General features: G+C 72.4%; 228 protein-coding genes, 3 tRNA genes, 3 rRNA genes, 2 pseudogenes and 1 riboswitch (2 of these 237 running past the window's edge). Of the genes and pseudogenes, 66 read left to right on the top strand and 170 right to left on the bottom strand.

Annotation, left to right across the window (positions count from 1 at the left end):
- The 8 genes from lspA to AC1UE4_RS04140 all read right to left on the bottom strand — a co-directional run.
- Nucleotides 1–374, bottom strand: the 5' portion of a protein-coding gene (lspA, locus tag AC1UE4_RS04175) for a signal peptidase II (RefSeq protein ID WP_482915964.1). The gene continues 97 nt to the left of window position 1, outside the view; 374 of the gene's 471 nt are visible here — the first part of the coding sequence; it begins with the start codon at nucleotides 372–374; the stop codon falls past the left edge of the window.
- Nucleotides 371–682, bottom strand: coding sequence for a YggT family protein (locus AC1UE4_RS04170; protein WP_482915963.1), 312 nt, complete (start codon nucleotides 680–682; stop codon nucleotides 371–373). Before AC1UE4_RS04170 ends, lspA begins: the two co-directional genes overlap by 4 nt.
- A gap of 34 nt (nucleotides 683–716) precedes the next feature.
- On the bottom strand, nucleotides 717–1463 hold the full coding sequence (proC, locus tag AC1UE4_RS04165) for a pyrroline-5-carboxylate reductase (RefSeq protein ID WP_482915962.1): 747 nt from the start codon (nucleotides 1461–1463) through the stop codon (nucleotides 717–719).
- A gap of 38 nt (nucleotides 1464–1501) precedes the next feature.
- Entirely contained in the window at nucleotides 1502–2053 is a 552-nt protein-coding gene (locus AC1UE4_RS04160; RefSeq protein WP_482915961.1) for a cell division protein SepF, read from the bottom strand.
- Nucleotides 2054–2111: 58 nt separating this feature from the next.
- Nucleotides 2112–2777, bottom strand: coding sequence for a YggS family pyridoxal phosphate enzyme (locus AC1UE4_RS04155; protein WP_482915960.1), 666 nt, complete (start codon nucleotides 2775–2777; stop codon nucleotides 2112–2114).
- Complete coding sequence (locus AC1UE4_RS04150; RefSeq protein ID WP_482915959.1) at nucleotides 2768–3544, bottom strand: purine nucleoside phosphorylase YfiH/LACC1 family protein; 777 nt, start codon at nucleotides 3542–3544, stop codon at nucleotides 2768–2770. Before AC1UE4_RS04150 ends, AC1UE4_RS04155 begins: the two co-directional genes overlap by 10 nt.
- A 12-nt stretch (nucleotides 3545–3556) precedes the next feature.
- Nucleotides 3557–3685, bottom strand: a complete 129-nt coding sequence (locus AC1UE4_RS04145) for a hypothetical protein (protein WP_482915958.1) — start codon at nucleotides 3683–3685, stop codon at nucleotides 3557–3559.
- 398 nt (nucleotides 3686–4083) lie between these two features.
- Nucleotides 4084–5301, bottom strand: a complete 1218-nt coding sequence (locus tag AC1UE4_RS04140) for a tRNA nucleotidyltransferase/poly(A) polymerase family protein (RefSeq protein WP_482915957.1) — start codon at nucleotides 5299–5301, stop codon at nucleotides 4084–4086.
- 9 nt (nucleotides 5302–5310) lie between these two features.
- Between AC1UE4_RS04140 and AC1UE4_RS04135 the strand changes: the two genes are divergently transcribed.
- Genes AC1UE4_RS04135 through AC1UE4_RS04125 form a run of 3 tightly spaced genes read left to right on the top strand, consistent with a single transcriptional unit; the run spans nucleotide 5311 to nucleotide 9097 of the window.
- Nucleotides 5311–6837, top strand: coding sequence for an outer membrane protein assembly factor BamB family protein (locus AC1UE4_RS04135; protein WP_482915956.1), 1527 nt, complete (start codon nucleotides 5311–5313; stop codon nucleotides 6835–6837).
- A gap of 46 nt (nucleotides 6838–6883) precedes the next feature.
- A complete protein-coding gene (locus AC1UE4_RS04130) occupies nucleotides 6884–7657 on the top strand; it encodes a phosphodiester glycosidase family protein (protein WP_482915955.1) in 774 nt (257 codons plus the stop codon).
- A 45-nt stretch (nucleotides 7658–7702) separates the two neighbouring features.
- Nucleotides 7703–9097, top strand: coding sequence for a glycosyltransferase family 4 protein (locus tag AC1UE4_RS04125; protein WP_482915954.1), 1395 nt, complete (start codon nucleotides 7703–7705; stop codon nucleotides 9095–9097).
- Here AC1UE4_RS04125 and hisF read toward each other — a convergent pair.
- The 9 genes from hisF to murA are packed head-to-tail and all read right to left on the bottom strand — an operon-like array spanning nucleotide 9024 to nucleotide 16644.
- The gene (gene hisF, locus AC1UE4_RS04120; protein WP_482915953.1) at nucleotides 9024–9791 is read right to left on the bottom strand and encodes an imidazole glycerol phosphate synthase subunit HisF; all 768 of its coding nucleotides are present in this window, start codon (nucleotides 9789–9791) and stop codon (nucleotides 9024–9026) included. The two genes, AC1UE4_RS04125 and hisF, sit on opposite strands and share 74 nt — an antisense overlap.
- Before the next feature lie 14 nt (nucleotides 9792–9805).
- Entirely contained in the window at nucleotides 9806–10621 is an 816-nt protein-coding gene (locus tag AC1UE4_RS04115; RefSeq protein WP_482915952.1) for a hypothetical protein, read from the bottom strand.
- 12 nt (nucleotides 10622–10633) lie between these two features.
- Nucleotides 10634–11371 (bottom strand): 1-(5-phosphoribosyl)-5-[(5-phosphoribosylamino)methylideneamino]imidazole-4-carboxamide isomerase, encoded by a 738-nt coding sequence (gene hisA, locus AC1UE4_RS04110; RefSeq protein ID WP_482915951.1) that lies wholly within the window; start codon nucleotides 11369–11371, stop codon nucleotides 10634–10636.
- The gene (gene hisH, locus AC1UE4_RS04105) at nucleotides 11368–11979 is read right to left on the bottom strand and encodes an imidazole glycerol phosphate synthase subunit HisH (protein WP_482915950.1); all 612 of its coding nucleotides are present in this window, start codon (nucleotides 11977–11979) and stop codon (nucleotides 11368–11370) included. Before hisH ends, hisA begins: the two co-directional genes overlap by 4 nt.
- Nucleotides 11976–12566 (bottom strand): imidazoleglycerol-phosphate dehydratase HisB, encoded by a 591-nt coding sequence (gene hisB, locus AC1UE4_RS04100; protein WP_482915949.1) that lies wholly within the window; start codon nucleotides 12564–12566, stop codon nucleotides 11976–11978. The genes hisH and hisB overlap by 4 nt, the downstream gene beginning before the upstream one ends.
- Nucleotides 12563–13789, bottom strand: a complete 1227-nt coding sequence (gene hisD, locus AC1UE4_RS04095) for a histidinol dehydrogenase (protein ID WP_482915948.1) — start codon at nucleotides 13787–13789, stop codon at nucleotides 12563–12565. The genes hisB and hisD overlap by 4 nt, the downstream gene beginning before the upstream one ends.
- Nucleotides 13786–14412 carry an ATP phosphoribosyltransferase gene (gene hisG / locus AC1UE4_RS04090; protein ID WP_482915947.1) on the bottom strand — a complete coding sequence of 209 codons (627 nt, stop codon included), beginning with the start codon at nucleotides 14410–14412 and terminating at the stop codon, nucleotides 13786–13788. The genes hisD and hisG overlap by 4 nt, the downstream gene beginning before the upstream one ends.
- Nucleotides 14409–15347, bottom strand: a complete 939-nt coding sequence (hisZ, locus tag AC1UE4_RS04085; RefSeq protein ID WP_482915946.1) for an ATP phosphoribosyltransferase regulatory subunit — start codon at nucleotides 15345–15347, stop codon at nucleotides 14409–14411. Before hisZ ends, hisG begins: the two co-directional genes overlap by 4 nt.
- Nucleotides 15348–15351: 4 nt before the next feature.
- Nucleotides 15352–16644 carry a UDP-N-acetylglucosamine 1-carboxyvinyltransferase gene (gene murA / locus AC1UE4_RS04080; protein WP_482915945.1) on the bottom strand — a complete coding sequence of 431 codons (1293 nt, stop codon included), beginning with the start codon at nucleotides 16642–16644 and terminating at the stop codon, nucleotides 15352–15354.
- Between the two features lie 28 nt (nucleotides 16645–16672).
- Between murA and AC1UE4_RS04075 the strand changes: the two genes are divergently transcribed.
- Entirely contained in the window at nucleotides 16673–17266 is a 594-nt protein-coding gene (locus AC1UE4_RS04075; protein ID WP_482915944.1) for an HDIG domain-containing metalloprotein, read from the top strand.
- A 19-nt stretch (nucleotides 17267–17285) separates the two neighbouring features.
- On the opposite strand, the gene AC1UE4_RS04070 is transcribed toward AC1UE4_RS04075, so the two are convergent.
- Nucleotides 17286–17627 carry a hypothetical protein gene (locus AC1UE4_RS04070; protein WP_482915943.1) on the bottom strand — a complete coding sequence of 114 codons (342 nt, stop codon included), beginning with the start codon at nucleotides 17625–17627 and terminating at the stop codon, nucleotides 17286–17288.
- A gap of 45 nt (nucleotides 17628–17672) precedes the next feature.
- Between AC1UE4_RS04070 and AC1UE4_RS04065 the strand changes: the two genes are divergently transcribed.
- Nucleotides 17673–18773 carry an isocitrate/isopropylmalate family dehydrogenase gene (locus AC1UE4_RS04065; RefSeq protein WP_482915942.1) on the top strand — a complete coding sequence of 367 codons (1101 nt, stop codon included), beginning with the start codon at nucleotides 17673–17675 and terminating at the stop codon, nucleotides 18771–18773.
- Here the strand turns inward: AC1UE4_RS04065 and AC1UE4_RS04060 are convergent.
- Nucleotides 18706–19749 carry a DUF389 domain-containing protein gene (locus AC1UE4_RS04060; protein WP_482915941.1) on the bottom strand — a complete coding sequence of 348 codons (1044 nt, stop codon included), beginning with the start codon at nucleotides 19747–19749 and terminating at the stop codon, nucleotides 18706–18708. The two genes, AC1UE4_RS04065 and AC1UE4_RS04060, sit on opposite strands and share 68 nt — an antisense overlap.
- A gap of 538 nt (nucleotides 19750–20287) precedes the next feature.
- Between AC1UE4_RS04060 and AC1UE4_RS04055 the strand changes: the two genes are divergently transcribed.
- Nucleotides 20288–20809 (top strand): GNAT family N-acetyltransferase, encoded by a 522-nt coding sequence (locus tag AC1UE4_RS04055; protein ID WP_482915940.1) that lies wholly within the window; start codon nucleotides 20288–20290, stop codon nucleotides 20807–20809.
- A gap of 84 nt (nucleotides 20810–20893) precedes the next feature.
- A complete protein-coding gene (locus AC1UE4_RS04050; protein ID WP_482915939.1) occupies nucleotides 20894–22291 on the top strand; it encodes a CBM96 family carbohydrate-binding protein in 1398 nt (465 codons plus the stop codon).
- 13 nt (nucleotides 22292–22304) lie between these two features.
- Here the strand turns inward: AC1UE4_RS04050 and AC1UE4_RS04045 are convergent, their stop codons facing one another.
- The 5 genes from AC1UE4_RS04045 to tyrS form a co-directional block, all read right to left on the bottom strand.
- Nucleotides 22305–22808 (bottom strand): GNAT family N-acetyltransferase, encoded by a 504-nt coding sequence (locus tag AC1UE4_RS04045; RefSeq protein WP_482915938.1) that lies wholly within the window; start codon nucleotides 22806–22808, stop codon nucleotides 22305–22307.
- 78 nt (nucleotides 22809–22886) lie between these two features.
- Nucleotides 22887–23003 (bottom strand): 5S ribosomal RNA (gene rrf, locus AC1UE4_RS04040).
- A gap of 77 nt (nucleotides 23004–23080) precedes the next feature.
- A 23S ribosomal RNA gene (locus tag AC1UE4_RS04035) occupies nucleotides 23081–26067 on the bottom strand.
- Between the two features lie 330 nt (nucleotides 26068–26397).
- Nucleotides 26398–27931: ribosomal RNA gene (locus AC1UE4_RS04030) — 16S ribosomal RNA — on the bottom strand.
- The 16S, 23S and 5S rRNA genes sit together here, the layout of an rRNA operon.
- A gap of 397 nt (nucleotides 27932–28328) precedes the next feature.
- Entirely contained in the window at nucleotides 28329–29501 is a 1173-nt protein-coding gene (gene tyrS, locus AC1UE4_RS04025) for a tyrosine--tRNA ligase (protein ID WP_482915937.1), read from the bottom strand.
- Between the two features lie 29 nt (nucleotides 29502–29530).
- On the opposite strand from tyrS, the gene AC1UE4_RS04020 reads away from it, so the two are divergent.
- Nucleotides 29531–31783, top strand: a complete 2253-nt coding sequence (locus AC1UE4_RS04020; RefSeq protein WP_482915936.1) for a transglycosylase domain-containing protein — start codon at nucleotides 29531–29533, stop codon at nucleotides 31781–31783.
- 11 nt (nucleotides 31784–31794) lie between these two features.
- Complete coding sequence (locus AC1UE4_RS04015) at nucleotides 31795–32670, top strand: NAD(P)-dependent oxidoreductase (RefSeq protein WP_482915935.1); 876 nt, start codon at nucleotides 31795–31797, stop codon at nucleotides 32668–32670.
- Here the strand turns inward: AC1UE4_RS04015 and AC1UE4_RS04010 are convergent.
- The 11 genes from AC1UE4_RS04010 to AC1UE4_RS03960 all read right to left on the bottom strand — a co-directional run bounded on the left by AC1UE4_RS04010 (nucleotide 32643) and on the right by AC1UE4_RS03960 (nucleotide 42824).
- Nucleotides 32643–33227, bottom strand: a complete 585-nt coding sequence (locus AC1UE4_RS04010) for a DNA-3-methyladenine glycosylase (protein ID WP_482915934.1) — start codon at nucleotides 33225–33227, stop codon at nucleotides 32643–32645. The two genes, AC1UE4_RS04015 and AC1UE4_RS04010, sit on opposite strands and share 28 nt — an antisense overlap.
- Nucleotides 33224–34573, bottom strand: coding sequence for an argininosuccinate lyase (gene argH / locus AC1UE4_RS04005; RefSeq protein WP_482915933.1), 1350 nt, complete (start codon nucleotides 34571–34573; stop codon nucleotides 33224–33226). Before argH ends, AC1UE4_RS04010 begins: the two co-directional genes overlap by 4 nt.
- A 12-nt stretch (nucleotides 34574–34585) precedes the next feature.
- Nucleotides 34586–34948, bottom strand: coding sequence for a hypothetical protein (locus tag AC1UE4_RS04000; RefSeq protein ID WP_482915932.1), 363 nt, complete (start codon nucleotides 34946–34948; stop codon nucleotides 34586–34588).
- Nucleotides 34949–35014: 66 nt separating this feature from the next.
- A complete protein-coding gene (locus AC1UE4_RS03995) occupies nucleotides 35015–36118 on the bottom strand; it encodes a DegT/DnrJ/EryC1/StrS family aminotransferase (RefSeq protein WP_482915931.1) in 1104 nt (367 codons plus the stop codon).
- Nucleotides 36115–37698, bottom strand: coding sequence for a citramalate synthase (gene cimA / locus AC1UE4_RS03990; RefSeq protein ID WP_482915930.1), 1584 nt, complete (start codon nucleotides 37696–37698; stop codon nucleotides 36115–36117). The genes AC1UE4_RS03995 and cimA overlap by 4 nt, the downstream gene beginning before the upstream one ends.
- Nucleotides 37695–38633: a branched-chain amino acid transaminase gene (locus AC1UE4_RS03985; protein WP_482915929.1), complete on the bottom strand. Its 939-nt coding sequence runs from the start codon at nucleotides 38631–38633 to the stop codon at nucleotides 37695–37697. The genes cimA and AC1UE4_RS03985 overlap by 4 nt, the downstream gene beginning before the upstream one ends.
- Nucleotides 38633–39670: a 3-isopropylmalate dehydrogenase gene (gene leuB, locus AC1UE4_RS03980; RefSeq protein WP_482915928.1), complete on the bottom strand. Its 1038-nt coding sequence runs from the start codon at nucleotides 39668–39670 to the stop codon at nucleotides 38633–38635. Before leuB ends, AC1UE4_RS03985 begins: the two co-directional genes overlap by 1 nt.
- A complete protein-coding gene (locus AC1UE4_RS03975) occupies nucleotides 39667–40338 on the bottom strand; it encodes a class I SAM-dependent methyltransferase (protein WP_482915927.1) in 672 nt (223 codons plus the stop codon). The genes leuB and AC1UE4_RS03975 overlap by 4 nt, the downstream gene beginning before the upstream one ends.
- A complete protein-coding gene (gene leuD / locus AC1UE4_RS03970) occupies nucleotides 40335–40892 on the bottom strand; it encodes a 3-isopropylmalate dehydratase small subunit (protein ID WP_482915926.1) in 558 nt (185 codons plus the stop codon). The genes AC1UE4_RS03975 and leuD overlap by 4 nt, the downstream gene beginning before the upstream one ends.
- Nucleotides 40893–40895: 3 nt before the next feature.
- Nucleotides 40896–42242, bottom strand: coding sequence for a 3-isopropylmalate dehydratase large subunit (gene leuC, locus AC1UE4_RS03965; RefSeq protein ID WP_482915925.1), 1347 nt, complete (start codon nucleotides 42240–42242; stop codon nucleotides 40896–40898).
- Nucleotides 42243–42257: 15 nt separating this feature from the next.
- A complete protein-coding gene (locus AC1UE4_RS03960; RefSeq protein WP_482915924.1) occupies nucleotides 42258–42824 on the bottom strand; it encodes a helix-turn-helix domain-containing protein in 567 nt (188 codons plus the stop codon).
- A gap of 81 nt (nucleotides 42825–42905) precedes the next feature.
- Here AC1UE4_RS03960 and AC1UE4_RS03955 point away from each other — a divergent pair, with 81 nt between their 5' ends.
- The 5 genes from AC1UE4_RS03955 to AC1UE4_RS03935 all read left to right on the top strand — a co-directional run bounded on the left by AC1UE4_RS03955 (nucleotide 42906) and on the right by AC1UE4_RS03935 (nucleotide 47592).
- Nucleotides 42906–43844: a patatin-like phospholipase family protein gene (locus tag AC1UE4_RS03955; protein WP_482915923.1), complete on the top strand. Its 939-nt coding sequence runs from the start codon at nucleotides 42906–42908 to the stop codon at nucleotides 43842–43844.
- Nucleotides 43841–45013 carry a benzoate/H(+) symporter BenE family transporter gene (locus tag AC1UE4_RS03950; protein ID WP_482915922.1) on the top strand — a complete coding sequence of 391 codons (1173 nt, stop codon included), beginning with the start codon at nucleotides 43841–43843 and terminating at the stop codon, nucleotides 45011–45013. Before AC1UE4_RS03955 ends, AC1UE4_RS03950 begins: the two co-directional genes overlap by 4 nt.
- 106 nt (nucleotides 45014–45119) lie before the next feature.
- The gene (locus AC1UE4_RS03945; protein ID WP_482915921.1) at nucleotides 45120–45671 is read left to right on the top strand and encodes a prepilin-type N-terminal cleavage/methylation domain-containing protein; all 552 of its coding nucleotides are present in this window, start codon (nucleotides 45120–45122) and stop codon (nucleotides 45669–45671) included.
- Nucleotides 45668–46285, top strand: coding sequence for a type IV pilus modification PilV family protein (locus tag AC1UE4_RS03940; protein WP_482915920.1), 618 nt, complete (start codon nucleotides 45668–45670; stop codon nucleotides 46283–46285). Before AC1UE4_RS03945 ends, AC1UE4_RS03940 begins: the two co-directional genes overlap by 4 nt.
- Nucleotides 46282–47592: a DUF7305 domain-containing protein gene (locus AC1UE4_RS03935; protein WP_482915919.1), complete on the top strand. Its 1311-nt coding sequence runs from the start codon at nucleotides 46282–46284 to the stop codon at nucleotides 47590–47592. Before AC1UE4_RS03940 ends, AC1UE4_RS03935 begins: the two co-directional genes overlap by 4 nt.
- Before the next feature lie 7 nt (nucleotides 47593–47599).
- Here the strand turns inward: AC1UE4_RS03935 and AC1UE4_RS03930 are convergent, their stop codons facing one another.
- Nucleotides 47600–49165: a 2-isopropylmalate synthase gene (locus AC1UE4_RS03930; RefSeq protein WP_482915918.1), complete on the bottom strand. Its 1566-nt coding sequence runs from the start codon at nucleotides 49163–49165 to the stop codon at nucleotides 47600–47602.
- Between the two features lie 141 nt (nucleotides 49166–49306).
- Here AC1UE4_RS03930 and AC1UE4_RS03925 point away from each other — a divergent pair, with 141 nt between their 5' ends.
- The 4 genes from AC1UE4_RS03925 to AC1UE4_RS03910 are packed head-to-tail and all read left to right on the top strand — an operon-like array spanning nucleotide 49307 to nucleotide 52801.
- Complete coding sequence (locus tag AC1UE4_RS03925; RefSeq protein ID WP_482915917.1) at nucleotides 49307–50761, top strand: NAD(P)/FAD-dependent oxidoreductase; 1455 nt, start codon at nucleotides 49307–49309, stop codon at nucleotides 50759–50761.
- A gap of 46 nt (nucleotides 50762–50807) precedes the next feature.
- Nucleotides 50808–51494: a DsbA family oxidoreductase gene (locus tag AC1UE4_RS03920; RefSeq protein ID WP_482915916.1), complete on the top strand. Its 687-nt coding sequence runs from the start codon at nucleotides 50808–50810 to the stop codon at nucleotides 51492–51494.
- Nucleotides 51473–52069 carry an alpha/beta hydrolase family protein gene (locus AC1UE4_RS03915; protein WP_482915915.1) on the top strand — a complete coding sequence of 199 codons (597 nt, stop codon included), beginning with the start codon at nucleotides 51473–51475 and terminating at the stop codon, nucleotides 52067–52069. The genes AC1UE4_RS03920 and AC1UE4_RS03915 overlap by 22 nt, the downstream gene beginning before the upstream one ends.
- Before the next feature lie 51 nt (nucleotides 52070–52120).
- Nucleotides 52121–52801: a neutral zinc metallopeptidase gene (locus tag AC1UE4_RS03910; RefSeq protein WP_482915914.1), complete on the top strand. Its 681-nt coding sequence runs from the start codon at nucleotides 52121–52123 to the stop codon at nucleotides 52799–52801.
- 4 nt (nucleotides 52802–52805) lie between these two features.
- On the opposite strand, the gene AC1UE4_RS03905 is transcribed toward AC1UE4_RS03910, so the two are convergent.
- The 3 genes from AC1UE4_RS03905 to AC1UE4_RS03895 form a co-directional block, all read right to left on the bottom strand.
- Nucleotides 52806–53126 carry a GYD domain-containing protein gene (locus AC1UE4_RS03905; RefSeq protein ID WP_482915913.1) on the bottom strand — a complete coding sequence of 107 codons (321 nt, stop codon included), beginning with the start codon at nucleotides 53124–53126 and terminating at the stop codon, nucleotides 52806–52808.
- Between the two features lie 76 nt (nucleotides 53127–53202).
- The gene (locus AC1UE4_RS03900; RefSeq protein WP_482915912.1) at nucleotides 53203–53670 is read right to left on the bottom strand and encodes a methylated-DNA--[protein]-cysteine S-methyltransferase; all 468 of its coding nucleotides are present in this window, start codon (nucleotides 53668–53670) and stop codon (nucleotides 53203–53205) included.
- A gap of 36 nt (nucleotides 53671–53706) precedes the next feature.
- Nucleotides 53707–54681, bottom strand: coding sequence for a zinc-binding dehydrogenase (locus AC1UE4_RS03895; protein ID WP_482915911.1), 975 nt, complete (start codon nucleotides 54679–54681; stop codon nucleotides 53707–53709).
- A 67-nt stretch (nucleotides 54682–54748) separates the two neighbouring features.
- Between AC1UE4_RS03895 and AC1UE4_RS03890 the strand changes: the two genes are divergently transcribed.
- From AC1UE4_RS03890 to AC1UE4_RS03860, 7 genes are all read left to right on the top strand, one after another.
- On the top strand, nucleotides 54749–55831 hold the full coding sequence (locus AC1UE4_RS03890) for an ABC transporter ATP-binding protein (protein WP_482915910.1): 1083 nt from the start codon (nucleotides 54749–54751) through the stop codon (nucleotides 55829–55831).
- Entirely contained in the window at nucleotides 55831–57039 is a 1209-nt protein-coding gene (locus tag AC1UE4_RS03885) for a polyamine ABC transporter substrate-binding protein (RefSeq protein ID WP_482915909.1), read from the top strand. Before AC1UE4_RS03890 ends, AC1UE4_RS03885 begins: the two co-directional genes overlap by 1 nt.
- A 9-nt stretch (nucleotides 57040–57048) precedes the next feature.
- A complete protein-coding gene (locus AC1UE4_RS03880; protein WP_482915908.1) occupies nucleotides 57049–57912 on the top strand; it encodes an ABC transporter permease in 864 nt (287 codons plus the stop codon).
- On the top strand, nucleotides 57912–58772 hold the full coding sequence (locus AC1UE4_RS03875) for an ABC transporter permease (protein WP_482915907.1): 861 nt from the start codon (nucleotides 57912–57914) through the stop codon (nucleotides 58770–58772). Before AC1UE4_RS03880 ends, AC1UE4_RS03875 begins: the two co-directional genes overlap by 1 nt.
- Nucleotides 58773–58782: 10 nt before the next feature.
- Complete coding sequence (locus AC1UE4_RS03870) at nucleotides 58783–59466, top strand: type 1 glutamine amidotransferase (RefSeq protein WP_482915906.1); 684 nt, start codon at nucleotides 58783–58785, stop codon at nucleotides 59464–59466.
- Between the two features lie 102 nt (nucleotides 59467–59568).
- A complete protein-coding gene (locus tag AC1UE4_RS03865) occupies nucleotides 59569–61176 on the top strand; it encodes an MFS transporter (protein WP_482915905.1) in 1608 nt (535 codons plus the stop codon).
- A gap of 45 nt (nucleotides 61177–61221) precedes the next feature.
- A complete protein-coding gene (locus tag AC1UE4_RS03860; protein WP_482915904.1) occupies nucleotides 61222–62064 on the top strand; it encodes a chromosome partitioning protein ParB in 843 nt (280 codons plus the stop codon).
- On the opposite strand, the gene AC1UE4_RS03855 is transcribed toward AC1UE4_RS03860, so the two are convergent.
- From AC1UE4_RS03855 to AC1UE4_RS03835, 5 genes are read right to left on the bottom strand one after another with little or no spacing between them, the layout of a single operon-like run.
- Nucleotides 62033–63235 (bottom strand): ABC transporter ATP-binding protein, encoded by a 1203-nt coding sequence (locus AC1UE4_RS03855; RefSeq protein WP_482915903.1) that lies wholly within the window; start codon nucleotides 63233–63235, stop codon nucleotides 62033–62035. The genes AC1UE4_RS03860 and AC1UE4_RS03855 overlap by 32 nt on opposite strands.
- Before the next feature lie 9 nt (nucleotides 63236–63244).
- Nucleotides 63245–64075 carry a carbohydrate ABC transporter permease gene (locus AC1UE4_RS03850; RefSeq protein ID WP_482915902.1) on the bottom strand — a complete coding sequence of 277 codons (831 nt, stop codon included), beginning with the start codon at nucleotides 64073–64075 and terminating at the stop codon, nucleotides 63245–63247.
- Nucleotides 64075–65031: a carbohydrate ABC transporter permease gene (locus AC1UE4_RS03845; RefSeq protein ID WP_482915901.1), complete on the bottom strand. Its 957-nt coding sequence runs from the start codon at nucleotides 65029–65031 to the stop codon at nucleotides 64075–64077. Before AC1UE4_RS03845 ends, AC1UE4_RS03850 begins: the two co-directional genes overlap by 1 nt.
- Entirely contained in the window at nucleotides 65031–66269 is a 1239-nt protein-coding gene (locus AC1UE4_RS03840; RefSeq protein ID WP_482915900.1) for an ABC transporter substrate-binding protein, read from the bottom strand. The genes AC1UE4_RS03845 and AC1UE4_RS03840 overlap by 1 nt, the downstream gene beginning before the upstream one ends.
- Nucleotides 66270–66280: 11 nt before the next feature.
- On the bottom strand, nucleotides 66281–67738 hold the full coding sequence (locus tag AC1UE4_RS03835; RefSeq protein WP_482915899.1) for an alpha-amylase family glycosyl hydrolase: 1458 nt from the start codon (nucleotides 67736–67738) through the stop codon (nucleotides 66281–66283).
- Nucleotides 67739–67751: 13 nt separating this feature from the next.
- On the opposite strand from AC1UE4_RS03835, the gene AC1UE4_RS03830 reads away from it, so the two are divergent.
- The 3 genes from AC1UE4_RS03830 to AC1UE4_RS03820 all read left to right on the top strand — a co-directional run bounded on the left by AC1UE4_RS03830 (nucleotide 67752) and on the right by AC1UE4_RS03820 (nucleotide 71101).
- The gene (locus tag AC1UE4_RS03830; RefSeq protein WP_482915898.1) at nucleotides 67752–68498 is read left to right on the top strand and encodes a gamma-glutamyl-gamma-aminobutyrate hydrolase family protein; all 747 of its coding nucleotides are present in this window, start codon (nucleotides 67752–67754) and stop codon (nucleotides 68496–68498) included.
- Between the two features lie 108 nt (nucleotides 68499–68606).
- The gene (locus AC1UE4_RS03825; RefSeq protein WP_482915897.1) at nucleotides 68607–69956 is read left to right on the top strand and encodes a circularly permuted type 2 ATP-grasp protein; all 1350 of its coding nucleotides are present in this window, start codon (nucleotides 68607–68609) and stop codon (nucleotides 69954–69956) included.
- Nucleotides 69953–71101: a carboxylate-amine ligase gene (locus AC1UE4_RS03820; RefSeq protein ID WP_482915896.1), complete on the top strand. Its 1149-nt coding sequence runs from the start codon at nucleotides 69953–69955 to the stop codon at nucleotides 71099–71101. The genes AC1UE4_RS03825 and AC1UE4_RS03820 overlap by 4 nt, the downstream gene beginning before the upstream one ends.
- Here the strand turns inward: AC1UE4_RS03820 and serA are convergent.
- From serA to AC1UE4_RS03795, 5 genes are all read right to left on the bottom strand, one after another.
- The gene (gene serA / locus AC1UE4_RS03815) at nucleotides 71098–72690 is read right to left on the bottom strand and encodes a phosphoglycerate dehydrogenase (protein ID WP_482915895.1); all 1593 of its coding nucleotides are present in this window, start codon (nucleotides 72688–72690) and stop codon (nucleotides 71098–71100) included. The two genes, AC1UE4_RS03820 and serA, sit on opposite strands and share 4 nt — an antisense overlap.
- Nucleotides 72687–73817, bottom strand: coding sequence for a phosphoserine transaminase (gene serC, locus AC1UE4_RS03810; RefSeq protein WP_482915894.1), 1131 nt, complete (start codon nucleotides 73815–73817; stop codon nucleotides 72687–72689). Before serC ends, serA begins: the two co-directional genes overlap by 4 nt.
- 25 nt (nucleotides 73818–73842) lie before the next feature.
- Nucleotides 73843–73925, bottom strand: a riboswitch (ZMP/ZTP riboswitch).
- A 61-nt stretch (nucleotides 73926–73986) separates the two neighbouring features.
- Nucleotides 73987–74976 carry a ketol-acid reductoisomerase gene (gene ilvC, locus AC1UE4_RS03805; RefSeq protein WP_482915893.1) on the bottom strand — a complete coding sequence of 330 codons (990 nt, stop codon included), beginning with the start codon at nucleotides 74974–74976 and terminating at the stop codon, nucleotides 73987–73989.
- An 11-nt stretch (nucleotides 74977–74987) separates the two neighbouring features.
- Nucleotides 74988–75833, bottom strand: a complete 846-nt coding sequence (locus AC1UE4_RS03800) for a class I SAM-dependent methyltransferase (RefSeq protein ID WP_482915892.1) — start codon at nucleotides 75831–75833, stop codon at nucleotides 74988–74990.
- A gap of 51 nt (nucleotides 75834–75884) precedes the next feature.
- On the bottom strand, nucleotides 75885–76460 hold the full coding sequence (locus AC1UE4_RS03795) for an RNA polymerase sigma factor (RefSeq protein ID WP_482915891.1): 576 nt from the start codon (nucleotides 76458–76460) through the stop codon (nucleotides 75885–75887).
- 116 nt (nucleotides 76461–76576) lie between these two features.
- Here AC1UE4_RS03795 and AC1UE4_RS03790 point away from each other — a divergent pair, with 116 nt between their 5' ends.
- On the top strand, nucleotides 76577–77296 hold the full coding sequence (locus tag AC1UE4_RS03790) for a GAF domain-containing protein (RefSeq protein ID WP_482915890.1): 720 nt from the start codon (nucleotides 76577–76579) through the stop codon (nucleotides 77294–77296).
- A 3-nt stretch (nucleotides 77297–77299) separates the two neighbouring features.
- Here AC1UE4_RS03790 and AC1UE4_RS03785 read toward each other — a convergent pair whose 3' ends face one another.
- On the bottom strand, nucleotides 77300–78517 hold the full coding sequence (locus AC1UE4_RS03785; RefSeq protein ID WP_482915889.1) for an AMP-binding protein: 1218 nt from the start codon (nucleotides 78515–78517) through the stop codon (nucleotides 77300–77302).
- 17 nt (nucleotides 78518–78534) lie between these two features.
- On the opposite strand from AC1UE4_RS03785, the gene menB reads away from it, so the two are divergent.
- Genes menB through AC1UE4_RS03770 form a run of 3 tightly spaced genes read left to right on the top strand, consistent with a single transcriptional unit; the run spans nucleotide 78535 to nucleotide 81262 of the window.
- Nucleotides 78535–79362: a 1,4-dihydroxy-2-naphthoyl-CoA synthase gene (menB, locus tag AC1UE4_RS03780; protein ID WP_482915888.1), complete on the top strand. Its 828-nt coding sequence runs from the start codon at nucleotides 78535–78537 to the stop codon at nucleotides 79360–79362.
- Complete coding sequence (locus tag AC1UE4_RS03775) at nucleotides 79359–80249, top strand: 1,4-dihydroxy-2-naphthoate polyprenyltransferase (protein ID WP_482915887.1); 891 nt, start codon at nucleotides 79359–79361, stop codon at nucleotides 80247–80249. Before menB ends, AC1UE4_RS03775 begins: the two co-directional genes overlap by 4 nt.
- Nucleotides 80249–81262 carry a mandelate racemase/muconate lactonizing enzyme family protein gene (locus tag AC1UE4_RS03770; protein WP_482915886.1) on the top strand — a complete coding sequence of 338 codons (1014 nt, stop codon included), beginning with the start codon at nucleotides 80249–80251 and terminating at the stop codon, nucleotides 81260–81262. Before AC1UE4_RS03775 ends, AC1UE4_RS03770 begins: the two co-directional genes overlap by 1 nt.
- A gap of 72 nt (nucleotides 81263–81334) precedes the next feature.
- On the opposite strand, the gene AC1UE4_RS03765 is transcribed toward AC1UE4_RS03770, so the two are convergent.
- Nucleotides 81335–82045 (bottom strand): alpha/beta fold hydrolase, encoded by a 711-nt coding sequence (locus tag AC1UE4_RS03765; protein ID WP_482915885.1) that lies wholly within the window; start codon nucleotides 82043–82045, stop codon nucleotides 81335–81337.
- Nucleotides 82046–82095: 50 nt separating this feature from the next.
- Between AC1UE4_RS03765 and menD the strand changes: the two genes are divergently transcribed.
- Complete coding sequence (gene menD / locus AC1UE4_RS03760; protein WP_482915884.1) at nucleotides 82096–83769, top strand: 2-succinyl-5-enolpyruvyl-6-hydroxy-3-cyclohexene-1-carboxylic-acid synthase; 1674 nt, start codon at nucleotides 82096–82098, stop codon at nucleotides 83767–83769.
- Here the strand turns inward: menD and AC1UE4_RS03755 are convergent.
- Together AC1UE4_RS03755 and AC1UE4_RS03750 are read right to left on the bottom strand one after the other, a co-directional pair.
- Nucleotides 83754–84203, bottom strand: coding sequence for an SRPBCC family protein (locus AC1UE4_RS03755; RefSeq protein ID WP_482915883.1), 450 nt, complete (start codon nucleotides 84201–84203; stop codon nucleotides 83754–83756). The genes menD and AC1UE4_RS03755 overlap by 16 nt on opposite strands.
- 9 nt (nucleotides 84204–84212) lie before the next feature.
- Nucleotides 84213–84650, bottom strand: coding sequence for a class I SAM-dependent methyltransferase (locus tag AC1UE4_RS03750; RefSeq protein WP_482915882.1), 438 nt, complete (start codon nucleotides 84648–84650; stop codon nucleotides 84213–84215).
- Between the two features lie 62 nt (nucleotides 84651–84712).
- On the opposite strand from AC1UE4_RS03750, the gene AC1UE4_RS03745 reads away from it, so the two are divergent.
- Entirely contained in the window at nucleotides 84713–84847 is a 135-nt protein-coding gene (locus tag AC1UE4_RS03745) for a hypothetical protein (RefSeq protein WP_482915881.1), read from the top strand.
- A gap of 32 nt (nucleotides 84848–84879) precedes the next feature.
- On the opposite strand, the gene AC1UE4_RS03740 is transcribed toward AC1UE4_RS03745, so the two are convergent.
- From AC1UE4_RS03740 to folD, 18 genes are all read right to left on the bottom strand, one after another.
- Nucleotides 84880–85458: a hypothetical protein gene (locus tag AC1UE4_RS03740; RefSeq protein WP_482915880.1), complete on the bottom strand. Its 579-nt coding sequence runs from the start codon at nucleotides 85456–85458 to the stop codon at nucleotides 84880–84882.
- Between the two features lie 84 nt (nucleotides 85459–85542).
- Complete coding sequence (locus AC1UE4_RS03735; RefSeq protein WP_482915879.1) at nucleotides 85543–86352, bottom strand: NAD(P)H-binding protein; 810 nt, start codon at nucleotides 86350–86352, stop codon at nucleotides 85543–85545.
- A 40-nt stretch (nucleotides 86353–86392) separates the two neighbouring features.
- Nucleotides 86393–87814: an isochorismate synthase gene (locus AC1UE4_RS03730; protein WP_482915878.1), complete on the bottom strand. Its 1422-nt coding sequence runs from the start codon at nucleotides 87812–87814 to the stop codon at nucleotides 86393–86395.
- Between the two features lie 37 nt (nucleotides 87815–87851).
- Nucleotides 87852–89297, bottom strand: coding sequence for a calcium-binding protein (locus tag AC1UE4_RS03725; protein ID WP_482915877.1), 1446 nt, complete (start codon nucleotides 89295–89297; stop codon nucleotides 87852–87854).
- Nucleotides 89298–89389: 92 nt separating this feature from the next.
- Nucleotides 89390–89890 carry an acetolactate synthase small subunit gene (ilvN, locus tag AC1UE4_RS03720; RefSeq protein WP_482918193.1) on the bottom strand — a complete coding sequence of 167 codons (501 nt, stop codon included), beginning with the start codon at nucleotides 89888–89890 and terminating at the stop codon, nucleotides 89390–89392.
- 69 nt (nucleotides 89891–89959) lie between these two features.
- Entirely contained in the window at nucleotides 89960–91636 is a 1677-nt protein-coding gene (gene ilvB / locus AC1UE4_RS03715; RefSeq protein ID WP_482915876.1) for a biosynthetic-type acetolactate synthase large subunit, read from the bottom strand.
- 67 nt (nucleotides 91637–91703) lie between these two features.
- Entirely contained in the window at nucleotides 91704–91988 is a 285-nt protein-coding gene (locus AC1UE4_RS03710; protein ID WP_482915875.1) for a hypothetical protein, read from the bottom strand.
- Nucleotides 91989–92001: 13 nt separating this feature from the next.
- Complete coding sequence (locus tag AC1UE4_RS03705) at nucleotides 92002–92178, bottom strand: hypothetical protein (RefSeq protein ID WP_482915874.1); 177 nt, start codon at nucleotides 92176–92178, stop codon at nucleotides 92002–92004.
- A 52-nt stretch (nucleotides 92179–92230) separates the two neighbouring features.
- Complete coding sequence (locus tag AC1UE4_RS03700) at nucleotides 92231–92389, bottom strand: hypothetical protein (protein WP_482915873.1); 159 nt, start codon at nucleotides 92387–92389, stop codon at nucleotides 92231–92233.
- A 90-nt stretch (nucleotides 92390–92479) separates the two neighbouring features.
- Nucleotides 92480–93055 (bottom strand): hypothetical protein, encoded by a 576-nt coding sequence (locus AC1UE4_RS03695; protein WP_482915872.1) that lies wholly within the window; start codon nucleotides 93053–93055, stop codon nucleotides 92480–92482.
- Between the two features lie 49 nt (nucleotides 93056–93104).
- Entirely contained in the window at nucleotides 93105–93329 is a 225-nt protein-coding gene (locus tag AC1UE4_RS03690; protein WP_482915871.1) for a hypothetical protein, read from the bottom strand.
- A 23-nt stretch (nucleotides 93330–93352) separates the two neighbouring features.
- Nucleotides 93353–94057 carry a hypothetical protein gene (locus tag AC1UE4_RS03685; protein WP_482915870.1) on the bottom strand — a complete coding sequence of 235 codons (705 nt, stop codon included), beginning with the start codon at nucleotides 94055–94057 and terminating at the stop codon, nucleotides 93353–93355.
- Nucleotides 94054–94779, bottom strand: a complete 726-nt coding sequence (locus AC1UE4_RS03680) for a hypothetical protein (protein ID WP_482915869.1) — start codon at nucleotides 94777–94779, stop codon at nucleotides 94054–94056. The genes AC1UE4_RS03685 and AC1UE4_RS03680 overlap by 4 nt, the downstream gene beginning before the upstream one ends.
- A 44-nt stretch (nucleotides 94780–94823) precedes the next feature.
- Nucleotides 94824–96248 carry an Asp-tRNA(Asn)/Glu-tRNA(Gln) amidotransferase subunit GatB gene (gene gatB / locus AC1UE4_RS03675; RefSeq protein ID WP_482915868.1) on the bottom strand — a complete coding sequence of 475 codons (1425 nt, stop codon included), beginning with the start codon at nucleotides 96246–96248 and terminating at the stop codon, nucleotides 94824–94826.
- On the bottom strand, nucleotides 96245–97678 hold the full coding sequence (gatA, locus tag AC1UE4_RS03670; RefSeq protein ID WP_482915867.1) for an Asp-tRNA(Asn)/Glu-tRNA(Gln) amidotransferase subunit GatA: 1434 nt from the start codon (nucleotides 97676–97678) through the stop codon (nucleotides 96245–96247). Before gatA ends, gatB begins: the two co-directional genes overlap by 4 nt.
- On the bottom strand, nucleotides 97678–97962 hold the full coding sequence (gene gatC, locus AC1UE4_RS03665; RefSeq protein WP_482915866.1) for an Asp-tRNA(Asn)/Glu-tRNA(Gln) amidotransferase subunit GatC: 285 nt from the start codon (nucleotides 97960–97962) through the stop codon (nucleotides 97678–97680). The genes gatA and gatC overlap by 1 nt, the downstream gene beginning before the upstream one ends.
- Complete coding sequence (locus AC1UE4_RS03660; protein WP_482915865.1) at nucleotides 97959–98477, bottom strand: hypothetical protein; 519 nt, start codon at nucleotides 98475–98477, stop codon at nucleotides 97959–97961. Before AC1UE4_RS03660 ends, gatC begins: the two co-directional genes overlap by 4 nt.
- Nucleotides 98449–99327 (bottom strand): bifunctional methylenetetrahydrofolate dehydrogenase/methenyltetrahydrofolate cyclohydrolase FolD, encoded by an 879-nt coding sequence (gene folD, locus AC1UE4_RS03655; protein ID WP_482915864.1) that lies wholly within the window; start codon nucleotides 99325–99327, stop codon nucleotides 98449–98451. The genes AC1UE4_RS03660 and folD overlap by 29 nt, the downstream gene beginning before the upstream one ends.
- 57 nt (nucleotides 99328–99384) lie before the next feature.
- Between folD and AC1UE4_RS03650 the strand changes: the two genes are divergently transcribed.
- Nucleotides 99385–100509, top strand: coding sequence for a glycosyl hydrolase (locus AC1UE4_RS03650; RefSeq protein WP_482915863.1), 1125 nt, complete (start codon nucleotides 99385–99387; stop codon nucleotides 100507–100509).
- A gap of 43 nt (nucleotides 100510–100552) precedes the next feature.
- Here AC1UE4_RS03650 and AC1UE4_RS03645 read toward each other — a convergent pair whose 3' ends face one another.
- Both AC1UE4_RS03645 and AC1UE4_RS03640 read right to left on the bottom strand, forming a co-directional pair.
- Nucleotides 100553–102772, bottom strand: a complete 2220-nt coding sequence (locus AC1UE4_RS03645) for an ATP-dependent helicase (protein ID WP_482915862.1) — start codon at nucleotides 102770–102772, stop codon at nucleotides 100553–100555.
- 33 nt (nucleotides 102773–102805) lie between these two features.
- Nucleotides 102806–103372 (bottom strand): GNAT family N-acetyltransferase, encoded by a 567-nt coding sequence (locus AC1UE4_RS03640; protein ID WP_482915861.1) that lies wholly within the window; start codon nucleotides 103370–103372, stop codon nucleotides 102806–102808.
- Between the two features lie 25 nt (nucleotides 103373–103397).
- Between AC1UE4_RS03640 and AC1UE4_RS03635 the strand changes: the two genes are divergently transcribed.
- Nucleotides 103398–104285, top strand: coding sequence for a queuosine salvage family protein (locus AC1UE4_RS03635; protein WP_482915860.1), 888 nt, complete (start codon nucleotides 103398–103400; stop codon nucleotides 104283–104285).
- Here AC1UE4_RS03635 and AC1UE4_RS03630 read toward each other — a convergent pair.
- Nucleotides 104242–104736, bottom strand: a pseudogene (locus AC1UE4_RS03630) (GNAT family N-acetyltransferase); the annotation flags it as partial. The gene AC1UE4_RS03635 and the pseudogene AC1UE4_RS03630 sit on opposite strands and share 44 nt — an antisense overlap.
- 87 nt (nucleotides 104737–104823) lie before the next feature.
- Nucleotides 104824–105549 carry a serine O-acetyltransferase EpsC gene (gene epsC, locus AC1UE4_RS03625; protein WP_482915859.1) on the bottom strand — a complete coding sequence of 242 codons (726 nt, stop codon included), beginning with the start codon at nucleotides 105547–105549 and terminating at the stop codon, nucleotides 104824–104826.
- Between the two features lie 20 nt (nucleotides 105550–105569).
- Between epsC and AC1UE4_RS03620 the strand changes: the two genes are divergently transcribed.
- Nucleotides 105570–106145: an RBBP9/YdeN family alpha/beta hydrolase gene (locus AC1UE4_RS03620; protein WP_482915858.1), complete on the top strand. Its 576-nt coding sequence runs from the start codon at nucleotides 105570–105572 to the stop codon at nucleotides 106143–106145.
- Here the strand turns inward: AC1UE4_RS03620 and cysK are convergent.
- Nucleotides 106142–107080, bottom strand: a complete 939-nt coding sequence (cysK, locus tag AC1UE4_RS03615) for a cysteine synthase A (RefSeq protein WP_482915857.1) — start codon at nucleotides 107078–107080, stop codon at nucleotides 106142–106144. The genes AC1UE4_RS03620 and cysK overlap by 4 nt on opposite strands.
- A 126-nt stretch (nucleotides 107081–107206) precedes the next feature.
- Complete coding sequence (locus AC1UE4_RS03610; RefSeq protein ID WP_482915856.1) at nucleotides 107207–109660, bottom strand: putative bifunctional diguanylate cyclase/phosphodiesterase; 2454 nt, start codon at nucleotides 109658–109660, stop codon at nucleotides 107207–107209.
- A 206-nt stretch (nucleotides 109661–109866) separates the two neighbouring features.
- Between AC1UE4_RS03610 and AC1UE4_RS03605 the strand changes: the two genes are divergently transcribed.
- The 7 genes from AC1UE4_RS03605 (at nucleotide 109867) to AC1UE4_RS03575 (ending at nucleotide 114945) form a co-directional block, all read left to right on the top strand.
- Nucleotides 109867–110388, top strand: coding sequence for a DivIVA domain-containing protein (locus AC1UE4_RS03605; protein WP_482915855.1), 522 nt, complete (start codon nucleotides 109867–109869; stop codon nucleotides 110386–110388).
- A 32-nt stretch (nucleotides 110389–110420) separates the two neighbouring features.
- Nucleotides 110421–111824, top strand: a complete 1404-nt coding sequence (locus AC1UE4_RS03600; protein WP_482915854.1) for a flavin-containing monooxygenase — start codon at nucleotides 110421–110423, stop codon at nucleotides 111822–111824.
- Nucleotides 111821–112798, top strand: a complete 978-nt coding sequence (locus tag AC1UE4_RS03595) for an alpha/beta hydrolase (RefSeq protein WP_482915853.1) — start codon at nucleotides 111821–111823, stop codon at nucleotides 112796–112798. Before AC1UE4_RS03600 ends, AC1UE4_RS03595 begins: the two co-directional genes overlap by 4 nt.
- Before the next feature lie 43 nt (nucleotides 112799–112841).
- Nucleotides 112842–113279 (top strand): hypothetical protein, encoded by a 438-nt coding sequence (locus AC1UE4_RS03590; RefSeq protein ID WP_482915852.1) that lies wholly within the window; start codon nucleotides 112842–112844, stop codon nucleotides 113277–113279.
- A 42-nt stretch (nucleotides 113280–113321) separates the two neighbouring features.
- A complete protein-coding gene (locus tag AC1UE4_RS03585; RefSeq protein ID WP_482915851.1) occupies nucleotides 113322–113723 on the top strand; it encodes a PaaI family thioesterase in 402 nt (133 codons plus the stop codon).
- Between the two features lie 118 nt (nucleotides 113724–113841).
- Complete coding sequence (locus AC1UE4_RS03580; RefSeq protein ID WP_482915850.1) at nucleotides 113842–114444, top strand: hypothetical protein; 603 nt, start codon at nucleotides 113842–113844, stop codon at nucleotides 114442–114444.
- Nucleotides 114445–114552: 108 nt separating this feature from the next.
- On the top strand, nucleotides 114553–114945 hold the full coding sequence (locus AC1UE4_RS03575; protein ID WP_482915849.1) for a response regulator: 393 nt from the start codon (nucleotides 114553–114555) through the stop codon (nucleotides 114943–114945).
- On the opposite strand, the gene AC1UE4_RS03570 is transcribed toward AC1UE4_RS03575, so the two are convergent.
- Entirely contained in the window at nucleotides 114942–116063 is a 1122-nt protein-coding gene (locus tag AC1UE4_RS03570; protein ID WP_482915848.1) for a sensor histidine kinase, read from the bottom strand. The genes AC1UE4_RS03575 and AC1UE4_RS03570 overlap by 4 nt on opposite strands.
- Nucleotides 116064–116081: 18 nt before the next feature.
- The gene (locus tag AC1UE4_RS03565; protein WP_482915847.1) at nucleotides 116082–116468 is read right to left on the bottom strand and encodes a hypothetical protein; all 387 of its coding nucleotides are present in this window, start codon (nucleotides 116466–116468) and stop codon (nucleotides 116082–116084) included.
- 129 nt (nucleotides 116469–116597) lie between these two features.
- Here AC1UE4_RS03565 and AC1UE4_RS03560 point away from each other — a divergent pair, with 129 nt between their 5' ends.
- Complete coding sequence (locus AC1UE4_RS03560; RefSeq protein WP_482915846.1) at nucleotides 116598–116813, top strand: hypothetical protein; 216 nt, start codon at nucleotides 116598–116600, stop codon at nucleotides 116811–116813.
- On the opposite strand, the gene solA is transcribed toward AC1UE4_RS03560, so the two are convergent.
- Together solA and AC1UE4_RS03550 are read right to left on the bottom strand one after the other, a co-directional pair.
- Nucleotides 116810–117970 (bottom strand): N-methyl-L-tryptophan oxidase, encoded by a 1161-nt coding sequence (gene solA, locus AC1UE4_RS03555; protein WP_482915845.1) that lies wholly within the window; start codon nucleotides 117968–117970, stop codon nucleotides 116810–116812. The two genes, AC1UE4_RS03560 and solA, sit on opposite strands and share 4 nt — an antisense overlap.
- Nucleotides 117971–118284: 314 nt before the next feature.
- Nucleotides 118285–119745, bottom strand: a complete 1461-nt coding sequence (locus tag AC1UE4_RS03550) for a hydroxymethylglutaryl-CoA lyase-like TIM-barrel protein (RefSeq protein WP_482915844.1) — start codon at nucleotides 119743–119745, stop codon at nucleotides 118285–118287.
- A 128-nt stretch (nucleotides 119746–119873) separates the two neighbouring features.
- Between AC1UE4_RS03550 and AC1UE4_RS03545 the strand changes: the two genes are divergently transcribed.
- Nucleotides 119874–120743, top strand: coding sequence for a nuclease-related domain-containing protein (locus AC1UE4_RS03545; RefSeq protein ID WP_482915843.1), 870 nt, complete (start codon nucleotides 119874–119876; stop codon nucleotides 120741–120743).
- A gap of 11 nt (nucleotides 120744–120754) precedes the next feature.
- On the opposite strand, the gene AC1UE4_RS03540 is transcribed toward AC1UE4_RS03545, so the two are convergent.
- Complete coding sequence (locus AC1UE4_RS03540) at nucleotides 120755–121696, bottom strand: LysR family transcriptional regulator (RefSeq protein ID WP_482915842.1); 942 nt, start codon at nucleotides 121694–121696, stop codon at nucleotides 120755–120757.
- 48 nt (nucleotides 121697–121744) lie between these two features.
- Here AC1UE4_RS03540 and AC1UE4_RS03535 point away from each other — a divergent pair, with 48 nt between their 5' ends.
- Together AC1UE4_RS03535 and AC1UE4_RS03530 are read left to right on the top strand one after the other, a co-directional pair.
- Nucleotides 121745–123061, top strand: coding sequence for a flavin monoamine oxidase family protein (locus AC1UE4_RS03535; RefSeq protein ID WP_482915841.1), 1317 nt, complete (start codon nucleotides 121745–121747; stop codon nucleotides 123059–123061).
- Nucleotides 123054–123935 carry a dihydrodipicolinate synthase family protein gene (locus tag AC1UE4_RS03530; RefSeq protein WP_482915840.1) on the top strand — a complete coding sequence of 294 codons (882 nt, stop codon included), beginning with the start codon at nucleotides 123054–123056 and terminating at the stop codon, nucleotides 123933–123935. The genes AC1UE4_RS03535 and AC1UE4_RS03530 overlap by 8 nt, the downstream gene beginning before the upstream one ends.
- Before the next feature lie 6 nt (nucleotides 123936–123941).
- On the opposite strand, the gene AC1UE4_RS03525 is transcribed toward AC1UE4_RS03530, so the two are convergent.
- Nucleotides 123942–124151, bottom strand: a complete 210-nt coding sequence (locus tag AC1UE4_RS03525) for a hypothetical protein (protein ID WP_482915839.1) — start codon at nucleotides 124149–124151, stop codon at nucleotides 123942–123944.
- Nucleotides 124152–124184: 33 nt separating this feature from the next.
- Complete coding sequence (locus AC1UE4_RS03520) at nucleotides 124185–124982, bottom strand: hypothetical protein (RefSeq protein WP_482915838.1); 798 nt, start codon at nucleotides 124980–124982, stop codon at nucleotides 124185–124187.
- A 194-nt stretch (nucleotides 124983–125176) separates the two neighbouring features.
- Between AC1UE4_RS03520 and AC1UE4_RS03515 the strand changes: the two genes are divergently transcribed.
- Nucleotides 125177–125371, top strand: a complete 195-nt coding sequence (locus AC1UE4_RS03515; RefSeq protein WP_482915837.1) for a hypothetical protein — start codon at nucleotides 125177–125179, stop codon at nucleotides 125369–125371.
- A 37-nt stretch (nucleotides 125372–125408) separates the two neighbouring features.
- On the opposite strand, the gene AC1UE4_RS03510 is transcribed toward AC1UE4_RS03515, so the two are convergent.
- Nucleotides 125409–125801 carry an RrF2 family transcriptional regulator gene (locus AC1UE4_RS03510; protein ID WP_482915836.1) on the bottom strand — a complete coding sequence of 131 codons (393 nt, stop codon included), beginning with the start codon at nucleotides 125799–125801 and terminating at the stop codon, nucleotides 125409–125411.
- A 132-nt stretch (nucleotides 125802–125933) separates the two neighbouring features.
- On the opposite strand from AC1UE4_RS03510, the gene AC1UE4_RS03505 reads away from it, so the two are divergent.
- Entirely contained in the window at nucleotides 125934–126680 is a 747-nt protein-coding gene (locus tag AC1UE4_RS03505; RefSeq protein WP_482915835.1) for a hypothetical protein, read from the top strand.
- 79 nt (nucleotides 126681–126759) lie between these two features.
- Here AC1UE4_RS03505 and AC1UE4_RS03500 read toward each other — a convergent pair whose 3' ends face one another.
- From AC1UE4_RS03500 to AC1UE4_RS03490, 3 genes are all read right to left on the bottom strand, one after another.
- Nucleotides 126760–127854, bottom strand: a complete 1095-nt coding sequence (locus AC1UE4_RS03500) for an HDOD domain-containing protein (protein ID WP_482915834.1) — start codon at nucleotides 127852–127854, stop codon at nucleotides 126760–126762.
- A gap of 80 nt (nucleotides 127855–127934) precedes the next feature.
- Nucleotides 127935–129275 carry a glutamate--tRNA ligase gene (gene gltX / locus AC1UE4_RS03495; protein ID WP_482915833.1) on the bottom strand — a complete coding sequence of 447 codons (1341 nt, stop codon included), beginning with the start codon at nucleotides 129273–129275 and terminating at the stop codon, nucleotides 127935–127937.
- A gap of 12 nt (nucleotides 129276–129287) precedes the next feature.
- A complete protein-coding gene (locus AC1UE4_RS03490) occupies nucleotides 129288–130604 on the bottom strand; it encodes a pyridoxal phosphate-dependent decarboxylase family protein (protein WP_482915832.1) in 1317 nt (438 codons plus the stop codon).
- Nucleotides 130605–130630: 26 nt separating this feature from the next.
- Here AC1UE4_RS03490 and AC1UE4_RS03485 point away from each other — a divergent pair, with 26 nt between their 5' ends.
- Nucleotides 130631–131497 (top strand): deoxyribonuclease IV, encoded by an 867-nt coding sequence (locus AC1UE4_RS03485; RefSeq protein WP_482915831.1) that lies wholly within the window; start codon nucleotides 130631–130633, stop codon nucleotides 131495–131497.
- On the opposite strand, the gene msrB is transcribed toward AC1UE4_RS03485, so the two are convergent.
- From msrB to AC1UE4_RS03425, 12 genes and pseudogenes are all read right to left on the bottom strand, one after another.
- Nucleotides 131494–131889 (bottom strand): peptide-methionine (R)-S-oxide reductase MsrB, encoded by a 396-nt coding sequence (msrB, locus tag AC1UE4_RS03480; protein WP_482915830.1) that lies wholly within the window; start codon nucleotides 131887–131889, stop codon nucleotides 131494–131496. The two genes, AC1UE4_RS03485 and msrB, sit on opposite strands and share 4 nt — an antisense overlap.
- A 34-nt stretch (nucleotides 131890–131923) precedes the next feature.
- Nucleotides 131924–132817, bottom strand: a complete 894-nt coding sequence (locus AC1UE4_RS03475) for an alpha/beta fold hydrolase (protein WP_482915829.1) — start codon at nucleotides 132815–132817, stop codon at nucleotides 131924–131926.
- A 13-nt stretch (nucleotides 132818–132830) separates the two neighbouring features.
- On the bottom strand, nucleotides 132831–136400 hold the full coding sequence (gene dnaE / locus AC1UE4_RS03470; protein ID WP_482915828.1) for a DNA polymerase III subunit alpha: 3570 nt from the start codon (nucleotides 136398–136400) through the stop codon (nucleotides 132831–132833).
- Nucleotides 136401–136475: 75 nt separating this feature from the next.
- The gene (locus tag AC1UE4_RS03465; RefSeq protein ID WP_482915827.1) at nucleotides 136476–139487 is read right to left on the bottom strand and encodes a coiled-coil domain-containing protein; all 3012 of its coding nucleotides are present in this window, start codon (nucleotides 139485–139487) and stop codon (nucleotides 136476–136478) included.
- An 87-nt stretch (nucleotides 139488–139574) separates the two neighbouring features.
- Complete coding sequence (locus AC1UE4_RS03460) at nucleotides 139575–140891, bottom strand: argininosuccinate synthase (RefSeq protein WP_482915826.1); 1317 nt, start codon at nucleotides 140889–140891, stop codon at nucleotides 139575–139577.
- Nucleotides 140892–140905: 14 nt separating this feature from the next.
- Nucleotides 140906–142039, bottom strand: coding sequence for an aspartate aminotransferase family protein (locus AC1UE4_RS03455; RefSeq protein WP_482915825.1), 1134 nt, complete (start codon nucleotides 142037–142039; stop codon nucleotides 140906–140908).
- Nucleotides 142039–142902 (bottom strand): acetylglutamate kinase, encoded by an 864-nt coding sequence (argB, locus tag AC1UE4_RS03450; RefSeq protein ID WP_482915824.1) that lies wholly within the window; start codon nucleotides 142900–142902, stop codon nucleotides 142039–142041. The genes AC1UE4_RS03455 and argB overlap by 1 nt, the downstream gene beginning before the upstream one ends.
- Nucleotides 142899–144131, bottom strand: a complete 1233-nt coding sequence (argJ, locus tag AC1UE4_RS03445) for a bifunctional glutamate N-acetyltransferase/amino-acid acetyltransferase ArgJ (protein ID WP_482915823.1) — start codon at nucleotides 144129–144131, stop codon at nucleotides 142899–142901. Before argJ ends, argB begins: the two co-directional genes overlap by 4 nt.
- Entirely contained in the window at nucleotides 144128–145153 is a 1026-nt protein-coding gene (gene argC, locus AC1UE4_RS03440; RefSeq protein ID WP_482915822.1) for an N-acetyl-gamma-glutamyl-phosphate reductase, read from the bottom strand. Before argC ends, argJ begins: the two co-directional genes overlap by 4 nt.
- Entirely contained in the window at nucleotides 145150–147642 is a 2493-nt protein-coding gene (pheT, locus tag AC1UE4_RS03435; RefSeq protein WP_482915821.1) for a phenylalanine--tRNA ligase subunit beta, read from the bottom strand. Before pheT ends, argC begins: the two co-directional genes overlap by 4 nt.
- Complete coding sequence (locus tag AC1UE4_RS03430; protein WP_482915820.1) at nucleotides 147639–148706, bottom strand: phenylalanine--tRNA ligase subunit alpha; 1068 nt, start codon at nucleotides 148704–148706, stop codon at nucleotides 147639–147641. The genes pheT and AC1UE4_RS03430 overlap by 4 nt, the downstream gene beginning before the upstream one ends.
- Before the next feature lie 281 nt (nucleotides 148707–148987).
- Nucleotides 148988–150214 (bottom strand): annotated as a pseudogene (locus AC1UE4_RS03425) (HD-GYP domain-containing protein); the annotation flags it as partial.
- Nucleotides 150215–150398: 184 nt separating this feature from the next.
- Here AC1UE4_RS03425 and AC1UE4_RS03420 point away from each other — a divergent pair.
- A complete protein-coding gene (locus AC1UE4_RS03420; protein ID WP_482915819.1) occupies nucleotides 150399–151031 on the top strand; it encodes a hypothetical protein in 633 nt (210 codons plus the stop codon).
- On the opposite strand, the gene AC1UE4_RS03415 is transcribed toward AC1UE4_RS03420, so the two are convergent.
- The 6 genes from AC1UE4_RS03415 to thrS all read right to left on the bottom strand — a co-directional run bounded on the left by AC1UE4_RS03415 (nucleotide 151028) and on the right by thrS (nucleotide 156508).
- Complete coding sequence (locus tag AC1UE4_RS03415) at nucleotides 151028–151474, bottom strand: TrmH family RNA methyltransferase (RefSeq protein ID WP_482915818.1); 447 nt, start codon at nucleotides 151472–151474, stop codon at nucleotides 151028–151030. The two genes, AC1UE4_RS03420 and AC1UE4_RS03415, sit on opposite strands and share 4 nt — an antisense overlap.
- A 260-nt stretch (nucleotides 151475–151734) precedes the next feature.
- On the bottom strand, nucleotides 151735–152100 hold the full coding sequence (gene rplT, locus AC1UE4_RS03410; RefSeq protein WP_482915817.1) for a 50S ribosomal protein L20: 366 nt from the start codon (nucleotides 152098–152100) through the stop codon (nucleotides 151735–151737).
- Nucleotides 152101–152104: 4 nt separating this feature from the next.
- Complete coding sequence (rpmI, locus tag AC1UE4_RS03405) at nucleotides 152105–152305, bottom strand: 50S ribosomal protein L35 (RefSeq protein ID WP_482915816.1); 201 nt, start codon at nucleotides 152303–152305, stop codon at nucleotides 152105–152107.
- Between the two features lie 28 nt (nucleotides 152306–152333).
- On the bottom strand, nucleotides 152334–153806 hold the full coding sequence (locus AC1UE4_RS03400; protein WP_482915815.1) for a calcium-binding protein: 1473 nt from the start codon (nucleotides 153804–153806) through the stop codon (nucleotides 152334–152336).
- A 40-nt stretch (nucleotides 153807–153846) separates the two neighbouring features.
- Entirely contained in the window at nucleotides 153847–154545 is a 699-nt protein-coding gene (gene infC, locus AC1UE4_RS03395) for a translation initiation factor IF-3 (protein ID WP_482915814.1), read from the bottom strand.
- A gap of 46 nt (nucleotides 154546–154591) precedes the next feature.
- On the bottom strand, nucleotides 154592–156508 hold the full coding sequence (gene thrS, locus AC1UE4_RS03390; protein ID WP_482915813.1) for a threonine--tRNA ligase: 1917 nt from the start codon (nucleotides 156506–156508) through the stop codon (nucleotides 154592–154594).
- Nucleotides 156509–156698: 190 nt separating this feature from the next.
- On the opposite strand from thrS, the gene AC1UE4_RS03385 reads away from it, so the two are divergent.
- Both AC1UE4_RS03385 and AC1UE4_RS03380 read left to right on the top strand, forming a co-directional pair.
- Nucleotides 156699–157247: a transglycosylase family protein gene (locus AC1UE4_RS03385; protein ID WP_482915812.1), complete on the top strand. Its 549-nt coding sequence runs from the start codon at nucleotides 156699–156701 to the stop codon at nucleotides 157245–157247.
- 31 nt (nucleotides 157248–157278) lie between these two features.
- Nucleotides 157279–158349 carry an aminotransferase class V-fold PLP-dependent enzyme gene (locus AC1UE4_RS03380; protein WP_482915811.1) on the top strand — a complete coding sequence of 357 codons (1071 nt, stop codon included), beginning with the start codon at nucleotides 157279–157281 and terminating at the stop codon, nucleotides 158347–158349.
- Nucleotide 158350: 1 nt separating this feature from the next.
- Here the strand turns inward: AC1UE4_RS03380 and AC1UE4_RS03375 are convergent, their stop codons facing one another.
- The 7 genes from AC1UE4_RS03375 to AC1UE4_RS03345 all read right to left on the bottom strand — a co-directional run bounded on the left by AC1UE4_RS03375 (nucleotide 158351) and on the right by AC1UE4_RS03345 (nucleotide 163334).
- A complete protein-coding gene (locus AC1UE4_RS03375) occupies nucleotides 158351–158809 on the bottom strand; it encodes an RrF2 family transcriptional regulator (RefSeq protein WP_482915810.1) in 459 nt (152 codons plus the stop codon).
- A 36-nt stretch (nucleotides 158810–158845) separates the two neighbouring features.
- Nucleotides 158846–159799: a sulfate/molybdate ABC transporter ATP-binding protein gene (locus tag AC1UE4_RS03370; RefSeq protein WP_482915809.1), complete on the bottom strand. Its 954-nt coding sequence runs from the start codon at nucleotides 159797–159799 to the stop codon at nucleotides 158846–158848.
- Nucleotides 159799–160608: a sulfate ABC transporter permease subunit CysW gene (gene cysW / locus AC1UE4_RS03365; RefSeq protein WP_482915808.1), complete on the bottom strand. Its 810-nt coding sequence runs from the start codon at nucleotides 160606–160608 to the stop codon at nucleotides 159799–159801. The genes AC1UE4_RS03370 and cysW overlap by 1 nt, the downstream gene beginning before the upstream one ends.
- Nucleotides 160601–161413, bottom strand: coding sequence for a sulfate ABC transporter permease subunit CysT (gene cysT / locus AC1UE4_RS03360; RefSeq protein WP_482915807.1), 813 nt, complete (start codon nucleotides 161411–161413; stop codon nucleotides 160601–160603). The genes cysW and cysT overlap by 8 nt, the downstream gene beginning before the upstream one ends.
- On the bottom strand, nucleotides 161410–162429 hold the full coding sequence (locus tag AC1UE4_RS03355; RefSeq protein ID WP_482915806.1) for an extracellular solute-binding protein: 1020 nt from the start codon (nucleotides 162427–162429) through the stop codon (nucleotides 161410–161412). Before AC1UE4_RS03355 ends, cysT begins: the two co-directional genes overlap by 4 nt.
- A gap of 98 nt (nucleotides 162430–162527) precedes the next feature.
- Nucleotides 162528–163001, bottom strand: a complete 474-nt coding sequence (locus AC1UE4_RS03350; protein WP_482915805.1) for a FliH/SctL family protein — start codon at nucleotides 162999–163001, stop codon at nucleotides 162528–162530.
- A 3-nt stretch (nucleotides 163002–163004) separates the two neighbouring features.
- Entirely contained in the window at nucleotides 163005–163334 is a 330-nt protein-coding gene (locus AC1UE4_RS03345) for an EAL domain-containing protein (protein ID WP_482915804.1), read from the bottom strand.
- Nucleotides 163335–163407: 73 nt separating this feature from the next.
- On the opposite strand from AC1UE4_RS03345, the gene AC1UE4_RS03340 reads away from it, so the two are divergent.
- Nucleotides 163408–163971 (top strand): GNAT family N-acetyltransferase, encoded by a 564-nt coding sequence (locus tag AC1UE4_RS03340; RefSeq protein ID WP_482915803.1) that lies wholly within the window; start codon nucleotides 163408–163410, stop codon nucleotides 163969–163971.
- 10 nt (nucleotides 163972–163981) lie between these two features.
- On the opposite strand, the gene AC1UE4_RS03335 is transcribed toward AC1UE4_RS03340, so the two are convergent.
- The 5 genes from AC1UE4_RS03335 to AC1UE4_RS03315 form a co-directional block, all read right to left on the bottom strand.
- On the bottom strand, nucleotides 163982–164593 hold the full coding sequence (locus AC1UE4_RS03335; RefSeq protein ID WP_482915802.1) for a pentapeptide repeat-containing protein: 612 nt from the start codon (nucleotides 164591–164593) through the stop codon (nucleotides 163982–163984).
- 22 nt (nucleotides 164594–164615) lie between these two features.
- Nucleotides 164616–165896, bottom strand: a complete 1281-nt coding sequence (locus AC1UE4_RS03330) for a hypothetical protein (protein WP_482915801.1) — start codon at nucleotides 165894–165896, stop codon at nucleotides 164616–164618.
- Nucleotides 165893–166432, bottom strand: a complete 540-nt coding sequence (locus tag AC1UE4_RS03325) for a hypothetical protein (RefSeq protein WP_482915800.1) — start codon at nucleotides 166430–166432, stop codon at nucleotides 165893–165895. The genes AC1UE4_RS03330 and AC1UE4_RS03325 overlap by 4 nt, the downstream gene beginning before the upstream one ends.
- Before the next feature lie 99 nt (nucleotides 166433–166531).
- Nucleotides 166532–167842 carry a hypothetical protein gene (locus tag AC1UE4_RS03320; protein WP_482915799.1) on the bottom strand — a complete coding sequence of 437 codons (1311 nt, stop codon included), beginning with the start codon at nucleotides 167840–167842 and terminating at the stop codon, nucleotides 166532–166534.
- A 78-nt stretch (nucleotides 167843–167920) separates the two neighbouring features.
- Complete coding sequence (locus tag AC1UE4_RS03315; protein ID WP_482915798.1) at nucleotides 167921–168814, bottom strand: hypothetical protein; 894 nt, start codon at nucleotides 168812–168814, stop codon at nucleotides 167921–167923.
- A 174-nt stretch (nucleotides 168815–168988) separates the two neighbouring features.
- On the opposite strand from AC1UE4_RS03315, the gene AC1UE4_RS03310 reads away from it, so the two are divergent.
- Nucleotides 168989–169822, top strand: a complete 834-nt coding sequence (locus AC1UE4_RS03310; RefSeq protein ID WP_482915797.1) for a sigma-70 family RNA polymerase sigma factor — start codon at nucleotides 168989–168991, stop codon at nucleotides 169820–169822.
- A 7-nt stretch (nucleotides 169823–169829) separates the two neighbouring features.
- Here the strand turns inward: AC1UE4_RS03310 and AC1UE4_RS03305 are convergent, their stop codons facing one another.
- A complete protein-coding gene (locus AC1UE4_RS03305) occupies nucleotides 169830–170498 on the bottom strand; it encodes a response regulator transcription factor (protein WP_482915796.1) in 669 nt (222 codons plus the stop codon).
- 192 nt (nucleotides 170499–170690) lie between these two features.
- On the opposite strand from AC1UE4_RS03305, the gene AC1UE4_RS03300 reads away from it, so the two are divergent.
- A complete protein-coding gene (locus tag AC1UE4_RS03300) occupies nucleotides 170691–171140 on the top strand; it encodes a hypothetical protein (RefSeq protein WP_482915795.1) in 450 nt (149 codons plus the stop codon).
- A 59-nt stretch (nucleotides 171141–171199) separates the two neighbouring features.
- Here the strand turns inward: AC1UE4_RS03300 and AC1UE4_RS03295 are convergent.
- Nucleotides 171200–171272: transfer RNA gene (locus AC1UE4_RS03295), tRNA-Val, on the bottom strand.
- An 83-nt stretch (nucleotides 171273–171355) separates the two neighbouring features.
- On the opposite strand from AC1UE4_RS03295, the gene AC1UE4_RS03290 reads away from it, so the two are divergent.
- A tRNA-Cys gene (locus AC1UE4_RS03290) sits at nucleotides 171356–171426 on the top strand.
- A gap of 50 nt (nucleotides 171427–171476) precedes the next feature.
- A complete protein-coding gene (gene mscL, locus AC1UE4_RS03285; protein WP_482915794.1) occupies nucleotides 171477–171866 on the top strand; it encodes a large conductance mechanosensitive channel protein MscL in 390 nt (129 codons plus the stop codon).
- On the opposite strand, the gene AC1UE4_RS03280 is transcribed toward mscL, so the two are convergent.
- Nucleotides 171838–172881 (bottom strand): SGNH hydrolase domain-containing protein, encoded by a 1044-nt coding sequence (locus AC1UE4_RS03280; protein ID WP_482915793.1) that lies wholly within the window; start codon nucleotides 172879–172881, stop codon nucleotides 171838–171840. The genes mscL and AC1UE4_RS03280 overlap by 29 nt on opposite strands.
- A gap of 65 nt (nucleotides 172882–172946) precedes the next feature.
- Here AC1UE4_RS03280 and AC1UE4_RS03275 point away from each other — a divergent pair, with 65 nt between their 5' ends.
- The gene (locus AC1UE4_RS03275) at nucleotides 172947–173606 is read left to right on the top strand and encodes a DUF4230 domain-containing protein (protein WP_482915792.1); all 660 of its coding nucleotides are present in this window, start codon (nucleotides 172947–172949) and stop codon (nucleotides 173604–173606) included.
- 12 nt (nucleotides 173607–173618) lie between these two features.
- Here AC1UE4_RS03275 and AC1UE4_RS03270 read toward each other — a convergent pair whose 3' ends face one another.
- The gene (locus AC1UE4_RS03270; RefSeq protein ID WP_482915791.1) at nucleotides 173619–174434 is read right to left on the bottom strand and encodes a peptidoglycan-binding protein; all 816 of its coding nucleotides are present in this window, start codon (nucleotides 174432–174434) and stop codon (nucleotides 173619–173621) included.
- 169 nt (nucleotides 174435–174603) lie between these two features.
- Here AC1UE4_RS03270 and AC1UE4_RS03265 point away from each other — a divergent pair, with 169 nt between their 5' ends.
- Nucleotides 174604–175020, top strand: a complete 417-nt coding sequence (locus tag AC1UE4_RS03265) for an ATP-binding protein (RefSeq protein ID WP_482915790.1) — start codon at nucleotides 174604–174606, stop codon at nucleotides 175018–175020.
- Nucleotides 175021–175070: 50 nt separating this feature from the next.
- Nucleotides 175071–175144 (top strand) — tRNA-Gly (locus AC1UE4_RS03260).
- 46 nt (nucleotides 175145–175190) lie between these two features.
- Here the strand turns inward: AC1UE4_RS03260 and AC1UE4_RS03255 are convergent.
- From AC1UE4_RS03255 to AC1UE4_RS03200, 12 genes are all read right to left on the bottom strand, one after another.
- The gene (locus AC1UE4_RS03255; RefSeq protein ID WP_482915789.1) at nucleotides 175191–176174 is read right to left on the bottom strand and encodes a manganese catalase family protein; all 984 of its coding nucleotides are present in this window, start codon (nucleotides 176172–176174) and stop codon (nucleotides 175191–175193) included.
- A gap of 51 nt (nucleotides 176175–176225) precedes the next feature.
- Nucleotides 176226–177065 carry an aldo/keto reductase gene (locus AC1UE4_RS03250; RefSeq protein ID WP_482915788.1) on the bottom strand — a complete coding sequence of 280 codons (840 nt, stop codon included), beginning with the start codon at nucleotides 177063–177065 and terminating at the stop codon, nucleotides 176226–176228.
- A 16-nt stretch (nucleotides 177066–177081) separates the two neighbouring features.
- On the bottom strand, nucleotides 177082–177849 hold the full coding sequence (locus AC1UE4_RS03245) for an SAM-dependent methyltransferase (protein WP_482915787.1): 768 nt from the start codon (nucleotides 177847–177849) through the stop codon (nucleotides 177082–177084).
- A gap of 12 nt (nucleotides 177850–177861) precedes the next feature.
- Complete coding sequence (locus AC1UE4_RS03240; protein WP_482915786.1) at nucleotides 177862–179031, bottom strand: serine hydrolase domain-containing protein; 1170 nt, start codon at nucleotides 179029–179031, stop codon at nucleotides 177862–177864.
- Complete coding sequence (locus AC1UE4_RS03235; RefSeq protein ID WP_482915785.1) at nucleotides 179012–180781, bottom strand: glycosyltransferase family 4 protein; 1770 nt, start codon at nucleotides 180779–180781, stop codon at nucleotides 179012–179014. The genes AC1UE4_RS03240 and AC1UE4_RS03235 overlap by 20 nt, the downstream gene beginning before the upstream one ends.
- A gap of 36 nt (nucleotides 180782–180817) precedes the next feature.
- Entirely contained in the window at nucleotides 180818–181180 is a 363-nt protein-coding gene (locus AC1UE4_RS03230; protein WP_482915784.1) for a hypothetical protein, read from the bottom strand.
- 9 nt (nucleotides 181181–181189) lie between these two features.
- The gene (gene rnhC / locus AC1UE4_RS03225; protein ID WP_482918192.1) at nucleotides 181190–182083 is read right to left on the bottom strand and encodes a ribonuclease HIII; all 894 of its coding nucleotides are present in this window, start codon (nucleotides 182081–182083) and stop codon (nucleotides 181190–181192) included.
- Nucleotides 182084–182108: 25 nt separating this feature from the next.
- Nucleotides 182109–182318, bottom strand: coding sequence for a hypothetical protein (locus AC1UE4_RS03220; protein ID WP_482915783.1), 210 nt, complete (start codon nucleotides 182316–182318; stop codon nucleotides 182109–182111).
- Between the two features lie 14 nt (nucleotides 182319–182332).
- A complete protein-coding gene (locus tag AC1UE4_RS03215; protein WP_482915782.1) occupies nucleotides 182333–183001 on the bottom strand; it encodes a hypothetical protein in 669 nt (222 codons plus the stop codon).
- An 81-nt stretch (nucleotides 183002–183082) separates the two neighbouring features.
- Complete coding sequence (gene fusA / locus AC1UE4_RS03210; protein WP_482915781.1) at nucleotides 183083–185164, bottom strand: elongation factor G; 2082 nt, start codon at nucleotides 185162–185164, stop codon at nucleotides 183083–183085.
- A gap of 95 nt (nucleotides 185165–185259) precedes the next feature.
- Nucleotides 185260–186033, bottom strand: coding sequence for an RNA polymerase sigma factor WhiG (whiG, locus tag AC1UE4_RS03205; protein ID WP_482915780.1), 774 nt, complete (start codon nucleotides 186031–186033; stop codon nucleotides 185260–185262).
- An 11-nt stretch (nucleotides 186034–186044) separates the two neighbouring features.
- Nucleotides 186045–186953 (bottom strand): tyrosine recombinase, encoded by a 909-nt coding sequence (locus AC1UE4_RS03200; protein ID WP_482915779.1) that lies wholly within the window; start codon nucleotides 186951–186953, stop codon nucleotides 186045–186047.
- Between AC1UE4_RS03200 and AC1UE4_RS03195 the strand changes: the two genes are divergently transcribed.
- Complete coding sequence (locus AC1UE4_RS03195) at nucleotides 186952–187233, top strand: hypothetical protein (protein WP_482915778.1); 282 nt, start codon at nucleotides 186952–186954, stop codon at nucleotides 187231–187233. The two genes, AC1UE4_RS03200 and AC1UE4_RS03195, sit on opposite strands and share 2 nt — an antisense overlap.
- 10 nt (nucleotides 187234–187243) lie before the next feature.
- Here AC1UE4_RS03195 and AC1UE4_RS03190 read toward each other — a convergent pair whose 3' ends face one another.
- From AC1UE4_RS03190 to AC1UE4_RS03175, 4 genes are read right to left on the bottom strand one after another with little or no spacing between them, the layout of a single operon-like run.
- Nucleotides 187244–188284 carry a L,D-transpeptidase family protein gene (locus tag AC1UE4_RS03190; RefSeq protein ID WP_482915777.1) on the bottom strand — a complete coding sequence of 347 codons (1041 nt, stop codon included), beginning with the start codon at nucleotides 188282–188284 and terminating at the stop codon, nucleotides 187244–187246.
- 33 nt (nucleotides 188285–188317) lie between these two features.
- Complete coding sequence (locus AC1UE4_RS03185) at nucleotides 188318–189415, bottom strand: NAD-dependent epimerase/dehydratase family protein (protein ID WP_482915776.1); 1098 nt, start codon at nucleotides 189413–189415, stop codon at nucleotides 188318–188320.
- Nucleotides 189416–189424: 9 nt separating this feature from the next.
- Nucleotides 189425–190234 carry a lysophospholipid acyltransferase family protein gene (locus AC1UE4_RS03180; RefSeq protein WP_482915775.1) on the bottom strand — a complete coding sequence of 270 codons (810 nt, stop codon included), beginning with the start codon at nucleotides 190232–190234 and terminating at the stop codon, nucleotides 189425–189427.
- A complete protein-coding gene (locus tag AC1UE4_RS03175) occupies nucleotides 190231–190782 on the bottom strand; it encodes a 5' nucleotidase, NT5C type (protein ID WP_482915774.1) in 552 nt (183 codons plus the stop codon). Before AC1UE4_RS03175 ends, AC1UE4_RS03180 begins: the two co-directional genes overlap by 4 nt.
- A 3-nt stretch (nucleotides 190783–190785) precedes the next feature.
- Between AC1UE4_RS03175 and AC1UE4_RS03170 the strand changes: the two genes are divergently transcribed.
- Entirely contained in the window at nucleotides 190786–191733 is a 948-nt protein-coding gene (locus tag AC1UE4_RS03170; protein ID WP_482915773.1) for an alpha/beta fold hydrolase, read from the top strand.
- Here AC1UE4_RS03170 and ilvD read toward each other — a convergent pair.
- From ilvD to AC1UE4_RS03050, 24 genes are all read right to left on the bottom strand, one after another.
- On the bottom strand, nucleotides 191730–193475 hold the full coding sequence (ilvD, locus tag AC1UE4_RS03165; RefSeq protein ID WP_482915772.1) for a dihydroxy-acid dehydratase: 1746 nt from the start codon (nucleotides 193473–193475) through the stop codon (nucleotides 191730–191732). The two genes, AC1UE4_RS03170 and ilvD, sit on opposite strands and share 4 nt — an antisense overlap.
- Before the next feature lie 13 nt (nucleotides 193476–193488).
- On the bottom strand, nucleotides 193489–194100 hold the full coding sequence (locus tag AC1UE4_RS03160) for a hypothetical protein (RefSeq protein WP_482915771.1): 612 nt from the start codon (nucleotides 194098–194100) through the stop codon (nucleotides 193489–193491).
- A 9-nt stretch (nucleotides 194101–194109) separates the two neighbouring features.
- Complete coding sequence (locus AC1UE4_RS03155) at nucleotides 194110–194709, bottom strand: hypothetical protein (protein WP_482915770.1); 600 nt, start codon at nucleotides 194707–194709, stop codon at nucleotides 194110–194112.
- Between the two features lie 19 nt (nucleotides 194710–194728).
- The gene (locus AC1UE4_RS03150; protein WP_482915769.1) at nucleotides 194729–195022 is read right to left on the bottom strand and encodes a hypothetical protein; all 294 of its coding nucleotides are present in this window, start codon (nucleotides 195020–195022) and stop codon (nucleotides 194729–194731) included.
- A gap of 32 nt (nucleotides 195023–195054) precedes the next feature.
- Nucleotides 195055–195903 carry a bifunctional hydroxymethylpyrimidine kinase/phosphomethylpyrimidine kinase gene (gene thiD, locus AC1UE4_RS03145; protein ID WP_482915768.1) on the bottom strand — a complete coding sequence of 283 codons (849 nt, stop codon included), beginning with the start codon at nucleotides 195901–195903 and terminating at the stop codon, nucleotides 195055–195057.
- Between the two features lie 29 nt (nucleotides 195904–195932).
- Nucleotides 195933–196922: a DNA-processing protein DprA gene (dprA, locus tag AC1UE4_RS03140; RefSeq protein WP_482918191.1), complete on the bottom strand. Its 990-nt coding sequence runs from the start codon at nucleotides 196920–196922 to the stop codon at nucleotides 195933–195935.
- A 169-nt stretch (nucleotides 196923–197091) separates the two neighbouring features.
- The gene (locus tag AC1UE4_RS03135) at nucleotides 197092–198612 is read right to left on the bottom strand and encodes a YifB family Mg chelatase-like AAA ATPase (protein WP_482915767.1); all 1521 of its coding nucleotides are present in this window, start codon (nucleotides 198610–198612) and stop codon (nucleotides 197092–197094) included.
- The gene (locus AC1UE4_RS03130; protein WP_482915766.1) at nucleotides 198613–198981 is read right to left on the bottom strand and encodes a YraN family protein; all 369 of its coding nucleotides are present in this window, start codon (nucleotides 198979–198981) and stop codon (nucleotides 198613–198615) included. It abuts the gene before it with no gap.
- A gap of 53 nt (nucleotides 198982–199034) precedes the next feature.
- Nucleotides 199035–200480 (bottom strand): M1 family metallopeptidase, encoded by a 1446-nt coding sequence (locus AC1UE4_RS03125; RefSeq protein ID WP_482915765.1) that lies wholly within the window; start codon nucleotides 200478–200480, stop codon nucleotides 199035–199037.
- A 69-nt stretch (nucleotides 200481–200549) separates the two neighbouring features.
- Complete coding sequence (gene rnhB / locus AC1UE4_RS03120) at nucleotides 200550–201242, bottom strand: ribonuclease HII (protein ID WP_482915764.1); 693 nt, start codon at nucleotides 201240–201242, stop codon at nucleotides 200550–200552.
- A 60-nt stretch (nucleotides 201243–201302) separates the two neighbouring features.
- The gene (gene lepB / locus AC1UE4_RS03115) at nucleotides 201303–201917 is read right to left on the bottom strand and encodes a signal peptidase I (RefSeq protein ID WP_482915763.1); all 615 of its coding nucleotides are present in this window, start codon (nucleotides 201915–201917) and stop codon (nucleotides 201303–201305) included.
- Nucleotides 201917–202510, bottom strand: a complete 594-nt coding sequence (rplS, locus tag AC1UE4_RS03110) for a 50S ribosomal protein L19 (RefSeq protein ID WP_482915762.1) — start codon at nucleotides 202508–202510, stop codon at nucleotides 201917–201919. Before rplS ends, lepB begins: the two co-directional genes overlap by 1 nt.
- Nucleotides 202511–202518: 8 nt before the next feature.
- Nucleotides 202519–203223: a tRNA (guanosine(37)-N1)-methyltransferase TrmD gene (gene trmD / locus AC1UE4_RS03105; RefSeq protein ID WP_482915761.1), complete on the bottom strand. Its 705-nt coding sequence runs from the start codon at nucleotides 203221–203223 to the stop codon at nucleotides 202519–202521.
- The gene (rimM, locus tag AC1UE4_RS03100; protein WP_482915760.1) at nucleotides 203213–203683 is read right to left on the bottom strand and encodes a ribosome maturation factor RimM; all 471 of its coding nucleotides are present in this window, start codon (nucleotides 203681–203683) and stop codon (nucleotides 203213–203215) included. The genes trmD and rimM overlap by 11 nt, the downstream gene beginning before the upstream one ends.
- Nucleotides 203683–203997 carry a KH domain-containing protein gene (locus AC1UE4_RS03095; RefSeq protein ID WP_482915759.1) on the bottom strand — a complete coding sequence of 105 codons (315 nt, stop codon included), beginning with the start codon at nucleotides 203995–203997 and terminating at the stop codon, nucleotides 203683–203685. Before AC1UE4_RS03095 ends, rimM begins: the two co-directional genes overlap by 1 nt.
- Nucleotides 203913–204170, bottom strand: coding sequence for a 30S ribosomal protein S16 (gene rpsP / locus AC1UE4_RS03090; protein WP_482915758.1), 258 nt, complete (start codon nucleotides 204168–204170; stop codon nucleotides 203913–203915). The genes AC1UE4_RS03095 and rpsP overlap by 85 nt, the downstream gene beginning before the upstream one ends.
- A 25-nt stretch (nucleotides 204171–204195) precedes the next feature.
- Entirely contained in the window at nucleotides 204196–205527 is a 1332-nt protein-coding gene (ffh, locus tag AC1UE4_RS03085; protein ID WP_482915757.1) for a signal recognition particle protein, read from the bottom strand.
- 10 nt (nucleotides 205528–205537) lie between these two features.
- On the bottom strand, nucleotides 205538–206131 hold the full coding sequence (locus AC1UE4_RS03080) for an O-methyltransferase (RefSeq protein ID WP_482915756.1): 594 nt from the start codon (nucleotides 206129–206131) through the stop codon (nucleotides 205538–205540).
- On the bottom strand, nucleotides 206112–207005 hold the full coding sequence (locus AC1UE4_RS03075; protein WP_482915755.1) for an SPFH domain-containing protein: 894 nt from the start codon (nucleotides 207003–207005) through the stop codon (nucleotides 206112–206114). Before AC1UE4_RS03075 ends, AC1UE4_RS03080 begins: the two co-directional genes overlap by 20 nt.
- A gap of 12 nt (nucleotides 207006–207017) precedes the next feature.
- Nucleotides 207018–207443: an NfeD family protein gene (locus tag AC1UE4_RS03070; protein WP_482915754.1), complete on the bottom strand. Its 426-nt coding sequence runs from the start codon at nucleotides 207441–207443 to the stop codon at nucleotides 207018–207020.
- A 36-nt stretch (nucleotides 207444–207479) separates the two neighbouring features.
- On the bottom strand, nucleotides 207480–208031 hold the full coding sequence (locus AC1UE4_RS03065) for a VOC family protein (RefSeq protein WP_482915753.1): 552 nt from the start codon (nucleotides 208029–208031) through the stop codon (nucleotides 207480–207482).
- On the bottom strand, nucleotides 208000–209001 hold the full coding sequence (gene ftsY / locus AC1UE4_RS03060; RefSeq protein WP_482915752.1) for a signal recognition particle-docking protein FtsY: 1002 nt from the start codon (nucleotides 208999–209001) through the stop codon (nucleotides 208000–208002). The genes AC1UE4_RS03065 and ftsY overlap by 32 nt, the downstream gene beginning before the upstream one ends.
- 24 nt (nucleotides 209002–209025) lie before the next feature.
- Nucleotides 209026–209427: a peroxiredoxin-like family protein gene (locus tag AC1UE4_RS03055; RefSeq protein WP_482915751.1), complete on the bottom strand. Its 402-nt coding sequence runs from the start codon at nucleotides 209425–209427 to the stop codon at nucleotides 209026–209028.
- 156 nt (nucleotides 209428–209583) lie between these two features.
- Nucleotides 209584–210420 (bottom strand): hypothetical protein, encoded by an 837-nt coding sequence (locus tag AC1UE4_RS03050; RefSeq protein ID WP_482915750.1) that lies wholly within the window; start codon nucleotides 210418–210420, stop codon nucleotides 209584–209586.
- A gap of 66 nt (nucleotides 210421–210486) precedes the next feature.
- On the opposite strand from AC1UE4_RS03050, the gene AC1UE4_RS03045 reads away from it, so the two are divergent.
- Nucleotides 210487–210942 (top strand): GNAT family N-acetyltransferase, encoded by a 456-nt coding sequence (locus AC1UE4_RS03045; protein WP_482915749.1) that lies wholly within the window; start codon nucleotides 210487–210489, stop codon nucleotides 210940–210942.
- Here the strand turns inward: AC1UE4_RS03045 and AC1UE4_RS03040 are convergent.
- The 6 genes from AC1UE4_RS03040 to rpmF are packed head-to-tail and all read right to left on the bottom strand — an operon-like array spanning nucleotide 210939 to nucleotide 217703.
- On the bottom strand, nucleotides 210939–212240 hold the full coding sequence (locus AC1UE4_RS03040) for a hypothetical protein (RefSeq protein ID WP_482915748.1): 1302 nt from the start codon (nucleotides 212238–212240) through the stop codon (nucleotides 210939–210941). The genes AC1UE4_RS03045 and AC1UE4_RS03040 overlap by 4 nt on opposite strands.
- Entirely contained in the window at nucleotides 212240–215467 is a 3228-nt protein-coding gene (locus AC1UE4_RS03035; protein ID WP_482915747.1) for a chromosome segregation SMC family protein, read from the bottom strand. The genes AC1UE4_RS03040 and AC1UE4_RS03035 overlap by 1 nt, the downstream gene beginning before the upstream one ends.
- 1 nt (nucleotide 215468) lies before the next feature.
- The gene (locus tag AC1UE4_RS03030) at nucleotides 215469–216191 is read right to left on the bottom strand and encodes a ribonuclease III family protein (RefSeq protein WP_482915746.1); all 723 of its coding nucleotides are present in this window, start codon (nucleotides 216189–216191) and stop codon (nucleotides 215469–215471) included.
- Between the two features lie 4 nt (nucleotides 216192–216195).
- Nucleotides 216196–216447, bottom strand: coding sequence for an acyl carrier protein (gene acpP, locus AC1UE4_RS03025; RefSeq protein WP_482915745.1), 252 nt, complete (start codon nucleotides 216445–216447; stop codon nucleotides 216196–216198).
- A gap of 5 nt (nucleotides 216448–216452) precedes the next feature.
- The gene (locus AC1UE4_RS03020) at nucleotides 216453–217487 is read right to left on the bottom strand and encodes a phosphate acyltransferase (RefSeq protein ID WP_482915744.1); all 1035 of its coding nucleotides are present in this window, start codon (nucleotides 217485–217487) and stop codon (nucleotides 216453–216455) included.
- 9 nt (nucleotides 217488–217496) lie between these two features.
- Complete coding sequence (rpmF, locus tag AC1UE4_RS03015) at nucleotides 217497–217703, bottom strand: 50S ribosomal protein L32 (protein ID WP_482915743.1); 207 nt, start codon at nucleotides 217701–217703, stop codon at nucleotides 217497–217499.
- 31 nt (nucleotides 217704–217734) lie between these two features.
- Here rpmF and AC1UE4_RS03010 point away from each other — a divergent pair, with 31 nt between their 5' ends.
- A complete protein-coding gene (locus tag AC1UE4_RS03010; protein WP_482915742.1) occupies nucleotides 217735–218586 on the top strand; it encodes a GNAT family N-acetyltransferase in 852 nt (283 codons plus the stop codon).
- Here AC1UE4_RS03010 and AC1UE4_RS03005 read toward each other — a convergent pair.
- Complete coding sequence (locus AC1UE4_RS03005; protein ID WP_482915741.1) at nucleotides 218569–219090, bottom strand: YceD family protein; 522 nt, start codon at nucleotides 219088–219090, stop codon at nucleotides 218569–218571. The two genes, AC1UE4_RS03010 and AC1UE4_RS03005, sit on opposite strands and share 18 nt — an antisense overlap.
- A 25-nt stretch (nucleotides 219091–219115) precedes the next feature.
- Nucleotides 219116–220192, bottom strand: partial view of an acyl-CoA synthetase gene (locus AC1UE4_RS03000; protein WP_482915740.1) — the 3' portion only. 552 nt of this gene lie beyond the right edge of the window; 1077 of the gene's 1629 nt are visible here — the last part of the coding sequence; its start codon lies beyond the right edge, outside the window; it ends in the stop codon at nucleotides 219116–219118.

Below are 220192 nucleotides of genomic sequence, written 5' to 3'. Positions count from 1 at the left end.
GCCGGCCAGCCGGGGAACTTGAGGAAGTCGGTGACCGCGCCGTGCGCGATGCGGTCGATGATGTTCCCGATCGCGCCCCCGAGCAGCAGCCCGGTCGGCAGCCACATGAGCGGCTTCGTGGCGTTCTTCGCGAAGTAGACGGACAGGGCGGCGAGCGCGACGAGGATGAGGACGATCACGACCGTCCGGCCGCCGGCGGCGAGGCCGAACGCCACGCCGTCGTTGCGGACGTGGACGAGCTTGAGGAACGGGAAGACCGCGTCCTCCTCGCCGCGGTCGATGCCGCCGCGGGCCAGCGCCTTGGTGACCTGGTCGATGACGAGCACGACGGCGGCGACGAGCGCGGCGTACGCCCGGGCGCGGCCGGGCGTCACGGCTCGTCTATCGCCCCGATGATCAGCCGCCCGACGATCTGCAGCACGAGGATCGCGACGATCGGGCTGATGTCGAACGGGCCGATCGGCGGGATGAAGCGGCGGAAGATGCTCAGGTACGGCTCGGCGACGTCGCGCAGGAACGTGAGGACCGCGTCCAGCGCCCGCGAGTACGGCGGGCGGCCGCCGAAGGCGAAGAACAGGTTCACCACGATGTAGGCGAGGATCAGGATGATGTAGACGGTCAGCAGCGCGTTCAGGAAGTCCGCGATGTCGTTGCGCGTCGTTGCCGCGATGAAGACGCTCATCCCTTGACCACCGCGCTCGACTTCCTCTTCGTCGTCATCCCCGCACCACCGCCTGCATCGCCGCGTCGAAGGCGTCTCTGACGCCGCCCCTCTCCAAGGCCGCGAGCCCTCGCGCCGTCGAGCCGCCCGGCGACATCACCTCGCGCTTGACCGACAGCGTGTCGTTGCCGCGGTGCGCGACCAGCTTCGCCGTTCCCTCCATCGTCGCGACGACGAGCCGCGCGGCGATGTCGGCCGGGACGCCGGCGCGGATGCCCGCGTCGACCTGCGCCTCGGCGACGAGCGCGTAGTAGGCGGGCGCGCAGCTCATGAGGCCCATGGCGGCGTCGATCTGGCCCTCCTCGACGGTCACGACGGGGCCGACGCGGCCGAAGAGGTCCTTCGCGAAGTCCTCGAGGTCGCGGTCGCCCTCGGGGTCGCGCGCGTGGCACGTCACGCCGGCGCCGATCTCCACGGGCGTGCTCGGCAGCATCCGGACGACCGCGGCCTCGCCGTAGGCCTCCTTCAGCTTGGCGAGGGGCACGCCGCCGAGGATCGAGATCACGCGCTTGGCGCGGTCGCCGACCTGCTTGGCGACGAGGCCGAGCTGCGGCGGCTTGTGGCAGAGGACGATCGCGTCGGCGCGGTCGGCGAGCTCGCCGTTGCCGGAGACGACCTCGCCGCCGACCTCGTCGACGAGCGCCCGCGCGCGATCGGTCAGCGGATCGGAGACGAGCACCGGCTCACCCCATCCACGGGCGAGCGCACGAGCCATGTTGCCGCTGCCGACGAGACCGATCATCGGCGCGCCAGTCTACGGGTCGGCCGGGCGGGACCGGCCTAGGACTGGTTGAAGAAGCCCTTCTCGATGAGCCGCGCGCGCTCCTCCGCCGAGATCTCGACGTTGCGCGGCGTCAGCATGAACACCTTGTCGGCGATCCGCTGCATGCCGCCGTCGAGCGCGTAGGTCAGCCCGCTGGCGAAGTCGATGAGGCGCTTCGAGAGGTCGGTGTCGACGCCCTGGAGGTTGAGGATGACCGGGACGGAGTCCTTGAAGCGGTCGGCCACCTGCTGGGCGTCGTTGAACGACTTGGGATGGACGAGGTGCACGCGGACGTCTCCCCCGTTGCGGCTGCGCGGCGTGCCGCCGCCGACCGGCCGCAGCGCGGTCGTCGGGCGCCCGCCGATCTCGTCGTCGTCGGCGAAGATGTCGTCGATCTCGTCGCGACGGCGCCGGGTGTTCAGCCGGCGGACGTTCGGACGCTCGCGGTAGCGGTCCTCGAGCTCCAGCTCGGGCTCCGTCTCCGGCTCATCGTCGTAGTCGGCGTAGCCGCGGTCCTCGGCCAGGCCGAAGTACACGAGCGCCTTGTGGAACGAGTCACGGAAAGCCATCGCCGACGTGAAGGTTACCCCTCCACGCCGATTCTCCTGCAATCTCTGGACCTTCTCGTCACGCGAACAGGCGCGAGCCGATCCGGACCATCGTGGCGCCCTCTTGCGCCGCGACGGCGTAGTCCTGCGTGGTGCCCATCGAGAGATGCGGAAGATCGTTCGCCGCGGCGAGCTCGCGAAGCGCGGCGAACCAGCGCCGGCTGTCCTCCGGCGTCGTCGCCAGCGGCGGCATCGTCATGAGCCCGACCACCGGCGCGCCGGTCCCTCGCGCGGTCTCGAGGAACGGGTCGAAGTCCCGCGGCAGCACCCCCGCCTTGCCGTCCTCCTCGGCGACGTTGACCTCGATGAGGATCTCCGGCACCGACCTCGCCTCTCCACCGCCGCCCCCCGCGGCCTCTTCGCCGCCCGCGAGCTTCGCGAGCTCCTTCAGCGCGCTCTCGCTGGCGACGGAGTGGATGCGGCGCACGCGCGGTGCGAGGACCTTCACCTTGCGCGATTGCAGGGCGCCGATGAAGTCCCAGGTGAAGACGCCGGGGTAGGCGTCGGCCTTGCGCTCGAGCTCCTGCGCGCGGTTCTCCCCCACCGTCGTGAGGCCGGCGTCCGCGAGCGCCTGCAGGTCCTCGACCGGCAGGTACTTCACGGCGGCGATCACCTCGACGTCCGGCCCGATCTCCTCGCGGATCGCGGCGAGGTTCGCCGCGACGCGGTCGGCGCTCAGCGCCACACCGCACCCGCCTGCCGCCCGGTCCGCCCGCGGTCGCGCCGGTGCGAGAAGAACAGGGAGGGATCGTCGTGCATCGTGCAGAGCCCGGCGTCGTGGACCTCGGCGCCCGCGTCCTCGAGCTCGCGCTTGGCGATCGCCTTGAGATCGATGGAAGCCGGCCGCCCGAGCGCCTCGAGCCCGAACGCCTCCCTGACGTCGTCGCGCACCTCGTAGCACCGACCGCACGCCCCCGGCCCGATCGCCGCGACGAGCGGTCCATCACCGCCGAGCTCCCCGATCGCGGCGACGCCTTCGGAGACGACACCGGAGGCAAGCCCCTTCCACCCCGCATGCACCATCGCCACCGCGTGCGGGGAGGCGATCGCGATCGGAAGGCAGTCCGCGGTGAGGACGACCGCGGCAAGACCCCGCTGCGCCGTCGCCTGCCCATCCGCGTCCGTGAGCTCCCCCGCGGCTCCGTCGAAGACGTCTCCGGGAGCGGCCCCGCGGGCTGGAGGGCCGATCCTCTCCACGACGGCGCCGTGGACCTGCCGCCCCTGGAGGAGCCTCTGGGCGCCGGTCGCCAGGCGGAGGCGCTCGCGGTTCTCGCGGACGGCGTCCGGGTCGTCTTCGGTGAGGAGGCCGAGGTTGAGGGTGTCGAAGGGCGCGCTCGAGACTCCGCCGCGGCGCGTCGTGAAGAGCGCCTGCGCGAACCCGCCGAGGTCGATCGCGATGTGGTCGCCGCGCCACGTGAAGGGCGCGGGCAGGGTGATCGCGGTCGCGCTCATCAGCCGGGGAGGCTAGCCGCGGCGCATCCCGGCGGCGACGAGCCTCAGCTGGCGCCGCAGCCGCGCGTCGTCACCGCGTCCGCCGACGGCGTAGGTCCGGCCTCCCTCGGTCCAGCTCAGAACCAGGAACCCGCCGAGCACGCCACCGCCGGCGGCGCTCCATCGCGCAGGCCGGCCCCGCACCCGCGTCCGCCCGCGCGGCGCTAGCGGCCGCAGCTCACGCAGTCCCACCCGCGCGGGAACCACCCGGACCGCCCAATCCCGACCGCCGCGTCCCTCGAGGAGGTACCCATCCCGTCCCGGCCGCCCGACGCCCGCCGCCGAAGGCTCCAGCTCCGGAGGCGTCTTCGACGGACACAGCATCCCGTCCGGCACCGAAGCGCAGAACGAGCTGACCCAGCCCGGCGCGGGCTCCACCAACCCCGGCCCCGCCGCCCGCGGCCGCGGCGGAGGAGGCGTCACCGGCCCCACCGGCCTCGCTTCGTCCTCTCCGCAGCCGCCGATCAGGAGGAGGATCAGGGCCGGGACGACGAGACGGTTCATGACGGGTCTTCGAGGGCGGCGGCAAGCTCGTCTTCATGGGTCTTCGCTCTCCCGTCGAGCTTCGCGGCGAGGGCCGTGTCGAGGCGGCGGCCGATCTCGGGGCCTTGGGGGACTCCCGCGGCGAGGAGGTCGGAGCCGGTGATCGTCGTGTGGATCGATCGGAGGTCGCCGAGCCAGCGGCGGGCGTTCTCCTCGGCGCCGAGGGCTCCGGCGAGGGCGACCGCCTCCGCGGATCGGCGGCGGGCGATCGAGGCGATCTCCGACGGCCTCTCCGCGAGGGCCAGCGAGGTGGCGAGCGCTTCGGGGTCGGCGGCGGCGTCGAGGACGATCTGGGCGTCGGGGGCGCGGAGGTGCATCGCAGTCAGGCGGGCCTCGAGGTCGGCTCGGTCGGCGAGGCGGGCGCCGGCGGCGAGGAGCAGGAGGTCGGGGCGGCCGTCGGCGGGCAGGAGCGCGACAGCGCGGCGCAGCAGCGCCTCGTCGACGTCGGGCGCACCCCCGAGCGATGCGAGCAGCACGAGACCGTCGATCGCGGTCGGCTCGGCCAGCAGGAGCATCAGCTCGTTGCCCATGCGCGCGAGGCCGGCGGTCTCGGGGGCGCCGGAGGCGAAGGCCTCGCGCGCCAGCCGCTCGGTCTCCGGCTCGATCGAGAAGCCCTCGAGCCGCGCGGCGTACCGGACCAGCCGCAGCAGCCGCGTGGGGTCGTCGACGAACGACCGCGGATGGAGGACGCGCAGCAGCCGCGCGTCGAGATCGGAGAACGCCTCCGGCGCCGCATGGACCTCGCCGGACCGGTCCCCGGACAGCCCGACCGCGATCGCGTTCACCGTGAAGTCGCGCCGCGCCATGTCCGAAGCGACCGTCCCCGGCGCGACGTCGGGCAGCGCACCCGGCCGCGCGTACGTCTCCGTCCGCGCCCCGGCGACGTCGACGAGCATCCCGTCCGCCGTCGCGATCGCCGCCGTCCGGAAGCGCTCATGCGACGGCCCGGACGCGCCCAACCGCTCTCGCAGCGCCGCCGCGACCGCCTCCGGATCGCCCTCCACGACAAGATCCAGCTCGTGCGGCACGAGCCCCAGCAGGAGGTCCCGGACCGCTCCGCCCACGAGGAACACGCCCGGCAGCGGCGTCGGCGACACCAGAGCGGCAAGCAGCCGCGCCCCCGCCGGGAGGGCGTTCAGCTCGTCGAGGAGGCGCTCTGAGGGCGTCAGTACCATGGGCCGCTGATGTTCGCGCGCCGACGCCGCCGGTGGCGGCTGCTCGTGCTCGTGGTGGTGGCGATCTCCGCCTGCGCCGCCGGTGTCGCGGTCGCCATCCTGACCGACGAACCGGGCGACGTGTCGAACCCGGACGTGGCGTTCCGGGCCGAGGAGCCGCCGCAGACCGCGGCTCCCGAGCAGACCGGTCGCCCGCACAAGGACTTCTTCACGTGGCCCAACTACGGGGGCACCTACCAGCGGACGCACTTCCTGCCGCTCCGCAAGCAGCTGCACCCTCCGTACACGGTGCTGTGGAAGTGGCGGGCGCACGAGCTGCTCGAGTTCCCGCCCGTCGCCGGCCGTCAGGACCTCTTCATCCAGAAGAACCAGGGCGCGCTCTACTCCATCCGCCGCAAGAACGGCCGCGTGAGGTGGAAGCGCAAGATCGGCGCGCTCGCCGCGTCCTCGCCCGCCTACCACGGCGGCACCATCTACGCCGTCGTGCTCGAGCGGGAGAGCCACCGCGCGGGCCGGGTCGTCGCGCTCTCGGCGAAGACCGGGCGCACGAAGTGGTCGCACCCGCTGCCGTCGCGCGCCGAGTCCTCCCCCATCTACAGCAAGGGCACGCTCTACTTCGGCACCGAGGACGGCACGGTCTACGCCGTCCGCGCGCGCAACGGCGCGGTCAAGTGGCGTTACCGCGCGGAGGGCGCCGTGAAGGGCGGCCTGGCGCTCGACAACGGCAAGCTCTTCTTCGGCGACTACGGCGGCAAGGTCCACGCGATCCGCTCCGAAAACGGCCGCCTCGTGTGGAAGAGCTCGGCGGCCGGCAGAGCGCTGCGCGCCGCGGGCAACTTCTACTCGACGCCCGCCGTCGCCTACGGTCGCGTGTACATCGGCAACACCGACGGCAACGTCTACTCGTTCGCCAGCGACAGCGGCCGCCTCGCCTGGCGCAAGAACACGGGCGGCTACGTCTACGGCTCCCCCGCGGTCGCCTACAACCGCGTCTACATCGGCTCGTACGACCGGCGGCTCTACGCGCTCGACGCCCGCTCCGGCGCCGTCCGCTGGGCCCGCAACACCGGCACCCGGATCTCCGGCGGCGCCGCGATCATCGGCGACCTCGTGTTCGTCAGCGGGCTCGAGCACAAGACGTTCGCCTACGGCGCCCGCACCGGCCGATCGATCTGGGAGACGGACAAGGGCAAGTTCAACCCCGGCATCTCGGACGGCAAGCGGATCTACCTCGTCAGCTCGACCTCGATCTACGCGCTGAAGCCGCTCGCGATGGACAAGGCATCGAAGAAGCGCCGGGCCGAGGCCAAGCGCAAGCGCGCCCGCGCCGAGCGCCGCAACCGGCAGCGCGCGCAGCACGAGCGCTACCTCAAGTACCGGTTCGGCCTCCACGGCCACCGCCACCGCGTCGGCAAGAACGGGAAGGTGCCGCACTGCCACGCGCACCGCCACGTGTACGAGGTGAACGGCAAGCGGATCGTGCTCAAGCACAACCACTGCCACCACCACACGTGGGAGAAGAAGCGCAAGCGGTAACCCACCGTTCACGTCTTCCGCCGCCCGGCCGATCACCTTGCTCACCATGGCGGTCACCGCACGGGCTGCCCGGCGCGTCCCCGGGCATCTGGAGAGCCACCGCATCGCGCTCGCCGACGGAGCGAGCACGACGGTCCACGTCGCCGCGTACCGGCTCGATCGCACGGCCGTGCAGGTCGTCAAGCTGAAGCGGTCCGCGCCGCTCGAGGCGTGGTGCGAGCTCGAGGGCGTCACCGAGGCGCTCGTCGGCGGCTTCTTCGACCGCGCGAACCGCGACCGCCCGCTGGGCGAGCTGCGCACCCGCGGGATCGCGCGCCGCACGACGCCGTTCGACGCCCCCTGGGGAGCGGTGCGCGCGTGCGTGTGGTCGTCGGCCGACGGCGTCCGCGTCGCCCGGCGGACCGACCTCCCGGCCAACCCGCACGGCGACCTGCTGCAGGCCGGCCCGCTGCTCGTCAGCGCGGGCGCCATCGCGCACCGCGACGGCGACGACGGGGAGGGGTTCTCGCGCGGCTCGCGCCAGTTCGACTCCGACATCACCGACGGGCGCCATCCCCGCGCCGCCCTCGGCGTCACGCCCACGCACGTGCTCGCCGTCGCCTCCGACGGCCGCCACGCCGACGAGGCCGGCCTCACGCTGGGCGAGCTGGCGGAGGTCCTCGCCGCGTTCGGCGCCCGCGAGGCGCTCAACCTCGACGGCGGCGGATCGACGTCGCTCGTCTGCGGCGGGCGGCTGCGCAACATCCCGCGCGAGCAGGAAGGCCCGCTCATCCCCGGCGGCCGGCCCGTCGCGACCGCGCTGACGTTCACCCAGCGCTGAGCGACCGCTTCACCGGACGTTCGCACCTCCTATCGTCAGGAGGTGATGCCGGGTCACGTCGTCAGCGCGCTCATGTTCTTCCCCCGCGGCGGCTCGGCCCACGTGGCGCGCGCGCTCGGCCACGGCCTCCCGGACCACGGCTGGGACGTCACCGTCCTCTCCGGATCGACGACCGGCCACGGCGACGCGAAGCGCTTCTACGCCGGACTCGATCCGCACGTCGTCGACTTCGCCCGCGAGGGCGTGCCGATGCACCCGTCCTACGAGGACCGCGCGGACGCGCCCGATCCCGTCTTCGCCCGCGTCGGCGACGAGACCTACGAGCGCCACGTCGCGGTCTGGTCGGAGGCGCTCGTCGATGCCGGCGCGCGCGAGGCCGACCTCCTGCACCTGCACCACCTCACGCCGATCCACGAGGCGGCCGCCCGCGTCGCCCCCGACGTGCCGGTGGTCGGGCACCTCCACGGCACCGAGCTGCTCATGCTCGAGGCGATCGCCGCGGGGCCGCCGGAGGGCTGGGGCTACGCGGACCGCTGGGCGCGGCGGATGCGCCGCTGGGCGCACCGCTGCACCAAGCTCGTCGTCCTCTCGGAGTCGCAGATCCCGCGCGCCGAGGCGATGCTCGGCATCGACCCCGACCGCTGCGTCGTGCTGCCGAACGGCTTCGACCCCGAGGCGTTCCACCGCATCGACCTCGACCGCGCCGCCCACTGGCGCCGCCATCTCGTCGAGCAGCCGCAGGGCTGGCGGCCCCGCGCCGACGCCGGCTCGGTCGCCTACACGGCCGAGCAGGTCGAGCGGCTCGACGGCGCGACCGTCCTGCTCAGCGTCGGCCGCTTCACGGCGGTCAAGCGCACCGACCTGCTGGTGCGCGCGTTCGCCACGGCACAGCGGCGCCTGCGCTCGCGCGCCGCGCTCGTGATCGTCGGCGGCCATCCCGGCGAGTGGGAAGGCGAGCACCCGGCGGAGACGATCGAGAAGCACGGCGTCGACGGCGCGTTCCTCGCCGGCTGGCACGACCACGACGAGCTGCCGCGCTTCCTCTCGGCCTCCGACGTCCTCGCGCTCGCGTCGGTGCGCGAGCAGTTCGGCCAGGTCCTCGTCGAAGGGATGGCGTGCGCGGTGCCGCCGATCGCGGTCGACCGCCACGGCCCGAAGAGCATCATCCGCGCCGACGGCGACGACCCGACGGGCTGGCTCGTGGAGCCCGACGACGAGCAGGCGCTGGCCGACGCGATCGTCGCCGCGGTCGACGACGACGCCGAGCGCCGGCGCCGCGGCGAGGCGGCTCGCCGCGACGCGCGGTCGCGGTTCTCGTGGCCCGCGCTCGCCGGGCGGCTGGCCGGGGTCTTCGACGAGACGCTGGCTACGTCGCGGGATCGAGCAGCCGGACGGGGACGCCGGCTTGCGCGAGATGCCGCTTGGCCTGCTCGATCGTGAACACGCCGAAGTGGAACAGCGACGCGACGAGCGCCGCGTCCGCCCCCGCCTCGAGCGCCTCGACCAGGTGATCGAGCGTGCCGGCGCCGCCCGAGGCGATGACCGGCACCCCCACAGCCGACGCCACGGCGCGTGTCAGCTCGAGGTCGTAGCCCGCGTTCGTCCCGTCGCGGTCCATCGAGGTCAGCAGGATCTCGCCCGCCCCGCGCTCGACGCCGTCGCGGGCCCACTGCACCGCGTCGAGGCCGGTGCCCGTGCGGCCGCCGGCGACGAAGACCTCCCACGACTCGCCCACGCGCTTGGCGTCGATCGCGAGCACGACGCACTGCGCGCCGAACACGTCGGCGAGCTCGCCGATCAGCTCCGGCCGGGCCACCGCCGCGGAGTTGACCGACACCTTGTCGGCGCCCGCGTCGAGCACCGCCTGCGCATCGGCGACCGACCGCAGCCCGCCGCCGATCGTGAACGGGATGAAGACCTCGTCGGCCGTGCGCCGCGCCAGCTCGACCATCGTCGACCGCTTGTCGCTCGTCGCGGTGATGTCGAGGAACACGAGCTCGTCCGCGCCCTCGCGGTCGTAGCGCTCGGCCAGCTCGACCGGATCCCCGGCGTCGCGGATGTCGACGAAGTTCGTGCCCTTGACGACGCGCCCGGCGTCGACGTCGAGGCACGGGATGATCCGCTTCAGGTGCACCTCATCGACGGTACTCACCCCGTCGCGGTGCGGTACCCCAGGCGCTTGAGGAACGTGTCGAGCTGCTTCAGGTACTTCCGGCCGCTCGGCCAGCCCTTCAGCGTCTTCAGCCAGCCGCGGCGCAGCGCCGTCTGCAGCTCCTTGCGCGCCTTCGCGCCCTCGCCGAGCCGCTCCATGTCCGCGACCCAAGCGCTCAGCACGCCGAGCGGCTCCGCCGTCCGCCTGCCCTTGCGCTTGCGCCACTCGCGGTAGTACGTCGCGGCGTCGGCGCGCAGCAGGGCCGGGTAGCCGGCGGTGACGTCGACGAACTTGCCGGCGTCGACCTGGAAGATCTGCAGCGGGAACCCGGAGGCGGCGAACGACGAGAACGCGTAGGCGAAGCGCGCGTCGGCGGAGACGAGCTCGGGCCTCCCGTCGGCGTCGACGTCGTCGATCGAGTAGCCGGTGTCCGCGAAGTTGCGCTGCGTCGTCGTGTACGTGGTGCCGTTCCACGTGAAGAGCTGCGCGATGTCGCAGCAGTGCGCGCCGCCGGTGTAGACGTCGACCAGCACCTCCGGTTCGCCGTTCCCGTCGAGGTCGGCGACCTGGACGTCGCCGGGCTTGCAGTACGGCCGTACGCAGCCGCGGACGGTCAGCGGCTGGTCCCACACGGTGGCACCGGCGCGCACGACGAGGACCCGCAGGTCGCGGTACTCGAAGTCGCCGCGCGGCGTCCACGTCACGGTGGCGGCGACGTCGCCGGCGGCGCCCTTCAGCTCGTCGCCATGGGCGGCCGGCGCCGCGGCGAGCAGCCCGGCGGCGAGGACGATGAGCGCGAGTCGGCGAGGCACGTGCCGACCCTCTCAGGCCGGCACCTTCCCGTCCAGGACCGCGTGCGCCTCGGCGATCGTGAAGCGCTTCTCGTACAGCGCCTTGCCGACGATGACGCCGCCGAGGTTGACCTGGCGAAGCTCGACGAGCCCCTTCAGGTCGTCGAGCGTGCCGATGCCGCCCGAGTACAGGAACCGGCCCCGCACGACCTGCGCGATCCGGGTGACCTCGTCGAGGTCGATCCCGCCGAGCATCCCGTCGCGGTCGACGTTCGAGTACACGAACTGCTTGACGCCGCGTGCGCGCAGTCGCTGGATGACGTCGCGCGCGGGCATCTGCGTCGTCTCGGTCCAGCCCTTCGTGGTGACGAACCCGCCGCGGGCGTCGACGGAGACCACGACGCGATCGCCGTACGCGCCGAGCACGTCGTCGAGGAAGTCGATGTCGGTGTACGCCGCGGTGCCGAGGATCACGCGGGCGACGCCGGCGCGCAGCGCGTCGCGCACCGCCGGCAGCGCGCGCAGGCCGCCGCCGAGCTGCACGGGCAGCCCCAGCTCGCGCACGATGCGCTCGACGTGGTGGAGGTTCTGCGGCGTGCCGGTCCGCGCGCCGTCGAGGTCGACGACGTGCAGGAACCGTGCGCCCGCCTCGGCCCACGACTTCGCGGCCTCGAACGGATCGTCCTCGTAGACCGTCTTGTCGTCGAAGTGCCCCTGGACGAGGCGCACGGCCTTGCCCTCGGAGATGTCGATCGCCGGGTAGAGGATCACGCCGCCGCCAGCTCGACGAAGTTGCGCAGCACGGCGAGCCCGTGCGTCGAGGACTTCTCGGGGTGGCACTGCGCGCCGAAGACGTTGTCGCGCTCGACGAACGAGACGAACCGCGACCCGTACTCGCCGTCGCCGAGCGCGATCGCGTCGTCGGCCGGCTCGGGCACGTAGGTGTGCACGTGGTAGAAGGCGGCCGGGTCCGGCAGGCCGGCGGTCAGCCGCGACTCGCGTCGCCAGCTCACCTGGTTCCAGCCGATGTGCGGCAGCTTGTGCCCGTTGGCGGCGAGCTTGACGATCCGGCCCGGCAGCAGGCCGAGGCCGTCGGCGCCCTCGTGCTCCTCCGAGGACTCGAACAGCAGCTGCATGCCGAGGCACATCCCGATGACCGGGACGCCCGCGGCGGCACGCTCGCGGATGACGTCGTCGAGGCCGCTCGCCCGCAGCCGGCGCATCGCCTCGGGGAACGCGCCGACGCCCGGCACGACGAGCCCGGCGGCGGCCCGCAGGCGCTCCGGATCGCCCGTCAGCTCGACCTCGGCCCCGACGCGCTCGAACGCCTTCTCGACGCTGCGGCGGTTGCCCATCCCGTAGTCGACGATGCCGATCACGTGAGCGTGCCCTTCGTCGACGGCACGCCGGTCTCGGTCGGGTCGATCGCGATCGCGCCGCGCAGCGCGCGGGCGAACGCCTTGAACAGCGCCTCGATCATGTGGTGCGCGTTCGTGCCCTCCTCGATGACGAGGTGCAGCGTGAGCTTCGCGTTGTTGGCGACCGCGCGGAAGAACTCCTCGGTCAGCTCGTGGTCGAACGTCCCGGTCGCGCCGGGCGGCAGCGCGCCGGTGAAGTGCAGGAACGGGCGGCCCGAGATGTCGAGCGCGCAGCTGGCGCGCGCCTCGTCCATCGGCACGACGGCGTGGCCGTAGCGGAAGATCCCCGCGCGATCGGCGAGCGCGCGATCCAGCGCCTGCCCGAGCGCGATCCCCGCGTCCTCGACGGTGTGGTGCGGCCCCGTCTCGAGATCGCCGGTGACGCGGACGTCGAGGTCGAGCCGGCCGTGCCGCGCGAGCAGGTCGAGCATGTGGTCGAGGAACCCCACGCCGGTCCGGCGCTCCCCCGCGCCGCTGCCGTCGAGCGTCAGCGTGAGCGCGACGTCGGTCTCCTTGGTCTTGCGTTCGATCGTGGCGGTGCGGGTCATGAGCGACCGGGATCCTGACGTGCTTCCATCGATCGCGCGTGCAGCTCGAAGCCCTCGGCGCGCGCGAGCGGCGCCCCGGCCCGCGTCAGCGCGTTCGCCGCGCCGTCGATGTGCACCTCGGCCATGCGGCGGCGGAAGTGGCGCACGGACAGCGACGAGCCGAACCGCGCCGACCCGCCCGTCGGCAGGCTGTGGTTCGAGCCCGCGACGTAGTCCCCGAACGCGGTGCCGCCGCCGACGAAGATCGCGCCGGCCCGGCGCACGCGCGCGGAGAGCCGTTCTGCGCGGCCGCCCATGAGCTCGAGGTGCTCGGGCGCGAACGCCTCGGCGACCGCGAGGCCCGCCTCGCAGCTGTCGACCTCGACGAGCCCGCAGACGGCGTCGTTGCGGAGATCGAGCAGCGGCTCCACGGCGTCGATCAGCGCGGCGCCCGCGGCGAGGCCGACGATCGTCCCCTCGCCGTGCTCGGCCTGGGCCAGGAGGTCGGCGGCCACCAGGCGCGGCTCGGCGTCGTCGGCGGCGACGATGAACACGTCGCTCGGGCCGAGGAAGCCGTCGACGCCGACGTCTCCCGAGACGAGGCGCTTGGCCTCCTGGACGTAGAGGGAGCCGGGTCCGGCGATCACGTCGGCGCGGGCGATCGAGCCGGTGCCGTAGGCGAGCGCGGCGACCCCGTGAGCGCCGCCGAAGCGGTAGACCTCGTCGACGCCGCACAGCGCGCACGCGGCGAGCACCACCGGGTGCGCGCCCGGCGAGAGCACGACGATGTCCTCGACACCCGCGACGCGCGCGGTCACGGCCCCCATGAGGACGGTCGACGGGTACGGGTTGCGGCCGCCGGGCGCGTAGATCGCCACGCGGCCGACCGGCAGCTCGCGCACGACGATGCGCTGGCCCTGCGGCAGCGTCAGCTCGGCGTCGTCGCCCAGCGACGCGCCGGCGACCGCGGCGATGTTCGCCATCGCGACCTCGAGGCCGCAGCGCAGATCGTGGCGCAGCGACGCCGCGGCGGCGTCGAGATCCTGCGGCGAGACGCGCAGCGGCGGCTCGGCGCGGTCGAAGCGCGCCGAGTAGTCGCGCAGCGCCTCGTCGCCGCGCTCGCGGACGTCGCCGACGATCCGCTCGACGTCGCCCCGCACCGACGCACCCGCCGGCGCCAGCGCACGCAGCCGCGCCGCGACGCCCTCGGGATCGCCGCCCGCCGCGAACCGCTCGATCCTCACCCCTCGCGGATCCTCTCCAGCAACGCGTCGATCTGCGCCGCCTTCAGCTTGTGCGCGACGGGGTTGGCGATCAGGCGCGCGGTGGCGGTCGCGATCTCCTCGCGGATGACGAGGCCGTTCTCGCGCAACGTCGTGCCGGTCGCGGTGAGGTCGACGATCGCCTCCACGAGGCCGGTCAGCGGCGCCAGCTCGACCGAGCCCTTGACCTCGACGATCTCCGCCTGGCGGCCGGTGCGCTCGAAGAACTCGCTGGCGATCCGCTTGTACTTCGTCGCGACGCGCACCACGCCGAGGCGGCGCAGCGCCTCCTCGGCGGGATCGGGCCCGTCGACGGTCGCCAGCACCATCCGGCACTCGCCGAAGCCGAGGTCGAGCAGCTCGTAGACCTCGCGCTCGGACTGCTCCATGAGCACGTCCTTGCCGGTGATGCCGAGGTCGGCGGCGCCGGCCTCGACGTACGTCGGCACGTCGCTCGGGCGCATCGTGACGATGCCGGCGTCCTCGAAGAGCAGCTTCCGGTCGTTCTCGCGCACCTCGCGCGTGTCGATGCCGAGCCGGTCGAGCAGGTCGAGCGTCTCGGTCATGAGCGCGCCGCGCGGGACGGCGATCCGCAGGTCGGTCATGCGCGCCGCTCCTCGCCGGTCAGCGCCTGGTGCACGCGGTCGACTTGCAGCGCGAACCCGACGGCGGGCAGCGAGCGGCCGAACCGGGCGAGCAGGTCGTCGTACCGGCCGCCGCGGCCGATCGGCGTGCCGAGCGTGGGGTCGTAGACCTCGAACACCGCACCCGTGTAGTAGCCGAGCTGGCGCACGAGGCCGAGGTCGAAGATCACCCGGTCGCGCACGCGGTCCTCGAGGCCGTCCCACACGGCGCGCAGCGGCTCGACCGGCGCACGGTCGAGCACCTCCACCCCGCCGCGCAGCTGCGGCACGGTCACGAGCCGCTCGTCGAGGCCCAGGTCGCGCACCCGCGTCTCCAACCCGACGAGGTCGCGCCGCTCGAGGAACCCGAGCAGGTCGTCGCGCTCGTCGGCCGGCACCCCGACCTCGTCCATGAGGCGCGGGTAGAGCGACGCGCTCCCCAGCCCGATCCGGTAGTCGCGCAGCCCGACCGCGTCGAGCGCGCGGCACACCAGCGTCAGCACCTCGACGGTGCCGCGCGGCTTCGGCGAGCCGATCAGCTCGACCCCCGCCTGCAGCAGCTCGCGCGCCTGGCCGCGCTGCGGGCGGACGTCGCGGTAGACGCTCTGGATGTAGCTGAAGCGCAGCGGCGGCTCGGAGGCGGCGTAGCGCGTGGCCACGACGCGCGCGATCGGGACCGTCATGTCCCAGCGCAGCGTCAGCACGGCGCCGTGCTCGTCGAACATCCGGTACACGGCGCGGTCGCCGGCGATCCCGGACCGCTGGAGGATCTCCTCGTACTCCAGCGCCGGCGTCGCGACCTCGCCGTAGCCCGCGTCGGCGAAGACCGCGCGCATGCCGTCGGTGATCGCGCGCAGCTCGCGCATCTCGTCGGGCAGGACGTCGCGCGTCCCCGAGGGGATCGGCAGGATCGTCACGGCGCTAGTCCGCGGCGACGCGCTCGATGCGCGCGCCCAGGTCGCGGAGGCGCTCGTCGATGCGCTCGTAGCCGCGATCGATCTGCCAGATGTTCGCGATCTCCGACCGGCCCTCGGCGCAGAGCGCGGCGATGAGGATCGCCATCCCCGCGCGGATGTCGGGCGAGGACGCGTTGATCCCGCGCAGGCGCGAGGGTCCGGTGACGATCGCCCGGTGCGGGTCGCAGAGCACGATGTCCGCGCCCATCATCCCGAGCTTGTCGGTGAAGATCAGGCGGTTCTCGAACATCCACTCGTGGATCAGGATCGAGCCCGCGCACTGCGTCGCCAGCGCGACCGCGATCGACGTGAGGTCCGCGGGGAACGCCGGCCAGGGACCGTCCTGGACCTTCGACTTGTACTCGCCGAGGTCGCGGGAGACGACGAGCGTCTGCTCCCCCGGCACGACGAGGTCGTCGCCGTCGGCCTCGGACAGCAGGCCCAGCCGCCCGAACACGAGCCGGATCATCCGCAGGTCGTCGTGCATGACGTCCTTGATGCGGACCTCGCCGCCGGTCACGCCGGCGAGCGCCATGAACGAGCCGATCTCGATGTGGTCCGGGCCGACGTCGTGGACGCAGCCGTGGAGCTTGTCGACGCCGTGGACCGTGAGGACGTTCGAGCCGATCCCGTCGATCCGCGCGCCCATCGCGCTGAGCATGCGCGCGAGGTCCTGCACGTGCGGCTCGCACGCGACGTTGCCCATGACGGTCGTGCCCGGCGTCAGCGCCGCGGCGAGCAACGCGTTCTCCGTCGCCATCACGGACGGCTCGTCCATGAAGACCTCGCCCGCGCGCAGGCCGCCCTCGGGCGCCAGCAGCGTGATGTGGCCATCGAGGACGTGCTCGGCGCCGAGGGCGCGGAAGGCGTCGAGATGCGGGTCGAGCCGGCGGCGGCCGATGACGTCGCCGCCCGGCGGCGGCATGACCGCACGGCCGGCGCGCGCGAGCAGCGGCCCGGCGAGCAGGAACGACGCGCGGATGCGCTCGGACAGGACGGGATCGACCTCGCCGCTGTCGGCGATGTCGGCGGCGCGGATCGCGACCTCGTTCTCCGCGCGCCACTCGACCGACGCGCCGAGGTGCTCGATGAGCTCGAGCATGGTCTGCACGTCCCGGATGCGCGGGACGTTGCGGACGACGACCTCCTCGTCGGTCAGCAGGGACGCGGCAAGGATCGGCAGCGCGCCGTTCTTGTTGCCTGCGGGCGTGACGGTGCCCGACAGCGGCACCCCGCCCTCGATGACGAACTTGTCCATGACGGGAGGGGCTAGGGTAGCCAGGACCATGCCCACACCGGTTTCGCGCGACGCCGCCTGGACCCTTCTGACGCAGTGGGTTGACAGCCCCTCGCTGCGCCGCCACTGCCAATCGGTCGAGGCATCCATGCGCGCGTACGCCGCGCGGAACGACGAGGACGTGGAGCTGTGGGGCGCCACCGGGCTGCTCCACGACATGGACTACGAGAAGCATCCGGACATGACGGCCGACGACGGGCATCCCCGCACGGCGCTGCGCGTGCTCGAGGAGGACGGCTGGCCGCCGGAGCTGATCCGGGCCGTCGCGTCGCACGCCGACTACCTCGGCGTCGAGCGGGTGTCGCCGATGGAGAAGACGCTCTACGCCGTCGACGAGCTGTCCGGCTTCGTCGTCGCCTGCGCCGCCGTCCGGCCCGAGGGCATCCACGGCCTGACCCCGAAGTCGGTCAAGAAGAAGCTCAAGCAGCCGTCGTTCGCGGCCGCGGTGAACCGCGAGGAGGTCCGCGCGGGCGCCGAGGAGCTGGGCGTCGACTTCGACGAGCACCTGCGCATCGTCATCGCGGCCCTCGAGGACCGCGCCGACGAGCTCGAGCTGCACGGCAACGCCGGCGCCGCCGCGTAGCGCCGCCGTTCGCGCAGCCTCAGGCGGCGCCCCTCCAGCGGCCGCCCGCCTTCGCCCACTCGAGCAGGTGGTCGATCTCGCAGAAGCAGTCGGCGATGCGGTGCTCCCCGCGGTGCCGCACGAGCAGGACGGCGCGGTCGCCGAGCGGCCCGGCGCACTGCGCGCAGCGGCCCAGGCCCGCCACGGCGTCGTCGTCGACGCCGTCGAGCTTGCCCGGATCCCAGTGGGCGCCCTGGATGATCCAGGGGACGATGTGCTCCAGGCGGCAGAACACGGCCCTGCGCGTTCCCGCCGGCTCGGCCGCGCGGAACCCTCCGTCCCGTTCGACCGCGACACCGCACCAGCTGCACTGATCGGCCATCGGAGGGAAACGTAATCGAGACGCAGGACGGGTAGCCTCGCGTCCGTGCCCGACCCGATCACCATCACCGTCCTGGAGGGCGACGAGACGGGGCAGGAGCTGCTCGACCAGGCGCTCCGGGTCCTCGATCCGGACGTCCTCGGCCTGCCGCTCGAGCTCGAGCGTTTCGACCTCTCGCTCGAGCACCGGCGCGAGACGCAGAACGCCGTCGTCGACGAGGCCGCCAAGGCGATGCGCCGCTCCGGCCTCGGCATCAAGGCGGCGACGATCACGCCGGAGGGCAAGGACGACGTCGGCTCGCCGAACCGCCTGCTACGGGAGGGGATCGACGGCAAGGTCATCATCCGCACCGGCCGGCGCATCCCGGGCGTCGTGCCGCCGCTCGGCGGCGTCTCGTACCCCATCAGCATCGTCCGGATGGCGGTCGGCGACGCCTACGGGGCCGAGCAGTGGCGCGAGACCGTCGACGGCGACGAGATCGCGTTCCGGACGGAGCGCATCAGCCGGTCGGTCTGCCACGCGACCGCCGAGTACGCGTTCCGCACCGCGTCGGCGATGGGCGCGAAGGTCTACGGCGGCCCGAAGTGGACCGTGTCGCCGGTGTACGAGGGGATGCTCAAGGAGGAGCTCGACGCCGCGGCCGAACGCCACCCCGAGGTGACGTACCAGCCGGTCCTCATCGACGCGACGTACGCGGGGCTCATCAGCGGCGCCGCCGACCAGCCGCTCGTCATCCCGGCGCTGAACCGCGACGGCGACTGCCTGTCGGATCTCGTGATGCCGATGTTCGGGTCGATCGCGGGCGCCGAGTCGGTGCTGCTGGCGTTCGACGACGACTACGAGCTCGACGTCGCGATGGCCGAGGCGCCGCACGGCACCGCGCCGGCGCTGCAGGGCAAGGACGTCGCGAACCCGATGGCGATGATCCTCGCGTGCGGGGCGCTGCTGCACTACGCGGCGCAGCGCGGGCACGAGGGCGCCGAGCGCGGCTCGCGCGCGATCTACGAGTCGGTGCTCGAGGCGACCGCCGCGGGCGTGCGCACCCCGGACCTCGGCGGCCACGCCGGCACGACCGAGTTCACGACCGATGTCGTGACGCGGGTGCGGACGAAGCTCGAGGTGTGGGCTTCGCTCGGCTCGCGTTAGCGCTGCTGCCGACCGGCAGCCCGGCCTCCGCGCGCGCCTGCAGCTTGAGGTGGCGCTTGCGCCGCTCCCGGTAGATCAGCCGCTGCACCCACAGCGTCAGGATCCCGGCCGTCAGGATCGCGCCGATGTTGAGCGCGAGCTGGGCCTGCGAGCCGCGCCACGCCTCCCAGTCCTGGTACGCGAACGCGACGCCGATGTTCGCGGCCGCCGGGATCGTCGTCACCGAGATGAGGACGCCGATGAGCGCGCCCGACTTGGCGGTGCTGAGCGAGAGCATCCCGGCCATCCCGGCGCAGAACGCGACGAAGAACGCGAAGAAGTCGGGGTTGGAGATGCTGTCGGCGAGGCTGTGGTCGTCGGCGCTGAACGCATCCGGAGTGACGCCCGTGGCCTTGAACGCGAGCGATGCCAGCCACACCGCGGTGATCGCGAGCGGGAACCCGATGAGGAGCGGCACGAGCGACCGCACCGCGAGCCGGCCGCGCCGCTCGACCGCCGCGACGCAGAACGCCGCGATCGGCCCGAACTCGGGCCCGACGACCATCGCGCCGACGATGAGGATCGGCTGGTCGAGGTAGATGCCGACCGAGGCGATGAGCCCGGCGAGGACCATGAAGATGAGGAAGGTGACGCTGAGCCGGGACTCCTCCGAGGTCCGTGACTCGATGTCCTCCCACAGCACCGCGTCCGCGGGGACGCCCGGCGCGTCGCGTTCGGCCTGCACGGCGAACTCGGAGAGCAGGACCTCGATCGGCTCGATGCTGATCGCCCCGCACTTGTGGATGCCGAGCTCCTTGAGGTCGCCCACCAGCACGCTCGCCTCCTCGCGCGGGACGTCGGCGAGGAGCATGTCGCCGGGCGGATCCTGGACCGCGCCCTCGAGGTGGACGACGTGGCACGCGGTGCCGACGCGCCGCAGCAGCTGAAGCGCCTGCTGCGCCTCGGCGTGCGGTGCGATGACCCGCAGGTGGACCACGCGCGCACCCTACTCCGCGGCCGGTTCACGACCCGTTCACGAGGAAGTTCCCGCAAAGAACGGGGTTCTCGCGGCGACCGGAAGTCAGTCCTGCAACTTCGGTTGCGAACCACCCGTTCCGTCCGCCCGGATCCTCAACCTTGCGAACGCATGTTCCCCCCACGCCCCACATCGGATCCGGCCCCGCGGATGGGAGGCGAGACGCGTACCCAGCGTCGCGCTGCCGCGCCGGCCGGCAGCCCGGAGACCGGGCGTTCCGAGCGTCCGCGCAGTCGCTGGCGCGAGACGCTCCTGCACGCCGTCGACCTGTGCGTCGCCTTCATCACCCTCGCCGACGATGACTCCGTCGCGAGCGCCGGCACGCCCGTCGATCAGGCCGTTCATCCCCACCGGCAGCCGCTGCGGTCCCAGCGAGGGCCGCGGCGGGCCGGTGCGGCGATGGCCCGCCACCAGCCGTGCCTCTCCCCCGTCGGCCGCACGCCGTCGACGGCCCCGAAGCGCCGCGCCCGCCTCTAGGCGCACCTCCTAGGCTGGTCGCGTGCCCGCCGACCAGCACGTGATCCGCCTCGCCTCGCCGGAGGACGCGCGGGCGATCGCCGAGGTCCACATCCGGACGTGGGACGTCGCGTACCGCGGGCTCGTCCCCGACGCGGTCATCGACGCGGTCACGCTGGAGGAGCGCGAGGCGAAGTGGCGGGAGATCGCCGCGAAGCCGTGGCCGCTCTTCGTGTCCGAACGCGACGGCGCGATCATCGGCTTCCTCTCGATGGTCATCCCGAGCCGCGACGAGGACGCGACCGACGACACCGCCGAGATCGGCGGGCTCTACGTCGATCCGTCGCAGTGGCGGACCGGCATCGCGAAGGCGCTCGTCACCCGCGCGCTGAGCTGGCTCGCCGACGACGGCGCCTGGTCCGACGTGACCCTCTGGGTGCTCGAGGCCAACGAGCGCGCCCATGCGTTCTACAGCGCCGCGGGGTTCGAGCCCGACGGCGCCCGCGGCACCTGGAAGGGCCTGCCGGACGTGCGCCTCCGCCGCGCGGTCACGCTCCACGACTGAGCCGGCGACGGGGTACGAGAGCCTCGCCCGGGCCGGGGCGAAGTTCACCGATGAAGGCGATGGCCCGCCCGTAGCGTCCGCGCGGTGCCTCGCCTTCGTACGGGCGGTGCCCTCGCCGCCCTGCTGGTCCTCGTGCTCTCGGGAACGGCGTCCGCTACGACGTTTCGCTTCCCCGCCGCCGCCGACACCTCCGTGTCGGCGGCGGCCCCCTCGGATGCGTACGGGACGAGCACCGCCCTGAGGGTCGACGGCGACCCGCTGCGCCGCGCGTACCTGCGCTTCAACGTCTCGGGCCTCGACGGCCCGGTGAGCCGGGCGACGCTGACGATGTGGTCGTGGAGCTCGACCGCCATGGGCATCACCGCGCACGCCGTTGCCTCCACGTCGTGGAGCGAGGCCGGGATGACGTGGTGGACGCAGCCGGGGCTCGGCGCGCGGGCCGGTGCGAGCGGGCCGTTCTCCGCGGGCGCGATGATGGGCGTCGACGTGACCCCGCTCGTCGCCGGCAACGGGACGATCGCCGTCGGGCTCGCGACCACGAGCACGGCGTCGAAGACCTTCGACAGCCGGGAGGCGGGGCGGCAGGTGCCGACGCTGGTCATAGAGACCTCGCCGGGGTCGGCCCCCGCCCCGTCGTCCCCGTCCGGCAGCGACGTCGTCATCGCGGCCGCGGGCGACATCGCCTGCGATCCGGGCAGCGGTGACTTCAACGGCGGGTTTGGGCAGGCGTGGGCCTGCCGCCAGAGGGCGACGTCGGACATGCTGCTCGCGCGCCGGCCCGCCGCCGTGCTGCCGCTGGGCGACACTCAGTACGAGAGCGGTGCCCTCTGGGCCTTCTCCGGCTCGTACGACCCGTCCTGGGGGCGGCTGCGGTCGATCACCCGCCCAGTCGTGGGCAACCACGAGTACGGCACCCCGGGCGCCGCGGGGTACTTCGACTACTTCGGCTGGGCCGCCGGCGACCGATCGCGCGGCTACTACTCGTACGACCTCGGCGCCTGGCACCTCGTCGCCCTGAACTCGAACTGCTGGGCGGTCGGCGGCTGCTGGGCCGGCTCTCCGCAGGAGCGGTGGCTGCGGGCTGATCTCGCCGCGTCGTCGCGCAGCTGCGTGCTCGCCTACTGGCACCACCCGACCTTCACGTCGGCGGAGCGTGGCGGCGCCTGGGAGACCCGGCCGCTCTGGCAGGCGCTGGACGAAGACGGCGCTGACGTGGCCCTCACCGGGCACGAGCACCTCTACGAGCGCTTCGCCCGCCAGGACGCGACCGGCCGAGCCGACGTGGACGGAATCCGCCAGTTCGTCGTCGGAACGGGCGGCAAGAGCCTCTACGGCGCGCCGTCGACGCGCGCCCCCAACAGCCTGGTCCTGGACGCCGGGCACTTCGGCGTCGCCTTCCTCACCTTGCGTGCGGGAACCTACGACTGGCAGTACCAGACGATCGACGGAGCCGTCCGTGACTCCGGGTCCGGCACCTGCTGACCGACCCGGAGCCTCAGAGCTCGCGCCGCATCGTGGGAGCCGGCCCGAACCGCGTCTCAGCCGTCCCGGTGACGACGAACCCGAGCTTCTCGTAGAACCTGAGCGCGTTCTCGTTCGCGACGACGGTCATCGCCGTGCTCCCCGCCGCCCGCGCCCGGGCGAAGGCGTCCTCGAGAAGCGCCCGTCCCACCCCGTGGCGGAGGAGATCCGGCGCGACGAAGAGCCCATCGAGCTCGAGCACGAACGTCTCTCGCGCCGCCGCCGGACCGGAGAGGTCGGAGGAGGCGGCCGAGGAGAGGTCTTGCGCCGGGAGAACGACGGAGAAGCCGGCGACGCGCCCCTCGATCTCGGCCACCCGCACGGCGCCGGCCTCGAACCACGCCTCCTCCACGACGATCGCGTCAGGATGGGCGTCGACATCCGCCCGATGGTCCTCCCAGATGCGCGACGACTGGCGCTGAAGAGCCTCAAGGGCCTCCCGTTCCTCGCGCCGCCCGTCGCGGATCTCGATCGTCATAGGCCCTCAGGCTACGGCGCTTAAACGCGGCGAGCCGCCCCGAAGGGCGGCTCGAGCCAGCACGCTATGACGAAAGTCAACCGGCAGCGACCTACTCTCCCGGGCCCTTGCGAGCCAAGTACCATCGGCGCTGAGGGGCTTAACTTCTCTGTTCGGAATGGGAAGAGGTGTTTCCCCCTCGCCATAGCCACCGGAAAGGCGAGAGACGCCTCCCCAACGGTCCCTCAAAACCACACAGCAGTCACATCTCGGTGGAGAAGGCGGAAAAAATATCCGTCAAGCCCTCGACCCATTAGTACCGGTCTCCTACGCAACTCACGTTGCTTCCAGATCCGGCCTATCAACCTGGTGGTCTACCAGGGGTCTTACTCCTTCTAGAGGATGGGAGAGCTCATCTCGAGGCCGGCTTCCCGCTTAGATGCCTTCAGCGGTTATCCGATCCAGACGTAGCTAACCAGCGGTGCCCTTGGCAGGACAACTGATACACCAGAGGTCCGTTCACCCCGGTCCTCTCGTACTAGGGGCAAATCCTCTCAACTCTCCAACGCCCACGGCAGATAGGGACCGAACTGTCTCACGACGTTCTGAACCCAGCTCGCGTACCGCTTTAATGGGCGAACAGCCCAACCCTTGGGACCTACTTCAGCCCCAGGATGCGACGAGCCGACATCGAGGTGCCAAACCGGGCCGTCGATGTGGACTCTTGGGCCCGATAAGCCTGTTATCCCCGGAGTACCTTTTATCCGTTGAGCGACGGCACTTCCACTTGCTACCGCCGGATCACTAAGGCCTGCTTTCGCACCTGCTCGACCTGTCAGTCTCGCAGTCAAGCTCCCTTACTGCCTTTGCACTCTACGCACGATTTCCAACCGTACTGAGGGAACCTTTGCGCGCCTCCGTTACATTTTGGGAGGCGACCGCCCCAGTCAAACTACCCGCCTGACACTGTTCCCCACCCGGATTCACGGAGTGAGGTTAGAAGTCCAGTACACCAAGGGTGGTATCTCAAGGGTGGCTCCACGCCAGCCGCAGCCGGCGCTTCAAAGCCTCCCACCTATCCTGAGCGAGATGCACCGAACCCCAATACCAGGTTGTAGTAAAGGTTCACGGGGTCTTTCCGTCTAGCCGCGGGTACTCGGCATCTTCACCGAGACTGCAATTTCACCGAGCCCTTCGTTGAGACAGCGTCCAACTCGTTACGCCATTCGTGCAGGTCGGAACTTACCCGACAAGGAATTTCGCTACCTTAGGACCGTTATAGTTACGGCCGCCGTTTACCGGGGCTTAGCTTCGGTGCTTCGGGTCAAGCCCTAACACCTCCACGTAACCTTCCGGCACCGGGCAGGCGTCAGCCCCTATACGTCGTCTTTCGACTTAGCAGAGACCTGTGTTTTTGGTAAACAGTCGGTTGGACCTATTCACTGCGGCCCCCTCGAGCTCCACCCGCAAGGGGCTTCACTCTACTAGGGCGTCCCTTCTCCCGAAGTTACGGGACAATTTTGCCGAGTTCCTTAACGAAGGTTAGCTCGCTCACCTTAGTATTCTCTACTTGCCCACCTGTGTCGGTTTTGGTACGGGCACGCTGCTCCTCGCCACGAGGCTTTTCTTGGGGGCATGGCTTCAGCGACTCGCCGGCCTTTGGCCAGCTGGCATCGCACCTCAGGTTATGCGGCTCCGCATTTACGGAGCCACCCCTACATGCTTACTCCAGGACAACCATCGCCTGGTACGCATAGCCTTCCCCGTCCCCCCTTGGGTCAACGGAAACAACGTGGTACAGGAATATCAACCTGTTGGCCATCGACTACGCCTTTCGGCCTCGCCTTAGGACCCGACTAACCCTGAGCAGACGAACTTTACTCAGGAACCCTTGGGCAATCGGTGGAGGGGATTCTCACCCCTCTTTCGTTACTCATGCCGGCATTCTCACTTCCCAGGCCTCCACGGCTGGCTTACGCCGCCGCTTCACTGGCCAGGGAACGCTCTCCTACCACGCGCCGTAGAACGACGCATCCGCAGCTTCGGGGGATGGCTTGAGCCCCGTTGAATTCTCCGCGCCCGAACACTTGACCAGTGAGCTGTTACGCACTCTTTCAAGGGTGGCTGCCTCTAAGCCAACCTCCTGGTTGTCTATGCACTCGGACATCGTTCTCCACTTAGCCATCACTTAGGGCCCTTAGCTGGCGGTCTGGGCTGTTTCCCTTTTGACGCTGAAGTTTATCCCCCAGCAACTGACTGCCCCGGTACACGTAACGGTCTTCGGAGTTTGCCTGAATTCGGTAACCTGGTAGGGCCCCTAGTCCAAACAGTGCTCTACGGCCGCAACGCATCTTACGGGACGCTATACCTAAATATATTTCGGAGAGAACCAGATATCACTGAGCTTGATTAGCCTTTCACTCCGACCCACCGGTCATCCGCCCAGTTTTCAACCTAGGTCGGTTCGGTCCTCCACGAGGTCTTACCCCCGCTTCAACCTGCCCATGGGTAGCTCGCTCAGTTTCGGGTCTAGCGCCTACGACTCAATCGCCCTGTTCGGACTCGCTTTCGCTACGGCTCCGCTCATCGCTTAACCTTGCCGCAGACGGCTAACTCGCCGGCTCGTTATGCAAAAAGCACGCCGTCACAACCGAAGTTGCTCCGACCGCTTGTAGGCGTACGGTTTCAGGTACTATTTCACTCCCCTTCCGGGGTACTTTTCACCTTTCCCTCACGGTACTAGTCCGCTATCGGTCACCTTGGAGTACTTAGCCTTGGAGGGTGGTCCCCCCGGGTTCAGACCGCGTTTCACGTGTGCGGTCCTACTCAGGAACATGTGCTGGAGGTTGCCGATTCCGCCTACGGGACGATTGCCCTCTTTGGTGTTCGGTTCCACGAACTTCGGCTATCTGCGCAACTTGGTAACTCCAGCCAGGCCGGTCATGACCTGGACCACATGCCCTACAACCCCGAACACGCAACGCATGACCGCTTGCACGTGCTCGGTTTGGGCTGATCCGCTTTCGCTCGCCACTACTAACGGAGTCTCGTTGATTTCCTTTCCTCGGGGTACTGAGATGTTTCACTTCCCCCGCTTGTCCCCAACCTGCCTATGTGTTCAGCAGGAGGTAACGCCGCATTACCAGCGTCGGGTTTCCCCATTCGGGCATCCACGGATCACAGGCTATTCAGCGCCTACCCGTGGCTTATCGCAGCCGTTCACGCCCTTCATCGACTCAAGGTGCCTAGGCATCCACCATACGCCCTTACTATCTTGACGGTGAAACTTGCCTTTTCCACGTTCGATCGCGAGTGGGCTTATCGATCCACTCACGATCACGATGTGACTACTGTGTAGTTCTCAAGGACCGCCGAGGAGGCTGTCGCACAGGACTTGCGCGACGGTCTCTCAAAACTCAACAGCATGCCGCCGGCCGCGGTCCCCGAAGGAACCGGTAGTTAGATGTGGCCGGCCATGTCCGGTCGACGTTCCAGGCCATCCGGGCGTGTCGTCGAGACGCGCTGGGCCGACGGACGTGCCGAAGCACGTGGAGGTCGGCGTCGCTCTCGTCGAGCGTTTCCGAACGGGCTCCCGAAGGAGCTTCCCTAGAAAGGAGGTGATCCAGCCGCACCTTCCGGTACGGCTACCTTGTTACGACTTCACCCCAGTCACGAGCCCCACCTTCGACGGCTCCCTCCCCAAAGGGGTTAGGCCACCGGCTTCGGGTGTTGCTCACTCCCGTGGTGTGACGGGCGGTGTGTACAAGGCCCGGGAACGTATTCACCGCGGCAATGCTGATCCGCGATTACTAGCAACTCCGCCTTCATGGAGGCGAGTTTCAGCCTCCAATCCGAACCGAGACGCGCTTTAAGGGATTCGCTCCACCTCGCGGTATCGCAGCCCTCTGTACGCGCCAATGTAGCACGTGTGTAGCCCTGGACATAAGGGGCATGATGACTTGACGTCATCCCCGCCTTCCTCCGGTTTGTCACCGGCAGTCTCGTATGAGTCCCCAACTTAATGCTGGCAACATACGACGAGGGTTGCGCTCGTTGCGGGACTTAACCCAACATCTCACGACACGAGCTGACGACAGCCATGCACCACCTGTGATCCTGCCCCGAAGGGAATCCCTGTTTCCAGGGAGGTCAGGAACATGTCAAGCCCAGGTAAGGTTCTTGGCGTTGCGTCCAATTAAACCACATGCTCCGCTGCTTGTGCGGGCCCCCGTCAATTCCTTTGAGTTTTAGCCTTGCGGCCGTACTCCCCAGGCGGGACACTTAATGCGTTAGCTTCGGCACGGAGGGAGTCGACACCCCCCACACCTAGTGTCCATCGTTTACGGCGTGGACTACCAGGGTATCTAATCCTGTTTGCTCCCCACGCTTTCGCGTCTCAGCGTCAGTACCGTCCCAGCAAGCTGCCTTCGCCATTGGTGTTCCTCCCGATATCTGCGCATTTCACCGCTACACCGGGAATTCCACTTGCCTCTTCCGGACTCGAGCTCAGCAGTATCCATCCGCCTCCCGGGGTTGAGCCCCGGGCTTTCAGAACGGACTTACTGAGCCGCCTACACGCGCTTTACGCCCAATGATTCCGGACAACGCTAGCCCCCTACGTATTACCGCGGCTGCTGGCACGTAGTTAGCCGGGGCTTCTTCTGAAGGTACCGTCACTTCAGCCGGCTGTTAACCCGCGAAGCTTCGTCCCAACTGAAAGAGGTTTACAACCCGAAGGCCGTCTTCCCTCACGCGGCGTTGCTGCGTCACGCTTTCGCGCATTGCGCAAGATTCCCCACTGCTGCCTCCCGTAGGAGTCTGGGCCGTGTCTCAGTCCCAGTGTGGCTGATCGTCCTCTCAGACCAGCTACCCATCGCAGCCTTGGTAGGCCATTACCCCACCAACAAGCTAATGGGCCGCGGGCTCATCCCGTTGCGGAGGCCGAAGCTTCCTTTCCCCCAAGGGGCACATTCGGTATTAGCCCGGGTTTCCCCGGGTTGTCCCGATCAACGGGGCAGATGACCCACGTGTTACTCACCCGTTCGCGGCTTTGCCCCGGGCCGAAGCCCGGTTCGTCGCTCCACTTGCATGTGTTAAGCACGCCGCCAGCGTTCGTCCTGAGCCAGGATCAAACTCTCCGTGAAGAACTGCGTTACTACCGGCCGGCTCCGAAGAACCGACCGTCACGTAGAGCTGTCATGGCTGGTTGCGATGCCGTACACCGGCTTCGCGACCATGACGGGTTCATTTCATGTCCATCGATGCCGCTGGCGGTCATCGATGGATCGGACATAGTCGAACCGACGTCACGCAGTCCGAAGACCGCGCCGACCCCGAGGGGTCGAGTCGATTCGCGCATGCTGTTGAGTTTTCAAAGACCGCCGTGCCTCCGGAGAAGGGGACTCCTTCTGCTGGCACGCCCGACCGGAGTCGGGAGCGGATCGAGCAGTATAGCGCGGGTTCGATCGGCTGGAGAACTCCCTGGCCGCCGAACACGCCACCGTCACTGCGCGTCGAGGACTATAGCGACCCGACGGACGATCACTTGAGCCGCAGACGGCGGAATCGCCGCTTGCCGACCTGCAGGACGGCCCCGTCGAGCCGGTCCGGCGGCAGGTCCTGGTCCCCCGGCCCGAGCGGGTCGCCGTCGAGCCTGATCCCGCCCTGCCCCAGCAGCCGCCGGGCATCCGAGCGGGAGCCTCCGAAGACCTCTGCCACCAGCGCCGGCAGGTGGACGGACCCGTTGTCAACGCTGAACGACGCCTCCTCGATCTCCTCGGGCATCCCGCCCGAGACGAAGACGCGGTCGAAGTGGGCCTCGGCCGCCGCGGCCGCCTCGTCGCCGTGGAACCGCGCCACGAGCCGCCGGGCGAGCTCCCGCTTGCGGTCGCGCGCGGAGCCCTCGGCCAGCGGCTCTGACAGCAGCAGCGCCTCCCAGTCGGCGATCGTCGCGTCGGGGATCGACAGCGTCTTGCCGTAGACGTCCTCGGGCGCGTCGGTGACCCCTACGTAGTTGCCGACGGACTTCGACATCTTCTCCACGCCGTCGGTGCCGACCAGCAGCGGGGTCGTCAGCACGGCCTGGGACTCCATCCCGTACGCGCGCTGCACGTCGCGCCCCAGGAGCAGGTTGAACTTCTGATCGGTGCCACCGAGCTCGACGTCGGCCCGGATCGCGACCGAGTCGTAGCCCTGGCAGAGCGGATAGAGCAGCTCGAGCAGCGAGATGGGCTCGCGCGCCGCCCAGCGCTTGGCGAAGTCGTCGCGCTCGAGGATCTGGGCCGCCGTCGCGGTCCGTGCGAGGCGGAAGAACTCCTCCATCGGCATGTCGAGCCACTCGGAGTTGCGCCGGACCTCGAGCAGGTCGGGGTCGTCGAGCAGGACCTTCATCGCCTGCTCCTGGTACGTGCGCGCGTTCGCGTCGATCTCCTCGCCGGAGACGACCGGCCGCGTCTTCGACCGTCCGCTGGGATCCCCCACGCGCGCGGTGTAGTCCCCGACGATCATCACGACGCGGTGGCCGAGGTCCTGGAACTCGCGCAGCTTCTGCAGGACGACCGTGTGCCCGAGGTGGATGTCGGCCGAGGTCGGATCGAGGCCGAGCTTGACCCGCAGCTGCCGTCCCTGCGCCAGCTTGCGCTCGAGCTCGCCCGCGGGCAGCGCATCCACGGTGTTCCGGGTCAGGAAGGCGGCCTGCTCATGAGCGCTCGTCACGTCCGCTGATGCTAGACCTGTTGCGCCGCATGTCGGGCTCCGATGCCGACATCCACGAGTTCCCCTCGGCGCGCCCCAGGGTCAAGAAGCTCCGCCTGCTCCTGGTCGTGGCGGGCGTCGGCCTGCTCGCGATGGTCTCGACCGTCTTCGGGATGATGATGGCCGTCGCGTCCGACCTGCCGAGCCTCGAGAACCGCGAGGAGTTCAAGTCCGCGCACAACTCCGTCCTCGTCGACGTCCACGGCCGCCGGCTCGGCATCCTCACCAGCCCGGAGAACCGGATCCTCGTCTCGCACGAGGAGATCGCGCCCGCGCTGGAGCACGCGGTCATCGCGATCGAGGACAAGCGCTTCTACGAGCACGAGGGCGTCGACATCCGCGGCATCGCGCGCGCGTTCGTGCAGGACATCATGAAGCGCAAGGCCGCCCAGGGCGCCTCGACGATCCCGCAGCAGTTCGTCAAGAACGCGCTGCAGGCCCAGGAGTCCCGGACCGTCTTCCAGAAGCTCCGCGAGGCGGCGATGGCGTTCCACCTCAGCCGCAAGTGGTCCAAGAGCAAGATCATCACGGAGTACCTGAACGCCATCTACTTCGGCAACGGCGCGTACGGCGTCGAGTCGGCGGCGCGGACGTACTTCGGCAACGAGCCGTGGCACCAGGGGTGCGGCACCGCCAAGCGCCCGTGCGCGAAGGAGCTGCGCGTCGCCGAGGCCGCGCTGCTGGCGGGCGTCATCTCGTCGCCGAGCGGCTACGACCCGGTGAGCCACAAGCTCGCCGCCGAGCGCCGCCGCAACCTCGTGCTGCAGCGCATGCGCGACCAGAACTACATCACCGAGGACCAGTACCAGCAGGGCATCCAGACCTCGCTGCCGACGAACATCTCGCCGCCGCGCGAGAAGTCCGAGACGCCGGCCTCGCCCTACTTCACGACGTGGATCAAGCAGCAGGTCGTCGATCGCTACGGCGCGCGGCGTGCGTTCTCTGGCGGCCTGAAGATCCGCACGACGCTCGACCTCGACCTGCAGAAGGCCGCCGAGGCGGCGGTCACCAAGTGGCTGCCGAACCCGGACGGCCCGACCGCGGCGCTCGTCGCGATCGACAACGACACCGGCGAGGTGCGCGCGATGATCGGCGGGCGCGACTACAACGAGCACCCGTTCAACCTCGCGACGCAGGGCCAGCGCCAGCCCGGCTCGTCGTTCAAGCCGTTCATCCTCGCCGCCGCGCTGCGCGACGGCATCAGCCCCGGCTCGACGTGGACCTCGAAGAAGAAGGTCATCCACAGCAAGGCGCTCGGCTGCGACTTCACCGTCAACAACTACGAGGACGCGTACGCGGGCGTCACCACGCTGCAGAACGCGACGACGTTCTCCGACAACTCCGTCTACGCCGAGGTGGGCCTCAAGGTCGGGCTGTCGAAGATCGCCAAGCTCGCCGCCCGGATGGGCGTGCGCACGCCGATCAGCCGCAACTGCGCGATGACGCTCGGCGGCCTGAAGGAGGGCGTCACGCCGCTCGACATGGCGCACGCGTACGAGACGTTCGCAACCGGCGGCCGGAAGATCACGGGGTCGCTCGGCCCGCCCGGCGGCCCCGTGGGCATCCGCGACGTGTGCCGGCTGAAGCGCCAGAGCCTCACCGACTGCGCCGACGAGGTCGACGAGAACAAGCGCAAGGCGACGCGGGTGCTGACGCCGGGCGTGGCGGACACCGCGACGCAGATCCTGGGCACTGTCGTGTCGTCGGGCACCGCGGTCCGTGCGCGCCTCGACGAGTTCGCGGCCGGCAAGACCGGCACGACTGAGAACTACGGCGACGCGTGGTTCGTCGGGTTCACGAAGCGCATGACCGTCGCGGTGTGGGTCGGCTACGCGGACAAGCTGCAGCCGATGACGACCGAGTACCGCGGCCAGCCGGTCGCGGGCGGCACCTACCCCGCGGACATCTGGCACGACTTCATGGTCACGGCCAGCGAACTGCTCGAGAACCGCGAGAACGCCGACCGCGAGAAGCGCGGCCTGCCGCCGCTCGAGGAGACGACGACCACGTCGACCACGCCCGTCACCCCGACGACGCCCGGCTCGCCGGAGCCGGCGCAGGGCGAGACACCGGCGCCGACGCCCGGCGACGCGCGGCCCGAGACGCCGCAGGCGCCCGCGCAGGGCGAGACTCCGCAGGCCACCGGCGGCGGCACCGGCGGCGGCGACACGCCGGCCCCGGCCCCCGCGCCCGCCCCCACGCCGTCCAACGACGCGGGTGGGACGGCGGCCCCGCCGGGGTAGCCGCTCCCTCCATGAGCTCCGACACGACCGTCGCCGTCCTCGGCACGGGCATCATGGGCCTGCCGATGGCGCGCAACGCTGCGACCGCGGGCCTCGACGTGAGCGCCTGGAACCGCACGGCCGCCAAGGCAGAGCCGCTGCGCGAGCACCTCGTCGCCGTCGCCGCCGACCCGGCCGAGGCCGTGCGCGGCGCGTCGGTGGTCGTGACGATGCTGAGCGATGCCGATGCCGTGCTCGAGGCGATCGAGGCCGCCGCGGACGGGCTCGGCGACGGCGTGGTGTGGGCGCAGATGTCGACGGTCGGCCTCGAGGGGCTGGAGCGCTGCGCCGCCGAGGCGCAGCGCCGCGGCCTCGTGCTCGTCGACGCGCCGGTCGCCGGCACGAAGGCGCCGGCCGAGGCGGGCGAGCTGGCGATCTTCGCCGCGGGCCCCGCCGACGCGATCGACCGGTGCAAGCCGTTCTTCGACGCGGTCGGGCGCAAGACGGTGCGGCTCGGCGACGCACCCGGCGCGGCGACGCGGCTCAAGCTCGCGGTCAACCACTGGGTGCTCGGGCTGGTCGAGGCGATCGCCGAGACGCTCGCGTTCGCCGAGGCGATCGACGTGGCGCCCGAGAAGGTGCTCGGCGCGCTGTCCGGCGGGCCGCTCGACACGCCGTACCTGCAGATGAAGGGCAAGGCGGTCCTTGAGGGCAGGCTCGACCCGTCGTTCTCGCTGGCCATGGCGCGCAAGGACGCCGGGCTCATCGTCGAGGCGGCGGAGGCTGCCGGGCTCGATCCCGGCCTCGCGAAGCTCGTCGCGGAGCGCATGCAGCAGGCCATCGACGCCGGCCACGGCGACGAGGACCTGGTCGCGACGTACTACGCGACCGCCGTCGGCCGCGGGTAGGGCCGCGACACGTGGCGGCTGTCGCGGACGGTGAACCGCCAGTCCAGGTCGACCGCTTTCGTGATCCCGATCCGCGGCGCGCTGCGGACGACGTCGACGTCTGCCGTTCGCGGCCCGATGCGGATCGGGCCCGCGTGCTCGTCGGCGAGCCATGAGCCGTTGAGCTCGAGCCCGACGCCGAGCGCCTGCGTCAGCTTGCCCGGGCCGTTGCACAGCTCGCGGTCCGGGACGCCGCCGCGGCGCATCCGCATGACCTCGATGCCCTCCGTGGGCTCGAGCGCGCGGATCAGCACCGCGGCTCCGACGTCGGGCGACTCGCACACCGCGTTCAGCAGCGCGTGGATGCCGTACGAGCGGTACACGTAGGCGAGCCCCGGGTCGGCGAACAGCACCGACGTGCGCGCCGTCAAGCCGACGTACGCGTGGCAGGCCGCCTCGCTCATGTGGTACGCCTCGGTCTCGACGATGACCCCGGCCGTGTCGCCGTGGCGCAGCTCGCACCCGACGAGATCGCGGGCCACGTCGAGGACCGGGCGGTCGTAGAAGGCGGTCTTCACGGCCCGTCGTCGAGCAGCCCGCGCGCGAGCTCGAGCTGCTCGCGCACCCGCTGCAGCGACGTCCCGCCCTCGGAGACCTTCGACTCGAGCCACGACGCCTGCTTGAGCACGTCCGCCGCCTCGTCGCCGAGCGCGGGGATCGCGACGTCGGCCAGCGTGCGGCCGCCCTCGACCGCCTCGCGGACGAGACTGGCGACGACGCCGTGCGCCTCGCGGAACGGCATGCCGCGCTTGACGAGCAGGTCGGCGAGGTCGGTGGCGGCGATCAGCTCGTCCGACGCGGCGGACGCCATCCGCTCGCGGTCGAAGCGCGCGCCGGCGATCATCCCCTGCGCCGCGGCCAGGCTCAGCGACAGCGTCGTCTCCGCGTCGAAGAGGTGCTCCTTGTCCTCCTGCAGGTCCTTGTTGTAGGTCAGCGGGAGGGCGTGGATCACGCCGTACAGGCCGGTCAGGTGGGCGACCGCGCGCGGCGACTTCGCGCGCAGCAGCTCCGCCGCGTCGGGGTTCTTCTTCTGCGGCATGATCGACGAGCCGCTCGTCCACGCGTCGGGCAGGACGACGAAGCCGAACTCGCTGCTCGACCACAGGACGAGCTCGGCGCCGAGACGCGACAGGTGGGTCAGGCAGGTCGCCGCGGCGCCCAGGTAGTCGAGGATGAAGTCGCGGTTCGAGACGGCGTCGACCGAGTTCGGCGCGACGCCCTCGAAGCCCAGCTCGGCCGCGACGGCGCGGCGGTCGGTCTCGAAGTTCACGCCGGCCAGCGCGCCCGCGCCGAGCGGCAGGCGGTTCGCCTCGGCGGCGGCGAAGGCGAAGCGGCGCCGGTCGCGCTCGAGCATCCACACGTAGGCGAGCAGGTGGTGCGACAGGTACACCGGCTGCCCGCGCTGCAGGTGTGTGTAGCCGGGCAGCGCCCAGTCGAGGTGGCGCTCGGCCGCGTCGATCAGCGTCGCGATGAGCGCGGTGATCCGCTGCTGGGCCTCGCGCGCGGCGTCGCGCGTGAACATCGCGACGTCGGTGATGACCTGGTCGTTGCGCGACCGGGCGGTGTGCAGCTTGCCGCCGACCGAGCCGGCGATCTCCGTCACCCGCCGCTCGATCGCCATGTGGATGTCGACGTCGTCGGCCGTGAAGGAGAACGAGCCGTCGGCCAGCTCGACCTCGACGCGCTCGAGCGCCGCGTGCAGCGCGTCGCGGTCCCCGTCGGAGATGATCCCCTGCGTGGCGAGCATCCCGGCGTGCGCGCGCGACTGCGCGACGTCGTACGGCCACAGCCGCCGGTCGTACGCGATCGAGCTGTCGAGCGCGCGGAACGCGTCGTCGGTCGGTTCGGAGAAGCGCCCCTTCATGGGCGCCTGAACCTAGCCGAAGGCGCTGTCCTGGATGCTCGCGACCTGCCAGGCGAGCGCGAGCCCGAGGAGGTAGAGCGAGACGCCCCAGCCGGCGTAGGCGGCGCGGGCGCGGGGGAACCAGCGGCTCTCGGGATCCATGCCGGAGGACCAGGCGACGGGCAGCAGGAAGGCGAGCCCGCCGAGCAGCAGCAGCCACGGCAGCCAGCCGCTGAGGTAGTGCAGCTCGAGCTTCGGGTCCTCGGCGAGGATCGCGATGACGTCGTGGAAGAGGACGACCGGCCCGGCGGCGGCGAGCAGGAACCCGACCGCGCCCAGCCAGCGCGCCTGGCGGCGCTGCCGCAAGAGCTCCCGCTGGCGTCTGCCCGGGCCCATCTACCGAGCGTAGACGCGTGAGCGCACCGGAGGTTGGAGATTCGTCCGGTTGGGCGCGCCGGCGCGTCAGCGCGAGAGGACGCCGGCGAGCGCCTCGGCGACGAGCCCGACCTCGTTCTCGCTCATCTGCGGGAAGAACGGCAGCGCCACGGAGCGGGCGGCGACGTCCTCGCAGACGGGGAACTCGCCCTCGCGGTGCCCGAAGCGCTCGCGGTAGAAGCTCATGAGGTGGATCGCCGGCAGGTACGGCTTGGACTGCACGCCGCGCTCGCGCAGCGCGACGATCGTCGCGTCGCGCTCCACCCCGTGCGGCAGCTGGACGACGAACACGAACCAGCTGCGGCCGGGAACGTCGGCGGGCAGCGTCAGGCCCTCGATCCCGCCGAGCGCCTCGCGGTACTGCGCGGCGACGCGCTCGCGGTCGGCGAGCATGCCGTCCAGGCGCTCGAGCTGGGCGACGCCGAGCGCGCACTGCAGGTCGCTGAGGCGGTAGTTGAAGCCGAGCCGGTCGTGGTCGAGCCAGCCCATGTCGGGCGCACGGCCCTGGTTGCGCTCGGAGTCGATGCGCGCCTTCACGGCGGCGTCGCCGACGACGACCATCCCGCCCTCGGCGGTCGTCATCTGCTTGTTCGCGTAGAAGGCGAACACGGCCGGATGGCCGCGGCCGCCGACGACGGTGCCGTCGGCGTGGCGGGCGCCGAGCGCCTCGCACGCGTCCTCGACGATCGGCAGCCCGAAGCCCTCGAACGCGGGCGTGTCGGCGGGAGTCCCGAAGATGTGCACCGGCAGCAGCGCCGTGGTGCGGTCCGTGACCGCCGCGCGCGCCGCCTCGACGTCGAGGTTCAGCGTGACCGGGTCGATGTCCGCGAAGACGGGCCGCGCGCCCTGGTACAGGATGCTGTTCGCGCTGGCCACGAACGAGAACGGCGACGTCACGACCTCGTCGCCCTCGGAGACGCCGACGGCGCGCAGCGCGAGGTGCAGGCCGGCGGTGCCGCTCGAGACCGCGCTCGCGTGCTCGACGCCGAGCTTCGCGGCGAAGTCGCGTTCGAAGCGCGGCAGCATCGGGCCGAGCGAGAGCTGGCCGGAGCGGATGACCTCGAGGACCAGCTCCTCCTCGCGCTCGCCGAGGACCGGCTTGGCGAGCGGGATGTCGGTGCGCGTGCTCACGCCCGCGCCGAGCGCGCCGCCCGGGCGTGCTGCTCCTTGCCCGGCTGCATCGGCAGCTCGATCGAGTCGACGAGCGCCTGCCAGGACGCGGCGATGACGTTCTCGTGCACGCCGATCGAGCCCCAGACCTCGGCGCCGTCGGATGCGTCGAGCAGCACGCGCGTGACCGCGCCGGTGCCCTTCGTCTCGTCGAGGATGCGGACCTTGAAGTTGACGAGCTCGATGTCCGCGAGGTGCGGATGGATCTCGGTGATCGCCAGGCGCAGCGCGGCGTCGAGCGCGTTGACGGGGCCGTTGCCCTCGGCGGTCCGCACGTAGCGCTCGCCGTCGATCCAGATCTTGATCGTCGCCTCGGTCTCGACCTTGCCGTCGGCGCGCTGCTCGACGATGCAGCGCCACGACTCGAGGCGGAAGAGCGCCTCGTAGTCGCCGGACTCCTTGCGCAGCAGCAGCTCGAACGAGGCGTCGGCCGCCTCGAACTGGTACCCGGCGTGCTCGAGCTCCTTGACGCGCTGCAGCACCGCGGCCGGATCCACCTCGATGCCCGCGACGCGCGCCTTCTCCTCGACCGTCGCGCGGCCCGCGAGCTCGGAGACGAGGACGTCGTTGTGGTTGCCGACGAGGCCGGGGTCGACGTGCTCGAACGCGCGCGCCTCGCTGCGGACGCCCGCGGCGTGCAGGCCGGCCTTGTGGGCGAAGGCGTTCTTCCCGACGTACGGCTGGTCGGGGTCGGGCGCGCGGTTGAGCAGCTCGTCGGCGAAGTGCGCCGTCTCGGTCAGCTTCGCGAGGCCGCCCTCCGGCAGCACGTCATGCCCGAGCTTGAGCTGCAGCCCGGCGATGATCGAGACGAGGTTCGCGTTGCCGGTCCGCTCCCCCACGCCGTTCATCGTGCCCTGCACCTGCGTCGCGCCGGCCTCGACTGCGACGAGCGAGTTCGCCACGGCGCAGTCGGTGTCGTTGTGGCAGTGGATGCCGAGCGCGGCGCCGCCGAGCGCCTCGTGCACGTCGGCGACGACGCGGCCGATCGCGCCGGGCAGCGAGCCGCCGTTCGTGTCGCACAGAACGACCCGCTCGGCGCCGGCGTCGAGCGCGGCGCGCGCGCAGGCGAGCGCGTAGTCGCGGTCGGCGGCGTAGCCGTCGAAGAAGTGCTCGGCGTCGAAGAGGACGCGCTTGCCCGCGCCGACGAGGAAGGCGACGGACTCGGCGATCATCGCGAGGTTCTCCTCGCGCGTCGTGCGGACGACCTTCTCGACGTGCAGCAGGCTCGACTTGCCGACGATCGTGCACACGGGCGCGAAGGACTCGGCGAGGACGCGCAGGCCGGCGTCCTGGTCGGCGGCCGCGTCGCGGCGGCGCGTCATGCCGAACGCCGCGATCGTCGAAGTGCGCAGCGTCTCGCGCTCGAGCAGCGCGAACAGCTCGGCCTCCTTCGGGTTCGACGCCGGGAAGCCCGCCTCGATGAGGTGGACGCCAAGGTCGTCGAGCCGGTGCACGAGGCGCACCTTCTCGTCGGCGGTCAGCGTGATGCCCGCCCCGCCCATGCCGTCGCGGAGCGTGGCGTCGTAGAGCTCGATCGTCACGTCGCCGCCGGGACCGGCACCGGATCGAGCCAGTCCCGGTACTGCTCCGCGCGCCCGTGCAGGGCGTCCTCGAAGAGCGACTGGACCGCGCGCGTGACCTCGCCCGGCTCGCCCGAGCCGATCGGGTGGTCGTCGACCTCGCGGATCGGCGTCAGCTCGGCCGCCGTGCCGGTCATGAAGATCTCGTCGGCCAGGTAGAGGTCGGCCCGCGTCAGGTTCGTCTCGTGCAGCTCGTAGCCGAGGTCGCGCGCGATCTGCATCGCGGCGCGGCGGTTGATGCCCTCGAGGTTCGAGGCGATGATCGGCGGCGTCACGATCTTCTTGCCGCGCACGACGAAGAGGTTCTCGCCGGTGCCCTCGGACACGTAGCCGTGCTGGTCGAGGAGGATGCCCTCCTCGTAGCCGGCCTTGTGCGACTCGATCTTGGCGAGGACCGAGTTGAGGTACTGGCCGCACGCCTTGGCCTGCGGGATGAGCGACTCCTCGCTGATGCGCCGCCACGACGAGACCTTCGCGCGGACGCCCTTGCGCTTGCCCTCCTCGCCGAGGTACGCGCCCCACTCCCACACCGCGATGCAGACGTCGACCGGCGCCTCGAGCGGGAACAGGCCCATCTGGCCGTAGCCGCGGTAGACGAGCGGGCGGATGTAGCACTCGCGCATCCCGTTGCGGGCGACGAGGTCGAGCGTCGCCTGGCGCAGCTGCTCCTTCTCGTACGGGATCGGCATGTAGTACAGCTGCGCGCTGCGGAACAGCCGGTCGATGTGGTCCTGGTGGCGGAAGACCGCGGGCCCGATCTCCGTGTCGTAGCACCGGACGCCCTCGAAGACACCCGTGCCGTAGTGCAGACCGTGCGTGAGGACGTGGATCTTCGCCTCATCCCACGGCACGAACTCCCCGTTCATCCAGATGAGGTCGGCCTGCTTCACGGTCACTACGTCCTTTCCAGGTGGGCGAGCACCGCGTCCGTGGCCTCGTCCGTCGTGGCGTCCCCGCCGAGGTCCCGGGTGCGCAGGCCGCCTTCAAGGGCTGCGTCGACTGCCGATTCTACGGCTCCCGCCGCGTCGTCTCGACCGAGTCCGTGCCGCAGGAGCATCGCGAGCGACAGCAGCATCGCGAGCGGGTTCGCGATCCCCAGCCCCGCGATGTCGGGAGCGCTGCCGTGGACCGGTTCGAACACGCCGGGCTCGCCCTCGGCGCCGAGCGACGCCGACGGCAGCATCCCGAGCGAGCCGGTGAGCATCGCCGCCTCGTCGCTGAGGATGTCGCCGAACATGTTCTCGGTGAGGATCACGTCGTAGTGGCGCGGCGCGCTGACGAGCTGCATCGCGGTGCTGTCGACGAGCGCGTGCTCGAGCTGGACGTCCGGGAACTCGCGGGCGTGGAGCTCGTGCACGACCTCGCGCCAGAGCCGGCTCGTCTCGAGGACGTTCGCCTTGTCGACGCTCGTGACCTTCGCCCGGGCGCTGCGGAAGGCGACGCGCGCGATCCGCTCGATCTCCGCGGTCGTGTACTCGCAGAGGTCGCTGGCGCTCGTCTCGGTGCGCGTCTTCTCGCCGAAGTAGATGCCGCCCGTCAGCTCGCGGATGACGAGCAGGTCGGTGCCCTCGATGAGCTCGCGCTTGAGCGGGCTCGCGTCGTAGAGCGCGGGCGCCGGGCGCACCGGTCGGAGGTTGGCGAACAGGCCGAGCTCCTTGCGCAGGCCGAGCAGGCCGCGCTCGGGCCGGTCGGCCTTCGCGTCGGTGCTGTCCCACTTCGGCCCGCCGACGGCGGCGAGCAGGACGGCGTCGGCCTTGCGGCATGCCTCCAGCGTCTCGCCGGGCAGCGAGCTGCCGGCGGCGTCGATGGCGGCGCCGCCGAAGAGGTGCTCCTCCGTCTCGACGTCGGGGGCCACGGCCTCGAGCACGCGCAGGGCGGCCGCGGTGATCTCCGGGCCGATCCCGTCGCCGGGCAAGGTCACGATCGTGGTCAAGCGGTGGCCTCCATGTTGAGCCGGACGTAGTCGAAGGCGTCGACCTGCTCCACGACCTTGCGGGCGACGGCGTACGGGTCGGGCTCGGTGCGGAAGATGACCGTCGCCGCGAAGGTCACCATGTCGGGGACGACGGTCGGCGCGGGCTCGAGCCACGCGCGCACCGAGGAGAAGCCCGCGTCGCGCAGGCGGCGCTCGGTGTCCTCGGCGGTCGCGAACAGCCATGCGCCCCGGCGCCCGCCGGCGACGCCGAGCGTGCGGTCGAGGTTGCCGTGCCCGCCGCACTGCGCGATGAGGCGCCCGCCGGGCCGGATCGCCGCGTGGAGTCGCTCGAACAGGCGCTCGTGATCGGTGACCCAGTGGAACACCGCGCAGCTGAAGACGCCGTCGACCGGCTCGTCGAGGTGCAGTTCCAGCAGGTCCCGGTGCAGGACGGGGACCTCGGGCGGCAGCACCTCGCGGGCCTTCTCGACCATCGCCGGATCGCCGTCGACCGCCGTGACCCGGTAGCCGCGGTCGAGCAGCTTGCGCGTCACGCCGCCGCCGCCGCAGCCCGCGTCGAGGACATGCGCCCCGGCCGGGAAGTCGGCGCGCTCGAGGATCTGCTCCGCCCACCGCGCCTGCGGCGAGGCGATCTCCTCGTACGTCTTCGCGTCCCAGCCGCTCACAGCGCCGTCGTGACCGGCCCGGAGCGCTCGCGCTCGGCCTCGAACGCCGTGATCGCGTCCTCCTGCTGCAGCGTGAGGCTGATGTCGTCCAGGCCGTTGAGGAGGCGGTGCTTGATCTCCGGGTCGATGTCGAAGCTCGCCGTGCCGCCCTCCCAGCGGACCTCCTGCGCGGCGAGGTCGACCTGCGCGTGGCCGGCCTCGGCGATCGCGTCGACGGCCTCGCGCGGCAGCTCGACCGGCAGCAGGCCGTTCTTCGTGCAGTTGTTGCGGAAGATGTCGGCGAAGTTGACGGCGACGATCGCCTTGAAGCCGTAGTCGGTGAGCGCCCACGGGGCGTGCTCGCGACTCGATCCGCAGCCGAAGTTCACGCCGCTGACGAGGATCGGGTTCTTCGGGATGTCGAGGCCGTTGGCCCGCCACTCGTGGAAGCAGAACTCGCCGAAGCCGGTCCGCTCGACGCGCTTCATGTAGCGCGCGGGGATGATCTGGTCCGTGTCGATGTCGTCGCGCATCAGCACGGTGACCGGGCCGGTGATGGTCTCGATCGCGTCCATGGTCTAGCTCCAGTCGCGGATGTCGACGAAGTGGCCCTCGATCGCCGCGGCGGCGGCCATCTGGGGCGAGACGAGGTGGCTGCGGGCGCCGCGGCCCTGCCGCCCCTCGAAGTTGCGGTTGCTCGTGCTGGCGACGCGCTCGCCGGGCGCCGCGACGTCCGGGTTCATGCCGAGGCACATCGAGCACCCGGCGGCGCGCCAGTCGAAGCCGGCGGACCGGAAGACCTCGTCGAGCCCCTCCGCCTCGGCCTGGGCCTTCACCTGCTGCGAGCCGGGCACGACCATCGCGATGACGCCGTCCGCGACCTTGCGGCCGTCGAGCATCGACGCGGCGGCGCGCAGGTCGCCGATGCGGCTGTTGGTGCACGAGCCGATGAAGACGCGGTCCAGCTTGATCTCCGTCATGGGCGTGCCGGGCTGCAGCGCCATGTACTCGAGCGCGCGCTCGTCGCCCTGGTCCTGCGGCTCGGGCACCGCGTCGGTGACGGAAACGACCATCTCCGGCGTCGTGCCCCAGGTGACCTGCGGGCTCAGCGCGGCCGCGTCGACGACGATCTCGCGGTCGAACGTCGCGCCGTCCTCGGTGTGCAGCTCGCTCCACGCGGGGTCGATGTCGACGCCGCGCTCGCGCAGCCAGGCGAAGGTCGTCTCGTCGGCGGCGATCATGCCCGCGCGGCCGCCGCCCTCGATCGTCATGTTGCAGATCGTCATGCGGCCCTCCATCGAGAGCCCCTCGATCGACGTGCCGGCGAACTCGACGGCGTGGCCGGTCGCGCCGTTGACGCCCATCTGGCCGATCGTGCCGAGGATCATGTCCTTGGCGGTGACGCCCTTGCCGAGGTCGCCCTCGTAGAGGATCCGCATCGTCTTCGGGCGCTTCTGCACGAGCGTCTGGGTCGCGAGGACGTGCTCGACCTCGCTCGTGCCGATGCCGAAGGCGAGCGCGCCGAACGCGCCATGGGTCGCGGTGTGCGAATCCCCGCAGACGATCGTCATGCCGGGCTGGGTGACGCCGAGCTCCGGCCCGATGACGTGGACGATCCCCTGGCGGTCGGACCCGAGGCTGTAGACGGGGACGCCGAACTCCTCGCAGTTGCGCTCGAGCGTCTCGACTTGGACGCGGCTGAGCTCGTCCTTGATGAGCCGCGCGACCGGCGTGCCGTCGGTCGGCGTGTTGTGGTCGGCGGTCGCGAGCGTGCGATCGGGGCGGCGCACCTGGCGGCCCGCCATGCGCAGGCCGTCGAACGCCTGCGGGCTCGTCACCTCGTGGACGAGGTGCAGGTCGATGTAGATGAGGCCCGGCGCGACCTCGTGCGCCTCCCAGATCTTGTCGAACAGCGTCTTCGGCATGTGCGTGTGGTCCTCCTAGCTGCGCCGCAGGCCGGCGGCGACGACGGCGAGGAACGTCGCCTCGGTGCCGTCTGGGTTCTCGAAGTGGTGGGGCAGGTCGGCGTCGAACGTCACGGTGTCGCCCGCGGCGAGGCTGTGGGTGTCGCCGTCGATGTGGAGCACGATGCGGCCCGACTCGACGTGCACGACCTCGCGCGATCCGGGCTCGTGGCTCGGCGGGTCGCCGGGGCCGCCGGTCGCCGCGCCCGGCCGCAGCGTGTGGCGGCTGAGCTCGGCGCGCTGACCGGGCAGGCTCGGCGTCAGGACCTCGAAGCGGTGGCCGCGCTTGTCGCGTGCGGGCTTGGAGTCGCCGGCGCGGACGATGGAGACCGAGCCGCCCTCGTCGAGGCGCAGCAACTGGCTGAGGCTGAGCTGCAGCCCGGACGCGATCCGCCCCGCGACCTGCAGCGTCGGGCTCGTCTCGCCGCGCTCGACCTGGCTGAGCATCGGCGCACTGACCCCCGAGCGATCCGCGAGATCGCGAAGGCTGAGCCCCTCCGCCTCGCGCAGCGCCCTGATCCGCGGTCCCACCGACACCGTCATACGGCTGTACGTTATCGCATACGCTCGATCGACGGCGGATCGAGGCCGGGCGATACGGTCCGGCGCGTGAAGGGGTCTGGGATGAGGTTGCCGGACGTGCTCGTCTGCGCCGCGGGCGGGATCCTCGGCGAGGCGTGGATGAGCGGGCTGCTGGCCGGCCTCGAGGACGGATCCGGCCTCGACTTCCGCGACGTCGAGGACTTCGTCGGCACGTCCGCGGGGTCGATCGTCACCGCGCGGCTCGCCGCCGGGCAGCGGCCGCGGCGGCCGAAGGGCGCGGGAGCGGATCCCGGCTGGGCACAAGACGCGACCGGCGTGGAGAGCGGCATCGCGGGCGGCGGGAGATCGGCTGTCCTTCCCGACGCGGCGAGGGCCGTCATCCGTGCCGGCGCCCTGATGACCGCGCCGTTCCTCTCCCCCGCTCTGGCGTTCGGCGCGCGGCCGGGCGCGCGCGTGCGGGCGCTCGCGCTCGCGCGGGTTCCGGACCAGCGGCGGACGCTATCGGCGCTGCGCGGGGAGGTCGAGGCGCTCGGGTCGCGGTTCGACGGGCGGCTTCGCGTCTGCGCCGTCGAGGTGGAGAGCGGGCGGCGGATCGTGTTCGGGCGCGCGGGGGCGCCGAAGGCGTCGGTCGCGGACGCGGTCGTCGCGTCGTGCTCGATCCCGTGGGTCTTCCGGCCGGTGCGCATCGACGACCGCCGGTACGTCGACGGCGGCGCGTGGTCGCTGACGAACCTCGACGCCGCGCCGGCGGGGCGCGACAGCGAGGTGCTCTGCCTGCATCCGTCCGGCAGCCGCGCGTTCGACCTCTCCTCCGCGATGGGCCTCGCCCGCGCCGGGCTCGCGGCGGCGGCGGACGTCGAGGCTCTCGCGCTGCGCGGGCGCGGCGCGCGCGTGCGCGTGATCGGGCCGGACGAGACGGCCGCAGCGGCGATGGGCAGGAACTTCATGGACCCGCGGCCGGCGAAGCGGACGCTCGAGGCCGGCTACCGCCAGGGCCTGGCGCTCGCGGCGGCGCGGTGAGCGCCGCGGCCCCAGCGCGCGGCGGGCTCGGCCAGCCGGTCGGCGCCGGGCTCATCACCGCGATCGTCGGCTTCTCGGGCGCCTTCGCGGTCGTGCTCGCCGGCCTGCGCGCGGTCGGGGCGAACGACGCCCAGGCGGCGTCCGGGCTGCTCGTCCTCTCGGTCTCGATGGGCCTGCTCAGCATCGCGCTGAGCCTCCGCACGCGGATGCCGATCGCGATCGCCTGGTCGACGCCCGGCGCCGCGCTGCTCGTCTCCGCCGGCGCGGTCGAGGGCGGCTGGCCGGCCGCGGTCGGCGCCTTCGCGGTCTGCGGGGTGCTGCTCGTCCTCGCCGGGCTCTTCCGGCCGCTCGGCCGCTGGATCGCCGCGATCCCGGGGCCGATCGCCAGCGCGATGCTCGCCGGCGTCCTGCTGACCGTCTGCGTCGAGCCCGCGAAGGCGGTCGGCGCCTCGCCCGCCGAGGCGCTGCCGGTCGTCGTCGCCTGGGCGCTGCTCGCCGTCTTCGCGCGCCGCTGGGCCGTCCCGGGCGCGCTCGCCGCCGCCGGGGTCGTCATCGCCATCGCAGGCGACCCGGTCGACGCCGGGCAGCTCGCACCGGCGCTGGCGTTCACGACGCCCGCGTTCGAGCCGGCGACGCTCATCGGCATCGGCGTCCCGCTCTTCCTCGTGACGATGGCGTCCCAGAACGTCACCGGCATGACGGTGCTGGCGAGCTTCGGCTACCGGCCCGACCTGCGCCCCGTGCTCGCCAGCACCGGCGCGGCGACCGCGGCGATCGCCCCCTTCGGCGGCCACGCGGTCAACCTCGCGGCGATCACCGCCGCGCTCGCCGCGGGCCCCGACGCCGGCCCGGAGACGTCGCGCCGGTGGATCGCGGCGGTCACGAGCGGGATCGGCGTCGTCGTGCTCGGCCTGACGGCGGGCGTCGCGACGGCGGTCGCGCTCGCCGCCCCCGACGGCATCGTCGAGACGGTCGCCGGGCTGGCGCTGCTGCCGCCGCTCGCGGGCGCCCTCGGCGCCGCGGCGGCCGAGCCGGACCAGCGCGAGGCGGCGACCCTGACGCTCGTCGTCAGCGCCTCCGGCATGACCGTCGCCGGCATCACGGCGCCGTTCTGGGGCCTCCTCGCGGGGCTCGCGCTGCTGGGCCTGCAGCGCCTCGCCCGCCGCTAGCCGCTCTGCGCAGTTCGCGCAGCTTCGCGGGAGCTCACCAGTGCCAATTCGTTGGCACTGCACCCCACTTCGCTCAAGGTCTCCCGTGACTGCCGATCAACCGGGCATGGTCACCGGAGCCGGCCTGCCCGCTGCCCTGCGGCGGGCGCATCGTGACGAGAGAGGGTTCCAGCTCATCGAGCTGCTCGTCGTCATGGGCCTGCTCACCGTCGTCCTCGGGGCCATCCTGTCGATCCTCGACGTCACGAACCGCACGGCGCCGCCGCACATCGAGCGCGGCCAGCGCATCCGCGACGGCGAGACCGCGGTCGCGCGGCTGGTGCGCGACGTCCGCGCCGCGAGAAGCGTCACGGTCACCTCGTCGCGCGTCGTCGACCTCGTCGTGCAGTCGCGGACCGGCAGCGACGCCATCGCGTACCGCAGCGTGCGCATCGACTGCTCGTCCGGCCAGCAGTGCCTTCGCTCCGAGGGACCATCCGGAGGGCCCCTGTCGGGAGCGGTGGTGATCGCGACCGGCGTGACCAACACCGACGTCTTCGCCGCGACCCCGTCGACCGGCACGCCCGCCTACCTCGGCATCAAGCTGAGCCTGTCCGTGCAGGGCAGCACCCGTCCGTACACCGTCGTCGACGGCGCCCAGCTGCGCAACGCCCCATGACCGCGCTTCCCAGGCAGTTCGCGCGCGAGGAGGGCTTCACGCTCCTCGAGCTCCTCATCGCCGGCTTCATCCTCGCGATCGCGCTCATCCCGATCGTCGGAAGCATCGACAGCTCCACGCAGCTGACGCTCGGCGCGCAGGCGCGCGAGCAGATGAGCGCCTACGGGCAGAGCGAGCTCGAGCGGCTGCGGACGATCCCGTACGACAGCCTCGGCCTGACGACGCTGCCCTCCTCCGCGTCGGCCGGCAACGCGGCGAACGACAGCCAGCCGAACAACCCGCGCAACCCGAACTTCTACGTCAACGGCCCGAAGTTCCGCGTCATGGCGGACTACTCGAACAAGCTGAGCGGGCCCGCGTCGGGCATCTCGTCGGGGGGCGAGGACCTCGTCAGCGGCGGCACCGTCGCGACCGGCCCGGACACCGCCGCGGTCGGCGGGATCTCGATCCAGGTCTTCCGCTACGTCACCTGGCGCGACGACGCCGGCTGCCCGACCTGCGCGGGCACGCAGGACACGAAGCGCATCACGGTGGCAGTCGCCCCCGCTTCGCCCTCCGGCTCGGGCACGCGCGACGTGCGGCCGATGTACTTCTCCACGGTGGTGACGCCATGAGGCGCGTGCACGAGGACGAGCGCGGCGTCGTCATGGTCGTCGTGGTCATCGTGATGCTGCTGCTGCTGGCGCTGAGCGCCATCGCGCTCAGCCAGGCATCGCAGAGCTCGACCTCGTCGGTCCGCGACACGTCGAGCAAGGCGGCCATCCAGGCCGCGGACGCGGGCATCAACGTCGCGCGCTTCCGCGCGACGAAGGCGATGGGCACCGCGTGCACCGACGCCGCGGGGGTCAGCGTCGCGCCGCAGACGATCGGGACGACGTCGTGGTGCCCCGCGGTCACCGAGCAGCTCGACGACCAGCGCACCTACACGTACCGGATCACCGCCAACACCTTCGGCGATCGCATCGCCGTCAGCAGCGGGACCACGGCGGGCGTCACGCGACGAGTGCGCGCGACGCTGAAGCGCAACACCGTGCCCGGCGTGACGATGGGCGTGACCGCGCTCTCCTCCGTCTCGATGACCGGCGGCTCGGCCGTCTTCAACGACCCGAACGGGGCGAACCCCGGCGGGCCGTACGGCGACATCGGCACGAACGGCACCATCACGGTCGGCGGCAACTCCGTCGACCAGATCCGGAACGCTCTGCTCGGGCCGTCCGGCACCGTCTCCGGCGGCATCCCGGTGTCGCGGCAGACGCGCGTCGCGGCGTTCTCGCTGCCCCTCCCCGACTTCGAGGCGCCCGAGAACCTCAACGACAACGCGAAGATCCCCGTCGGGACCACCGGCTGGAACCCGGCGACGCGCACGATCGACCTCAACAACACGACGATCGCGCTCGACACCGGCATCTACAGCTTCTGCAGCATCAACATCGCGGGCGGCGGCCTCTTCGTGAAGCCCGGTGCACACGTGCAGATCTTCCTCGACTCGCCCGACCGCAACGCGGCCTCCACGAACCCGCAGTCGTCGTGCGGCACCACGACGGGCTCGGGCACGGTCAGCGTCTCCGGCCAGGGCAGCCTGCAGGCGTGCTCGGTGATCTCGGGCAGCACCTGCACGACCGGCAACCCCGCCGACCTGCTCATCACGATGTACGGGCGCCCGAGCGTGGGCTACGACGCCAGCGTCGCCGGCGGCGCCGCGAAGACCGCCGTCTTCTACGCCCCGCGCTCGAACTTCTACCTCTCGGGCAGCGGCAAGACGATCGGCTCGATCGCGGTCAACAACGCGACGTTCGCCGGCGGCTCGTCGATCTGGTACGACGACCGCTCGAGGGACGCCGGGTTCGAGCCGTACCTGCGCGCGACGTGGCTGGAGTGCCGCTCCGGCGCGCCGACGGCCGATCCCGGGTCCGGCTGCTGATCGTCGGCTAGGGGGTCGGCGCGAGCTCCGGCTCGCCCGGCGCCTCGACCGCCGCGCGCTGCTTGCGCACCGCCTGCGACAGCGCGCGGACGTACGCGCGCCCGGCCGCCTCGAGGATGTCCGTCGCGACGCCCTGGCCGGCGGCCGTGTGGCCGTCGAGCTCGAGCACGACCGACGTGTCGCCGAGCGCGTCCTGGCCGCCCGTGACCGCGTCGACGCGGAACTCGCGCAGCCGCGCGTCGACGCCGGTCGCCGCGTTGATCGCGCGGAAGATCGCGTCGACCGGGCCGTCGCCGGTGAAGGAGCCCTCGCTGATCGATCCGTCCGGCGTGCGCACCGCGACCGTCGCGTGCGGCGGCCGGCGCGAGCTGGCCTCGACGTCGAACCACTCGAGCGTGTAGCCGGCGAGCTCCTCGCGCAGCTCGTCGGTCACCAGCGCCTCGAGGTCCATCGCGGTGACCTGCTTCTTCTTGTCCGCGATGTCCTTGAAGCGGTCGAACGCGTGCCGCAGGACCTGGCCGTCGACCTCGTAGCCCAGCTCGGCCAGCGCCTGCTTGAGCGCATGGCGGCCGGAGTGCTTGCCGAGCACGATCTGGTTGGCGTCGAGGCCCACCGTCGTGGCGTCCATGATCTCGTAGGTCGTGCGCTCCTTCAGGACGCCGTCCTGGTGGATGCCCGACTCGTGCGCGAAGGCGTTGCGGCCGACGATCGCCTTGTTCGGCTGGACCGGGTAGCCGGTGAGGCGCGAGACCAGGCGCGACGTGCGCGCGATCTCGGTCGTGACCGCGCCGGTGCGGTACCCGACCGCGTCGCCGCGCGTGTGCAGGAGCATGATCAGCTCCTCCAGCGACGCGTTGCCGGCGCGCTCGCCGATGCCGTTCACCGCGCACTCGACCTGGCGGGCGCCGGCCTGGATGCCGGCGAACGAGTTCGCGACCGCCAGCCCGAGGTCGTCGTGGCAGTGCACGGAGAGCACGACGTCGCGCAGGCCGGGCGCCAGCTCGTACAGGCGGCCGAGGAACGCCCGGAACTCGTCGGGCATCGTGTAGCCGACGGTGTCGGGGATGTTGATCGTCGTCGCGCCCTCGTCGATCGCGATCTGGATCACCTCGGCCGTGTACTCGACGTCGGCACGGGTCGCGTCCATCGGCGAGAACTCGACGTCCTCGCACAGCGACCGCGCGTGCGCGACGGCGGCGCGCGCCTGGCCCTTGACGTCCTGGCGCGTCGACTGCAGCTGGTGCTCGATGTGGATGTCCGACGTGGAGATGAACGTGTGGATCCGAGGTCGGCGCGAGGCGCTGACGGCTTCCCATGCACGCTCCACGTCCGCGGCGTGCGCGCGGGCGAGGCCCGCGATGACCGGGCCCTCGACCTCGGACGCGATCGCGCGGACCGCCTCGAAGTCGCCGGGCGACGCGATCGGGAAGCCGGCCTCGATGACGTCGACGCCGAGCCGTGCGAGCTGGTGCGCGATCTCGAGCTTCTCGGTCGCGTTCAGGCTGATCCCCGGCGACTGCTCGCCGTCGCGCAGGGTGGTGTCGAAGAGGATGACCCGCTGGTCGTCGTTCATGGCGTGCTTCGTTCCTTTCTCGTTCTCTCGCCTTGTCCTTCGTTCGCGGCTTCGGGCGGCCGCCACGCGCAGCTGCTCCCCCTAGCGGGGGAGGAGAAGGAGGAGGCGGAGGTCGAGAAGGCGCGCCATGTGCTTCGCGGAGTGTACGCACCGGCCGCGCCGGGCGGCAAGAGGACCGGCCGGCGCGGCAAGATGCGCTGGATGCGGCACACCGCCAGGAGCTGGTGGCTGGACGAGGCGGGCGGCCTGCCCGACGAGGCGGTCACGCCGCTCGACGGCGATCACCGCTGCGACGTCGCGATCGTGGGCGGCGGCTACACGGGCATGTGGACCGCGTGGCACCTGCTCGAGCACGAGCCCGGCCTGCGCGTGACGATCCTCGAGGCCGACCTGTGCGGCCACGGCCCGAGCGGGCGCAACGGCGGCTTCGCCGAGGACCTCTGGCTGAACCTCCCGTCGCTGCGCAGGCGGTTCGGCGACGACGGCGCGCTCGCGGTCGCACGTGCCGCGGAGGAGACCGTCGCGGCGATCGGCGCGTGGTGCCGCGCGCAGGAGGTCGACGCGTGGTTCCGCCCCGGCGGCCAGCTCGTCGTCTCCACCTCGCCGGCCGGTGACGACGCCGGCGCCGACGCGGTCGCCGCGGCCCGCGAGCTCGGCGTCGCCGAGCACGTCGTCGCGCTGACCCCCGCGGAGGTCCGCGAGCGCTGCGCCTCCCCCGTCTTCCGCGCCGGCGTCCTGCTGCCCGGCAACGCGACGGTCCAGCCGGCGCGGCTGGCGCTCGGCCTGCGCCGGCGCCTCGTGCAGCGCGGGGTCGTCGTCCACGAGCGCACGCGCGTGCGCGGCGTGGGCGCGGACGGCACGCTGCGGACCGACCGCGGGACGGTGCGCGCCGGCCAGCTCGTCCTGGCGGCGGGCGGCGCGCTCGCCTCGCTGCCGCCGCTGCGCGGCCGGCTGACCGTCGCCTCGAGCCACATCGTCCTCACGGAGCCGGTCCCCGACGTCCTCGAGGAGCTCGGCTGGACGGGCGGCGAGTGCATCACCGACGCCCGCCGGCTCCTGCACTACCTGCGCACGACGAAGGACGGGCGCATCGCGTTCGGGTGGGCGGGCGGACGGCTCGCCGCGGGCGCGCGGCTCGGCGGCCGCATCGACGTCGACGCCGGCGTCATCCGGCAGACGCAGGCCGACCTCGTCCGGATGTTCCCGCCGCTCGCCGGCCGGGCGATCACCCACGCGTGGGGCGGCCCGATCGACATCTCCCCCGCGCACCTGCCGTCCGTGGGGACGCTCGAGGGGTCGGGCCGCGTCCACTTCGCCTTCGGCTACACGGGGAACGGCGTCGGCCCCACCCATCTCTGCGGCCGGATCCTCGCCTCGCTCGCGCTCGGGCGCGACGACGCGCCTGCGCGCCTGCCGCTCGTCGGCGCCGACGGTGGGCGCGTCCCGCCCGAGCCGCTGCGCTGGCTCGGCGGCACCGTCGTGCTCGGCGCGATGAAGCGCGTCGAGGCGGCGCAGGAGCACGGCGGCCATGCCGACCCCGTCAGCCGTTTCGTCGCGGCGCTGCCGGAGAGGCTCGGGATCACCGTCGGCCGCTAGGCTGAGGGTCGTTGCCCACGCAACCGTTCCCCCGGAGGCCCAACCCATGAACGTCGAGATCTGGTCGGACATCGCCTGTCCCTGGTGCTACGTCGGCAAGCGCCGCTTCGAGGCGGCGCTCGAGCAGTTCGAGCACCGCGACGAGGTCACGGTGACGTGGCGCAGCTTCGAGCTCGATCCGACCGCGCCCGCGGAGCGCACCGGCGACTACGCCGGCATGCTCGCGAAGAAGTACGGCACGTCGCCCGAGCAGGGCCAGCAGATGATCGACCGCATGACCGCGACCGCCGCCGAGGACGGCCTCGACTTCCACTTCGAGCGCGCGCGGGCCGGCAACACGTTCGACGGCCACCGCCTCCTGCACCTCGCGGCCGCCCACGGGCGCCAGCACGAGATGAAGGAGCGGCTCATGCGCGCCTACCTGACCGACGGCGAGCTGATCTCCGATCGCGAGACGCTGCAGCGCCTCGGCGAGGAGGCCGGCCTGCCGGCCGACGAGATCCGCGAGACGCTGCTCACCGAGCGCTTCGCCGAGGAGGTCCGCGACGACGAGCGCACCGCCTCCTCGCTCGGCATCGGCGCGGTCCCGTGCTTCGTCGTCGACCGCTCCGTCGCCCTGTCGGGCGCGCACGAGCCCGCGCTGCTGCTCAAGCTCCTCGAGAAGGGCTGGGAGCAGCGCACGCCGATCACCGTCCTCGCGAACGGGGAGGCATGCGGCCCCGACGGGTGCTGACCCCGGCCGGCGAGGCCCACGTCCACCTCCACGCGGTCGTCGAGCCGCGGGGCGCCCTCGTCCTCGGCCATGGCGCCGGGGGCGGCGTCGGGGCGCCCGATCTCGTCGCCGCCACGGACGCGGCGAACGAGGCCGGCCTGACCGTGGCGCTCGTGGAGCAGCCGTACCGCGTGGCCGGCCGGCGCTCGCCAGCGCCCGCGCCGCAGCTCGACACGGCGTGGACCGCGGTCCTCGAGTCGCTGCGGGCGGACGCGCTCGCCGGCCTGGACGTCGTCACCGGCGGCCGCTCGTCGGGCGCGCGCGTCGCCTGCCGGACGGCGGAGGCGGTCGGCGCGAAGGGCGTGCTCTGCCTCGCGTTCCCGCTCCACCCGCCGGGGCGGCCGGAGAAGACGCGCCTGCCGGAGCTCGAGCCCGTCGAGGTCCCGGTGCTCATCGTCCAGGGCGAGAAGGACCCGTTCGGGATGCCGCCCGCGGCGCCGGGCCGTGAGGTGGTCGTCGTGCCGGGCAACCACTCGCTGCGGTCGACCGCCAAGGTCGCGGCGGCGGTCGGCGAGTGGCTCGGACGGATCTTCTAGCTCAGCCCTTCTCGACTGCAGACGCGTCGCCCGCGGCCGATCCACTTGGACGTGAGGCTCGGGACGCGGGAGATCGTGCTCGGCGCGGTCATCGCCGTGCTGCTCGCCGTGCTCTGGGCGCGCCCGGACTTCACCGCGATCGGCCGCTCGAAGGACTTCCCGGACGACGTGGCCGTGAAGGCGCGCAAGCCGGTGAACATCTACGGCGACCAGCTCAACCTGCGGACGCTGCAGCTGCTCGACTCGATCAACGCGATGTGGGCCGACGCGTTCGAGGCGGTCGGCGACAAGTACGAGCGGCCGCTCATCGACACCGAGGAGGGCCACCCGTCGGAGGGGTGCGGCAGCGACTCCTCCGGCTGGACGGGCATCTACTGCTCGCGCGAGCACAGCATCGTCATCGACCTCGCCAATGCGAAGGAGACGTACGAGCTGCTCGGCGAGAGCGCGGCCGATGACCGCGTGGCGTACGTGCTCGCCCACGAGGTCGGCCACCACGTCCAGGCGCAGCGCGGCCAGCTCGGGGCCAACACGCAGGAGGGAGCGGTCAAGTCCGAGCTGCAGGCGCAGTGCATGGCCGGCCTGTACGCCCACGCGACCGGCCGCCCGCTGCCGCCGGCGTGGACGTACGCCGACGACGGCGGGCACGGGACGGTCGCAGAGCAGCGGACGTGGCTCGAGCGCGGCTGGCGCACGGGGCGCCCGGCCGTGTGCGAGCGCATCTGGGACTGATGCGTCAGCCGCCCGGGCGGCGGTAGTTCGCGGACCGCTGGGCCGCGGCGTCGACCTCCTCGGGCGTGAGCAGCACGACGGTCCGGGCGTTGACGGCGCCGGACGCGTTGACGGCCATCGCGACCGCGGCGGCGGCCTCGTTGTCGGGCAGCTCGACGATCACGAACGCATCCGCGTGGCCGAAGCCGAAGTGGAAGCTCTCGAGCCGTCCGCCGACTCCCTCCGCCATCTCCGCCACGGCCTGGCGCCGGGCGCTTCCCCCGCCGCTCTGGACGCCCTTGACGCCCTCCGGTGTGTACGACGCCTCGATGAGGAACTTCGGCATGTGCCGCCTCCTTCGGGTGACTCCCGGGAGCCCGACCCTCTCACGCCGCCCGCGACCGCGTTGGGGAGGTCTTCACTCAGCCGGCGCGGACGCCTTCCAGGGCGAGCAGGCGCCGCTTGACGTCGACGCCGTACGCGTACCCGGTCAGCGAGCCGTCGCTGCCGATGACGCGGTGGCACGGGACGACGATGCACGCCGGGTTGCGCCCGTTCGCGTGGCCGACCGCCCGCGCGGCGGCCGGCGTGCAGACCTCCGCCGCCAGGTCGCCGTAGCTGCGCGTCTCCCCGTACGGGATCGCCGCGACCGCGTCCCACACCTTGCGCTGCCACGGCGTGCCCGCGAGGTCGAGCGGCAGGTCGAAGGCGCGCAGGTCGCCGGCGAAGTAGGCGGCCAGCTGCTCGCGCGCGGCGCGCAGGTGCCCGGCGCGGTCGTCGCGGCGCCACGCGACGTCCGGCGGCGCGAGGCGCATCGCGGCGATGCCGGCGTCGCTCGCGGCGACGACCAGCGGGCCGAACGGGGTCTCGGCGGCGGTGAAGACGGTCATGCGGACAGAACGCCCGCGCGCGCGGGAACGTGAGGTTCAGGGAACGAGGACGACCTTGCCGACGTTGCGGCGCTCGGCGAGCATCCGGTGCGCCTCGCCGGCCCGGTCGAACGGGATCTCGGCGGCGACGACCGGCTCGATCGTGCCGTCGTCCATGAGCGCGCGCAGCGGCGAGACGAACGGCTCGAGCGTTCCGCGGTCGTCCCACAGCGTCAGGACGTTCAGGCCGATGACCGCCTTCGACTCGTGCATCTGCTTGATCAGGTTGAAGCCGCGCAGCATCGGCGGGCCGTTGCGCAGCACGTTGCGCACGTCGCGCTTCTCGCTGCCGGTCACCGACGAGGCGCCGAAGGCGACGAGCCGCCCGCCCGCGCGCAGCAGCTTGTACGACCGCGGGAACGACCGCCCGCCGAGCGCGTCCATGATCAGGTCGAACGGCGGCAAGCCGCGTTCCCACCCCGTGCGCGTGTAGTCGATCGGGTGCTCGACGCCGAGCTCGCGGATCCGGTCGTGCTTCGACGGCGACGCCGTCCCCCACACCTCCGCGCCGTGACGGCGCGCGATCTGCGTCGCCGCGATCCCGACGCCGCCGGCCGCGGCGTGGATGAGCACGCGCTCGCCCGCCCGCAGCGACCCGTAGCCGAGCAGGCCGGTCCACGCGGTGGCGTAGTTGACGGGGATCGCCGCGGCCTGCGCGAAGGACAGGCCGCCGGGGATGTCGACGAGCTCACGCTCGGGCACCGCGACCAGCTCCGCCTGCCCGCCGAAGCGCGTCCCGGCCATCACGCGGCGGTCCGTCCCGCGCACGACGCCCGCCACCTCGTAGCCGAGGACGCACGGCGTCGGCGGCGCGTCCTCGTACAGGCCCTGGCGGGCCATGTGGTCCGCGAAGTTCACGCCGGCGGCGTGCACCTCGACGACCACTTCGCCTTCGCGGGGCACCGGATCGGGCCGCTCCTGAACCTGGAGCGCCGAGTAGTCGCCGGTGCCTGTGAGGACGACGGCTCGCATCGGCGCGGGACACTACCGGGAGAAGAATTGGCCTTCTCACTAGACCATGCATTAGGGTCGGCCGCTGATGCAGGACCACATCGCGCTGGCAGGCGTGACGAAGCGCTTCGGCGACCTCGTCGCAGTGGACGACCTCGATCTGGAGATCCCCGCCGGATCGTTCTTCGCCATGCTCGGCCCGTCGGGCTGCGGCAAGACGACGACCCTCCGGATGATCGGCGGGTTCGAGGATCCGACGAGCGGCACCGTGAAGCTCGGCGGCCAGGACGTCACGAACCTGCCGCCGTACAAGCGCGACGTGAACACGGTCTTCCAAAGCTACGCGCTGTTCCCCCACCTCAGCGTCGAGCGCAACGTCGGGTTCGGCCTCGAGCGCCGCAAGATCGCCCGCGAGGAGGTCCGCAAGCGCGTCGCCGAGGCGCTCGATCTCACGCAGCTGACCGGTCTCGGCAAGCGCAAGCCCAGCCAGCTCTCCGGCGGCCAGCAGCAGCGCGTCGCGCTCGCGCGCGCGCTCGTCAACCGCCCGAAGGCGCTGCTGCTCGACGAGCCGCTGGGCGCCCTCGACCTGCGCCTGCGCAAGCAGCTGCAGATCGAGCTCAAGCGCATCCAGCGGGAGGTCGGCCTCACGTTCGTGCACGTCACGCACGACCAGGAGGAGGCGATGACCATGGCCGACGAGATCGCGGTCATGAACGAGGGCCGCATCGAGCAGCGCGGCTCGGCCACCGAGCTCTACGACGCTCCGCGCACCGAGTTCGTCGCGAACTTCCTCGGCGACTCGAACCTCATCGACGCCACGCTGCGCGGTGCGCAGGGCGGCAACGACGGGTTCGCGTGCTACGAGACGCACGACGGCGCCACGGTCTGGGCGCCGGGGTCACGGGACGGCGCCGTTCGCGTCGGCGTCCGCCCGGAGAAGCTCCACATCTGCAAGGAAGCACCGGAGGGGTCGAACGTCCTGCGGGGCAGGGTCGAGGTCGCCTCGTTCCTCGGTGTCTCGCTGCAGTACATCGTCCGCACGCCCGGAGGCGAGGAGCTGATGGTCGTCGAGCAGAACCGGGGGCGCGGCGACGCCGCGGGCCCGGGAGCCGACGTCCTCCTCGCATGGCGCCCCGAACACACCTTCGTGGTTCCCAAGGAGAGCACTTGATGGCCCGTGAGTCCTTCGAATCGCGCCTCGAGCGCCTGATCGCCGAAGACCGCATCTCCCGCCGCGGCTTCGTCGGCCGCGCCGGCTCGACCGTGCTGGCGGGCTCCGCGCTCGCCGCCTTCCTCCAGGCGTGCGGCGGCGCCGAGGGGGAGAACGAGAAGAGCAGCGGCGCGAGCACGCAGGAGGAGCCGGCGGGTCACCCCAAGACCGCCCTCGGCACGATCGTCTTCTCGAACTGGCCGCTCTACATCGACAAGAAGGTCGTCAAGCAGTTCAACAAGGAGACCGGGGCCAAGCTCAAGTACCTCGAGGACATCAACGACAACACCGAGTTCTTCGGGAAGGTCCGCCAGCAGCTGCAGCAGGGCCGCTCGATCGGCCGCGACCTCGTCGCGCTGACGGACTGGATGGCCGCGCGGTGGATCCGGCTCAACTACACGGAACCCATCGACAAGAACAACGTCCCGAACGCGAGCAACCTGCGCCAGAACCTCGTCGGGGTCTCGTGGGACGACGGCCGCAAGAACTCGCTGCCGTGGCAGTCCGGCATGACGGGCATCGGCTACAACAAGAAGGAGCTGGGCGAGATCAAGTCGCTCAAGCAGCTCTTCGACCCGAAGCTCAAGGGCAAGATGACGTGCCTCTCGGAGGCGCGCGACACGCTCGGCCTGATCATGTGGATGCAGGGCGCCGACCCGTCGAAGGCGACGGTCGACCAGATCAAGGCCGCGGTCGACTACCTCGACGAGCAGAACAGCAAGGGCCAGATCCGGCGCTTCACCGGCAACGACTACACGGGCGACCTGACCAAGGGCAACGTGCTCGCGTGCATGGCCTGGTCGGGCGACATGGTCCAGCTGCAGTCCAGCAACCCGGAGCTCGACTTCGTCATCCCCGAAGAGGGCGGCATGCTCTGGTCGGACAACATGATGATCCCGCAGAAGGCGGAGGCGCCCTACGGCGCCGAGGTCTTCATGAACTACGTCTACGACCCCGAGGTCGCCGCGAAGATCGCGGCGTACGTCAACTACGTCACGCCGGTCGACGGGACCAAGGAGGTCCTCGAGAAGACCGACCCGAAGATCGCCAACAACCCGCTCATCTTCCCGGACGAGCAGACGCTCTCGAAGCTCGCCGTGTTCAACGCCCTCTCGGTCGAGGACGAGCAGACGATGAACGAGGGCTTCGAGGCGGTCGTCGGGGCCTAGAGGCGGCGCATGTCGCTCAGCCGCCGCCGCTCGCTGATCCCCTACGTCCTCCTGGCGCCGGGGCTCATCTGGCTCATCGTCTTCTACCTCATCCCGTCGCTCACGCAGGGCTACGTCTCCCTGCAGACCGGCAACTTCGAGGTCGGGTACACGTTCGACTGGAACTGGTCGACGTACAAGGACGCGCTGACGACGTACGACGAGCAGTTCCTGCGCTCGATCGAGTACGCCGCCATCGCGACCGTCCTCGCGCTGATCATCAGCTTCCCGCTGGCGTACTTCCTGGCCTCCAAGGCGGGCCGCTGGAAGAACTTCATGCTGCTGCTGATCATCCTGCCGTTCTTCACGAGCTACCTCGTGAGGACGGTCGCGTGGCAGACGATCCTGTCGGACAACGGCTTCGTGGCCGAGCGGCTGCGCGACGTCGGCCTCCTCGCCGAAGACGGCCGGCTGCTGGCGACGACCACCGCGGTCGTCGCCGGCATCACCTACAACTTCCTCCCGTTCATGGCGCTGCCGCTGTACGTGTCGCTCGAGAAGATCGACCGGCGGCTCATCGAGGCGGCGACCGACCTCTACGCCAGCCGCTGGCAGGCGTTCCGGCGCGTGACGCTGCCGCTCGCGGTGCCCGGCATCTTCGCCGGCTCGCTGCTGACGTTCATCCCGGCGGTCGGCGACTTCGTCAACGCCCAGCTCCTGGGGACGTCGAACCAGTACATGATCGGCAACGTCATCCAGTCGAAGTTCCTCGTCGTCACGGACTACCCGGAGGCGGCGGCGCTGTCGTTCATCCTCATGGCGTTCCTGCTCGTGTGCGTGCTGATCTACGCCCGCGTGCTCGGCGCGCGCAACCTCGAGGAGGCGGTGCTCTGATGCCGGCGCGGCTCGGCAAGCGGCCGCTGCGCGACTGGCTGATCGGCGCCTGGGCGGTCGCCGCGCTCGTCTACCTCTTCATCCCGATCGCGATCGTCATCGCGTACTCGTTCAACGACAACAGCGGGCGCTTCAACCTCACGTGGGAGGGCTTCACGCTGCGCCACTGGCAGCACCCGTTCGCGGTCGAGGGGCTGTCCGAGGCGCTGAAGAACTCGATCCTCATCGGCGTCATCTCGACTGCGCTGGCCGTGGGCCTCGGCGTGTTCATGGCGCTCGCGCTCGTGCGCTACCGCTTCCACGGCCGGTCGGGCCTGGACCTCTTCGTCTTCCTGCCCCTCGCGACGCCCGAGGTCGTGCTCGGCGCCGCGCTGCTCGGCCTCTTCATCACGTGGGCGGTGAACACCGGCTTCGCGACGATCGTCATCGCCCACACGATGTTCAACGTCTCCTACGTGGTCGTGACGATCAAGGCGCGCTTGCAGGGCATGGACACGCACATCGAGGAAGCCGCGATGGACCTCGGGGCGAACGAGTGGACGACGTTCCGCAAGGTGACCCTGCCGCTCATCGCGCCGGGCGTGATGGCGGCCGCGCTGCTCGCGTTCGCGCTCTCGATCGACGACTTCGTGATCACGAACTTCACCGCCGGCCAGACCGTCACGTTCCCGCTCTTCATCTGGGGCGCGGCGCGCCAGGGCGTGCCCGCGGAGGTGAACGTCATCGCGACGATGATCCTCATCGTGACGCTCGTGCTCATGGCGCTGAACGTGATCATCCAGCGGCGGCTCGCGCGCGCCGACACGGCCGTCGCCACGGAGCCCGCGCGCGCCGCCGTGAACCCCGGCCTCGCGCAGTAGCCGCGCACCGGTGCGGATCCTCCGCGTCGAGCACCCCGACGGCGGCGGCCCCGGCGTGTTCGGCGACGTCGCGCCGATGGACGCCTGGCGCGCGTGGGAGGAGCCGCCGCCGGACGGCGCCTTCGACGCGATCGTGCTCTACGGCGGCGCGACGAACGTCGCCGACGCCGCCCACGAGCCGTGGCTGCGCGACGAGCTCGCCTGGCTCGAGGAGCACGTGCGCGCCGGCGTGCCGGTGCTCGGCCTCTGCCTCGGCGGGCAGCTGCTCGCCGCCGCGCTCGGCGCCGAGGTCCGGCGCAGCGAGCCGCCCGAGATCGGCTGGACGCCGCTCGCGCTCACCGAGGCGGGCCGCGCCGACCCGGTGCTGAGCGCGATCGATGGCACGGGCGAGGCGTGCCAGTGGCACTCGTGGGCGTTCGCGCTGCCCGATGGGGCGACCGCGCTGGCCACGAGCGACGTGTGCCTGCAGGCCTTCCGTCACGGCCGCTCGGTCGGCGTCCAGTTCCACCCGGAGGTCGACGCGCCGACGCTCGCGCGCTGGATCGACGGGTGGCGCGCCGACCCCGACGCCGTCGCGCTCGGCTTCGACCCGGGGGCGGCGCAAGACGAGGCCGCGCAGCGGCTGCCGGACTGGAGCGACCGGGGACGGAGGCTCTTCCGGTCGTTCCTGGATGACGCGGTTCGTTTCGCCTGAGCCAAGGCGGGGAACTGGTGCGCCGACGAAGCGTTTTCCAGCGCACCGCACGGCAGGGGTCTCATCGCACGGCGGGTGCGCACCGAAGAAGGAGTCTCTCGAATGAGCGCATCCGCCGCAGCGGCGGGGCGCGGGCAGGGCGGTCTCGGCAGAGTCGAGTCCGACATCCCTGCGCGCCTCGACCGCCTCCCCTGGTCCAAGTGGCACTGGAGCATCCTCATCGGCCTCGGCACGGTGTGGATCCTCGACGGCCTCGAGGTCACCGTCGTCGGCTCGATCGCCGCGCGGCTGGCCGAGAAGGGCTCTGGCGCCCACATGTCGGAGTACCAGGTCGCGGTCGGCGCGACGTTCTACGTCATCGGCGCTTGTCTGGGCGCCTTGTTCTTCGGCTGGCTGACAGATCGGTTGGGCCGGAAGAAGCTCTTCATGGTCAGCCTCGGCGTGTACCTGCTCGCCACGGTCGCGACCGCCTTCACCATGAACCCGATCTGGTTCTGGGCCTGCCGCTTCTTCACCGGCGCCGGCATCGGCGGCGAGTACGCGGCGATCAACTCCGCCATCGACGAGCTCATCCCCGCCCGCGTGCGCGGCCGCGTCGACCTCATCATCAACGGCTCGTTCTGGGTCGGCGCCGCGCTCGGCGGCGCGCTGTCGGTCTTCCTGCTGTCCGACACGTTCGCGGTCGACGTCGGCTGGCGCCTCGCGTTCGGCCTCGGCGCGATCCTCGGCTTCTGCATCCTGATCGTCCGCCGCATGGTGCCCGAGAGCCCGCGCTGGCTGACCATCCACGGCCGCCACGAGGAGGCCGAGCGGATCGTCGCCGACATCGAGCGCCAGGTCGCCGAGTCGACCGGCCAGCCGCTCGCCGAGGTCCCCGCTGACAAGAAGATCACCGTCAACCAGCGCCGCAGCTTCGGCTTCGGCCACATCGTCAAGACGGTCTTCGCCAGCTACCCGCGCCGCACGGTGGTCGGCCTCGGGCTCTTCATCGGCCAGGCGTTCATCTACAACGCGGTGCTGTTCACGCTCGCCACGACGCTCACGAAGTTCTTCGGCGTCGAGGAGAGCGCGGCCCCGTGGTACATCGTCGCGTTCTCGGTCGGCAACTTCCTCGGGCCGCTGCTGCTCGGGCCGCTGTTCGACTCGGTCGGCCGCAAGCCGATGATCGCCGGCACGTACCTGCTGTCCGGCCTGCTCCTGCTCGCGACGGCGATCCTGGTCCGCCAGGAGGTCCTGACGACGGACACGCAGATCATCGTGGCCATGTCGGTCATCTTCTTCTTCGCTTCCGCGGGCGCCTCGTCGGCGTACCTGACGGTGAGCGAGGTGTTCCCGATGGAGACCCGCGCGCTGGCGATCTCGTTCTTCTACGCCGTGGGCACCGGCCTCGGCGGCGCGATCGGCCCGCTGCTGTTCGGCAAGCTCATCGAGGAGTCGCTCACCGCGCTCACGTGGGGCTACGTCCTCGGCGCGGTGCTGATGATCGCCGGCGGCCTGATCCACCTGTTCCTGGGCGTCGAGGTGGCGCGCAAGAACCTCGAGGAGATCGCGCAGCCGCTGTCCGCGGAGGACGACACGGAGACGACGGACGACCGCCGCGACGGCGACCGCACCGGCCGCTTCTCGCGTGAGGAGGAGCCGGCGCACGGCCTCGCCCCCACGCCGGGCCCGAGCGGCCTGCGCGGCCGCAGCCGCCGCCCGCGGGTGTAGCGAAGGGACTGCCGGTTCGGAGCGCGGCATGCGACCATCCGTCGCATGCCGCGCGACACCGGCTTCCCGTCGTCGGACGCGTCCGACGACTTCCTCCGCGCCCGGCGCAGCCAGGCGCTTCGCCGCGTCACGCGCGGCCTGCGCGACGGCGACGTCGACCTCATCCTCCCGTTCGACGAGGTCATCGCCGAGCTCGGGCGGACCGGCGAGCAGAGCCGCGGCCTGCAGAGCGTCGAGCTCGGCTCCGTCGTCGGCACGGTCGACCGCCGCACCGGCTTCGACCGGTCCTTCCGCCCCACCTCCTCGCAGGTCCGCGGGCGGTGGGAGCGCATCGCGGCGATCATGCGGCGCGGCGACCCGCTGCCGCCCGTCTCGCTGTACCGCGTCGGCGAGGTCCACTTCGTCCGCGACGGCCATCACCGCGTGTCCGTCGCGCGGGCGCTCGGCCGCTCCCACATCGACGCGTACGTGACCGAGGTGCTGACGCGGATCGGGGCGAGCCGCTCGCTGCGGCTGTCCGACCTGCCGCAGAAGGGCCACGAGCGGCTCTTCCGCGAGCGCGTGCCGCTACCGCCCGAGATCGCGCCGCGCGTGACGCTGTCGGACCCGTGGCGCTACGGCGAGCTCGCCGAGGGCGTCGAGGCGTGGGCGTTCCGCGCGATGCAGGAGCGCGGCGAGCCGCTCGGCCGCGAGCAGGCGGCGCTGGCCTGGTACGAGAGCGAGTTCACGCCCGCGGTCGAGCTGCTGCGCGGCGCCGGCCTCGTCGGGACGGACGAGACCGACGCGGACGCGTACGCACGGCTCGGCTCCGAGCGCTACCGCCTGATGCGCACCGTCGACTGGAACGACGACGTGATCAGGCGGCTGCAGTCCCCTTCGCGGCGGTGAGGTTCGTGCCGTCCTTCGCGTCGAAGAGGTGGAGCTTCGCCGTGTCCATGAAGAGCCGGATCCGCTCGCCCATCTTCACCTTGCTCTCCGGCGCGAGCCGGGCCACGACCTGGCTGCCGCCGGCGCCCGGCACCTCGGCGGTGCCCGCGTCCTGGGCGATCTCCTGCAGCGCGTCGGACTGCGCGGTCTCGCCCTCGTAGTCGAAGAACGCGTAGATCTCCGAGCCCATCGACTCCGTCAGCGCGATGTCCGCCTCGAAGACGTGGCCGGTCGGGTGGCGGTGCTCGTCGACGAGCGAGGCGTCCTCGAAGTCCTCGGGGCGGATGCCCGCGATGACCTCGCGCCCCGCGTCGCCGTGACCCTCGAGCGCCCGGCGCAGCTCGTCGGGCAGCGCCACCTCGCCGAGCGGCAGGCGCACGCGCCCGCCGTCGAGGCGCGCCGGCATGAAGTTCATCGCCGGCGAGCCGATGAAGCCCGCGACGAACAGGTTGACCGGGCGGTCGTAGAGCACCTGCGGCGTGTCGACCTGCTGCAGCACGCCGGCGCGCATGACCGCGACGCGGTCGCCGAGCGTCATCGCCTCGGTCTGGTCGTGCGTGACGTAGACCGTCGTCGTGCCGAGCTGGTTCTGCAGCCGCGAGACCTCGGCGCGCATCTGCACGCGCAGCTTCGCGTCGAGGTTCGACAACGGCTCGTCCATGAGGAACGCCTTCGGGTCGCGCACGATCGCGCGGCCCATGGCGACGCGCTGGCGCTGGCCACCCGAGAGGTTGGCCGGCTTGCGGTCGAGGTGCTGGGTCAGGTCGAGGACGCGGGCGGCCTCCTCGACCTTGCGATCGATCTCGGCCCGGTCCACCTTGGCGAGCTTGAGCGCGAAGCCCATGTTCTCGCGCACCGTCATGTGCGGGTACAGCGCGTAGTTCTGGAAGACCATCGCGATGTCGCGGTCCTTCGGCGCGCGGTCGTTGACCACGTCGCCGCCGATCCGCAGCTCGCCGTCGGAGATGTCCTCGAGCCCGGCGATCATCCGCAGGGCGGTCGACTTCCCGCAGCCCGAGGGGCCGACGAGGATCATGAACTCTCCGTCGTTGACGTCGAGGTCGAGGTGCTTGACGGCCTCGAAGCCGTCCGGATAGCGCTTCGTGACGTCGCGCAGCTGGATGTCGGCCAACGCGGGCTCCTAACCCTTGACGGCGCCCGCGGTCAGGCCCGCGACGATGCGCCTCTGGAAGAACAGGACCATGATCACGATCGGGATCGTGACCACCATCGACGCGGCCGCGATCGAGCCGGTCGGCTGCTGGAACTGCGACGCGCCGGGGAACTGCGAGATCGCCGCCGGCACCGTCTGCGCCGCGCTCGTCGACGTCAGCGAGACCGCGAAGACGAAGTCGTTCCACGCGAAGATGAACACGAGGATCGCGGTCGTGAAGACACCGGGAGCGGCGAGCGGCGCGATGACCTTCCGGAACGCCTGCATCGGCGTCGCGCCATCGACCTGCGCTGCCTGCTCGAGGTCCCACGGGATCTCGCGGAAGAACGCCGACAGCGTGTAGATCGCCAGCGGCAGCGTGAAGGTCATGTACGGGATGATCAGGCCGGGCCACGTGTCGAAGAGGCCCAGGTTGCGCCACATGTTGTAGAGCGGTCCGACGATCGAGATCGGTGGGAACATCGCGATCGCGAGAGCCGCCGTGAGCATGAGGGTCTTGCCGGGGAAGTCGAGCCGGGCGATCGCGTACGCGGCCAGCGCGGCGAGCGCGACGGCGATGATCGTCGCGATCAGCGCGATGCCGATCGAGTTGCGCAGCGCGTCGGTGAAGACGCCCTGATCGAAGATCGCCTCGTAGTTGTCCGTCGACCACTTCGACGGGATGAGCCGTCCGTCGTTCAGCGTGGCCGGATCCTTCAGCGACAGCATGAGGATCCAGAACACCGGGAACAGCGCGAAGATCAGGACGAGCAGATCGAGGCCGATCCAGCCGGCGATCTTGTTGCGGTCGCGCTCCATCACTTGCCTCCCCGCTGCTGCTCGAACGATGTCCCGAAGCCCTTGACGAAGAGGAACGCGATCAGGGCGACGCACACGAAGATGAGCACCGAGATCGCCGAGCCGACGCCCAGGTTCAGCCTGTTGAGCAGCTCGTCGTAGCCGAGCACCGAGACCGACTCGATGTTCGGGTTCCGCCCGTTGGAGATGATGAAGACCGAGTCGAAGATCCGGAACGCGTCGAGCGTGCGGAACAGCAACGCGACCAGGATCGCCGGCTTCATGAGCGGGATCGTGATCCGCCAGAAGCGCTGCCACGCGGTCGCGCCGTCGACCTTCGCCGCCTCATGCAGCTCGTCGGAGACGAGCGTCAGGCCGGCGAGCAGCAGCAGCGCCATGAACGGCGTCGTCTTCCAGACCTCGGTGAGGATGACGATGACGTAGTTCCAGAACCCCTCGGTCACCGCGGTGGGGTCGAAGTCCCAGCCGAAGAGCTTCGGGACGAAGCCGCCCTCCGCGCTCGACCACGCGAACCGCCAGGCGAACGCCGCCACGACGGTGACGATCCCGTAGGGGATCAGCGCCGACGTGCGGACGAGCCCGCGGCCCACGAGCGCGCGATGCATGACGAGTGCGAGCAGCATGCCGAGCACGAGCTCGAGCGCGACGGAGATGACCGTGATGAGCACGGTGTGGCCGAGGTCGGTCCACCACACCCCGGACGAGAGGACCGTGCCGTAGTTCTGGAGCCCGACGAACTCACGGTCGTCGGGGAAGCGCAGGTCTGCGCGCAACAGCGACAGGTAGAGCGCGTAGAGGATCGGATACGCGGTGACGGCGAGCATCACGAACGCCGCCGGGGCGCAGAGCAACCAGCCCAGCTTGCGCTCCGCCTTCGCGCGGTCGGAGAGGGCCTTCTTCCTCGGCGCCTTCTCGACCGTCGGCTGCTTGGTCGTGCTGACGGCTCCCGCTTCCATCAGATCAAGCCCTTCGACTCGAGTGCGTCCTGCAAGGTTCCCTTCAGGTCATCCGTGAACCCGTCGACCTTGATGCTCGATGGCGGCGACACGGCTTTCGCCACGGCGAGCGAGACATCCGCGTAGGCCGGCGTCTGCGGCCGGACGCCGCCCTCGTCGACCTGCTTCTTGATCAGCGCGGCGAAGGGGTAGTCCTTCTGGAACTTGGGGTCGTCGTAGAGACTCGCCAGCGTCGGCGGCAGACCGCCCTTCACCGCCGCCTCGCGCTGGTTCTCCTCGTTGCGCATGCACGCCGCGGCGTCGAACGCCTCGTTCGGGTGCTTCGTGTACGCGCCGACGCCCCAGTTGATGCCGCCGATCGGCGCCTTGACCGGCTTGTCCTCGCTGACCGCGGGATACGGCGCCCAGGCGATCTGCTTGAAGACCTCCGGGTTCCCCTCCTTCGCGCTGGGATAGATGAAGGGGTAGTTGATCTGGAACGCCGCGTTGCCCTGCTCGAACGCGATGCGCGTCTGGTCCTCCTTCGCCGCGCTCAGCGACGGGTCCGCCGCCTTCGAGGTGGCGAGCCTGTGCATGATCTCCGCCGCCTTCTGCCAGGACTCCGACGGCGTCGCCTTGTCGCCCTCGATGATCGTTCCGCCGCCCGAGGTGACGAGCGCGTTGAACCACACGGTCACGCCCTCGTACTGCGCGCCCTGGATCTCGATGAGCCCCTTCTCGGGCAGCTTCTCGGCCGCGTCGATGAGCGCGTCCCACGTCTTCGGCGGGTCCTGCACGAGGTCCTTGCGGTACCAGAGGAGCTGCGTGTTCGAGTTCGCCGGAGCAGCCCACAACCGATCCTTGTAGGTCGCGGTCTCCAGCGGACCCTGCAACGTGCCTTGACGTATCTGCTGAGCGCGGTCGTCCGGCCACGGCAGGATCCACTCCGCCTCGGCGAACTCCGCGGTCCAGACGACGTCCATGCCGAGCAGGTCGATGCTGGAGTCCTCCGCGGCGAGGCGGCGGACCAGCGACTGACGCTGCTGATCGGCGTTGTTCGACAATGCGTTCAGCTTCACTTCGAAGCGCCCGCCGGACGCATCGGAGCAGCGTTTCGCGGCGTTCTTGAACGCGCCCGAGGGCTCGTTGAACACCCAGAGGTTGATCGTCGCTCTCCCGGACGACGACCCTTCGTCCCCGCACGCAGCCGCGAACAGCACTGCTGCCGCGAGGACGGCTGCAGCAGCAGCGCGACCCATGGCGCGGCACGTTACAACTTCGCGGCGGCTGCTACGAACCCGGAATGCGGCGCGAGCGTTGCGGGCGCGTCGCCGCTCACCCCGCGGGTGTGCACGAGCAGCGTCCCGGCGCGCGGCGCGGGACGTTCCTGAGCGGTCAGGTTGATGGCCACGATGTGCTCGTCGCCGCAGCGGAAGGCGAGCACGCCGTCGGCCGTCTCGAGCGGCGTGCGCCCCGCCCCGAGGCGGTGGCGCACCGCGATCAGGTCGCGGTAGAGCCACAGCAGCGAGCCGCGGTCGCGCTCCTGCTCGGCGACGCCGCCGCCCGGGACGTCGAGCGCGGGCAGCCAGGGCGTGCCATCGGTGAAGCCGCCGTGCGGCTCGCGCGCGCTCCAGTTGACGGGGTGGCGGTGCGGGTCGCGGCCGGCCCGATCGTGCGCCGGGTTCGACGGCGGCCCGTCCGGCATCCCGATCTCGTCGCCGGCGTAGACGAACACCGGCCCGGCGAGCGTGAGCGCGAGCAGCGCCGCGGCGCGGACGTTCTCCTCCCCTACGCGCGTCGGCAGGCGCGGGAAGTCGTGGTTCGAGAGCACCCACGCGACGCGCTTGCCGCGCGCGGCGTCGAGCGCCGCCCCGATCGCCGCGCGGTCCCAGCCCGCGAAGAAGAGCTCGAACGCGAACGCGACGTCGAGGTGCTCGAGGTACGGGTCGAGCTGCTCCGTCGGCAGGAACACCTCGCCGACGAGGAACGCGCCGTCGCCGGCCGCTTCGCGCAGCGCGGCGAGCGCGGTGCCGATGTCGGGCGCGTTGCGCGAGTGACGGTGCTCGAGCGACGCGGAGTCGGCGTGCTCGGGGAACCGCGCGCCGGACCCGGCGGGCGGGTCGTCGCGCAGCTGCGGGTCCTTCAGCAGCCGGTCGATCGCGTCCAGGCGGAAGCCGTCGACGCCGCGCGCCCGCCAGAAGCGCAGCACGTCGCCGACCGCCCTCGGGACCTCCGGGTTGCGCCAGTCGAGGTCCGGCTGCTCGGGGTAGAACGAGTGCAGGTACCAGCCGCGTCCGTGCGGGTCCGGCGACCAGGCCGGACCGCCGAACGACGCGATCCAGTTGTTCGGCGGCCCGTCGCGGTCGGACCACACGTACCAGTCCGGATGCTCGGTGAACCACGGGTGCTCGATCGACGTGTGGCACGGGACGACGTCGAGCAGCACCTTGAGGCCGCGGTCGTGGGCGGCGGCGACGAGCGCGTCGAGCTCCTCGAGCGTCCCGTACCGCGGGTCGACCGCCTCGTAGTCGCTGACGTCGTAGCCCATGTCGTGCATCGGCGACGGGTAGATCGGCGACAGCCAGATCGCGTCCGCGCCGAGCGTCACGATGTGATCCAGCCGCCGCGCGACACCGGCCAGGTCTCCGTCCCCGTCCCCGTCGGAGTCCTGGAAGGAGCGGGGGTAGATCTGATACACGACCGCGTTGCGCCACCACTCGTCAGCCACGGCGCGGAACCCTATGGCCCTCCCCCTCATCGGCATCAGCACGTCGGAGCTGCGCAACCCGAAGGAGCACGTCAACCGCTCCCAGAGCGAGCCGCCGATGCGGGAGCTGGCCCTCGGCCTGACGTACCCGCAGGCGGTCGCGCGCGGCGGCGCCGTGCCGGTGGTCATCCCGCCGTTCACGTCCGACGAGCAGATCGCGGCGCTGCTCGACCGCGTCGACGGGATCCTGCTGGCGGGCGGCCCCGACCTGCACCCGTCGCTCTACGGGCAGGAGCCGCATCCCGAGCTCGGTCCGACCGAGCCGGCGCTCGACGGCTGCGAGGTCGCGCTCGCGCGCATGGCGCTGCGCCGGCGGCTGCCGCTGCTGTGCATCTGCCGTGGAGCCCAGGCGCTGAACGTCGCGCGCGGCGGCACGCTGCACCAGCACCTCCCCGGCCATCGCCAGGAGGATCCCGGCCGCGTGCCGACGCACGGCGTGCGCATCGCGCCGGAGAGCCTGCTCGCGCGCGTGCTCGGCGCCACGGAGGTGCAGGTCAACTCGTTCCACCACCAGGCCGTCGACCAGCTCGGGCGCGGATTGCGTGCCGTGGCGTGGTCCGACGACGGCCTCGTCGAGGGCATCGAGGCAACCGACCGCGAGTTCGCGCTCGGCGTCCAGTGGCACGCGGAGGGGCTCGTCGACCACGCCGAGCAGCGGGCGCTGTTCGACGCCTTCACCGAGGCCTGCGCCCGGCCGCGCACCGACGCCCGCGCCGCGTAGGCGCTCGACGGGCGGGCGAGCGCCAACCTCGTCAACTCCGACCGACAGGCGGAGGGACCGGTGTCCGGTGCCAGTTAGTTTGCGACCGTGCTCGGCAATACCGTGGTCGTGACTCCTGTTCAGGCGTCGAGGGCGATCGTCGACGAAGCGCACGACGCAGCCGGCACCGTCCGGCCGCACTACCGCTCCGTCCTCGCGTCGCTCGAGGACCGCGACCTGCCCGCCGTGCACGAGCGCGTGCGCGGCGCGCTGCTCGGCGAGGGCTGCACGTTCGGGGAGGGCGACGACTGCGACGCGTTCCCCATCGACGTCGTCCCGCGGCTCATCCCCGCCGACGAGTGGGCGCAGCTCGCGGCCGGCCTCGAGCAGCGCGTCCGCGCGCTCGACGCGTTCCTCGTCGACGTCTACCGCGGGCGCCGCATCGTCGACGAGGGGATCATCCCGGCGCGCGTGCTGGCCGAAGCTGAGTACTTCGAGCCGGAGCTGACGCGCCTGCCGCCGCAGCCGGTGCTCGTCGCGCTCGCCGGACTCGACGTCATCCGCTGCCCCGACGGCAGGTACCGGGTGCTCGAGGACAACCTGCGCACGCCGTCCGGCCTCGCCTACGCGTTCTCGGCGCGGCGCGCCGTGGCGACCGCGGTCGGCGACGAAGACGCGGTCCCGGTCGAGGGCCCGGCGATCGACATCCTCGCGCGCGCGCTGCGCGGCGGCCTGCCCGACGCGCGCCTCGCGGTGCTGACCGACGGCCCGGACAACGCCGCCTACTGGGAGCACGCGCGCCTGGCCGAGCTGCTCGACGTCCCGCTCGTCACGCTCGACGAGCTCGATACCTCGCAGGTCGACGTCGTCTACCGGCGCACGAACGACGACTGCCTGCGCGGCCCGGACGGCGCGTACACGGCCGTCGGCGGCGCGCTCATCGACGCACTGCGCGAGGGCCGGCTGCACTGCGTCAACGCGCTCGGCAACGGCGCCGCCGACGACAAGCTGCTGCACGCCTACGTCGAGGACATGATCCGCTTCTACCTCGGCGAGGAGCCGCGCATCGAGTCGGTGCCGTCGTTCGACCTCTGCCGCGAGGAGGACCGCGAGCAGGTGCTCGACCGGCTGGACGAGATGGTGATCAAGCCGCGCGCCGCGTACGGCGGCGTCGGCGTGTTCGTCGGCCCGCACGCGCTGCCCGAGGACCGTGAGCGCGTGGCGCGCGAGATCGTCGAGCGGCCGGCCGACTTCATCGCGCAGGAGACCGTCTTCTTCTCGACCCACCCGACGCTCGTGGGCGACCGGCTCGAGCCGCGCCACATCGACCTGCGCGCCTTCGTGGCCTACGACGGGACGCGCGCCGACGCGATCCCCGGCGGGCTGAGCCGCTTCGCCACCGGCGAAGGGGAGCTCGTGGTGAACTCCTCGCAGGGCGGCGGCGGCAAGGACACGCGGGTGCTCCGCTCCGAGCCATGAGCCGCCAGCCCGCATGGGCTCGCTGGGCGAGCCAGTCCTCCGAGTCGGAGTGGACCCTCGGCGTCGAGGAGGAGGTCATGCTGCTGCACCCCGGCAGCTGGTCGCTGGCCCAGGCGATCGACGACGTCCTCCCCACGCTGACCCGCGACCTGCGCGCGAAGATGGCGTCCGAGACGCACAGCGCCGCGATCGAGCTGAACACGGGCGTGCACCGGCGGGTCGACACCGCGGTGGAGGAGCTGAACGATCTGCGGGCGGGCCTGCGGGAAGCGCTCGCCAAGCTGGGCCTCACCGCCGCGTCCTCGGGGACGCATCCGTTCGCGATCTGGCACGACATGAAGGTCGCCGGCGCCGAGCGCCACCAGGAGGTCTACGGCTCGATGCGCGCGCTCGCGCGGCGCGAGCCGACGTTCGCGCTGCACGTCCACGTCGGCGTACCGGCCCCGGCCGGCGCGGTTGCGGCGCTCAACCAGGTGCGCGCGCACCTGCCGCTCCTGCTCGCCCTGTCGGCCAACTCGCCGTACTGGCAGGGCCGCGACACCGGCCTGGCCAGCGCGCGCACGCCGCTGTTCCAGGCGTTCCCCCGCGTCGGGATCCCGCGCGTGTTCTCGTCCTACGCCGACTGGGTCCGCTCGGTCGACCTGCTCATCGCCAGCAAGGCGCTGCCCGACCACACCTACCTGTGGTGGGACGCGCGCCTGCAGCCGCGCTACGGGACGCTCGAGGTGCGGATCATGGACGCGCAGGTGTCGGTCGAGCAGACGGCGGCGCTCGTCGCGCTCGTGCAGTGCCTCGTCCGCCTCGAGGTGCTCGAGGGGTTCGCGTCGTCGCGGCGCCTGCACGCGCAGGAGGTGCTCGACGAGAACCGCTTCCTCGCCGCGCGCGATGGCGTGCGCGCGCAGCTGATCGACCCGGACCGCGGCACGCGGGTTCCGGTGGCCGACCTCGCGCACGAGCTGGTCGAAGCGTGCCGTCCGCACGCCGAGGACCTCGGCTGCGCGGAGGAGCTCGGGCTCGTCGAGGCGCTCGTGCGCGAGCCCGGCGCCGACCGTCAGCGCGCGCTCGCCGGCGACGACGACGACCAGCGCCGCCTCGTCGAGGCGCTCAGCGAGGCGTTCTGTCCCGTGCCCGCGCCGGCGGCCTAGCCGAGCGTGATCGCGGCGCCGGCGGCGAAGTCGTCGCCGGCCAGCAGCTGGTCGAGCACGTCGGCGGGCACCGGGTCGTGCGTCGTGACGACCATGACGGCCTCGCCGCTCGTGTCGTCCTCCGGGCCGTAGCCGACGGCGGCCGACGCGATGTTGATGCCGTGCTCGCCGAACACCGTGCCGACGCGGCCGATGATGCCGGGGACGTCGCGGTAGCGGAACAGCGCGAGGTGCTCCTCGAGCTGGAGGTTGAAGCGCCGGCCCCAGACCTCGAGCAGGTGCGGGCGGTGGTGCTCGCCGACGATCGTCCCGACGACGCGCGTGCGCTCGTCGCCGCTCAGCACGTTGATGCGGATGAGGTTGGCGAAGTCGCGCGCGGACGTGTTGCGGGTCTCGACGAGGTCGATGCCGCGCTCCTCGGCGAGGACCGGCGCGTTGACCGCGTTCGGCTCCTCCTCCGTGCGGCCGGCGAGCGCGCCCATGAGCGCGGCCAGGGCGAGCGGGCGGGTGTCGCGCTCGGCGATCCGGCCCAGCAGCTCCACCTCGATGCGCTCCGTGCCCGCGGCCAGCGCGGCGGCGAGGCCGCCGAGCAGCCGGGCGAGCGGCACGTACGGCCCGAGCACCTCGAGGTCCTCGGCCTTCACGGCGGGCGCGTTGACCGCCGTCGTGACGGTGCCGCCGTTCAGCGCGGCGATGATCTGCTCCGCCACCTGGAAGCCGGCGCGGTCGTTCGCCTCCGCGGTCGAGGCGCCGAGGTGCGGCGTGACGACGACGTTGGGGCGGCCGAAGAGCGGGTGGTCGGTGACGGGCTCCGAGCGGAAGACGTCGAGCGCGGCGCCGCCGGCCTTGCCCGAGTCCAGCGCGGCCTCGAGGTCCTCGTCGACGATGAGCGGGCCGCGGGCGACGTTGATGACGCGCACGCCGTCCTTGCACTTCGCGAGCGCCTCCGCGTTGAGGAAGCCCTCGGTCTCCGGCGTCTTGGGCAGGTGGAGCGTCAGGAAGTCGGCCGCGGCGAAGACGTCGTCGGGCGACTCGGCCTTCTCGACGCCCAGCTCGCGGTAGCGCTCGGCGCTGACGAACGGGTCGTAGGCGATGACGTGCATGCCGAACCCGCGGGCGCGCTCGGCCACGAGCTGGCCGATGCGGCCGAAGCCGAGGATGCCGAGCGTCTTGTCCATGAGCTCGACGCCGGAGTACTTGCTGCGGTCCCAGCGGCCGTCGACGAGCGCGGCGTGCGCCTGCGGGATGTTGCGCGCGAGCGCGAGCAGCATGCCGACCGTGTGCTCGGCCGCCGTGACGACGTTCGACTGCGGGGCGTTGGCGACGATGATCCCGCGCTTGGTCGCGGCGGGCACGTCGACGTTGTCGACGCCGACGCCGGCGCGGCCGATGACCTTCAGGTTCGAACCGCGCTCGATGAGGTCGGCGGTCATCTTCGTCGCCGAGCGGATGAGGATGCCGTCGTACTCGGGCAGCTTGGCCTCGAGGTCGAAGCCCTCGGTGTCGAACGCGGTGTCGACGTCGAAGTGCTCGCGCAGCAGGTCGATGCCGCTCGCGCCGATCTTCTCGGCGACCAGGACCTTGGTCACGACTGGTTCTCCACGACGTAGTCGATGCAGGCGGTGAGCGCCTCGACGTCCGCCGGCTCGACGGCCGGGAACATCGCGACGCGCAGCTGGTTGCGCCCGAGCTTGCGGTAGGGCTCGACGTCGACGATGCCGTTCGCGCGCAGCGTCTTGGCGATCGCCGACGCGTCGATGGCGTCGTCGAAGTCGATGGTGCCGACGACGAGCGAGCGCTTCGCCGGGTCGGCGACGAACGGCGACGTGAACGACCGCTCCTCCGCCCATCCGTAGAGCGCGTTCGACGACGCGGTCGTGCGCTGCACGCAGAAGTCGAGCCCGCCGTTCGAGAGCATCCAGTCGATCTGGTCGGCGAGCAGCAGCAGCGTCCCGACCGCGGGCGTGTTGTACGTCTGGTCCTTCTTCGAGTTGTCGAGCGCGGTGGCGATCGAGAGGAACTCGGGGATCCAGCGGTCGCTCGCGGCGATCTCGGCGACGCGCTCCTGCGCCGCCGGGCTCATGAGCGCGAGCCACAGGCCGCCGTCCGAGGCGAACGACTTCTGCGGCGCGAAGTAGTAGACGTCGGTCTCGCTCACGTCGACCGGCAGGCCGCCGGCGCCCGACGTGGCGTCGATGAGGACGAGCTCGCCGTTCGCCGTCTCGGGGCGCGTGATCGGGACCATGACGCCGGTCGAGGTCTCGTTGTGCGCCCACGCGACGACGTCGACGCCGTCGGCGGTCTGCGGCTCGGGCGCGTCGCCGGGATCGGTCGAGACGACCACCGGGTCCTGCAGGAACGGCGCGCCCTTCGTGACGGTCGCGAACTTGTTCGAGAACTCGCCGTAGGTGAGATGCAGCGCCCGGTCGCGGACGACGCCGAACGCGAGCGCGTCCCAGAAGCACGTCGTCCCGCCGTTGCCGAGCGCGACCTCGTAGCCGTCCGGCAGGCTGAAGAGCTCGCCCAGCCCCTCCCGGACCCGCCGGACGACGCCCTTGACCGGCGCCTGCCGATGCGACGTGCCCATGACGGCGACGCCGTGGTCGGCGAGGTGCCGCAGCTGCTCGGGCCGGACCTTCGACGGACCGGCGCCGAAGCGCCCGTCCGAGGGCTTCAGGTCGTGCGGGATCTCCAGGTGCGTGGCGGTATCGGGCATGGTCGGTCGCGTCCTCGATCGGAATCCGGGGTGCCCAGGCGCGCGGCGGAGAAACGGCCGTCGCTTCCCGGTGGTTCTCCACCTCGTACGCCAGTCGCGACAGCGTCCGGCGAGCATAGCGACGCCGCCGCGTGAGCCGCCTCCGGCGCGGGAGGCGGCTCGGACGACCTCAGAACTCGGTCTGGATCCAGTCCATCATCGACCGGAGCTCCTTGCCGGTCGTCTCGACCTGCGTGCCGGCCTGCTCGGAGCGCATGCGGCGGAAGTTCTCCTGGCCGGCGCGGTTCTCGGCGATCCACTCGCGCGCGAAGGAGCCGTCTTGGATCTCGCCGAGGATCCGCTTCATCTCCGCGCGGGTCTCGTCGGTGATGACGCGCTTGCCGCGGGTGTAGTCGCCGTACTCGGCCGTGTTGGAGATCGAGTACCGCATGCCGGCGAGGCCCTTCTCGTACATGAGGTCGACGATGAGCTTCAGCTCGTGGAGGCACTCGAAGTAGGCCATGCGTGGGTCGTAGCCCGCCTCGACGAGCGTGTCGAAGCCGGCCTGGACGAGCTCGGACGCGCCGCCGCAGAGGACGGCCTGCTCGCCGAAGAGGTCGGTCTCGGTCTCGTCCTTGAAGGACGTCTCGATGACGCCGCCACGCGTGCAGCCGATCCCGCGCGCGTAGGCGAGCGCGAGGTCCTTGGCCTCGCCCGTCGCATCCTGGTGGATCGCGATGAGGCCGGGCACGCCGGAGCCCTCGGTGTACTGGCGGCGGACGAGGTGGCCGGGGCCCTTCGGGGCGACGAGGCCGACGTCGACGCCGGCGGGCGGCTCGATCTCGCCGTAGTGGACCGAGAATCCGTGGCCGAAGAGGAGCATGTTGCCCTCGGCGATCCCGTCGCGGATCTCCGACTCCCACACCTGGCGGTGCAGCTCGTCGGGGACGAGGACCATCACGATGTCGCCCTCGCTGGCGGCGTCGGCGACGCCGAGCACCCTGTGCCCGTGATCGCGGGCCTCCTGCACGGACTTCGAGTCCTCGCGCAGCCCTACGACGACGTTCACGCCGGAGTCCTTGAGGTTCAGGGCATGGGCGTGACCCTGTGAGCCGTAGCCGATGATGGCCACGGTCTTGCCGTCCAGGTGGCCGAGATCCGCGTCGTCGTCGTAGTACATGGGCGCAGAGACTATGCGGACGCCGCCGCGACCCACGTGCGGGCGGGGATCTCGAGCGAGCCGTCGGCGGCGGCGAACGCCTCGAGCTTCGAGTCGATCGCCTCGCGCAGCCGGTAGTGCTCGGCGGGGCTGAGCCCGCTGATCGCCGCGGAGAGGCGGGAGCTCATGTCGGCCTGGTGCTCGAAGTGGTCGTCGGTCGACGCGAAGCGGAACGTGAAGTCGAGCGCCTCGACCTCGATGTCCTCGAAGCCGGCGTCCTCGAGCAGCCCCTCGATGACGCCCGGCTCCTGGAACGTCATCGGGCCCGGAGTCCCCGGCGGCGGCGAGTCGGCGTAGCCCAGCTCCACGAGGGTGTCGGTGATCGCCGTCATCCACGGGTTGTCCTCGCCGCGCGTCCACGCCGCGAGCGTCACCCGGCCGCCGCTGCGCAGCACCCGCCTCGTCTCGCGCAGCGCCGCCCCGGGATCGACCAGCAGCATGTAGCCCCAGCGGCAGAGCACGGCGTCGATCGACGCCGTCTCGAGGTCGATCCACTCGGCGTCCAGCTGGCGCGCCTCGACGTTCCTGATCCCGAGCTCCTCCGCCCGGCGCCGGGCCGCCTCGACCATGGCCTCGGCGCCGTCGGTGAGCAGGACGCGCCCGCCCGGCTGCACGAGCTCGGCCGCGAGCAGCCCGGTCTCCCCCGTCCCGCCCGCGAGCTCCAGCACGACGTGCCCGGGCTGCAGCCGCGCGTGGTCGATGAGCCACAGCGACACCGGCTGCGCGGACCGCTGCATCGCGTCGCGGCGCCGCTCCCATCCGGGAGCCGCCTCCTCCCATCTCTGGCGCGACTCGGCGCGGTAGGCCTCGGGGTCCATGCGGCGGGAGCCTAGAGAGAGCGAGCGCGCCGTCCCGCGCCCCCTCTCCCGTCACGCCGCGGGGGCGTGATGCGCGAGCTCGGCTCGGAGCTTCGCGAGGCCGAGACGGCTGCGGCCCTTCGCGGTCCCGAGGGGGATCCCGAGCTCGTTCGCGACTTCGGCGTGAGTGCGCCCGTCGAGGTAGACGAGGCGGATGACGTCGTGCTGATCGTCCGGCAGGCGGCGCAGGGCGGTGGCGATGTCGCGCGCCTGGTCGCGGCGCTGCGTCTCGGCCTCCACACGCAGGCGAGCGGCGGACAGCTCGACGACCTCGTGGCGCTCGGCGGCGGCGGCGCGGGCGCGGTTGCGGCGCAGGCGGTCGAGCGCGCGGCTGCGGACCATGACGGTCAGCAGCGCGATGACGCTGCCGCGGTCGGCGCGGTGCCGGCCGGCCGAGCGCCAGAGCCCGATGAACGCCTCCTGCGCGACGTCCTCCGCCTCACCGGGCGGCAAGAACCGCCGGGCGGTCGCGATCGCCGTGCCGTAGTGCCGCGCGTGGAGCACGGCGAAGGCGCCGGCGTCGCCGTCGGCCGCCGCTTCCAGCAGGGCCGTGTCGTCGAGAGCGGAGGTGGCGCACGAACGCTTCATTGGCACGTCGGAGTTTCCCATGGGCGCTACCGGTCGCGCAACCGAATCTGGGTGAAATTTACGAAGCTCTCAGGTTCGAGGGCTGTCCGCTACCGGATCCGGTAGCGTTCTCGCCCATGCCGATGCGCGCGACCACCGTCCGGTTCGACGAGAGCCTTTGGGAGCTGCTCGAACGTGAGGCCCGCGAGGCGGGCGTCAGCGCCGCGCAGTTCGTCCGCGACGCCACCATCCTTCGCGTCGCGTTCCAGGCCGCACGACGCGGCGACGCCGAGGCGCAGGCGTCGATCGAGCAGGTCGCCGCCGGCGCGATGCGCACCTCCCCGCGCCCGACGTCGGCGCTCCCCGCGGTGCGCGACACCGCCCGCCTGCGCGCGGTCCGGTCGAGCGGGATGCTCGAGGTCCGCGACGACCCGGCGTTCGACCGCCTGACCCGCGTCGCCCGCTCGATCCTCGACGCGCCGATCGCGCTCGTCTCGATCGTCGACGCCGACCGCCAGGTGTTCGCCAGCTGCCTCGGGCTCGAGCTGCCGCTCTCCGAGGAGCGCCAGACCCCGCTGAGCCACTCGTTCTGCCAGCACGCGGTCGAGGCACGCGAGCCGCTCGTCGTCCCCGACGCGCGCGAGCACCCGCTCCTGCGCGAGAACCTGGCGATCCGCGACCACGAGGTGATCGCCTACCTCGGCGTGCCGCTCATCGACCGGGACGGGTTCGCGCTCGGGACGCTGTGCGTGATCGACCGCCGCCCCCGCATCTGGACGCGCGAGCAGATCCGCCTCGTAGCCGACCTCGCTCAGTCCGTCGTCTCCGAGATCGAGCTCCGGTCGGTCCGCCGGTAGTGACTAGCGGCCCGGAAGCGGGCGTTGGAGCGAGCGGCGCAGCAACTTGCCCGAGCCGGTCCGCGGCAGCGGCTCGGCGCGGAACGTGATCGCCTTGGGGACCTTGAAGCGCTCGAGCGTCGCGGCGACGTGGTCGCGCAGCTCGTCGGGCGTGGCCTTGCCGCCGTCGTGCAGGACGACGGTCGCGACGACCGCCTCCCCCCACTCCGCGTCCTCGGCGCCCATCACCGCCGCCTCGGCCACTGCCGGGTGGGCCTCCAGCACCGCCTCGACCTCCGCGGGGGCGACGTTCTCGCCGCCGGTGATGATCGTGTCGGCCTTGCGCCCGACGATCGCGAGCGTCCCGTCGGGCTGCCAGGCGCCGAGGTCGCCGGTCCGCAGCTCCCCCCCGGCGGTCGGGCTGACGGTCGGCCCGGACACGACGATCTCGCCGTCGTCCTCGACGCGCACCCGCGTGCAGAAGAGCGGCGCGCCGAACGTCGTGACCTGCGAGCACGCCTCGGTCAGCCCGTAGGTCGGCGCGACCGGCACGCGCGCCGCGCGGGCGCGCTCGAGCAGCGGCGGCGGGATCGGCGCGCCGCCGAGCAGCGCCCAGCGCAGCGCCGGCGGCTCCTCCAGCCCCGCGTCCAGCAGCCGCCGCAGCGTCGTCGGGACGAGCGAGACGATCGTGGCGTCGTCCAGGCCGGCGAGCACCGCCTCGGTCGACCAGCGCTCGTGCAGCAGGACCGTCGTGCCGGCGATCGCACTGCGCAGCAGGATCGACAGGCCGCCGACGTGGGTGAGCGGCAGCGCGCTGAGCCAGCGCTCGTCCGGCGGGTGGCCGAGCGCGACCGCCGACCCGAGCGCGCTCCACAGCCAGTTGCCGTACGTCAGCTCGACCGGCTTCGGCGCGCTCGTGGTCCCGCTCGTGTGGACGACGATGGCGGTCGCGTCGAGGTCGTGCTCGAACGGCCCCTCCAGCGGCGGCCCGTCCGGCACCTCGGTCAGGCCGGGCCCGCCGGGCGCCCGCGGGACGGCGATCGCGCCGCGCAGGAGGCACGCGTGCAGGAGGACGGCGTAGGCCTCGCCGGGCGGCAGCGCCAGCTCCACCCGCTCGCCGGGCGCGAACGCCGAGGCGGCCCGGCGCGCGCGGTCCAGCAGCTCCGCGTACGTCAGGTCGTTGATCGCCGGGTGGCCGGGCCGCGTGGCGACCGCGCGTTCGAGCCAGGAACGAACTCGCATTCGTACTGTTCCACGGTATGGCAGTCGACTGGCAGGCCGCGGGCGAGTACTCGGACATCCGGTACGAGACCTCGAGCGACGGCATCGCGAAGATCACGATCAACCGCCCCGAGGTCCGCAACGCCTTCCGGCCGCAGACCGTCGTCGAGCTCTCCGACGCGTTCGAGCGCGCCCGCGAGGACACGTCGGTCGGGGTCATCATCCTCACCGGCGAGGGCACGCTCGCCTTCTGCTCGGGCGGCGACCAGCGCGTCCGCGGCGACGCGGGGTACGAGACCGAGCCGGGCAGCGGCATGGGCCGCTTCCACGTCACGGACCTGCAGGTGCAGATGCGGCGGCTCCCCAAGCCGATCGTCGCGATGGTCGCGGGCTACGCGGTCGGCGGCGGCCACGTCCTGCACGTCTGCTGCGACCTGACGATCGCCGCCGACAACGCGAAGTTCGGTCAGACCGGCCCGCGCGTCGGGTCGTGGGACGGCGGCTTCGGCGCGTCGCTGCTGGGCCGCCAGATCGGCCGCAAGAGGGCGATGGAGGTCTGGCTGCTCTGCCGCCAGTACGACGCGCAGCAGGCGCTCGACATGGGCCTCGTCAACGCGGTCGTGCCGCTCGAGCGGCTGGAGGACGAGACGGTCCAGTGGTGCCGCGAGATGCTCGCCCTCTCCCCCTTCGCGCTGCGGCTCGTCAAGGCGTCGTTCAACGCCGACGAGGACGGCATGGCCGGCATCCAGCAGCTCGCGCACGACACGAACCTCCTCTTCTACGCCTCGGACGAGGCGCGCGAGGGGCGCGAGGCCTACAAGGCCAAGCGCCGTCCGGACTTCGGGCAGTTCCCGCGCCGGCCGTGACGACGTCTGCGCCGTCGGGGGCGCGCATCTGGCTGATGGCCGCGCGGCCGCGGACGCTGCCCGCGGCGGTGGCGCCCGTGCTCGTCGGCACCGCGCTGGCGGTCCGCGACGACGAGTTCCGGCCGGTCGCGTTCATCGCAGCGCTGCTCGGCGCGATCCTCATCCAGGTCGGGACGAACCTCTCGAACGACTACTCCGACGCGCGCCGCGGCGCGGACACCGAGGACCGGCTGGGACCCGTGCGCGTGACCGCGGGCGGGCTCGTGCCGCCGCGGCAGGTGCTCGTCGCCACGTACGTGACGTTCGGCTTGGCGGTGCTCGTCGGCCTGGTGCTCGTCGTGATCGCCGGGCCGGAGGTGCTGCTGATCGGCGCCGCCTCCATCCTGGCCGGCGTGCTCTACACGGGCGGGCCGCGGCCGTACGGCTACGAGGGCCTCGGCGAGGTGTTCGTCTTCACGTTCTTCGGGATCGTCGCCGTGACCGGCTCGTACTACGTCAACGCCGAGGAGCTGCCGGGCGTCGCGTTCGTGCTCGCCGTCCCCGTCGGGCTGCTGGCGTCGGCGATCCTCGTCGTCAACAACGTCCGCGACCTCGAGACCGACCGGCGGGCGGGCAAGCGCACGCTGGCGGTGCGGCTGGGCCGGGCGCGGACGCGGATGCTCTACACGGCGATGCTCGCGGGCGCGTTCCTCATGCTCATCCCGATCGCGATCGACCTCGACTGGTGGGTGCTGATCGCGCTGCTGGCGGTGCCGCTGGCGCTGCGCGTCAACGCCCTCGTGCGGCGCCACACCGACGGGCCGACGCTGAACCAGGCGCTGGCGATGACCGGGATGCTGCAGCTCGTGTTCTGCGTCCTGCTGTCCGCGGGGATCCTCCTGAGCTAGTGGAGGTCACCGTCAGCCGGCGCGTCCTGACGTTGCGCGAGCCGCTCGCCACGTCGTACGGGTCGGTGCGGGAGCGGCCGGTGCTGGAGCTGTCGCTGCGCGGCTCCGACGGCGTCGCCGGCCGGGGCGAGGCGGCGCCGCTGTTCCCGTACGACGGCGTGCCGTTCGCGCGGGTGGAGGCCGCGATCCAGGCCTACCGGCCGGTGCTGGATCTGGCCGACTCGCTCGACGGCGGGCAGGTGCTGGACCGCTGCCGGGCCCTGGCCGACGAGCCGCACGCGCTGGCGGCGGTCGACGTCGCGCTGTGGGACCGCGCGGCCCGGCGGCAGGGCAAGCCGCTGTGCGAGCTGCTGACCGACCTCCCCGCTCCCTCCGTGCCCGTGAACGCGACGATCGGGGCGACCGACCGGCTGGGCGCGGCGACCGCGGCCGCGGAGGCCGCCGCGGCCGGGTTCTCGTGCGTGAAGGTGAAGGTGGGGGTCGGCGACGACGCCGGCCGGATCGCGGCCGTCCGCGCCGCCGCCGGGCCGGCGATGGACATCCGGCTCGACGCGAACGGCGCGTGGAGCGTCGAGGAGGCGATCGCGACGCTCGCGGTCCTGGCGCCCGCGGGGCTGGAGCTCGTCGAGGAGCCCGTCCACGGCCTGCACGACCTCGCGCAGGTGCGCCGCGAGGTGCCCGTGCGCATCGCGATGGACGAGTCGACGGCCGAGCCGGGCGCGCTGGCCTCCGGCGCCGCCGACGCCGTCTGCCTCAAGCTCGGCCGCTGCGGCGGCATCTCGGGGCTGCTCGCCGCGGCGCAGCTCGTCCGCGCCACCGGCGCCGAGCCCTACGTCGCGTCCGTCCTCGACGGCCCGATCGGGATCGCCGCCGCGCTCCACGCCGCCGCGGCGCTTTCGCCATTGCCGCCGTGCGGTCTCGCGACGCTGCCGTTGTTCGAGGACCCCCCGGACGTGCTCCCGGTCGTCCGCGGCGAGATCCTCATCCCCGACGCGCCCGGCCTCGGCATCTGACGCAACAACGGGGTCAGGCACCGTGCGTGCACGCGGCTGCACGCACGGTGCCTGTCCCGGTTGGTGCGCGGCTCAGATCGGCCGGAGCGCCGTGGCGACGGCGTCGGGCCGTTCGAGGTGGAGCGCGTGGCCGGCGTGCTCGACGACGACGAGCTTCGCGTTCGGGATGCCTTCGGCGAGCCGCTCGCCGAGCTTGCGGAACTTCGCGTCGCGTTCGCCGGCGAGGACGGTCGTGGGCATCGTGAGCTCTCCGAGGCGGTCCCACACGGGCTCCATGACGCCGGTGCCCATCCCGCGCAGGGACTCGGCGAGGCCGGACGCCGTGTTGCGGAGGCGATCGCGGTGGGCGGCGGCGGCGACCTCGGAGGACTGGCCGTCGAAGAGCGGCTGCGCGCCCCACCAGCGGGCGAAGTGCTCGAGGCCGCTGCGCTCGATGCCGGCTGCGAGGTCGTCGTCGGCCTCGCGGCGTGCCTCGCGTTCGGCGGGGTCGGCGAGGCCGGCCGTCGCGGACACGAGCACGAGCCGCTTGACCAGGTCGGGCTGCGCGAGCGCGAGGTGCAGCGCGATCCGGCCGCCCATCGAGTAGCCGGCGAGCGTGTACGGCTCCCGCTGGCGCAGGTCCTCGACGACCGCGGGGATCGTCGCCGGGCGTGCGTCGCCCTTGGCGCCGTGACCGCGCAGGTCGGGCGCCTCGGCTTCGTAGAGTCCCGCGTCCACGAGGCGGCGCAGCGGGTCCCAGCTCGCGCCCGTCGCGGTGAACCCATGCAGCAGCAGCAGCTTCACGACCACATCCTGACCCGCCGTGGCCGAACGGCGCGCGGAGTCGGCGTGCGGTGACGTCTCCCGGCGCGGATCAGCACGTCGCCCTGCGCGCGTTCGTGGACGAGCTGGCGCGGGCGGGCGTCGAGCATGCGTGCACGTCTCCGGGTTCCCGCTCGACGCCGCTCGTCCTCCCTCTCGTCCGCGACGGCCGCATTCGCTGCTGGTCGCACGTCGACGAGCGGTCGGCGGGGTTCTTCGCCATCGGGCTCGCGAAGGCGACCAGCCGGCCGGTCGTCCTCACGTGCACGTCGGGAACCGCGGCCGCGAACTTCGCGCCCGCGGTGCATGAGGCGCACGAGGCCGGGGTCCCGATCATCGTCCTCACCGCCGACCGGCCGCCCGAGCTGCGCGAGGTCGGCGCCGGTCAGGTCATCGACCAGATCGGCCTGTACGGCAGCGCGGCGAAGTGGTTCTTCGAGCTCGACGTCGCCGGCGCCTCGCCCGACCGGATCCGCTTCGTCCGCTCGCTCGCGTGCCGCGCGGTGCACACGGCGGCCGCCCGCAGGCCGGGCGTCGTGCACCTCAACGTCCCGCTCCGCGACCCGCTCGTCCCGCCGGCCGAGCTCCCGGACCCCGATCCACCCGGCCGCCCCGACGGCCGCCCCTGGCTCACCGCCGAGACGCCGGGCGGCGCGGCGCCGGACGTGTCCATCGGAACCGCGCGCCGCGTCGTGGTCGTCGCCGGGACCGGCGCCGGCCCCGCCGCCGCGAGCCTCGCCGAGCGCGGCGGCTTCCCGCTCCTCGCCGACCCGCTGTCCGGGGCCCGGCGGGGCGCGGCGGCGATCGCGCACTACGACCACCTCCTGCGCGACGAGGCGTTCGTCGCCGCGAACGCCCCCGACGTCGTGGTCCGGATCGGCGACCTGCCGACCTCGAAGCCGCTGCGCACGTGGCTGACGTCGATCGACGCCGCCGAGCAGGTCCTCGTGAGCGGTCCGGCCGTCTGGAACGATCCGATGAGCACCGGCTCGATCGTGCTCGACGCGGCCGTGCCGACGATCGGCGTGGAGGGCGTGTCGGATCCCGCCTGGCTCGCGGCGTGGAAGGAGGCCGACGCTAAGGCGGCGGAGGCGATCGAGGCGGCGCTCGGCAATGAGCTGTCCGAGCCCCGAATCGCGAGGGAGCTCGGGGAGCGGCTCGGCGAGGACGCCACCGTGTGGGTCGCGTCGTCGATGCCGGTGCGCGACGTCGAGTCGTTCTTCCCCGCACGCGCCGACGGGCCGCGGGTGCTGGCGAACCGCGGTGCGAACGGCATCGACGGAACCGTCTCGAGCGCGTTCGGCGTGGCGGCGGCGGGCGGCGGGCGGGTCGTGCTGCTCATCGGCGACGTCGCGCTGCTGCACGACCTCGGCGGCCTGCTCGCGGCGCGCCGCCACGGTCTGCCGCTGACGATCGTGCTGCTCGACAACGACGGCGGCGGGATCTTCGAGTTCCTGCCGGTCAGCGGCGAGGGCGACGCGTACGTCGAGCACGTCGCGACGCCCCACGGCGCGGACTTCGCCGGCGCCGCGGCGCTGTTCGGGCTGCACCACGAGCAGCCGGACACCCTGGACGCCTTCCGCGCCGCGCTCGACGCATCGCTGGCCCGGCCGGGCACGAGCCTGATCCAGGTCCGCACCGAGCGCGCGGCCAACCGCGTGCTGCACGCGGCAGTCGCCGACGCGGTGCGTCAGGCGATCGGCTGACCCTCGAGCAGCTCCTTCAGCCGCCGCAGGTCGGCCTCCATCGCGCGGCGCATCGCGAGCGTCATCATCGGCGCCGAGAGCTTCGTGAACCCGGACGGCTCGCCGCGGTTGCGCAGCGTCATACGCGTCGCATCCGCGGCCTCGTCGGCCCACGCGTACGTGGTCTCCATCGGAAACGGTCCCTGCTGCGTGCTCATCACGAACCGCCGGCCGCGCTCGTGCTCGCGCACCTCGTAGGTGTACTCGAGCGTCCGCCCGAGGAACCGCGCGACGAACCGCATCCGCGACCCGACGGCGAGCGGCGGCGGCGTCAGGAGCTCCGTCGCGGTGATGTTCCGGTACCAGGCGGTGGCGTTGGCGGGATCGGTGGCGTACGCCGCGACCTCGGCGCGCGGGCGCAGGATCACGATCGCGGTCTCGACGTCGACGGCCATGGCCGGAACCTAGCGCCGGCGCGCCACGAGGAACGCGAACGCCCAGCCGTTCGTGAACGTCCCGCCCGGCTCGGCACGCGCGGAGGCCTCGTCGCCGAGCGCCAGCGCGAGGTCGTGGCGCTCGACCGCCTCGAAGCCGGCCTGCCGGAGCCGTTCCGCCGCCGCGTCCGGCTCCGGCGGCGGGATCGGCTCCATCCCCACGCGGCCGCGGGCGACGTTGAGCAGCTGCAGCTCGAGGTAGTCCTCCGCCCACATGCTCAGCGCGATCCGGCCGCCGGGGCGCACGACACGCGCGAGCTCGGCGACGGCTTCGAACGAGTCCTGCACGTAGGTCAGGCCGCTCAGTGCGAGGTCGAACGCCCCGTCGAGGAACGGCAGCGCCGCCGTGTGGTCGGCGAGCATGAAGAGCGCGCCCCGCGGCACCGCCGCGCGGGCGACGTCGAGCATCCCGCTCGAGCGGTGTCGCGACGACGAGCCCGGCCGCCCCGACGAGCGGGGCGGCAAGGCGCGTGACCAGCCCGGTTCCCGCGCCCACCTCCAGCACCGCCTCGCCGTCGGCGGGCGCGGCGAGCGCGACGAGCTCCTCGGCGACCGGCGCGTACCGCGGCGCGATGAGCTCCTCGTACGTCGCCGGAGCGTCGTAGCCCATCGCCGGTCGCGTCGTCACGACGCGACCCTACGTCAACAGCGGCACCACGATCGCGCAGAACTCGCCCTCCGGCTGGTCGAAGCCCGGATGCGGCCCGGACACGCGGACGACCTCGCTCGACAGCTCGATGCCGCCCGGCTGGCTGTCGCCGAGCGTGTCGAAGACCGACCGCCACCGGATCGCCCCGCGGTCGCGCATGACGACGTTGCCCTCGCTGTCACGCAGGATGAACGGCTGGCCGGCCTCCACGGCCGTGAACTCGTAGACGTTCCCGGAGATCTGCCGCGCCTTGATCTCGTTGAACACCTCGTGGCCGGAGATCGTGATGAACGCCCCGGTCTCGGGGTTCGTGAAGGTGTCGACGAAGTCGATGATGTCGTGGCCGAAGAACGCCTGGCCGCCGGACTTCTTGTCGACGCGGACGCGGAACCTGTCGGTGAACGTGAAGTCGTGCAGGACGTCGATGCCGCAGATCTCCTCCTCCAGGCCCGTCTGCGAGTCCGTGAACGTCCCGCGATCGAGGACCGTCGCCGAGGCGGGCGCAGCGAGCGCCATCACCCCGAGCAGCGCGACGACGGAACCGAGGAACCTGCGTGCCTGCGCCATCTCGACCTCCGACCGTGGTGGTAGGGAGCCTCCGGGGGCATCGGCGAACGTACCCGGCCCCGCCCGGCGGAGAAGGCGGCATCTCTACCCGGCAAGTACCCGGCGCAGCGTGCGCGCCGGGTGCCCCGCCACGCGCTCGACCGTGTCCGTCACCTCATCGAGCAGGCCGTCGGCGATCGCCAAGTACGTGCCGACCCAGCCGGCGACCTCCCAGTCGGCGCCGAGGCCGGCGCGCGATGCGAACGCCTCCTCGCGCGTCTCGGCGACGTATTGGGCGCCGACCGCCGCGGCGACCTCGTCGAGCGTCAGCGCCTCCGGCCCGGTGACGTCGAGCGTCGCGCCGTCGTACGCGGCCGGGTCGAGCAGCACCTCGGTGCAGACGTCGGCGAGGTCGTCGCGGGCCACGAGCGCGACGCGGCCGTCGCCCGCCGGCCCGCGGATGACGCCGTCGGGCCCGCACAGCGCCGGCGCGAAGTCGGCGTAGAGGTTCATCCGCACGAAGGTGAACCGCGCGCCGGTTGCGCGGATCGCCTCCTCGGTGTGGAAGTGGTCGCGGCCGAACGTGAAGACGTGGTCCGGCGTGGCGCCGACGAACGAGAGGTAGACGAGGTGGCCGACCCCCGCCGCGACCGCCGCGTTCACGACCGTCCGGTGCAGGGCGACCCGGTCCCGATCCTCGTGCGCCGGGATCAGCATGAGGACGTCGCACCCGTCCAGCGCCGCCCGCAGGCCCTCGGCGTCGTCGTAGCCGCCGATCGCCGCGACCTCGGCGCGCTCGAGCGAAGGAGCGCGCGAGGGGTCGCGAACGAGCAGGCGCTGCTGCGCACCCCGCGCCGCGAGACGGGCCGCGATGCGACCGCCCATGCCACCCGTCACGCCGGTGACCGCGATCACGACGCGGGCCCGGAGAGGGGTGCGCAGGGCGCGGCGACCCTCACGACGCGAGAACCGGCAGGAGCGCAGCGAGCTTGATCTCGGTCTCCGCGAGCTCGGCGGCGGGGTCGGAGTCGGCGACGACGCCGACGCCGGCGTAGCAGCGGGCCGCGGGGCCGCGGACGAGCGCGCAGCGCAGGGACACGCAGAACTCGCCGTCCTCGTTCGCGTCGGTCCAGCCGACGGGGCCGGCGTACCACCCGCGGTCGAGGCCCTCCAAGCGCGGGATGACGGGCGCGGCGGCGGCGAAGGGCTCGCCGCCGACGGCGGGGGTCGGGTGCAGCAGGCCGGCGAGGTCGACGGCGGCGATGGGCGAGCGCAGCTGCGCGCGGATCGGCGTCGCGAGGTGCTGGATGTTCGCGACGCGGACGACGCCGGGTTCGGGCGCGCCGGTGACCCAGACGGCGTGCTGGCTGAGGGCGCGCGAGATCCGCCGGGCGACGATGTCGTGCTCCTCGCGGTCCTTCGACGACTGCAGCAGCTGCTCGGCGAGGTGGTCGTCGACGGCGGGATCGGCGCTGCGGCGCGTCGAGCCGGCGAGCGCCATGGTCGACGCGCGGAGGCCGTCGCGGCGGACGAGCAGCTCGGGCGACGCGGCGATGAACGCGGCGTCGCCGCGGCCGGCGCAGAACACGAAGCACGCGGGGAACGCCTCGCGGAGCACGCCGTACACGGCGGCGGGGTCGTGCGGCGACCCGGCGTGGACCTCGACCTCGCGTGCGAGGACGATCTTCGAGAACGCGCCGCCGCGGATCCGCTCGACCGCGCGGCCGACGGCGTCCTCGTAGTGCTCGGGCGGCATCGTGCTGACGACGCGCGCGTGCTCGACCGGATCGGGGTCGAGCATCGGCAGCGGGCGGTCGAGCCGCAGCTCCTCGAGCCGGCGCTGCAGCCGCGCGGCGAGCTCGTCCGGGACGTCGTCGGCGCCCGCCATCGCGCACACCGTCACGCGGACGTCGCCGCCGCGCCGGGACAGGGCGACTTCGGGGACGTGCAGGGACGCCGGAGCGAACCCGCGCCAGTGCGGCGCCCCGCCGCCGTCGGGTGCGAAGGCGAAGCCACCGACCGCGACCGGACCGGACGCGCCCGGCCCGTCCGGCGAATCGGCGATCGCCTCGGACGCCAGCGCCCGCCAGGCGGCCGACACCCGCGTGAAGCGGTCGTCGCCGGACGCCTCCAGAGCCCGCACGCACCCCAGCGTCGCGAGCGCCGCGCCCTCGCGGTCCGGGTTCTCGAAGCAGAACCACGGCTCGCCGTCGCGGCGGGAGGCGAACACGACGGCCGACGGGTCGACCGCCGGATCCATTCGCAGCGTCGCCGCCACCAGGACCTCCCCGCCGCGCGCCCGCGCGCGGCGGACGGCACGATCCGCGCGCTCGCGGAGAACGGCGGGCAGCGCCCGATCGGAGAGCACCGAAGCCATCTCCCGGCAGGATAGGCCGGGAGATGGCGCACGGCGCCTACTTGAGGCGGAGCTTCAGCGTCTTCCCGCCGCCCTTGATCACGAGCGAGGCGGTGCGGGCCTTCTTCAGGGCCTTGCGGCCCGCGGCGGTGAGCTTGAGCTTCACCGAGGCCGAGCCCTTCGTGTCCGCGCGCCCGGTGCCGGAGGCGACGACCTTGCCGCTCTTCATCGCGCGCACGGCGACCTTCGCGCCCGGCGTCTGGCCGCCGACGACGACCTTCAGCTTGCCCGCCTTGAGCGCCTTCAGCGTCTTCGCGCCCTTGATCGCCAGGACCGCGGAGCTGACGCCGGGGCCGGGGGCCGGGGTCGGGCCGGCGCCCGGATCCGTCACGCCGCCACCGCGCGTGACGTTCTCGCAGTCCGACGCGACGTCGTCGATCGCGTCCGCGCGGACCGTGTCGGTGCCGGGGCCGCAGGAGATCGTGTCCTTCTCGCCGTCGACCGCGTCGACCGTGTCGGACGCCGAGCCCGGCGAGAGGTCGCAGTGCATCTCGTTGCACCGGCTCGAGCGGTCGGCGACGATCGTGTCCGTCCCAGCGCCGCCGGTGATCGTGTCGTTGCCGTAGCCGGCCTGGATGTCGTCGTTCCCCGCGCCGCCGTCGATCGTCTCGTCGTCGTCGGAGCCCTGGAGGCGGTCGTCGCCGCCCATCCCGTGCTGCGAGCCCTTGCCGCCGACCTCGGACGCGATGACCTCCTCGGCCGCGTCGGTGCCGCGGAACACCACGCCGTTCGCCGCGCGGATCGACTCGACGTTCGTCACGTTGTCGCCCTCGCCGGGGAAGCCGTCGTCCGCGGCGCCGTCGAGCGTCACCGTCGCCGGCGTCTTGTCGTACGCGTCGGGGTGCGCCCAATCGTCGACGATGTCGCGTCCGCCGCCGCCGTCGATGACGTCGGCCTGCGGCGAGCCGTAGGCGTTGCCGACGAGCGTGTCGTCACCCTCGCCGCCCCGAAGCGTGTCGGTGCCCGAGCCGCCGCGCAGCTTGTCGTTGCCCGCGCCGCCCTCGAACGTGTTCGCCTTGCCCTCCTGCAGGCCGATCAGCTCGTCGTTGCCGCCGCCGCCGAGGACGGTGTCGGCGCCGTAGGTCTCGAGCCAGTCGTTGCCCTCCCCGAGGTCCACGGTGACCCAGCCGGCCGGCTTGTCGTTGACGTAGCCGTGAAGGCGGTCGTCGCCGCCGAGGGTGCTGATCTGCAGCCCGCCCGCCGGCTCCGGGCACTTGACCTCGACCTGGTTGTCGTCGCCGGCGCACCCGGCGCCCGCCACCATCGGCGAGCCGCTGAGGATGATCTCGCCCTCGTAGAGCGTGTACTGGAACGAGTCGGCCGACTCGGTGCCGGTGACCTTCACGACCGCGCCGTCGACGGAGACCGTCGCGGCGTTGGCAGCCACGGGCGCGGCGAGGAGGCCGACCGCGCAGGCCGTGCCGATGAGCGTCTTGCGGAGCATGGCGCGCACCTTCGCGCGCCCGCCGCCGCCGCACATCGGGGGTCTCCCTAGATCCCTCGGAGCGACGCGCCCCGGGGAACCCCGAGAAGGCCTCAGGTCTCCCCGCGCCCCCGCGAGATCGCGATCTCGCCCGTGCGCATCATCTCGATGAGCCCGAACGGCCGGACCATGTTCTCGAACGCCTCGATCTTCTCGGTCGTGCCGGTGACCTCGACGATCAGCGACCGCTTCGTCACGTCGACGACCTTCCCGCGGAAGATCTCGGTGACCTGCATGACCTCGGCGCGCTGCGCGCCGTCGTTGACCGCGACCTTGAAGAGCGCGAGCTCGCGCGCCACCGTGTCCGACGGCTCGAGGTCGCGGATCTTCAGGACGTTGATGAGCTTGTGGAGCTGCTTGGTGACCTGGTCGATGGGGTGCAGCGCCCCGTCGACGGTCAGCGTGATCCGCGAGATGCCGTCGTCGTCGGTCGGGCCGACGGTCAGCGTGTCGATGTTGAACCCGCGCCGCGCGAACAGGCCCGCGATGCGGGTCAGGACGCCGGGCTTGTTCTCGACGAGGATCGAAAGGACGTGCTTGCGGCCGGTGTGCATCCGGCCGGCGGCCTCGAGCTCCTCGAGGCTGATCAGCTCCTTGGTGCCGGGCTCGCCCATCACGCTCACCTAGCCCACCATGTCGCGGGCGGCGGCGCCGGGCGCGATCATCGGGTACACGTTCTCCTCGCGCGTGACGCGGACGTCGACGACGACCGGTCCGGGCGTCTCGAGCGCCTCGCGGATCGTCCCGCCGAGCTCGTTCTTGTCGCTGACCCGCAGGCCGGTGCAGCCGTAGGCGTCGGCGAGCTTGACGAAGTCCGGGTTGCCGCCCATCTCGACCTGCGAGTAGCGGCGGTCCCAGAACAGCTCCTGCCACTGGCGGACCATGCCGAGGTAGCCGTTGTTCATGATGAACACCTTCACCGGGATGCCGTTGTCGGCGCAGGTGGCGAGCTCCTGGGCGTTCATCTGGATCGAGCCGTCGCCGGTGATGCAGACGACCGTCTCGTCCGGCCGCCCGACCTGCGCGCCGAGCGCGGCCGGCAGGCCGAAGCCCATCGTGCCGAGGCCGCCGGAGTTGATCCAGCGGCGCGGGCCGTTGAAGTGGAAGTACTGCGCGGCCCACATCTGGTGCTGGCCGACGTCCGAGGTGACGATGGCGTTGCCCTGCGTGGCCTCGTAGATCGCCTCGATCATCGCCTGCGGCTTGATCGTGGAGTCCTCGGACGCCTCGTAGCGCAGCGGGTGCTTCTCGCGCCAGCCCTCGATCCGCGACCACCACTCGTCGAGGCGCGACGCGTCGGCCTCGACGGCGCGGTACTCGACGATGAGCTTCGCCAGGACGTTCTTCGCGTCGCCCACGATCGGGATGTGCGCCGGGATGTTCTTGGAGATCTCCGCCGGGTCGACGTCGATGTGGATGAACTTCGCGCGCGGGGCGAACTCGCTGAGCTTGCCCGTGATGCGGTCGTCGAAGCGGGCGCCGATCGCGCAGATGAGGTCGGCCTCGTCCATCGCGTAGTTCGCCGCGCGCGTGCCGTGCATGCCGAGCATGCCGAGCCACAGCGGGTCCGGCGCCGGGTACGCGCCCAGCCCGTTCAGCGTGCACGTGACGGGGAACCGGCCGTCGCGCACGAACTGCGTCAGCTCGGCCGCGCCCTCGGCGCTGATGACGCCGCCGCCGGCGTAGATGACCGGCCGGCGCGCCGCGGCGAGCGCCTTGGCCGCCTGGCGGATCTGCTTGGCGTTGCCGTCGGTCGTCGGCTGGTAGCCGGGCAGACGCACGTCCGTGACGGGCTCGTACGGGATGTCGGCACGGCTGAGGTCCGTCGGGATGTCGACCACGACCGGGCCGGGCCGGCCGCTGCGCGCGACGTGGAAGGCCTCGTGCAGGACGCGCGGGATCTCCAGCGGGTGCTGGATCATCCACGAGTGCTTCACGGCGGGCATCGTGATGCCCATCGTGTCGGCCTCCTGGAAGCCGTCGGTGCCGAGCAGCTCGGTTCGAACCTGGCCGGTGAGGAAGACGACGGGGACCGAGTCCATCATCGCGTCGACGATCGGCGTCACGAGGTTGGTCGCGCCCGGGCCGCTCGTGCCCAGCGCGACGCCGACCTTGCCGGTCGCCTTCGCGTAGCCCTCGGCGGCGTGGCCGCCGCCCTGCTCGTGCCGGACGAGGATGTGGCGGATGCCCGCGCCCACGAAAGCGTCGTAGGTGGGCATGTTCGCGCCGCCGGGGTAGCCGAATACGACGTCCACGCCCTCGGCCTTGAGGCACTCCATGATGGCGTCGACGGCTCGCATGACTGACTTCGGTCCTTTCGGGAGGGACGGCGAACGGCCGCGCAACGGCGGCCGTTGAAGGCCGAGTCTACCGGCCCGCCAGAGCGGTCTCGGAGGGGATCTGCTCTTCGGTCCAGTCCAGCTCGGTCCCGCACCGCGTGCAGATCGCCTGGTAGAGCGGGACGACCTTCCCGCAGCCGGGGCACTGGCGCCGCGGCTCGTCGCGCTCGACGCGGTAGAGCACGGCCGCGGCGAGCCCGATGAACGGCACGCAGGCGGAGATCAGGAACCAGATGAAGAACGACGAGCCCTTCGCCTTCGCGACGAAGCCGCCGGCGAGCCCGAAGAAGAACGCGATGACGAGGTAGGCCACGAGCCGGCCTTCGTCAGAACTGCCGGATCGCCCAGAAGACGGCGACGACGAGCACGATCGCGACGATCGCCCAGGCGACCCCGGCGATGAGCCCGATGATGACCTTCAGGACGATCCACGCGGCGACCGCGAGGATGACGATCGCGAGGAGCTTCGCGCCGATCGATGAGGTCCGTGAGCGCTCTTCCATCTCACCGCTCAGGGTACAGCGGGGCGCCGACCCCCATGGCGCCCCGCCGCGTTCAGTCGTAGGTCCTGCGCAGGTGCGCGTAACGAGGTTCGACGGTCTCGCGCTGCTGCGCGAGCCGCAGCCGCGCGAGGCGGTAGTGACGGATCTTCGGCTGGTTGATCGCCGACGACGTCTTGGGCTGCTCGATGAGGAGGATGCGCTGGGGAGCCATGGCAAGGATGATCGGCTTCGCGGCGCGCCGCGACCATCGCCCGCGTGTCCAGACCTGCGGAGGGCCCGTTCGCCCGTCGGTCGGAGGAGGTCAGGCTCCGTCGAGCGCGGGACGCATGATCTTCGGCATGCGGCGGCGCACGCGCCAGCGTGCTCCCGCGAACGCCTGGTTGGCCACGGTGGCGAACCCCTGCTCGTCGCTGCGGAGGGCGAGCAGCAGGTGGGCGATGTGGTCCGCGCGGGGCAGCGACGGCTCGTTGACGCGCACGCAGAAGCAGTGCACCCGGGCGAACGGGCCCCGCCCGGGCCGGACGAGCAGCGCGCCCGCCTCCCCCACTAGCCAGGTCCCGAGCGTTCCCGGTTCCCTGACCAGACCGGTCCGTGCGTGCAGCTCGCGCGCGTCGTGGTCGACGAGGTCGCCGAGCAGCCCGAGCGCCGTGCGCTCCGCCGCCGCGTCCTGCCGGGGGCGCGGGCGGATCACCTTCGCGCCGCGGTTCGCGTAGAGCTCCGGGATGACCCAGGCCTGGAAGAGCGCGAGCGCCGAGATCGGCGCGAGCCACGGCTCGATGAGCACCATGACGGCCGCGACGACGCAGAACGGGATGACGTGCGCGAGCGTCGTGGCCGTCCACGCGCGGGCGTAGAGCGTCAGACGGCGCTCGTCCATGCGCGGCCGCCAGGCGACGGCCGCGACCTCGGGAAGAGCGGATTCGGTGCTAGCCGCCACTGATGGGCAGCCGCAGGATCACCGTGTCAGCGCCGACGGGCAGGTCGCGGACCTGCTCCGCCTGCCCGGGACCGGTGGTGACCATCGCGAAGTAGCCGCGGTCGAGCTCCCGGCGGAAGGCCTCGACGGCGGCGTCGACCGACGCCTGGTCGGCCGCGTCCCACTCGGCCAGCGTGGAGTGGCCGGTGCGGTCCATGCGGATGAGTCGCGCCATGGGCGGATGGTAGGCGACGGCGGTCACCAGAGCTGCTGCTTGGGCGCCAGCCGTGCGTGCGCCTCGCGGGCCGCCTCGAGCAGCTCCCCCCACGGCGGGTCGGCATGGCGGTCGACGGGCGCCGCGACGACGAGCGCGCCCTCGCCGGTGGCCAGCGCGAGGCGCAGCGGATGTTCGCTCAGCCAGTCGAGGACGTCGGGCTCGATCGGCTCGTCGTCGTGCTGGGCGTCGGTGAGCGCGAGGACGCGGTGCGGGTCGGCGAAGCGGGCGGCGCCGTCGTGCGCGTCGGTCAGCGCGACGAGCAGCGGCGCGCCGCTGCGCTGCGCGACCCGGCCGATGCGGACGTCGGGCCCGCCGGGCGCCAGCGGCCCGCGCAGGACGTCGGTCACGCGCGGCGGCTTGGCGCCGACGAGGATCGGCGTGACCGGCGGCAGCGTCTGCCCGGCGGCGAACCGCAGGCCGATCTCGTCGCCGGCCCGCTCGATCGCCCGGTCGGCGGAGCGATGGTCCGTGACGCGCAGGACGGTCAGCAGGACGCCGGTGAGCACGAGCGGCGGGACGATCCACACGCCGGGGTCGTGGTCGGCGCCGATCGCGGCGCCCGCGGCGAAGAGGATCCCGACCGCCGCCACGATCGCGTACGGCGCGACGCCGCGGCCGCGAGAGCCCCGCGGCGATCGTGCCCCGCCGCCGGGCGCGGGGGCGCGCGGCGACCCCTCCGCGGTCATCCCTCCGGGGCCTCCGTGCCGCCCGAGGTCGTCGCCGGAGGTGCGGCCGGCGTCGTGGGCGTCGTCTGCGTGCTCTCCTCCGGCGTCGTCGGCGTGGTCTGCGCCGGCGTCGTGGGCGTGGTCGGCGTCGTCTCCGCCGGCGGCTCCTCCTCCTCCGGCGCAGTCGTCGTCTCCGTCGTCTCCGCGGGCTGCGTGGAGGTCGTCGTGTTCTGGTCGCCGGAGCTCTTCTTCTTGCTCTTCGCGCCGCCGAACACCGTCGTCTTCGACCCGCCGGTGACCGACCCGCCGAAGACGAGCTCGGAGGCGGTGAGGCCGATGACGACGAGCGCGAAGGCGGCGAGCCCGGTGGCGAGCGCGATCTTGAGGTGCTTGGGATCCAGGCGCCGCCCGCGCGGCTCGGCGTCGGCCCAGATGCCGAAGCGGTCCTCCTCGGCGAACTGCTCGTCCGCGACGACCGGGGGCGGCTCGAGCTGCGTGCTCTGCGGCCCGCGCTCGTGGATGCGGGTGCGGTCGCGGCGCTGCGACGCGATCGCGGTGATGCGCTCCGTCGGCCGGTTCAGGCTCTCGGAGACGAGCGCGACGATGACGGGCGTCATCGCGGCGCCGATGATGGCTCCCGGTCCCCAGACCTCGCGCACCACGATCGCTGCGGTCAGCGAGGCGGCGCTGGCGATGGCGAGCGTCCGGACCGACAGCCCGCTGTCGTTCCTCGGGCTCGGCATGGCGACTCGTCAGGGTGGCAGGCGCGTCGTGTGACGTCGGTCACTCAGAGCCCGAGCTTGGCCCGGACGAGCTTCGTGACCTCGCCGCCGTCGGCCCGGCCCTTCGTCTCGCGCATCACGTGCCCGATGATCGGGCCGATCGCCTTCATGTTCCCCCCGCGGATCTTCTCCGCCGCGTCCCCGTTCGCCGCGAGCGCCGCGTCGACGATCGCGTCGAGCTCGTCGCCGCCGCCCATCGCGCCGAGCCCCTCGGCCTCGATGATCGACTCCGGGTCGCCGCCGCCGGTGACCATGCGCTCGAGGACCAACCGGCCGTTCTGCGGCGTGACCTCGCGGCGGCCGACGATGGCGACGAGCCGGCCGAAGTCCTCCGGCGAGACGGGCGAGTCAGTGAGACTCGTCTCCCCGAGCCGCGGCCCGAGCTCGTTGGCGAGCCAGTTGGCGACGCCGTTGGCGTCGGCCCCGTCGACCATGCTCGCGGTCTCGAAGAACTCGGCCATCTCCGGGCGGAAGGCGAGAAGGCGCGCGTTGTCGGGCGAGAGGCCACGCTCGTTCTCAAGGCGCTCGGCCCGCGCGGTCGGCAGCTCGGGCACCTCGGCGCGCGCCTCGTCGAGCATCTGCTGCGTGATCGCGATCGGGACGAGGTCGGGCTCGGGGAAGTAGCGGTAGTCGTGCGCCTCCTCCTTCGAGCGCAGCGACGTGATCGCGCCGGTTCGCGGGTCGAAGTGCAGCGTCTCCTGGACGACGTCGTCGCCGGCGTCCTTGATCGCCTTCTGGCGCTCGATCTCCGCGCGCACCCCCTGCTCGAGGAACGCGAACGAGTTCATGTTCTTCAGCTCGGTCTTCGTGCCGAAGCGCTCGTCGCCCTTGGGCCGGATCGAGACGTTCGCGTCGCAGCGCAGCGAGCCCTGCGACATGTCGACGTCGCTGACGCCGAGCTGGCGCAGCGTCTCGCGCAGCAGCGTCAGCCACTCGCGGGCCTGCTCGGCCGACTTCACGTCGGGCTCGGTGACGACCTCGACGAGCGGCGTGCCGCAGCGGTTGAAGTCGACGATCGACGCGTCGGAGCCGTGGATGCGGCCGCTCGCCCCGACGTGGGTGAGCTTCGCCGCGTCCTCCTCGAGGTGCACCCGGTGGATCCGCACGTCGCCGAGCTGCCCGCCGCGGCAGAGGGGCTCGTCGTACTGGCTGATCTGGTACGCCTTCGGGATGTCGGGATAGAAGTAGTTCTTGCGGTGGAAGATCGAGCGGTCGGCGAGCTCGGAGCCGAGCGCCATCCCGATCATCAGCCCGTAGTGGATCGCCCTGGCGTTGACCACGGGCAGCGCGCCGGGCAGGCCGAGGCACACCGGGCACGTGCGCGTGTTGGGCGGCTCGCCGAACGACAGCGCGCACGAGCAGAACATCTTCGTCCGCGTCGAGAGCTGGACGTGGATCTCCAGCCCGATGACGGGCTCCCACTCCGTCACGCCGCCACCCCCTCACGCGGCTTCGAGCCGTCGAAGCCGATCGCCCGCTCCAGCGCGTGCGCGGCGTCGAGCAGCCGGTTCTCGCTGAACGCGGGGCCGGTGATCTGGAAGCCGACCGGCAGCCCCTCGGAGAGGCCGGACGGGATCGAGATCGCCGGGATGCCGGCGAGCGACATCGGCACCGTGAAGTAGTCGTTGAGGTACATCTGGAACGGGTCGCCCGTCTTGGCTCCCAGCTCGAACGCGACCCCGGGCGCGGTTGGCGTGACGATGAGGTCGACGCGCTCGAACGCCGCGCGGAAGTCCTCGGTGATCTTCGTGCGCACCTGCTGCGCGCGGCCGTAGTACGCGTCGTAGTAGCCGCTCGACAGCGCGTAGGTGCCGATGAGGATGCGGCGCTTGACCTCGGCGCCGAAGCCGTCGTGCCGCGTCCGCGTGTACATCGTCAGCAGGTCGTCGGCGCCGTCGGCGCGCAGGCCGTAGCGGACGCCGTCGTAGCGGGCGAGGTTCGCGCTCGCCTCCGCCGGGGCGATGACGTAGTACGCGCTGAGGCCGTAGTCGGCGTGCGGCAGCGCGATCCGCTCGATCGTCGCCCCGAGCTCCTCGGCGAGCTTCAGCGTCGCCTCGAAGCTCGCCATGACGCCGGGCTCGACGCCCTCGCCGGTGAGGTCCTCGGGGACGCCGAGCCGGACGCCGTCGAGCCGCTCGGCCGTCGGCAGCTCGACCGGCTCGGGCCGCTCGAGCGACGTCGAGTCGCAGCCGTCGCGGCCGACCATGTGGCGGAAGAGCAGCGCGGTGTCCGTGACGTCGCGCGCGAACGGGCCGGCCTGGTCGAGCGACGAGGCGAAGGCGATCATCCCGTAGCGCGAGCAGCTGCCGTACGTCGGCTTGAGGCCGACGATCCCGGTCAGCGCGGCGGGCTGCCGGATCGAGCCGCCGGTGTCGGTGCCGATCGCCCACGGCGCGAGGCCCGCCGCGACCGCGGCGGCGCTGCCGCCCGACGAGCCGCCGGGCACGCGCGTGCGGTCCCACGGGTTGAGCACCGGCCCGAACGCGGAGTTCTCGTTGGACGAGCCCATCGCGAACTCGTCCTGGTTCGTCTTGCCGAGGATCGGCGCGCCCGCGGCCTGGAGGTTGCGCACGACGGTCGACGTGTACGGCGGGCGGTAGCCCTCGAGGATCTTCGAGCCGGACTGGCTCGGGATCCCCTCGGTGCAGAAGAGGTCCTTGACGGCGAGGGGGACGCCGCCGAGCGGGGCGCCGTTCGCGGCGTCCTCCGGGACGTCATCGGCGACCCACGTGAAGGCGTTGAGGTCCTCCGCGGCGGCGCGGTTGCGGTAGGCGGCGAAGACCTCGCCGCTCGTCAGCTCGCCGGCGGCGATGCGCTCGATGGCCTGCGCGGCCGTGAGGGCGATGACGTCGGCGCTCATCAGGCCTGGGGCGAGGGAACTTCGAAGCCGTCGTCGCGGACCGCCGGAGCGGTCTCGAGCATGACCTCGCGAGGCCACGACGGGCGCGGCTCGTCGGCGCGCAGCGCGTTCGTCATCTCGACGACGTGCGACGTCGGCTTGACGCCCTCGAGGTCGAGCTCGGAGATCTTCTCGATGTGGCCGAGGATGCCGGAGAGCTCGTCGGCCATGCGGCCGATCTCCTCCTCGCTCAGCTCGAGGCGCGCCAGGCGCGCGACGTGGAGCACCTGCTCGCGGTCGATCACGCGGACGATCGTAGAACGTCGCGGGGCGCCCCGCGGACGCGCAGGACGTCCTCCGTCTGCTCGATCGACTCCTTCGCCTCGGTCCGCTCGTCGGCCATCGTCAGCCAGCCGCCGAGCGTGATGCCGATGGCGGCGATGAGCCCGAGCCACGCCGGCATCTCGACGTCGACGTCCGCGGCGGGCGCGTCGACGCCGAGCGTCGGCTGCCAGATCAGCCGCACGGCGATGACGATCACGGCGAACGCTCCGAAGAGGGTGGTCATCACCGCGGCGATGACGGGGAACGCGGTCGGGCGCTGGGTGACCGTGACGAACGCCAGCGCGAGCGCCCACAGGATCGCGGCGACCACGAGCAGCGCGGCGAACCAGCCGAGCGACCGGATGCCCGACTCGTGCGCGCCGATGCGCGCGTCGGGCGTGCTCAGGAACCACCAGTTGAGGCCGAGCAGCACCGCGAGCGCGATCGCGCTCAGCAGCGCGAGCCGCTCACCCTGCCGGAGTCTCGAGATCCGCATGCTCGAGCTGCATCTTCGCAGCCTTGACCGTGTTCGCGAGCAGCATCGCGATCGTCATCGGGCCGACTCCGCCGGGGACCGGCGTGATCGCGCCCGCGACCTCGGCGACCTCGTCGAAGGCGACGTCGCCGAAGAGGCCTTCGTCGGTGCGGTTGATGCCGACGTCGATGACGGTCGCGCCGGGCTTGACCCAGTCGGCCTTGACCATGCGGTCGCGGCCGACGGCGGCGATGAGCACGTCGGCGCGGCGGCACACCTCCGGGAGGTCGCGCGTGCGCGAGTGGCAGACGGTCACGGTCGCGTTGGCCTGCAGCAGCAGCTGCGCCATCGGCTTGCCGAAGAGGTTCGAGCGTCCGATGACGACGGCCTCGCGGCCCTCGAGCTCCTGCCCCGCCTCCTCGAGCAGCACCATCACGCCCGCGGGCGTGCACGGCCGGAGCCCGGGACGGCCGAGCGCCAGCAGCCCGGCGCTCATCGTCGTCAGCCCGTCGACGTCCTTGTCCGCGCGCACGAGGCCGCTCATCTCCGTGTCGTCGAGGTGATCGGGCAGCGGGAGCTGGACGATGATGCCGCTGACGTCCGGGTTGGCGTTGAGGTCCTCGATGAGCGCGACGAGCTCCTCGCGCGTGACGTCGGCCGGCGGGCGATGGTCGAAGCCGGTGATGCCGACCTCCTTGGAGGCCTTCTGCTTGCCGCCGACGTAGATCGCCGAGGCGGGGTCGTCGCCGACGAGCACCGTCGCGAGGCCGGGCCGGCGCCCCGTCTCGGCGTGGAACGCGTCGACGTCGCGCGCGACCTGCTCGCGCGTCCGTGCCGCCACCGCCTTGCCGTCGATCACCCGTGCCGCCATGAGGACGCCGACCTTACTGGCTCGTCCGGCCGCCGGATCGGGTATCCAGGGGTGCAGATGCGGAAGGGACTCCTCCTCGCCGGGCTCGCGGCCGCGCTGCTCGTCTCCCTCGCCGCCGAGCCCGCGTCGGCTCGGCGTGCGCTCGTCGGCATCGGCGACCAGAAGACCGAGATGTTCAGCGACCCGCGGCTGCCATGGCTCGGCGTTCGCAAGGCGCGGCTCGTCGTCCCCTGGTTCATCGCCGTCGACGGCGTCGCGCGCCCCGACCAGCAGGTCTACGTCGACCAGTGGCTGCGGTCGGCGCGGCGCGCGGGCGTCGAGCCCATGGTCGCGTTCGGGCACGGCTTCGAGGGCGTCTCGCGCATCTACATGCCGACGCTCGCGGAGTACACGAAGGCGATCACGGCGTTCCGCCAGCGGTGGCCGTGGGTGCGGACGTTCATCACGTGGAACGAGACGAACCACTGCTCGCAGCCGACGTGCCACCGCCCGACGACGGCGGCCAAGTTCTACGACGTGCTCAGCGCGAAGTGCCGCGGCTGCCGCATCGTCGCGGCGGCGCTGATCGACCAGCCGAACATGGTCTCGTGGCTGCGGAAGTTCCGGAAGGCGGCCAAGCGCCCGATCCGGATCCTCGGGCTGCACAACTACCTCGACGTCAACCGCCTGCGCACGACGGGGACGAAGCGGCTGCTCAAGGCGTACAAGGGCAAGATCTGGATCACCGAGACCGGCGGCCTCGTCTACCGGCAGCACTACAACGGCCAGGCGTCGTTCCCGGAGAGCAAGGCCCACGCGGCGAAGGCGACGAGGTTCGCGCTGAAGGTGACGACGCGGCTGTCGCCGCGGATCGAGCGCGTGTACCTCTATCACTGGAACGCCGACCGCCCGAAGGCCACGTGGGACTCCGGCCTCATCGACTGGAACGGCAAGGCGCGGCCCGCGTTCGACGCCGTCGCGCGCTACCTCGGCAAGAACCCGCGCATGGCGCCGAAGCTCTCGTCTCCGCCGCCGCCCACGCCGACGCCGTTCCCGACCGAGGAGCCGCCGGCCGCCGCGCAGCCCGAGCCGTCGTCGACGACCGACCCGCCGCCGTCCTCGACCGAGCAGCCGCCGCCGGCGGAGGAGCCGGCGCCGACGTGCCCGCTGCTCATCCTCTGCCCCGGCACCCTGGCGCCGTAGGGCGAGGACCGTCGCTCGCGGCGGCGGCGCCGAGCCGCCGGTCTCAGCGCTTCGAGATCGGCGCGTACTCCGCCATGAGCTTGCGCTCCGACCCGTCGGAGGCGAAGCGCACGACGACGATCCCGCCCGGCTCCACTCCGGTGATGACGCCCTCGCCGAACGCGGCGTGCACGACGTCGTCGCCCATCCGGAAGTCGGGTCCGCCGGTCGCCCGGCCGAGGTCCTGCTGGCGCGCCGCGGTGCCGGCCGCGGCCGCGGCCCACGAGCCGGGGATCGGCGTGCCCACCCCGCCGCGGCCGATGCGCGGCTCCTCCCGCTCGGTGAGGTCGGCGGGGATCTCGTCGAGGAACCGGCTGCGCATCCCGTAGGTCTGCGCGCCGAAGACGTTGCGCCGCCGCGCGTAGGTCATCGTCAGCTGCTTCTCGGCGCGCGTGATGCCGACGTAGCAGAGGCGCCGCTCCTCCTCGAGGCCGCCCTCGTCGAGCGCGCGCGAGTGCGGGAAGACGCCCTCCTCGCAGCCGATGACGAAGACGATCGGGTACTCGAGGCCCTTCGCGTTGTGCAGCGTCATGAGCGTCGCGCGGCCCTCGCCCTCGCGCCGCTGATCGGCGTCGGACTGCAGCGCGACCTGCTGGAGGAACTGGTCGAGCGTGTCCTCGTCCTCCTCGGCGACCGCGTCGAACTCGCGCGCCGCCTCGACGAGCGCACGCAGGTTCTCGAGGCGGCCCTGCGCCTCGATCGTCCGCTCGGCCTCCAGCGCGTCGAGGTAGCCCGTCTCCTCCAGCACCGCCTCGAGCAGGTCGCCGACGGGCACGCCGTCGGCCGTCCGCTCGCGCAGGCCGTTCATCGTCGTCATGAAGCGCGTGAACGCCTTGACCGCCGCCGTGCCGAGGCCCGGCACGTCCTCCGGCGCCGACGCGACGTCCCACACGTGCTCGCCGATCGTGTCGGCGTGGGACAGGACGCGCCCGAGCGACGTCTGGCCGATCCCGCGCTTCGGCGAGTTCGCGATGCGGCTGAACGCGATGACGTCCTGCGGGTTGAGCAGCCACTGCAGGTACGCGATCGCGTCCTTGACCTCGGCGCGGTCGTAGAACTTCGTGCCGCCGATGACCTGGTAGCCGATCTCGCGCCGCACCAGCGTGTCCTCGAGCACCCGCGACATCGCGTTCGTCCGGTAGAAGACCGCGACCTCGTCGAGCGACCCGCCCGCGTCGACGTACCGCTCGATCTCCCCCACGACGTACCGCGCCTCGGAGTGCTCGTCGTCGAGCTCGCGGACCTTGATCGGATCCCCGGCCCCGGCGTCGGTCCACAGCTCCTTGAGCTTCTGCTCGCGGTTGTGCCGGATCACCGAGTTCGCCGCGTCGAGGATCGTCTGCGTCGAGCGGTAGTTCTGCTCGAGCTTGATCACCACCGCGTCGGAGTAGTGCTTCTCGAACGAAAGTATGTTGCCGATGTCGGCCCCGCGGAAGCCGTAGATCGACTGCGCGTCGTCGCCGACGACCGCGAGGTTGCGGTGCTTCGTGGTCAGGAGCTGGAGCCAGCGGTACTGGGCGTGGTTGGTGTCCTGGTACTCGTCGACGAGGATGTGGCGGAACGCGGTGCCGTAGCGGTCGCGGACCTCGGGGAAGAGCTCGAGGACGTTGACCGCGCGGACGAGGAGGTCGTCGAAGTCCATCGCGTTCATGCGGAGGAGCTCGCGCTCGTAGAGGGCGAAGACCTCGGCGACGGTCTGCTCGAAGTACGAGCCGACCAGCTCCGCGTACTCGTCGGCCGCGCGCAGCTTGTTCTTCTGGTCGGAGATCTGGTTGTGGACCGCGGCCGGCGTGAAGCGCTTGGGGTCGGCGCCGACGTCGTCGAGGCAGCGCTTGATCAGCCGCCGCGCGTCGGCCTGGTCGTAGATCGTGAACTGGCGCGTGTAGCCGAGCTTCTGCGCCTCGGCGCGCAGCATCCGCGCGCACGCGGCGTGGAACGTCATGACCCACATCGCGCGGGTGCGGCGCCCGAGCAGCCCCTCGACGCGCTCGCGCATCTCCTGCGCCGCCTTGTTCGTGAACGTGATCGCCAGGATCTCGTTCGCGCGCGCCGCGCCCGTGTGGTTGAGGTACGCGATCCGGTGCGTGAGCACGCGCGTCTTGCCCGACCCGGCGCCGGCGAGGATGAGCAGCGGCCCCTCGCCGTGCGTGACCGCCGCCCGCTGGGGCGGGTTGAGCCCCTCCAGGAGGCGCTCGACGTGCTGATCGGTCTGCTCGGCGGCCACGGCCGTCTGAGGATAGGTGCGGTTCCGGCGGCGTCAGCGCGGGTCGCGCCACATCGTCCACAGCAGCGGCCCGCGCGGGAACGGGACCTCGCCCGTGACGCGGAAGCCGTGGCGCTCGTAGAACGGTATGTTGCGCTCCTTCGAGCTCTCCAAGTACGCTGGCACGCCCTCGGTGTCGCAGCGATCGAGCATCGGGCGCAGCAGCCGCGACCCGACGCCGCGGCCCTGTGCCTCGGGCACCACGCCGAGCACCGCGAGGTAGTAGTGCGGCTCCTTCGGGTGCACCCGGTCGACGCGGCCGAAGCCGATGAGCATGTGCGGCGTGCGGCGGCTGAACGTGGCGGAGCGAAACAGCTCGCCCAGCGGCACGTGCCAGCGGTCGGGCGCGGCCCACAGCGCCGCGCCGAGGCCCTCCTCGTCGCGGAACACGAGCTCGTCGGGGACGAGCGAGCGCAGCCGCCCGCGGTAGAAGCGCCGCAACTGGCCGGGGCGGCGGCGGTCGCTCGGCAGCCCGTAGCGGGCGATCGGATCGTCCTCGAACGCGCGCGCCAGCGCGGCGCTCAGCGGCTCGACGTCGGCCTCCGTTGCCGTCCTGACCACGGCGGCGACCCTACTCTCCCTCCCCGTGACGCTGCCCGAGGAGGTTCGCGCGCACGCGGCGGGCATCATGCGCGATGCCCGCTGGGTGCACATCGACGACGAGCGCCTGCAGGCGCTCGCGGACGCCTGGGCGGGCGCGGTCCCCGAGCCGGAGCTCGATCCCAAGACGCACTACGTCGAGGGCAGCGAGGAGCAGGTCGCGGCGTTCCTGACGACGCTCGACGCGATCAACTTCGGGTCGGGCTGGTTCCCCACGCTCAACAAGCGGCCGGGGATGAGCGGCTACTTCACCGTCGCCGCGGGCGTCACCGACCGCTTCCGGTCCGACGGCCCGTGGACGAACGAGCAGCTGCGCGCGATGACCACCGACGAGATCGCCGCGACGCTCGGGCAGCCGCGCGACCACGAGCTGATGGCGCTCTTCGCCCAGGCCCTGCGCCAGCTCGGCACGTTCCTCGGCGGACGCTCGGCGCTGCAGCTGGCGCAGGAGGCCAAGGGCTCCGCCATCCGCCTCGCCGAGACCGTCGCCCGCGGGATGAGCATGTGGAACGACCGCGGCTTCTACAAGCGCGCGCAGATCCTCGGCAGCGACCTCGCGCTCGGCGGCATCGGCGGCTTCACCGACCTCGACGCGCTGACGATCTTCGCCGACAACCTCGTCCCCCACGTCCTGCGCATCGAGGGCGTCCTGCGGTACGAACCCGCGCTCGCCGAGCACGTCGACGCGCACCGGCTGCTCAACGACGCGGCGCAGGAGCGCGAGATCCGCGCGGCCGGCGTCCACGCCTGCGCGCAGCTCGCCAAGCGGCTGCAGGCGCCGGAGCGCGTCGTAGACATGTGGCTGTGGAACCGCGGCCAGGCGCCCGAGTTCAAGGCGCTGCCGCGGCACCGCTCGCGGACCGTGTTCTACTGAACACGTAGACGTCCCGGCGCTCGCCGGCGCGGCCGCGGAGGTACGCGTGGAGCAGCCCCTCGCGGACGAACCCCGCCGCCTCGGCGACGGCCTGCGACGCGGTGTTGTCGGTCTCGGCGTACAGCTCGACGCGCCCGAAGCCGAACGGCCCGAGCGCCCACTCGGTCACGAGCCGCAGGCCCGCCGCGGCGGCGCCGCGCCGGCGGGCCCACGGCGCGATCCAGTAGCCCGTCTCCGCGCGCAGGTGGTTCCAGTCGACGCGGTGCAGCCCGGTCGCGCCGAGCAGCTCGCCGGTCGCCGCGTCGGCGATGCAGAGCGCCAGCTCGGTCCCCGCTCGTCGCGTGTGCCGGTGCGTGTGCAGCCACGCCGCCGCCTCGCGCGGCCCGTACGGCTGCGGGATCGCGGTGCAGTACTTGACGATCGCCGGGTCGGCGCAGGCGGCGACGATCGCCTCGACGTCATCGCCCGAACGCGCGCAGGGCGATCGTGCCGTCGGTCAGCGGCGGGTCCGGGAGCTCGAGCGCCGGCACGCGGGCGGTCAGCCGCCGGCCGGGTTGGGGCCGCGGACCGGCCGCAGCGGCCGTACCTCGGCCTCCTCGCCGTCGTCGGCGACCTTGCGCTCGAGCGCGGCGATGCGCCGCGCGAGGTCGCGGATCGCCTCGGCGATCGGGTCTGGCAGGTGGACCCAGTCGGCGTCCGGGCCCTCGGGCTTGCGGCCCTCGACGCGCACCGGGTGGCCGGGGTTGCCGACCACGGTCGAGTTCGCCGGCACGTCGTGGATGACGACCGAGTTGGCGCCGATCTTCGCGCCGTGGCCGATCGTGATCGGGCCGAGCAGCTTCGCGCCCGAGCCGACGGTCACGTTGTCCTCGACCGTCGGGTGGCGCTTGCCGGTCGCGAAGCCGGTGCCGCCGAGCGTGACGCCCTGGTAGAGCGTGACGTTCTCGCCGATCTCGGCGGTCTCGCCGACGACGACGCCCGCGCCGTGGTCGACGAAGAACCCGTCGCCGATCCGCGCGGCCGGGTGGATCTCGATCCCGGTGACCGCGCGCGCCGTCATCGACATCGCGCGCGGGACGACCGGCACGCCGATCTCGTCGAGCGCATGGGCGACCCGGTGGCTGAGCAGCGCGTGGACGCCCGGCCAGAGGGCCAGGATCTCCATCGTCGTCACGCCGCGCGCGGCGGGATCGCGGTCCCGGACCGCCTTCACGTCGCGCGTGATCTCGCGTGCGACTCGCACCACGGTGCCGACGCCGAGCATCACCCGGGAGGCTACCGGGGATGGCAGGGCGGGCGGGACGACATCTGGTACTGCACGGCCTCAGCGGGTCGGGGCCCGGCCACTGGCAGCACTGGCTCGCGCAGCGGCTCGCCGAGCGCGGTGCGAACGTCGAGTTCCCCGATCTCCCGGATCCCGACCGGCCGCAGCTGCAGCCGTGGCTGGACGCGCTGCGCGCGCTCGAGCCGGGCGCCGGCGACGTCGTGATCTGCCATTCGCTCGCCTGCACGCTGTGGCTGCACCACCGGGCCAGCGGCGGCGGCCCGGCGAGCCGGGTGCTGCTCGTCGCCCCGCCCGGCGAGGACGCGGGCGTCCCCGAGATCGAGCCGTTCTTCCCCGTGCCCCGCGACCCGGCGCTCGCGGTCGGCTGCCGGCTCGTGTGCTCCGACGACGACCCGTACTGCCCCGGCGGCGCGGTCCGCGCGTACGGCGTGCCGCTGCGCGTCGCCGTCGACCTCCTGCCCGGCGCCGGGCACATCAACGGCGAGTCCGGCTACGGCCCGTGGCCGGCGGTGGAGCGGTGGGCGCTCGGCGAGGCCGAGCGCGTCGAGCCGAACGCCCGGCTCGCGAAGGACTAAGGGGCGAAGAAGGGCATAGACACGTAGCGCTCGCCCGAGTCGGGCAGCACCGTGACGATCCGCTTGCCCGCCATCTCGGCGCGCGCGGCGAGCTCGAGCGACGCCCACAGCGCCGCGCCGCACGACAGGCCGACGAGGATCCCCTCGTGGCGTGCGCACAGGCGGGCGGTCTCGATCGCCTGCTCGTCGCTGACCGCGATGACCTCATCGAGCACGTCGCGGTTGAGCACCGGCGGCACGAAGCCGGCGCCGATGCCCTGGATGCGGTGCGGGCCGGGCGCGCGGCCGGACAGCACGGCCGACGTCGCCGGCTCGACGGCGACGACCTTCGCGTCCGGGTTGCGCTCCTTGAGCACCTCCCCCACGCCGGTGATCGTGCCGCCCGTCCCGACGCCTGCGACGAGCACGTCGACGCGTCCCTCGAGCGCGTCGAGGATCTCCGGACCGGTCGTGCGCCGGTGGATCTCGGGGTTCGCGGGGTTCGAGAACTGGTCGGGCAGGAAGACGTCGGAGCGCTCGGCCATCGCGCGCGCGGCGTCGACCGCCTCGTTCATGCCGCCGAGCGACTCGATCACCTCGACGCGCGCGCCGTAGAGGCGCAGCAGCCGCTCGCGCTCGCGGCTCATGCCCTCGGGCAGCGTCAGCACGAGGTCGTAGCCCTTCGCCGCGCAGACGAACGCGAGCGCGATGCCCGTGTTGCCCGACGTCGCCTCGACGATCGTCGTGCGGCCCGGCGCGATGCGGCCCTCCCGCTCGGCGGCCTCGAGCATCGCGACGCCGATGCGGTCCTTCACGCTCCCGCCGGGGTTCGCCGCCTCGATCTTCCCGAACAGCTCGACCTCGGCGCCATCGGGCAGCAGCCGCGTGAGCTGCACCATCGGCGTGCGCCCGACGTGCTCGGCGATGGTCTTCGCAACGGGAACGGATGCCGGCATGGTCAGGCAAGCCACCCTAGCGACGGGGCGTTTGAGCATCCCGATGCACGGGGATCCTGTCCGCGAGCGCAGAAGGTTCCGATGGACGGAGCAGCGCCGAGGGCCCCGGACGGGGCCCTCGGTCGTTCAGGCGGCCGCGAGGCGGATCGCCGCCGCGCCGGTGAGCGCGTGGGAGAAGAGCTGCGCGAGCACGCGCGCGCGATGGATCTCGCTGCGGTGCCACGGGCGCCCCTCGGGCGCCATCAGCTCGAGCAGGCCGTGCGTCGTGCCCGCCGTCTCGATCGGCAGGACGAGCAGCCGGCCCGCCGCCGTGGCGAACTCGGGGCTGCGCTCGTCGATGCGCACGGCGCTCGTCAGCGGCGCGCCGCCGACCGTCACGAGCGACCCGTCCGACGTCACGCGGCGCAGGGCGGCGCGCTCGGCGCCGAGGTCGCGGCAGACCTCGTCCAGCGCGGCCGGGATCTCGTCGGGGCCGCGGATCGCGGCGAGCTTGGAGGCCACGCGCTCGAGGCGGCCTTCCTCCAGCGCGGAGCTCACGTTGTGCCCGTGCAGCGCCCCCTGCCACGCCGCGTAGCACGTCTCCGTCGCCTCGAGGTCGACCTCCGGCCACGGTCGGCCGGGTGCCGCGAGCGCGTAGCCCTGGCCGTACGTCACATCGAGGTCGGCCAGCGTGCGGAGGTCCTGCATCGACTCGATGCCCTCCGCGCAGATGAGCGAGTCGATCGAGCGCGCGAAGCGCACGAACGACCCGATGAGCGCCGCGCGGTAGTCGTCCCCGGAGACTCCGTGGACGAGAGCGCGGTCGAGCTTGATGATGTCCGGCCGCAAGCGCAGCAGCTGCGTGAAGCCCGCGTAGCCGGCGCCCGCGTCGTCGACGGCGATGCGCGCGCCGCGGCCCCGAAGCTCGTCGAGCGTCTCGTGCAGGCTCGGCGCCGCGGTGACGAGCTCGTTCTCCGTGATCTCCACGACGACGCGGCTGAGGTCGTCGGGGAAGACCTCGCGCACCTCGTCCGACGCGAGCGACGACGGGCTGACGTTCAGCGTCAGGAAGGAGGCGGGCGGGCGGCCCGGCGCCGACAGCGCGGCGCGCAGGGCGGCGGCCTCGAGGCGCGGGCCGAGGCCGGCGCGATGGGCCTGCGAGAACCACACGTTCGGCGGCTTGCGGTCGGTCGCCTTGGGCGCGAAGCGCGCGAGCGCCTCGAAGCCGGCGATCCGCGCGGTGCGCAGGTCGAGCAGCGGCTGGAACTGCGCCGTGACCATGCCCTCGCTCTCGAGCAGGCTGAGGACCTCGATGCGCTGCTCCTCCGCGCGCCGGAACCACGGCATCTTCGAGTCGTGCTCGTCCTCGGCCGCGGCGCCGCGCTTGGCGGCCTTGAACGTGTCCTCGGCGGACGCGTCGGCGAGCGACGGGTCGAACACCTCGTAGCGGCCCTTGCCGTTGCGCTTCGCCGCGTACATCGCGACGTCCGCGTGGCGGAGCAGATCCTCGACGATCTCGTCCTGGCCCTCGGTGATCGCGACGCCGACGCTCGGCAGGACGTCGAGCTTGCGGTCGGCGACCTCGAACTGCTGGCGCATGAGCGAGAGGAGCCGGTCGGCGATCTGGATCGGCTCGCTGCGCTCGGCGACGCCCTCGAGCAGGATCCCGAACTCGTCGCCGCCCAGGCGGGCCGCGGTGTCGCCGGTGCGCAGCGCGCCGCGCAGGCGCTGGGCGACCTGGATCAGCAGCTCGTCGCCGGCGGCGTGGCCGAGCGTGTCGTTGACGCCCTTGAAGTCGTCGAGGTCGAGGATGCAGACCGCGACGAGCTCGCCCTCGCGGGCGGCGCGGTGCAGCGCGTGCTCGATGCGGTCGTAGAAGAGCGCGCGGTTCGGCAGCTGGGTCAGCGGGTCGTGGAAGGCGCGGTGGCGCAGCTGGGCCTCGGAGGCCTTGCGCTCGGTGATGTCGCGGCTCGTCAGGACGATGCCGCCGATCTCCTCGTCCTCGCGCATGTCCGTGATGGCGCTCTCGACGTGCAGCCACGCGCCGGACGCGTGCTGCAGGCGCCACTCGACGGCGGGGTCCTGGACGTCGCCGTTGAGCACCCGGCTGAGCGTCGTCGCGTCGTCGGCGTGGACGAGCGGGGAGATGCGGCGGCGGATGAGCTCGCCCTGGCGGTGGCCGAGGATCGCGGCGCCGGTCTGGGTCAGGATCGTGCCGTCGGGCCCGAGCACCATGATCATGTCGCTCGAGTGCTGGACGAGCGCCTGGAGGCGCCGCTCGGCGTTGCGGACCTCGCGCTGCTCGCGGCGGTTGCTAGACCCGGACAGCAGCAGCAGGCCGGCGGCCGGCAGCGTCAGGAGGCCGAGCGCCCACGTGTACCAGCTCATGTCGTCCGCGGCGTCGCGCTCGGCGCGGCGCGCGCGCTGCAGCTCGGCGGCGAGCTTGCGGGCCTCTCCGGGGTGCCGGGCGCGGACGGCCTCGTCCTGCTTGCGGCTGATCTCGTCGACGCGCACGAGCGCGCGCGCCTGATCCGAGCGAGCCTGCTGGGACTGCCAGACCGCGATGCCTCCGAGCAGGCAGAGGACGACAGGCGCAGCCACCGCGAAGAAGGCGCGCCAACGGGACGGGTTCATCCTTGAACCAGCCCGGTTCCTCCATGAACCGGAGTGCATGGCCCGTCTGTCGACCAGTCAGCGGCCTTTCTTTACCCGACTTGGACGCTCTGCGCGTTCGTTCGGATCGTTGCTCACGTCACGTAACAGCGCTCCCGAGAGGATCCGCGCTCGGGATCGGGAAGGACCCGATCATGAGCGGACGGCAACGCAGCGCCGAGTCCCTCTCGGTCTACGTCCGGCAGCGGTCGTTCCGGCGGGTGGTCCGGGGCTACGACCCCGACGAGGTCGACCGGCATCTCGACACGATCGGCCAGATGCTGTCCGACAGCTCGGTCGCGGCGGAGGAGGCCCGCGCGCGCAAGCTCCTCGCCGACGCCGAGCAGGAGTTGCGCGACGCGCGCGTGGAGGCCGAGGCGACCGTGCAGGGCGCGGAGGTCAAGGCGCAGGCGCTGCTCGACCGCGCGAGGCTCGAGGCCGAGTCGTCGGAGCTGCTCGCCGCCGCCCGCGCGGAAGCGGAGCGGGTCGTCGCGGACGCCCGGGTCGAGGCGGAGCGGCTCATGGAGGCGGCGCGGACGTCCGGGCTGGAGGCCGTCGAGGCCGAGGTCACGGCGCGGCGCACCGCGCTCGACGAGGAGCTCGCGGAGTACGAGGCGCGCCGGCGCCGCGAGGCGGACCGCCTCGCCGAGGCGGCCCGCCGCCAGCATCGCGCTTGACGGACCGGCTTCCGGCCGGGAGCCTGCCCGGGATGCGTTCGCTCCCGTCCGTCTGCATCATCGGCGCCGGCGTCAGCGGCCTCACGGCCGGCAAGGCGCTGAGCGACTTCGACGTCCCCTACAGCTGCTTCGAGGTCTCGGACGACGTCGGCGGGAACTGGTACTTCAAGAACCCGAACGGGACGTCGTCGGCGTACCGGTCGCTGCACATCGACATCTCCAAGCCGTCGATCTCGTTCCGCGACTTCCCGATGCCGGACCGCTACCCGGACTACCCGCACCACTCGCACATCTTCGAGTGGCTCGGCGACTACGCCGACGCGTTCGACCTGCGGCGCGCGATCCGGTTCAACACGCGCGTGGAGCGCGCCGAGCGCGGGCCGGCCGGCGGCTGGCTGATCACGCTCGACGACGGGTCGACCGAGGCGTTCGACGCGCTGCTCGTCGCCAACGGGCACCACTGGTCGCCGCGGTACCCGCACTTCCCCGGCACGTTCAACGGGCCGGTCATCCACTCGCACGACTACATCGACCCGACCGAGCCGCTCGACCTCCACGGCAAGCGCGTGCTCGTCGTCGGCATCGGCAACAGCGCGGTCGACATCGTCTCCGAGCTCGGCCGCAAGACCGTCTCGGACGTCGTCTTCCTCTCGACGCGCTCGGGCGCGTACGTGGTGCCGAAGTACATCTTCGGCAAGCCGGCCGACCAGGTCGTCAAGACGAACCCGCGGCTGCCGCTCGGGCTGCAGCGCAAGATGGGCAGCGTCCTGCCGCGGATCTTCTCGGGGCGCATGGAGGACTTCGGGCTGCCGACCCCCGACCACAAGTTCCTCGACGCCCACCCCACGGTGTCGAGCGAGCTGCTCGGCCGGCTCGGCGCGGGCGACGCGGTGGCGAAGGGAGACGTCGCCGAGTTGTGCGGCGACCGCGTCCGGTTCGCCGACGGCAGCGTCGAGCAGGTCGACGCGATCATCTACGCGACGGGCTACGACATCTCGTTCCCGTTCTTCGACGAGGGCTTCATCTCGGCGCCCGACAACCGGCTGCCGCTGTTCAAGCGGATGCTCAAGCCGGGCATCGACGACCTCGCGTTCATCGGCCTCGGGCAGCCGATCCCGACGATCTTCCCGTTCTCCGAGCTGCAGTCGAAGCTCGCCGCTCGCTGGCTGGCCGGCGACTGGGCGCCGCCGCCGCGCGACGAGATGGAGCGCGAGATCGTCGCCGACGAGGAGCTGCACGCCGGGCACTTCACGAACAAGCCGCGGCATGCGATGCAGCTCGAGTGGTACACGTACGAGCACGAGCTGAAGACCCGCTCGATCCCGCGCGGGCAGGCGCGCGCACGCGAGGGCGCGCCGACCGGGGCCGATGCCGCCGGCCGCGCCGATCGCCTCACCGAGGCGACCGCGCCCACGACCTCCTCGGCCGCGTCATGACCGGCGCCGCGATCTCGTTCCGCAGCGGCGACGGACGCTGCGCCGGTCTGCTCTTCCGCGCCGAGGGCACGGCGTTCTCCGGCGAGGACGGCCGCGGCCCGTGCGTCGTGCTCGCCCACGGGCTGTCGCTGACGGTCGACTCCGGCCTCGTGCCGTTCGCCGAGCGCTTCGCCGAGGCGGGGATCAACGCGTTCGCGTTCGACTTCCGCCACCTCGGCGCCAGCCCCGGCGAGCCGCGCCAGCTCGTCGACGTCGCGACGCAGCTCGAGGACCTCGCCGCCGCGGTGACGTACGTGCGCGAGACCGACGGCGTCGATCCGGAGCGGATCGTCCTCTGGGGCACGTCGTTCTCCGCCGGGCTGGCCATCGCGGCCGCCATCGAGGACCCGCGGATCGCCGCGGTCGTCGCGCAGACGCCGGTCGTCGACGTCGCCGCGCAGGTCGCCCATGCCGCCCGCACCGCGGGACCGCGAACGGTCGCGCGGCTCACCGCCGCCGGGATGCGCGACAAGCTCGCCGCGGCGCGCGGGCGGGCGCCCGTGGTCGTGCCCGCCGCCGGCCCGCCCGGCAGCGTCGCTGCGATGGCCTCGCCGGACGCGCTGCCCGGCATCGAGGCGATCGCCGGGCCGTCGTGGCGCAACGAGATCTGCGCGCGGCTCTTCGCGGGCCCGCCGTCGTTCCGGCCCGGCCGGCACGCCGACCGGCTGCCGTGCCCGATCCTCTTCCAGCTCGCCGACAAGGACACGATCGCGCCCGTCACCGCAGCCCAGGACGCGGCGTGGCGGGCGACCGGCCGGGCCGAGGTGCGCACGTACCCGATCGGCCACTTCGACGTCTACACGGGCGCGCCGTTCGAGAAGGCGGTGCGCGACCAGCTGCACTTCCTGCGCCGCCACCTCGGCGGCCGCGGGGAGCGGCGCTCGGCCGGCCGCCAGTCCGAGCAGCGCGCGCAGCGGGCCGCCGCCGCGGAGTGATCTGCGAGCAGGAACCGTCCGCCGCGGGGCGTATGACTCGACCGTGCAGACGATCGGCGACGCCCCCACCCTCCTCGAGCTCCTCCGCGAAGCCGGTGACGAGGCGGTGACGTTCGACGAGCTCGAGCTCGTGGGCATCAGCGACCCCGCTCGTGCGCTCTGGGAGCTCGAGCTCGACGGCTTCACGGTCCACCGCCTGTTCGACGAGCGCAAGCTCTGCGTGCGCCTCGGCACCGAGCCGCCGCGGCGCTTCCACTTCGAGGACGCGGAGACGGAGGAGCACGAGGCCGTCCTCGCCGGGCCCGTCGTCGCCGACACCCGCGCGATGCCCGCGACGCCACGGGCCGAGACGCCTCCGGCGATGCCCCGCGCCGCCGGCTCTCCGGCGCCGTCCGCCGTCGTGGCCTTTCCGGCGAAGCCCGCGCTCCTCGCGCTCGCCGCGTTCCTGCTCATGGTCCTCTTCGCGCGCCGCGCGCGCTAGGTCGCTTCGACCGGGGGTTCCAACCGGGTAGGGGCGCACGCGATGAACGCACCCGACGGCTTCACCCCGCACGAGGGGCAGGGTCCCTTCCTCGAGCACATCGGACCGATCCTCGTTCGTGACACCGACACCGGACCGGTCTTCGGCCTGCGCGCCGAGGACCGCCACGCCAACCACCGCGGCACCGTCCAGGGCGGGCTGCTCTCGACGTTCGCCGACTTCGCGATGGGCCGCGCGCTCGAGGCCGACGCCGGCGACGACAAGGACCGCGCGACGGTCAGCCTGACCGTCGACTACCTCAAGCCGGTCAAGCCGGGCGACTGGATCCAGTCGCGCACGCGGGTGGAGCGCGTCGGCGGGACGCTCTCGTTCGTCGACTGCGCGCTGGAGGTCGACGGCAAGGAGGTCGTGCGCTCCCGCGCCGTGTGGGTGTCCGCCGGCTGACGCGTCAACGTCGGTTGGCACGTTGCCACTCGTAGGGCGTACCCCTCTCGTGCTTGCGGGCGATTGCACCGATGAGCACCACCGAACGTCCCGCTGCACCAAGGAGAGGTCACCTTCCATGCACAAGAAGCTCGTTTCTGCGCTTGCCCTCGGCGCGCTCGCCCTGCCCGCGGCCGCCATCGCCGATGAGCCTTCTCAGACCAACCAGCAGAACGCCGCCAAGCAGTGCAAGGCGCTGCGCACGTCCTCGGGCGGCGGCGAGAGCTTCCGTTCGGCCGTCGACGCTCTGGCGACGGGCGACAAGGTCACGCTGAAGAACGCCTACGGCAAGTGCGTCTCGTTCTACGCCAAGGACGAGCAGAAGGAGGAGACCGCCGCGCAGAAGCAGGCCGTCACCGACTGCAAGGCCGAGCGCGACGCCGCCACGACCGACGAACTGAAGGCCGCGTTCGCCGCCAAGTACGGCGCGAAGAACGCCAGCAGCGCCTACGGCAAGTGCGTCTCCTCGAAGGCCAAGGCCAACAAGCAGGCCGCCGACGAGCAGGACAAGAACACGGTCAACGCCGCCAAGCAGTGCAAGGCCGAGTGGGCCGCTGCCACGACCGAGGAGCAGAAGGCCGCGTTCCAGACCAAGTACAAGGCCAAGAACCGCAAGAGCGCGTTCGGCAAGTGCGTGTCGACGACCGCCAAGGCCAAGAACGACGCTCAGCAGCAGTCGTAACCGGACCGCGACGTCCCGGATGATGCACCGGAAGGCCCCGCCTCGGCGGGGCCTTCCGCATGTTCGGGGTCGAGCGTCTTCGCGCCGCCCGAGCGGTACCCTCGGTCGATGGCGCCGGAGCCAGCCGCAGCCATCGCAGCGCGCGTTCTGCTGTGCGACGACGCGGTCGCGTTCCCGCTCCTGTTCGAGCGCTGGATGGTCGACTGCGGACTGGAGCTCGTGGGCCGAGCGGACACCGCCGAGGAGGCGCTCGAGCTGGCCGCGCGCGAGCAGCCCGACGTCATCGTCGTGGACCACCTGTTGCGCGAGGTGACCTCGGAGGGGCTCGCTCCTCAGCTGCGCAAGGCGGCGCCGAACGCGCGCCTGCTCCTCATCTCCGGCATGCCCGACGACCACCTCGCCGCGGCGGCCGCGGCGGCGAACGCCGACGCGTTCATCAGCAAGGCCGCGAGCAGCTCGGCGATGTGCGCGGCCGTGCTCGCCCTGGTGCCCGCGGCCTAGCCGGCCGCCACCGGCAGCGTCACCCAGAAGGTGCTGCCGCGCCCGGGCTCGGACTCGACGCCGATGTCGCCGCCGTGGCGCTCGACGAGCCGCCGGCACGTCGCCAGCCCGAGGCCGTGCCCCGGCTGGCCGCCGGCCGTCGAGATGCGCGTGAACGGCGTGAAGATCGCCGCCTGCTCCTCGAGCGGGATGCCGGGCCCGTTGTCCGCGATGGTCAGCCGCCAGGCGTCCGCTCCGGCCGGTGCGACTGCGACCGCCACGATGGGTTCCCCTTCCACGAACTTGACCGCGTTCGCGACGAGGTTCTGGACGATGAGCCGCACGTCGTGCTCGTTCGCCGACACGAGCGCGTCCGCCGGCACGTCGACGGCGATCCGTGCCGAGCGCTCCCGCAGGATCGCATCGAGGTCGGAGGTCACCTCCTCGATCGTGGTCGCGAGCCGCACCGGCTCGTGGTCGCCCGACGTCCGTCCCGCCCGCGCGTAGTCGAGCAGCTTGCGCAGCAGCGAGGTGAGCCGGGTCGCGCTGTCGAGGATGTACCCGGCGAGCTCCTGCATCTCCTCGGGCGGCCGGCCGCCGCGCGTCATGAGCTCGGCGAACCCGGCGATCGTGCGCAGCGGGTCGGCGATGTCGTGGGCCGCGACGGAGGCGAAGCGGTCGAGCTCGAGGTTCGCGGCCCGCAGCTCCTCGAGCGCCTCGCGCAGTGCGTCCTCCGCGATCTTGCGCTCCGTCAGGTCGCGCGTCACCTTCGCGAAGCCGGTGAGCCGGCCCTCCTCGTCGTGCACCGCGGTGATGGTCACGCTGGCCCAGAACGTCGTGCCGTCCTTGCGGACCCGCCAGCCCTCCTCCTGGTAGCGGCCCTCGCGCTTGGCGATCTCGAGCTCGTTGGCGGGGTGGTTCCGGGCGCGGTCGGGCTCGGTGTAGAAGGTCGAGAAGTGGCGGCCGACGATCTCGTCGGCCCGGTAGCCCTTGAGGTGCTCGGCGCCGGCGTTCCACGTGGCGATGCGGCCGCTCGGGTCGAGCATGAAGATCGCGTAGTCGCGGACGCTCAGGACGAGCCGGCGGAACTGGACGAGGTCCCGTTCCTCGCCGGCGCGGCCCTGCTCTTCGGGCGGCACGCGCGCGCCTCTCGCGGCTCAGCCGTTCGGGACGACGTAGTCGAAGCGGATCGTCGTCGCGTCCCTGCGGCCGCGCAGCGTGTAGGTCTGCGCGGCGTGCGGCGGGAGCTGCCTGAACGAGAACCCGCTCACCCGCTTCGGCAGCTGCACCTTCCCCGCCTCGAGGTTCGCCTCGAAGCGGTCCTGCCACCGCTCCGCCACCGCATGCGCCGTCCTGCACGACCCTCCGGTCACCTGCAGCCGGAACACCCCGAACGTCCGCGGTCCACCGGGCTCGTACGGGTACCGGAGGTCCGCGGACTTGCAGACCCTCGTCGTCGCGGCGCCCGCGACGGGACCGGGCAACGCGACGGCTGCCAGGGCGGCGGCGGTCAGCGTGAGGAGATGGGAAGGACGGGCGGGCATCGGCGCGATCGTACCTGTCGCGCCAAGGCACCTGACCGGCGTTCGCTGACTTGCAATCGGCGTCGGCGTTCGTGGAGACTCGGCGCGGTGGGCGGTAAGAGGCCGCCTCGGGTTCAAGGAGGGCGCATCATGCGCAAGACCGTCCTTGCAGTCGTCTCCGTCGGCGCGCTCGCGGTGCCGGCGGCCGCCGGTGCCGACCGCGGCGGGCACTTCCCCGAGGGGGTCAGCCCCTCCGGGTGCGAGGCGGTGCTGACCAACGCCGGCACCGGGGCGGCGATGCAGTCCGACACGGCGTTCGCGAGGACATCGCAGCTGATCACCGAGGCCTGCGACCTCCCCGGCTAGGGAGCGAGGGAGCGCTCGGGCGCGAACGGCGAGAGGTCGATCGTGCTCGTCCCGGTGAGGGCGAGCTGGGCGACCGCCTCGCCGATCGCGGCCGAGTGCTTGAACCCGTGGCCGGAGCAGGCGGAGACGACGAGGAGCGTCTCGTCGTCCGGATGCGGGCCGATGGCGAAGCGGCTGTCGGGCGTCGAGGTGTAGAGGCAGCTGACCGCCTTGACGGCGCGGGGCTCGAGCCCGGGCAGGCGGCCCGCGAGGTAGCGGGCATGCATCGCGGCGGACTCCTCGGGCGTGACCGTGCGGTCGACCGCGTCCGGTTCCGTGGTGGAGCGGAACTGCTCGGTCGCGACCTTCAGCCCGCCGTCCGGGCCGTCGATCGCCGGGAAGCCGTAGAGGAGCTCCTCGGCTCCGGCGCCGGTCAGCCAGATGAACACGGGCAGGTACCGGTGCGCGTCGTACGCGCCCGGCGCGAGCGCGAACCAGTGCAGGAGCTGGCGGGTCACGACGAACCGCGGCGCGAGCTCCGGCCGCAGCTCCCCCAGCCATGGGCCGGCGGCGAGGACGATGCGGTCGGCGCGGAGCTCGCGCTCGGACGTGACGACGCGGCCCCGCCCGGCCTCGAGCACCCGCTCCCCCGTGAGCAGCACCGCGCCATGCTCGCGCGCGAGGCGCAGCTGGGCGGCGACGGCGCGCTCCGGGCGGACGTAGCCGGCGGTCGGCTCGTAGACGCCGCGCTCGTCGCCCCTGAACCAGAACGGAGGGATGTGGCGGGCGAGCCCCTCGGCGTCGAGCGGTTCGTTCGGCAGGTCGTGGGCCTTCGCCGTCGCGATCGTCGTGGCGAGGAAGTCGTCCGCGCCGTGCTGGCCGCGCCCGCCCGGCGACGACAGCACGACGCCGCCCGTGATGGTCAGGAGCTCCTCGCCGGTGCGCTCCTCGAGCTCCCGCCACAGCTCGTGCGAGCGAACCGCCAGCGGCACGAACGCGTCGCCCTCTCCCAGCGCCAGCCGCGTGATGCGGGTGTCGCCGTGCGTCGATCCGCGGTCGTGCGGCGGGGCGAACCGGTCGACGCCGACGACGCGCGCGCCGGCTCGGCTCAGCTGGTACGCCGCAGCGCTGCCCATCGCGCCGAGGCCCACGACCACGACGTCGACGGAGGCGGCCATCGGCGCAGAGCGTAGGGCGCCGGGACCCGGACGAGCCGCTCGCGCGGCTCGTCCCAGCAGTGAGGGGCGGGATGGCCTACCGGCGGCACCGGCCATCCCGCGCCTCCCGAATGCGCCGGCGGTCCGGGTGTGAGCACGGACGCCGTCGCTGCTACGGGCGGCACACGGACGGAGGATGGTGGTGCTCGCCCTCCGCCCTGTCCCGCTCACGCGCCCAGTGCACTTCAGGACGCCGTTCGACGGTACGGCCGGTGACCGCCGGTCGACATACGACAGGTGTCCAAGATCGGCCGATCGGCCGTTCAGTTGGCGCGCTAGCGCCGGAGACTGAGCTCGAACGCGGGCGTGCGGAGCTGCACGCTTCGTGCGCTCGAGTGCTCGAGCGCCTGGCGGATCGACGTCGAGAGCGAGTCGCTGAAGCTGTAGTGGCGCCGGAACGGGCCGGCCGCGCGGGTGGCCTCGATGTCCTCGACGGGCGCGAAGTTCCGCAGGAAGAGCTCGTCGTCGGGCATGTTCCGGTCCCCGAGCTCCTCCTTGACCTCCTCGAGCGTCTGGTGCGGCCGCGTCCACCCCTTGAGCGCTTGGCCGCGCGGGTTCTCGAGGATCTTGTCCTTGACGTCCGGGTCGATCGGCGCGGGCGGCTTGCCGTACGCCTCGATGACGTAGAGCGCGACCTCGTCGGTCGTCTGCGCGTACCGCTCCCCCGTGATGACGTTGAGCACGGCCTGGGTGCCGACGAGCTGCGAGAACGGCGTCGCGGAGATCGGGTAGCCGAGCTCCTTGCGCACCTGCGGGATCTCGTCGAGCACCTGGCGGAACTTGTCGGCCATCCCGTGCTGGACGAGCTGCGCCTTGAACGTGCCGGTCATGCCGCCCGGCAGCTGGTGCTCGTAGACGCGGGAGTCGTACTCGTCGACGACGCCGAGCGGGTGGCCCTCCTGGAGCGCGATCCGCTCCATGATCTCCGCGACGGGCTCGAGCGTGCTCGTGTCGAGCCGGTGCGTGTGGCCCGCCTGCTCGAGGTTCACGAGCGTCATCTCGGTGCTCGGCAGCGACGGCCCGTTGGCGACCGGCTTGGAGCATGTGTGGAGCGCCTTGACGCCCGCCTCCACGCCGATCAGGTAGTTGACGGGAGCGAGGCCGGTCGTGTTGTGGCAGTGCAGCTCGACCGGCGTGTCGCCGGCCGCCTCGACGAGCGCGGGGATGAGCGTGCGGGCTCGCTCGGGCGTCAGGATGCCGGCGGCGTCCTCGACGTAGATCGCCTTCGCGATCCCCCACGAGACCATCTCGCGCACGCGGTCGGCGAACCACTCGTCCGTGTGCACCGGGCTGATGCCGTACATGACCGCCGGCACCGGAGCGCCGCCCGCCTCGTGGATGATCCGCGAGCGGTACTCCATCTCCTTCATGTCGAAGAGGCAGTCGTAGACCCAGAACTCGTCGTGGCCGAGCTCCTGGATCATGTAGCGGATGTAGAAGTCGAGCAGGGAATGCGGCGAGATCCCGTACCGGCCCGTGCTCGACGGCCGCGTCCCGCAGCGCAGGATCGAGTTCGGCAGCACCTTGCGCATGTGCCGGTAGTACTCGATCGGGTTCTCGCGGAGGTACCGCAGGATGACCGTGAAGAACGAGCCGGCCGGCACGTCGATCACGTCGAACCCGGCCCTGTCGAGGTACGGAGCGACCTCGGTCACCATCCCGCCGCGGATCCGCATCCCCCACAGGCTCTGCGGTCCATCGCGGATGGTCTGGTCGACGATCTCGACGTGCGCCACGGTCGGCAGGGTGCCGCATCTTCGGCGCAGGCACCCGCCAGGGTGCTTGAAGGCGTTGGAGCTTCACCGAAGCTCGCCGGGTCGGACGATCGCTCAAGGTCTCCTTCGTCGTCGCCGATGTGGTCGTCGTGGCGGCGGACGAGGCGAAGTACATCCGGCTGCGGTACGCCGGGCGCTGCGCGACCTGCGATCGCGAGCTTGCGCGCGGCGTGTGGGCCTTCCACTACCCCGCGGCGCGCCGGGTGCGGTGTCAGGCGTGCGTGACGAGCGAGGAGAACGAGCGGCTCGGGATCGCCTCGTCTCCGGCACCGGAAGCGCCCGCCGAGCCGCCTCCCGTGGAGCCGGGCGTCGCCGGCAGCGGCGCGCGCCGGCGTTATGAGCAGCTGGTCGAGGCGCGCGAGCAGCGGACGCGGGCGAAGTACGGCGACCTCGGCGTGGCGGTGAGCAGGATCTTCGGCGAGCCGCAGCACATCAAGGCGTGGAAGACCGGTGCCGAGGGCGAGGAGCGCCTCGCGGCGTTCCTGGAGAAGCGGCTGGAAGGAAGCGGTGTCCGGCTCCTGCACGACCGGCGGATCCCGATGAGCCGGGCGAACATCGACCACATCGCGATCGGGCCGGGCGGCGTGACGGTCATCGACACCAAGAACCTCAAGGGCCGCGTCCGCGTTCGCTCGACCGGTGGCCTCCTGCGGCCGCGGAACGAACAGCTCCGCGTGGACGGCCGCGACAAGTCGGGGCTGCTCGAGGGGATGGAGCGGCAGTTGAAGGAAGTGCGCGCCGCGCTCATCGACATCGGATCTTCGGACGTCGACCTCGCCGGCGTCCTGTGCTTCGTCGACAACGTGGGCCTCCCGCTCTTCGGGACGATGCGCGCCCGCGGCGTGCACCTCCTCAAGAGGAAGCAGGCGGCCAAGCTGGCCGCCCGAGCCGGCACGCTCTCACCCGACGAGGTCGAGGCGCTAACGGAAGCGCTCGCTCGGCGGTTCCCCGCGCACTGACGACGGCCTCGTCACCGGGAGCGGTCGAGGTCGGCGGCGACGGTGCGCATGTGGGCCTCGACTTCGGTGAGGAGCTCGCGGACTCCGGGTGAGAGGCGGGCTCCGGCTCGGGTGACGATCGCGAAGGTGTCGTGGAGCGGGGGGTCGAACGGCGCCGTGTGGAGGCCGTCGGGGTAGTAGGGCGCTCGGGTGTAGGCGCTCGGGAGGTAGGTGTCGCCGATGCCTGCGGCGACGAGGCGCAGGGCGATGTCCTTCAGCTCCACCTCGACCTTCGGCTGGAGCCGCAGGCCGAGGGACTGGGCGCGGTCGGCGAGCTGGCGGCGGATCGGGTCGCGGTCGGCGGACTCGGCGTCGTAGAAGACGAGCGGCGTCTCGGCGAGGCGCTCGACCGTCGCCGGGGTGCGCGTGCGCTCGCGGGAGGCGCTGACGTAGAGGACCTCGTCGCGCACGATCGGCCGCACGGACAGGCGGTCGTCGTCGATCGGGAGCAGCACGACGCCGGCCTCGAGGTCGCCGCGGCGGACGCGCTCCGCGATGACCGACGAGTTGCGGCCGACGAGCCTCACGGAGACCTCGGGGTGGCGGCGCAGGAACGCGGCGACGACCTCCTCGATCCGCCAGGCCGACGGCCCGCCGAACATCCCGACCGCCAGCGTGCCGCTGCGCAGCTCAGTCAGCTCCCCTACGCTGCCGGCCGCCTCCTCGACGGCGCGCAGGCTGCGCACCGCATGCTCCGCGAACGCGCGGCCCGCCTCGGTCGGCACGACGCCGCGGCCGGCGCGGACGAACAGGTCGGCGCCGAGCGCGTGCTCGAGCTTGCGGATCTGCTCGGCGACCGCGGGCTGGGACACGCGCAGCTCCTCGGCCGCGGCCGTGAACGACCCGAGGTCGAGCGCGGCGCAGAAGCACCGGATCTGCTGGAGAGACAGAAGCTCAGCCTTGGACTGGCCCAAGGAAGCAAGCCTACCTTCGATCTCGAGCCCAGTGGAGCATCTCGTGTCATGACGCGCGAGGTGGTGATCGTGGGAGGCGGGATCGCGGGCCTTGCGGCGGCGTGGCACCTGCGCCACCGCGACGTCCTGCTGCTCGAGGCCGAGGAGCGGCTCGGAGGGCGGATGCGCTCCGACGAGCGCGGCGAGTACTGGCTGAACTACGGCGCGCACCTCTTCCCGGCCCCCGGCACGCTCGTCGACGCGATGGCCACCGAGTTCGGGCTCGAGACCGTGCCGGTGACAGGCGGGATGATGGGACTCGCGGTCGGCGCGAAGAAGCTCACGAGCGGCCGCGTCGAGACGTACCCGTTCCGCCTGCCGCTGTCGATCCGCGAGCGGGTCGCGTTCGCCCGCGCCGGCGTCAAGGTGCAGCGGGCGGTCGCGCGGTACAACCGGCTCGAGCGCCGGTTCGACTTCGAGGACGACCGCACGTTCGACGCGTTCCTCGGCGACCTGCCGCCCGCGGTCAAGACGATCTTCTCGTGCGCCGCGCACCGTGCGACGGCGGAGCTCGACGAGCTGTCGGCCGGCTGCGGCATCGGGCTGTTCGCGCTGGTCTGGGGCGGCCGCGGGTCGCTCATCGCCCGCAACCTGCTCGGCGGGTCCGGGCGGCTCCCGGCGGCGCTCGGCCGCGAGCTCGGCGACCGCGCCCGCACCGGCGCGCGCGTCGACGCGATCGAGCCGGACGGCGACGAGCTCCTGGTGCGCTGCAACGGCGAGACGATCCGCGCGCGGCACGTGATCATGGCCGCGCAGGCACCGCACGCGGCGCCGCTCGTCGCGCCGATCGCCCAGCAGGCCGGCGACGCGCTTGCCCAGCTCACGTACGGAGCGTTCCTGACCGTCGCGGTGGAGACGAACGAGACGGGCCCGATGCCGTACGACGGCGTGTACGCGATGGCAACGCCGGGCCGGGCGTTCGACATGTTCACCAACCAGGCGCACGCGCTGCGCGCCGATGGGGAGCGGCGCCCGGGCGGCAGCCTCATGCTCTTCGCGGGCGGCCGCGCCGCTGCCGAGCTCATGCGCTCGCCCGACGACGTCATCGTCGAGCGGTTCCTGGAGGACCTGCACGACCTCCATCCCGAGACGCGCGGCGTCGTGGCCGGCGCGACGGTGCAGCGCTGGCCGCTCGGCAACGTCTACGCGCGACCCGGCCGCGGGCGGCTGCAGCCCGTGCTCGGGGGCGCGCTCGGGCCGCACCGCAACCTGCACCTGGCCGGCGACTACTTCGCCGAGCTGGGGAACATGGAGGCCGCCGCCCGGACCGGGCAGACGGCCGCCGAACGCGTCGACGCGCTGATCCGAGAGGTGACCCATGTCTGAGCCCTTCCACGGAGTGCTGCCCGCGCTCATCACGCCGTTCACCGAGGACGGCTCCGCCATCGACGTGGGGTCGCTGAACGCGATCGTCGACCGGCTGATCGCGGGCGGCGTCGGCGGACTCGTGCCGGGCGGCAGCACCGGCGAGTTCGCGACGCTCACGCACGCCGAGCGGCGGCAGCTCCTCGAGGTCGTGTGCGGCGCCGCGGACGGGCGCGTGCCCGTCGTTGCCGGGACGGGCGCGCTGTCGACGCGCGAGACCGTCGAGCTGTCGCGTCACGCCGAGGCGTGCGGAGCGGCCGCGGTCATGGTCGTGCCGCCCTTCTACGACGCCCTGTCGTGGCGGGAGCTGCTCGCCCACTACACCGCCGTCGCGGACGCGATCGGGATCCCGATCATGTACTACAACCTGCCGGGCGCCACCGGGGTGACGCTGACCGCTGAGCAGATGCGCGAGCTCCCCGTCACGTGCCTGAAGGACACCGGCGGCGACGCGACGTGGGCGACAGAGCTGATCCAGACCGACGGCCCCACGCTGCTGAACGGCTGGGACACGCAGACGTTCGGCGCGCTGGCCCAGGGCGTCGAGGCGGTCGTGTGGGGCGTCGCCTCGATCGTCCCCGAGCAGTGCGTCGAGCTCCACCGCTTGCTGATCGACGACGTGGACCTGGTCGCCGCGCGGGCGCTGTGGGCGCGGCTCTGGCCGCTGTGCCAGTTCCTCGAGAGCCAGTCGTACCCCGCCGCCGTCAAGGCCGCGTGCGCGCTGATCGGCGACGCGACCGGGCCGGTGCGGGCGCCGCTCCTGCCGCTCGAGGACGAGGCGGTCGCGGCGCTGCGGGGCGTGCTCGAGCGCGCGACCGCCGCCCGCGTCGCCTAGCGGTTCTCAGACCGGCGGCGGCTCGGGGCCGCCCGCTCCGCCGCCGCGGCTCGTGCCGGCGTCGCTCGTCTCGGACACCCGCTCCGGCTCGGCGCCGCGCGGCGTGCGCTCCTCGTTCTCGTCGAACTCGGGTGTCGGGCCGCCCAGGTCGTCGCCCGCCATCTCGCTCGGAGCGTGGACGTCCGCTGCCGCAGGCTGTGGTTCTGGCTTCTTCATGGTCCCGGCCTACCCGCGCCGGGACCGCGAGGATCAGATCGGGCCGACGCGGCCGATGCGCTTGACCTTGCCGCAGGTGCGGTAGCGGCGCGTGCCCGTGATCGTGCGGCCGCGGACCGTCTTGGCGACAATCTTCAGCGCGTAACGGCCGCGCCGCAGCCCGCGGAGGTCGACGACCGACCGGAGCCGGCCGTTGCTGCGCGTGACCGGCAGGCGCTTGCGGTTGAGCGTGATGACCGCGCTGGCGAGCGCGTCCCCGCGCGGCTCCTTCAGGCGGATCGGGAAGCGCCGGCGGCTCGCGCAGCCCTTCGTCTGCTTGGGGAGCGTGACGATGTCGTTCAGCTTCGGCTGCGCCTGCGGCAGGCGCGAGACGAGGTCGGAGTCGACGCAGCCGTCGTTCGCGTTGGTGTCCGTGCCGTCGGGCGCGATGCTCGGCTGCAGCTCCGGGTTCTCCGGCCGCGAGAAGCAGATCCGCAGGAACTGGGTGCCGTCGGGCTTGCTCAGGATCCGGAAAGCGACGTTCCCCCGCTCCACCGGCGCGCAGCTCGAGTCGTTCAGGTACTGGTGCTTGCCGAAGTACTGGCCGTCCGGCTGGGCGCGGACCTCGATCCAGATCTTCTCGCCGTTGCGATGCGGGCAGCGCGAGATCGTCGTCGGCCGGATCACGGTCCCCACGAACGACCCGTCGGCCTGCTTGTCCACCGCGATCTGCCCCCCGTTGAACTGCCAGATCGCTTCGAGCGGATCGGCGGTCTGCGCGTGAGCCTGCGCGGCGAGGAGGAGCGTGGAGGCGAGCGCGATCAGCAGCGCGCGGGCGGCGACGGGCGGCATGGCGGGACCCTACGCCTCCCCTGCTCCAAGAGCCAGTGCGTTCTGGACGCGCCGTCCGCTCTCGACCGCGCCAGATTCCGGCGCGCCCGTTTACTCGCTTTCCCTGAATGGGGAAAGACCAGCACACGATCCGCGGGTCGTCGGAACCTTCCCGAGACAGAGCGGATGCTCTCTCCGATCCAAGACGGATTTCAGTGAACGACTCCCGGCCGCTGCGCGTACACCGCGTCATCGAGATCGACACCCTCACGGGCGCCGAGAAGCGCCTGCCCAACCTGACGTACTCCTCGTGGCAGGGCGACCTCTTCACCGAGGCCGAGGCACGGGAGACCGTGCAGTGGCGTGAGCAGCACGTCTCCTCGCGGTACACCTACCGCATCGAGTCCTGACGATCACAAACCCCCGACGGCCTCGGAGCGGGGCCCGTCAGATGTAGTACATCGCCCAGCCGGCCTCGCGCCTCTCGCGCTCGACGACGTCGGCGATCGACGTGCTCTCGAAGACCTCGCGGGCGGCTGCGGCGGCGTCGGCGAAGATGCCCCGGGCGTCGCGGCCGAGCGGCCCGTCGAGCAGCTCGACGACCTCCAACACGGTGACCGTGGAGGGGTCGCGCTCGAAGAGGTAGCCGCCCTTCACGCCTCGCTGCGAGCGAAGGATCCCCGCTCGGCGCAGCGTCGCGAAGAGCTGCTCGAGGAACTGAACCGGGATGTTGCGCCGGCGGGCGAGCTCTCCGATCGGGACCGGGTCGGCTCCGCCGCAGCGGCCGAGCTCCGCGAGGGCTTGGACGGCGTAGGGGGACTTGGACGTGATCGAGAGCACTGGGCGAGCACTCTAGTGGTCGAATCCCCCGAATCCCTACTCGCATTGAGAGCGGCGCCGGGGGTTATCCGCACCCGGCCGACGCCTGCTCTCCCCCGCGCGCGGCGAACCGCCGCGTGGGACGGTCGACCCATGACGACGGACACCCCCCACATCGCTCCTCACACCACGATCCCCTCGCCGGCTCCCGCGGCCGGGACCCCGAGCACCAGAGGCCGCCCGCGCGTCGGACGGATCGTCGTCGGGGTCGTCATCGGCCTCGTCGCGGCGGCGCTCTCCCTCGGTGGCGGCGCCTCGCTGTGGGCGAACGCCCAGAAGGACGACGACGGCTTCCTCACCACCGGGACGCACACCTACACCGCGGGTCCGGCGAGCAGCGCGCTGATCAGCGACACGATGGACATCGACCTCGACGGCGCCGAGTCGCTCGTCGACGACACGGATCTCGGCGAGCTCCGGCTCGACGTCGGCGCCGGCGGCGGCAAGCCCGTGTTCGCCGGCGTGGCGCGCACGCAGGACGTCGAGCGCTACCTCGCCGGCGTCGGGACCACCACCGTCACCGACGTCCACTTCGGCCCCTTCGACGCGGACTACGACGAGCAGCGCGGCGGGCGGCCGGCGACACCGCCTGCCGCCCGGGACATCTGGGCGGCGACCGCCAATGCGGACGGCCAGCTCGACTGGACCGTCGAGAACGGCGACTGGACCATCGTGGTCATGAACCGCGACGGGTCCCGCGGCGTGAGCGCCGAGATCGAGGCCGGCGCCAAGGTGCCGTTCCTCGGCCCGTTGGGCTGGACCCTGCTCGGCGGCGGCGCGATCCTGCTGGCCGGCGCGGCGGCGCTGATCATCACCGGCTCGCGCCGGCGCGACGCCTAGGCGACGCGGGGCACAACGGCGACGGGCCGCCCGAGGGCGGCCCGTCGTCGGAACCAGGAGGAGGATGGGTGGGTGCGGCTTAGAGCCAGCCGCGCTCGGTGGCGAGCAGCACGGCCTGGGCGCGGTCGACCGCTCCCAGCTTGCCGTAGATGTTGTGGAGGTGGGTCCGGACGGTGGAGGTCGAGAGCGAGAGCTCGTGGGCGATCTGCTTGTAGACCTTGCCCTCGGCGAGGCGCTTGAGGACCTCGAGCTCGCGCGAGGAGAGCGGGCACGGGTCGATCGAGCGCTGGCGGCCGGTGGTCGGGTACGGGAGGTCGTACATGACCGTCCGCAGCTCCGCCGGGCCCATGCCGATGACGCGGGCGGTCTTGAGCAGCTCCGTCGGCGAGACGGCCTGGCCCTGCGCGTAGTGCGCGAGCATGTCCGCGAGGCGGACGTACGCGGCCTCGCCCGAGGCGTCGTCGCTGTGGTGACGCTCGATGACCGAGGCGACGGCCTTCGGCAGGCCCCACCGGCGGGCGAGGACGCCGCCGACGAGAGCGTGGTCGACGCCGAGCTCGCGACGCTCCTTGTTGATCCGCTCCTCGGGCGTGCGAGCGCCCTGGTGGACCTGGCCCGGGTAGCCCGGGTACGCGTGCATGAGCACGAGCTTGCCGATGTCGTGCAGGAGCGCCGTGACCATCAGGCGGTCGCGGTCCTCGTAGCCGGTCTCGGTGGCGAGACGATCGGCGGCGCGCTGGCAGGCGACGCCGTGGAGGCGGAAGCGCTCCGGAGCGGCGTCCCAGACGGACGAGCGCTCGAAGAAGTCGTAGGTGCGGGCGCGGGAGGCGAGGGCCTGGACGGCCTCGGGCGAGAGGAGCTCGACCGACTTGACGACGCTCTCCACGCGGCCACGCGAGCGACCCTCGACCTGGTTGGCCAGGCGCAGGACGGCGATGACGAGGGCGACGTCGGACTCAACGGCCGCGACGACCTCGCCGGCCGAGATGCGCTCCTGGCTGACGAGACGCAGCAGGCGGTTGCGCGACTCGGCGAGCGCCGGGAAGGCCTCGAGCGCCTCGAACGCGGCGGTCAGGCGGCGACCATGGCCCTCGTTGTGACGACGCTGAGCGGCGGCACCGGTCTGGGGCGGTGTGGTCGGAGACTGGCGAATCGCTGTAGGCGGCGTTGACATCCTTGGTCCTGGTCCGGGGTCGCCCTCGTTATCGGCACCAGTGGACATTCGATTGAGTCGACAGGACCGAAGGCTTGAAGTCAAGCCTTGGAAACGCCTGCAAGCACCGCGTCGATGCGGCGCAGCGCCTCCTCGCGGCCGAGCACCGCGATGGTCTCGAAGATGCCCGGAGAGACCGTCGTACCGGCCAAGGCGACGCGGATCGGCTGGAAGACGTCCTTCGGCTTCGCGCCCCGCGCCTCGACGACGCCGCGCAACGCGGCGTCCAGATGCTCGACGTCGAACGGCTCCGTCGAGGCGATCGCCTCGCGGGCCGCCGCCAGCGCGTCGAGCCCCTCCGAGGAGCCGAGCCACTTGGAGAACGCCTTCTCGTCATCCGCCGGCCCGTCGAAGATGAACCCTGCGAGCGGCCAGAAGTCCGCGAGCGTCGCGATCTTCTCGCGCGAGATCGCCACCGCCTCCCCCAGCCCGGTTCGCCCGGCGAACGCCTCCACGCGCGCGGTCAGCTCGTCATCGCTCATCGCCCGGATGTACCGGCCGTTCAGCCACTTGAGCTTCTCCTCGTCGAACCGCGCCGGGTTCTTCTGCACGCGCGCGACGTCGAAGCGCTTCACGAGCTCCTCCGTCGACATCTCCGTCGCGTCGTCCTCGGGGCCCCAGCCGAGCAGCGCGAGGTAGTTGCGGACCGCCTCGGGGAGGTAGCCGGCGTCGCGCAGCTCCTGCACGGAGGCGGCGCCGTGGCGCTTGGAGAGCTTCTTGCCGTCCGGCCCGTGGATGAGCGGGATGTGCGCGTAGACGGGCGGCTCGGCACCGAGCGCCTCGAAGACGAGCAGCTGCTTCGGCGTGTTCGACAGGTGGTCCTCGCCGCGGATGACGTGCGAGATCTTCGCGTCGAGGTCGTCGATCGCGACGGCGAAGTTGTAGAGAACGGTCCCTTCCGCGCGGGCGATCACCGGGTCGTCGAGGTGGACGTGGCGGAACGTCGTGTCGCCGCGGATGAGGTCGTGGACGACCGTCTCGCCCTCGTCGGGCACGCGCAGCCGCACGGCGCCCGTCTCCTCCGGCTGACCGCGGAAGCCCTTGTCGGCCCCGTGCTCGGCCTTGTACGCCTTGACGTCGTCGGCCGTCGCGTTCGAGCGGTAGGCCAGATCGCGGGCGAGCAGCGTGCGCAGGACCTCCTGGTGGCGCTCGGCGCGCGAGACCTGCGAGACCGGGCCCTCGTCCCAGTCGAGGCCGAGCCAGCGCAGCGCGTCGAGGATCTGCTCGACGTTCTCCGGGGTGGAGCGCTCGCGGTCGGTGTCCTCGATGCGCAGGAGCAGCGTGCCGCCCGTGTGGCGGGCCTGCAGCCAGTTGAAGAGCGCCGTCCGGGCGCCGCCGATGTGAAGGGCGCCCGTGGGCGAGGGAGCGAAGCGAACGCGCATGGACACCAGACTCTACGAGCGGGCGAGCTCGCCGATCCGGGCGATGGTCCGCTCGATCTCCTCGTCCGTGGTGCGCGGGTTGATGGTGCACACGCGGAGCACCGTCTCACCTCGCAGCACGGTCGAGCTCGGGATCGCGTAGCCGTCCTCGACCACGCGCGCGATGAGCGCGGCGTTGTCGGCGCGCGTCGCCCGGAACGTGACGATCGCCAGCTGCGCCGGGGTGACGACCTCGAGCCCGTCCGTGCGCTCGATCGCCCGCTGCGCGGCCTCCGCCAGCGCGATGCCCCGCGCGATCGCCTCCCGGAACGCGGCCATGCCGAACGTCTGCACGGACAGCCACAACTTCATCGCGCGCGATCCGCGGCTCAGCTGCGGCGAGCGATCGCGGAAGTTCACCTCCGCACCGAGGACGTCGCGCAGGTACTCCGGCGACATCGCGAACGCCTCGGCCAGCGCGCCGGGGCGCCGGACGAGCACGCAGCCGGCCTCGTAGTTCTGGAAGAGCCACTTGTGCGGATCGACGACGAGCGAGTCGGCGCGGCCCATGCCGCCGAGCAGCGCGCCGCCGGACTCGGTGAGGGCCGCCGGAGCACCGTAGGCGCCGTCGACGTGCAGCCAGAGCCCGCGCTGCTCGCAGAGGTCGGCAAGCTCGTCGAGCGGGTCCACAGCGCCCGTGTTCGTCGAACCGGCCGTCGCCACCACCAGCGTCGCGTCGTTGCCGATGAGCTCGGGCCGCATGCGGAACGCGGCGTCGGTCTCCGTCATCCGGATCTCGTAGCCGAGCAGCCGCAGGGCCCGCAGCGAGGCGACGTGGGTCTGATCGCTCACGTAGGCGACGCCGGGGACTCGCTCGGCAGCACCCAGGGCGGTGAGCGTTGCCATCGAGCCGCCGCTCATGAGGATCCCCTCGGTCCCGTCCGGCATGCCGCACCACTGCCGCAGCCAGTCGAGCACCACGAGCTCGAGCGTCGTCGGCCCCGAGCTGCCGGCCCACGACGCGCCGAACACGTTGAGTCCGGCGGCCAGCGCGTCGGCGAACGGGCCGACCGGGTTGCTCGGGCTGGGGACGCGTGCGAAGAAGCGCGGGTGGTCGCCGTGCTGGATGAACGGGACGACGTCCTCGAGGAGCCGGTCGAGCGCGGCGAGCGCGTCGCCCGGTTGCTCGGGCGGCGGGCCGTCCAAACGCGCGTGGAGCTCCTGCGACGTCCCGGTGCGGATCGCCTCGCCGTCGCCGAGGGCGGCCCAGTGGTCGACGATCGCATCGACCACGCGGTGCCCGAGCCTGCGCAGCTCGTCGGGCGGGAGCGTGAGTGGGCGGCCGTCCACGGGGACGTGCCATGGTACGCCCGAGCATGCTGATCGGAGCCCACGTCTCGCCCGCCGGCGGGGTGGCCAAGGCGGTCGAGCGCGGTGTCGAGCGCGGCTGCCACGCCATCCAGATCTTCAACCAGAACCCGCGCGCGTGGAAGCCGCGGGAGTACCCGGCCGAGGAGATCGAGGCGTTCCACGCCGCGATGGACGGCTCGGACGTCGACGCGCTGCTCATCCACGCCGTCTACCTGCTCAACTGCGCGTCCGAGGACGCGGAGATCCGCGAGAAGACGCACACGTCGCTGGTGACGTCGCTGCGCGCGGGCGCCGAGCTCGGCGCCGTCGCCGTCGTCCTCCACCCCGGGTCGGCGAAGACCGGCGACGTCGGCAAGGCGATCGAGCGGGCCGGCGCGGTGATCCGCGAGGCGCTCGAGGAGTCCGAGACGTGCCCGCTGCACCTCGAGAACACGGCGGGCGCGGGCGGGACGCTCGGGCGCTCGTTCGCCGAGCTGGCCGCGCTCATCGACGCGGCGGGCGGGCACGAGCGCCTAGGCCTGTGCCTCGACTCCTGCCACCTGCTGGCGAGCGGGTTCGACATCCGCACCGAGGAGGGCCTGACGCGCACGCTCGACGACTGCGTCGAGCAGGTCGGGACCGAGCGACTCGGGTCGCTGCACTTCAACGACTCGCAGACGCCGCTCGGCTCCAACCGCGACCGGCACGCGAACGTCGGCGAGGGGGAGCTCGGCGAGGACGGCTGCGCCGTGTTCCTCTCCGAGCCGCGCTTCGAGGACCTCCCGTGCGTCCTCGAGACGCCGGGCCACAACCGCAGCGGCCCGACGCCGGAGGAGATCAAGCTCGCGCGGACGTTGCGCGAGCGGGGCCTGAAGGCCCGGTCGAAGGGCTAGTCGGTTGACTCCAGCTGGAGCGCGCAGCTGTTCATGCAGTAGCGCTCTCCGGTCGGGCCGGGGCCGTCGGGGAAGACGTGGCCGAGGTGGCTGTCGCAGCGCGCGCAGCGGACCTCGGTGCGGATCATCCCGTGGCTGAAGTCGCTGGTCAGCGAGACGTTCTCGCGGTTCTTCGGGTCGGTGAAGCTCGGCCACCCGGACCCGGAGTCGTACTTGGTGTCGGAATCGAAGAGCTCGAGGCCGCAGGCCGCGCAGTGGTACGTGCCGTCGGCCTTCTCGTTGACGTAGCGCCCGGTGAACGGGGGCTCGGTGCCGGCCTCGCGGAGCACGTGGAACTGGGCGGGCGAGAGCTCGTCCCGCCACTCATGATCGGACTTGAGGACCTTCTCCATGGCCCGAGAGTACGGCTGGTGCCTGAACGCAGGATCAAGCGGCGGGCGCCCAGCCGAGCACCGCGTCGCGGAACGCCTCCGGGGCCTCGTCGGGCACGAAGTGGCCGCAGTCGGGGATGAGCACGATCTCGGCGTCCGGGACGTGGCGGGCGATGAGGCGCGCCTGCGCGGGGCCGCAGAGCGCGTCGAGCTCGCCCGCGATGACGAGCGTCGGCGCGGCGATCTTCGCCAGGTGCGGCCGGACGTCGATGTGCTGGTACAGGCCGCTCTCCCAGACCTTGACCGCCCGCAGGTCGACCGCCAGGTCCGCCCAGCGCGACATCGCGCGGCGCGCCGGCTCGGAGCTGGGGTGCGCGAAGTAGAGCGGCAGGACGTCGAGCATCATCTGGCTGACGAGGCGGGCGTCCTCGGTCGCCAGCACCGTGTCCGTCCACGAGTCCCACGCCCTGCGCGCGTCCGCGTACCACCGGGCGCCGGCGTGGCGGGAGAGGTTGCGCTCCATCTCCGCGGCGGTCTCCTCGGGGTCGACCTGCTCGCCCTGGGCGGCGCCGGCGACCGAGACGACGCGGGTGGTGCGGTCGGGGAACAGCGCCGCGTACGTCAGCGCGGTGACGGCGCCGAACGAGATCCCCCCGATCGTCGCGCGGTCGATGCCGAGCGCCTCGCGGACCTCGTCGTAGAAGCGCGCGTGGCCCTCGGGCGTGTAGTCCTCGTCGCGCTCCGGCGGCGTCGAGCGGCCCGAGCCGTGCGGGTCGATGAGGTGGACCTCGTAGCGGTCGGCGAGCAGCCGGCCGTACTCGCGCAGCGGGGCCGCGCCGAAGCCGGGGCCGCCCTGGAAGAACAGCATCGGCTCGCCGCCCGCCGCGACGACCTCGTGGCTCGCCCGCCGCCCACCGCTCAGCTCGATCGTCTCGGCGAGGGCGGCCACGCGGAGGACGGGGTCAGGCGGCCTGCGTGGCGGCTTCGGGCTCGGCGACCCGGACGACGGCCGAGCCGACCATGTGCTGCACCTCGGCGCGCAGCGACGCGTTGTTCGCGACGCGGAACGAGCGGCCGAGCTTGAGCGTCCGCCGCCCCGCGCCGGTCACGACCTCGAGGACGACGTCGGACTCGCCGGGGAAGTTGCCGATGATCTCCTTCAGCTCGTCGATGAAGGTGGCCGGCAGGCGGGTGGCGTCGAGCGGCGGCAGCCGGAACGGCTCAGGGCCCACCTGCATCTTCGCGAGCTCTTCCCGCGCCTTCTCCACCTCCTCCTCGGAGGGGGCGAACGGCTCGAGCGACTGGACGACGATGCACGTCTTCTCCGCGTCCTTGTGGTCGACACGGCCGCGGACGAGCACGACCGCGTCGATCTCCAGCGAGCCCGCGTACTGCTCGAGCGCGTTGCCGAAGATGAGGATCTCGACCTGGCCCTCGAGGTCGTCGATGGTCGCGAACGCCATCGGGTCGCCCTTCTTCGTCCGGATCTTCTTGAGCGCGGTGATGATCCCGCCGACGGTGACCCAGTCGCTGTCCTTGAACTTCTGGCGGTCGCCGATCTCGGCCAGTGACGCGTCGGCGCGCACGCGCAGCGCCTCGCGGACGTCCTTGAGCGGGTGCGCCGAGATGAAGACGCCGATCGACTCCTTCTCCGCGGCGAGCAGCTCGGGCTTGTCGAACTCCTCGAGCGGGATCGGCGGATGCTGCGGCGCGGCGAACGCGGCCGCCGCGGGCGATCCGCCGCCGTCGTCGCCTCCGCCGAACGCCATGTCGAAGATCGAGCCCTGGCCGATCTCGAGGTCCTGCTGCTGCTTCTGCCCGGCGGCCTGCGCCTGCTCGAGCACAGAGAGCATGCCCTTGCGGCTGGCGCCGGTCGAGCCGAACGCGCCGCACTTGATGAGCGCCTCGATCGCGCGCTTGTTCACCGCGCGGCCGTCGACGCGGCAGCAGAAGTCCCAGATCGAGGTGAACGGGCCGCCCTCCTCGCGGGCGCGCTTGATCCCCTCGACGGCGGCGAAGCCGACGCCCTTCACCGCATCGAGCCCGAAGCGGATGTTGCCGTCCACGACGACGAAGTCGTGGTCGGACAGGTTGACGTCGGGCGGGAGGATCTCGATGCCCATCTGCTCCGCCTTGGCGACGAAGAACGGGACCTTGTCCTTCGTGTCCATGACGCTCGAGATGAGCGCGGCCATGTACTCGGCCGGGTAGTTCGCCTTCAGCCAGGCGGTGCGGTAGGCGACGAGCGCGTAGCAGGCGGCGTGGGACTTGTTGAACGAGTAGTCCGCCGACTTCTCGTTCGTGGCCCAGAGCTGCTCGATGAGCTGCGGGCTCGTCCCCGACCGCTGGCAGCCCTCGACGAACTCGGGCTTGAGCTTGGCCATCGCCTCGCGGTTCTTCTTGCCGATCGCCTTGCGCAGGTCGTCCGCGCGGGCGCCGCTGAAGCCGGCGAGCTCCTTGGAGATGAGCATCGCCTGCTCCTGGTACAGGATGACCCCGTACGTGCCGCCGATGATCGGCTCGAGCCGCGGATCGGGGATCTGCACCGACTCCGGGTTGCGCTTGCCGCGCGCGTACGTGGGGATCTGGTCCATGGCGCCGGGGCGGTAGAGCGCCACGAGCGCGACGAGGTCGTCGAAGATCGTCGGGCGGACCTTCTTGAGGGCCTCCTGCATGCCCTCGGACTCGAACTGGAAGACGCCGACCGAGTCGCCGGCGGCGAGCATCTCGTACGTCTTCGGATCGTCGAGCGGCAGCGTCGCCATGTCCGGCCGCGTGCCGGTGGAGCGCCCGATGATGTCGAGGGCGTCCTCGATGACGTCGAGGTTGCGCAGCCCGAGGAAGTCCATCTTCAGCAGGCCGAGCTCCTCGACCGGCTTCATCGCGAACTGCGTGACCGTGCGGAAGACCTTCTGCCCGTTCTCGTCCGTGCCCGCGTCGGCGAGCTGCACCGGCACGATGTCGGTCAGCGGCCGGTCGGCGATGACGACGGCGGCGGCGTGGATGCTCGAGTTGCGGACGATGCCCTCGAGGCCCTTCGCGACGTCGATGATCTGCTTCGCCGTGGGGTCGGAGTCGTACGCCTTGCGCAGCTCCTGCCCCTCCTCCAGGCACTTGTCGAACGAGGGCGCGCGGCCCTGCTCGGGATCCGGGATGAGCTTGGCGAGGCGGTCGCCTGCGCCGTAGTCGTGGCCGAGGACGCGAGCGGCGTCGCGCGTCGCCGCGCGCGGGAACATCTTGCCGAAGGTGATGATCTGGGCGACCGCGCCCTCGCCGTACTTGTCCTTCACGTAGCGCATCACGCGCTCGCGCCCGCGGACGGAGAAGTCGATGTCGATGTCGGGCATCGACACGCGCTCGGGGTTCAGGAAGCGCTCGAACAGCAGGTCGTACCGGAGCGGGTCGACGTCCGTGATGTTCAGCGTGTACGCGACGAGGCTGCCGGCCGCCGAGCCACGGCCCGGACCGACGGCGATCCCGTTGTCCTTGGCGTACTTGACGAAGTCCCAGACGATCAGGAAGTAGGCGTTGAAGCCCATCTTGTCGATGACGCCGAGCTCGTACTCCATGCGCTCGACGGCCTCGGCGGGCGGCGGATCGCCGTAGCGCTTGCGCAGCCCCTCCATGACGAGCGTGCGGAGGTACTCCCGCTCGTCGCTGCCGTCCGGCGTCGGGTAGCGCGGGATGAGCTGCTTGCCGAGCTCGATGCTGACGTCGCAGCGCTCCGCGATCTCGAGCGTGGTCGCCACCGCCTCCGGCCACTCCGCGAACTTCTCCGCCATCTCCTGCGAGGAGCGGAGGTAGAACTCGTTCGTGTCGAAGGTCATCTTCGGCGCGGCGAGCGTGGACTTCGTCTGCACGCACAGCAGCGCCGTGTGGTGGTTGTAGTCCTCGCGGCGCAGGTAGTGCACGTCGCCGGTGCCGACGAGCGGCCGGCCGACCTCGCGGGCGATCCGGACGATGCCCTCGTTCGCCTTGTCCTGGTCGGCGATGCCGTTCTTCTGGACCTCGAAGTAGACGTTCTCGGCGCCGAGGACGTTCATCAGCTCGTCGACGTGGGCGCGCGCTTCCTGGTCGCGGCCGTCGACGAGGCGGGAGCAGAAGCGGCTGGCGAGGCAGCCCGTGAGCGCGATGACGCCCTCGGAGTGCCTGGCGAGCTGCTCCATGTCCACGGTCGGCTTGCCGCGGTTGAGGCCCTCGAGGAAGCCGGCGCTGGAGAGCTTGACCAGATTGCGGTAGCCCGTGTTCGTCGCCGCCACGAGAGTGAGGTGGTTGCGCTCCACCTTCTCGGACTGGGCCTTGACGTGGTCGTCGACGAAGTAGATCTCGCAGCCGAGGATCGGCTTGACGCCGTGCTTCTGAGCCGCCTTGAACAGCTCCACCGAGCCGTTCATCACGCCGTGGTCGGTCAGCGCGATCGCGGGCTGGTCGAACTCCGCGGCGCGCTTGACGAGCGCCTCGATGTTGCAGGCGCCGTCGAGCAGCGAGTACTCGGAGTGGACGTGGAGATGCGCGCAGCTGTGAGAGCTCACGGGGTACTGGATGCTAGGCGCCGGGTCGGACGGGCTGGCGCGGGTGGCCGGAGCCGTTTCCCGGAGGTTGCGGCATCAGCGCGCATCGGCGCCGCGGGCGCCGTCGAACCACGCGTGGAGCGCGTCGACCGCGCGCCGATCGCCGGTCAGGCCGATCCGCTCGCCGTCGGGGAGGGGCGTGCCGGCGAGGAGCGGGAGGAGCGCCGTGCGGGAGAGCGTCAGCGTCGCGCTCGGCTCCGCCTTCGCCGCCCCCGTCTCGCCGTTGCGGCGCTGGACCACGAGCGGCGCGCCGTCCGCCGCCGCGACCGTCCACGTGCCGGTCCGGTCGAGTGCGTAGTCGACGGCGAAGCGATGTCCGCCGGTCCACGCCGGATCCACCGCGGCGGCGAGCGCTGCCAGGAGGAGCCCCGGCGCGAGCCGCGCGCCGTGCTCGATCGCCTGCTCGAGCGAGAGCGGCCGACGCCGGGCGCGGACGAGCTTGCGCGACTTGAGCCAGCCGTGGCGGACCTTCGCGTTGTGCAGCCGCCAACCTGCCCCGCCCGTGGCCAGCGGAGCGACTGCCCCGAGCGGACCCTCGAACGCCACCTCGGCCTTCGCCGCGTCCGGCGCCGGCCGCTCGACTCGGACGCCGCCGTTGGAGATGGCGACCCGCAGCAGCCCGCTCTCCGGCGTCGTGACGTCGTACGTGAGTCGATCCACCGCCGCCGCCTGCGCGGGCAGGAGGGCGATGAAGAGCTCCGTCGCCATCTCGGGGTCGCGCCCGGCGAGGTTCGCCACCGCGGTCCGCAGCCACGGCGTGGCCTTCGGCGCCGAGCTGAAGATGCGCGGCGTGAGAGGAGCGCCGATCGCCGCGCCGGCCTCGGCCGAAGACGCGGGCGCGGCCGCCGACGCCGCCGGCGACGACACAGCGGCCGGAGCCGCCGGCGCCTCGGGCGCGGTGTCGCCTTCGGCTCGCGCGAGCTCCTCCTCCGCCGCGGCGCGAAGCCGGTCGGCGGCGTGCTGAAGGCTCGCGATCATGTCGGCGGCGCTTCCGGTGCCCGGCGCCGGCACCGCGGCGCGAAGCTCCGCCTCGATCTGCTGGAGACGATCGTGGGTGGGATCGACCGCGGCCGGTGAGGCCTCGGGCGCCGCGGCCGAAGAGACCGCGGTCTCGGGCGGCCGAGACACCTCGGGGACGGGCGAAGAGGTCTCGGCTTCGGTCTCGGGCGGCTGGGAGGCTTCGGGGGCGGGCTCTCCGATCTCTTCAGCCTCGAGCTCGTCGAGCTGGCGGCGGGCGGAGGCGACTTGGGCTCGGAGGCCGGCGAGGAGGGTGTCGAGGGCGTCGGTGCGTTCGGGCTCGTCGGCCGGTGGCTCGACGAGGACCTCTCCGGGCTCGCGGAGGCGCTCTTCGCGGAGGCGCTGGACCTCGGCCTCGGCGGCCTCGCGGCGGTGGCGCTCGTCGGCGATGCGCTGCTCGAGCTCGGCGGTGGCGTGGTGGAGGCGGTTGCGCACGGCGGCGACCTCGGCCGTCATCTCGGCAAGGCGCTGCTCGACCTCGGGGCGCTCGCCGCGGGCCTCCGCCAGCGCCTGCTCGGCGGTCTCGCGCAGGCGGCGCTCCTGCTCGAGGCGCAGCTGGAGGTCGCCGGCGATCCGGCGGGCCTCGGCCGCGGCGCGGTCGGCGGCCTCCTGCGCCGCGCGCAGCTCGTCGACGTCGGACCGGGCGGCGACCGCCGCGACCCGCGCCTGCTCGAGGGCCGTACGGGCGTCGCGCAGCTCGGTGTCGCGAAGCTGGATGACCTCCTCGAGCGACAGGCGGCGGGCGTCGAGCGCGTCGAGCTCGCGCCGCAGCGACTCCGTGCCCGCGTGGCCGGAGTCGACGCGGCTGCGCACCCGGTCGAGCTCGCTGCGCACGGCCGCGATCGCCTCCTGCACGCGCTGCTGCGTCTGCACGCGACGATCGAGCTCCGCCTGCAGGTCGCCGACGCGGGCGGCCAGCTCCTCCTCCCGCGCCGTGCTGCCCGCCCGCCCGAGCTCGGCCTCCAGCTCGGCGATGCGCGCGAGCAGCCGCTCGCGGTCGGGAAGCTCCGCCTCGAGCCGCGCGACCTGCTCGGCGAGCTCGCGTTCGCGGTCGGAGATGACGGGCGTCGCGGCGCGGCGCTCGGCGGCGGCGCGGGCGATGCGCTCGGCGACGAGGTCGCGCTCGAGCTCGGCGGCGCGGTCGCGCAGGGCCTCAGCCTCGCGTCTCAGCGCCTCGGCCTCCTCGGAGTCGGCGGTGCCGGCCTCGAGCTCGTCGAGGCGCTCGCGGATCTGCGCAAGCGAGGTCTCGGCGGCGCGGCGGGCCTCGCGCTCGGCGGTGGTGGCGCGGTCGGCCTCGGCGGCGCGGCGGCGGGCGGTGGCGAGCTCGCGCTCGAGCACCGCGGCGACCTCCTCGGCGCCGGCGAGCCGGTCGCGCAGCGACTCGAGCTCGGCCTCCGCGCGGCGGCGGGCCTCCGCGATCTCCTCCTCGACCTCGACGCGGCGGCGGCGCTCGGCCTCCTCGCGCTGCTCGGCCAGCCGCAGCTGTCGCTCGGCGTCGGCGACGCGCGCGGCGAGGCCGTCGCGCTCGGACCCCGCGCGGGCGAGGCGCTGCTCGAGCTGGTCGAGCTGGGCGCGCAGCGTGTCGGCGGTGTGCTCGGCCGAGGCGGCGCGCTGGGAGGCGGAGCGCTCGGCGACCTCGGCGCGGCGGGCGCGGCGCTCGGCGAGGACGGCGGGATCGACGACCGTCCCGCCCGGCTCCTCCTCGTCGCCCACGTCGACCAGCAGGCCGGGCAGCGCCTCGGGCAGCGGGATCTCGGCGTCGCCGAGGACAAGCCTCCCCTCCCCCGCCTCGAGCGCGGCGCGCTGCTCGACCGGGGCATGGAACGCGGCGCCCCACGCGGGCGGCGTGCCCGCCGGGATAGCGTCCGGCAACGCCGGCGCGGAGGCGTCGCCGACCACCAGGACTGCCTCGGGCGGCACCGTCGACCCGTGCCAGGCGCCGAAGACGCGCACCTCGAGGACGTCCGGTGACGAGGGGACCCACTCGACGCGGTCCACCTGCAGCTCCTGCGGCTGGCGATCGGGGTTCACGCGCCGCAGTATGCGCCCCGCGGCGGACGGCCCGGGGACCTCACGCGAAGTCCCCGCACCCTGCGGAGAACCGCGCCGAAGTGGCGCTCAGTCGGTCTCGTTGCGCAGCCGCCACGCCATGCGCGACTGCAGCGACCAGATCTCGATGAACCCGGGCGACGCCTGCTGCGAGAACAGGCCGCCGGACTCCGCGAAGGTCGCGAGCTGGGCGTCGTAGACCGCGTGCGGCGACGACCGCGTGACCACCCGGACGGAGCCCTTGTAGAGCTTCAGCCCGATGGTGCCGGTCACCCACTCGTTGACCGAGTCCTGGTACGCGTCGATGTTCCCGCGCAGCGGCTCCCACCACAGGCCGGCGTAGACGAGGTACGCCCACTGCCGGTCCAGGTTCGCCTTGAACTGGTTCTGGTGGATCGTGCCGACGAGGCGCTCGAGCTCGGCGTGCGCCTTGAGGATGATCTCGGCTGCGGGGACCTCGTAGATGTCGCGCACCTTCAGGCCGACGATCCGGTCCTCGATGTGGTCGACGATCCCGACGCCGTGCTTCATGCCGATCTCGGCGACGGCCTCGAGCAGCTCGACGAGGCCGAGCGCCTGGCCGTTCAGCGTCACCGGCAGGCCCTGCTCGAACCCGATCTCGACGATCTCCGGCTCGTCCGGCGCCTCCTCGGGCCGCGTCACGAGATCGAAGACGTCGTCCTCCGGCGCATGCGAGAGGTCCTCGATCCACTTGCCCTCGCTCGACCGGCCCCAGAGGTTGTCGTCGATCGAGTACGGCGCCGACTCGGTGCCGCCCTTGACCGGGATGCCGTTCTCGCGCGCGTACGCGATCTCCTCGTCGCGGCCCATCGACCACGACCGGACCGGCGCGATGATCTTCAGCTCCGGCGCCAGCGTCGCGATCGTCGACTCGATCCGCACCTGGTCGTTGCCCTTGCCCGTGCAGCCGTGCGCGATCGTGTCGCAGCCGGATCGACGGGCGTACTCGACGGCGAGCTTCGCGATGAGCGGCCGGCCGAGCGCGGTGAAGAGCGGGTAGCCGAGGCCGTATATCGCGTTCGCCTTGATCGCGGGAGCGATGTACTCGCGCGCGAACTCCTCGCGCGCGTCGACGACGAACGTGTCGACCGCGCCGAGCTGCCGCGCCTTGCCCTCGACGACCTCGTAGTCCTCGCCCGGCTGGCCGAGGTTGACCGTCAGCGTGACGACCTCCGCCTCGTACTCGTCCTGGATCCACTTGAGCATCACGCTCGTGTCCAGGCCGCCCGAGTAGAGGAGCAGCACGCGGTTGACCTCGTCCGGCGTCGCCTCGTAGGAGGCCGTCGCCTGAGCGCGCATGCGCTCGGTGGCCTCGGGCGGCGGGATGTGGTGAGCGGAGATGCGGGGAGCGTCGTCTTCGGCCATGGCGGTGCAGGAGCCTAGACGAGCAGCATTCCGAGCCGACCGACCGCCTCGTCGATCTCGCCCTCGCCGATGACGAGCGGCGGGAGGAGGCGGATCGTGGCCGGCCCGGTGGCGTTGACGACGAGGCGCTGCTCGAGGAGCGCGCGGCGGGCGATGTCGGGTGCGCCGCCGGCCTGGAGGTCGAACGCGTTCATGAGCCCGCGGCCGCGGACGTTCACGACACCGGGGAGGTCCGCGAGGCGTTCGCGCAGCCGCTCCCCCAGCTCGCGGATCCGCGCGTGCAGGGCGGGATCCTCGAGGACGTCGAGGACCGCATGGGCCGCCGCGGCGACGACCGGCCCGCCGGCGAACGTCGATCCGTGGTCCCCGGGCTCGAGCACGTCGCGCAGCCGCTCGCCGGTGATCAGGGCGCCGATCGGCAGCCCGCCGCCCAGCGCCTTCGCGGTCGTGATCGCGTCGGGCACGACGCCCGAGTGCTCGTAGGCCCACAGCGTTCCCGTGCGTGCCAGGCCCGTCTGGATCTCGTCGAACACCAGCGCCGCACCGACGCGGTCGCACGCCTCACGGGCCGCGCGCAACGTCTCGTCGGCCAGCACGTGAACGCCCGACTCGCCTTGGATGACCTCGAGCACGACCGCGGCCGTCCCGTCGTGAACGGCGCCGGCGATCGCGTCGGCAACCGGCTCGACCGCGACGAACCCCGGCACGAGCGGCGCGAACGGCGCCTGCTTGGTCTCCTGCGGCGTCGCCGACAGCGCGCCGTACGTACGCCCGTGGAACGCGCCGCGCGCGACGACGATCTCGCCACCCTGCTTCGCCTTGCGCACGAGCTTCAGCGCCGCCTCGACCGCTTCGGCGCCCGAGTTCGTGAAGAAGACCCCGCCGCCGAGCGAGCCGAGCGCCAACCGGTCGGCCAGCGTCGCCATCGGCGCGTTGAAGTAGAGGTTGCCGACGTGGAGCAGCTCGCCCGCCTGCTCCCGGATCGCCGCGACGACATCCGGGTGGCAGTGCCCCACCGACGACACGCTGATGCCGCTCAGGAAGTCGAGGTGCTCGTTCCCCTCGCTGTCCCACAGCTGCGCGCCGGACCCGCGGACGAACTCGACCGGGAACCGCGCGTAGGTCTTCAGCAGGTGCTCGCCGGCCATCAGCCGGCCGGCCTGATCTTCGTGCCGACGCCGGCGTCGGTGAACAGCTCGAGCAGCAGCGAGTGCGGGACGCGCCCGTCGATGATGTGCGCGAACGACACGCCGCCGTGGATCGCGTCGAGGCACGCCTGGAGCTTCGGGCGCATGCCGCCGAAGATCCCGTCGAGCGCCTGCTCGACCTCGTCGGCGCCCGCCTCGGACACGAGCGACTTCGGGTCCGACGCATCGCGCCGCCAGCCCTCGACGTCGGTCAGGAAGATGAGCTTGTACGCCCCGAGCGCGCGGGCGACCGCGGCGGCCGCCTCGTCGGCGTTGACGTTGTACGAGTTGCCCTCGCGGTCGGCCCCGATCGACGCGATGACCGGGATGTAGTCCTGCGCGATGTGGCGGATGACGTCGACGTCGACGCGGTCGATCTTGCCGACCCAGCCGATGTCCTCGCCGCCCGGCGCCGCCAGCCGCGAGGCGCGGAAGAGCTGCCCGTCGTCGCCGCTCAGCCCGACCGCCGACTGCCCGTGGCGGTTGAGCCGCAGGACGATGTCCTTGTTGACCTTGCCGACGAGCACCATCTTCGCGACCTCGACCGTCTGCGCGTCGCTGACGCGCAGGCCGCCGACGAACTCGACCGGGATGTCGAGCTTCTGCATGTACGCGGTGATCTCGGGCCCGCCGCCGTGCACGACGATCGGGTTCAGCCCGACGTACTTCAGGAGCACCACGTCGCGCGCGAACTCCTCGCGCAGGCCGGGGTCGTCCATCGCGGCGCCGCCGTACTTGATGACGACGGTCCGGCCGTGGAACTCCCGGATGTACGGAAGCGCCTCGAGGAGCGTCTGGACGGAGGTGTTGGAGGCCTCGATCACGTCGTGTAGTCCGCGTTGATGGTGATGTACTCGTGCCCGAGGTCGCTGAAGAAGACCTCGGTCTCCGAGCCGTCCCCCGGCAGCGCGACCTCGATCTCCACCTCGTCGGAAGCGAACTGCGCCGCCTCGCCGGTCGCCATGCCGTTCGAGCACACGAGCGTGCCCTCGACGCGAACGTCGAACGGCAGCGAGGCGGTCCCGTTCTGCGGCATCGCCTGTCCGACGGCCTGCGCGATGCGGCCCCAGTTCGGGTCGCCGCCGTAGATCGCGGTCTTGACGAGCGGCGAGTTGGCGACCGACCGCGCGACGCGTTCGACCGCGCTGTCGTCGCCCCCGCGCGCGACGACGCGACCGACGCGCCGGGCGCCCTCACCGTCGCGGACGATCAGCAGCGCCAGCCGGCGGAGCAGGGCGTCGAGCGCCTCGCCGAAGCGCAGCTCCGCCTCGGACTCGGGCGCCACCTCCACGCCGCTCGCGCCGGACGCCATGAGGATCGCCGTGTCGTTCGTGGAGAGCTGGCCGTCGACGGAGATGCGATCGAACGAGCGCTTGACGCAGACGCCGAGGAGCAGGTCGCACGTCTCGGCAGAGAGCTTCGCGTCGGTCTGGACGAAGCAGAGCATCGTCGCGAACGACGGCTGGATCATCCCCGCGCCCTTGGCCTGCGCGGTCAGCCGCACCGTGCCGCCCGGCAGGCCGACCTCCTGCGCGACGTGCTTGTCGTTCCCGTCCGTCGTGCGGATCGCGTGGGCGAAGTCCAGCGCGCCGTCGGGCCGCAGCTCGCCGCTCGCGCGCAGCAGCCCGCGGACGACCGACTGGCCGTCGAGCTGCACGCCGATGACGCCCGTCGAGCACACCGCGACGCGCGACTCGGGCACGCCGGACGCCATGCCGGCCGCGCCCTGCATGCGCGCCGCCTCGTCGAGGCCGGGCCGGCCGGTCGCCGCGTTCGCGTTCCCCGAGTTCGCGGCCACGGCGCGGATCGCGTCGAGCTGCGCGCGCTCGCGCGTGACCTGGACCGGCGCCGCCTGGACCGCCGAGCGCGTGAACCGCGCCGCGCTCGTGGCGTCCGGCACGTCGCAGACGAGCAGCCCCAGGTCGAGGCCCTCCGGCTTGATGCCGGCGTGGACGCCCGAGGCGCGGAAGCCCGCGGGCAGCCGCTCGGCGTCGGGCACGTCGCGCACGTGCGCGGGCTGCTCGACCCACCGCGAGGCGAACGCGGCGGTCACACGGTCTCCACGGCGGTCGCCGTCGGCCCGAGTCCCACGGTCTCCTCGAGGCCGAACATGAGGTTGAGGTTCTGGACCGCCTGGCTCGCCGCGCCCTTCCAGAGGTTGTCGATCGCGCTGAACACCATGAGCTTCCCGGTGCGCGCGTCCGCGCGGGCGAGCACCCGGCACAGGTTCGTGTCGCGCACGTCGCGGACGCCGGGCGCCGCCGTCGCCAGCTCGACGAACGGCTCGTCGGCGTAGGCGGCGGTGAACAGCTCGTCGAGCTCGGCCTGCTCCACCGGCCGCGGCGGCGTGACGTAGCAGGAGACGAGCTCGCCCTGGTCGAGCGGGATGAGGTGCGGCGTGAAGAGCGTGCGCACGTCGGCGCCGAGCGCCGCGAGCTCCTGGTCGATCTCCGGCGTGTGCCGGTGCCGGCCGATCCCGTACGCGTTCATGTTCTCGTCGACGGTCACGAAGTGCGTCTTCTGCGTCGCCGAGCGCCCCGCGCCCGAGACGCCCGACTTCGCGTCGACCACGACGTCGTCGATGAGCCCGGCGCGGGCGAGCGGGGCGAGGCCGAGCAGCGTCGCCGTCGGGTAGCAGCCGGGGTTGGCGACGATGTGGGCGTCGCCGATGCGGTCGCGGTAGAGCTCGGGCAGGCCGTAGACGGCGTGGCCGAAGAGGCCGGGCGCGCCGTGCTCCCCGTACCAGTCGGCATAGACCGCGGGGTCCGTCAGCCGGAAGTCCGCGGAGAGATCCACCACGCGCACGCCGCGTTCGTGCAGCTCGGCGACCGTCGGCGCCGACGCGCCGTGGGGGTAGGCGACGACCGCGGCGTCGACCGTGCCGTGGTGCTCGACGTCGAACGCGTCGAGGACGAGCGGTACGCGGTGGTACGGGTAGAGCTCGTCGAGCCGCACGCCCGCGTCGCTGCGCGAGGTCACGCCGACGAGCTCGAAGCCGGGGTGCTCATGCAGGATCTTCGCGGCGAGCGCGCCCGCGTAGCCCGAGGCGCCGGCGACGATGACGGTCGGCGTCATGCGCGCTGCTCCGCCCCGAAGCGGTCGGCGAGCGCGGCGACGGCCTTCTCGACCGGCTTGCGCACCTCGTCCTCGGTGAGCGTGCGGTCGGGCGCACGGAACGCGAGGTGCAGCGCGAGCGACTTGCGGCCCTCGCCGGCCTGCGCGCCGCGGTAGACGTCGAAGACCTCCGCGCGCTCGAGCAGCCTGCCCGCCGCCTCGCGGACCGTCGCGATGACGTCGGCGGCCGGCACGTCCTCGCCGAGCACGACGGCCAGGTCCTGGTTGACCGCGGGGAACGTCGTCACATCACGGTACGGCAGGTCCTCGGGCGCGCCGTCGGCGATGAGGCCGAGGTCGAGCTCGAAGACGACGGCGGCGTCGAGGTCCCACGCGCGCGCGACGAGCGGGTGCAGCTCGCCGAGCCAGCCGAGCTCCGTCTCCCCCGCGTACACGCGCGCGGCGCGGCCGGGATGGAGGAACGGGTGCGGCGCGTCCGGGCGCACGTCCCACTCGACCCGCACGGTGTCGAGCACCGCCGCGACGACGCCCTTGCCGGCGAAGAAGTCCCACGTCGCCGCGTCGCCGGAGCGCCACTCGCTCGGCGCGACCCGGCCGGTGAGCAGGCCGCCGAGCGCGTGGCGCTCGAGCGGCAGGCGCGCGTCGTCGGGCAGCCCCGGCCGCAGGTCGCGCAAGGGGTCGCCATCGGGGGTGATCAGCGCCGCGTCGTCGGCCGGCCCGTGCGAGAGGTAGATCGACCCGCTCTCGAACAGCGCCAGGTCGGCGCGGCCGCGCGCGGCGTTGAACCGGGCGGCGTCGAGCAGCGAGCCGAGCAGGGTCGTGCGCAGGACGCTCTGGTCCTCGGACATCGGGTTCGCGATGCGGACGAACCCGCGGCGCGGATCGCCGGCGGGCAGGCGCAGCCGGTCGGCGACGGTCGGCTCGGTGAACGACCAGCCGACGACCTCGTGCAGGCCGCGGCCGACGAGCGCGTCCTCGGCGCGGCGCTGGACGCGCTGCGCGAACGTCAAGCGGCCGGAGGCGCCGCGCCGCGACGGCAGCGTCGCGGGCAGCTTGTCGACGCCGTCGATGCGCGCGACCTCCTCGACGAGGTCGGCCTCGCGCGTGACGTCCTGCCAGCGGAAGTGCGGGACGACGACGCTCATGGCGCCGTCCCCGCCGACCCCGCCGAGCCGCACGTCGAACTCGAGCGACCGCAGGATCGCGGCCTGCCGGTCGGCGTCGATGTCGGTGCCGAGCAGCTCGTTCGTGCGGTCCGGCCGCAGCGTGACGGGCGGCGGGTCCTCGCCGGGACCGCCGACGTCGATCGTGCCCGGCACGAGCGTCGCGCCGCACAGCTCGACCATCAACTGCGCCGCGACCGCCTGCGCGTCCATCGTCTGCCGGACGCTGAGCCCCTTCTCGAAGCGGCCGCTCGCCTCGGACCGCAGCCCGAGCCGCGTCGACGTGCGCTGGATCGTCGGCGCGTGCCAGGACGCGACCTCCATCAGCACGCGCGTCGTGTCCTCGGCGACCTCGGACCGCGCGCCGCCCATGACGCCGGCCAGCGACGTCGGGCCGTCGGCGTCGTCGATGACGATCTCGCCGGCCCGCAGCGTGCGCGTCTGCCCGTCGAGCGTGTCGATCGTCTCGCCCTCGCGCGCGGCGCGCACGACGAGCTTCTGCCCGGCGACGCGGTCGAGGTCGAACGCGTGCAGCGGATGCCCGGTGAGGAGCATCACGTAGTTCGTGATGTCGACGACGTTGTTGATCGGGCGCTGGCCGGCCGCGGACAGGCGCGCCTTCAGCCACGCGGGCGACTCGCCGATCGTCACGTCCTCGAAGACGCGCGCGGTGAAGCGCGGGCACAGGTCCGGCACCGCGACCTCGACCGACACGCCGTCGATCTCGCCGGGCGTGCCGGGGTCGTCGGCCCACGGCGGCGCCGCGAGCGGCGCGCCGGTCGTCGCGTGGACTTCCCGCGCGACGCCGTAGACGCCGAGGCAGTCGGGGCGGTTCGGCGTGATCTCGAGCTCGAGCACCTCGGTGCTGATCGGCAGCACCTGCTCGAGCGGCGTGCCCGCGGGGATCGCGTCGTCGAGCACCATGATCCCGTGGTGGTCGGTGCCGATGGCGAGCTCGTCCTCGGCGAGGATCATCCCCACCGACTCGACGCCGCGCAGCTTCGCCTTCTTCAGGCGCGTGCCGTCGGGCATGATCGCGCCCGGCCCGGCGACCGCCACGGTCTGGCCGGTGGCGACGTTCGGCGCGCCGCAGACGATCTGGCGCTCCTCGCCGCCGACGTCGACGCGGCAGACGGTCAGCCGGTCGGCGTCGGGATGCTGCGAGGCGTCGAGGACCTTGCCGACGACGAACTCCTCGAGCCCCGCCACGCCGTGGTGGTGGACGGCCTCGAGCTTCGTGCCGGTCATCGTCAGCGCCTCGCCGAGCGCGCGCGAGCCGAGCGGCGACGGGCACAGCTCGTCGAGCCACGACCGCGGGACCCTCATCCGAACTGCTCCAGCATCCGCAGGTCGTTCTCGAAGAACATCCGCAGGTCCGGCACGCCGTGCTTGAGGAACGCGATCCGCTCGATCCCCATGCCGAAGGCGAAGCCCTGGACGCGCTCGGGGTCGTAGCCGTGCTCGCGCACGTACGCGAAGACGTTCGGGTCGACCTCGCCGGCGCCGAGGATCTCGATCCAGCCCTCGCCCTTGCACAGCGGGCAGCGCGAGCCGTCGCGCAGGAACCCGTCCTTGCAGTTGAAGCACGAGACGTCGACCTCGACGCTCGGCTCCGTGAACGGGAAGAAGTGCGGGCGCAGCCGGACCTCGCGCTCGTCGCCGAACAGCGCGCGGGCGAACGCGAGCAGCGTCCCCTTGAGGTCGGCGAGCGTGACGTCCTCGTCGACCGCGAGCCCCTCGACCTGGTGGAACTGCGGCGTGTGCGTGGCGTCGCTGTCGCGCCGGTACACGCGGCCGGGGATGACGATGTAGAGCGGCGGCGGGTGCTCCTGCATCGCGCGCGTCTGCATCGGCGACGTGTGCGTCCGCAGGACGATGTCGTCCGCGACGTAGAACGTGTCCGTCCACGCGCGCGCGGGGTGCGTCGGCGCGTGGTTGAGCGAGTCGAAGTTGTAGTAGACGTGGTCGACCTCGGGACCCTCCATCACGTCGAAGCCGAGGCCGAGGAAGACGTCCTCGATCTCGCGCCGCGTCGCGGTGAGGATGTGCAGCCGCCCGACCGGCTGCGCCGGCGCGGCCGGCAGCGTGACGTCGACGCGGTCGGCGGCGAGGCGGACGTCGAGCTCGCTTGCCTCGAGCTGCTGCACCCGGTCGTCGACGAGCGCTTCGAGCGCCTTGCGCGCCTCGTTGGCGGCGCGGCCAACCTGGCCGCGCTCCTCCGGCGGGAGCTGCGCGACGCCGCGCAGCAGGTTCGGCAGCTCGGCCTTGCGGCCGAGGAAGCGGACGCGCAGCTCCTCGAGCGCGGCGGTGTCGGCCGCGGCGGCGATCGCCGTCTCGGCCTCGCTGCGCAGCTCGCTGATGCGGGTGGTGATCGGTTGGTCGGTGCTCACGGGAACGAAAAAGGGCGCCTCGTTGGGCGCCCGCGGGAGTGATGGATCAAGCAGCGCGCTACGCCGCCGGTCCCCCGCGGGCCGTCGTACGGCGGAATCGGAAGGTACGGGTGCGCGTGCCCATCTGCTTGCTCATTCAAGCAGAAGGGCGCTCACGCCGCGAGCGGCGCGACGAACGCCCTTTGGCGCTCGCGCTCGACCACCGCGCAGACGGCGTCCACGACGGCCGGGTCGAACTGGCTGCCGGAGCACCGGCGCAGCTCGGCGATCGCCGTGTCCATCGGCATCGCCCGGCGGTAGGAGCGGTTCGTCGTCATGGCGTTGACGGCGTCGCACACGCCGATGATGCGCGCCGCCAGCGGGATCGCCTCCCCGGCCAGGCCGTCGGGGTACCCGCCGCCGTCCCAGCGCTCGTGGTGGCCGCGGACCGTCAGGCCGACCTCGGCGAGCACGCCGCCGATGCGGTCGAGCATGCGCTGGCCGTCCTCGGGGTGGCGGCGGATGACCGCCCACTCCTCGTCGGTCAGCTTGCCGGGCTTGTTGAGGATCTCGTTCGGGGTCAGCAGCTTGCCGATGTCGTGGAGCAGCGCGCCGAACTCGAGGTTGCGCTGCTCGCGCCCGGTCAGGCCGACCTCGCGGCCCGTGGCGATGGCGAGCGCGACGACCCCGCGCGAGTGCTCGCCGCCGGTGTAGGCGTCGTCGGCCTCGAGCATCTCGCCCATGAGGATCGCGGTGCCGCGGTAGGCCTCGCTCAGGGCGAGCGTGCCCTCGATGCGGCGCTCGCGCTCGTTGCGCAGGACGACGAGCAGCCACAGGAGCGGCATGGCCAGCAGCAGCGCGGCGGGCGTGTCGTCGGCGAGCAGCGCGGCCATCAGCCCGATCGGCGCCAGCGCGGCGTCGACGGCGAAGACGATGCCCATGAGCTCGAGCTGCAGCCGCGGCGCGGTGCCGGACGCGAGCCACTCGCGGCCCATTCCGCTCACGGCGTCCAGCGCGAACTGCGAGGCGAGCACGGCCAGGTAGAGCGGCCACTGCGCGAGGTCCGGGTGCGCGTGGCCGAACGCGGCGATGAGCGCGGCCGGCGCCAGCGTGTACCAGGCGTCGGAGACCTGCAGGAGGATGCGGTCCGGGTGGACCTCGCCGCGGACGTACTCGGGCAGGCGGGCGATCGCCATGCCGGCGGCGACGAGCAGCGGGACCGCCGCGGGATCGAGCAGCAGCAGCATCGGGACGAGCACGAGCTCGACCGGAGCGGTGCCGCCCGCGCCGACGCTGAACTGCATGCGGCGGGCGGCGGCGTAGGCCGGCACGAGCGCGATCGCCAGCGTGAGGTCGCCCGCCCGCGGGCGGTCGGGGAACAGCGCCTGGAGCGCGATGACGGCCGCGACGAGGCCGACGGCGAAGACGACCTCGGCGATCCGCTCGCGGCCGGCGAGCGGCTGCGCGCGGCGCGGCGCCGAGCCGCGCAGGAGCGCTTCGACGTCTGGATCGAGATCGATGGCGGCCACGGAGATCCCCTGGTTCGTCGGCGTTCGCGCGTGGAACTGGAGCGGAGCGCGAAGACGACGCTCGGAACATGCGTCCAACGAGGGTTTCGTTCCCGGTGCGTCGCGCCGATGGAGCACACCACTGCGAACGCGCCAAGGACACACGGCGCCTCGCAGGCTCTCTCTCCACGGAAGGAACCTCCCAGTGCCATTCACCAGGAGCCGTCGTCGCGTCCGGCGCACGGCCGCTGCCGCGATCGCCGTCGTCGCGGCCCTGCCGGCCGCATCGGCCAACGCCGCGCTCTTCGAGACGTCGCCCTGCGACGACGCTCCGCTCTCCACGCCGTTCGCGCCGTGGGGCGACGACGCCCTCTACAAGCTGGCGCCCGGCGGCGACTTCGAGGGTGACCACGGGTGGACGCTCTCGGGCGGCGCCAAGCGGGCCGCCGGCAGCGAGCCGTTCGCCGCGACCGGCGCGACCGGCGCGTCGTCGCTGAGCATCCCCGCCGGCGGCTCGGCGGTCTCGCCGCCCACGTGCGTCAACGCCGCGTACCCGAGCTTCCGCTTCTTCGTGAAGTCCTCGGGCGGCCTGCTCGGGCTCGCGCCGATGCTGAAGGCCGAGGTCCTGTACCGCGACACCCTGCTCGGCAACATCGCGGTGCCCGCGGGCGTCGTCATGCCCAGCTCGAAGTGGACGCCCAGCGGCGTCCTCCTGACGTTCTCGGCGCTCGGCGCCACGGTCTCCGGCGGCGAGGCGCCGATGACCATCCGCCTGACCTCCGTGGCGGGCACCTGGACGGTCGACGACGTCTTCGTCGACCCGTACTTCCGCGGCTAGCCCGCGCGACGCGATCTCGCGGCGGTCACCTCGTAGAGGGCAACCGTCGCGGCCATCGCCGCGTTGAGCGACTCCGACGCCCCCTCGATGGGGATGTGCGCGGTCCGCTCGCACCGGTCGACGACGTCGGCCGGCAGCCCGTCGCGCTCGGCGCCGACGAGCAGCGTGGCCTGCGCAAGCGGGCCGAGAAGCGGCTCGCCGGCGCGCGCGACGAGCGCGATCCGAGGCTGCGGTAGGTCGTCGACGCCCGTGACGCGCGCGACGGGGACCGCGAACGCCGCGCCCATCGACGCGCGGACCGCCTTGGGCCCGAACGGGTCCGCCGTGCCCGGCCCGATCGCGACGCTGTGCGCGCCGAACGCGAGCGCCCCGCGCAGGATCGTGCCGACGTTGCCGGGGTCGCCGACGCCGAAGAGCGCCACGCACACCGGGCCGAGCGGCACGGCCGACCAGCGCTGCTCGTAGACGGCGAGCGCGCGCGTCCCGGAGCCGAGCGTCGACGCCTTCGCCAGCAGCGAGGGCTCGACCTCGCTGCCGCGCAGGCCGCTGCCCGCGGCGACGAGCCGTTCGACCGGCTGCCAGCCCGCCTCGTCGGCGGCCGCGAGCAGGTCCTGCCCCTCGGCGAGGAGGAGACGGCGGTCCTTGTCGGCGCCCCGCGCGAGGCGCCGGACGAGCTTCAGCTTCGCGTTGTCGGCGCTGGAGATCAGGCTGCGGCGCCGTTGGCGGCCTTGGCCGCCTCGGCGAGGCCGGCGAAGGCCTCGGGGTCGCGCACCGCCAGGTCGGCGAGGACCTTGCGGTCCACCTCGATGCCCGCCTTCTGCAGGCCGCTGATGAACTGGTTGTAGTTCAGGCCGTTGAGGCGCGCGGCGGCGTTGATGCGGGTGATCCAGAGGCGGCGGAAGTCGCGCTTGCGGTTGCGGCGGTCCCGGTACGCGTAGGTCTCCGCCTTCATGACGGCTTCCTTCGCCTGCCGGTACTTCTTCGAGCCGCCGCCGCGGAAGCCCTTGGCTCGCTCGAGGACGGCGCGCCGCTTCTTCTTGGCGTGGACGCTGCGCTTGACGCGGGTCATCTGGCTACTTCCCCCTGCCCAGCAGCTTGCGAGCCGTGGCAGCCTGCGGAGCGGCGACGAGGACGTCGCGGCCGAGCTTCCGCTTGCGCTTCGAGGACTTCTTGCCCAGGTTGTGGGAGGTCATCGCGTGACGCATCTTGACCTTGCCCTTCCCGGTGAGCTTGAAGCGCTTCTTCGCGCCGCTGTGGGTCTTCTGCTTGGGCATCGCGGCGAGGGAGTGTAGCGAGCCGGGTTCAGCCGGCCCGGAGCACGAACTGCACCGCGGACGCGCGTCCGGGGCCCGCCTCGTCACGCGGGCGCGCGACCGCGCGCACGCGCGTCGCGCCCCCGAACCGGGTCAGCGCGTCGCGCCCGGCGGCCGAGATGGGGATCGTCACGTCGGCGCTCGTCCCGCCGGCGGTGCTGAACGACTTGATGCCCGCGGTCACCTGCCGGCCGTTGATCCGCCGCAGCGTGGTGAGGCGGATCGAGCCGGCGCAGCGGACCGACACCTGGCCGGGGCAGCTCACCCGCACGACGACCGCGCCGTCGGCGCCGGCGATGCGGTCGACCGCCTCGAGACCGACGGCGAAGCGCGTGGCGACGTGCTCGCAGTCGCCCGCCGGCCGGTCGAGCACGTCGACGAACGCGCGGTCGACCTGCTTGCCGCAGAGGATGCCCTCGCCGCGCTCGTCGCGGGCCGCGATCCGGTCGAACCCGTCGCCGCCGTCGAACGTGTCCTGCCCGTCGCCGCCGATGAGCACGTCGGTGCCCGCGCCGCCGACGAGCTGGCCGCCGAGCGGCGACGCACCCAGCACGTCGTCGCCGCGACCGCCGCGCAGCGTCTCGACGTCGGGCTGGACGAGGTCGCGCTCGAGCGAGGCGAGCAGGGGAAGCACCGGGACCGGGTCGACGAAGTTCAGGTCGCCGGGCCGGTCGCCGTCGTCCTGGCGGCCGTCGGCGTCGACGACCACGCCGCTGCGGCGGGCGCTGTAGTCCGCGCGGTCGCGGCCGGGGCCGCCCGTCATGACGTCGGCGCCGTCCGAGCTCGGGTCGGCGAGGAAGCGGTCGTCGCCGTCGCCGCCGCCCATCGCGTCGTCGCCGCGGTTGCCGACGAGCAGGTCCGCTCCCCCTCCCCCGTCCAGGAGGTCGTCGTTGCCGCGCCCGTCGAGCCGGTCGGGGCCGGGGCTGCCGGTCAGCGTGTCGCGGTTCGAGCCGCCGATGAGCCGCTCGATCGCGAGCAGGTCGTCCGCCTCTCCCTCGCGGCCGTCGTTGGCGACGCCGTCGAGCGAGGCGATCACCGAGTCCGTGCGGCCCGAGTAGCTGACGGTGTCGTAGCCCGTGCCGCCGTCGAGCTCGTCGGCGCCCGAGCCGCTCGCCAACGTGTCGTTGCCCGCCCCGCCGAGCAGCCGGCCGCGCAGCGTGACCGACCGGCCGAGCGTGGCCCGGTCGTTCTGGTCGCCGAGGTCGGCGACGACGTCGGTCAGCCCCGCGACGGGGCACGAGACGGTCCGGCTCGACAGCGTGCAGCCGGTGCCGGCCGAGGGCGTGGCCGTCGTGTCGGTCACGCGGATGCGCGAGCCCGAGACGGAGATCGAGACGCTGTTGCGCTCCCCCGGCGCCGCGCTGAAGGTCAGCGCCGGGCCGGAGAAGGACACCGTGCCGGCGGAGGCCGGCACGGCGATCATCAAGGCGAAGAGGACGGCGAGGGCCGGGACGAGCCGCATGCCCTTCCAACCGGGTTCCGGTCGGAGAGTTGCGGGTCGGTCAGTCCGCGAGCTGCTCGGGGCTGCCGAGCGGGCGTTCCTTGACCGGCGTGACTTCCTTGGGCTTGGCCTTGTCGCCGTCGCCCGAGGCCTCCGCCCCGTCGGCGCCATCCTCCACGTCGTCCTCGGGCGGCGCGATCTCGCCGCTGAGGACCGCCTTGGACGGCCCGAGCATCATGGTCATGTTGCGCCCGTCCTGCTGCGGCCGCTGCTCGATCTGCGCCAGCTCCTGCAGGTCCTCCGCGAGGCGGTTGAGGATGAGCTCGCCGCGCTCGGGGTGCGTGACCTCGCGCCCGCGGAACATGATCGTGATCTTGACCTTGTCCTTGTGGCGCAGGAAGCGCTCGACGTGGCGCTTCTTGGTCTCGTAGTCCTGGTCCGCGATCTTCGGGCGGAACTTGATCTCCCGGACGACGATCTGCGTCTGGTGCTTCTTGGCCTGCTTGACCTTCTGGGCCTGCTCGTACTTGTACTTCGAGTAGTCCAGGACGCGCGTCACCGGAGGCTTGGCCTCGGGAGCGACCTCGACGAGGTCGAGGTCCTTGTCCTGGGCGTACCGGAGCGCCTTGTCAGTCGGCATCACGCCGAGCTGAGCGCCGGTCTCGTCGATGAGGCGGACCTCCGGAACGCGGATGCGCTCGTTGATCCGTGTCGTGTCCCGCTCTGGCGGGCGCCGGTCGAACCTTCTCGGGACCGGCAAATCAGCTTTCAGTGTGTGTCATCAAGCGACGGCGAGCATAGCGGAGTCAGCGCCTGCTGGCAGCCCCTTCGTCACGAACGCGACGAGCGAACTCCTCGACCGACACGCTGCCGGTGTCGCCGACCTTGTGCTCGCGGACGGCGACCGTTCCCTGCTCGGCCTCGCGGTCGCCGATGACGAGCATGAACGGCACCTTCCGCAGCTCCGCGTCGCGGATCTTGCGGCCCACGGACTCGGTCCGCTCGTCGACCTCGGCGCGCACTCCGGCCTCCTTGAGCTGCCGCTGCACGCCGCGGGCGGTCTCGGCGTGGCGGTCGGCGATCGGCAGGACGATCGCCTGCACCGGAGCCAGCCACACCGGCAGCTCCCCCGCCGTGTCCTCGAGCAAGATCCCGATGAAGCGCTCGTAGGAGCCGAAGAGCGCGCGGTGGAGCATCACGGCGCGGTGCTCGGCGTTGTCGGCGCCCGTGTACGTGAGGTCGAACTGCTCGGGCAGCTGGAAGTCCATCTGCACGGTGCCGAGCTGCCACGAGCGGCCGAGCGAGTCGGTCATGTGGAGGTCGATCTTCGGGCCGTAGAACGCGCCGTCGCCCTCGTTGATCGTGTACTCGAGGCCCTTGTCGTCGAGCGCCTTGGCGAGCAGCGCCTCGGCCTCGTCCCACTGCTCGTCGGCGCCCATGCGGTTGTCCGGCCGCGTCGACAGCTCCAGCGCCACCTCGATGCCGAACGGCGCGTAGGTCTCGAACGCCATGTCGAGGCACGCCTTCGCCTCGTCGAGGGCCTGGTCGTGGGTGCAGAAGATGTGGGCGTCGTCCTGCACGAAGTGGCGGACGCGCAGGAGGCCGTGAAGCGTGCCGGACAGCTCGTTGCGGTGCAGCAGGCCGGGCTCGCTGTAGCGCTGCGGCAGGTCGCGGTACGACCACTGCTGCATCTTGAACAGCTGCGCGTGGCCGGGGCAGTTCATCGGCTTGAGGCCCATCGGCTTGTCCTCGGCCTCGGTGATGAACATGTTGTCGCGGTACTTGAACCAGTGGCCCGAGGTCTTCCACAGCTCGGCGTCGTAGATCTGCGGCGTCTTGACCTCGGTGTAGCCGTGGCGGTCGCACATCTCGCGCGAGAGCGCGACGAGCTTGTTGAAGACGTGCGTGCCGGGCGGCAGCCAGAACGCGGAGCCGGGTGACAGCTCGGAGAACGTGAACAGCCCGAGCTCGCGGCCGAGCTTGCGGTGGTCGCGGGCCTTGGCCTCCTCGAGGCGCTGGAGGTGCTGCTCGAGGTCGTCCTTGGAGAGGAACGCGGTGCCGTAGATGCGGGTGAGCTGCTGGCGGTTCGCGTCGCCGCGCCAGTACGCGCCGGCGACGGACTGCAGCTTGAACGCCTTGATGCGCTTCGTGGTCGGCGCGTGCGGGCCGCGGCAGAGGTCGGTGAACGGGCCGTTCGTGTAGAGGCTGACCGTCTTGACGCCTTCGTTCTCGATCAGGTCCTCGATCAGCTCGACCTTGTACGGCTGGTCCTCGTTGCGGAAGCGCTCCAGGGCCTGCTCGACCGTCACGTCCTCGCGCACGAACGGCTCGTCGGCCTTGACGTGCTCGCGCATCTTCTGCTCGATGCGCTCGAAGTCCGCGTCCGAGACGGTGACGCCGTCGGGGAACTCGAAGTCGTAGTAGAAGCCGTGCTCGATCGCGGGGCCGATCGAGATCTTCACCCCCGGGTAGAGCTCCATCACCGCGGTGGCGAGGACGTGCGCCGTGTCGTGGCGGACGAGCTCGAGCGCCTCGTCGCTCGACTGCGTGACGATCTCGATCGGGCCCTCGTTCAGCGGGGCCGAGAGATCGCGCAGGTCGCCGTTCTGCTTGACGGCCAGCGCGGCGCGCGCGAGGCCGGGGCCGATCGCCGCCGCCGCGTCGGCGCCCGTCGCGCCGTCCTCGAGCTCGAGCGCCTTGCCGTCGGGGAGCGTGACCTTCATCGCGCGTGATCCTAGTGCCGCGGCGCAGTGTGATCCTTGTCACGAACAGGTGTTCGCGCCTGGATACGGTGGGTAGTCACCTGCGGGGCTTCCGAGGGCCGCTTGCGGCCGCGCCCCGCCTGTTCCGTTGAACCCGACTCCCTCCGGGAGGTGACGCAGCCTGCGTCTTCGAACACCCATCGCCCTGGGCGTGACCGCGGTCGCGCTCGCCCCCAGCACCGCGTTCGCCATCGGCATCCAGCCGGCCGGCCAGGTCGCCGACGCCGCGAAGATGACCGAGCGCGCGCATGACCGCGCTGTGAACCGCAACGTGCGGATCTACGAGGAGATCGCGCGGCTGAAGGGCGAGAAGCCCGACGCCAACCGCCGCAAGGACCTCTCCGACTGGACGATCACGCACGTGCGCCGCGACACCGCGCGCCGTGCCAAGCGCGTCCGTGCGCTGCGTGAGCAGGCCGAGGCGGCTCATACGGCGCAGGCCGCTGGGGCCACGCCGGCCGCCACCGGCAGCACCGCGTCCGCCGGCCTCGAGGCCGTCGCCGCGTGCGAGTCCGGCGGCGATCCCACCGCGGTCGACGCCTCCGGCACCTACCGCGGCAAGTACCAGTTCGACCAGCAGACATGGGAGAGCGTCGGCGGCAGCGGCGATCCCGCCGCGGCCCCCGAGGCCGAGCAGGACGCGCGCGCCGCGCAGCTCATGGCGCAGCGCGGGTCGAACCCGTGGCCCGTCTGCGGCTGAGCATCGGCTCGGCGGGGTAGCGTCGCGGCGCGTGGAGCTACGCGCCGCCTTCCCCGTCCTCGAGCACACGGCGTACCTGAACGCCGGCACCTGCGGGCCGCTGCCATCAGCGGCCCGCACTGCGTTCACTCAGGCCTACGACCTCGGCGAGCGCGACGGCCGGCGCCTGCCGTACTACGAGCGCTCGATCGCGTTGCGCGAGCGCCAGCGCGAGGCGTACGCCGGGCTGCTCGGGGCCGACGCGTTCGACGTCGCGCTGACCACCGCGACGAGCGACGGGATCGGCCGTGTCGTCTCCGGTCTGCGCCTCGGGCGCGGCGACGCGATCCTCATCGCCGAAGACGAGCACCCGGGTCTGACCGGGCCGGTGCTCGCCGCGAGCGTGCGTCGCGGTGTGGAGGTGCGGGTCGCGCCTTTGGCCGAGCTGCCCGGCGAGGTCGGGCCACGCACGAAGCTCGTCGCGTGCTCGCACGTCGGGTGGGTGCGGGGAGACCTCGCCCCGTCCTTCGCGTCCGTGTCGCCCGACGTGCCGGTGCTCCTGGACGGCGCGCAGGGCATCGGCGCGGTGCCGGTCGATGTGCGCGCCCTCGGGTGCGCGTTCTACGCGGGGTCGGGCCAGAAGTGGCTCTGCGGCCCCGTCGGCACGGGGATGCTCTACATCGCGCCCGCGTGGCGCGAGCGCCTCGACCCGAGCGGCCCCGGATATCCCGGCTACGCCGACTCCTCGCGCCCGCTCGATCCCGGCGCGCTGCACACCGACGCCCGCCTGCACGACGCGCCCGCGGTGTCGACCGAGATCCTCGCGGCAGCCGTCGCGTCGCTCGACCTCCTCGAGGGCTTCGGCTGGAACGCCCTCCAGAGCCGCGCGGTCTCCCTCGCCGCCACCCTCGCCGAGCGCCTCACCGAACGCGGCCGCGTCGTCGCGCCCCGGGGCGACACGACCCTCGTCTCCTGGGAGGACGCCGACCCACCCGCCACCGCCGAACGCCTCGGCCACGAGGGCATCGCCGTCCGCCACCTGCCGATGACGCCCTACGTCCGCGCGTCCGTCGGCGCGTGGAACGACGAGTCCGACCTCGACCGCCTCCTCGCGGCCCTCTGAGTCAGCGGCGCTGCCAGGCGCCCGGGGCGTCGAGGCGGTCGCGGACGGCTGCGGGGAGCTCGCCCTTCGCGACGTCGGCGAGGGTCACGTGCTCGAGGACCTCGCGGATGCTGACGCGGAGGGCGACCCAGACCTCGCGGAGTGGCTCGGCCGCTCCGGGGAAGTCGACGGCGTCGGGGGACCGGCCGCCGACGTTGGCCAGCGGGCCGTCGATCGCGCGGATGACGTCGGCGATCGTGATGTCCTCGGCCGGCTGGGCGAGACGGTGGCCTCCCTCGGGGCCGCGGCGGCTCTCGACGATGCCGGCCTGCCTTAGCCCCTGGAGGATGTTGTCGAGGAACTTGCGCGGGATGTCCTGCGCGTTCGCGATGGCCTCGGCTTTGATCAGCCCGCCGCCGTTCTGCGCCGCGAGCTCGGTCGCGGCGCGGACCGCGTAGTCGACCTTCGCAGTGACGCGCACGCGACCATCCTGCCATTCGGCCCCGCGGGAACGGCGTCAGGCCAGCTCGCGCGCCTTCTCGGGCCGCACCCAGACGATCTGGCCCTCCTGGAGATCGAGCGGCTCGGCCTCGGCCCGCGAGAGCTGCGCGGTGAGCGGCTGCCCCTCGCCCAGCGCGAGCTCGACGCGCACCTCGAAGCCGACCCGGACGACCCGCTCGACGATCGCCTCGCGGGCGCCGTCCTCGGCCTCGTCGAGCAGCGTCAGGTCGTGCGGCCGCACCAGCCGGCCGTCGATCTCCGACACCGGACCGACGAAGCCCATGACGAACCGGTTCGCCGGGCGGTCGTAGAGGTCGTCGGGCGTTCCCGCCTGCTCGATCGCGCCCTTGTTGATGACGACGATCTGCTCGGAGACCTCCATCGCCTCCTCCTGGTCGTGCGTGACGAAGATCGTCGTGACGTGGACCTCGTCGTGCAGCCGGCGCAGCCACTCGCGCAGCTCCTTGCGGACGTTCGCGTCGAGCGCGCCGAACGGCTCGTCGAGCAGGAGCACCCGCGGCTGCACCGCCAGGGCGCGCGCCAACGCCATGCGCTGGCGCTGGCCGCCGGAGAGCTGGTTCGGGTAGCGGTCGTGGAACCCGTCGAGGTGGACCAGAGCGAGCAGCTCGTCCACCCGCGCGCGGATCTCGTCCTTCGGCCGCTTGCGGATCGTCAGCCCGAACGCGACGTTGTCGCGCACGGTCATGTGCTTGAACGCGGCGTAGTGCTGGAAGACGAAGCCGACGCCGCGATGCTGCGCGGGCTGATCGGTGACGTCGTCGCCCTCGATGAGCACCGACCCGGCATCGGGCTGCTCGAGCCCGGCGATGACGCGCAGGAGCGTCGACTTGCCGCCGCCGCTCGGGCCGAGCAGCGCGGTCAGCGATCCGTCGCGGACGGTGAGCGACACGTCGTCGAGCGCGGTGAAGTCACCGAACTGCTTCGAGACGTTCCGTACCTCGATGGCCATCAGGCGGTCCTCTTCCCTCTCCTGCGGTCCAGCAGGGTCATCGCCAGCAGCGTCGCCAGGGCGATCAGCGCCAGCAAGGTCGACGCCGCGTAGGCGCCGGCCAGGTCGAAGTTCTGGAAGCGCTTCTCGACGAGAAGCGTCATGGTCTCGGTCTCGCCGGAGATCTTGCCGGAGACGACGGAGACCGCGCCGTACTCGCCGATGCAGCGCGCCACGGAGAGCACGACGCCGTAGGCGAGGCCCCAGCGGATCGCCGGGATCGTGATCTTGCGGAACGTCTGCAGCGACGAGGCGCCGAGCGTCTGCGCCGCCTGCTCCTGCTCCGTCCCGATCTCGCGCAGCACCGGCGCGACCTCGCGGACGACGAACGGCAGCGAGACGAAGATCGTCGCGAGCACGATGCCCGGCACGCTGAACACCACGCGGATGCCCGCGTCGGTGAGCGCGCTGCCGAACCATCCCTCGCGGCCGTAGAGCAGCAGCAGGGCCAGGCCGATGACGACGGGCGACACCGCGAACGGCAGGTCGATGAACGCCGACAGCACGGCCTTGCCGCGCACCTTGCTCCGCACCAGCACGAGCGCCGTGACGACGCCGAGCACCGTGTTGATCGGCACCGCGATCAGCGTGACCATGATCGTCAGCCAGAACGCGTGGATCGCGGCCGGCGTCGTGATGCTGTCCCAGACCTCCTGGAGGCCGGGCTCGAACGTCTTGTAGACGACGACGCCCACGGGGATCGCGAGCAGCGCCAGGAGATACCCGAGCGCGACGAAGCGCAGGCTCAGGCGGCCGACACGCTCAGACATCGTGCTTGGCCCCCCAGCGCTCGAACACCCGCAGCCCGATGAGCACCGCCAGCGACACCGCCAGCAGCACCACCGAGACGGCGGCGGCGCCGGTCGTGTTGTCCGACTCGATCTGCTTGAACGCGAACACGGACGTGACCTGCGTGTCGAACGGCTTGTTGCCCGAGATCAGGACGACGGAACCGAACTCGCCCACCGCGCGGGCGAACGCGAGCGCGACGCCCGACACGATCGCGGGCACGAGGTTCGGCAGGACGATGCGGCGGAAGATCGTGAAGCCGCCCGCGCCGAGCGAGGCGGCGGCCTGCTCCATCTCGCGGTCGAGCTCGATCAGCACGGGCTGCACCGCCCGGACGACGAACGGCAGCGTCACGAACAGCAGCGCCAGCAGCACCGCCGTCTTCGTGTACGCGATCGCGCTGCCGTAGAGGGCGAGCAGCGTGAGGCCGGCGACGATCGTCGGCAGCGCGAACGGCAGGTCGATGAGCGCGTTGACGATCCGCTTGCCGCGGAAGTCGTCGCGCACGAGCACCCACGCGATCACCGTGCCCATCACGGCGTTGATCGCCGCGACGAGCAGCGAGACGAGCACGGTGAAGCGCAGCGCGGCGACGGCCTGCCGGCTGCTGACGGCGTCCCAGAAGGACGACAGGCCGTTCTCGAGCGACTTGTCGACGACCGCCGCGAGCGGCAGCAGGACGATGATGCCGATCCAGAGCGTCGCAACGCCGAAGCCGAGCGCACCTTGGCTCAGCTTCGGCGTCCGGACGCGCCGGGCGGCGCGCGGTGCCGCGACGGCGCTCACTTGGCCGTCGACACCCCCGCGTCCTCCTCGATCTTCGCGATCTTGCCGTTCTCGACGTCGAAGAGCTCGTCGTTGACCTTCGACCAGCCGCCGAGGTCGTCGATCGTCTTCAGCGTCGCCGGGGTCGGGAACTTGTCCTCGTTCTTCTCGAGGACGGTCTCGTTGACCGGCCGGTAGCCCCAGTCGGCGAAGCGCTGCTGCGCCTCGTCGCCGACGACGTAGTCGAGGAACGTCTTCGCCGCCTCGGGCGCCTTCGACGTGACGGCGGCGTCGATGTCGATCTTCAGCGTGTCGTCGGGGCGGACGAGCTCGAGGTCCTTCTCGCCCTTCTTGACGGCCGTCGTGTACTCGTACTCGTACGAGATCAGCACGTCGCCCTCACCGCCGGTGAACGTCTGCAGCGCCTCACGGCCGGACTTCGGCTGAACGGGCACGTGCTCCTTGATGAGCTTCTCGACGTAGTCGAGGCCGCCGTGGGCGTAGCCGCCGAGCAGGTTCCACTTCGCCGCGCCCGAGGTGAACGGGTTCGGCGTGATGACCTTGACGCCCGGCTTGAGCAGGTCGTCCCAGCCCTTGATGCCCTTCGGGTTCCCCTTGCGCACGACGAAGGACACGATCGACGTCGTGATGAGGCCCTTGGTGGGCGTGGTGTTCCAGTCCCGTGCGACGAGGCCGGCGTCGACGAGCCGCGTCATGTCGGGCTCGGTCGAGAACGTCACGTAGTCGGCGGGCAGACCGGCCTCGACGGCGCGGCTCTGGTCGCCGGAGGCGCCGTAGGAGCCCTTGAACTCGACGCCCTCGCCCTCGGGCGTCTTCTGGAAGTCCGGGATGATCTCGTCGTAGACGACCTCCGGCGTGGAGTACGCAACGAGGTTCAGGGTCGTCTTCGAGCCGCCGCCGGAGCCGGAGCTCGCCGAGGCGCTGTTCTTGTCGTCCTCGGCGCCGCCGCAGGCCGCGAGCACCGCGGTCACGAGCATCAGGCTCAGGGCAGCGAGGAGGGTTGGGGTCCGCTTCATCGGCCCCAGAATACACATTGTTGATCGCTTTACCCGGTATTGTCCACAACGTCAGCGGTCATGGACGATCCGGGCGCGCTCTTTGGCGCTCGGCGCGGCTACCGGCGCTCGACGAACGCGGCCTTGCGCTTGATGCAGAAGCTGCCGCCGGTGCAGATGCCGTACCAGCGGCCGCCCTTGACGGGCACGCGCCCGCCGATCGCGTACTTCCCGCCGTCCGTCCCTGGGGCGACGTTGATGGCGTACCAGCGGCCGATCTCCCAGCCGCCGGGGAAGCCGGCGAAGGTCGCGTCGCGGCCGGCCGTGCGGCCGTCGCGCGAGCCGGCGAGCCGGCCGCGGGCGAAGCCGCTGCGCTGGCCGCGCCGGAAGATCTGCTTGTAAGCGGGCGTGCCGCGGCGGTACTCGGCCTGCGCCTCGGTGCGGCCGAAGCGCTCGCCCTCCCGGGCTCCGCGGTCGTACGCACCGGGCGCGTCGGCGGCCTGGCGGCCCGCCACGAACCCCACGGTCGCCGCGGCCGCGGCCATGAGCAGCGCGAGGCCGAACGAGAGCGCGAGGGATCGCCAGAACCGCATGGCCTACGCCGCGTCCGCGAACGCCTCGTCGAGGATGGGCAGCCCGCCGGACTCGATCGCCGCGAGCCAGTGGCGCACGGCCGCCGCGGGCATGGGCTGCGAGATGCCGAAGCCCTGCGCGACGTCGCAGCCGAGCGACCGCAGCTCCTGCCACAGGCGCGGCTCTTCGACCCCCTCGGCGACGACGAGCATGCCGAGGTTGCGCGCGAGCTCGATCGTGGAGCGGACGATCACCCGGTTGCGGCGCAGCTCCAGATTCGCGAGCGCCATGAGCTTGCCGCCCGCGAGCGGGACGGAGACGAGCGCGAGCACGAAGAACCCGAGGAGGAACATCGCTCCCGCTCGATCGGCCGGTCGTGGCCGCTCTTGAGGGAGTCGGCGCGCCGCCACGTGCGAGGATCCGCCGATGCCGGGCCGGCTTCCCGAGCGCCTCGACGGCTCTTCGACCGCGATCCGCCGCGCCCGGCCGGCCGACGCCGGGGCGCTGCTGGCGCTGCGGATCCGCAACCGGGACTTCCTCGCGCCGTGGGATCCGCGGCGCGACGACGCGTTCTTCACGCTCGGCGCGCAGCGCACGATGCTGGCCGACGCCGCGCGCGCGTGGGACGAGGGCCGGGCGTACGGGTTCGTCGTGCTCGATCGCTCGGAGGGCGATCGCGTGATCGGCCAGGTGACGATCTCGAACATCGTGCGCAGCGTGTGGCAGAACGGCACGCTGGGCTACTGGATCGACGAGGCGAGCGGCGGGCGCGGCCACGCGACGGAGGCGGTCCGCCTGATCACGCGGTTCGCGTTCGGGCCCGCCGAGCTGCACCGGCTGATGCCCGCGGTGATCCCGCGCAACGTGCGCTCCGCCGCGGTGCTGCGCAAGGCCGGCTTCCGGCTGGAGGGGCGGGCGCTGCGGTACCTGCGCATCAACGGCGTGTGGGAGGACCACGACCTCTACGCGCTCACCGCCGAGGAGGCGTGAGCGCGCGCGCCTAGTCGTCCGCGATCTCGATGCCGAGCGCGTGGCCCAGCTCGGCGGCGTGCTCGACGAGGTCGGGCCAGGGCATCCGGGCGCCCCTGAGGTCGGAGAACGAGCGCAGGCCGGTGAGGCGGCAGCCGGCGAGCGCCGTCCGGTCCAGCCGCGCGCCGTCGAGCGTCACGCCGGTGAGGTCGCAGCTCGTGAACCTCACGTCGGCGAGGCGGGCCTGCTCGAGGCTGCTCTCGCTGAGCACGCAGTCGACGAGCTCGACGCGCTCGAGCGTCGCGGCGGCCAGCAGCGCGAGGTCGATGCGGCAGGCCTCGAGCCGCACGTCGAGCAGCGTCGCCTCCAGCAGCTGCGCGCCCGTCATCCGGCACTGGCGCAGCACGACCCGGTGCAGCTCGGCCCCGCGCGCGCCGAGGTTCGCGAGGTCGGTGCCGGTCAGCTCGGCGTCGCGGATCTGCAGCCGCGGCAGCTTCAGGCCGGCGAGCGACGCCGGACCGATCCGCGTCTCCTCGATCCGCGGGTCGCCGGCGAGCTCGGCGCCGTCCAGCCCCGTGGTCGCCGGGGCGTCGCGGTCGAGGCGCGGGACCATCGGCTCACGGATCGCGGGCGGCGCCTGCACGCCCGCGACCCTACGCGGCGGGTCAGCGGATCACGAACGTGCGGCGGCCAAGCAGCGCGCCATAGCGCGGCGCGGACCGCGAGCCGTAGGCTGCCCAGACGTACCACGCGTAGCGGCCGGGCGGCAGGTCGCCGAGGCGCAAGCGAGCGCGCGCGGGCCAGCGCGTGAGCACCTTGCGGCCGGCGCGGAAGAGCTGCACGTTGTAGAACCGCGCGCCGCGCACCGCCCGCCACCTCAACAGCGGCCCGCCGCGCAGGCGCGCGCCGTCGGCGGGCGAGAGCAGCGCCCCGCGCGATGCCGCCGCCGTCACCGTCGTCCGTGCGGTGTTGCCCGCCGCGTCGGTTGCCTCGACGGCGTACGAGTACGTGCGGCCCGGCTTCGCCGTGCGGTCCGTGAACCGGCGCGCCGCGCCGCGGTAGAGGACCGTTGCGCCGCGCAGGAGCCGGACGCCCGTGGCGCCCTCCGCGACCCAGCCGACCTGGACGCCGCGCGCCGTCCGCCGCGCCGTGACCGCGGTGAGCCGCGGCGGCGTCGCGTCGTAGCGGATCGGCAGCGGCGCGGCCGCGGAGACGTTGCCCGCGCGGTCGCGGCACGTCCCGGTCGGCAGGGCCGGATCGCCGTCGGGGCCGGCGTAGCGAAGCGCCGTGCACTCCGCGATGCCCGACGTCGCGTCGGAGCCCTGCCACACGAGGTCCACGGGCGCGGTGAGCCAGCCGGTGTCGGTCGCGGCGCGGGTCGCGGCGGCGCTCGTGACGGTCGGCGGCGTCGCGTCGAAGCGGAAGCCGAAGGGCAGCGACGCGCTGACGTTGCCCGCGCGGTCGCGGCAGGTGCCGGACAGTGATCCCCCGCCAGTGTCCGGCCCACCGTAGGACGACGCGGTGCACGACGCGATCCCGGACGTGGCGTCGCCGCCGGCCCAGGTGACGTCGAACGCCCGGCTGTACCAGCCTTCGTTGTCCGGTTCGCGCGACGGCGTCGCGGCCGTCGCCGCCGGCGGCGTGGCGTCGAGGCGGATGACGACGGACTTCTCGGTGATGCCGCCCTCGCTCTCCACCCGGCAGAGCCGCGTCGTGCCCGGCGTGTCGTCGGCGATGACAGACGGCTCGCAGCCGACGATCTGCTTGATCCCGCCCTCGGGCTCCGTGATCGTCCAGGTCACGCTTACCTTGCCGCGGAACCAGACCCCGTCCCCCTGCGTTCCGTCGACGGCGACGGCGATGTCGGGCGGTGTCGTGTCGACCGCGGCAGCGGGCGCCGGCACGATGAGCACGGCCGCGCAGGCGAGCGCGACGATGACCCTCATCCCGGAAGCCCCCGCCGCGTCGCGGTGATCGTCACGGCCGCGCCGCCGAGCGCCAGGAGGATGAGCGCGAGGCCGCCGGCGACCATCACGGCCGAGCGGTCCGTCGCGGCGGATCCAGCGGTGGCGACCGAGGCGGTCGGCCCGGAGATCGCGCGGAAGCGGTGGCCTGCGTACAGCGCCTCGCCGGCGTGTCGCCGAGGCTCCTTCGCCGTCGGTCGTCGTTCCTCGCGCGCGCGAGGCTGCGGCCGTTCGGGCTTCTCTCGCGAGGCCGCCGCGTCGCGCGACGACTCGCCGGCCACGACCGGCCGAGCGCCGTCGTCCTGCGCTGACGGCGTGGCCGTCACGGGTCCGCCCGCTGCGGGGGCGCGCGTCGTCGCCGCCGGCGAGGAGCCGGCCGTCTGCTCGGCCGGCGGTGGCGGATCGGGCGCCGGTGCGGCGGGTGCGGTTGCGCCGGGGACGTCGGGGGCGGGAAGCGCGGCGTCATCGGCCGCAGCGGCGCCCGGCGCGGTGATCACCAGCGCAAGCGCGGCCATCATGGCCACCTCTCTCCGGTGTGGCTGCCGTCCCAAGACGCCTCCTGCGGGGACCGTAATGGCGATGGCGCGCCCGCTGCAAGAGCGGGCGCGCCGTCGTCGTCAGATCACCATCGCGATCCAGGGCCAGGCGTCCTGCCGGGCCCGCTGATCGGTGGCGTTGTCGTTGCCGGAGGCCGACTCGGCCTTCGACGTGTTCGACTGGCTGACCGAGCCGGCGGCGGGCGCCGCCGCCGTCGCGACCTTGCCCTTGTGACCGAAGGGCATCCCGAGGGAGCCGTTCAGGTTCACCGGGCAGACCTGCTCGGACTTGGCCTCGGACCACGCGTCCTGCCAGTTGCCGGCGTGCTGGCCGATCGCCTGCACGACGGTCCCGAGCGCGGGATGGCAGTCGTCGCAGCGGTCAGCCGTGGCCAGCCGGGCGGCAGCCGGAGCGCGGAGGCCGGCGTGCTGCTCGGCGGCCTGCTTGGTCCAGTTGTCGTTGCCCGCGGCCGAGACGGCCATCGAGCTGTTCTCCTGCGACACCGAGCCGGCACCGCCGAAGTTCTCGTTCAGCGCGCCGTCCTGGTGCGAGAACGCCCGCGACCCGGCCTCCTGCCGGCTGTCGGCGTCCTGCCCGATCGCCTGCACGGTCGGCTTGCTCGCGTGGCAGCCGTCGTCGCAGCCGCGGTGCAACATCACGGGGCCGCCGGCGGTCTGCGCCGCCTGCTGCGTCGTGGCGTTGTCGTTGCCGGCCGCCGACATCGCGGAGGAGCTGTTCGACTGGGACACCGCCCCGTCGTTGCCGGGGCTCTTGATCCGCACCGAGATGTTGCGGTTCACCGGGTCGTCCTGCCGCGAGACCGCCTCGGACCCAGCCTTCTGGGCGTTCGAGGCGTCCTGGCCGATCGCCTGCGTCGCTGCGCCCGCGCCCGCCTGCGCCGCCGACTGCTCGGTCGTGTTGTCGTTGCCCGCCGCCGACTGCGCCGACGAGCGGTTCTCCTGCCGCACCGCGCCCGCGTCGCCCGGGCTCATGATGCGAACGGAGATGTTCTCGTTGGTCGGCGAGTCCTGAACGGAGGTCGCCTTCGAGAGCGCCGCCTGGGCGTTGCCGGCCGACTGGCCGATCGCCTGCTGGGCCGCTCCCACCTGCTGGGCCTGCTGGCCCGTGCTGTTGGTGTTCCCCGCCGCGGAGGCCGCGGACGACGAGTTGGTCTGCGTGACCGCACCGTCGTTGCCGGGGCTCATGATCCGGACGGAGATGTTCTCGTTGGTCGGCGCCGTCTGCGTCGACGTCGCCGACGAGCCCGCCGCCTGGCGGCTGTCGGCCGACTGGCCGATGTCCTGCTGCGGCGTGGCCGCCACTGCCGTGCCCCCGGCCACCGCGGGCACGACGCAGGCGCTCGCGATGCACGCGAGGATGACTCGCTTCATCTTCCTGCCTTCCGTTGTCGTTCGTTTGCCTGAGCCGGGCTTGACCGCGCCCGGCGTGCGCTGGCACGAACGACGGAGCTAGCCGGGGCGCTTGCGGCGACGGGCGAACCCGTCCCGGGTCCCGCCGCCCGCCGTTGCGACGCGCCGGGCCCACGCAGCGGGTGGGACCAGCAACACGGCGGCCAGCAGGACGAGAAGCAGGACGAAGCCGATGCCCGCGCCCGCCCCGGCGCCGGCGGCAGCGCCGGCGGTGGCGGGCGGAGCGGGCGATGGAGGATCACCCGCGCCGCCGCCCGCCGACCGTTCGCGCGGGTGGGCGCGCGCGTGTGCACGGTCGGCGGGGCGCGCTGCAGGCGCCTCGGCGCGCGGCGCCGCCCACGCGGCGGCGGCCTGCGGCGAGGGCGCAGCGGGCGGCGAGAGGACGACGTGGTGCCGGGGGGCGGTGGAGGCGTCGCCGGTCGCACGAGGCGCCGACCGGTGCCGGGCCTTGCGGTGCGCCGGCTCGGCGGCGGCGCGTTCGGCCCGCTCGGTGGACGGCGCCGCGGCGGCGTCGGCCGCCTGCGAAGCCGGCGATGCGGCGGAGCCGCCGCCGGCGCGTGACGCCGGTGTCGAAGCGCCGTCCTCACCGGCCCTCGCCCCCGCCGCGTTCGCCGAGTCGCCCGCGCCGGCCGTGGGGGTCACGGCGCCGGAGGCCTCGGCCGTCGCGGCGGGGGCCTGCACCCCGCCCGTCGACGCCGCCGTCACGCCCGGAGCTTGCGCGGTCGCGACGCCGGCGTCCGTGGTCGCGGCCGCGGCGCCTCCCGTCGACTGCACCGTCGCGCCGTCGTCGCCCGCGCTGCCGACGCGGACCGAGACGTCGATGTTGCCGGTGGAGCCGGCGGCGTCGACGTTCACGACCACGGTGACGGAGCCGGGCGCCGGGAGCGCGTCGTCGGCGACGGCGGGCGCGGCGCCCGCGCCCAGCAGGGCCACGGCGGCTGCCGCTGCGATCCCTCGCCTGACGCCATCCCGGGCTTCCACCATCGGACGCTTCGTGCCGTCCGGCGGCCCTCCCCATCCCTGCCATCGCCCGGATCCAGCCGTGATACCGGGGGATATCCCCCCAGCGCAACGCCGCAGCGGGGGCGTACGGTCGCTCGTGTGGCGGTGAGCGAACGGGACGGACGCGACCGGATGCTGGAGACGCACCTGCCGCTCGTCCGCGCGATCGCACGCCGCTACGCCGGGAGCGGCGAGCCGCTCGAGGACCTCGTCCAGGTCGGCACCATCGGCCTGCTCAAGGCGATCGACCGCTTCGACCCCGGACGGGGCACGGACCTGCGCGCGCTCGCCGCTCCGACGATCGAGGGCGAGATCCGCCACCACCTCCGCGACCACGCCGCGATCGTCCGCACGCCCGACCGCGTCCGCGCCGGCGCTGGCCCCGCGCGCGCGGTGCCGCTCGACGCCGTCGCGCCGCCGGCCGCGCCGCCGGACGGCGGGGACGAGCGGGCGCTCGTGGCGGCCGGGCTCGACCTGCTCTCCGGCCGCGAGCGCGAGCTCATCGAGCTGCGGTACTTCGAGGACATGCGCCAAGCGGACATCGCCGCGCGGCTGGGGATCTCGCAGGCGCAGGTGTCGCGGCTCATCAAGCGCGCGCTCGAGCGGATGCGGGCGGGCCTGGAGAACGGCGCGCCGGCGGCGCCGCCTGCGCCCGAAGCCGCGGCGCGCCGGGCCACGCCGGCGGCGGACGGAACGCACAGCGGACGGCTCCTGCTCCGCATGGACCCCGCGCTGCACGGCCGGCTGGCCGAGGCGGCCCGGCAGGAGGGCAGCTCGCTCAACGCCTACATCACGGCGGCGCTCGACCGGTCCCTGCGCCCGCCCGACGAGCCCCCGCCGTCCCCGACGAAGCTCCTGGTCGCGAACGTCGCGGTCATCGCGGCCGCGCTCTGCGCGGGGATCGCCCTGCTCGTCCTCGCGCTCGCCGGCGGCTGGTGACCCGAGGTCAGCGGAACGCCGGCGCGCTGACGGGCAGGTCAGGCGCGGGAAGCCCCTGGACGAGCGTGGGATGGCGCAGCGCGACCGCTACGGCCTGCGCGCGGGTGTGCGCGCCGAGCTTGGGGAGGATGTGCTCGACGTGCTTGGAGACAGTCCGCGCCGTGATCACCAGGCGATCGGCGATGTCGGCCTGGCTGAAACCGGCGGCGAGCAGCGTCAGGACCTCGCGTTCGCGTGGCGTCAACGGCCGGGCACCGTCCGAGGCGACTGGCGGGCGCAGGAGCCGGCGGACGCGGGCCAGCAGCTCGTCGGGATGCGCCGGCTTGGCGATGCTGTCGTCGGCGCCGATGATCAGCGCCGCGGCGTGGTCGGCCGGGTGCGTGCGCTGTGCGGACATGAGCACCACCGGCAGCTCGCGCCCGTAGCGCTCCTTCAGCGCCCGGCACACCTCGTAGCCCGACGTGACGGGAAGGAGCACCTCGCTCAGGACGAGCGCGGGACGCGAGCGGTGGGCGAGCGCCAGCGCCTCCTCGCCCGTGTCCGCCTCGGTCGTCGGGTGCCCGGCCCGGTGCAGGACGGTGGCGGTCTGACGGCGGGCGGGTCCGTCGTCGTCGACGACGAGGATCCACGGCGAGGCCCGGCGCTGGTCGGTAGTGGTGGCGTCCGTCCGCGGCACCGCTCGATTCTCTTCGAGGCGACCCCCCGACGTAGGTGACGTCCTGCCGTACGGCCGGTGACGAACGCTCCCGTCCCGGGCCGTACGTCGAAGACCCGGTGAACGCCCACTGGGCGGGCGGGCGGGCGGAGGAGAGCATCGGCAGTGCGATCGCAGTTCACCGTCCTTCGAGACAACGAAAGGGAGACGGCAATGCGTAAGGTCATCTTGTTGGTGGCGTGCGTGTGCGCCTTCGGCGTCGCCGCCACAACGGCCGTCGCGGGCAGCGCTCACTTCATCAAGAGCGACACGTCCGTCACGCGACAGGGCGACAGCCTGGTCGCGAACTTCAAGGTCGCCGGGCTCGGCGACGAGAACCAGATCCGGGTCGTCCTGTCTGCCGATGCGCAGTGCGTGAACCCCGGCACGAAGAAGCCGCAGGCCGCGAACAAGCAGTCGTTCAGCGCCGACGGGAACTTCCCCGTCCAGAACGGCCGCGCAGAGGGCACGCTGACCCTGACCGCGACCTTCCAGCCGGACTGCGTCCCGCCCATGACGATCCAGTACTCGAACGTCCAGCTCGTCGCCTACGACACCAACGACACGGAAACCCTGTCCGATGACGTCGTCGTGGCGAGGTTCTCGGTGTCCGGCACCTTCTGAATCGCCTGAGACATCCCGAAACGACGAAGGCCCGCTTCGGCGGGCCTTCTTCTTCTCAGTGGGCGATACTGGGCTCGAACCAGTGACCTCCTGCTTGTCGAGCAGGCGCTCTCCCAGCTGAGCTAATCGCCCGGGAGATGGCCGATAGTAGCGCACGGTTCGCGGCTCGCCGCGGCGCGCGGCCGTGGGCCTACACTGACCGGCGCCGCACCCCCGGCGCCGTGGCGGAGTGGTTACGCACTGGTCTGCAAAACCAGGTACACCGGTTCGATTCCGGTCGGCGCCTCTCCGCCCCTTGCGGCGAGGACTTGCTGCATCCGGGGCGAAAGCGGAGGCATGCTCAAGGGCTTCCGGGACTTCCTCATGCGTGGCAACGTCATCGACCTGGCCGTCGCCGTCATCATCGGCGCCGCGTTCGGGGCGGTCGTCGCCGCCTTCGCCAACGACTTCATCGGCGGGATCATCGGCGCGATCGGCGGCACGCCGGACTTCGGGAACGCCGGGTTCACCGTGAACGACTCGAAGATCGTCTACGGCTCCACGATCACGGCGATCATCAACTTCCTGATCGTCGCGGCCGCCATCTACTTCGTGGTCATCGTGCCGATGCAGCACCTGCAGTCGCGGATGAAGGGCGCCGACGCGGACACCCCCGCGCCGTCCGACGAGGCAGTGCTCCTCACCGAGATCCGCGACATCATGAAGACGCAGCCGCGCGGGCTCTAGCCCGCGCGAGCGAGCCGAGCACCGTCTCCAGCCGTGCGTCGAGGTACGGCGCGAGCGTCGCGCCGTACTCGGCCGTCACATGGCCGACGTTCTTGAAGACGAGCGCTCCGCCGACGACCGGGTAGCACTCGGTGGCGCTGCAGAAGAAGCGCGTCATGTCGACGGTGCCCAGCCGCGGCGGGCCGATGCGCTTCGCCGCGAGGTAAGCGGGGTCGACGTCGAGCGCCGTGCGCCGGGTGAACGCGCACGTGGTCGCGGGCGGCTCGCGGCGCACGAGCGCGGTGTCGACGCAGCCGCTGGTCGTGCTCGGGTTCACCGGCGTGTCGCGGATCACCACGATCCGCCGGACCGACTTCGGCAGCGCGCTCCACGCCCGCTCGTAGCCCGCCATCTCGGTCGCGAGCCGCGTCGACCCGGGCGGCACGCGTACGCCGACGCGGTGCTGGGACACGAAGATCGTGTGGATCTCGGGCCGGCCGCGCAGCCACGCCAGCACCTCCTCCCTCCAGCGCAGGCACGCCGGGAGCAGCCGCCGCGGCAGCACCGGGTCGGCGAGCGAGAACGGGCAGCCCGCGCGCGTGAGGGAGAAGCCGAGCCACCCGCGGCGCCGGGCTATCGGCTCGAGCGCCGCGCGCCAGTGCGTCGCGTGGCTGTCGCCGATGAGCGCGACCCGCGCGATCTCGCTTCCTTCGCGCACGCCGAACGAGCAGACGCTGGGGGTCCGCCGGCGGAACATGCGGCACGGCGAGTTCGGGCGGTCCAGCGCCTGCGCGGGCGTCGGATTGGCCGAGAGGTCGAGCAGCCCGTCCTGGCAGGCCTCGCCCATCGCGCGCGCGGCGGCGCCGAAGCAGCGCGCGGGCTTGGCGTCGGCTCCCCCGGAAGGGCTGTTCGCGGTGACGGCCGCGGTCACGGCGAACGCGCCCGCGAAGACGACGGTCAGCGCGAGCGTCCACAGCACGACCGGCCCCGGACGCAGGCGACGGAGCCGGTCTTGCTTCCCTGAGGGACCGGCCATGGCGCCCGATTGTAGGCGCGACCTCGGCGAGACCGCCCAAGCGGCCCGCTACCGTTCGCGCGGCCATGCGGGCCGCACGCGGAGGAGTCACGCGCATCATCGCCGCGGTGGCCGCCGTGGTGGCGCTGATCGTGCTGGGCGGCGCCCTCTTCCCCGGCCTCGACAGCCTCAACCCGTTCAAGACGGAGACGGAGGACCGCAGCCAGCCGGTCCTCCTCAAGTCGCTGGTCAGGCTCAACGAGTACCGGGCCGCCTCGGCGAACCTCCAGGTCGTGGTGGACGTGCGCAAGGACGTCAACCTCCTCCCCGACTTCATCGCGGGCTCCAAGACGCTGCTCGTCGCCGCGGGGAACGTGGACGCCGGCGTCAGCTTCCGCGGCCTGCGCGGTCGCAACCTCAAGGTCGACGACGACCGGACCTCGGTGGTCATCACGCTGCCGCGCGCGACGCTGTCCGAGGCCAGGCTCGACCTCGCGAAGAGCCACGTCTACGACTCGGACCGCGGGCTCGTCGACCGCGTCGGCGACGTCTTCGGCGACGGCGGAGCCGACGAGGAGCGCAAGGTGCTCGAGCTGGCGCAGACGAAGCTCACCGAGGCGGCGCGGGCCGACCCGCAGATCCTGCGCACGGCCGAGGCGAACACCCGGGCGATGCTCGAGGGCATGATGCGCGGCCTCGGCTTCGAGGACGTCACGGTCCGCTTCGCGCCGCTCCCGCCCACCTGAGGCGGGGGCGGCTCAGCCGATCGCGGTCAGCGGGTCGACGTTCGCCCCGCGCACGAGCACCTCGAAGTGCAGGTGCGGCCCGGTCGCCGACCCGGTCGCACCGACCGCCCCGATCCGCCACCTCGCCGCCACCGCGTCGCCCCGCCGAACCGCGACCGCGGAGAGGTGGGCGTAGAGCGTCCGGACCCCGAGCCGGTGCTCGATGACCACGAACCTCCCCCAGCCGCCGGGATCGACGCCCACCCCGGCCACGACGCCGCGCCCGGCTGCGCCGACGCGGGCGCCGGACGGTGCCGGGAAGTCGAGGCCGGCGTGCAGCCGCGCGCCGCGGAACCGGAACCGATCGCCGATGGGGGCCGCGATCGGCGCGACGAGCCGCAGCGGCGAGCGCGGCGACGGGCGGGCGAGCGCGCGCAGGGTCGCCGGTCCCGCGATCCCGTCGGCGCCGAGCCCCGCCCACGCCTGGAAGCGCCGGAGCGCAGCGTCGGTTCGGGCGCCGAAGCCGCCGTCGATCGGGCCCGACGGGAACCCGTGGCGGGCGAGCAGGAACTGCAGCTGGGCGACGTCCCAGCCGCGCCGCCCGGAGCGCAAGGGCCGCACGCCCAGCGCGGGACGGCCCCGGCGGCCGAGCGCGCGCCGCGTCCGCGGCCCGGCGATGCCGTCGGGCGCGAGCCCGTGGCGCCGCTGGAACCGCACCAGCCCGCGGGTCGTCAGCGGTCCGCGCAGGCCGTCGACGTCACCGGCGTAGTAGCCCGTTGCGCGCAAGGCGACCTGCAGTGCGGCCGTCGAGGCGCGCCCGCCGAGCGCGATCGCCGGCGGTGCCGCCACCAGCACGGCCAGCGCCGCCGCGAGCGCGCAGGCTCGGATTACCGTCCCCCAACCCATCGGACGTCAACATGAAACGACACCGATCTCCCCATTGCGGGGGATCTCTTCTCAACCGGTTGGTGAGACACCGGTGTTTGGTTCGGTGCGTATCCGGGGCAGTCGGCCTCTTGTGGGGGTCGAAGACGCCACGGATGGGCATGCCTTCGAACGCACCGCGCCCGCCATCGCGGACGAGGTCGGTCGTGTTCGCCACGCCGTCGTCGAGCTGGCCCGCCGCAACGGAGCCGTCGCCGAGGTCCAGCAGGACCTCGGCCTCGCGGTCGGCGAGGCATGCGCCAACGTCGTCGTCCATGCCTACCCGCCGGGCGAGGAGGGCCCGCTCATCGTCCACGCCACGATCACCCCGGACGGCGAGATCGTCGTCACGGTCGGCGACAACGGCAGCGGGATGATGCCCCGCCCGGACAGCCCGGGCCTCGGTCTGGGGCTCCCCCTCATCGCCAACCTCGCGGGCCGCCTGGAGATCCGCAGCGGCCCGAACGGGGTCGGCACGGAGCTCATGATGGCCTTCGCCCTCAAGCCCTGACCCGGACCGGTCGACCAGAGGACGGCGGGCTATACTCGCCCCTCCAGCGTGCGGCTGTAGCTCAGTTGGCTAGAGCGTCTGCTTGCCATGCAGAAGGTCGTGGGTTCGAATCCCATCAGCCGCTCTCTCGAAGGCCCCGGCTCCGGCGGGGCCTTCGTTCGTTCCGGGGCCTACGGCGTGACCTTGTTCGCCAGTCGCTTGGCCCGGTCGGCGAGGTTGCGCTCGGCCGGGACGACCTCGCCGAGCGGCTCGTCGCCGAGGCCCGCCTGCACGCGGAGCTTGCGCGCGATCTGCTCGATCTCCTGCGGCGCGTAGTCGGGCGTCGAGACCGCGGGCTCGGGCGGCAGGTCGACGGGCGGGAAGCCCTCGGGCATCTCGTCGACCACCTCGAGCGGCTCGCCCGTCTCGGGGTGCGGGCCGGTGAAGACGGCGACGATCTCGCGGTAGTCGTTGGGCGAGAACCGGTAGAGCCGCCGGTGGTCGCCCTTCTTGATGTGCGGCTGGCACTCGGGGATCTTCTCCGTCGGGATGTTCGGCGTCGGGAAGAGCTTCGAGAGGTCCGCGCCGGTGATGAGCTCGACCGCCCGCGCGTACGCCACCTGGTGCACGCCGCCGCGAACGAGCAGGTACCCCGTAAGCGCCCGCGCCGCCGGGTGGTCGACCGTCTCGTAGACGCGCAGCTTCTCGCGCCGGGCGCCGCACTCGAGGAAGAAGTTGTGCGTCAGGTCCTGGATCAGGTCGCCGGAGGAGAAGACGTAGTCGCCGTTCCACGGGCGGCCCTGCGAGTTCTGCGGCAGCGACGCGAGCCCGCCCGCGATGTAGTGGTGCGGGTTCGACGCCAGCTCCTTGAGGTCGCCGAGCGGCGTCGCCGGCGGGATGTCGTCGTCCCCCGCCCCGGTGAGCATCGAGTTGATCGCCGCCGAGACGACCTCGACGTGCCCGAACTCCTCCGCCGCGATGTTCGCGATGAGGTCGAAGAACGGCCGGGCACCCTGCCGGTTGCGGAAGTTGAACGACTGGAACGTGTAGTTCATCAGCGTCGACATCTCGCCGAACCGCCCGCCCATCAGCTCTTGGACGACGCTGGCGCCCGCTACGTCCGGCGTCGAGGGCGGCGGCAGCTCGACGGCGAGGCGATCGATGCGCTGGATCATGGGACTGCTCCTCAGGGTGGTGGCAGGCTTCCGCCCGCGCTACCCACCCGGTCAGGCGCCGAAGACGTCCGGGTCGGGACCCACCCGCGAGTTGGCGTCGAGCGCCTCGATCTCGTCCATCTCGGACTGCGAGAGCTCGAAGTCGAAGACGTGGAGGTTCTCCTCGATCCGCGACGGCGTCACGGACTTCGGGAACACGACGTTGCCGAGCTGGATGTGCCAGCGCAGGACGACCTGGCCGGGCGTGCGGCCCTGCGCCTCGGCGATCCGGGTGATGACGGGGTCGTCGAGCACCTCGCCCTGGGCGAGCGGGCTCCAGGCCTCGGTGACGATCCCGCGGTCGCCGTGCTCGCGCCGCAGGCCCTGCTGGGTCAGCCGCGGGTGGAGCTCGATCTGGTTGACCGAGGGCGTCACGCCGGTCTCGTCGATGATCCGCGCCAGGTGCGGCGGCTGGAAGTTCGACACGCCGATCGAGCGAACGAGGCCCTCCTGCTGCAGCTCGACGAACGCCTTCCACGTGTCGAGGTAGCGGTCGTTGGCGGGCACGGGCCAGTGGATGAGGTAGAGGTCCAGGTAGTCGAGCTCGAGCCGGTCGAGGCTCTTGCGGCACGCCCGCTTGGCCTCCTCGAAGCCCTGGTCGGAGTTCCAGCACTTCGTGGTGATGAACACCTCGTCGCGCGGCAGCCCGGACGCGCGCAGCGCCTGGCCAACCTCGCCCTCGTTGCCGTAGATCTTCGCCGTGTCGATGTGGCGGTAGCCCACCTCGAGCGCGTGCGCGACCGCTTGGACCGTCTCCTCCGGCGGGATCTGGAAGACGCCGAAGCCCATCTGGGGGATCGCGCCCGCGTCGCGCAGCTCGATGCGCGGGACCTGCTCGATGATCGAAGCCATCCCGGGGGGCTGCCCGCTAGGCGGGCCGCCGGAACAGGACGAGCGCGAACCCGAGCGACGAGCGCCCGCCGGGGCCCGTGTAGCGCCGCCGGGCGCGGTCGACCCACTCCAGCAACGGCGGCGTGAGCGGGTCGTCCGGGTGCTCGAACGCCCAGCGCTCGCCGTTGGCGATCAGCGACCACTCGTAGCGGTCCCAGTCGTCCTCGCTGCTCGTGATCGTCCACACCGGCCGCAGACCGGCCGCCGCGCCCGCGGCGTGCAGCCCTGACAGCTCCGGCAGCTCGTCGCGCGTCGCGCCGCCGAGCGCCTCGAGGTACTCGTCCGGCGGGTCGGACCGCCAGTAGCCGTCGCCGAGGAGCACGAACCCGCCGGGGCGGGCGAGCTCGGCCAGCCGCGCCAGCGTCGGCTCGAGGCCGCCGAGCGCGTGGCTCGAGCCGATGCAGATCCCCAGCCCGAACGCCCCGGCTTCCAGCGGCGTCGCCGCCGCGGCCTCGCAGCGCAGCTCGAGCTGGGCGTCCGGGACCCGCTGCGCGGCGCGCTCGCGGCCCGCGAGGATCGCCGGCTCGGACAGGTCGTTGCCGATCGCCGACAGCCCGAGCGACGCGTGGCGCTCGAGCAGCCGGAGGAGCACCTCGGCCTGCCCGCAGCCGATGTCGATCACCCGGTCGCCGGCGCGCAGGTCGACGCGGTCGAGCGTCTCGTCGAGCTTCGCCGGCGCGACCGGGTTGTGGAGGGCGAGGGCGCCGTGGGTGATGTGGGTGATGCGGTCGCGCTCGGCCGGCACTGAAGCGGAGCCTCAGGCCGGCGCCGGCGCGGCGAGGTTCGCGTACACCGCCATCTCGAAGCCGACGAGCGTCTCGACGACGCCGAGGTCGAAGAACGGCAGCACCTGCGTCATCAGCGCGGCGGCGATCCCGCTCGACCGGTCGACCCAGAAGTAGCAGTTGAACAGGCCCGCCCAGTTGCCGGTGCCCGCACGCCGCATGCCGGGGATGTCCTCGAGGACGAGGTTCAGCCCGAGGCCCCAGCCCTGCTCGAACGGCAGCTTCGGCACGGGGTTCGTCAGGTCGGGCCGCGCCGACTCCATCGTGTCCGGCAGCGGGACGCCGTCGAGGTGGTCGGTGAACAGCAGCTCGCACGTCGCGGGCTCGAGGATCCGCGCGCCGTCCAGCTCGCCGCCGCGCAGCAGCATCCGCAGGAAGCGGCCGTAGTCGTGCGCGGTCGAGAACGCCCCGCCGCCGCCGAGCTGGATCTCCGGCTCCGCCGGGAACTCGAGGTCGTTCGGCACGAGGCTGCCGTCCTCGCCGCGGCTCATGAGCGGCATCCGCCGGGCGAGCACGTCCTCGGTCGGGTGGAACCCGGAGCGCGTCATGCCGAGCGGACCCCACACGTGCTCGGAGAGGTACGCGTCGAGCGTCTGCCCGCTCAGCTTCTCGACGACCTGCCCGAGCCAGTCGGTGCTCACCCCGTACTCCCACACCTGGCCCGGGTCGTGCACGAGCGGGATCTCGATGCACGCGCGCTTGGCGCTCAGCGGGTCGGGGTTGCCGGTCAGCTCGTGCCAGCGCAGCAGGTCCGCGTGGGCGAACCAGTAGCTCAGGCCGGACGTGTGCGTCATCAGCTGCTTGATCGTCGGCTTCGTCGCCGGCGGGCGCAGCCGCGGCGTGTCGCCGTCGAAGCCCTCGAGCACCTGCAGCTTGCCGAACTCCGGCAGCACCGACTCGACGGTCTGGTCGAGCGAGAGCTCGCCGCGCTCGATGAGCTGCAGCGCGGCGACGCTCGTCATCGCCTTCGTCATCGACGCGATCGCGAACGTCGTGTCCTGGTCGAACGGCCGGCCCTCGGCCTCGCCGGCGGCGCCCTCGTACAGGACGCCGTCGGGGGACACGACCGTGGCGACGAAGCCGGGAGCGGCTCCCTTGTCGACCGCGGTCCGGAGCAGCTCGTCAAGCGCGGGGAGGGACATGGGCGGCGACGGTACCAGCGACCTCGCCCAGCAGCGCGTCCCAGTGGCCCGCGATCGCCTCGAGCGAGAACTCGCCCGCCTTGCGCGCCGCGGCCGCGCCGAGCGCGCGCCGCTCGTCCGCGTCCTCGATGAGGCGCACGAGCGCATCGGCGAGCGCCTGCTCGTCGCCGTCGGCCACGAGCAGCCCCGTGACGCCGTCCTCGATGATCTCGCCGGGCCCCGTCGGGCAGTCGAAGCTCACGACCGGCAGCCCCTTGCCCATCGCCTCGAGCATCACCATCGGCAGGCCCTCGAAGCGCGAGCTGAGCACGTAGACCGACGCGCGCTCCATCTGCACGCCGAGGCGCTTGACCGCGCCGGGCAGGACGACGTGGTTCGAGAGGCCGTGCTCGAGCACGAGCCGCCGCAGCCGCCGGCGCTGCGGGCCGTCGCCGAAGATCCGCAGCGTCCAGTCCGGGTGGCGCTCGGCCACGCGCGCGAACGCGGGGATGAGCCGGTCGAAGCCCTTCTGCCGCACGAGCCGCCCCGCGGCGATGACGACCGGGCGCTCGAGCGCCGCGAGCGCGCTCGACCGCATCACCGGCACGGCGTTGGGGATGCGCTCGAGCCGGATCGCGTCGCCGGCGACGCGCTCGTACGTCGCGCGGTCGTCGTCCGTGAGCACGACGACGGCGTCGGCCCGGGGGTACGTGCGCAGGATCGCCGCGCGCAGGTCGGGCGCGTGGCTGTCGAGGTTCATGTGCTCGGCGACGACGGCGCCGCGGCCGGGCCGGCGGGCGGCGGCGGCGAGCAGCCCGAGCGCCGGCCGGGTCGCCACCAGCGTTCCCGCGGGTACGGCCGCCAGCCGCTGCAGCAGCAACCGGTCGGTCCACAGCGACACCTTGTTCGCCCCGCGGTCGGCCGGGTGGAACAGGACGCTGCCCCGTCGCGAGAGCCAGCCCCGCAGCCGGCCGCGCGGGCCGCGCTGCGCCCCGACGCCCTCGCGCAGGTCGTGCGCGGCGGTGACGCGCACGCCGCGCGGGAAGCGGAAGAACGGGTCCTCGGCGTTGCGGACGACGCTCAGGACCTCGACGTCGTGGCGCTCGGCGAGCTGGCCGGCGAGGCTGAGCGTCGTCCGCACCGTCCCGCCCATCCCCCACGCGTTCAGCAGCAGGAACGTGATCCGCGGGCGGCCGCTCGGCGCCGGGCCGGGCGCGCGGCGCCGCAACCGCCACCCGGCGAGCGCGAACGCCACGCGGTGCGCCGCCCGCCGCAGCACGGGCGGCCGCGGCGGAGCCTCCGGCGCAACAACGGGGTCAGGCACCGTGCGTGCAAGCGGGCGCGCCCGCGGGGTGACGGACCGCACCGCGAGGTTCGAGCGCTGAGTCAGGTACGGGCGCAGCCGGCGGCCCGGCAGCTCGAGCGCCGGGAAGACGTACGCCTCGTGGCGATGGGGCACGTCGTCGAGGCGTCGCGCCAGCCGCAGGCGCGCCCCGCCGGCGACCAGGAGCGACAGCTCCCACCACTCGGTCTCCTCGCCGGCGGGCCGGAGCCGCGCGAGGTCGAGCGTCGCGGCGAAGCTCGCGCCGTCAAGGACGACCTCGGCGTCGACGCGCTCCCCGTCGCCGCGGCGGACCGCCACGAGGGTCGCGTCGCCCGGCGGCTCGCCGGCCAGCCGGGCGAGCGCGCCGTCGATCCGCAGCACGGTCCCGTCGAGCGTGAGGCGCTCGACCTCGGCGTGCGCGCGCGGCGAAGCGGCGGTGGTCGGCACGCCGAACACGCTACGCGCCCGGCCGCGGCGGGCGTGCTAGACGCGCACGCCCCGGTCCGCCAGCCAGTCCTGGACCGGCAGCGGCGGGTCGCCGGCGAACTCGGCCCGGGCGGCGAGCGAGAGGATCTCCTCGTCGTCGTCGTCGATCTGGTCGCGGCGGTGCGCGAGGTAGAGGACGACGGCCTGGGCCATGATGACCGAGGGGTCCTCGTCGGCGCCGAAGCCGATCCGCTCCTCGAGGTTGTCGATGCCCGTGACGGGATCGTCGGCGTCCTCGTAGCGCTGCTCGAACTCGGCGACGACCGCGTCGCCGCTGTCCGGATCGACGATCGCGGCGGCGCGGCGGACGAGCTCGGAAAGGATGACGGGCTCTGCTCTGCGACTCGCGTTCTGGGCCATGCCGGGGACCTACCCGGTGAGCACGGTGTCAGTCGTCGCGAAGTGCAGCTTCGCGACCTCGCCGAGCAGGTCGCGCCCGCCCCGCGCCGCCAGCCCCCGGGCGGCGGCGACGACCTGCGGCGAGGCGCCGCGCGGCAGGTCCGCACCGACGCGGGCGCCCGCGCGCTCGAGCCAGTCGACGAACGCCTCGCGCGCGAGGATCGAGGCGGCGGCCACCGCGACGTCGGCCTCGGCGCGCGGGAACTGCACGATCCGCAGCCCGCCCACGCGGTCCTTCGCGGCGCGGTCGATGACGCGCGCATCGGCGAACTGGTCGACGATCGCGTACGCCGGCCGCTCCCCCTCGCCCTCCAGCAGCTCGGTCAGCGACCGCACGTGCGCCCACGCGAGCAGCTGGTTGAGGCGCTTGCCCTCGCGGCGGAACTGGGCGTAGAGGTCGTTGTAGCGCGGGGGCGCGAGCGTCGTGCGGGTGTGCCGCGTGCGGCGCCGGATCTCGGGCGCGAGCGCGCGCACGCGCTTGTCGGTGAGCTTCTTCGAGTCGCGCACGCCGAGCGCCTCGAGCTCCGCGGCCGCCGCCGGCGTGACGAGCACCGCCGCGCTGACGAGCGGCCCGAAGTAGTCGCCCTTGCCCGACTCGTCGATGCCGACCCACGGCCGGTCGCGCTCCAGCCCCGCCATCGCCGTCGTCGCGCGCGCCTCCGCGCCGCCCGGATCCGGGGCCGGGACCGAGAAGTCGTCGACGAGCGCCTGCAGCAGCGGCGCTCCCTCCCCCTTGCCCTGCACGCGCACCGTGCCGGTGCGCCACAGCGTGACGGTCGCGCCATCGAGCTCGTAGCGCCAGACCTCCCCGCTGCCCTTCGCCTCGCGCTGCGTCGCGCCGGAGCGCTCGAGCGCCTCGCGCAGGGCCTGCCGGCGGTCGGAGCCGACCCTACTCAGCGTCGATCGGCGGGAACTCGCCGGGGATGCGGGCGCGGCGCCGGTCGCGGATCGTCCGCTGGCCGCCGGCCACCTCGTCGCCGCGGCGCTCGGCCTGGCGGCGATCGATGATGACCTTCACGTTCGGGTCCTCGGCGTAGTAGTCGTTGAGCCGGTCGTACAGCTCCGGCGCGAGCTCCTGAGGGACGACGCAGTAGATCATCGGTACTACGGATTCTACGCAGCGGCGAGCGCAAGACTGCCGGTGTCGTCGGCCGCGCCGTTCGGCACCCGGTCGACGTCGTCGAGCTCGGTCAGCTCGGTGCCCTGCGCGATGACGCGGACGCCCGCCGCCTCGTCGGCGAGGTCGACCTCGTAGCGGTACCACGACAGCTCCCACGCGACGGTGATGCCGACGACGCTGCCCTCGGTTGCCGACGGCCGGACCGCGACGAGCGGGCGGCCGAGCGAGCGCGACACGCCGGCGACGGTGCGCGGGTGCTGGGAGCCGTTGAAGAGCTCCAACGCGCGGGTCATCTTCAGCTCAGCGTTCGTGGGAACGGCGTGCACGTTGCGCGGCGGCTCGTAGGCGGGCGCGACCTCGTCGGAGCGCTGGACGCGCGGGTCGGCGGCGGCCATCGCCTCGAGCAGCCGCTCGCCACCGCGGGCGGGCAGCGCCTCGTGGCCGTTCTCGCGGCGCGGGCGCAGGCGGCCGAGCAGCGAGCGCCGACGGCCGTCGCCGCTGCGCCGGGCGCCCGCCGAGAGGTCGAGCCCCTCGCGGATCCAGCCCTCGTGCGTCGCGCGCGCGGTGCACAGCTCGCAGACCATCCGGCGCGCGCCTCCGGAGAGGAACACGTCGAACTGCTCGCCGCGCAGGAGCGTGCGTCCGCAGACATCGCACGCCACGGCCGCATGCGAAGTGGTGATCGACTTCCGCGTCAAGGCGCGATCGAGCGTAGCAACGGCTCGGTCGCGCCAAGCAACGCTCTATGCGACCCCCGCGCCCTCTTCCTCGCGGGTCTTGCTGACCACCTTCTGGGCGATGTGCTGCGGCACTTCCTCGTAGCGCAGGAGCTCCATCGTGTAGTCCCCCTGCCCGCCCGTGAGCGCCCGCAGGTCGGGCGCGTACGCGAGCATCTCGCTCATCGGGACCTCGGCCTTGATCTCCGTCATCAGGCCCGCCGGCTCCATCCCCTGCGGGCGGCCGCGGCGGCTGTTGAGGTCGCCGATGACGTCGCCGACCGACTCCTCGGGGACGGCGAGCGTGACCATCATGATCGGCTCGAGCAGGACCGCTCCCGCGTTCGCCATGGCCTCCTTCATGGCGATCGAGCCGGCCATGCGGAAGGCCTGCTCGGACGAGTCGACCGTGTGGTACGAGCCGTCGGTGAGCTTCACGCGCACGCCCTTGACCGGGCAGCCCGCGATCGGACCGCTGGCCATCGCGTCGCGCACGCCCTTCTCGACCGCGGGGATGAAGCCCTGCGGGATGACGCCGCCCTTGATCTGGTCGACGAACTCGAACCCGTCGCCTTCCGGGAGCGGCTCGATCTCGATGTGGCAGTCGCCGAACTGCCCGCGCCCGCCGGTCTGCTTCTTGTGGCGGCCGTGGGCCTTCGCCGGCCGGCGGATCGTCTCCTGGTAGGGGACCCGCGGCGGCTTGAGCTCGACCTCGGCGCCGAAGCGCTCCCGCAGGCGGTCGACGATGACCTCGACGTGCATCTGCGAGAGGCCGGCGACGATCTGCTCGCCCGTCTGCTCGTCGCGGTGCAGGTCGATCGTCGGGTCCTCCTCCTGCAGGCGCCGCAGGGCGGTGAAGACCTTGTCCTCGTCGCCCTTGGACTTCGGCGTCATCGCGAACGCCATGACCGGGGCGGGTAGCTTGATCGCCGGCATGCGGATCGGCTCGTCGCGGTCGGCGAGCCAGTCGCCCGCGCGCGTCTCCTTGAGCTTCGCGACGGCGCCGATGTCGCCGGGCCCGAACTCGTCGGCCGACTCGTTGTCGCGACCGTGCGAGGTCAGCAGCTGGCCGATGCGCTCCTTGCTGTGCGCGCGCGTGTTGAGCACCTGGCTGTCGTGGTGCATGACGCCCTGGTAGACGCGGAAGAGGTTGATGCGTCCTGCGAACGGGTCGGCGCGCGTCTTGAAGACGTAGGCGTACAGAGGCGCGCTCTCGTCGGGCTCGAGGGTGACCTCCGGCAGCTCCAGCGCACCGTGCTTCACCGGCGACGGGAGGTCCTCGACGATCGCGTCGAGGAGGCGGTTCGTCGCCAGGTTCTTCGTCGCCACGCCGCAGGTGACCGGGAAGATGTCGCCGTGGTTGGTGCCGTCCTTGAGGGCGGTGACGATCTCGTCGTGCGAGATCTCGTCGCCCTCGAGGTAGCGCTCCATGAGCGCCTCGGAGACCTCGGAGACCTCGTCCATGAGCTGCTCGCGGTACTGCTCGGCCTGCGGCAGCAGCTCGTCGGGAATCGGGATCTCCTTGCAGTTGTCCCGGGTGGGTGGGGACTGGTCCTCGTACTCGTAGGCCTTCATGTCGACGAGGTCGATGACGCCGCGGACCTCGTGCTCGCTCCCGATGGGGATCTCCGTGGCGACGACGTGGCGGCCGAACGCGTTCTTCAGCGACTCGAGCGTGCGGAAGAAGTCGGCCCGCTCGCGGTCGAGCATGTTCACGAAGATCAGCCGCGCGATGTCGAGCTCCTCCGCGCGCTCCCAGAGGCGCTGCGTGTTGACCTCGACGCCCATGACCGCGTTGACGACGAACACCGCGGACTCGCACACGCGCAGCGACCCGAGCGCATCGGCGACGAAGCTGGGCTCGCCGGGCGTGTCGATGAGGTTGATCTTCCGGTCGTCCCACTCGAACGAGGCGACAGTCGCGGAGATGGACATCTGCCGCTGCTGCTCGTCGGGCTCCTGGTCGGAGGCAGTCGTCCCTTCCTGGACCGAGCCCAAGCGGTTGATCGCCCCGGCCTGGAAGAGCAGCGCCTCGTTCAGCGACGTCTTGCCGCTTCCGCGGTGACCGACCAGGGCGACGTTGCGGATGCGATCGGCACGGTGGTGCACGACCTGACCTCCTTTGCCTCGGGGCAGAGCGAGTGCGCAACGCTAACGACGATCGTCACGACCCGCCACCTCCCTGCGGAGGCCCGGACGGCCGGCTACTCGCCGGCGAGGCGGGAGCGGAGGCGGAGGACCGCCTTCGTGTGCAGCTGGGAGACGCGGGACTCGGTCACGCCGAGGACCTCGCCGATCTCGCGGAGGGTGAGGTTCTCGTAGTAGTAGAGCGCCACGACGAGCTTCTCGCGCTCGGGGAGGCGGGCGATCGCGTCGGCGACGCGGTCCTTGAGGTCCGTCGCGTCCATGACCTCGGAGGGGTCCGGGGCGTCGGGGTCCTGGAGGGTGTCGAGCAGCGAGACCTGGTCGCCGGACGAGTCCGAGACGGTCCACAGCTCATCCAGCGCGGCGACCGTCGAGTTGGAGATCTGGAGCAGCGACTCCTGGAACTCGTCGACGGAGATGTTCAGCTCCGTCGCCATCTCCTCGTCGGTGGGCGCGCGCTGGTACTGGTGCTCGAGCTTGGAGTTGGCGCGCTCGATCTCTCGCGCGCGGGAGCGGACGGAGCGGGGCACCCAGTCGAGCGACCGCAGCTCGTCGATGATCGCGCCCTTGATGCGCGTGATGGCGTAGGTCTCGAACTTGATCTCGCGATCGAGGTCGAACCGCTCGATCGCGCTGATGAGGCCGACGAGCCCGTACGAGATCAGGTCGGACTCCTCGACGTGCGCGGGCAGACCGGACGCCATGCGACCCGAGACGTACTTGACCAGCGGGGAGTACGCGACCACGAGGCGCTCACGGGCCTGCACGTCCCCCGTCGCCTTGTAGCGGCGCCAGAGGTCTCGTAGCTCGATTGCCTTGACGTTGGTCTCCAAAGTCGGCCCCCTCAGGCCCGCGGATGGCTCCGGGCGTACACGGACCTGAGCCGCGCTGAGTCTACTCGCGTGTAGATCTGCGTCGTTGACACTGACGAATGTCCAAGTAGCTCCTGGATGGCCCTTAAGTCGGCTCCTCCCTCCAGAAGATGAGTCGCGAAGCTGTGGCGCAACGCGTGGGGCGACAGATCACCGCTCGCATCGGCTTGGCGCTCCCACGTTCTCAGGCGCCGCCTGACATCCGAGGTGGACAGGCGCTTGCCGGACTTCGAGAGGAACAGGGCGGCCTCGCCGTCGCCGGCGGCCAGCGCGGGCCGGGCCCGCTCGAGGTACCGCGACAGCGACCGGGCCGCCGCCTCGCCCACGGGTACCACCCTAGTCTTCTGCCCCTTCCCCTCCACGCGGACCTCCTCGGCGTCGAAGTCGAGTGATCCGACGTCGAGGTTGACGAGCTCCTCGGCCCGCAGGCCGCACGCGTAGGCGAGCTCGAAGAGCGCCCGGTCGCGCATCTCGAGCGGGCTCGCGGCGGGGATCCGGTCGAGCAGCTCCGCGACCTCGTCGGGCTTGAGCGCGCGCGGCAGCTTGGCCGGGCGCTTCGGCGCCGGCAGCAGCTCGGCGGGGTTGTGCGCCACCCACCCGTGCTCGCGCATCACTCTGAAGAACGCGCGGATGGCCGCGAGCTTGCGGGCGACGGTGCTCGCCTGCGGGCGCGAGTCCCCGAGGCGCGCCGCGTAGCGCCGCAGCGACTTCATGTCGACGTCCTCGGGCGCGACGCCCTGCGCGCGCGCCCACGTGGCGAGCTGGCCGAGGTCGGTCGCGTACGCGCGCCGCGTCTTCTCGGCGGCGCCGCGCCGGCGCAGGTCGGCGTCGAACAGGCGCAGGGCTTCCGCCCAGCGCGCGCCGCTACGGTCAGCCTCCATGGCGGTCTTCTTCATCGACACGTCGACCGGGCGCATCGCAACGCACCGTCAGCTCGTGGACGCGGGGATCGCGAACGGGGTCGATGCGCCGCCGCGGCCGTGGCATCGCATCCAGGGCACGAACGACGCGACGACCATGTGGTACGCCGTCCTGCGGCGCCGGGAGAAGAGCGTGTTCATCGGCACGCTGGTCCTTCGACACAGCGACCACTACGCCTCCCTGCTCGAGAAGGGCTGGGAGGAGGTCGAGGTCGGGGACATCGCGCCCCCGGAAGCGTAGCTAAGACCGATCAGGCGATGTAGACCGCCGAGCCCACGGGCACGCGGTCGTACAGGTCGATGACGTCCGGGATGTGCATCCGGATGCAGCCGTGCGAGGCGTTGGAGCCGATCGACGCGTCGTCAGTGGTGCCGTGGATGCCCGCGCCGCCGATGATGCCCATCCAGCGCGCCTTGATGGGGTTCGTCGGGCCCGGCGGGATCACCTGGCCCGCGAGGTCCCCCGCCCAATCGGAGTCGGGGACGTGCCAGTACGGGTTGACCTGCTTGTTCTCGATGTCGTACAGCCCCGCGGGCGTCTCGAGCCCCGCCATGCCGACGGCGATCGGGTACGTCTTCTCGAGCCGCAGGTCCTTGTAGAGCCGCAGCACGTGCGAGCCGCGGTCGACGATGATCGCCGTGCCGTACTTCGAGGCGAGCTCGTCGGTCGTCACCTCGGGTTGCACCTTCCGGACCCTCGCGTGGACGATCCGCTGGTTCTCGCCCGGGCGCAGCAGCGCCGCCTCGACCCGCGTGCGCAGCTTCGCCCGGTCGACCGCGTAGCCGGTGTGGCCCTTGACGGTCTGCAGCCCGGCGGCGGTGAACTGCACGGAGGCGTCCTTGGCCTCGCTGTCGACGTGCCGGCGCACGCGCGAGACGAGCCTGCCGACGGCCTCGCTCGAGTACGTCACCTTCGGCTGGAGGTTCGCATGGACCTCGCCGCCGGTCACGCCGCGCAACGTGCGGCTGAGGATGTTGCCGTCGCGGCCCCTGGCGACCGCCTCGCGCACCATCTCGTCGATGTTCGCTGCGATCTTCGCCTCGCGGGCGGTCAGGTGGAACGTCTTGCCCCGCGCCCGGACGGTGACCGGCGAGGAGAGCGGCTGCAGCAGCTCGGCCTGCAGCTTGGCCCGCGCCTCGGGGGCGTGCATGCCGGACAGGTCGATCCCGCCGACCCGGACGCCCTTCGCGATCTTGTCCTCCCGACCGTGGTCGTACGCGTAGACGGCGGCGGCGCCGATGCAGAGAAGTGCGATCGCAACGGCGACGCCTATGAAGGACCTCGGACGCATACGCTTCAGGTGTCGGCGAGTGTATGCCGCTGATCAAGGGTCAGGAAGCGCTGCAAGCTCCTCTGCGTGCTCTCCGGGCGCCAAGTTGCGCAATCTCGAACCGGAGCCGCGGACGCTCGGGCTGTACCGCAGGAACTCCTCCACCTCGCGCTCGTAGCGGTAGCCGTCGGTTCCGGTGTCGAGCATCGGCTCGAGCCGCAGGCCCTCGCGGAACTTCAGGACCGCCTCGCGCGTCGTGTAGCGGAAGCGGTAGCCCGTCTCCTTGATGAGGCGGTTGTCCAGCCCGCGCCCGAAGCGCAGGAGCTGGACGATCTCGGGCGGCAGCTCGACCCCCAGCCGCTTGAGCTGCGGCGCGACGAGCCCCGTCCCCCACGGCGGCAGCACCGGCGCGTACGGCTTGCCGAGCAGACTGCAGATCTCGCTCCACGCCAGCACGCCGTCGGCGGCGCCGTTGAAGACGCCCTCCAGGTCGTTGCGCGCCGCGTGCTCGAGCACGCCGACGATGTCGTCCTCGTGGATCAGCTGCGTGCGCGGGTCGAACCCGAGGATCCCCGGGACGACCGGCAGGCGCAGCAGACGCGTCACGGGGTTGCGCATGCTCGGGCCGATGCCGCTCGTGAAGCGCAGGATGCAGACCTTGATGTCCGGCTGCGAGTGGGCGAACCCCTGGACGGCCTCCTCGGCCTCGACGATGTCCTTCTCCAGCCGCGTGCGGGCCGGGTGCGGCCGGCGCATCTCCTCGGTGAAGAACGCGGGGTCGTCCTGCTCGGCGCCGTAGAAGTGCGCGCTCGACTTGAAGACGAAGCGCTTGACGCACGTGTCGTCGCCGCCGCACGCCGCGAGGATGTTCGTCGTCCCCATGACGTTGTTCTCGTGCGCGCGCTTGGGCGACGTCACCGTCGAGTCGACGACGAGCCGCGTGTCGATGACCGTGTCGATCTCCGCCGCCTGCACGATGCGCCGGATGAGGCTGTGGGCGTCGGCGACCTGGACGAACTCCGTGCGCTCGAGCGCGACCTTCGGCGGCCTGCGGTCGATCCCGATGATCGCCTCGACCGACGGGTCCCGCTCGAGCGACTGCGCCAGGCGGCCGCCCCAGTAGGTCGAGAGCCCGGTGATCAGCAGTCGCATGCGGTCTCCCTACCCGAACCAGACCGACTCGCGCTTGCCGACCATGTCGAACAGCTGCTCCTGGATCCGCGCGCGGACCTCCTGCGCGTAGGTCTGCACGAGCGCCCGGTTCTCCCACGCGTCGGCGGGCAGGTCGTCGGTCGGGATCGGCTCGAGGAAGCGGATCGTGAACTTCGCCGGCAGGTAGAAGAGCGGGCTCACCGGCGCGTAGATGAGCCCCGTCAGCCGCTTGAGCGCGGTGATCTGCGCGAAGACCGGCTGGGCCTCCTCGGCGCCGACGACCGCCACGGGCACGATCGGCGCCTTGGCCTTCATCGCCGCCTTGACGAACCCGCCGCGGCCGAAGCGGCGCAGGCGGTAGCGGTCCTTGAAGAGCTTCTCGGTCCCCTTCGCCCCCTCGGGGAAGACGAGCACGAGCTGCTGCTCGTCGCACAGCAGCCGGTGCACGTTCGCGGGATGCGCCGCCACGCCGCCGAGCTTCGGGATCAGCATGCTGAAGCCCGGATAGCCCTTGAAGAAGTGCTCGACGGTGAGGTGCAGCGGCCGCGGCCGGCTGTGCTCCTCCTTGATCGCCTTGGCGATCATCGCGGCGTCCGGCGGCAGCGCGCCCGCGTGGTTGGAGACGAGCAGCGCGCCGCCATCTGCGGGGACGTGCTCGATGCCCTCCACGTCGACGCGGAACCAGAGCTTGTAGAGGAAGTCGTAGACCGTCCGGTCGAGCAGGCCCTCGACGCGCTCGGAGCGGCCCCAGTCGGTCAGGCGGCGCTCCGGCTCGAGGCCGGGCAGGAGGTCGCGGCGGGGTTCGAGGTCCGTCGTCACGCCAGGAACGGTGCCAGCTTGCGCTCGAGCTCGTCCCAGTCCCCGGCCGCGACCACGTCCTCCTCCTCGATGATGTCCCGGTTCCACGGGTGCACGAGCGTGGCGGCGACCATGCCCGCGTCGAGCGCGCCGCGGAGGTTCACGGGGCTGTCGTCGATGAGGACGTCGATGCCGAGCTCGCGGGCGCGGGTGATCTTGTCGTAGGAGCAGTGGAGGTCGTCGAACGGCAGGCCGATCCGGTGCAGCCAGTCGGCGGTGTGGTCGTGCGCGTCGACGGCCCGGTGGCTGGTCACGTGGATCCAGTGGCCGGCCTCGTGCCAGCGGCGGACGACCTCGACGGCGCCGGGGTACGGCTCGGCGTTGAGGACCACGTCGGGGGCGTGCGTCTCGGCGATGCAGGCCTTCAGCTGCTCGGGCTTGAGGCGCTCGATCGCCCAGGTGACCTGCTCGTCGTAGGGCAGGCTGACGCCGAACCGGCGCTTCGCCGCGGCGGCGAAGTCGTCCCAGTAGTGATGCAGCGTCGAGTCGATGTCGATGGCAAGCTTCATGCGATGAGGTGGACCGAGATCACGTGGCGCGATCACCTGAAGTGGGTCGACGTCCAAGGTAGCCCGGCGAACGTGCTCGACATGGGGGACGGCCCTCCCCTCGTCTTCGTCCACGGCCTGTCCGGCTGCTGGCAGAACTGGCTCGAGCAGCTCCCCGTCTTCGCCGAGTCGCACCGCTGCATCGCGGTCGACCTGCCCGGCTTCGGGGCGTCGCCGATGCCGACGGAGAAGATCTCGATCTCGGGCTACGGGCGCTGGCTGGATGCGCTGATGGACGAGCTCGGCATCGAGGCCGCGGCCGTGGTCGGCAACTCGATGGGCGGGTTCATCGCGGCCGAGACGGCGATCAAGTTCCCCCACCGGGTGGAGCGGCTCGTGCTCGTCTCCGCCGCCGGCCTGTCGATCGAGGACCAGCGCGACGAGCGGGTCCTGCGGCTCCTCGAGGTCACCGAGAACACGGCGCAGTTCCTCATGGCCCACTTCCTGTCGAAGTCCGAGGCGCTCATACGGCGCCGGAGGGGCCGCAAGGTGCTCATGTGGTTCGTGGCCGCCCATCCCGACGAGCTGGACCCCGCGATCGTCAGGGAGCAGATGAGCGGGGCGAACAAGCCCGGCTTCGTGCCCGCGCTCGACGCGCTGACCGACTACCCGATCCGCGACCGGCTGGCGGAGATCGCGTGCCCGACGCTGATCGTGTGGGGACCGAAGGACCGGCTCGTGCCGGTCAAGGACGCGTACGAGTTCGACCGGCTCATCAGCGACTCGAAGCTCGTGATCTACGACGACACGGGCCACGTCCCGATGCTCGAGCGGCCGGGCCGCTTCAACGCCGACCTGCGGCGGTTCCTCGCGGCGCAGCCGTCGTCGGAGGTCGAGCGGGTCGCCGCGGCGGCCGGCGCCCGCGAGCCGGAGCCCGCGGGCGTCGAGGCGGAGGACTCCGACGCGGCCTAGGGCGCGGGCTCGACGACGGGCCCGACCTCGGGCTCGACCGTCGTCTCGCCGGGGTGCCCCGGCGCGGACGGGTTCGTCACCGCGCCCTCGCTCGCGCTGCTGACGAGCGCGGCGTACTTGGCCAGCACGCCGGTCGCGTCGGGGTTCGGCGGCGGCGTGTAGGCGGCGACGCGGTCGGCGATCTCGCCGTCGCTCAGCGCCACGTCCATCCGGCGCTGGTCGACGTCGATGGTGATCTCGTCGCCGTCGCGGATCGCGGCGATCGGGCCGCCGTGGACCGCCTCCGGGACGACGTGGCCGGCCATGAAGCCGTGCGTCGCGCCGCTGAAGCGCCCGTCGGTGAGCAGCGCGACGTGCGAGCCGAGGCCGGCGCCGTTGATCGCCGCGGTGACGGCGAGCATCTCGCGCATGCCGGGGCCGCCGGCGGGGCCCTCGTTGCGGATCACGACGACGTCGCCCTCCTCGATGCCGCCGGCGAGCAGGCTCGCCATCGCCGCCTCCTCGCCGTCGAAGACCTTCGCCGGGCCCTTGTGGAAGCGGCGCTCGTGGCCGCTGAGCTTCACGACGCTGCCGCCGGGTGCGAGGTTGCCGCGCAGGATCGCGAGGCCGCCCGTGGCCTTGAGCGGGTCGCCGAGCGGGCGCACGACGTCCTGGCCGGGCGTCTCCTCGGCGCTGTCGGCGTGCTCGCCGATCGTGACGCCCTCGACCGTGATCGCGTCCTCGTTGAGGAAGCCGCCCTCCTTGAGGCGCTTGACCACGACCGGCACGCCGCCGGCGGCGTAGAGGTCGGTGGCGACGTAGCGCCCGCCGGGGCGCAGGTCGCACGTCAGCGGGGTCGACTGGGCGATGCGATCGAAGTCGTCGATGTCGAGCTCGACGCCCGCCTCCCGCGCGACCGCGAGCAGGTGGAGCACGGCGTTCGTCGACCCGCCGCTGGTGGCGACGGCGGCGATCGCGTTCTCGAGGCTCTTGCGAGTGATGACGTCGCTGGGGCGCAGGCCGCGCTTGAGCACGTCGAGCACGAGCTTGCCGGTCTCGACGCCGACCTGCGCCTTCTTGCCGTCCTCCGCCGGGACCATGCTCGATCCCATCGGGCTGATGCCGAGCACCTCGAACGCCATCGCCATCGTGTTCGCGGTGAACTGGCCGCCGCAGGCGCCGGCGCCGGGGCTGGCGACGCGCTCGAGCTCGGCGAGGTCCTCGTCGCTCATCTGACCGACGGCGTGCTTGCCGACCGCCTCGAAGACCTCCATGATCGAGACGTCGCGGCCCTCGAACCGGCCCGGGTGGATCGACCCGCTGTAGAGCATCACGCCGGGGATGTCGAGGCGCGCCATCGCCATGACGGTCGCGGGGATCGTCTTGTCGCAGCCGCTGATGCAGACGATCGCGTCGAAGAGGTGGCCGCGCGCGACGAGCTCGATCGAGTCGGCGATGACCTCGCGGCTGACGAGGCTCGTCTTCATGCCGCTGGTGCCCATCGTGACGCCGTCGGAGATGGCGATCGTGTTGAGCTCCATCGGCGTGCCACCGGCCTCGCGGATGCCCTCCTTGACCTTCGCGGCGAGCGCGCGGTGCGTGAAGTTGCACGGCATCGTCTCGATCCAGCAGTGGGCGACGCCGATGATCGGCTTGCTGAGCGACTCGGCGTCGAAGCCGATGCCGTGGAGGTAGGAGCGCGCGGCGGCCCTGGCCGGGCCCTCCGTCAGCGCGCGGGACTTGTGCTTGACATCGAAGCTCATCGGTCCCGCGATGCTACCGGCGGACCGCGCGGCCGCCGGGGACCCGTCCGGCCAGCCGGCCGATCGGATCGAGCGCCTCGCCGAGCCCGTCGATCACCTGCTGCAGCTGGCCGACCTGGCTGCCGAGCTGGTCAAGCGTCGGCTGCAGCCGGTCGAGGTTGCCGACGGCGCGGGTGACGAGCTCCTCGACGGCGCGGACGCGCGCGGGCAGCTCGGGCAGGGTCTTCGCGGCGGTCGTCAGCTCGGGCAGCGACTCCGTCGCCTGCGCGAGCGTGCCGAGATGCTCGCCCGCCGAAGCAATGCGGTCGAGGCTGTCGGCCGCGGCGGCGAGCTGCTCGAGGCTCTCCCCCACCTTCGCGAGCTCCTCGAGGCTGGTGCCCACGTCGGCGATCCGCTCGAGCGTCTGGTCGAGCGTGCCGAGCTGGCGCAGGCTCTCGTCGAGGTTCGCGAGGCGCTCGAGCGTCTCGGAGACGTCGACGATGCGGCTGAGCGGTCCGTTCGGCGCCTGCAGCTGGCGGAGCGTCGTGACGACGTCGACCATGTTCTCGTTGAGCCGCCGCAGCTCGTCGACGATGACGGCGGGCAGGGCGAGCGCCCGCAGCGGCAGCGTGAGGAGGCTCGCCACTGCTGCTCGTTACGCGGGCTGGCTGCTGGAGGAACCGGCGTTGCGGCGGCGGTCGTCGCCGAGGCGCTGGCGCTCCCACTGGCCGAGGCGCCAGAGGTCGCGGCGGACCTGCTTCGGGTCGACCTGGCGGCCGGGCAGGTGCATGTTGGCGGTGTTGATCAGCCGGCGCTCGTCGCCCGTCAGCGCCATCCACTTCGCGAGGACGTCGTCGGAGTCGGGCAGGCGCGTGCTGCCGTACGGGCGGGTCTCGTCGGGGAACTCGACGCAGTACTCGTTGAGCAGCACGCCGGTCTGCGGGAGGTAGGCGAGGATCGGCTTGTGCGGGTAGATGAGGTAGCCGTACTCGACGCCCTCGTTGCCCGCGCGGCCCCAGACCCGGATGAACCCGAGGTCGCGGTACATCGCCCACTCCTCCTCGTTGACGCACGACTTGAGCAGGGCGCGGGCGCGCTGCTCGGCCCGGCGCTCGCGGCCGGGGTCGTGGTCGTAGCCGGGGACGCGGCGGCGGCCGGCGCGGCGGCGGTCGAGCCACTCCTCGACGCGCGGCATCATGACCTCCCAGAGGAGCACCACGATGACGATCGCGGTGGCACTGAGGGCGAGCAGCACGGTCGTTCGCTCCGTGTGCTCAGCAGCCGCCGGCGGCGCGCGGGAAGAAGATCACGCGGTCGGCGTCGGTGGGGATCTCGTCGTACGTCTTGACCATCTGCGCCTCGCGGCGGCCGGCCGTGCCCGTGAGCGGCACCGCGGCCCACATCCCGACGTCGAGCTGCGCGCGGAACGCCTCGATGAGCGCCTGCTCGTCCTCGGAGACCTCGGGGTCGCCCTCGGCGATCAGGACCTCGCCGTGGCCCGGCTTCATGCGCAGGAACTTGAGGTGGCGGCGTGCAGCCGCCGGCCGGGTCTCCTCCCGACCATGCACGACCTCTCCGCCACCGGACTTCACGAGCGTGATTATGGCAAAGCCGGGAGGCCCTCCCGGCGGGTTCCGTCATCTTCTGACGCGCGGCGGCGCTCGAGCCCGAGGACGTCGACGGGGCCGGCGCCGGCGCCGAGCTCCCGGAGGCCGTCGCGGACGGCCTCGGCCGCGACGCGCTTGGCGTGGCGGGCAGCGGTGACGACGTCGTCGCCGAGCGCGAGCCGCGCGGCCAGCGTGCTCGAGTGCGTGCACCCCGATCCGTGCGCGGCGCCGTCGGGGTGACGCTCCCCCGGGATCTCGGTGATCGTCGCGCCGTCGAACACCAGGTCGGTGACCTCGTCGCGGTGGCCGCCGGTGACCATGGCGTACGCCGGGCCGAGCCGGTGCACCGCCCGGACGAGCTCCTGCGCAGTAGCGGTCTCCGGCAGGCCGGTGAGCGCACCGGCCTCGGGGACGTTCGGCGTGACGACGGTCGCCCGCGGGATGAGCACGTGCGCGAGCGCGTCCTCGGCGTCGCGCTGCAGCAGCCGCGCGCCGGACTCCGCCACCATCACCGGGTCGATGACGACCGGCGTGCTGTGCGGCAGCTCGCCCAGCGCCTCGGCGACCGCCTCGATCGTCGCCGCGTCGCCGAGCATCCCGATCTTCACGGCGTCGACGCCCATGTCCTCGGCCACCGCGCGGATCTGCGCCTTGACCATCTCCGGCGGCACCGGATGCACCGCGGTCACGCCGATCGTGTTCTGCGCGGTCAGCGCCGTGATCGCCGTCGTCCCGTGAACCCCCTGACGCGCGAACGCCTTCAGGTCCGCCTGGATCCCGGCGCCGCCGCCGGAGTCCGACCCGGCGATGGAGAGCACGACAGGAACGGGCCGATCGGTCACGAGCCCCACGGTAGCCCGCCGCCGCCAGGTCACAACGCCACGAGGTAGTGGCCATCTTCCCGACGACGGAGGAGCCCTCGCACCTCGAGCCGCGAGAGGGCGATGAACGCGTCGTCGATCGAGAAGCCGGTCGCGGCGGCGAGGGCTCCTGCGGTGGCGTTGCCGGAGGCGACGGCTTCGAGGGCGGTGGCGAGCTCCGGTTCGAGGTGCTCGCCCACGCGGTGCACGGCCGGGGCGGCGCCGACGCCGAAGAGCGCGTCGAGGACGTCCTGCGCGCCGCGGACGACCGTCGCGCCGTCGCGCAGCAGGGCGTTCGCGCCGGCGCTTGGCGGAGACGTGACGGAGCCCGGGACGGCGGCGACCTCCCGGCCGAGCTTGAGGGCGAGGTCGGCGGTGATGAGCGAGCCGGACCGCTCGGCCGCCTCGACCACGACGGTCAGGTCGGCGAGCCCGGCGATCATCCGGTTGCGCGCCGGGAACGACCAGCGCCACGGCCGCGCTCCCGGCGGCGCCTCCGACACGACGAGCCCGCGTTCGAGCAGCCGCCGGTGCAGGTCGCGGCGTGAGCGCGGATAGGCGACGTCGGCGCCGCCCGCGAGCACCGCGACGCTGAGGCCGCCGGCGTCGACGGCTCCGGTCTGCGCGGCCGAGTCGATCCCGAGCGCCATGCCGCTGATCACCGGCACGCCGGCCGCGGCGAGATCGCGCCCGAGCGCCCGCGCGACGTCCAACCCCGTCGCCGTCGGCCGCCGCGTCCCGACGATCGCCACCGACCGCTCGTCCTCGTCAGCGATCCGCGCGAGCGCGCGCAGAGAGCCGCCGACGTGCAGCACCGCCGGAGCGTCCCGCGCCTGCAGAAGCCGCGGCGGATACGCGTCGTCATGACGGCACACCGCCACCAGCCCCGCCTCCGCGACCGCCCGCCGCGCCGCCGAGACGTCGAATCGCTGCCACGCCCGACGAACGACGCCATCGCCGTCGAGCGCCGAGAGGAGATCCTCCTCGGGCAGCGCCAGCACCTCCGGCAACCGCTGCTCGTCATGCCGCGCGATCTCGATCCGCCCGGAGAGGCGCGCGATCAGATCGCACCGGCGAAGACACGACTCGCAACTCGTCACCGAGGTTCCGATCCGGTCGGTGATGGGCGGAGGGACCCGGCCCCGCGCCGAGAGCGGCCGAGAGGCGCGCTCACGCGGCCTCCTCGCGGTGCGCGCCGGTCTCGAAGCGCAGGCTCAGGGCGGTGGCGACGTGGGCGCCGGAGATGCGGTCGGCGCCGGCGAGGTCGGCGACGGTTCGCGCGACCCTCATCACGCGGTGGTGGCCGCGGGCGCTGAGGGTCCCGCGCTCGTAGGCCTCGGTGAGCATGCGTTCGCCGCCTCCGTCGATGCCGGCGTGGCGGCGCAGGCCGGCGACGGATAGCTCGCTGTTGAGCATGCCCTGGCGGTGGAGCTGGCGCTCGCGGGCGTCGAGGACCTGGGCGCGGGCGTCCGCGGACCGCTGGGCGGGGCCGGCGCCGGCGAGCTGCTCGGCCGTCGGGCGGCCGACCGAGACCATGATGTCCATGCGGTCGAGGAGCGGGCCGCTGAGCTTGCGGCGATGCAGCGCGAGCTGGGTCTCGCCGCACTTGCAGCGCCGCTCGCCGTAGTAGCCGCACGGGCACGGGTTCGTCGCGGCGACGAGCATGAACCGCGTCGGGTAGATCGCGACGCGCTGGCCGCGCACGATGACGACGCGGCCGTCCTCGAGCGGCTGGCGCAGCGCCTCGAGCGGCGGCCGCGAGAACTCGGAGAGCTCGTCGAGGAAGAGCACGCCGTTGTGGGCGAGCGAGACCTCGCCGGGCACCGGGGTCGAGCCGCCGCCGACGAGGCCCGAGGCCGAGATCGTGTGGTGCGGCGCGCGGAACGGCCGCTGCGTCACGAGGCCCGAGCCGGGCGCGAGGCCGGCGACGCTGTGGATGCGCGTGACCTCGAGCGCCTCGCGCTCGAGCAGCGGCGGCAGCAGCGACGGGACGCGGCGCGCCAGCATCGTCTTGCCCGTCCCCGGCGGGCCCTTCATGAGGACGTTGTGCGCACCGGCCGACGCGACGACGAGACCGCGGATGACGTCGTCGTGGCCGCGGACGTCGCCGAGGTCGAGCAGAGGCTCCTCGACCGGATGCGTCGCAAGCGTCTCCGCCGAGGCGGTCGGCGGCACCGGCAGCTCACCGGTGAGGACGCCGGCCACTTCGCCGAGCGTCGAGAGCGCGGCGACCTCGATGCCGGGGACGAGGGCGGCTTCGGGGCCGCGGGCGCGCGGGACGACGAGGCCGGCCATGCCGCTGCGGGCGACGCCTTCGGCGACGGCGAGCGTCCCGCCGCAGGGGCGGAGCTCTCCGCCGAGGGAGAGCTCGCCGAAGACGGCCCAGCGGGCGAGCGCCTCGGGCGGGAGCTGGTCGCTGGCGGCGAGGATGCCGACGGCGATCGCGAGGTCGAAGCCGGGGCCGGCCTTGCGGAGGTAGGCCGGGGCGAGGTTCGCCGTGATGCGCTTCTGGGGGAACTCGAAGCCGGAGTTGAGGATCGCGGCGCGGACTCGCTCGCGCGCCTCGCGGACCGCCTTGTCGCCGAGGCCGACGATCGAGAACGCCGGCAGCCCGAGGCGGACGTCGACCTCGACCGTGACGCGCCGCGACTCGATGCCGTCGATGGCGAAGGTGATGACGCTCGACAGCACTCAGAACGCCCCCTCGAGGTGGTCGAGCGCGACGAGCGCGCCGGTGGCGTCGACCGTGACGCCGATCGCGTCGAAGCGCAGCTCGCGCGCCCGCGGGCGGTCGGGCACCTCGATGAGGTAGGCGGCGGCCATGCGGCGCACCTGCTTGCGCTTGCGCTCGTGCAGGTTGTCCCACGGCCGCCCCGCGCCCCGGCGCGCCTTGACCTCGACGAAGACGAGCGTCTCGTCGTCGCACGCGATGAGGTCGATCTCGCCGTAGCGCGTCCGGTGGTTGCGCGCGACGACGCGGTAGCCGAGCCGCTCGAGATGCGTCGCGGCGAGGTCCTCGGCCGCGCGGCCCAGGACGTGTCGGGGGTCGGTGGAAGGCACGCCGGCGACTGTGAGGCCGCCGGCGTGTCATGAGTGCTGAGAAGTGCGTCGACTCAGTTGCGGCCGTGCGCGGCGACCTGGGCGTACGCCTCAGCCGAGGTCGTCGTGTCGGCGATGCCCGCCGGCTTGCCGGGCGTGTAGAGCCACGTCTGGAAGAAGCCGCTGAGGTCCTCGCCGGCGATCTGGGACGCCATGGAGACGAACTCGGGCGTCGAGGCGTTGCCGTACTTGTACGCCGAGTACCACCCGCGCAGCAGGGCGAAGAACTTCGGGTCGCCGATCCGCTCGCGCAGGGCCTGCAAGGTCATCCCACCGCGGACGTAGATCGTGCCGTCGAAGAGATCGGCCGGATCGCCCGGATCGCCCGGCGGCGGGTTCCAGAACCACGACTGGGAGGCCGGCGTGCCGAGCAGCTGATGGAGCTCCTGCGAGGCGGTCTTGTTGCCCTGGCGCTCGGTCCAGTACCACTCCGACCACGTCGCGAAGCCCTCGTGCAGCCAGATGTCCGGCCACTGCCGCAGCGTCACGGCGTCGCCGAACCACATGTGCGACAGCTCGTGCAGCACGGTCACCTCGTCGGGCGCGTACGCGAAGACCGGCTTGGTCTGCGTCTCGAGCGAGTAGCCCAGCGACGGCGCGTCGTCGACGATCGCGCCCGCGTTCTCGAACGGGTACGCGCCGTACGTCTCGACGAGGAAGTCGACCATCCCGGGCAGCTTGCGCATGTTCGCGGCCGCGGACGAGGCGAGCTGCGGGTCGACCGCGATGTACGTCGGGATCCCGCCCGGCGTCGTCCCGGTCGTCACGTCGAACTCGCCGACGGTGATCGTCACGAGGTACGGCGCCATCGGGTACGTCTCGCGCCAGCGCCACGTCGAGCGACCGCCCGACGACGACTGCGACGCCAGCAACCCGTTGCCGATCGCCTTCAAGCCGGCCGGCACGGTCATGGAGACGTCGTAGGTCGCCTTGTCGCGCGGCGTGTCGTTCGCCGGGTACCAGCCGGGCGAGCCCTGCGGCTCGTTCACCACGACCACGCCGTCGTCGGTGTAGACGAAGCCCTCGGACGACCCGTCCGGGTCGATGACGGTCTTCGGCACGCCCGAGTACGGCACGACGACGGTGAAGCCCGAGCCCTTGCGGATCGGAGCCGCCGGCGTGATCTGCAGCTCGTGCGTGCCGGACCGCGCGACCTTCGCGGCGCGCCCGTCGACGGTCACGGTCCCGAGCGTGAAGCCGCGCAGATCGAGGTTGAACCGCGACAGGTCCTGCGTCGCCTTGACCGACAGCGTCGCGGTGCCCTTGAGCAGCCGCGTGGACGGCGTGAAGTCGAGAGCGAGCTTGTAGTTGAGGACGTCGATCCCGCCGTTCCCGGCGCTCGGGAAGAACGGGTCGTCCACGCCGGCGGACCCGGCGGTGAACGCGGCCGAGGCGGCCGACGGCAGTGCACAGGCCACGATCGCGGCGAGCGCGGCGGCGGCGAGACGAAGATTCGGCAACGGAAGGGCCCTCCTGCGATCGGAAGAGCCGACCGTACACGCTGCGCTGAGCAAGCGTGAACGACGAACTCAGAGCGTCAGCTGCTGATACGCGAGCGACTGGAACGACATCCGGTGCAGCGGGGAGACGCCGCTGCGCCTGATCGCCTCGCGGTGCTCGGGCGTCGAGTACCCGACGTGGGAGTCGAAGCCCCAGTCCGGGTGCTCGACGTGGATCCGCCGCATGTACCGGTCGCGCGTCACCTTCGCGACGATCGACGCCGCGGCGATCGCGGCGCTCTTGGTGTCGCCGTCGACGATCGGGCGGCACGGGTGCGGGAAGTCCTTGCCGAGCGCGAACCCGTCGCTGAGGCACAGCACGCCCGGCACCGCCACGCGGCACAGCGACTCGCGCAGCGCATCGAGGTTCGTCCGGTGCAGCCCGCGCGTGTCGATCCGCCGCGGGCACCGCGACACGACGCTGACCTTCGTCGCGATGCGCATGACGATCGGGTAGAGCTCCTCGCGCGACTCCTCGGTCTGCTGCTTGGAGTCGTTGAGCTTCCCGAGCGCGCGGACGTCGCGCGGCGAGAGCCGCTCGAGGTCGAAGAGCACCGCCGCCGCCACGAGCGGGCCGGCCAGGCAGCCGCGGCCGGCCTCGTCGGCGCCTGCGACGAACCGCACGCCGAACTTGCGGTCGTGGATGAAGAGCTTGCGGCCCTGCGAGCGGGAGGGGCGCTTGGGAGCGGGTGGAGCGACGGTGGCGGCCACGGCGCCGTCCATGATGACCGAGGAACCGGCGAGAGCCGGAGCCGAAGATCGCGGAAAGTGCGGGCTGAAGCCCTAGAGGAGCCCGATGCGGTTCGGCGGCCAGTACGTCGCGAAGGCCTCGCCGATGATCCAGTCCCGCGGGACGGGCCCCCAGAAGCGGCTGTCGTCCGACGCGCCCCGGTTGTCGCCCATCATGAAGTAGTGGTCCTTCGGGACCGTGATCTCGCCGTCGTAGGTGCAGCCCGATCCGCTGCCGCACTCCTCGGCGTAGGGCTCCTTCAGCGCCTTGCCGTTCACGATCGCGTGGCCGTCGCGGATCTGCAGCTTGTCGCCGGGTCCCGCGATGACGCGCTTGATGAAGTTCACGTCGGCCTTCTCGTCCGTCGGCTGCGGGCAGATCTGCCGCTCGGACACCTGCACGCCGCAGGACATCCCGTTGCCGTCCACGGCCCCGCTCGGCGGGTGGAAGACGATGATGTCGCCGATCGACGGGTCGCTGAAGTTGTTGCCGATCCGGTTGACCAGCACGCGCTGGTTGATCTCGAGCGTCGGGACCATCGACTCGCTCGGGATCCGGTACGGCTTGACGAGGAAGGCCTGGATGCCCAGAGCCAGCCCGAGCGCCACCGCGACGATGACGACGAGCTCGACGAGCGAGTTGCCCGTCGACTTCTTCCTCGTGGCCACTAGCCCTGCTGGTCGTCGGCGGGAGTCTCGCCGCCGGAGGCCTGCTCGCCGCCCTCGGGAGCCTCGCTGGGCTCGTCGAGCGGAGCGTCGGCGGAGCTCTCCTCCACCCGGGCCTCGGCCGCCTCGGCAGCGGTGTCCTCGGCGACGGCGCCCTCGGCGTCGACGGCCTCCGGAGCAGCGGCGGCCTCGGCCTCGAGCTGCGCCACGGGATCGTTCAGCAGACCCGGCTCGATGACCTCCTCCGGGCCGACGTAGCGACGCTCGCGCACGCGGGCGCGCTTGCCGACGCGCTCGCGCAGGTAGTAGAGCTTCGCCCGGCGCACGTCGCCGCGGGCGGCGACCTCGATGCGCTCGATCTTCGGCGAGTGGAGCGGGAACGTCCGCTCGACACCGACGCCGAAGGACTGCTTGCGGACGGTGAAGGTCTCGCGCACACCGTGGCCCTGGCGCTTGATGACGACGCCCTCGAAGACCTGGGTGCGGCGGCGGGTGCCCTCGATGACCTGGAAGTGCACGCGGACGCGATCGCCCGCCTGGAACCGGGGGACGCGGCGCAGCTGTGCGCGCTCGAGGGTGTCGATGACTCCTGCCATGCGGCGAGTCAGGGTAGCGAACCGAAGGGTGGGGGCTGGGTCGACTGGCCGCGTTCTTGCGACCGGGCCCTCCGCCAGTTGCCGATCTCCGCATGATGGCCGCTCAGCAGCACGTCCGGGACCCGCCATCCGCGGTACTCCGCGGGGCGCGTGTAGTGGGGGTACTCGGGGTTGCCGCCGAGCGCCTTGGAGAACGACTCCTCGACCGCCGACTCCTCGTGCCCGAGCGTTCCCGGCAGCTTGCGCAGGATCGCGTCGCAGACCACCATCGCCGGCAGCTCGCCGCCGCTGAGGACGTACCGCCCGACCGACAGGACGTCGGAGCAGAAGTGCTGGACGATCCGCTCGTCGAACCCCTCGTAGCGGCCGCACAGCAGCGTGACCGCCTCCTCCCCCGCGAGCTCGTCGACCCAGGCGTCGTCGAGCACGCGCCCGCCGGGCACCAGCGCGATCACGCGCCGCTGCGTCTTCAGCTCGACGGGGTCGACGCCGTAGAACCCGCGCAGCGCCGCGTCCATGACGTCGACGCGCAGCACCATCCCGGCGCCGCCGCCGAACGGCGTGTCGTCGACGACCCGCCCGCTCAGCGTCGAGTGGTCGCGCGGGTTGAGCGCGCGCAGCTCGTGGCCGGCCTCCAGCGCGTTGCGGACGTGCCGCACGCCGCGGAACCACTCGAACCACTCGGGGAACAGCGTGACGACGTCAAGTTGCAAGGCCGAGGAACTCCCCGTTCACGGCGATCGTCTTCGCCTCGATGTCCACCTTCACGATCGCGTCCCTGACGAGCGGGACCACGACGTCGGAGCCCTCGAGCAGCAGCGCCTCGCACGACGGGAGGCCGAGCAGCTCGCGCACGACGCCCAGCTCCCGCTCGCCGTCGAGGACGCGGCAGCCGACGAGGTCCTCCGCCCAGTACTCGTCGTCGTCGAGCGGCGGGCGCCGGTCGTCGGGCACCTCGATGTCCGCACCGCGCAGCGGCTCGAGCTGATCGCGGCCGGTCGCGACGTCGAGGCGGACGATGAGCCGGTCGTCGGTGCCCTTGCGGGCGAGGACCTTCGCGGCGCGGCCGGCGACGACGACCTCGGCGCCCACGGTGAAGACCGCCGGGACCGCGTCGGCGACGAGGAAGCTGCCGTCGAGCCCATGCGGCCGGCCGACACGACCGGCGCGCACTAGTCGACGATGTCGACGAGGACCCGCTTGTGGTCCTTGACCGCCGACGCCTTGATCACCTGCCGCAGCGCGTTGGCCGTCCGGCCGCCACGGCCGATGATCCGGCCGTAGTCGTCATCGGCCACGGAGAGCTCGAGCACGACGGTCCCGTCGTCCTCGGTGAACTGCTCGACGGAAACGCGCTCGGGCTCCGAGACGAGCAGCCGAACGAGATCCTCGAGCAGGTCCTTCAGGACCGGACGTTGGGGTCGATGCCCTGCGTGCGCAGGAGCTTGCGGACGGTGTCGGAGGGCTGGGCGCCCCGGGCGAGCCACCCACGCACCTTGTCCTCGTCGATCTTCACCGTCGACGGGTCGGTCTGCGCGTTGTAGTGCCCGAGGATCTCGATGACGCGGCCATCGCGCTTGGAGCGCTGATCGGCCGCGACGACGCGCCAGACCGGATCCTTCCGGCCGCCGATGCGGGTGAGTCGAAGACGGACTGCCATAAGCGGCGACAGAAGATAGCGGGTGTCAGCGCGACTGCCGCATGAGCGACTGGAGGTCGGGCATCCGGCCGCGCCCCAGCTGCTTCATGACCTTCTGCATCTGGCCGAACTGCTTGACCAGCCCGTTGACCTCCTGGACCGACGTGCCCGACCCCTTCGCGATGCGCGCGCGGCGCGAGCCCTTGATCAGCTCGGGCCGCCGGCGCTCCTCCGGCGTCATCGACAGGACGATCGCCTCGACGCGATCGAGCTGCCGGTCGTCGACCTTGATGTTGCGCATCTGCGCACCGAGGCCGGGGATCATCCCGAGCAGCGACGACAGCGGCCCCATGCGCCGCATCATCTTCAGCTGGTCGAGGAAGTCCTCGAAGGTGAACTGGCCCTTGCGGAGCTTCTTCTCGAGCTCCTCGGCGCGCTCCTCGTCGACCTGCTTCTCGGCCTTCTCGATGAACGACAGGACGTCGCCCATCCCGAGGATCCGCTGCGCCATCCGGTCGGGGTGGAACTTCTCGAAGTCCCCGAGCTTCTCGCCCGTCGACGCGTAGAGGATGGGCTTGCCGGTGACGGCCTTGACGCTGAGCGCGGCGCCGCCGCGGGCGTCACCGTCGAGCTTGGACATCACGACGCCGTCGAAGTCGACGGCCTCGGCGAACTGCTCGGCGACGTTGACGGCGTCCTGGCCGGTCATCGCGTCGACGACGAGGAGGATCGCGTGCGGCTTGACCGCCGCGCGGATGCGCTTGAGCTCCTCCATGAGCGCCTCGTCGACGTGCAGGCGGCCGCTCGTGTCGACGATGAGGACGTCCTTGCCGTCCATCTTCGCCTTGTCGAGCGCCCACCGGGCGATGTCGACGGGGTCGCGGTCGGTGCCCTGCTCGTAGACCTCGGCGCCGGCCTGCGCGCCGACCTTGATCAGCTGGTCGACCGCCGCCGGGCGGTAGACGTCGCACGCGGCGACGGCGACGCTCGACCCGTTCTGCTCCTTGAGCAGCTTCGCGAGCTTGCCGGTCGCGGTCGTCTTGCCGGAGCCCTGGAGGCCGGCCATGAGGATGACCGTCGGCGGGCGCGGCGAGAACGAGATGCCGCCGGCCGCGCCGCCCATGAGGTCGCGCAGCTCGTCGTTGACGATCTTGACGACGGTCTGGCCGGGGTTGAGCTGGCCGATGACCTCCTCGCCGAGCGCCCGCTCCTTGAGCCCCTTGGTGAACTCGCGGACGACCTTGAAGTTGACGTCGGCCTCGAGCAGCGCGAGACGGATCTCGCGCATCGTCTTGTTGACGTCGTCCTCGGTCAGGGTCCCCCGCTGCCGGACGTCGGCGAGGGTCTCCTGGAGGCGCTCTGAAAGGGCGTCGAACACTGGGGCCAGTCTAGGCCCGGCGGATCAGCGTGACGCCGTCGCGGACGGGAAGCAGCACCTGCACCGTCCGGGGATCCCCCGCGACGTGCTCGTTGAAGCGCGCGAGATCGGGGTTGCGTTCGTATCCCAGCGTGTTGTCGGCGGCGATCAGCCCGCGCGGCGACAGCTTCGGCAGCACCGCCTCGTAGTAGTCGACGTAGCCGTCCTTGTTGGCGTCGATGAAGACGAAGTCGAACGGCCCGTCGAGCGACGCGATCGTCTCCATCGCGTCGCCCTCGCGCACCGAGATGCGGCCGTGGCGCTCGATGTGCCGGCGCGCGAACGCGGCGCGCTCGGGGTCGGCCTCGCACGTGATGATCCGCCCGCCCGGCGGCAGCCCGCGGGCCATGCTGAGCGCGCTGTAGCCGGAGTACGTCCCGATCTCCAGGACGAGCCGCGGCTGCAGCGTCCACACGAGCAGCTCGAGCAGCCGGCCGACGACCGGCCCGCTGAGCATCTGCGGGCTCGTCAGCGCCTCGCGCGTCTCCTCGGCCAGCCGCTGGAGGTACGGCTCCGCCGGCGTCGTGAGCGCCTCGGCGTACTCGTCAGGGGAGCTGCTTGGCACCGTTGTCCGGCCCACCGCCGAGCTTCGCCGACAGGTTGCTGAGCGCCGTCGTCACCTCGCTGGGGATGACGAAGATCTTGTTCGCCTCGCCCTGCGCCAGCTGCGGAAGCATCTGCAGGTACTGGTAGCTGAGGAGCTCCTGGTCCGGGCGGCCGTCGTGGATCGCCTGGAAGACGGTCTCGATCGCCTTCGACTCGCCCTCGGCGCGCAGGATCGCCGCCTGCTTGGCGCCCTCCGCCTTGAGCACCGCGGACTGCTTCTCGCCCTCGGCCGTGAGGATCTGCGACTGCTTGAGGCCCTCGGCGTTGAGGATCGCGGCGCGGCGGTCGCGCTCGGCCCGCATCTGCTTCTCCATCGCCTCCTGGATGGTGGCGGGCGGGTCGACCGACTTCAGCTCGACGCGGTTGACGCGGATGCCCCACTTGCCGGTCGCCTCGTCGAGGACCGACCGCAGCTGCGAGTTGATCTGGTCGCGGCTGGTCAGCGTCTCCTCCAGCGTGAGGCCGCCGATCACGTTGCGCAGCGTCGTGACGGTGAGCTGCTCGATGGCCTGCAACGGGTTCGCCACCTCGTAGGTGACCGACCGCGGCTCGGTGATCGTGAAGTAGAGGACGGTGTCGATGTTGACCGTCACGTTGTCCTTCGTGATCACCGCCTGCGGGCGGAAGCTGACCACCTGCTCGCGCAGGTCGATGAGCGGCTTGACGCGGTCGACGAAGGGGATGACGACGGCGAGGCCGGGGTCGAGCGTGCGCTGGTAGCGGCCGAGCCGCTCGACGACGCCGGCCTTGGCCTGCGGGATGATCCGGATGGTGCGTGCTGCGAGGAACAGGGCGAAGAGCACCAGCACCCCGACCACGATCAGACCTGCCACGGCTTCGACTCCTTACTCGCTGACCAGGGCGGTGGCCCCGCGGATCTCCATCACCTGCACGCGCGCGCCCGGCTCGATGGCGTCCTCGTCCACGTAGGGCCGGGCGGTCCACACCTCGCCGTCGATCTTGACGCAGCCCCCGTCGCGCGTCACGGGCTCCACGACGGTGGCCGTCCTGCCGACGAGCGCGGCGGTGTTCGTCCGCAGGTGCGCCGGCGTGCGCAGGTGGCGCCGCACGACCGGGCGCAGCGACGCGAAGACGACGCCCGAGGCCGCGAGGAACACGAGCCCGGAGACGACGAAGCCGGCGCCGGCCGCGCTGACGATGCACGCGACGAGGGCGCCGATCGCGAACGGCCCGAGGAAGAACCCGAGCGTCCCGATCTCCCCCACCGCGAAGACCACCGCTGCGATCAGCCACCAGACCCAAGCGTCCATGTCGGCGCCGAGCCTAGTCCCCGGGGCGGCGGCTGACTAGAGACGCGGCGTCATGAGCGCGACGGGGATCCCCAGCCCCGCCTCGCGGCGCATCGTGGCGATCCGCCGGCCGGGCTGGACGGCGTCTCCGGGCTCCCCGAGGAGATCGCCGAGCCGGGCCTTCGCCGCGTCGAGGTCGTCGACGACGAGCGTCAGGCCCCAGAAGCGCGGCTCGGTCTCGACCGGGCCGCCGAGCTCGAGCAGGCAGGGCCCGAGGACGAAGAACGCCTGCCGGCGGCCGCCCCCGGCGTCGCGGTCGCGGCGGTGGTCGAAGCCCGCGTTCGTGAGCGCGTCGCGGGTGCGCTCGAAATCGGGCGTCAGGGCGACGACGTGGTCGATCCCCTCGACGGTCGCCGCACCGTCGGCGGCGACGATCGGCAGCCCGTCGACGTCCGCTCCGGGGTCGAGCCCGGTGACGGCGATCTCGAGCCGCTCGGCGCCGAACGTCAGGCCGGCGCGTGCGAGCCCGGCGGCCTGCCACGGCTCGCGCGGGCCGGGGACCCGGACCTCGGCGAGCTCAGGCCGTGAGGAGGGCGCGGGCGAAGTCATCGGCGTCGAACGGGCGCAGGTCCTCGAGGGCCTCGCCGATCCCTATGAGCTTGACCGGGATGCCGAGCTCGCTGGCGATCGCCAGCGCGATGCCGCCCTTCGCGGTGCCGTCGAGCTTCGTGAGCACGATGCCGTCGACCTCGACGGCCTCGGCGAACAGCTTGGCCTGGCGCAGCCCGTTCTGCCCCGTCGTCGCGTCGACGGTCAGCAGCGTCTCGTGCGGCGCGTCGGGCATCTGCTTCTGGATCACACGGCGGATCTTCGTCAGCTCGCTCATGAGCTGGTCCTGCGTGTGCAGCCGGCCGGCGGTGTCGATGAGGACGACGTCGACGCCGAGGCGGCGGCCCTCGGCGATCGCGTCGAAGGCCACCGAGCCGGGGTCCTGGCCCTCCTTCTGGGGCGTGACGATCGGGACGTCGGCGCGGCGCGCCCAGCCCTCGAGCTGCTCGACCGCCGCGGCGCGGAACGTGTCGGCCGCGCCGAGCAGGACCGTGAGCCCGAGCTCGTTCTTGAGGTGGTGGGAGAGCTTGCCGAGCGTGGTCGTCTTGCCCGTGCCGTTGACGCCGACCATGAGCACGACGGCCGGCTCGTGGCGCAGGTCGATGTGCTCGTCGCCCGTGCGGGCGATGCCCGCGAGCAGCTCGGTGAGCCGGCGGGTCAGCGCCTCGCCGCCCTCGATGTCTCCCGCCTCGGCCTCGCGCTCGAGCTTCTCGACGACCTCGGCGGTCGTCTTCGCCCCGACGTCGGCCATGATCAGCGCCTCCTCAAGGCGCTCCCACGTCTCGTCGTCGAGCGACTCGAACAGCGTCGCCTGGACCTCGGCGGCCAGCGCCTGCCGGGTCTTCGACATGTTGTCGCGCAGGCGGCGGAAGAACCCGCGGCGGCGCTGGCCCTGCTCCTCGTCGGAGGAGTCGGCCTGCGCGGGGGCCGCGCCGTCGGTGATGAAGAGCTCTCGCCAGTCCCGGGCCACGTCGGCGGGCGACGATAGCGAGCGCTACGCGGCGGACTTCGGTGCGGCCGCGATCAGCTCGGCCGGCTCGACGGTGTCGCCGGCGTTCGCGCTCGCCTGGTGGAACACGACGGTGCCGTCGGTGTCGATGACGGCGGCGCCGCCGAGCTGGGCCGCGTCGCCGATGATCCGGCCCTGCATGACGCCCGAGCGGCGGGCGTGCTTCAGGCCGGACATCACCGACTGCGGGCCGAGCAGCTGGCCGACGTTCGCGCGCTTGAAGCCGGCGATCTTGTACGTGCGCCGGTCCTCGTCGGCGAGGACGTCGATGTCGTCGAACTCCAACTTGCGCCGGAACGCCGTCGCGTGCCGCGGCGTCGCCTGGCCGATCAGGACGAGGCCGAGGCCCGCCTGCTCGAACTGCTCACGAGCGCGGTGCAACTGCACCGCGTGGTCGCGGCAGTGCACTCACCCGTAGTGGCGCAGCCAGACGATGGCGACGGGGCGGTGCTCCCACAGGTCGCCGAGCCGGATGTCGGTGCCGTCCTGGTTCGGCAGGACGACGTCGGCGAGCTCGCTGGACTGCATGGCCCGGACCGTACCTCAGGACAGGGTGAGCTTGCGCCGCGTGACCGTCGGAGCCGCGACCTCGCCGCCGGTGGAGACCTGGACGGTGACGAGCAGTCGCTTCGCGCGCCGGAGCTTCCGGGCGATCGCGGCCTTCGGCTTGAGGTTCAGAGTGAAGGCGCCGGCGGCCGCGCGGGTGGTCGTCTTCGTCGCGAGCGTGCGCTTGACTCCGTAGCGCTTGGCGTCCCGGGCGGTGAGCGTGGCCGTCCCGGTCACGGTCGCCGGGCCGTCGAGGCTGAGCGGCAGCGCGAGGCCGGACTTCAGGACGCTCGTGAGCTTCCGCGCCCCCGCGCCGCCGATGGTGACGACGGTCTGGACGGGGCCCGGGCTGACGTCGCTGGGCGAGGGGTCGTCATCGGTCTTGGCCGGCGCGGGCGCGCCGGACGCGGTGCGCGCGGTGAACTCGATGGTGCGCATGCAGCTCGTGACGCCCTCGCCGATCTTGAACTTCGAGGTCGCCGCGTCAAGCGTGCCCTTCGCCGACCGGGCGTCCTCGAAGACGCCCTTCATCTCCAGGCGCGGGCTCGCGTCCTCGTCCTTGCCCGAGATCGCGCCGCCGGCCACGTCGAACGCGCCCTTCGAGGCGATGCCGTAGATCTCCACGCCGCCCTCCGGCCCGACGCAGGTCAGCGGGGCGCTCGTCACGACGTTCGTGATCTTCGTGCCGTCGGAGGAGACGTCGAACGCGAACGGCGAGCCGGTGTCGGTCGTGCCCTCGTAGTGGGCTCCGGGGACCGGGTCGGCGGCGAGGGCGGGCGCCGCGAACGCAAGGCTCGCGACGGCGACGGTGAAGGGAACGGTGAACGCGCGCATCGCTCCGATCATCGGAGTGACGGCGGGTCATGTTCGATCGGACATCCGTCCGCCACCATGTCGGGCATGGAGTTCCGCACCGTCGATCCCGCCGTCCCGCCGGCGACCGAGCTCGTGGAGGCGATGGTCGCCGAGATGGAGCCGCTGTACGGCCGCATCGACGTCGCGGGCGCGCCGACGGCGACGCCCGAGGACTTCTCATCCGCGCGCGGCGGCGCGTTCGTCGTCGGCTTCGACGGCGACGAGGCGGTGTGCGGCGGCGGCGTGAAGCGCCTGCCCGACGGAGCGTGCGAGATCAAGCGGATGTACGTCGTCCCCTCGGCCCGCGGCCGCGGGCTGGGCCGCGACCTGCTCGTCGCGCTCGAGGACGCGGCACGGTCGCTCGGGTTCACGATCGCCCGGCTCGACACCGGGGAGCACCAGCCCCACGCCGAGCGGATGTACCGCGACGCCGGCTACCGCGAGATCGGCAACTTCAACGCGAACCCGTTCGCGTCGTTCTGGGGCGAGAAGCGCCTCTAGGTGGTGGTGTCCGGCAGGTGCCGGCCGACGTGGCCGACGTAGACGCCGCGGGGGACGTCGCCGTTGCCGTCGGCGAGGTGGAGGTAGATGCGGGCGACGAAGCCGGCTCCTGACCCGCTGCCGAGGGCGAGGTGCGGCCCGAGGTCGAGCGTGTGGCCGTCGTAAGCGACGACGTAGTGCTTCGCCCAGCGGGTGCGGGCGAGCTCCGAGACCCCGGCGCGCCAGGTCAGGCCGATCTCCTGGGCGGCCTGGCCGAGCGAGGTGCCCATCTGGCCGGCGGTGTACCGCTCGGCCAGCGTGTCGAGCTTGCGCAGCGCGTCGAGGATCTCGACCGGGCGGCGGTACGGGCTGTCGGCCGCTGACTCGAAGGCGGACTCGGTGAAGACGAGGTGCGGCGACGTCTCGGCTGCGATCCGGACCGCCTCGAGGACGGACTTCGGGTCCTCCTCGGCCTGCGGCTCGTCGGCCTCCGCGGGGGCGCGGTCGCCGAGCGCGGCCGACAGCTCGGCGATCGCCTGGCGGTCGCGGCGCGCGTCCTCCTCGAGTCCCTCGACGCGCCGCAGCAGCTCGTCGCGGTGGGCGCGGACGGCCTCGAGCTCGGCGAGCGCCGCCTCATGGGCCTTCAGCCAGTCCTCGCTGACGCCCTCGCTCGGCGTGACGCTCTCCTGCGCGGCCGCGCGGCGGTCCTGCAGGACGGCCTCCGCCCGGTCGGCGCGCGCCTCGGCGTCGGCGAGCGCGCGCTCGGCCCGCGTGGCACGGCCGGCCTCCTCGTCGCGCTCGCGCTCGGCCTCCTCGCGGCGGCGGCGGGCGACGTCGAGCTGGCGGCGCTGGTCGGCGCTACGCTGCTGCTCGCGCTCCACCTGGCGCTCGCGCGAGTCGAGCTCCTTCTCGCGATCCTCGAGCGTCCGCAGCCGGGCGAGCAGCGGGCTGTCGGCGAGCTGCGAGTGCTCGAGGAACTTCTGCCAGGACCCGAAGACATCGGCGACGGCGTCGGGGTGCGGCATGTCCTCCCGCGGCAGCCAGTCGCGCGCCGTCGGCACCTTCCCCTGGAGCAGCGTCCAGCGGAAGAGGTGGTAGAGCATGTCCGCCTCCTCCGCGTACGCGATGACCTCGCGTAGGCGCGGATCGGCGATCTGCTTGCGTGGTCGCTCGCCCTCCGCGGGCTCGGACGCACCAGGGCTCTCGGCGTCGGCCGGCGCACGCGCCGGCGCGTCATCGCCCAGCAGCTCCTTGACGGCGTCGGGGCGGTCGTCGCTGCCGGGGCCGTCCTGGCCCTTGCGCCGCGCGCGCTTGCCCATCAGGCGGCGGCCGCTTCCTTGACCTCGCGCGGCAGGCGGCGGGAGACGACCTTCGAGACGCCGTCGTCACCCATCGAGACGCCGTAGAGCGTGTCGGCGGCCTCCATCGTGCGCTTCTGGTGCGTCACGACGATGAACTGCGCGCGGTCGGCGTACTTCTCGAGCAGGGTGAGGAAGCGCCCGATGTTCACGTCGTCGAGCGCCGCCTCGACCTCGTCGAGGATGTAGAACGGGCACGGGCGGGCGAGGAAGACGCTGAAGAGGAAGGCGATCGCGGTCATCGACTTCTCGCCGCCGGACAGAAGCGTCAGGCGCTTCATCGACTTGCCGGCCGGCGTGATCTCGATCTCGACGCCGAGCAGGTCCTCTTCCTCCTCCGGGCGCTCCTCCGCGTCGGCGGCGTCCTCGGCGGCCTCGGCGGCGGTCTGCTGCTCCTCGGACGCGTCCTGACCGCCGATGACCGGGCGCGGGCCGGCGTCCTCGCGGACGAGCCGCAGCCGGCCGCGGCCGCCGGGGAAGAGCTGCTCGGAGAGCTCCTCGAAGTTCTTGGCCGCCGCGTTGAACGTCGCCTCGAACGTCTCCTTGATCTGGCGGTCGGTCTCGCGGATGACCTGCTTGAGCTCGCGCAGCGCGGTCTCGAGGTCGGTGCGCTGCGTCTCGAGCTCCTCGACGTGCGCGATCGCCTCGTCGTACTCCTGCTTGGCGAGCGGGTTGACCGGGCCGAGCTGCTCGCGACGGCGGGCGAGCTTCTCGATCCGCTGGCGCAGCTGGACGGCCTCCTCGGGCGCGAGCGCCTGCTCCGCCGGCTCGGCCGGGAGGCCGAGGCGCTCGGCGAGCTGCCCCAGCTCCTGCTCGGCCTCGGCGGCCTGGTCGCGCGCCTGCTGCGCGCGAACCTCGGCCTGCGTGACCGCCTCGTTGCGCTGCCGGAGCCTGCCCTGGACCTGCGCCTCCTCCTGCGCGCAGCTGCGCAGCTCGGCGGCGACGCCCTCGCCCTCGGCGCGGTCGGCGGCCAGGTCGGCCTCGAGCGTCTCGAGCCGCGTCGCGGTCGCAGCCTGCAGCTCGGCGAGGACCTCGACGAGCCGCTGGGCCTGCGGGACGAGCTGCTGCTCGGCCTCGAGCTGGCCGGCGAGGACGAGGATCCGGCGCGTGCGCTCGGCGCGGTCGCGGGCGGCGCGCTCGGCGACGCGGCGCTCGGCCTGCAGCTCGCCGGTGATCTGGGCGCGGCGGACCGCGGTCTCGCCCTGCTCGGGCTGCTTGCGGCGCTGCTCGATGACCCAGGCGGCGCGGCGTTCGTCCTCCTGCGCCTGCGAACGGGCCCGGTCGGCGTCGCGGCGCGCGCGGTCGGCGGCGTCGCGCGCGGCGTCGGCCTCGGAGACCGACGACTCCGTGCCCTCGAGCTCCTTGTGCGCGCGGTGCTCCGCCTGGACCGCCTTCTCGGACTCGCCGACGAGCTTGTCGCGGCGGTTGCGCTCGGCCAGCACGCGCTCCGCGCCGCCGCCGGCGACCCGCCGCAGCTCGCGCGTCGCGCCCGACCACGCGCGGCCGTCCTGCGTGACGGCGAGGCCGGAGAAGCCCTCGAGGCCGTCGAGCGACTCGACGACCCACGCGTCGGAGAGGAGGCGGCGAGCAGCGGAGAGCGCGTCGTCCGGCCCCCGGACGAGATCGAGGAGACGACGCGCCCCCTCGACATCCGGGATGGAGGAGATGGGCGTCTTCTCGCCGCCGCCGACGACGAGGACTCTCGCTCCGTCGCGGCCGCCCTTGTCGAGCAGCGCCGTGCCGGCGGCGAGGTCGTCGGCGAGGACCGCTCCGAGCCGCGTGTCGAGCGCGGCCGCGAGGGCGAGCTCGTAGCCGGCCTCGACCTCGAGCTCGTTCGACAGCGCCCGGGCGCCGCCGGGCGCGGCGGTGTGCGAGCGCAGGAACTGGTTGACCGCGGCGAGCTCGGCGCCGACGCGGGCGGCCTCGCGGCGGGCGGCCTCGACGGCCTTCTCGAGCTCGCGCCGCGACGCGCGGGCGGCCTCGCAGGCCTGCTCGGCCTCGGCGAGCTCCGCGCTGCGCAGGCGGACGGCCTCGGCCGCCTCGGCGGACGCCGCCGCAGCCGCGGCGCGCTCCTCCTCGAGCCGGGCGACCTCGCGCTCGAGCTCCGCCTCGCGCTCCTCGTCGAGGCGCACGAGCTCGGCCTCGAGCTGCTCGATCCGCTCGCGCCCCGCGTCGTCGGGGGCGTCGGCGGCCTCGGCTGCCCGCAGCGCCTCCAGCTGCGCGGTCCGGGCGGCCACCCGCTCCACCAGCGACGACGCCGTCGCGGACGCCTGCTCGGCCCGCATGTCGATCCGTTGCGACGCCGACCGCGCCGCGTAGACGCGCTTGGCCAGCGCCTCGCGCCGCTCGGTCCGCGCGGCCAGCGCCTCCTCGGCGGCCTCGCGGCGCTGGGCGACCGCGGCCAGCTCCGCCTCCGTGTCCGCCTGCAGCTTGTGTGCCTCGGCGGCGGCGCGCTCGGCCGCGGACAGCGCCTCGCGCGTCGCCCGGGAGCGGTCGCGCGCGAGCTCCCACCGCGCCTCGACCGACTGGCGCTCGAGCCGCTCGTGCAGCTCGGCCGCGTCGGCCTGGCGCTTCAGCGGCCGCAGCCGCGAGCGCGCCTCGCGCTCGACGTCCAGGGCGCGATCGAGGTTGTCCTGCGTGCGCTCGAGCTTGAGCTGCGCGCGGCGGCGGCGTTTGCGGTGCTTGGCGAGCCCCGCGGCCTCCTCGATCAGCAGCCGGCGGTCGCGTGGCTTGGACGTGACGATCGCCTCGACGCGGCCCTGCGAGACGACGGAGTGCATCTCCTTGCCCAGGCCCGTGTCCGACAGCACCTCGAGCACGTCGACCATGCGGCACTTCGCGCCGTTCAGCCGGTACTCGCCCTCGCCGTTGCGATCGAGGCGGCGGAGGATCGAGATCTCGCCCACCGGCAGGTCGACGGTGCCGTCGCCGTTGTCGAGCACCAGCTCGACCTCGGCCGACTGCCGCGCCTGCACGCCGCGCCCGCCAGCGAAGATGACGTCCTGCATCGACTGGCCGCGGACCGCGAGCGGCGACTGCTCGCCCATCGCCCACAGCACCGCGTCGGTGACGTTCGACTTCCCGGACCCGTTCGGCCCGACGACGACCGAGATGCCGGTGCCGAACTCGAGCCGCGTGCGGTCGGGGAACGACTTGAAGCCCTTGAGGGTGAGCGACTTCAGGTGCACGTCACTCGTCCTCCGGCTCGGTCAGGACGGGGTCGTCCAGCTCGTCGGCGTCGTCCTCCTCGAGGCTGTCGAGCGCGAGGCGGGCGGCCTCCTGCTCGGCGTGCTTCTTCGAGCGCCCCGAGCCCCTGCCGACCTCCTCGTCCTCGACGACCGCCACGACCTCGAACGTCCGGTCGTGCGGCGGGCCGAGCTCGGCCACCACGTCGTAGATGACCGTGCGCCCGCGGCGCGCGAGGCGCTCCTGCAGCGTCGACTTGAAGTCCACCGGGTTGGCGAGCGCCTGCTCGATCTCCGGCATGAACGCCTCGACGACCGCCGCCGACGTCGTCTCGTAGCCGTTCTCGAGGTAGCACGCCCCGATCACGGCCTCGATGACGGAGGCCAGCACGCGCTCGGTCTCCACGAGCGTCGCGGCGCTCTGCCCGACGCCGTCCGGCGCCGTCTCGATCAGCCGCGTCTGCACGTCGAGCCGCTCGGCCACCGCGCGGCACGAGGGTCCCGAGACGGCCTGGGCGCGGATCTTCGTCAGCCGGCCCGCGCCGAAGCGCTCGGCCTCCAGGCGCGGGTAGAGGAACGTCGTCACCGCGAGACCCAGCACGGAGTCGCCGAGGAACGCCAGCCGCGAGTACGAGTCCGAGCGCCGCTCGGTCCACGAAGCGTGCGTGAAGACCTGCCGGTGGAGCTCCTCGGGCAGGTCGTCGAGCAGGGCGCGGAGCTTCTCCACCTAGTCAGGAGGGTCGGACCTCTTGGGCAAGCACGAAGTCGACCGCCTGGCCGACGGAGAGGATCCTCGATGCCTCCTCGTCGGAGATCTTGACCCCGTAGGAGTCCTCGAGCTCCTGCACCAGCGTGTACAGGTCGAGGGAGTCGGCGTCCAGGTCCTCCTTGAACCGCGTCGACTCGTCGATCCGCGCGGGATCGACGTCGAGCTCGTCGGCGAGGTGGGACTGGATCAGCGAGAAGACCTCTTCGCGGGTCATCGTGCTCACAAGCTAGACACGCCGTCGGACGCCGGGATGCGGCGCAGTGCGCCCGCGGCCTCCAGCGCGGCGTACGTGCGGTCGATCAGCTCCTCGCGGACGCCCCGGTCGGCGCGGACGATCGCCTCGCACACGCCGCGCGGGCCGAAGGAGCCGTGGGGAACGACGGCGAGCCGCCGCAGGCCGAGCAGGTACGCCCCGCCGCCGGCCTCGGGGTCGATCTCGTCGCGCAGGCCGTACAGGGCCGGCTTGAGCAGCGCGCCGCCGGCCTTCGCGCGCGACGACGACATCGCGGCGCGGCGGACGAACCCGATCATCGCCTGCGAAACGCCCTCGGCGACCTTGAGCGTCACGTTCCCCGTGAAGCCGTCGGTGACGATGACGTCCGCGACCCCCGCGGTCACCGCGAAGCCCTCGACGTTGCCGATGAAGTCGAACGCATCGCCGACGCGCTCCGTGAGCGCCGCGTGCGCCTCGACGACCTCGTCGCGCCCCTTGCCGGCCTCGGTGCCGTTGGAGAGCAGGCCGACGCGCGGGCGCTCGATGCCGAGCACGGCGCTCGCGAGCGACGCGCCCATGAAGGCGAACTGGACGAGGTGCTCGGGCCGGACAGCGTCGTTGGCGCCGACGTCGAGCAGCGTCACCGGCGCGCCGGGGACCGGCAGCGGCAGGGCGAGCGCCGGCCGGTGCACGCCCTTCGCGCGCTTGATGTTGAAGAGCCCCGCGGCGAGCGCCGCTCCGGTCGAGCCGCCGGCGACCATCGCGTCGGCGCGGCCCTCGGCGACCGCGCGGGCGGCCTGGACGATCGAGGCCTCGGGCGTCGAGCGCGCGGCCCGCGCCGGGTCCGGATCCTTGGCGATCGAGACCGGGGCGTCGACGACCTCGATGTTCGGATGCGAGGGCGCGACCGACGCCGGGCCGAAGAGCAGCACGCGGAGGCCGCGCTCCGCCGCGAGGCGAGCGCCCTCCGCCGCCGCGGACGGGTCGTCCGCGCCGTTGACGTCCACGGCGATGATCGGGGAGCGCTGCTCGGCGCTCACCGTGACCGCCTAGTGGTCGTGATCGTGGTCGTGGTCGTGCGCGCTGGGGGCGACGACCGTGCGACCGCCGTAGCTGCCGCAGACGGGGCACACCCGATGCGGGCGGCGCGGGCTGTGGCAGGTCGGGCACTCGTTGACGGTCGGCACCGCCGCCTTGTGCGTGGCCCGGCGCTTCGCCGTGCGCGCGTGCGACTGCTTCTGCTTCGGGACGGCCATAGGGCGCAGCAGGATAGAACACGCGGTCCGCATGGAGATCAGACCGCTCACCGCCGAGGACGTGCCGGCCGTCAACGAGGTCATCAAGGTCGCCCTGCCGGTCCCGCCCGAGTGGGACGAGGACGGCGGCGCGACGCGTGAGGCATGGCTCAACGTCCGCACCGCGCACCTGCTCGACCACGACGGACGGGGCTGCTGGGTCGCCGAGGACGACGGCGAGATCGTCGGCGGCGCGATGGCGATCGTGCGGGACGGGATCTGGGGGCTGTCGATGCTCGCCGTCCACCCCGACCGCCACGCGCGCGGCGCGGGCGGCAAGCTGCTCGACGCGGCGCTCACGTACGCCGACGGCACGCGCGCCGGGCTCATCTGCTCCTCGACCGACCCGAAGGCGATGCGCCTCTACGCGCGCGCGGGGTTCGACCTGCGCCCGTGCGTCTCGCTCGCCGGCATCCCGAACCGCGGGGCGATCCCCACCGGGCTGCGCGCCGCGCCGTCCGACGACTACGAGGCCGCGGCGGCGATCGGCGCGGCGGTGCGCGGCGGCGCGTACGGGCCGGTCGACCTCCAGATGGTCAGCGAACGCGCGGGCTTCGGGATGCTCGCCATCCCCGGCCGCGGCTTCGCGATCCACCACCCCGAAGGCAGCCCCGCGATGCTGCTGGCCACCGACGAGGAGGCGGCGCTCGACCTGCTGTGGTCGTGCCTGGCCGCCGGCCCGAACGGTGCGACGGTGCATGTCGACTTCGTCATGGCCGGCCATGACTGGTGCGTGCAGGCGGGCCTGCGCGCGCGGCTGATGCTGTCGCCGGAGGGGCCGTTCTTCACCCGTGGCGCGCTCGGCCCGCTGCGCGCCTTCCTGCCGTCAGGAGCGCTCCTCTAGGCGCAGGTCGCGCAGCTTGGCCCAGCGCGGGTCGGGCTCCTTCTCGTGCTCGTGCGGCTCGGCGTTGAGGTCCTTGCCGCACTGCGGGCACAGCCCGGCGCACTCGTCGCGGCACAGGATCTGCGCGGGGAGCACGAGGGCGAGCGCGTCGCGCGCCCAGGCCTGGAGGTCGAGCTCCTCCCCGTCGACGTAGGGCGAGCTCATCTCGTCCCCGCCGCCGGGCGCGTCGATCTCGCGCGAGTCGACCTCGAACGACGGATGCGCGGGCTGCAGGCAGCGCATGCACGGGCCGTCCAGCTCGGCGGCGAAGCGCAGCCGCAGCGAGTACCCGCCGCCCGTCATGCGGGAGACGTCGAGCGTGACCGGCACCTCGCGCGTGGCCACGGCGTACTCCTGCCCGCCGAACCCGAAGGCGTCGACGTGCACGGAGAGGTCGAGACGACGCCCCTCACCGGGGCTGAGCGAGAGGCGCCCGAGGTCGAAGATGTCGGTGCGGGCGGCCATACGCTCAGCGTATCCCGCGCACCCGTTAGCTCTTCGCGGGTTCCTCCGCGGCCTTGAGATCCTTCTTCACGATCTTGCCGGTCGCGTTACGCGGCAGCTCGTCCATGAACTCGATCTCGCGCGGCACCTTGTAGCCGGCGAGGTTCGACTTCACGTGACTCTTGAGGTCGTCCTCGCTGACCTCGCCGCTCTTGACCACGAAGGCCTTCAGCCGCTGGCCGAACTTCTCGTCGTCGACGCCGATGACGGCGACCTCGTCGACGTTCGGGTGGTCGTGGAGCAGGTCCTCGATCTCGCGGGGGAACACGTTCTCGCCGCCCGAGACGATCATCTCGTCGTCGCGGCCGTCGACGAACAGCCGCCCGCCCTCGTCGAAGTGCCCGACGTCGCCGGTCGACATCAGCCCGTCGACGACGTCCTTGTTGCCGCCGCCGGTGTAGCCCTCGAAGAGCATCTCGTTCGCCACGAAGATGCGGCCGGTCTCACCCTGCGAGACCTCCTTGCCGTCCTCGTCGAGGAGCTTGACGATCGTGCCCCGCGGCGGCCGGCCCGCGGTGCCCGGCGCGGAGCGCAGGTCCTCCGGCGTCGCGATCGTCGCCCACGCGACCTCGGTCGAGCCGTAGAGGTTGAAGAGCACGTCCCCGAAGGCGTCCATGACCTTGACCGCGAGCTCGCCGGGCAGCGCCGACCCGCTCACCGCGATCACGCGCAGCGACGACGTGTCGTACTTCTTGATCGTCTCCTCGCCCAGGTCGAGGATGCGCTGGAGCATCACCGGGACGACCGCGAGCGTCGTGCACTCGTGCTGCGCGACGTCGCTCAGCGTCAGCTCCGGATCGAACTTGCGCCGCAGGACCAGCGTCGACGCCAGGCCCATGCCGAGCGTGAAGTGCGCGAAGCCCCACGAGTGGAACATCGGCGCGGCGATCATCGTGTTCTCGCGGACCTTCAGCGGGATCTTGCTGAACAGCGCCGCGGCCGGGTCGATGTTGTCGGGCTGCTTGCGCGAGGCGCCCTTCGGCGTGCCGGTCGTGCCGGACGTGAGGATCACGACGCGGCCCTTCTCCATCGGCGGGTCGACGTCGGCGTCGTCGCCGTCGGC

It is taken from the genome of Parviterribacter kavangonensis (genome assembly GCF_056863335.1).
This window is presented reverse-complemented; position numbering and strand designations above follow the sequence as displayed.

Bases quoted from the DNA above. Each gene is read 5' to 3' on its own strand.
- AC1UE4_RS04170 (WP_482915963.1), bottom strand. From the start codon at position 682: ATGAGCGTCTTCATCGCGGCAACGACGCGCAACGACATCGCGGACTTC.
- proC (WP_482915962.1), bottom strand. From the start codon at position 1,463: ATGATCGGTCTCGTCGGCAGCGGCAACATGGCTCGTGCGCTCGCCCGT.
- AC1UE4_RS04160 (WP_482915961.1), bottom strand. From the start codon at position 2,053: ATGGCTTTCCGTGACTCGTTCCACAAGGCGCTCGTGTACTTCGGCCTG.
- AC1UE4_RS04150 (WP_482915959.1), bottom strand. From the start codon at position 3,544: ATGAGCGCGACCGCGATCACCCTGCCCGCGCCCTTCACGTGGCGCGGC.
- AC1UE4_RS04140 (WP_482915957.1), bottom strand. From the start codon at position 5,301: ATGGTACTGACGCCCTCAGAGCGCCTCCTCGACGAGCTGAACGCCCTC.
- AC1UE4_RS04135 (WP_482915956.1), top strand. From the start codon at position 5,311: ATGTTCGCGCGCCGACGCCGCCGGTGGCGGCTGCTCGTGCTCGTGGTG.
- AC1UE4_RS04130 (WP_482915955.1), top strand. From the start codon at position 6,884: ATGGCGGTCACCGCACGGGCTGCCCGGCGCGTCCCCGGGCATCTGGAG.
- AC1UE4_RS04125 (WP_482915954.1), top strand. From the start codon at position 7,703: ATGCCGGGTCACGTCGTCAGCGCGCTCATGTTCTTCCCCCGCGGCGGC.
- hisB (WP_482915949.1), bottom strand. From the start codon at position 12,566: ATGACCCGCACCGCCACGATCGAACGCAAGACCAAGGAGACCGACGTC.
- hisG (WP_482915947.1), bottom strand. From the start codon at position 14,412: ATGACCGACCTGCGGATCGCCGTCCCGCGCGGCGCGCTCATGACCGAG.
- murA (WP_482915945.1), bottom strand. From the start codon at position 16,644: ATGGACAAGTTCGTCATCGAGGGCGGGGTGCCGCTGTCGGGCACCGTC.
- AC1UE4_RS04075 (WP_482915944.1), top strand. From the start codon at position 16,673: ATGCCCACACCGGTTTCGCGCGACGCCGCCTGGACCCTTCTGACGCAG.
- AC1UE4_RS04070 (WP_482915943.1), bottom strand. From the start codon at position 17,627: ATGGCCGATCAGTGCAGCTGGTGCGGTGTCGCGGTCGAACGGGACGGA.
- AC1UE4_RS04045 (WP_482915938.1), bottom strand. From the start codon at position 22,808: ATGACGATCGAGATCCGCGACGGGCGGCGCGAGGAACGGGAGGCCCTT.
- AC1UE4_RS04020 (WP_482915936.1), top strand. From the start codon at position 29,531: ATGTCGGGCTCCGATGCCGACATCCACGAGTTCCCCTCGGCGCGCCCC.
- AC1UE4_RS04015 (WP_482915935.1), top strand. From the start codon at position 31,795: ATGAGCTCCGACACGACCGTCGCCGTCCTCGGCACGGGCATCATGGGC.
- argH (WP_482915933.1), bottom strand. From the start codon at position 34,573: ATGAAGGGGCGCTTCTCCGAACCGACCGACGACGCGTTCCGCGCGCTC.
- AC1UE4_RS04000 (WP_482915932.1), bottom strand. From the start codon at position 34,948: ATGGGCCCGGGCAGACGCCAGCGGGAGCTCTTGCGGCAGCGCCGCCAG.
- leuD (WP_482915926.1), bottom strand. From the start codon at position 40,892: ATGGACGCGATCGAGACCATCACCGGCCCGGTCACCGTGCTGATGCGC.
- leuC (WP_482915925.1), bottom strand. From the start codon at position 42,242: ATGCCGAAGACGCTGTTCGACAAGATCTGGGAGGCGCACGAGGTCGCG.
- AC1UE4_RS03960 (WP_482915924.1), bottom strand. From the start codon at position 42,824: ATGACGGTGTCGGTGGGACCGCGGATCAGGGCGCTGCGCGAGGCGGAG.
- AC1UE4_RS03955 (WP_482915923.1), top strand. From the start codon at position 42,906: ATGAGGTTGCCGGACGTGCTCGTCTGCGCCGCGGGCGGGATCCTCGGC.
- AC1UE4_RS03945 (WP_482915921.1), top strand. From the start codon at position 45,120: ATGGTCACCGGAGCCGGCCTGCCCGCTGCCCTGCGGCGGGCGCATCGT.
- AC1UE4_RS03940 (WP_482915920.1), top strand. From the start codon at position 45,668: ATGACCGCGCTTCCCAGGCAGTTCGCGCGCGAGGAGGGCTTCACGCTC.
- AC1UE4_RS03935 (WP_482915919.1), top strand. From the start codon at position 46,282: ATGAGGCGCGTGCACGAGGACGAGCGCGGCGTCGTCATGGTCGTCGTG.
- AC1UE4_RS03930 (WP_482915918.1), bottom strand. From the start codon at position 49,165: ATGAACGACGACCAGCGGGTCATCCTCTTCGACACCACCCTGCGCGAC.
- AC1UE4_RS03920 (WP_482915916.1), top strand. From the start codon at position 50,808: ATGAACGTCGAGATCTGGTCGGACATCGCCTGTCCCTGGTGCTACGTC.
- AC1UE4_RS03915 (WP_482915915.1), top strand. From the start codon at position 51,473: ATGCGGCCCCGACGGGTGCTGACCCCGGCCGGCGAGGCCCACGTCCAC.
- AC1UE4_RS03905 (WP_482915913.1), bottom strand. From the start codon at position 53,126: ATGCCGAAGTTCCTCATCGAGGCGTCGTACACACCGGAGGGCGTCAAG.
- AC1UE4_RS03900 (WP_482915912.1), bottom strand. From the start codon at position 53,670: ATGACCGTCTTCACCGCCGCCGAGACCCCGTTCGGCCCGCTGGTCGTC.
- AC1UE4_RS03895 (WP_482915911.1), bottom strand. From the start codon at position 54,681: ATGCGAGCCGTCGTCCTCACAGGCACCGGCGACTACTCGGCGCTCCAG.
- AC1UE4_RS03890 (WP_482915910.1), top strand. From the start codon at position 54,749: ATGCAGGACCACATCGCGCTGGCAGGCGTGACGAAGCGCTTCGGCGAC.
- AC1UE4_RS03885 (WP_482915909.1), top strand. From the start codon at position 55,831: ATGGCCCGTGAGTCCTTCGAATCGCGCCTCGAGCGCCTGATCGCCGAA.
- AC1UE4_RS03880 (WP_482915908.1), top strand. From the start codon at position 57,049: ATGTCGCTCAGCCGCCGCCGCTCGCTGATCCCCTACGTCCTCCTGGCG.
- AC1UE4_RS03875 (WP_482915907.1), top strand. From the start codon at position 57,912: ATGCCGGCGCGGCTCGGCAAGCGGCCGCTGCGCGACTGGCTGATCGGC.
- AC1UE4_RS03865 (WP_482915905.1), top strand. From the start codon at position 59,569: ATGAGCGCATCCGCCGCAGCGGCGGGGCGCGGGCAGGGCGGTCTCGGC.
- AC1UE4_RS03860 (WP_482915904.1), top strand. From the start codon at position 61,222: ATGCCGCGCGACACCGGCTTCCCGTCGTCGGACGCGTCCGACGACTTC.
- AC1UE4_RS03850 (WP_482915902.1), bottom strand. From the start codon at position 64,075: ATGGAGCGCGACCGCAACAAGATCGCCGGCTGGATCGGCCTCGATCTG.
- AC1UE4_RS03845 (WP_482915901.1), bottom strand. From the start codon at position 65,031: ATGGAAGCGGGAGCCGTCAGCACGACCAAGCAGCCGACGGTCGAGAAG.
- AC1UE4_RS03840 (WP_482915900.1), bottom strand. From the start codon at position 66,269: ATGGGTCGCGCTGCTGCTGCAGCCGTCCTCGCGGCAGCAGTGCTGTTC.
- AC1UE4_RS03830 (WP_482915898.1), top strand. From the start codon at position 67,752: ATGGCCCTCCCCCTCATCGGCATCAGCACGTCGGAGCTGCGCAACCCG.
- AC1UE4_RS03820 (WP_482915896.1), top strand. From the start codon at position 69,953: ATGAGCCGCCAGCCCGCATGGGCTCGCTGGGCGAGCCAGTCCTCCGAG.
- serC (WP_482915894.1), bottom strand. From the start codon at position 73,817: ATGCCCGATACCGCCACGCACCTGGAGATCCCGCACGACCTGAAGCCC.
- ilvC (WP_482915893.1), bottom strand. From the start codon at position 74,976: ATGTACTACGACGACGACGCGGATCTCGGCCACCTGGACGGCAAGACC.
- AC1UE4_RS03800 (WP_482915892.1), bottom strand. From the start codon at position 75,833: ATGGACCCCGAGGCCTACCGCGCCGAGTCGCGCCAGAGATGGGAGGAG.
- AC1UE4_RS03795 (WP_482915891.1), bottom strand. From the start codon at position 76,460: ATGAAGCGTTCGTGCGCCACCTCCGCTCTCGACGACACGGCCCTGCTG.
- AC1UE4_RS03790 (WP_482915890.1), top strand. From the start codon at position 76,577: ATGCCGATGCGCGCGACCACCGTCCGGTTCGACGAGAGCCTTTGGGAG.
- AC1UE4_RS03785 (WP_482915889.1), bottom strand. From the start codon at position 78,517: ATGCGAGTTCGTTCCTGGCTCGAACGCGCGGTCGCCACGCGGCCCGGC.
- menB (WP_482915888.1), top strand. From the start codon at position 78,535: ATGGCAGTCGACTGGCAGGCCGCGGGCGAGTACTCGGACATCCGGTAC.
- AC1UE4_RS03755 (WP_482915883.1), bottom strand. From the start codon at position 84,203: ATGGCCGTCGACGTCGAGACCGCGATCGTGATCCTGCGCCCGCGCGCC.
- AC1UE4_RS03750 (WP_482915882.1), bottom strand. From the start codon at position 84,650: ATGCTCGACGTCGCCCGCGCGGCGGTGCCGCGGGGCGCGCTCTTCATG.
- AC1UE4_RS03740 (WP_482915880.1), bottom strand. From the start codon at position 85,458: ATGGCGCAGGCACGCAGGTTCCTCGGTTCCGTCGTCGCGCTGCTCGGG.
- AC1UE4_RS03730 (WP_482915878.1), bottom strand. From the start codon at position 87,814: ATGGCTTCGGTGCTCTCCGATCGGGCGCTGCCCGCCGTTCTCCGCGAG.
- AC1UE4_RS03725 (WP_482915877.1), bottom strand. From the start codon at position 89,297: ATGCTCCGCAAGACGCTCATCGGCACGGCCTGCGCGGTCGGCCTCCTC.
- ilvN (WP_482918193.1), bottom strand. From the start codon at position 89,890: ATGCACACCGGCCGCAAGCACGTCCTTTCGATCCTCGTCGAGAACAAG.
- ilvB (WP_482915876.1), bottom strand. From the start codon at position 91,636: ATGCGAGCCGTCGACGCCATCATGGAGTGCCTCAAGGCCGAGGGCGTG.
- AC1UE4_RS03705 (WP_482915874.1), bottom strand. From the start codon at position 92,178: ATGGAAGAGCGCTCACGGACCTCATCGATCGGCGCGAAGCTCCTCGCG.
- AC1UE4_RS03700 (WP_482915873.1), bottom strand. From the start codon at position 92,389: ATGGCTCCCCAGCGCATCCTCCTCATCGAGCAGCCCAAGACGTCGTCG.
- AC1UE4_RS03695 (WP_482915872.1), bottom strand. From the start codon at position 93,055: ATGGACGAGCGCCGTCTGACGCTCTACGCCCGCGCGTGGACGGCCACG.
- AC1UE4_RS03690 (WP_482915871.1), bottom strand. From the start codon at position 93,329: ATGGCGCGACTCATCCGCATGGACCGCACCGGCCACTCCACGCTGGCC.
- AC1UE4_RS03685 (WP_482915870.1), bottom strand. From the start codon at position 94,057: ATGACCGCGGAGGGGTCGCCGCGCGCCCCCGCGCCCGGCGGCGGGGCA.
- AC1UE4_RS03680 (WP_482915869.1), bottom strand. From the start codon at position 94,779: ATGCCGAGCCCGAGGAACGACAGCGGGCTGTCGGTCCGGACGCTCGCC.
- gatA (WP_482915867.1), bottom strand. From the start codon at position 97,678: ATGAGCGCCGACGTCATCGCCCTCACGGCCGCGCAGGCCATCGAGCGC.
- AC1UE4_RS03660 (WP_482915865.1), bottom strand. From the start codon at position 98,477: ATGCGGATCTCGAGACTCCGGCAGGGTGAGCGGCTCGCGCTGCTGAGC.
- folD (WP_482915864.1), bottom strand. From the start codon at position 99,327: ATGGCGGCACGGGTGATCGACGGCAAGGCGGTGGCGGCACGGACGCGC.
- AC1UE4_RS03650 (WP_482915863.1), top strand. From the start codon at position 99,385: ATGCGGAAGGGACTCCTCCTCGCCGGGCTCGCGGCCGCGCTGCTCGTC.
- epsC (WP_482915859.1), bottom strand. From the start codon at position 105,549: ATGCTCGGCGTCGGCACCGTGGTGCGAGTCGCACGCGAGATCACGCGC.
- AC1UE4_RS03620 (WP_482915858.1), top strand. From the start codon at position 105,570: ATGGCAGGGCGGGCGGGACGACATCTGGTACTGCACGGCCTCAGCGGG.
- cysK (WP_482915857.1), bottom strand. From the start codon at position 107,080: ATGCCGGCATCCGTTCCCGTTGCGAAGACCATCGCCGAGCACGTCGGG.
- AC1UE4_RS03605 (WP_482915855.1), top strand. From the start codon at position 109,867: ATGAGCGGACGGCAACGCAGCGCCGAGTCCCTCTCGGTCTACGTCCGG.
- AC1UE4_RS03600 (WP_482915854.1), top strand. From the start codon at position 110,421: ATGCGTTCGCTCCCGTCCGTCTGCATCATCGGCGCCGGCGTCAGCGGC.
- AC1UE4_RS03595 (WP_482915853.1), top strand. From the start codon at position 111,821: ATGACCGGCGCCGCGATCTCGTTCCGCAGCGGCGACGGACGCTGCGCC.
- AC1UE4_RS03585 (WP_482915851.1), top strand. From the start codon at position 113,322: ATGAACGCACCCGACGGCTTCACCCCGCACGAGGGGCAGGGTCCCTTC.
- AC1UE4_RS03580 (WP_482915850.1), top strand. From the start codon at position 113,842: ATGCACAAGAAGCTCGTTTCTGCGCTTGCCCTCGGCGCGCTCGCCCTG.
- AC1UE4_RS03575 (WP_482915849.1), top strand. From the start codon at position 114,553: ATGGCGCCGGAGCCAGCCGCAGCCATCGCAGCGCGCGTTCTGCTGTGC.
- AC1UE4_RS03565 (WP_482915847.1), bottom strand. From the start codon at position 116,468: ATGCCCGCCCGTCCTTCCCATCTCCTCACGCTGACCGCCGCCGCCCTG.
- AC1UE4_RS03560 (WP_482915846.1), top strand. From the start codon at position 116,598: ATGCGCAAGACCGTCCTTGCAGTCGTCTCCGTCGGCGCGCTCGCGGTG.
- solA (WP_482915845.1), bottom strand. From the start codon at position 117,970: ATGGCCGCCTCCGTCGACGTCGTGGTCGTGGGCCTCGGCGCGATGGGC.
- AC1UE4_RS03535 (WP_482915841.1), top strand. From the start codon at position 121,745: ATGACGCGCGAGGTGGTGATCGTGGGAGGCGGGATCGCGGGCCTTGCG.
- AC1UE4_RS03530 (WP_482915840.1), top strand. From the start codon at position 123,054: ATGTCTGAGCCCTTCCACGGAGTGCTGCCCGCGCTCATCACGCCGTTC.
- AC1UE4_RS03525 (WP_482915839.1), bottom strand. From the start codon at position 124,151: ATGAAGAAGCCAGAACCACAGCCTGCGGCAGCGGACGTCCACGCTCCG.
- AC1UE4_RS03520 (WP_482915838.1), bottom strand. From the start codon at position 124,982: ATGCCGCCCGTCGCCGCCCGCGCGCTGCTGATCGCGCTCGCCTCCACG.
- AC1UE4_RS03505 (WP_482915835.1), top strand. From the start codon at position 125,934: ATGACGACGGACACCCCCCACATCGCTCCTCACACCACGATCCCCTCG.
- AC1UE4_RS03500 (WP_482915834.1), bottom strand. From the start codon at position 127,854: ATGTCAACGCCGCCTACAGCGATTCGCCAGTCTCCGACCACACCGCCC.
- gltX (WP_482915833.1), bottom strand. From the start codon at position 129,275: ATGCGCGTTCGCTTCGCTCCCTCGCCCACGGGCGCCCTTCACATCGGC.
- AC1UE4_RS03485 (WP_482915831.1), top strand. From the start codon at position 130,631: ATGCTGATCGGAGCCCACGTCTCGCCCGCCGGCGGGGTGGCCAAGGCG.
- msrB (WP_482915830.1), bottom strand. From the start codon at position 131,889: ATGGAGAAGGTCCTCAAGTCCGATCATGAGTGGCGGGACGAGCTCTCG.
- AC1UE4_RS03460 (WP_482915826.1), bottom strand. From the start codon at position 140,891: ATGGCCGAAGACGACGCTCCCCGCATCTCCGCTCACCACATCCCGCCG.
- AC1UE4_RS03455 (WP_482915825.1), bottom strand. From the start codon at position 142,039: ATGGCCGGCGAGCACCTGCTGAAGACCTACGCGCGGTTCCCGGTCGAG.
- argC (WP_482915822.1), bottom strand. From the start codon at position 145,153: ATGACGCCGACCGTCATCGTCGCCGGCGCCTCGGGCTACGCGGGCGCG.
- pheT (WP_482915821.1), bottom strand. From the start codon at position 147,642: ATGAGGGTCCCGCGGTCGTGGCTCGACGAGCTGTGCCCGTCGCCGCTC.
- rplT (WP_482915817.1), bottom strand. From the start codon at position 152,100: ATGACCCGCGTCAAGCGCAGCGTCCACGCCAAGAAGAAGCGGCGCGCC.
- rpmI (WP_482915816.1), bottom strand. From the start codon at position 152,305: ATGCCCAAGCAGAAGACCCACAGCGGCGCGAAGAAGCGCTTCAAGCTC.
- AC1UE4_RS03400 (WP_482915815.1), bottom strand. From the start codon at position 153,806: ATGCGGCTCGTCCCGGCCCTCGCCGTCCTCTTCGCCTTGATGATCGCC.
- thrS (WP_482915813.1), bottom strand. From the start codon at position 156,508: ATGAAGGTCACGCTCCCCGACGGCAAGGCGCTCGAGCTCGAGGACGGC.
- AC1UE4_RS03370 (WP_482915809.1), bottom strand. From the start codon at position 159,799: ATGGCCATCGAGGTACGGAACGTCTCGAAGCAGTTCGGTGACTTCACC.
- cysW (WP_482915808.1), bottom strand. From the start codon at position 160,608: ATGTCTGAGCGTGTCGGCCGCCTGAGCCTGCGCTTCGTCGCGCTCGGG.
- AC1UE4_RS03355 (WP_482915806.1), bottom strand. From the start codon at position 162,429: ATGAAGCGGACCCCAACCCTCCTCGCTGCCCTGAGCCTGATGCTCGTG.
- AC1UE4_RS03350 (WP_482915805.1), bottom strand. From the start codon at position 163,001: ATGCGGTTCTGGCGATCCCTCGCGCTCTCGTTCGGCCTCGCGCTGCTC.
- AC1UE4_RS03345 (WP_482915804.1), bottom strand. From the start codon at position 163,334: ATGTTCCTCCTCGGGTTCTTCGTGCTCGCGCTCGTCTCCGTCCCGCTC.
- AC1UE4_RS03340 (WP_482915803.1), top strand. From the start codon at position 163,408: ATGCCGGGCCGGCTTCCCGAGCGCCTCGACGGCTCTTCGACCGCGATC.
- AC1UE4_RS03330 (WP_482915801.1), bottom strand. From the start codon at position 165,896: ATGAGGGTCATCGTCGCGCTCGCCTGCGCGGCCGTGCTCATCGTGCCG.
- AC1UE4_RS03325 (WP_482915800.1), bottom strand. From the start codon at position 166,432: ATGATGGCCGCGCTTGCGCTGGTGATCACCGCGCCGGGCGCCGCTGCG.
- AC1UE4_RS03320 (WP_482915799.1), bottom strand. From the start codon at position 167,842: ATGAAGCGAGTCATCCTCGCGTGCATCGCGAGCGCCTGCGTCGTGCCC.
- AC1UE4_RS03300 (WP_482915795.1), top strand. From the start codon at position 170,691: ATGCGTAAGGTCATCTTGTTGGTGGCGTGCGTGTGCGCCTTCGGCGTC.
- mscL (WP_482915794.1), top strand. From the start codon at position 171,477: ATGCTCAAGGGCTTCCGGGACTTCCTCATGCGTGGCAACGTCATCGAC.
- AC1UE4_RS03280 (WP_482915793.1), bottom strand. From the start codon at position 172,881: ATGGCCGGTCCCTCAGGGAAGCAAGACCGGCTCCGTCGCCTGCGTCCG.
- AC1UE4_RS03275 (WP_482915792.1), top strand. From the start codon at position 172,947: ATGCGGGCCGCACGCGGAGGAGTCACGCGCATCATCGCCGCGGTGGCC.
- AC1UE4_RS03255 (WP_482915789.1), bottom strand. From the start codon at position 176,174: ATGATCCAGCGCATCGATCGCCTCGCCGTCGAGCTGCCGCCGCCCTCG.
- AC1UE4_RS03250 (WP_482915788.1), bottom strand. From the start codon at position 177,065: ATGGCTTCGATCATCGAGCAGGTCCCGCGCATCGAGCTGCGCGACGCG.
- AC1UE4_RS03240 (WP_482915786.1), bottom strand. From the start codon at position 179,031: ATGTCCCTCCCCGCGCTTGACGAGCTGCTCCGGACCGCGGTCGACAAG.
- AC1UE4_RS03230 (WP_482915784.1), bottom strand. From the start codon at position 181,180: ATGGCCCAGAACGCGAGTCGCAGAGCAGAGCCCGTCATCCTTTCCGAG.
- AC1UE4_RS03220 (WP_482915783.1), bottom strand. From the start codon at position 182,318: ATGATCTACTGCGTCGTCCCTCAGGAGCTCGCGCCGGAGCTGTACGAC.
- AC1UE4_RS03195 (WP_482915778.1), top strand. From the start codon at position 186,952: ATGGCGGTCTTCTTCATCGACACGTCGACCGGGCGCATCGCAACGCAC.
- AC1UE4_RS03200 (WP_482915779.1), bottom strand. From the start codon at position 186,953: ATGGAGGCTGACCGTAGCGGCGCGCGCTGGGCGGAAGCCCTGCGCCTG.
- AC1UE4_RS03190 (WP_482915777.1), bottom strand. From the start codon at position 188,284: ATGCGTCCGAGGTCCTTCATAGGCGTCGCCGTTGCGATCGCACTTCTC.
- AC1UE4_RS03185 (WP_482915776.1), bottom strand. From the start codon at position 189,415: ATGCGACTGCTGATCACCGGGCTCTCGACCTACTGGGGCGGCCGCCTG.
- AC1UE4_RS03175 (WP_482915774.1), bottom strand. From the start codon at position 190,782: ATGAAGCTTGCCATCGACATCGACTCGACGCTGCATCACTACTGGGAC.
- AC1UE4_RS03170 (WP_482915773.1), top strand. From the start codon at position 190,786: ATGAGGTGGACCGAGATCACGTGGCGCGATCACCTGAAGTGGGTCGAC.
- ilvD (WP_482915772.1), bottom strand. From the start codon at position 193,475: ATGAGCTTCGATGTCAAGCACAAGTCCCGCGCGCTGACGGAGGGCCCG.
- rnhB (WP_482915764.1), bottom strand. From the start codon at position 201,242: ATGGACGGCGCCGTGGCCGCCACCGTCGCTCCACCCGCTCCCAAGCGC.
- rplS (WP_482915762.1), bottom strand. From the start codon at position 202,510: ATGGCAGGAGTCATCGACACCCTCGAGCGCGCACAGCTGCGCCGCGTC.
- rpsP (WP_482915758.1), bottom strand. From the start codon at position 204,170: ATGGCAGTCCGTCTTCGACTCACCCGCATCGGCGGCCGGAAGGATCCG.
- AC1UE4_RS03070 (WP_482915754.1), bottom strand. From the start codon at position 207,443: ATGGACGCTTGGGTCTGGTGGCTGATCGCAGCGGTGGTCTTCGCGGTG.
- AC1UE4_RS03065 (WP_482915753.1), bottom strand. From the start codon at position 208,031: ATGACTTCGCCCGCGCCCTCCTCACGGCCTGAGCTCGCCGAGGTCCGG.
- AC1UE4_RS03050 (WP_482915750.1), bottom strand. From the start codon at position 210,420: ATGCGCGCGTTCACCGTTCCCTTCACCGTCGCCGTCGCGAGCCTTGCG.
- AC1UE4_RS03045 (WP_482915749.1), top strand. From the start codon at position 210,487: ATGGAGTTCCGCACCGTCGATCCCGCCGTCCCGCCGGCGACCGAGCTC.
- AC1UE4_RS03040 (WP_482915748.1), bottom strand. From the start codon at position 212,240: ATGGGCAAGCGCGCGCGGCGCAAGGGCCAGGACGGCCCCGGCAGCGAC.
- acpP (WP_482915745.1), bottom strand. From the start codon at position 216,447: ATGACCCGCGAAGAGGTCTTCTCGCTGATCCAGTCCCACCTCGCCGAC.
- rpmF (WP_482915743.1), bottom strand. From the start codon at position 217,703: ATGGCCGTCCCGAAGCAGAAGCAGTCGCACGCGCGCACGGCGAAGCGC.
- AC1UE4_RS03010 (WP_482915742.1), top strand. From the start codon at position 217,735: ATGGAGATCAGACCGCTCACCGCCGAGGACGTGCCGGCCGTCAACGAG.
- AC1UE4_RS03005 (WP_482915741.1), bottom strand. From the start codon at position 219,090: ATGGCCGCCCGCACCGACATCTTCGACCTCGGGCGCCTCTCGCTCAGC.